The sequence below is a fragment of the Burkholderia sp. BCC1640 genome, from assembly GCF_902833125.1.
In the GTDB taxonomy this organism is placed as follows: Bacteria; Pseudomonadota; Gammaproteobacteria; order Burkholderiales; family Burkholderiaceae; genus Burkholderia; species Burkholderia diffusa.
This window is the reverse complement of sequence record NZ_CADFEF010000018.1, coordinates 1-163780: the sequence shown is the minus strand read 5'-3', so window position 1 is coordinate 163780 and position 163780 is coordinate 1. Positions and strand designations below refer to the sequence as shown.

Here is a 163780-nt window from a genome sequence, read left to right as displayed (position 1 = left end):
AGTGACTTGAGCTCACGAGCGATCTGTGTGTACGTAGGCGCGATGATGGCCGCTTTGCCCTCGATGTCGAGTCTCATTCGTTGTTCAATCTCTTTTCTTCTCGATCAAATCAAAATCATACCAACGCCCAAACCCAACAACGAATGACCGCTACCGAGAAAGTCGACGGACCGTTCCGGGTCGCCTACAGCCGAACGCGTCGGGCTGCAGCCAGCCAGTTTCTGACATTCGACATTGCTGGCTGAATCGTTGACAATTGCCATCGGACTCTTTCAACCTGCCTGTTCCTGATGGGATAGGTGCGCGCAACGGGAGAAGACGAATGCCGACGAACAACACGGTCGCACTCATCGTAGATCCTGATTTCGGCGCTCGTATCCAGGAAGTGGCCACGAGAGTACGGCACACTTGGGTCGTTGCTACTACCGCGAATATTGCTGTTGCCGAGCAAATCTGGAGAGCATCGCCGAACCCATCCAGGCTCAACATGGAAGGCGGCGTCACCACGTTCATTCAATATGGTGTGGATCAAGAAAGCTGGTTCGACGCAATCCTCAATTCTGTCGACGAACACCACAATTGTCACTCGTACGATCCGGGTTATTCGATCCTGGAGGTCTATGGGATAACACTTACCGAGCGACTACGGTCCGCGCTCGTCGAGTTCGGGTTCTCGGTTTTTTCGCCCACAGATTCGGGTTTTTGTGCTCGCAAGCTGCAAGCTACTTGAGAGACCCGGGCCCAAAATGCGAAACGACAAAGACCGCGCAGCTTATTGGATTGCGTTCATTCTTGAACGCTGTCAATTTCCCAATGCCAATGCGCTAGCAGCCCAATTTGCGAACGCCAAAATCGTTGAGCTTTGTGAATGCGGGTGCAACAGTTTCGCACTGTCAATGACCACTCCCGACGAGTTGCCTAGAATAGCAACTAGCGGACACGGTTACAGACTAGTGTTTGAAGCAGACTTCCGCGATCACAGTGGCTTTGAAGAGTTGCGGTCGCTTGAAATCCTTTTGTTTGCCGACAATTCTGGCCATTTGAGTTATGTTGAAATCGACTACTGCGGCAACGGACTGCCAATCCCTGAACGCTTGAGCCTCGAATCCGCGCCCTATAACGTTTTCCGCGGTGCCACGCTCATCCAGGCGTAGATCGCGACTGACCTCGATCAACGTCGATTCTGGACCGCAGGTCTGCACACCGGCAAAGTCCGCTTTCGGCGATGATGAACGTCGCTTCAGGGTCGGCAGTGGGAGTTCGGCGCCGGTGCCAGCGCGGGCGACTGGCCACCAACTTCGAGCTTCCGGATTCGGCCAGTTTGGGACATTCGACTCTGGTTTTTGAATCGTCGACAATGTGGCCGCGAACGACTATCAGTTCACCGATTTTGCACGCGATTCGATGTTCGGTAGACCACTAGAATCGCTACCGACCCCATACTTGAATCGGTAAGGCAATTGCGCGTTCTCTGACAACCCAGACAAAAACAATGAATATTCGCTTCCCGAAACCGCTTGCTCATGGTGACCTGATCGCGATAACCGCGCCATCATCCGGGGTTCCCATACATTTGCACGCTCGCCTCGATGCGGCAATTGAGGCGTTGAGTCAGCGGGGGTATCGGGTGATCGAAGGCGGATGCCTTCGCCAGCATTACAGATCTGCCAGTGCCTCACGCGAACAGCGTGCTTCGGAATTGATGCGATTTCTGACGGATCCCGACGTCGCCGCCATCATGCCGCCGTGGGGCGGCGAACTCGCGATGGAGTTGCTGCCGCTTCTTGACTTCCGGGCGTTAGCGACCGCCCCGGCAAAGTGGTTTTCGGGCTTTTCGGATCTCAGCACGTTGCATCTCCCGCTTACAACCATTGCGGGATGGGCGACTTTACATGGGCCGAACCTGATGCAACTCGGACCGACCGATTTCGACGAAGTGACATCTGCGATCTGGGGTATTTTGACTTTGCCGCCCGGTGCTCGGTTTTCTCAGAGCGCGTCGCTACGCCACAAGAGCATGGATGCAAAATCGCAGGCTGGCTCTTCGTTTGAAGAAGATACAACCTGGAAGTTGTTGGATGGCAACGCGTCTGATCTCAAGCTCTCGGGCCGACTCATTGGTGGCTGCCTAGATACAATCCCCCGGCTCGCCGGCACTGAGTTCGGGGGCGTTCCGCATTTTGTCCAGCATTCCGGGGCGGATGGGACGCTTCTTTATTTGGAGAATGCGGAAATGAAACCCTGCGACGTTGTCCGCTCTCTGCTGGGCCTGCGCTTTAATGGGTGGTTCGAAGGGCTTTCCGGAATATTGATCGGTCGAAATGCCGGACCTGACCGCATCCAATCCGGCGATTTAAGCTACGTCGAAGCATTGCAGTCGGCTCTTGGCGAGGTTGGTTGCCCGATTATTTACGATATGGATATTGGGCATGTCCCTCCGCAGCTCTCGCTGGTGAACGGCGCACTCGCTCAAGTCGAGCTAAGCGATGAACATGGAACCGTAATTCAGTGGCTTGGGGGGGACTCTAAGGAATACACCTTGCCGCGAATGTCCGCAAATGAGAAGGCCTGACGTCACGTTTGGGTCGGTAGCGGCCCATCCATAAAAGTGCGGGCGTAGGTCTCGGCGTAGCTTTGCGTATCTAGCCTTGTCAGATAAGGCGCAGGTACTGCTGCATCATTGGAGTGACGGGTGCAGGTGCTGCGGTGGGTTGCGTGCTCATGTGACCGGGAAAAGTTGCTTTGGCTGCCCGAGTTTACCAGTGGCCCGCAGGGGACTGCTCGCAGTTCGCCGTTCGGCCAGTTGCTGGAGATCACGACCGGCAACTGCCGGTCAGTTGTCGCTGATGGGGAGGGACAGCTACCGGCCATGAAGAGACGTTCGACGTCGGAGCTGAGGCCATTGACAATGGTCGTACTGAGACCAAGACTACCCACACCGCAATCAGAAAATCAATCGACGGAATGGTGCCTGTTTCCATCAACATAATTGTTGCTGCAGTCGAAATTCTCGGTGCTCAAGAATGTATCGATGACGAAATCGAAAACCGAATTCGAGCATTAGTCGGAGATGATACGACAGTGCGTAGACTAGTCGATATCATTCCGGAAGCGTTCGGCTTGGTCGTGGCGTCACATCTGCCGGCGGCATCGGGCATGACGCTACCGGACACTTTTGCGGTGCGAGATGAATCCGGAGCTTGGGTGGAGGTTCCAATCACTCATGAGCCGGTTTTCGTGGCGGCGCTGGAGATTGCCCAACACATCTTTCACTCCGGCCCTCGTCATGTATTGAGAAACAACGCGGACAGGAGTGGCATTCTCGCTGCCGTATCCAATGCTCTTAGTAGCGGTGGCTCGCTGGACGGGGCCACGCTCAGTGGCCCGAGCTTCCTTGGATTATCGGCTTCTCTTTATTCATGACACAGGCTATCCGTCTGCAAGCTAGGTCGATACCGATGACAAGCGACCGATCGAGCCATTGGCCAGAGACAGCTCCGGGTCGATCTGCGCCAGTCGCGCGTTGCAGGGCGGCGGCCGGCCGCGAGCGGCCAGGAGCGGACGTTGGACTGACGGCGCTAGATTGACGACAATCTTCAATATCTAACCCCGGGGCTTCGATATGGTCATGAAATTCATTGTCGAAACCATTGATGTGAACACGGCATGTTCCGCAAAGAGCTTTCCGATCGAAGTGCCGGATTCGTCTGTCATTTCATCCTTGTTGGAAGGCGACGATTTTGACTGCGACCATGATTATGAGTTGGATGCCCACGAGACGGCTAGATTCTCATCACATTTCGGACTGCCCGTTGGAGAATCGATCTCAGCAGTTCTGAGACCCCGCCGTTGGTTTGACGACCTTCCTTATCAAATCCACACAAACCGGGAACTTGCGTTGATGCTTGACGGCATGAAACCTCTTGCCGCCTTTAGTGAGGAATATCCGTCGTCGACAGACGAGAGCGTGATTCCCGAGCAACTATTCGATCGCTATGTGGCGGACGGACTATTTCTCAAAAGAGAGTACGTCGAAACAGAAATTCTGAAAGGCTACCGTACAAGACGAATTTTGTATGCGAGATCTGATGAAGCGTGGCGAATTGATGCCTATATCCTTCTTTGGCATACGGCGAAAGTAACCGGCTGGAACGAATCACTTGAACGCATGGAGGGGTTCCTTCTAGGTTACGAGGAGTGGCAGACAGACGCATACGTTCGTGCAGCCGAAGCACGAGCGGGTGTAAGCCTTGGTTAAGTAGAGGTTGGAAATGAACGAAAAACTAGGGGCCAGCATCGCCGGTGCATTTTGTATAGCAATTGGGATTCTTAAAGCAGTCTCTCCGTCGCTTTTTCTTGAGTTTCGGAAGCGGCACCCATGGGTTAATTTGTTTGGATTTTATTCGTTTGTTTTTAAAACAAAATATGCAAAACTGGTCGTCGTGGCGAACGGGATTGCTCTTATTTTGATGGGATCGGTACTTTTTGCGTGGTCATTGATAAATTATTGATAGCGTAGACGGATGCCAGCGCTGACGAATTGAATGACCGCTTCGCGCAGGAGCGACCGTCCGTTTCGGATCGACAAGCGACATCCACGGAAATCCACAAGCTCCTTTTCCATTGCGCACGGCCACGCGCCCGGAGGCCACCCGCTTGCAACCAAACCCGCCGATCGCTTCCGAACGAGCCGCACCGCGACCCGCAACGCTGATCCTGCTATGCGCGTTCTCGGTGCTGCCGTTGAGCCTGTTCCTGCCGTCACTGCCCGCGATTGCGCTTGACCTGCGCGCCGACTACGCACTCGTCGCACTGTCTCTCGGCGGCTACGCAGCAGTCGCCGCTTCGCTCGAGTTCGTGATGGGGCCGCTGTCGGACCGATTCGGGCGGCGGCCGATCATGCTGACGAGCCTCGGCGTCTTCACGCTCGGGTCGCTGGGCTGCGCGATGGCGACCGACATCCGTGCGTTCCTCGCGTGCCGGTTGATGCAGGCGGCGATCACGTCGGTCTATCCGGTGTCGATGGCGACGCTGCGCGATACCGCCGGCGGCGCGCGCGCGGCGAGCCGGATCGGCTATGCCGCGATGGCGGCCGCGTTCGCGCCGATGATCGGACCGACGCTCGGCGGCGTGCTCGATCAGACGGTCGGCTGGCGCGCGAGCTTCTGGCTGCTCGGTGCGGGCGGTATCGTGCTGCTCGGCTGGTGCGCGTTCGATCTCGCGGAGACGCATACGATGCGCGCCGTGACGCTTGCCCAGCAGCTTCGCGCATATCCCGCGCTGCTCCGGGCGTGCCGCTTCTGGGCCTATGCGCTTTGCATGGCGTTTTCGACCGGCGCGTTCTACGCGTTCCTGGCCGGCGCGCCGCTCGCCGCGCAGGCCGTGTTCCGCATCCCGCCGGCGGAAATCGGCTTCTACATGGGGACGATCACGGCCGGCTTCGTGTGTGGCAGCTTTCTGGCCGCGCGTTACGCGCATCGCTATCCGCTCGCCACGACGATTCTGTGCGGACGCGTGGTCGCGTGCATGGGGCCGGCGATCGCGCTCGCGTTGTTTTTCGGAGGGGCGACGCACGCGATCGCATGGTTCGGGCCGTGCGTGCTGATCGGCATCGGCAACGGGCTGTCGAACCCGGGCGCGCATGCGGGTGCGATGTCGGTGCGGCCGGAGCTGACCGGTAGCGCATCGGGGCTGGCCGGGGCGATGACGATCGCGGGCGGGGCGGCGCTATCGTCGCTGACGGGCGCTGTGCTGACCGTCGGCAACGCCGGTCATGCGCCGCTGGTCATGATGCTGCTGTCCGCGGCGATCGCGCTGGCGGCTGCGGTGTGCATACGAATTTTCGACGCACGCGAACGGGGCGCGTGATCGACGGGACACGAACGGCATGCCGATCCGGCACGATGCAATCGCCACCCGGATCGGCAAGGAGCGGCACGACGCGACGGCCGTCGGACGAACGCCACGTCACATGCCCCCGCACGATGCGTTACGGCTTCGCCCCCATCACGAACTCGAACGTCGCGACGCCGTCGACGCCACCCGTCACGCGGTCGCCCGGCTGCAGCGCGCCGACGCCGGCCGGCGTGCCGGTGAAGATCAGGTCGCCGGCCTTCAGCTCGACCGAGCGCGACACGTACGCGATCACGTCCGGCACGGCCCAGATCATGTCGGCGAGATCGCCTTGCTGGCGCGTTTCGCCGTTGACCGCGAGCCAGATCCGGCCGCTGGCCGGATGGCCGGTCGCGGTCGCCGCGCGCAGCGCGGTCACGGGGCCGGACGCATCGAAGCCCTTCGCCCAGTCCCACGGCCGGCTCAGCTTCTTCGCCTCGGCCTGCAGGTCGCGGCGCGTGAGGTCGACGCCGACGCCGTAACCCCACACATGCGACAGCGCCTCGGCCGGGTCGATCGACCGGCCGTCCTTGCCGATCGCGACGACCAGCTCGATTTCGTGATGGAGGTCGCCGGTCAGCGGCGGATACGGGACGGTGCCGGCGGCCGGGACGATCGCGTCGGCCGGTTTCGTGAAGAAGAACGGTGGTTCGCGATCGGGATCGGCGCCCATTTCGCGCGCGTGGTCGGCGTAGTTGCGGCCGACACAGAACACGCGGCGCACCGGAAAGCGCGCGGACGACTGTTCGACTTCGACGGAAGGACGCTCGGAAGCGTCGATGACGTATGCGGACATCGGATGGCCTCGTTCGATGGAAAGACGGATGCCGTCGCCCGCGCAATCCACTACGGGCCGGCATGCATGGAACGATACCCGACGCATGCGCGCCCGGATGCGACGCAACTGCGCTTTAACCGGACAAATCTACGCGTCGCCGGCCACTGGCGCGTCGTCGGCGGCCGGCAGCGCGGCGTTCGCGTCGCGGTACGCCTTCGGCGACACGCCGACCCGCGCGCGGAAGCGCCGCGCGAAATACCCTTCGTCACGGAAACCGACGGAACGCGCGATGTCGGCGATGCGCCGGCTCGTATGCGCGAGCAGCGATTGCGCGAGCGCGATCCGGCGCTCGGTCACGAGATCGGTGAAGGTGCTGCCGGTTTCCTTGCGCACCAGGTGCGCGAGGTAGTTCGGCGACAGGAAGGCGGCCTCGGCGGTGGCCGCGAGCGTCAGGTCCTCGCGGGTCAGGTTCGCGCGCACGTGGCGCAGCACGCGCGCGAGCGCGTCGCGCCGGCCCGCGCGCTGGGCGCCGCGCTGCGCGAGCTTGTCGAGCGCCCCCGCGTACTGCGTGCAGACGAGTCCGATCAGCTGCAGCAAGTAGCCGCGCAGCAACGTGGTCGAGCCGAAGGTGCGCACGCGGTCGGCATCGAGCATGCACAGCGCGAGGCGGCGCGCCTCGTCGAAGGCGTCGCCGGTCAGGATGAAGTCGAGATGTTCCTGGAAGCGGAACGGCGTCAGCTCGGGAAAGCGGTGCGCGGGCACGTCCTCGAGATCGAGCGGATCGACGTCGAGATCGGCGCGCAGGAACGCCTGGCTGAAGTTGATCACGATGAAGTGCGCACCTTCCGGATGCGGAATCAGGTGCTCGCGGTGCGGCAGCACGAACGCGAGCGCGCCGCGCGGAAACGGCCGCGTGACGCCGCCGATCCGCTGTTCGGTGTCGCCGCCGAGGTTGAACTGGATCTGGAAATACGCGTGCCGATGCGGCTCGGTGATCGCCTGGCGCGACGCCTGGTCGCGGATGTAGAAATCGAGCCGGTCGCTGCGTTCGGGCATCCCGTACAGGCGCGGCGGGGCGGTGGAGGGCATGAAGGATTCTGCTGTTCGTGACGCGGTTGAGCCGCGATGGTACAGCGAACCGGGCGCGGCCGGAATCCGCGGGCGCGATCCGCACCGGCCGGCCGGGCGGCGCGCACCCGCCCGGCGACGAGCCAATCAGGCGGCCGGATGAAAGCCCAGGTAGCGGCAGCGCGCGCCGGCCTCGTCGGATGCGGCAAGCCGGCTGGATGCGCCGACCGAGCGGAGCGTGTCGGCCGTCGCGCTGCGATTCGTGAGCAGCGTCCATGCCGTCGGGGCAGCCTCGGCGGCGGCCGTCGCGCGCGCATCGTCGAGCACGCGCAGCGCGGCCAGCAGCAGGTCGGCGGGCGGCGCATGAATCGCGAAGCCTTCGTTCGCGACGGCTGCCGTATCGATGCCGAGCGCTGCGCACAGGCGCGCGCGCAGCGGCGCCTCGGCCGCGCTTGCTTCCCGCGCGCGCACGATGTTCTCGCGCGTGAGCGCGTCGACGATCGTGCCGCCGCGGGTGAGCGGCGCGTGCTGCCACGCATCGGACGGGCACTGCTTGCCGTCCGGCACCAGCGGCACGAACGGATTGACCTCGGCCGGGTAGATCCGGCACACCAGCGGCCGTTCTTCGTAGATGCCGCAGCGCAAATCGTCGAGCAGGTTCGGGCATGGCCCGGCATGGGACGCGGTGAGCAGGGTCGTGACGCGTACCGGCAGCGTACCGCTGAGCGCGGGCGACGAACGGGCGCGCTTGTACGCGGCGAACGCGTCGTCGGCGGCCGGTTCGACGGGCCAGGGCATGGCGTCGCACAACAGTTCCACGTGGCCGCCGCGCCGCAGCCAGGCAGTGGCCTCGGCGACGGTCAGCGGAATGCGCAGGTCGTGGCAGCAACGGCCGCAGCCGGTGCATGAAAAATCGATGTCGTTCTGATTCATTTCGGTAGGAAGCGGGGCACGGCCGGCTTGTGTCAGCCGGCGATCAGCGGCGCGATGCGCCGGCGCAGTTCGGGCACGATCTCGGCGTCGAACCACGGATGATGTTTGAACCACGCCTGATTGCGCGGCGACGGATGCGGCAGCGGCAGCACGCCGGGGCCGTAGTCGCGCCACGCGTGCACGGTGTCGGTCAGCGTCGCCTTGCGTGTGTCGCGCAGGAAATGCCGCTGCGCGTACTGGCCGACCAGCAGCGTCAGCCGGATCGACGGCAATCCGGCGAGCAGCCGGTCGAGCCACAGTCGCGCGCATTCGGGGCGCGGCGGGTTGTCGCCGCTCGCACCGCGGCCCGGGTAGCAGAAGCCCATCGGCACGATCGCGAAGCGTGTCTCGTCGTAGAACGTGTCGGGGTCGACGCCGAGCCAGTCACGCAGCCGCTTGCCGCTCGCATCGTCCCACGGGATGCCGCTCGCGTGGACGCGGGCGCCGGGCGCCTGCCCGACGATCAGGATGCGGGCGTCGCGATGGGCGCGCACGACGGGGCGCGGGCCGAGCGGGAGGTCGGCTTCGCAGGCGCGGCACGCGCGGATTTCGGTGAGCAGCACGTCGAGCGGCGTGCGCGTTCGTTTCGGCATCGATTCTGAACGGGGACGGAGTGGCGGCACGAACGCGGGTGTCCATGCGGCGCGGCGGACCGGCGCATCGCGTCAGGCGTTCCGCAGGGCACGGCATGGCGCTGCGCGGTGGCTCCGGCAGCCCGTGTCGGGATCACCTGTCCGCCGCATCGCCCTCGGCGACCGCAGCATCATACAACGCCGTCTGCGCGATTGCCGCAGCGATCGCCGCGTCGTCGTGCGTGCCGTCGAGCATGCCCCAGCGCCGGTATTGCAGCAGGAACCAGCGGCCTTCCTGCGGATCCGGCCGGTTCACGGCGCCGCCGTCGTGGAAGCGGATCGGCAGCGGCGGCTGCGCGAACGGCCCCGCGCCGTAGTCGCCGAGCAGGCGCGGCGCGATCAGCCGGGCCGGCACGCCGAGCGCGTCGGGAGACGCGAGCCAGTCGGCCGCGTCGCGCCGGTGCGCGGGGTTGTCGAGCCACGCGCACGCATCGACGAGCGTGCGGATCAGCGCACGCGCGGTGGCCGGATACAGCGCGACGAAATCGCGCCGGGCCGCGAGCACTTTCTCCGGATGATCGGGCCAGATCTCGCTGGTGACGGCGACGGTCCGGCCCGCGCCGCAGGCTTCGGCCACGGCGTGCCACGGCTCGCCCGCGCAGAAGCCGTCGAGCTCGCCGCTCGCGAGCGCCGCGACCATCTCGGGCGGCGGGATCACGACGCTGCGCACGTCGCGCAGCGGATCGACGCCGTGCGACGCGAGCCAGTGGTTCAGCCACATCGCATGGGTACCGGTCGGGAAGGTCTGCGCGAGCAGCGGCTTGCGGCCGAGCGTCGCGAGCGCCGCGCGGACGTCGCCGCTTGCGCGGTACGCGTCGGCGAGGCCGCGGGCGAACGTGATCGCCTGGCCGTTGCGGTTCAGCACCATCAATGCGGCCATGTCGGCCTGCGGGCCGCCGATGCCGACCTGCAGCCCGCACACGAGCCCGTACAGCGCGTGGGCGGCGTCGAGTTCGCCGGTCAGCAGCTTGTCGCGCACGGCGGCCCAGGAGGGCTGGCGGCACAGCTCCAGCGTCAGGCCGTGGCGCGCGCCGAGATTCAGGTGCTGCGCGACGATCAGCGGGGCGGCGTCGCTGAGCGCGACGAACCCGAGACGAAGATGCGCGCGTTCCGGCGCGGCGGGAGGCGAAGGTTTCATGGCATTCATGACGGGTGGGTCGCATCGAGCAGTTGGCGCGCGACGTCGACGATGCGCTGGCCCTGATCCATCGCACGCTTGCGCAGCAACGCATACGCATCGTGCTCGGACAGCCTGCGCTGATCCATCAGCAGGCGCTTCGCGCGATCGATCAGCTTGCGTTCGGCGAGCTCGCGCTCGACGTCGGCGAGCCGGCGGCGCAATGCATCGTCGTGCGAGAAGCGCGCGAGCGCGACTTCGAGGATCGGCGCGAGGCGCTCGGCCGACAAGCCTTCGACGAGATACGCGCTGACGCCGGCGCCGACCGCCGCGTGAATCAGCGCCTGGTCGGCATCGTGGCTGAACATCAGCACGGGGCGCGGCGCGGTCGCGTGCATCACGGCGAGTTGCTCGAGCGTGTCGCGCGACGGCGAATCGGTATCGATGATGACGACGTCGGGACGCTGCTCCTCGACGGCGGCGGGCAGGCGCGCGGGCGTCGCGACGTCGTTGAGCATCTCGTAGCCGAGGCGCGCGAGCGCGTCGCCGAGTTCGCCGATCGGCTTGTCGGTGTCGGTGACGAGCAGCACGCGCAGGCGTGCGGGCGGGACGGACGAACTCATGACGCGAACGGGGACGGACGAGCGTCGGTGCAACGGTTGAACGGCGATTGCGGGGTGCGGACGGAAGCCGATGTGCTCGGAACCTCGCGTATGCATCCCCGGCAGCCGCCGCGAACGCGGCCGCGGTGAGCGGAACGGGTGTGCGGACGGTGCCGCGTGACGTGACCCATGCTACGCCGCTCGAGACAGGATTGCCTCGCCGGCGGCATCGGTGCCGTGCACGGCGGCTTCGCCGATCGCCGCGCCGACGAGCATCACGGCCGGGCTGCCGAGCCCGGCTGCCGCGACGCCGCGCGCGAGGCCGCCGAGCGTGCCGGTCCAGCGGCGCTCGTGCGACGTGCCGGCCCATTGCACGGCGGCGGCCGGCGTCGACGCGGGCAAGGCGGCGAGCAGGCCCGCCGCGATGCTGTCGACGCGGCTCATGCCCATGTAGATCGCGAGCGTGGTGCCGGTCGCCGCGAGCGTCGCCCAGTCGGGTTCGCCGTGGTCCTGGCGGTGTGCGGTGACGAACGTGACGCCCTGGCAGTGCTCGCGGTGCGTGAGCGAGACGCCGAGGCTCGCGGCGGCCGCGAAGCCCGACGAGATGCCGTTGACGATGTCCACCGGAATCCCGGCGGCGCGCAGCGTCGCGAGTTCCTCGCCGGCGCGGCCGAACAGCAGCGCGTCGCCGCCCTTGACGCGCACGACGTGCGCGCCGCGCAGCGCGTGGCGGCGCATCAGTTTCTCGATGAATGCCTGCGGCGTGGAGCGGCAGCCGCCGCGCTTGCCGACGCGGATCACGCGCGCGTGCGGCGCGAGTTCGACGATGCCGGGCGCGACGAGATCGTCGAGTAGCAGCACGTCGGCGGCCGCCAGCGCTTTCACGGCCTTCAGCGTGAGGAGATCGGGATCGCCGGGGCCGGCGCCCAGCAGCGTGACTTTTCCAGTCGTCATGTCGTATTCCATTGCCGCGCGCGTGCGAGCGAGCGGCTGTCGATAACGCGTTGTTGCTTGCGGCGGCGGCGGGCGGTCGACGTGACCATGGCATCCGGCCGTGCCGCGCACGGGGGGACGTCGTTGTCCTGATCTGCTGCGCCCGCCTGCGATGGCGGGCCGACTTGCGGGGACTGCCCACCGGCGCCGTTGCCGGTGTGTGGAGAGAATTCAGCAATATCCGGGCCAACCTGAGCGAGCGCGGCGGCGAGCGCGGCGACATGCGCGGCGCGACGCCCCGCGCGACGGAGGCCGGCACACATGCGGCCGCGGGGACGCGGCGCACGCGATGCCGCATCGGCGTGCATCGCGCCCCGTCATCGCGCACCGCGATGTCGCACGGCGACAGTGCTGCAGCGCACCACATCTGTGCCTGGCTGCATCGCGACGCATCGCGCGCCGCGCACCGCAGCCACGCGTCCGTCGACCCGCGCGCCTTGTGCGACGGGGCCGCCGGTGCGATTCGGGCCGACATGGCATGGCGTTTGCGTAAGCTCGGTCGGGCGGATCAACGGCGATTCGTCCGCAGTACCGATTACCGACGCGCCCGGAAACGGGCTTCATGGGCAACGGCGTCCTACACATCGGGTCTCGACGAGACCGGGTGTGCAGGACGCCGTTTTTCGTTTGGCGGATGACATGACCGACAAAGCTACTCGTATCGATCTCTTCAGCTTCCGCACCGCGCCGATGCGCGCGTTCCACATGACGTGGATGGCGTTCTTCGTATGCTTCTTCGCGTGGTTCGCGTGTGCGCCGCTGATGCCGCTGATTGCGCGCGAATTTCACCTCACCGCGGCACAGGTCGCGAACATCAACATCGCCGCGGTGGCCGCGACGATCGCCGTGCGGCTGCTGGTCGGTCCGCTGTGCGACCGCTTCGGCCCGCGCCGCGTGTATGTCGGGCTGCTCGTGCTCGGCGCGATTCCCGTGTTCGCGGTGTCGTTCTCGCACGACTACCTGACGTTCCTGATCTGCCGGCTCGGCATCGGCGCGATCGGCGCGGGCTTCGTGATCACGCAGTACCACACGTCGGTGATGTTCGCGCCGAACGTGGTCGGCACCGCGAACGCGACGACGGCCGGGTGGGGCAACGCGGGCGCGGGCGCGACGCAGGCGATGATGCCGCTGCTCGTCGCTGCAGGCCTGATGCTCGGCTTCGGCGATGACGCGTCGTGGCGCATCGCGCTCGTCGTGCCGGGCGTCGCGATGCTCGCGATGGCCTGGGCGTACTGGCGCTTCACGCAGGACTGCCCGCAAGGCGATTTCGTCGCGCTGCGCAAGCAGGGCGTGACGGTCGACAGCGGCAAGAAGGGCGGCTGGGCGAGCTTCTTCGCCGCATGCGGCAACTATCGCGTGTGGATGCTGTTCGTCACGTACGGCGCGTGCTTCGGCGTCGAGGTGTTCATCCACAACATCGCCGCGCTGTACTACGTCGATCACTTCAAGCTGTCGCTGAAGGACGCCGGCTTCGCGGTCGGGATGTTCGGGCTGCTCGCGCTGTTCGCCCGCGCGCTCGGCGGCTGGCTGTCGGACAAGATCGCCGCACGCCGCAGCCTCGACGTGCGCGCGGCGCTGCTGTGCGCGCTGATCGTCGGCGAAGGGCTCGGGCTGATCTGGTTCTCGCATGCGCAAGGCATCGGCATGGCGCTCGTCGCGATGCTGACCTTCGGCCTCTTCACGCACATGGCCTGCGGCGCGACCTATGCGCTCGTGCCGTTCATCGACCGCAAGGCGCTCGGCGGCGTCGCGGGGATCGTCGGCGCGGGCGGCAACGTCGGCGCGGTGGCCGCGGCGTTCCTGCTGAAGGGCGTCGGCGACGTTCAGCACACGCTGAGCCTGCTCGGGCTCGCCGTCACCGCGACCGCACTGTGCGCGATGGCCGTGCGATTCAGCGAAGAACACAAGGCACGCGAGGCCGAGCTGCGCGATCGCGCACTGGCCGCCGCCAGCGCTGCGAACTGATCGACCGAAGGAAACGTCACCATGAAACTCATCGTCATCGGCCACGGGATGGTCGGCCACAAGCTCCTCGAATGTGTCGCCGCGCAAGCCGGCGCGGCGGGCACGCTGCAGGTCACGGTGCTCGGCGAGGAACCGCGCCCGGCGTACGACCGCGTGCACCTGTCGGAATTCTTCGCGGGCAAGTCGGCGGACGATCTGTCGCTCGTGGAACCCGGCTTCTTCGAGCGTCATCCGCAGTTCGACCTGCGCCTGAACGCCCAGGTCGCGTCGATCGATCGTGCCGCGCACACGGTCACGCTCGCGTCCGGCGAAACGCTCGCGTACGACAAGCTGGTGCTCGCGACGGGCTCGCGTCCGTTCGTGCCGCCGGTGCCGGGCCGCGATCGCGCCGGTTGCTTCGTGTACCGAACGATCGAGGATCTCGAAGCGATGCAGGCGTGCGGCACGCACGCGAAGCGCGGCGTGGTGATCGGCGGCGGGCTGCTGGGCCTCGAATGCGCGAAGGCGTTGCGCGACATGGGGCTCGACACGCACGTCGTCGAATTCGCGCCGCGGCTGATGGCGGTGCAGGTCGACGACGGCGGCGGCCGGATGCTGCGCGCGAAGATCGAGGCGCTCGGCGTGACCGTGCATACGGGCAAGAACACGCTCGAGATCGTCGACGGCGACGAAGGCGCGCACCGGATGGCGTTCGCCGACGGCTCGCATCTCGACGCCGACATGATCGTGTTCTCGGCCGGCATCCGCGCCCGCGACGAACTGGCGCGTGCGTGCGGTCTGGAGATCGGCCCGCGCGGCGGCGTCGCGATCGACGACGCGTGCCGCACGAGCGATGCCGACATCTACGCGATCGGCGAATGCGCGGCCTGGAACGGGATGGTGTACGGCCTCGTCGCACCGGGCTACGACATGGCGCGCGTGGTCGCGAAGCAGCTCGGCGGCGACCGGGAAGAAGCGTCCGAAGCCGCGTTCGCCGGTGCCGACATGAGCACCAAGCTGAAGCTGATGGGCGTCGACGTCGCGAGCATCGGCGACGCGCACGGCGCGACGGCCGGCAGCCGCACCTACCAGTACGCGGACGAGCGCCGCCAGGTCTACAAGAAGCTGGTGGTGTCGGACTGCGGCAAGTTCCTGCACGGCGCGGTGATGGTCGGCGATGCGGCCGAATACGGCACGCTGCTGCAGATGATGCTGAATCGCATCGAGCTGCCCGAGTCGCCGGAATTCCTGATCCTGCCGTCGTCGGACGGCGCGGCGAAGCCGGCGATCGGCGTCGACGCGCTGCCGGACGGCGCGCAGATCTGCTCGTGCAACAACGTGTCGAAGTCGCAGATCTGCGCGGCGGTGGCGGATGGCGCGACAAGCCTCGGCGCACTGAAGTCATGCACGGGCGCGGGCACGTCATGCGGCGGCTGCGTGCCGCTCGTCACGCAGATCATGAAGGCCGAGATGAAGAAGCAGGGTCTCGCGGTCAACAACCATCTGTGCGAGCACTTCCCGCATTCGCGCCAGGAATTGTTCCATCTGATCCGCGTCGAGCGCATCACGACGTTCGACGAATTGCTCGCGAAGCACGGCCACGGGCTCGGCTGCGACGTGTGCAAGCCGGCGGTGGCGGGCATCCTCGCGTCGTGCTTCAACGAGTTCGTGCTGAAAAAGGAGCATGCGGGGCTGCAGGATTCGAACGACTACTACCTCGCCAACATCCAGCGCGACGGCACGTACTCGGTCGTGCCGCGCATGCCGGGCGGCGAGGTGACGCCGGAAGGGCTGATCGCGGTCGGCCAGGTCGCGAAGAAATACGGGCTCTACACGAAGATCACGGGCGGCCAGCGCGTCGACCTGTTCGGCGCGCGCGTCGAGCAGCTGCCGGCGATCTGGGAAGAGCTGATCGCGGCAGGCTTCGAATCGGGGCATGCGTACGGCAAGTCGGTGCGCACCGTGAAGTCGTGTGTCGGTTCGACGTGGTGCCGCTACGGCGTCGACGATTCGGTCGGCCTCGCGATCGACATCGAGAACCGCTACAAGGGTTTGCGCGCGCCGCACAAGATCAAGTTCGGCGTGTCGGGATGCACGCGCGAATGCGCGGAAGCGCAGGGCAAGGACATCGGCATCATCGCGACCGAGAAGGGCTGGAACCTGTACGTGTGCGGCAACGGCGGGATGAAGCCGCGTCATGCGGAACTGCTCGCGTCCGACCTCGACCGCGCCACGCTGATCCGCTACATCGACCGCTTCCTGATGTTCTACGTGCGCACCGCCGACCGGCTGCAGCGCACCAGCGTGTGGCGCGACAACCTCGAAGGCGGGCTCGACTACCTGACCGACGTCGTCGTGCACGACAAGCTCGGGATCGCGGCCGAACTTGAGGCCGACATGCAGCACGTGGTTGACACCTACGAATGCGAGTGGAAGAAGGCCGTCACCGATCCGGAAACGCGCAAGCGATTCCGCCATTTCGTGAACAGCGACGCGCCGGATGCGACCATCGCGTTCGTCGAAACGCGCGGCCAGATCCGTCCCGCCACGCCCGACGAGCGCGCAGGCGGCAAGCCCGTTGCGATTCCCGTCGTCGCCGAACCCGCAACCGTCTGACGCTGACCGACAGCAGCGTCTTTTTCAAGGAGTCCATCATGAACGATCGTCTTCCCCTGTCCTGGACCCGCGTGTGCCCGCTCGACGACATCGTGCCGAACACCGGCGTGTGTGCGCTCGTCAACGGCGAGCAGGTCGCCGTGTTTCATGTCGCGCATGCCGAGGAAGGCGGCGTGTTCGCGATCGACAACGTCGATCCGGTGTCGCAGGCAGCGGTGATGTCGCGCGGGCTGATCGGCAGCCTCGGCGAGCGCGTGGTGGTCGCGTCGCCGCTGTACAAGCAGCATTTCGACCTGCGGACCGGCGAATGCCTTGAATCCCCCGAGAAATCGGTGAACGCGTATCCGTCGCGGGTCGAGGACGGTTTCGTGTGGATCGCCGCCTGAGCGCCGACGGAGCACGCATGACCGCCACCCCCGTCAAGAGCGTGTGCCCGTACTGCGGCGTCGGCTGCGGAATGGTGCTGCACGTCGAGGATGACGAAGTCGTCAAGGTGTCCGGCGACTCCGATCATCCGACCAACTTCGGGCGGCTGTGCACGAAGGGCTCGTCGGCGCACGTCGCGTTGCGCCGTTCCGGGCGGCTCGACCGCGCGTTCGTGCGGCGCGCGCGCGAGGACGACCTCGTGCCGCTGCCGGCCCGCGATGCGATCGTCGAGACCGCGCGGCGGCTGCGCGCGGTGCTCGACGCGCACGGGCCCGATGCGTTGTCGTTCTACGTGTCGGGGCAGATGTCGATCGAGGCGCAATACCTCGTGAACAAGCTCGCGAAGGGCTTCGTCTGCACCAACAACATCGAGTCGAATTCGCGCCTGTGCATGGCGAGCGCGAGCACGGGCTACAAGCAGTCGCTCGGCGCGGACGGCCCGCCCGGGTCGTACCAGGATTTCGATCGCGCGAACCTGTTCTTCGTGATCGGCGCGAACATGGCCGACTGCCACCCGATCCTGTTCCTGCGCATGATGGATCGCGTGAAGGCCGGCGCGAAGCTGATCGTCGTCGATCCGCGCCGCACCGGCACCGCCGACAAGGCCGACCTGTTCCTGCAGATCCGGCCCGGCACCGATCTGGCGCTGACCAACGGGTTGTTGCATCTGCTGCACGCGAACGGCCGCACCGATGCCGCGTTCATCGATACGTACACCGAAGGCTGGGACGCGATGCCCGCGTTCCTCGCCGACTACACGCCCGAGCGCGTCGCGGCAATCACCGGTCTCGCGGAAGCCGACATCCGCACCGCCGCGCAGTGGATCGGCGACGCGCAGGAATGGATGAGCTGCTGGACGATGGGGCTCAACCAGAGCACGCACGGCGTATGGAACACCAACGCGATCTGCAATCTGCATCTCGCGACCGGCGCGATCTGCCGCCCGGGCAGCGGGCCGTTCTCGCTGACCGGCCAGCCGAACGCGATGGGCGGGCGCGAGATGGGCTACATGGGTCCCGGCCTGCCGGGCCAGCGCTCGGTGCTGTCCGACGACGACCGGCGCTTCGTCGAAAACCTGTGGCGCGTGCCGGCCGGCACGCTGCGCAAGGACGCCGGCCGCGGCACGGTCGACCTGTTCGAGCAAATGGCTGCAGGCGACATCAAGGCGTGCTGGATCGTCTGCACGAATCCGGTCGCGACCGTGCCGAACCGGCAGAACGTGATCGCGGGGCTGCAAGCCGCGGAGCTCGTGATCGCGCAGGACGCGTTCCTCGACACCGAGACCAACCGCTACGCGGACATCCTGCTGCCTGGCGCGCTGTGGGCCGAGGGCGATGGCGTGATGGTCAACTCCGAGCGCAACATGACGCTGATGCGCGCCGCGATCGCGCCGCCCGGCGACGCGCTGCCGGACTGGCGCATCGTCGCGGAAGTGGCGCGCGCGATGGGCTTCGGCGATGCGTTCGACTATGCGTCGGCGGCCGACGTGTTCGACGAGATCGTGCGGTTTTCGAATCCGGCGACCGGTTACGACCTGCGCGGAGCGAGCCATGCGGCGCTGCGCGATGGCCCGGTGCAATGGCCGGTCGCGCCGGGCACTGCGCGCGAGCGGCACCCGATCCGCTACCTGAACGACGGCGTGAGCCAGACGCCGCGCCCGGCGACCGACGGGCATGACGCGCCGCGTATTGCGTTTCCGACGGCGTCGGGCAAGGCGCGCTTCCTCGCGCGACCGCACGTCGCGCCGGCCGAACTGCCCGACGACACGTTCCCGATCGTGCTGAACACCGGCCGGCTGCAGCATCAGTGGCACACGATGACGAAGACGGGCAAGGTCGCGATGTTGAACAAGCTCAATCCGCGCCCGTTCGTCGAGCTGCATCCGGACGATGCGAGCGCGCTCGGCATTGCGACGAAGGACAGCGTCGAGATTCGCTCGGCGCGCGGCCGCGCGGTGCTGCCGGCCGTCGTGACCGAGCGCGTGCGGCGCGGCAACTGCTTCGCGCCGATGCACTGGAACGACGTGTACGGTGACGATCTGTGCATCAATGCGGTGACGAACGACGCGATCGACCCGGAATCTCAGCAGCCCGAACTGAAATATTGCGCGGTCGCGCTGACGCGCGTCGACACGGACGCGTTCGCGTCCGCCGACGACGACACGGCGCGACCCGATGCCTCCGCTGCCGACGCGCGGCCCGCACCCGCGTCGGCGCAGATCACGGCTTCACAGGAATCCGACATGGCAGACCTCGACACATTCGCGGCGGCGCTCGGCGTGGCCGATCTCGCGCCGCCGCCGCTCTCCGATACGGAGCGCCTGTACGTGGCCGGCCTCGTCAGCGGGCTGAAAGCGAGCGCCGGGCGGCGCGAAGGCGGCGTGCCGGTGCTGCCGGCCGGCGCGCCGCTCGCGCCGCCGGTGCGGTTCTGGCTCGAGGGCATGCTCGCAGGGCTGTTCAGCCGCTCGGTGCCTGCCCACGCATCGGACGGTGCCGCGCCTGTGCTGCCGTCGGAGGCCGCCGCGCCCGGCGGTGTGCGGATCGTGCGCACGCGGCCGAAGGTCGTGCTGCTGTGGGCGTCACAGACGGGCAACATCGAGTCGCTGACCGAGGACTACGCGACGCAGCTGATGAATGCCGGGTTCGAGATCCGCACCGCGTGCATGTCCGACTATCCGGTCGCGTCGCTGGCCGGCGCGCAATACGTGCTGCTGATGACGAGCACGTTCGGCGACGGCGACGCGCCCGACAACGGCAGCGAGTTCTGGGATGCGCTGCAGGCCGGCAGCGCCGCGCGTCTCGACGGCGTGCACTTCGCGGTGCTCGCGTTCGGCGATCGCAATTACGACCAGTTCTGCGGGCACGGCCGCCGGCTCGACGCGCGGCTCGCGGAACTCGGCGCTGCGCGCCTGTGTGCGCGCGTCGATTGTGACGTCGAGTTCCAGCGCGATGCGGACCAGTGGCTCGAACGCGTGGTTGCCCGGATCAAGGAAGCGGATGCCGCGCTGCACGCGGTGCCGTCCGCCGGGGTGAGCGCGTCGGGGCTGCTGCCGACCAAGGCGCATCCCGCGCCGTCGAAGCTCGTCGCGAACCTGCGTCTCAACCGGCCGGGCGCCGCGAAGGACACGCGCTACGTGTCGCTGTCGACCGAAGGCGCGAACCTCGAATACGAAACCGGCGACGCGCTCGGCGTGTGGCCGACCAACTGCCCGGAGCTGGTCGACGAGCTGCTGTCCGTCACCGCGCTGAAGGCCGATGCGCCCGTGTCGGTCGCGGGCATCGGCGACGTGCGGCTCGGCGATGCGCTCGCGCGCCACTTCGACATCACGCGTCCGCATCCCGACACGCTCGCGTTCATCGCGTCGCGCAGCGCGAACGGCGCGCTGAAGGCGCTGCTCGGCGACGATCGCAAGGCCGACCTGAAGCAATGGTTGTGGGGGCAACAACTCGCGGACGTGCTGCACGAGTTCCCGGTCGATTTGTCGGGTACGGAGCTGGTCGGGATGCTGAAGCGACTCCAGCCGCGCCTGTATTCGATCGCGTCGAGCCCGAGCGCGCACCAGGGCGAGATTCACCTGACCGTGTCGGCCGTGCGTTATCACAACGGCCGGCGAGCGCGCAAAGGCGTCGCGTCGACGTTCCTCGCCGATCGCGCGGACGACGGCCGCGTGCCGGTATTCGTGCAGAAGTCCGCGCATTTCCGGCCGCCGGTGAACGGCGACGTGCCCGTCGTGATGGTGGGGCCCGGCACCGGCGTCGCCCCGTTCCGCGGCTTCCTGCACGAGCGGCAGGCGCGCGGCGCGTGCGGACGCAACTGGCTGTTCTTCGGCGAGCAGCATGCGCAGACCGACTTCTACTACGGCGACGAACTGAGCGCGATGCGCGACAGCGGTTTCCTCACGCGGCTCGATCTCGCGTTCTCGCGCGACCAGGCCGACAAGATCTACGTGCAGGACCGCATGCGCGAGCAGGGCGCCGAGCTGTACAAGTGGCTGGAGGAGGGCGCGCACTTCTACGTGTGCGGCGACGCCGCACGCATGGCCAAGGACGTCGATACCGCGCTGAAGGCGGTCGTCGCCGAGCATGGCGGGATGTCGGACGAAGCCGCGAACGACTACGTCGCGCGGCTTTCGAAGGCGCGGCGCTACATGCGGGACGTGTATTGAGCGCAGGCGGCGCGAGTTGACGCGGCCGGGCGGGCTTGCCGGCCCGACACGGCGGCCGGCAAGCCGAAACCGCCGGCGGTTCGGGCTGCCGGCATGGCCGTCGAGGGCGGAGGTGGCGTGACCCCGCGTGCCGCGGCCGGCCCGCGTTACTGCTGCCGGTTCCACGCGCGCGCCTGCTCGGCGCGCACGAATGCTTCCGACGACTGCGGCAGCAGGTTGCGGAACGCGCCGCCGTCGCTTTCGACCACGTCGACCATCTTCGCGATCATTTCCTCCGGGTCGTGCTGCTCGAGCGGGAAGGTCAGCCGCTCGGGCGTCACGGTGTGGACGGCCGGATCGCGCCAGCGCCTCGGCGTCTCCATCATCCGGTCGTTGAAGCCGGTGCTGTACGGGCCCGGGTTCACGACCGCGACGCGAATGCCGTGCGGCGCCAGTTCCGCGTGCATCGCCTCGGCGACCGATTCGACCGCGTGCTTCGACGCGCAGTAGGCGCCCGTGAACGGCCCCGTGATCAGCCCCGCGATCGACGACACGAACACGATCTTGCCGTGCCCGCGCGCGAGCATGCCGCGCGCGATCTGCTGCGTGAGTTCGAGCGGCCCGAACACGTTGACGTCGAACAGCTCGCGCACGATCTCGACCGGCAGGTCGACCAGCGCGCCGGCTTCGCCGACGCCCGCGTTGTTCACGAGCACGTCGATGTCGAGTTCGGCCGCGCGGGCGCGATCGTAGGCCGACGTGACGTCGAGCTTCACCGCGCGCAACGCGGTGCCGCGCTGCGCGGCGGCGTCGGTCAGTGCGTCGATCTCGGCGGTCGTGCGGACGCCGGCCGTGACCGCGTGACCGTGTTGCGCGAGCCGCAGCGCGACTTCGCGGCCGAAGCCGGTGCCCGCGCCGGTGATGAGGATGCGTTTCTGTGCCATGTGCTTACCTCGAGGTGGGAAAGGTTGCGTGAAAGCGATCGCGGCAGTGCCGGGCGATCGCGTTGTCCTGCTCGACGCTGCCGCCCGATACGCCGATCGCGCCGACGCAGCGCCCGCTGCCGTCGACGAGCGGCTCGCCGCCGCCGAACGTGACGAGCCCGCCGTGGCTGTGCTCGATCCCGCGCAGCGGGCCGTCGCCGGACATCGCGCCGAGCGCGGCGGTCGATGCGCGGAAGCGGATCGCCGTCAGCGCCTTGCGCTGGGCAAGGTCGATCGCGCCGAGAAAGCAGTCGTCGGTGCGCACGAACGCGAGCAGGTTCGCGCCGGCGTCGACGATCGCGATCGACACGCCGGCGACCTGCAGCGACGCGGCCTGCGCGAGCGCGGATTCGATCGTCTGCCGGACGACGGCGATCGGCAGTGCGGGGCTGTGCGGATCCATTCGATGCTCCTGTGAGGGACGGCCGGGCCAGTGTAGGCAGTTCCGGTATATGGGAGAATCCGCATTCCGCTCGAAGGAGTTTCAAGTTTTTTTAATGATGAGCAGACGCGATCCGATGGCCGGGCTGCACGTGTTCATGAGTGTCGCGACGGCCGGCAACTTCACGCGCGCGGCCGCCGCGCTGGGCCTGACGCCCGCCGCCGTCAGTCTCGCGGTCGGGCAGCTCGAGGGCGAGCTGAACGTGAAACTGTTCAATCGCAGCACGCGCGGCGTGAGCCTGACGGAGGCCGGCCAGCACTACCTGCAGCAGACGGAGCCCGCATACCGGCAGGTCATGCAGGCGCGCGACGCGCTGAAGGAGGTGCGCAGCGAGCCCGGCGGGCTGTTGCGCGTCACCGCGCTGCCGTTGGCGCGCACACGCGTGATTGCCCCGGTTCTTGCCGCGTTCCGCGCGCGCTATCCGAAGGTCCGGCTCGAAATCCGCTACGAGAACGAACTGGTCGATATCGCGAAGGACGGCTTCGACGCGGGGATTCGTCTTGCCGACCGGCTCCAGCCAGGCATGATCGGCGTGCGCATCGCGCCCGCGCTCACCTGCGCGCTGGTTGCATCGCCCGGCTATCTGGCGCGGCACGGCACGCCCGCGTCGATCGCCGATCTGGAACGGCATGCGTGCATCCGTTTCCGGTTTTCGGAGAGCGGGCGCCTGCACAAGTGGCTGCTGCACGACGGCCGCCGCGACGTCGATCTCGATCCGGAAGGCGTGTTCGTGACGAACGATGCGGATGCGGTGATCGATGCCGCGCGCGAGGGCGTCGGCATCGCGTTCGCGTTCATGCGCGAGCGCATCGACGCGGACCTGCGCGACGGCACGCTCGTTGAGGTGCTGCCGGGAGCGTGCCGGACGCTGCCGCCGATGTGGCTCTATTACGTGAATCGCAAGCACGTGCCGGCCAAGCTGCGCGCGTTCATCGACGTGCTGCGCGAACGGGCCGGCACCGACTAGCGCGCACGCTGCAGCGACGCGCGGGACGGCGCATGATGACGGCGTCATCCATGCAGCCACGGAGTCGCGTCATGACGGCACGCCGGAATCACCCGCTTCGAACCCTTGCGATCGTCGCATCGCTGGCCGCAGCCGCATTCTGCGGCGCGCCGGCCGTCGGGCAGACGTCGACGGTACCGGCCGGCACGGCCACCGCGACGCCCGACAACGCGGTGCTCTTGACGGTCTTCCTGAAGCACGACCAGTCGCGCCCGCTCGCCGAGCTGAACGCGCAGCTCGCGAAACAGGGGTTCTACAAGGCGTTTCCGCCGCCGGGCGTCGAGGTGGTGAGCTGGACGGTGACGATGGGGATCGGGCAGATCGTCGTGCTGCGGTTGCCGGCGTCGCGGGTGCGGGAGGTCAATCGCGTGCTCGAGGACACGGCCTGGGGCGCGTACCGGACGGAGTTCTATCCGACCTACGACTACAATGCGATCGGGCTCGCGGCGCACGAGCGGGCGAAGTGACGAAGGGCGTGGCGCGACGATCCGTCCCTCTTCGCTGAAACCCGCGCCCGGTCGCGGTTTTGCCCTCGCTCGCCCGGCCGGGCCGGAGAATTTCTCCCAAATGCATCACAAGTCATTCATCTGATGAGAAAACCCCGTCGGTTCCCGGTATCATGCGCACCTTGCGTGTGTCGAGCCCACGATTTTGATGCGGTATTGATGCGCCTCGCGTGCCACAAAACCGCACAATCCGAACTTGAAAGATTCTGTAATATAAATTCCGTATACTCGTAAGTTCTGATCCAGGCGCCGCCTGCCTCCGTCTTCGGCCGACCGCCCACGCAGAACAACCAGATATGTCGCCGCCGGGCCAACCCGCGCCGCGACTCGCTATGCACCACCACTGAACAACCTATGTCTTCCCGCCACCCTGGTTCGCCCGGCCGCGCCGCGGCGGTGATCGCCCGTGTCCGGGCGCTGATCCGCAACGAACGCGTGCTGTCGCCGTTGCTCGCGCTCGGCATCGGGCTGCTGCTGATCGTGGTTTTCCAGCACCTGTCGGAATCCGTCGACTATCGGTCGGTGATCCGCGAGTTGCGTCACATGTCCGCCCAAGAATGGGGCGCGTCGCTGGCCGCGACGGCCCTCAGCTATCTCGCGCTCGTCGCCCGCGACGCGGTCGGCCTGCGCTATGTCGCCGCGAAGGTGCCGCGCGTTGCGTTGTGGATCGGCGCGATCGCCGGGTCCGCGCTCGGCAACGCGACCGGCTTCGGCGCGCTGACGGGCGGCGCCGTGCGCGCGCGCGTGTACGGCGTGTCGGGCGTCACGCCCGCGCAGATCGGCCGCATGACGGTATTCACGAGCGGCACGCTCGCGCTCGCGCTGGTGCTGATGACGGCGGTCGGCATGGTCTGCGTGCCGCAGACGCTCGCCGCGATGCTGCATGTCGCGCCCGGCGTCCTCACGTGGAGCGGCGCCGCGCTGCTCGTCGTGCTGGCCGTGATGACGATGATGTGCGGCAACACCGCGCGCCCGGTCGTCACGCGCTTCAAGTGGCTTTCGTTCGACGTGCCGGCGCGGCGCGACCTCGTCGCGCAGGTCGTTTATGCGGTGCTCGACGTCGTGGCCGCCGGCCTGACGCTGTGGGTGCTGCTGCCGGCCGCGCCGGTCGGTCTCCCGACCTTCATCACGGTGTACGCGGCCGCGCTGCTGCTCGGGATGATCGGCCATACGCCGGGCGGGATCGGCGTGTTCGAAGCGGCGATGGTCTTCACGCTGGGCCGCGAAGTGCCCGCGCATGCGATGGTCGCCGCGCTGATCGCCTATCGCGCGATCTACTTCGGCGTGCCGCTCGTGTTGTCGGCCGGCTTGCTGGCCGGTTTCGAGGGTCGCGCGCTGCGCCGCCGGCTCGTGTCGCGGCAGGCCGCGCGCGTGTCGCAGCTGGCGCCGCTGTTCCTGAGCCTGGTGACCTTCGCGGTCGGCAGCATGCTGGTGATTTCGAGCGCGACGCCTGCGTTCTGGTACCGGATCGCGATCCTGCGCAACATCGTCCCGCTGTGGGTGCTCGAAGGCTCGCAGGTGATCTGCAGCGTGCTGGGCGTCGCGTTGCTGTTCGTCGCGCGCGGGCTGCTGCGCCGGCTCGACGGCGCATGGTGGATGACCTTCGCGCTGACGCTCGCGAGCCTCGCGCTGTCGCTGGCGAAGGGCCTCGCGTTCGTCGAGGCCGGCGTGCTCGGCACGCTGCTGGTGCTGCTGCTCGTCAGCCGCCGCCGCTTCAACCGGCATTCGTCGCTGCTCGCCGAGCGCTTCACGGTGAGCTGGTTCGTGTCGGTGACGATGGTGCTGATCCTCGCGGTGTGGGTGCTGTGCTTCGCGTTCCGCGACGTGCCTTACACGCGCGATCTGTGGTCGCATTTCTCGTTCGACGCACGCGCGCCGCGCGCGCTGCGCGCGACGCTCGCGGCCGGCGTGTTCGTCGCGATGTTCGCGTTGTGGCAGTTGCTGCGTCCGGCGCCCGGACGTTTCGTGAAGCCCGCCGAGCAGGACCTGGTCGACGCGGAGCAGATCATCCGCGCGCAGGAATGCAGCGATGCGGGCCTCGCGCTGATGGGCGACAAGTCGTTCCTGTTTTCCGAATCGCGCCGCGCGTTCCTGATGTACGCGAAAAACGGCCGCACGTGGGCCGCGCTGCACGACCCGGTCGGGCCGCGCGAGGAATGGCCGGCGCTGATCAGCAAGTTCATCGCGCTGGCGCACGCGCACAGCGGCCGCGCGGCGTTCTACCAGGTGCGCGCGAACGCGCTGCCGCTGTATCTCGACGCCGGGCTCACGCTGATGAAGCTCGGCGAGGAAGCCCACATCGCGCTCGACCGGTTCGACCTGAAGGGTTCGAACCGGTCGCACCTGCGCTATGCGCTGCGCCGCGGCGACAAGGACGCGCTGACGGTCGAGGTGATCGCGCCGTGCGACGTGCCGGCCGCGCTGCCGTCGCTGCGCGACATCTCCGACGGCTGGCTCGACAGCCGCGACGCGCGCGAGAAGAGTTTCTCGGTGGCCGCATTCCACGACGGCTATCTCGCGACGCAGTCGGTGATGCTCGTGCGCCAGGCCGACAAGCCGATCGCCTTCGTCACGTTCATGACGACCGACCTCAACACCGAGGCGACGGTCGGCGTGATGCGTCATCTGCCGGACGCGTCGCCGTATGCGATGGAGTATCTGTTTACGCAGCTCGCGCTGCATCTGAAGGAAGCGGGATTCCGCAAGCTGAGCCTGGGCATCGCGCCGTTCTCGGGGATGGGGGCGGCGAAGATGCCGTCGCCGTGGCACCGGTTCGGGCTGATGGTCTGGCGCTTCGGCGGCCGCTTCTACAACTTCCGTGGCTTGCGTGCATTCAAGAGCAAGTTCGAACCGCACTGGGAGCCGCGCTATCTCGCGGCCTCGGGCTCGGTCGGCGTGTTCGTCACGCTCGCGGATCTGTCCCTGCTGGCTGGAGGTCGGCGTTCATGATGTTGAAGAAGGGTATCGCGCAGGCGGCGCTCGCCTGTGCGGGAATGATGTTGGCCGGCGCCGCGCTCGCGGCGCAGCCGGCGGCGGCGAAACCGGAAACCGTGTCGGGCGGCCGCTACGGCCCCGTGACCGTGACGAAGCCGGGCGGCCCGCTGCGCGGCTTCGTCGTGCTGTTCTCGCGTGAGCGGGGCTGGGGCGAAGCCGACCAGCAGGCAGCCGATGCGCTCGCGAAAGCGGGCGCGATGACGGTCGGCGTGGATTCGGAGCGCTATGCGGCGAACCTCGCCGCCAAGCAGGAAACCTGTCACCACCTCGACGGCGACGCCGAGGCGGTCAGCCATCAGCTCGAACGCCTCGCGCAATCGGCGCGCTATTACACGCCGATCGTCGCGGGCGTAGGCCAGGGCGGCGCGATCGCGAAGCAGATCCTGTCGATGGCGCCGGAAAACACCATCGCCGGCGTCGTGTCGGTCGCGCCGGCGGCGAAGCTCGATGCGCGCTTCAAGCCGTGCCCGCCCGATCCGACGATCGTGCGCCGCGCGATGCCGGGCTTCGTCGAAACGGCTGCGGCCGGCGACACCGCGAAGCTCGTGTCGCTCGTCACGTCGCACCTGCACGACACCAGCAGCAGCGACGAGCTCGACGTGTCGGACCTGCCGCTCGTCGAGCTGCCGGCCAAGGGCGGTAGCGACCGCCTCGCGATCGTGATCTCGGGCGACGGCGGCTGGCGCGATCTCGACAAGACGATCGCCGAGGCGCTGCAGCGCGACGGCGTGTCGGTCGTCGGCATCGACAGCCTGCGCTATTTCTGGAGCGAGAAGCCGCCCGCGCAGGTGAGCCGCGACCTGGCGCGCGTGATGCGCACGTACATGGCGCGCTGGCATGCGAACCGCGTGGCGCTGGTCGGCTACTCGTTCGGCGCGGACGTGATGCCGTTCGCATACAACCGCCTGCCGGCCGACCTGCGCGACAAGGTCGCGGTGATGTCGCTGCTCGGCTTCGCGCCGGCGGCGGACTTCCAGATCCGCGTGACGGGCTGGCTCGGCATGCCGGCGAGCGACAAGGCGATGAAGGTCGCGCCGGAAATCGCGAAGGTGCCGCCGCAGCTCGTGCAGTGCTTCTACGGCGCGGAAGAGAAGGACACGATGTGTCCGGCGCTCGCGAATAGCGGCGCCGACGTGATCAAGACGGGCGGCGACCACCACTTCGGCCACGACTACATCGCGCTCGAGAAGAAGATCCTCGGCGCGTTCGGCAAGCCGGTGGCGGCGCGCTGAACGCCGGCGCCCGCTTCGCGGCGGGCGCGGTTGTCGTTCATCGGACGGGCGGCCTGCGGGCCGCCCGTTTTCATTGCGTCGTCTGCGTCGCGGCGTCCTGCCGCGACGCTACCGTTCTCGCGTCGCGCTGATAGAAGCCGGGAAACCGGTCGAGCTGCCGGCGCGCGGCCGCGAGATCGGCATCGGCGCCGAGCACCGCGCTCGAAAACCCGGTGCGTTCCATCAGCAGCAACTGGTCGATCAGCACGTCGCCCGTCGCGCGCAGGTCGCCGGCGAAGCTGAAGCGCTTGCGCAGTAAATACGCCTGGCTGTATGCGCGACCGTCGGTGAAGGACGGGAAGTGCAGGTCGATGCGCGCGGCCTGCGCGATCCGCTCCGCGAGCGGCGCCAGTTCCTCGTCGTTGCCGATCGTCAGGGTCGTGAGCGTCGCCGTGTTGGGCGAGTGCGTGTCGTCGGCGTGTTCGGCCGGTGTCAGCAGCCGGATGCGTGCGTGGGTGTTTGGGTCGGTCGCGTTCATGCGTGCTCCGCCTGGTGACGTGCGTCGTTCGCCGCGGCCTTGAAGGGCTCGACGCCGATGCGGCGCACCGTGTCGATGAATCGTTCGCCGCGGCCGTCGGCGTCGAGCCGCGCGTCGAGATAGACGTTGACGAGCGCGTCCACGACATCGACGATCTCGTCCGCCGAGAATGATGGGCCGATCACCTTGCCCGGCCGCGCGGGGCCGCTCGCGCTCGAACCGTCCGAGCCGCCGAGCGTTACCTGGTACCACTCGGCGCCGTCCTTGTCGACGCCGAGGATGCCGATGTGCCCGCTGTGATGGTGGCCGCACGAGTTGATGCAGCCGCTGATGTGCAGGTCGATGTCGCCGACGTCGTGCAGCATGTCGAGATCCTGGAACCGTTCGGCGATTGCGTCGGCGATCGGAATCGAGCGCGCGTTCGCGAGCGCGCAGAAATCGCCGCCCGGGCACGCGATCATGTCGGTCAGGAGTCCGACGTTCGCGCTGGCGAGACCGATCGCGCGTGCGTGTTCCCACAGCAGGAACAGGTCGTCGACGTGCACCCACGGCAGCACCACGTTCTGCGCATGCGTGACGCGCGCCTCGCCGGCCGAGAAGCGGTCGGCGAGTTCGGCGAGCGCGTCGAGCTGCTCGGGCGACGCATCGCCGGGCGCCTGCAGGCGGCGCTTGAACGACAGCGTGACGATCCTCAGCGCCGGGTCGCGGTGCGCGGCGACGTTGCGCGCCAGCCACCGCGCGAAGGCCGGATGGCGACCGGCGTGCGCGGCCATGCGCGCTTCGGCATCCTGCACGTCGAGCGCACGCGGCGCGATGCGCGGCGGCACGAACGATGCCGCGATGCGGTCGAATTCGGCTTGCGGGATCGTGTGCGGGCCGCCGTCATGCTCGACGATCTGGCGGAACTCTTCCTCGACGTCGTCGATGTAGCGCTGGCCCTCGCTCTTCACGAGGATCTTGATGCGTGCCTTGTACTTGTTGTCGCGCCGTCCGTAGCGGTTGTAGACGCGGACGATCGCCTCGATGTAGTTCATCACGTGCTGCCAAGGCAGGAACGCGCGCAGCAGCGTCGCGATCAGCGGCGTGCGGCCCATGCCGCCGCCGGCGCTCACGCGAAAGCCGAGCTCGCCCGCGTCGTTGCGCACGAGCTTCAGCCCGACGTCGTGCCAGTCGGTTGCCGCACGGTCCTCGGCCGCGCCGGTGATCGCGATCTTGAACTTGCGCGGCAGGAACGCGAATTCCGGATGCAGCGTCGTCCACTGGCGCATCACTTCGGCGAACGGACGCGGATCGGCGATCTCGTCCGGCGCGACGCCCGCGCGCTCGTCGCACGAAATGTTGCGGATGCAATTACCGCTCGTCTGGATCCCGTGCATGTCGACGGTCGCGAGCAGGTCCATCACGTCGGCCGCCTTCGCGAGCGGAATCCAGTTGAACTGGACGTTGGTGCGGGTCGTGAAGTGCGCGTTGCGGATCGGCAGGCGCAGCGTGCCGAGCAGCGCCTGCGCGTCGCGGGCGGCGCGATAGGTGGCGTCGTCGGGCACGTCGTAGTCGCGTGCGATCCGGGCGAGCACGCGAAGCTGCGCGCTCGACAGTTCGCCGTACGGCACGGCCACGCGCAGCATCGGCGCGTGGCGCTGCACGTACCAGCCGTTCTGCAGGCGCAACGGCCGGAACGCGTCCTCGCTCAGCGTGCCGTGCTGCCAGCGTTCGAGCTGGTCGCGGAACTGGGCGGCGCGGCTGTGCAGGGCGCGCGCCGCTCGGAAGGGGACGTTGCGACGGGTGTCGGGCAACCGGAGACAGCGTAGGGAACGCGGGGCGGCGGGACAAGCAGCAGATCGGGACGAAAAGGGCGCAGCAGATCGGCGATGCGCCGGCGGCCGTCGGGCATGCGTTGCGCATGCCCGCGTCGGGTTCAGGCTTGCGCTTGCGCGTCGACGATCAAGGCCGGATCGAGCGCGCGGATGCGCTGGTCGATGAAGTAACCGCCGCCTTCCTGGTAGCGCAGGAACAGCCGGCCGCACGACACGCAGCGGCTGACGTTGCAGCGGTTGTACGGAAAGTGGCGCGGCGCGATCGGCGCGCGGTCGGACCAGTAGCGCGTGCCGTCCGGATGGAATTCGTCGTAGGTCGGTTCGGGGTCGTCGGGCGGCGCGAGCGTCGCCACTTCGACGAGTTGCGTGTCCTGCAGCGAGAGCGGCAGGCTCGTCCAGCCGGCAAGCGGGGTCTTCGTGCAGGTGCACGGCTGCGTGACGCCGGCGGCTTCGGCGGCGAGCGTCAGCAGCGCGGCGTGATCGAGGTACGGCAATGCGCTCATGAGATGGGTCGAGGGGGCGAAGGGAGATGCACTGTAACCCGTGCGTGCGTCGGCTGCGCGGCGGCGCCGGCGGCCTGCGTGCGGGCTCAACCGGCCTTGCGTACCGCAGGCTCGGCGACCAGTTCGCCAAGCACGCGGATCGCGCGTTCGATGTCGCGGCTCCACGGATGGCCGAAGTTCACGCGCACGCAGCGCTCGAAGCCGTGCGCGGCCGAGAACAGCGGCCCCGGCGCGAAGCTGATGCCGCGCGCAATCGCCTGGCGATGCAGTTCCATCGCGTCGATCGCATCGGGAAACGACAGCCACAGGAAATATCCGCCGTCCGGCCCCACCCATTCGACGCCGTCCGGCAGCCAGCGCCGCAGCGCGTCGTCCATGCGGGCGAGCTGCGTCTGCAGCGCGCCGCGCAGCTTGCGCAGATGACGATCGTAGCCGCCGTGCTCCAGATAGTTCGCGATGCCGGCTTGCGCGGGGATGCTCGCCGACAGCGTGGTCATCAGCTTGAGCCGCTGCACTTTTTCCGCGAACCGGCCGGCGGCGGCCCAGCCGATCCGGTAGCCCGGCGCGAGCGTCTTCGAGAACGAACTGCAGTGCATCACGAGACCGTGCCGGTCAAAGGCGCGCGCGGGCAGCGGATAGTCGGGGCCGAAATGCAGCTCGCCGTACACGTCGTCCTCGATCAGCGGCACCTCGCGCGCGGCAAGCATCTCCACGAGCGCGCGCTTCTTGTCGAGCGACAGCGTGACACCGGTCGGATTCTGGAAATTGGTCATGAACCAGCACGCGCGGATGTCGTGCCGGTCGAGCGCGTTCGCGAGCGCATCGAGATCGAGGCCCGTGCGCGGATCGACGGGAATCTCGACCGCGCGCAGGTCGAGCCGCTCGATCGCCTGCAGCGCCGCATAGAAGCCGGGCGATTCGACCGCGACGACGTCGCCGGGCCGCGTGACGGCCATCAGGCACAGGTTCAGCGCTTCCAGCGCGCCGTTCGTGACGACGATCTCGTCGACGGGTTGCGCGACGCCGGTTGCCAGATACCGCCGCGCGATCTGCTGGCGCAGCGCCTCGTTGCCCGGCGGCAGGTCGACGACCGTGCTCCACGGGCTGACGAGCCGCGTCGCCTGCGCGAGCGATTTCGCGAGGCGCGGCAGCGGAAACAGCTGCGGCGCGGGGAACGCGGAGCCGAGCGGCACGATGCCGGGTTGCGTCGCGGCGTCGAGCACCGAGAACACGAGATCGCTGATGTCGACCTTGCGCGTGGCGCCGGCGCGGCTCGCGCGGCGTTTCGCGGGCGGGTGCGCCGCCGGGCTCGCGCCCGGCGCGACGTAATAGCCGGAGCGTTCGCGTGCGCGGATCAGCCCCCACTGTTCGAGCAGGTAGTACGCGCGAAACACCGTCGACTGGCTCACGCCATGCTGCGCGATGATCTGGCGCAGCGACGGCAGGCGCGTGCCGACCGCGAGGTTGCCGTTGCGGATTTCGTCGGCGATCGTATGGGCGAGGGTTTCGTAGCGTTTCATGTGCGCGGGTGGAGCATGCTTACGCGGCGCGCGGGCCGGTGCGGCGCCGCGCGCGGCGGGGCGGGACATTGTCCGACGAGCGGCCCGAAAAGAAAAGTGCGACGGGCGGGGGCGGTCGCGCAGTCGTGGCGATGCCGATGCGTGCGCATCCGTCGCGCGCGATTGCGGCGTTCACTCGTGTGCCGCGTGGCTGCAACCGGAAGCGGCACGCGTCGAGTCATGCCTTTCACCTGAGGATTCTTCGCGCGCGCGGGCGGTTCGCACGCGTGCGAAGACATGCGATCGAACGCGAGCATGCATGACGCGCTCCGGATGGCCGCACACGATGCGCGTGCGGCTTGTTCCAATTGCGCGGCGATATTTTTTATGGTCTTGTTGCAAGCTCAAGCATCGACTCAAAAAAAGGATAGTCGAATGCATACGGGGAATGCGGGCGAGGACCGATTGATCAGGGGAATCGGCGCGTGTCGGCGTGCGCGCCGGGCCGTATGCCGATGGTTTGTCGTCCTGACGCTGGGCTTGCAGGGCCTGCCTGCGTGCGCGGCTTCTCCCGAGACCGTCAACGACAACGTCCTGCGCGTCCTTGCATGGCCCGGCTACGCGGACAACGATGTCGTCAATGCGTTTGAGACGCAATTCCACGTACGCGTCGAAGTGACGTTCGTCGATTCCGACGAAGCGTTGTGGACGCGAATGCACAGCGCGTCGCCGCCGCCGTACGACGTGCTCGCGGCCAACACGGCAGAGATCCAGCGCTACGCGCGCGACGGCCTGCTCATACCGATCGACCTGTCACAGGTCCCCAACCGTCGGCGGCAACGACCGAATTTCCAGCAGCTCGCGACGATCGGCGGACTCGTGCACAACGGCTCGACCTATGCGATTCCGTTCACGTATTCGTCGATGGGACTGATTTACGATCGCAGGCAGGTGCCCGCCGCGCCGCGCTCGATGCTGGAACTGTGGAATCCGCGTTACCGCGGCAAGGTGCTCGACTTCAACAGCGCGCAGCATAATTTTTCGTTCACCGCACTCGCACTTCGCTATCCCGACCCCTTTCACCTGTCGCCCGCGCAAACGCTTGCCGTGGCGCACAAGCTGGTCGACCTGCGACGCAACCTGCTCACGTATTACACGCTTCCGGAAGAGGCGACCGCGCTGTTCGTCCAGCATCACGCGGCGCTGATGTTCGGCAACTACGGCACGCAGCAGGTCGAACAACTGCGTCGCGCCGGTGCGGACGTCGGCTACGTGATTCCGGACGAAGGTGCACTCGCGTGGCTCGACTGCTGGGGCGTCACGCGCGGCGCGGAGCATCGCGAGCTCGCGTTCGCATGGATCAACTACATGCTCGAACCGGCGATTGGCGCGTTGCTGACCGAACGCCAGGGGCTCGCGAATACCCTCGAGCCGCCACCCGGTCTCGAGTCCGGCAACCAGCACCTCGTATGGATCCAGCCGGTCGAGGACATCGCGCGGCGCGAGTCGCTGTGGAGCCGCATCGTGTCGGGCGACCGGCCGGAGCGGTTCGACAAATGATCAGGCTCGGGCTCACGTCGAAGCTGTCGGTGCTGTTCGCGTGCATCGGCGTGATCGCGTCCGGCACGACCGGCTACTCCACCTACCGCGCGAACCGGACGATGCTCGTGCAGGAAGCACAGCACAACCTGCTGATGTCGACGCAATTGCTCGGACAGCGCTTCACGACCGCGCTGTCCGACGTGGCCGACGATGCGCTCGTGCTCGCGCAATTGCCGTCGGCGCCGAGCGTCGCGAGCGGCGAGGGCACCGATCCTGCGCCGCGCTCGCGGCTCGAGCAGGTGTATGTCAGCTTCATGAAGAACCACCCCGAGTATCTGCAGATCCGGCTGATCGCGCGCGGCGATTTCGGGCTCGAGCGGATTCGCGTCGATCGCGACGCGCGCGGCATCGTCGTGCTGCCGGAGAGTGCATTCCAGGAGAAAGGACAGTTTTCCTATGTATTCGATACGCTCGCGACGGCACCCGGTCATATCTACCTGTCGCCGATCGTGATCAATCACGAGACCGGCGCGCATGCGGCCGAAGGGCTGCCGATTCTGCGCGTGGGCACGCCGGTCGTCGACCAGGCCGACGTGGTGGTCGGCGCGCTGGTCGTCGACGTCGAGCTGTCGCGCATGTTCGATCGGCTCGAGCGCGACCTGCCGCAGGACTACGCGGTGTTCCTCGCGAACGAGTGGGGCGACTTCCTCGTGCATCCCGATCCGTCGCAGACCTTCGGCTTCGATCGCGGCCGGCGCGTGCTGATGCAGGACCGCTTTCCCGGCACGCGGCTGCTGTTCGTCGGGACGCGCACGAACGTGACGCTCAACGGTCTCGCGCAGCCCGACGACGTACCGGGCGAGATGCTCGCGTTCGTGCGCACGCCGTTCGGCAACAACGAGGGCAACCGCTTTGTCGTGCTCGGCATGGCGCGTCCGCTCACGGACGTGCTGGCGCCGGCCGGGATGCTCGGCGAACGGATCATCCGGATGGTGTTCCTGATGAGCCTGGCGGCGGTGATTCTCGCGATCCTGTTCGCGCGTGCGATCACGCGTCCGTTGCAGATGCTCGCGCGCGCGGCGACCCACGTGTTCGACGATCCGGCCGCCGAGCGATTGCCCGTTGCGCGGGCCGACGAAATCGGCGTGCTGGCGCGCTGTTTCGACAGCATGCGCGTCGAGATCCGCACGCAGGTCGCGATGCTGCGCGCGAAGCAACTGGAGCTCACGCACCTCGCTGGTCACGATCCGTTGACCGGGCTGCCGAACCGCCTGTTGTTCATGGAGCATCTCGAGGCCGCGATCCGGCATGCGGCCGCGGTGCGCGAGGGGCTGGCGGTGATGTTCGTCGATCTCGACCGCTTCAAGCAGATCAACGACCAGCACGGGCACGCGGCCGGCGATCGCACGCTCGTCGCGGTCGCGAAACGGCTGAGCCTCGTGCTGCGTAGCGGCGACATGGCAGCGCGGCTCGGCGGCGACGAATTCATCGTGCTGATTTCGGACGTGCGATCGCCCGAGGTGATCGGCGATATCGCGTCGCGTATCCAGATCGTGATGGCCGAGGAGCTGGAGTTCGGCGAACGTCACCTGGCCGTGGGCGCGAGCATCGGCGTCAGCGAATATCCGGCCGACGGCGCGTCGGCCGAGGAACTGCTGGTCAAGGCCGACGCGGCGATGTATGCGGCGAAGGCGTCCGCGCAATGCGCGTACGTGCGTTACCAGGAATTGCTGGGCGGCGGCATCGGCGCGGATGCGGGTGCTCGCGTGGCGGCAGGTGGCAGCCGCTGACGGCGGGCCGGCTCAGTGTGCCGTGGAAACGCGACGAGCCCGTCACGGGACGGGCTCGTCGGAACCGGGCGGACTGCGCGATGCGCGCAGCGGCGGGCTTAGTGGCCGAAGTAGACCGAGTCGCGCGCGTTCTGCACCTTGACTGCCGGTGCGCCGCCCTGGACGACCGGGGCCGGTTGCGCGCCGTAGCCGCTGGCGTCGGCGGCGTGCACGCGCGCTTGCGCGGCCTGGATGTCGGCCGGGTAGTACGGGCTCGACTGGCTCGGCTTGTAGCCGGCGTTTTCGAGCTGGACGAGTTCGTTGCGCACTTGTGCGCGGGTCACGGTGCTTTGGGCGAATGCGCCGAACGAAGCGGACAGGGCAACAGCGGCAACGACTGCGGAAACGAGCGATTTCATGATGACCTCCGATGTTCTATTGAGTTCGCCGGCGACACCATGTCGTAAGCGATTGATTACATCGTAGGCGTCAGCCGATTCAGGGTAAACGTGGATTCCGACGAAAGATCGTTGCGGCCGAGGTAATAATCGCCGCGGAAATTCGATCCGTCCCCGTCCGGCGTTGCGGGAATGGCAAACCGACGGTGCGCGGGCGAGCGTCCGGCGGCGCGGTGCCGGCCGGCGGGGCGGGATCGGGGATGGTGCGGGATCAGACGCCGTCGGCGTCGTCGATTTCCTTGCGCTCGCGGCGTTCCTCGTTGCCGCGGCGGGCCCGCAGGCGCTGGCGGGACAGGACGGCGATCACCTGCTGGGTCGGCGCGCCGGACGGCAGCTCGTTGCGGATGCGGTCGGGCACCATCGGCAGACCCGCGCGCTGCCGGCGCAGGGCCTTCGCGATTGCCCGGCGGCATTCGTCCCCGTGGCAATCCCATTCATCGCGGATTCTCTGGCAATAACGGCATTGTTCCATCAGGACAGTCTAACGCGTCTTCGGGATCGGGGCTGACGGGGGAACGGACCGTGACTGGACCGGCGGGCGGCCGACGTCATTTCGCGTTCGCGTGCGGGCTGGCGACCTGTGCGACGGGCGAGGCCGCGTGCCGGAAGACGCCCGACTTCCAGATCATCTGGGACGCGGCCACGAGCACGAACAGCAGGACGACCATCCGGAATACGCGCGGCGACATCTTGTCCCGCAGCGGGCGAACGAGCCACATGCCGGCGATGGCGGGCAGGCTCGCCGCGGCGGAAATCGCGAGGTCGGCGGCGCTCGCGTGGGCGGCGCCGCTGAACGTCGTGATCAGCGTGACGATCGACACCACGAGGATGATCGCGATCTGCTTCGTGAACGCGCGGCCGGTCGCGCCGGATGAAATCAGGTAGGTGGCGAGCAGCGGCCCCGGCACCGACGCGATGCTTTCCATCAGCGCCGCGCCGAACCCGAGCGCGAACCCGACCGGCTTTTGCCATGCCTCTGGCAGGTTCAGCTTCGGCGCGCTCAGCATCAGCGCCGCGGCGACGATCAGCAGCGCGCCCGACGCGGCCTGTGCGTGGCCCGCGTTCAGCGACAGGAGAATCGCGACGCCGACGACGTTGCCGAGCACGGTGCCCGCGATCGGTGCGGCGATCTTGCGCGCGGTCGCCAGCACCTCGCCGCCTTCCAGCGCCTGCGGAATGTTGCCGAGGATGATCGGCATCGACAGCAGCAGCACCGCGTGCCGGATCGGCAGGAACTGGCTCAGGATCGGCATCGCCACCAGCGGAACGCCGATGCCCGTGATTCCCTTGACCATCCCGCCGAGCAGCAGTGCGACGGCGATGCCGATCAGGTCGAGCAGCGCGAGCCCGTGCAGGCTGGACACCAATACACCTTCAGTCAGATCGAGATGAGTCATCGGGAGCAGGTCGGGACATGAGCGGCGGCGGGACGGTCGACGGCACCGGTTGCCGGTGCGTGCGATCGCGCACGCCGTTGTATGGTTTCGGGTCGAACCGGTCGCCCCGTTGCATCGTCCGCCGTCGGCATTCGACACGTTTCGAGGCTGAATCTTACCCGAGCGCGGCGCGGGGCATCGAACGTGGTCGAGGGCGCGCGCTCGTCGAAGGTCGTTGAGGCGATTCAATACAATTCATGATGCACGGCCCTATCATGTGAAAAATACATGGACCGAAACAAGGAGGCGAGATGACGCTTGCGCAGTTGCAGGCCCTGGCGGCCGTGGTCGAACTCGGCTCGCTGACGGCCGCGGCCGAGCGGCTCAGTCGCAGTCAATCCGCGATCAGTCATGCGTTGACCGAACTGGAGGACATCACCGAGGTCAAGCTGCTGTTGCGCGACCGCCAGCCGGTCGTCCTGACTGCCGCCGGCGAACGCCTGTGGCCGTACGTGCAGAACGTGGTTCGCGAGGCACAAACGCTGCGTCAGCAGTTCGGCCTGTCGCGCGGCAAGCTCGAAGGGCGGCTGGTGGTCGCGTCGCTGCCGAGTGTTTCGCTCGCATTCGTCGTCCCCGCGCTCGAGGCGTTGAAGGCGGCGCATGAGGGCGTGACGGCGGTACTGCTCGAAGGCACGGACGCGGAGGTCGAAGGATGGCTCGACGACGGCACCGCCGACGTCGGCGTGGTCGCGGGCACGAAGACCTTCGCGAACAATCTGCCGTTGCTCGACGAGGATTTCGTCGCAGTGGCGGCGGACGGCATGTTCGACGGCCGCAAGAGCGTATCCGCGAAACGGTTGTCCACGATGCCGTTCATTTTCTCGAAGGCGGGGTGCGGGCCGCTCATCGCGGACTACTTCGCGCGCAACGGTGCGTCGCTCCGCGCCGCGTTCAACGTGGTCGAGATGCGGACCATCCTGTCGATGGCGGAGGCGGGAATGGGCGTGTCGATCGTCCCGCGCATCACGCTCACCTACACCCGGTTCGGCGGCCAGGTGCTGGCGCTGTCGCCCAGGCTTCACCGTTCCGTGCGGCTGTCGTGGAACGCGACCGGCAATGCGATCGCAGACGCATTCGTGAAGCTGGTCGACGCCCAGCGCGCGAAGGTGGGAAAGGCGATTCAGGCGCGAACGAAAAAGGGAAAGTAGCGCATCGGCGGCGCGATGACGCGATGAAGCGCGCTCATGGGTGACTTGCAGTTTATTCATGCCGGCAGCTGTCGACATGCAATACATTGTGGGTCACTCGCCCTGACTTCATTGCCTCGAAGGAGACCGCCGTGCCGGCCTTGCCCACCCTGATCGCTTTCGGACTCGTGTCGCTCGGCATGGTCCTGACGCCCGGCCCCAACATGATCTACCTGATCTCGCGCTCGATCTGCCAGGGCCGCCGTGCGGGGCTCGTGTCGCTCGGCGGCGTCGCGCTGGGGTTCGTGTTCTACATGTTCTGCGCGGCATTCGGCATCACCGCGCTGGTGCTGACCGTGCCGTATGCGTATGACGCGCTGCGTTTCTCCGGTGCGCTGTACCTGTCATATCTCGCGTGGCAGGCGCTCAAGCCGGGCGGGCGCTCGGCGTTTCAGGTCCGGCAATTGCCGCACGACAGCGGCGCGCGGCTCTTCACGATGGGCTTCGTCACCAACCTCGCGAACCCGAAGATCGCGATGATGTATCTGTCGCTGCTGCCGCAGTTCATTTCGCCGGGGCACGGCAGCGTGCTCGCGCAATCGCTGGCACTGGGCTGCGTGCAGATCGCGGTCAGCGTCAGCGTCAACGCGCTGATCGCGAGCATGGCCGGTGCGATCGCGGCGTTTCTTGCCGGTCGGCCGGTCTGGGCGCGCGTGCAGCGCTGGTTGATGGGGACCGTGCTGGCCGGACTGGCCGTGCGTATCGCGCTGGAATCACGCGGCTAACCGGTTGAACGGCTTGCGGACGCAATCGACGTACCGATGCGCACACAACCTTCGGATGGCGAACGGATGCAGTCGATCCGCGTGAAGCAGGCCGCCGCGCATTCACCATACCGGTAAGCGGACGGCGCACGTTGTGTGCGATGTCCCGCATGAGCCGACCCCAACTTCGACCGCCCGCCGCGCGATCGCGCGCCGCGGGCGGCCGCCGCATCAGCGCTCGCGGCGCTTCTTGCTCAGCTCGATCGTCTCGAACAGCTCGTACTGTGCGGTCGGGTGCTGATCCGCGCCCGGCGCGTGGTAATAGCGCATCGTGATCGTCGTGTGGCCGCCCGGCTGGCCCGGATCGTGGTCGAACACGGCGATCCCGTAGCCCGTGCCCGTATCGCGGCGTGCGGACCAGATCGCATCCTCGAGCGCATCGGCTGGCTTGCGCACGAACGTGTTCGGCGCCGTGCCCGGCACCGGTCGGTTCGGCTTCGTGAAGACCTTGGCCTGTGCAAAGCCGGTCGCCGGGTTTTCGCCGTATACGTCGAGCGGCGCACTGGTGCCGCCGCCGCCGAGAATCAGGTGGATCGTGCCGTGGCTCGTGTCGAACGTCGTGCTGTTCGGATCGGTCGACCCGACCGGACGCGGCTGCAGCGTCTCGACGACTTCGCCGGTCGAGGCATCGACGCCCGCGCGGTGATTGCAGCCGCGCACCGGGTAGCTGCGCTCGTAGTCGTGATCGTGACCGCACAGCACGAGGTCGACGCCATAGCGGTCGAACAGCGGCAGCCATGCCTCGCGAATGCCCTTGTCCGAGCCGTTGCCCGTCTTCGACGAGCTCAGCGCGTCCTGGTGCATCTGCACGACGATCCAGTCGATGTCGTCGTCGTGCGACGCGTGACGCAGCGTGTGCTCGAGCCAGCGCGTCTGCTCGCCGTTGCTGTAGCCGCGTACGTAGAACGACGTGCCTGGTTCGATCGGCGCGCGGCCGGTGCTCGCGGCCGGCACGAGCGGATTCGGGCCGCCGACGAATGCGGCCGCATCCTGGTAGACGACGTCGTCGGCGTCGAGCGAGATGAACAGCACCGAGCTCACGCGGAAGCTGTACCAGCGGCCCGGAAAGCGCGTGCCGTTCTCCGGGAGCGTGTAACGCGCGAGATACGAGTCGAGCCCCTGCGGGCCGTTGTTGAATTCGATCTCGTGATTGCCGGGGCACGGCATCCACGGGCGGTTCGCGGCCGACGTCTGGTTGTTGTTGCCGAAGTCGCGCCACACCTCCGGCTGATGTGCGGGGTTCAGGTTCGCGTAGCAGAGGTCGCCGTTCAGCAGGTGGAACAGCGGCTGGAACTGCTCGACGGCCTGCACCGCGAAGCGGCTTTGCGGCGACGACAGCACCCACGCGCCATTCGGCGTCGCGAGGTCGCCATAGCTCGTGAAGCGGAACGGCGCGCGCCCGCGCGGCGCGGTCGTGAAGGTCGCGGCAAACGGCTGCGCGGCGTTGCTGTCGTTGTCGGCCGTCAGTTCATAGCGGTAGCGCGTGTTCGGTTTCAGACCGTGCACGCGTGCGTGGTACGTGAACACGGTTTCGCCGTTCAGGCCGTCGGTGTAAAGGCGCTGCACGCCGTGCACGGTGCGTGCCGGTTCGCCGTCGGCGACGATCCGCGCGCGCGGATTGATGGCCGGTGCGAGCGACGCCCACGAGATCGCGACTTCCGATGTCGGGTCGCTGCCCCACGTCAGGTGCACCTGCTCGGGCGTGCCGTCCGGATTCGACGCGGCGCCGTGGGCGGCCGCGAGCCCGCCCGCGGCGGTGGCGAGGCCGGAAACGCCGGCCAGTTTCAGGAAGCCGCGACGCGATACGGAAGCGGCCGGCTCGTTCGACTCGGCGGGGAGGTTTTCCTGGTTCGACATGATCGTATTTTCGTTGAATGACACGCGAGATGCGGAACTGCCCGGCCGTGCGCGAGCGCGTCGGGGGCGTGGGCCGGAAACGAGCGGGATCCCGGTGATACGCATTGTCGAAGGGCAGTTTTGCCGGGTTGTGACAGACGGTAATCGATGTGCGAGCCCGATGCGTCGATGGCGCGCGCGGCGTCGCCGGCGCGGCAGAAATTTATTTGCGTGTGCCGCGACGGATTTTTTTCGCATGCGTCGTTTAACGAACGAACGGCCACCTCCGGCCGGGAAACGATGCTTCGGAGTCTTGCATGAAACTTTCCATTTCATTACGGTTTGCCGCGGGATGCGTGGCCGCGCTGGCGACGTCCACCGCATTCGCGCAGGCCGTCATCGTCGCACCGGTCGCACCGCCACCGCCGCGTGTCGAAGTGATGCCGGCGCCGCGCGCGGGCTACGTATGGGATCAAGGCCACTGGCACTGGCGGCAGGGCCGCTACGTGTGGATTCCGGGACACTGGCAAGTGGTACGTGCCGGCTATCACTGGGTGCCTGGACACTGGGCCGCGCGCGGCCCCAACTGGCGCTGGGTGCCGGGCCACTGGGCGTGAAGCGCAGGGCGCCGCGCGGCGCGCAGCGCCTGCCCGTGCGGCGGGATTTCCACACAACCTCATCGGCTGAGCCATGCCTTTTCGAACCATACTTATCCTGACAGCCGCGGCCGTCGTGCTGGCCGGTTGCGTCGTGGTGCCGGCGCGTCCGGTGTATTACCGGCCCGCGCCGGTCGTCGTATATTGATCGCGCCGGCCGGCGGGCGATCGACAGGATCGATATGCCGTTCGAACCGGATCTCGATGAAATCGACCGGGCCGATTCCCGGTGTGGCGCATCACGTGTCGCCGATGCGCCGGTCCGATGCATGCAAGGAGAGCATGACGATGAGCTTCAGCCGGACAACGGGCGCAACCGCCGGCAGCATGCGGCGTTCGCACCGCGCATCGCGGAGCGGCCTGCGTTGAGCGACGCCGATCCCGACGCGGAACTCGTCGCGCGGGTGGGCGCGCGCGACGCGTCGGCCGTGCGTGTGCTCGTCGCACGCAAACTGCCGCGCTTGCTCGCGCTCGCGACGCGCATGCTCGGCGACCGGACCGAAGCCGAAGACGTTGCGCAGGAAACCTTCCTGCGGATCTGGAATCATGCGCCGCGCTGGCGGGATGGCGAAGCGCGCTTCGACACGTGGCTGCATCGCGTCGTGCTGAACCTGTGCTACGACCGTTTGCGCGGGCGGCGCGAGGAGCCGGTCGACGCGGTGCCCGACGTGCCCGACCCGCAACCCGAGCCGGCCGCGCACGCGGAGTTGCACTCGCGCGACGCGCGCGTGCGCGAGGCGCTCGCCGCGTTGCCGCCGAGGCAGCGGGAAGCGCTCGTGCTCCAGTACTATCAGGACATGTCGAACGTTGAAGCGGCCAACCTGATGGGCATCACCGTCGATGCGCTGGAAAGCCTGCTCGCGCGCGCAAGGCGCAACCTGCGCGCGCAACTGGCCGGCGACCCACCTAGCGAGGACAAGCGATGACACCCGAACGATTCCGTACCATCGTCGCCGCGTACGGCTCGGATGCGCGGCGCTGGCCGCAAGACGAACGCGCGGCGGCCGAAGCGTGGGCGCAAGCGCATCCGCGTGACGCGCTGGAGGCGCTCGACGATGCCGCCGAGCTCGATGCCTGGCTCATGCAGGACACGGTCGCGCCGCCGACGCCGGCACTCGTCGAACGCATCATCGCGTCGGCGCCGGCGCCACAACGTGCGCGGCGTCGGGGCCGGGTGTGGTGGTCGGGCGCGGCATTCGCGGGTGTCGGGCTGGCCGGCGCGCTGGCGGGCGCGGTGGCCGTGTCGATGCTGATGCTCGGCAGCGCGCCGATCGCGCAACACGAACCGGGCTACCTGACGACGACGTTCGGCGGCCCGAGCATCGACGGAGGCGACGAATGAGCGAACGCGGCAGGAAATTCGTGCTCGTCGGGTCGGTCGTGCTGAACGTGTTCATGCTCGGCGCGATTGGCGGCGGCGCGTATCAGTGGTTCGCGACGCATCCTGACCTGCATGGAACGGGAATGCCCGGACAGCGCACGGCGTTGCGGTTCGCCGCGGACGGATTGTCCGATGCGCGTCAGCGGGCGTTCGCGGCGGCGCTGAAGGCGGCACGCAAGGACGCTCGGGATTTCGCGCGGGAAGGGCGTGATGGGCGGATCACGGTGCTCGATCTGCTGGCCGCGCCGCAGCTTGATCGGCCGGCGATCGATGCGGCGCTCGAACGGACGCGCGCGGCCGATAGCGCATTGCGAGGGCAAGTCGAGCGCAGTGTCGTCGATTTCGCGGCGACGCTGACGCCGGACGAGCGCGCGAAGTTCGTCGACGGGTTGCGGCGTAGCGGGAACTGGCGCTTGCCGGCGAGATTGCAGAAGCAGCAGGGGGCGGCGGGAAGCGAGTGAGCCGCTCGTCGTCCTGTGACGGCACGGAATGACCGTTCACGCCGATAGCCGTCCCGGGATTATGATGGCCCGATCGACAGCATCTTCCCGATGATTTCACCGCAACGCGAGGCGGCAATCTTGAGCGCCGCGGCAAGGACGAATCATGGATCGAAGCGAAGACTTTATCGTGCGCACCATGTCGGCCGGTGAAGTGGCCATGTGCGTCGAATGGGCGGCCGCGGAAGGGTGGAATCCCGGTCTGCACGACGCGCATTGTTTCAGGGAAGCGGACCCGGCCGGTTTCTTCGTCGGCATCTGGCGCGGCGAGCCGGTCGCTTGCCTTTCGGCGGTTGCTTATGACGAACACTTCGGCTTCATCGGTCTCTACATCGTGAAACCGGCGTTTCGCGGCAAAGGCTTCGGCATGCGCATCTGGCAGCACGGCATGCGTTACCTTGGAGAACGAAACATCGGCCTGGACGGTGTCGTTGCCCAGCAGGCGAATTACAGGAAGTCGGGGTTCCGGCTCGCGTATCGCAACATCCGCTATCAGGGGCGCGTGGGCGGCATCGGGTGCGCACATGTGGCGGCAGCGGCCGATGTGCCGTTCGAGCAGTTGCTCGCCTATGATCGTCAGTGTTTTCCGGCGGCGCGCGAGCGTTTCGTCTCCGTCTGGATCGCGCAGCCGGATGCAGTTGCGCTCGCAACGATCGACGGGGGACGAGTTGTCGGTTACGGGGTCGTGCGCCGCTGCCATGCGGGCTGCAAGATCGGCCCGCTCTTTGCCGATGACGCCGACGTCGCGACGGGGCTGTTTCGTGCGCTGGCGTCGCGCATGCCCGGCGAGGTGATCGTGCTCGACGTACCGGAAACGAACCCCGCGGCCGTCGCGCTGGCAGAACGTCACGGCATGTCGAGCGTGTTCGAGACCGCGCGGATGTATACGAAGGAGGCGCCTGCGATTGCGATCGACCGCGTGTTCGGGGTGACGTCTTTCGAGCTGGGGTGACCGTCGCGGGCATGACCGGACCGGGCCGGGAGCCGGATGCGCCCACGCGTTCGCCGACGTGACGCCAGTTCTGGGAGGTTCTTGAGCCGGCTGCCGTTCGGCAGTTTGTGGTTGCGGAGCAAGACGCGGCAGATTCGGCGTCTACGAGCCGAAGCCGAAATATTTGGTTCTTCGTGGATTTCCGGGGGGACGCTGGCGAGGAACGTCGGCGTTCGGCCAAAATGGGACCCTGACTCGATTGAGGCGCGAGACATTCAGGGGGGCTCGTCAAGCCAACAAGCGGTCTTTCAGCACAGAGCGCCGACCTGAGCTGTCGACCTTAGCCGACGTAGTCATGGGGCCGCAGCACTTTTCAATGCGCTTCACTCTCTCCGACGCTGCGGGACTTTCACTTCTGCATTCGAAACACGCCCGCCTGCTCCGAGTGCTGGCGAAGTTCTGCGAGCGTGTATTGGACAGAGAGTGCCTGCTCGGCTGGATGGGCGCTCGTGGTGTTCAGAATGTATTTCTAAGAGGTCCCGCGGCAAAGAAGTATCGCGCTCATTTCGCCCGCGAGGCGTTCGGAGTCAGCTTGACGATTGCGTCGAGCGCACCATTCACCATGCCGCGTACCACCGGCTCCACTTTCTTCGCGACCTCGGGCAGATAGTCGAACGGCGCGTTCTCGCTCATGTAGGTGGACTGGCACATCTCCAGTTGCACCGCATGCACGCCGTCATGCGGCGCGCCGGCGTGCCGTGTGATAAAGCCGCCCTTGAAGCGGCCGTTCGCAATCCACGTGAACGGACTCGCCGCGGCGACGCGCTGCACCGCTTCCTGCACGGAAGGCGCGGCGGTGCGGCCATCCTGGGTGCCGATGTTCAGGTCCGGCAGCTTGCCTTCGAATAACCGTGGCAGCACGCTCGCGATCGAGTGCGCTTCCCACAGTAGCACGTTGCGATGCTGGCGGCGCAGGCGCGTCAGTTCTTCATGCAGGGCGTCGTGATACGGCTGCCAGTAAGTGGCCACGCGGCGATTGCGTTCGGCCGCGTCCGGCGCGCAACCGTCGCGATACAGCGGCTCGCCGCGAAAGGTCTCGGTCGGGCACAGCGACGTGGTGGTCTGCCCCGGATATAGGCTTTCGTCGTTCGACGGCCGGTTCAGGTCGATCACGTAACGTGACACACGCGCACCTAGAATCGTTGCGCCGAGCGCGCGGGCGAATCCGTAGAGGCGGTCCAGATGCCAGTCAGTGTCAGCGACGGTCAGCGCGATATCGGTGTACCGGTCGCGCAGCGCAACCGGGATGTGCGTGCCCAGATGGGGAATGGAAATCATCAGCGGCGCATCGCCGCGGTCGAGTGAGAAGAGATCGTTCATGGTGCCTGGGATCGGTTGACGGTTGCGCTCAGGCGTCGGCGAGAAGCTGCGCCAACGCCCGGCGATAGTCCGCGTAAAGCCTGACTTCGTCGCGATGACGGCGCTCGTGGATCACGCGCTCGCCGCTGACGAAGACGTCGCGCACCGGTGTTTCGCCGTGCTCGCAAAAGACGGCGGACGACAGCCACGTCGCGCCGGTCTGCTCCGCGAGATCGGGATGGTCAGGATCGAGCACGATCCAGTCCGCTCGCGCGCCCTGCTTGAGGGCGCCGGCCGCGCGGCCGGTCGCACGTGCGCCGCCCGCAAGCGCGCCCTGGAACAGGCGGTCGGCGACATGCGATGCCTGCGGCGAGGCCAGCACGTTGCGCTGACGCCGCGCGAGCCGCTGGCCATATTCGAGCAGGCGCAGTTCCGCGCGCCAGTCCACGCCGATATGGCTATCCGAGCCGACGCCGAATGCGCCTCCTGCATCGAGGTAGTCGCTTGCGGGGAACAGGCCGTCGCCGAGATTCGCTTCGGTCGTGAGGCACAGGCCCGCTATCGCGCCGCTCTTCGCGAGTGCAAGCGTTTCGCGTTCGTCGACGTGCGTCGCATGCACGAGGCACCAACGCGCGTCGACGTCGAAACGCTCGAGCAGCCATTGCACGGGCCGTGCGCCGAGCGCCGCGACGCAGGCATCCACTTCCGCGGTCTGCTCCGCAATGTGGATATGCACCGGTGCGCCGGGCGACATCGCGTCGAGTCCGTCGAGCGCGGCGCGCAATGAATCCTCCGATACAGCGCGCAGCGAGTGCGGCGCGATTCCGTAACGCAGCGCGCCGTGTTCCGGACGAGCGGCGCGCAGCGCGCCGAGAAGCTCCAGAAAGGCGTCGGTCGCGTTGATGAAGCGGCGCTGGTCGGCGCGCGGCGGTTGTGCGCCGAAGCCGCTGTACTGATAGAGCACCGGCAGCATCGTCATGCCGATGCCGGTCTCGCTCGCGGCATCCACGACGCGCTGCGCGAGTTCGGCCGGATGCGAGTGACGGCCGCCGTCCTGCGCGTGGTGCACGTAGTGGAACTCACAGACGGACGTATAGCCCGCCTTGAGCATCTCGACATACAGCCAGCGCGCTATCGCACCGAGCATCTCGGGCGTGATGCGTGCGGCGAAGCGGTACATCAGGTCGCGCCAGCTCCAGAAGCTGTCCGTGGGATTGGCGCGGTATTCCGTGAGGCCGGCCATGCCGCGCTGAAACGCGTGCGAATGCAGGTTCGGCATGCCCGGAATGACCGGCCCCGCTGCGACCCCGGCATCCGCCGGCGCGGTGGTTGTGTCGGGCGTAACGGCGACGAGCGTACCCGCGTCGTTCCACTCGATCAGAACGTTGGTGCGCCAGCCGTCAGGCAGCAGCGCATGGGCTGCGAAGAGCGATTTCGGGGATAAATTCAAGAGTCGGCTTCCGTATTCAGCGACGTGCACACCAGCACGCCATCTCCTTCTATGGCGATCTCGACGGGATTCGCCCGGTCGATGCGCAGCGTGTCGAGTGGCGTCAGCGCGATGCACGCCGGCCCGGCCCGCACCTCGACCGATCCCTGCGCGCAAAGCAGCAACGCCGTGTCCGCGGCGAATGTCCGGCGCCCCGGCGCGCGCACGATGTCGACCGAGGCGCGCGCCGCGCCGCGGTACGTCATCAGGTTGAACACCCGCACCGTGCCGTTTGCGAGGTGCGCCGTCACCGGCGCTTCGCCGGTGAAGTGCGCAACGTCAAACGCACCCAGGACGCCTGCGCCACCGAGTGTCATCCCTGCGCCGTCGAGAACCATCAACAGGCGGTCGATGCCGTCGAAACGCGAGAACGGCCCGTCGCGATCGATATCGGCAATGCTCACGCGCCACGCGTGCGCACAGGACGCGACTTCGCGCGTGATGCCGCCGCCGTTTTTCCACGGCGACGCCACGAGCGCGGCGCCGCGTATCAAGGTCGAGTTCACGCGCGCGACAGCACGGCCTGCAGGAACGAGCGGGTGCGGGGTTGCGTGGGCGTCGAGAAAATCTGCGCGGGTGGCCCAGCTTCAACGATCTCGCCGCCATCCATCACGACCACGACATCGGCCACTTCCTTCGCGAAGCCCATCTCGTGCGTAACAACGAGCATGGTCATGCCTTCGGAGGCGAGCAGCTTCATCACCTGCAGCACTTCGCCCACGAGTTCGGGGTCGAGCGCGGAAGTCGGTTCGTCGAAGAGCATGACGCGCGGCTGCATCGCCAAAGCCCGCGCGATGGCGACGCGCTGCTTCTGGCCGCCCGAGAGGCTCGCAGGCATCGCATCCGCCTTGTGCTCGAGACCCACCTTCTTGAGCAGGGCAAGCGCAGCGGCTTCGGCGTCGGCTTTCGCGGCGCCGCGCAGCATGCGCGGACCCACCGTGATGTTGTGCAGCACCGAGAGATGCGGGAACAGGTTGAACGACTGGAACACCATGCCCACTTCGGTGCGCAGCGCGTTGAGTGGGCGGTCCTTGAGCATCGTGCCGTGATCGACGAGCCGTTGGCCGCAGATATCGATCGTGCCGCGCTCGGGCTGCTCCAGCCCGTTGCAGCAGCGCAGAAACGTACTCTTGCCGGAACCACTCGGTCCGATCACGACCACGACCTGGCTCGGCTGGATGTCGAAGTCGATGCCGTTCAATACGCGATGCGCGCCGAACGACTTCGTGAGTTCGCGAATGCTGACGATAGGTTGAGCGTTGCTCATTGCACCATGCCTCCTGCGCGTAACCGACGTTCAGCGCGATGAAGAATGAAGTTGGTCGTTTGCGTGAGCACGAGATACACGAGCGCGATCACGATATACACTTCGAGCGACCGGTAGGACACGCTGATAATCTTCTGGCCTTCGTGCATGAGATCGTGAATTGTCAGCAGCGACACCAGGGCCGAGTTCTTGATCAGCGCGATGAACTCGTTGCCGAGCGGGGGAATCATGCGCACGATGGCCTGCGGCAGAATGATCGCGCGCATGGCCTGTCCCGACGACATGCCGATGGAGCGCGCCGCTTCCATCTGTCCGCGATCCACGGACTGGATCGCGCCGCGCACGATTTCCGACACGTAGGCCGCCGAATACAACCCGAGCCCGAGCATGCCGCAGACGAACGCGGGCAGCAGGATGTCGAACTGCGGCAGGCCGAAGAACAGCAGGAACAGCTGCACGAGCAGCGGTGTGCCGCGGAAGAAGATCAGGTAGCCGGTGCAAAAGCCGTAGACGAGCCGCCGTTGTGGATAGAGCCGGCCGATGCCAATCAGGAGGCCGAGCAGGCACGAGAGCACGAGCGCGGCGGCGGTCACTTCAACTGTGACCAGCGCGCCGTGCGCGATGTCGGCCCAACCGGCGAATGCCGGCGTGAAGTCGAGTATCATGAGTCAGGTCCGCCGGGTTACTTCGCGTTTGCCGAGGTGCTGGCGCCCGTGCTGAACCACTTCTTCACGATGGCGTCGTAGGTGCCGTCCGCCTTGATCTTCGCGAGCGCGGCGTTCATCTTGTCGCGTAGTTGCGGTTCGTCCTTGCGCACCGCGATGCCGTACGCTTCAGTCGTCAGCTCCTTGTCCAGCACGCGGAAACCGGGACGCGTGCGCACGAACTGGTACGCGGCGGGCTTGCCGGTGACGGCAGCGTCAGCACGGCCGATACCGACGAGATCGAACATCTCCTGGTTCTTTTCAACTTCCACGCGCTGCACCTGCGGATAGTTGTCGCGCAGGAAATTTACCGACTTCGTGCCGACCTGCACGGTCACTTTCTTGCCGTTGAGATCGGCGAGAGTCTTGATCGGCGAGTCCGCCTTGACCAGCGCGGAGAGACCGCCCGCAAAGTAGGGCTGCGTGAAGTCGACAACCTGCGCGCGCTCAGGCGTGATGTAGATGCCCGAGATCGCCGCGTCGAACCGCCGCGCCACAAGACCCGGAATGAGCCCCTTGAAGTCGATGTCCGTCCACTGGACCTGCTTACCCATCGCCTTGGCCAGCGCGTTCATGATGTCGATGTCGAAGCCGGTGCGCTGGCCCTTGTCGACGAATTCCATCGGCGGGAAGGTCGCATCGGTTGCAACGTTGAGTACGTTCGAATCCTGCGCGGATGCCGTGCCGGGCGCGATCGCCGTCAGCAGCGCCATGCCGAGGCTTGCAGCGGAGAGAAGGGTTTTCAGTTTCATGGTGCGGGCTCCAGAGTGCGTGGTCGTGGTTGAGTGAGGCTCAGGCAGATTGCAGTCGGGTGGAAATGCTGTTGGCCGTTCGCACGGTCCAGTCGGCAAGTTGTTGTTCGCGGCCCGCCGCGCGCGAGGACGGGGCCATCAGCGTGATCGATGCGCTCGCGCCCGTGCCGCGCGACATGCGCCGGAACACGGGCGCACTCACGCCCCAGACGCCGGGATCGACTTCGCTGTCGCTCACGGCGTAACCGCGCGCGCGAATGCGCTCGAGCTCCGTTTCAAGAGCGGCGCGCGCCGCGTCGTCGCCGGCGAACTGGCGCTCCAGCGCTTCGTTGCGCGTTTTCTCCGCCATGAAGGCGAGCAGCGATTTGGCGGACGCGCCCGCGCGCAACGGCACCGCGCGGCCTTTTTCGAACGAGCAACGCAGCGAGTGCGTGCTCTCGACCATCTCGAGGCAGATCACCTGATCGTTCACGGCGATGATGAGCCCGACGCTCTCCTGCGTCGCGCGCGAGAGCTCCGCCATGCCGTCGCGGCTCGCTTCGACCAGCATCGAATTGATGTCGAAGCCGAGTGCGAGCTGCAGGCTCACGGGACCGGGGGCATAGCAGCCCGCGTCCTCCGTCACGAAACCCCAGCGCTTCAGCAGCGTGATTTGGCGATAGAGCGTGCTTTGTGCGAGGCCGGTCACGCCGAGCATGTCCTTCACGGACATGGCTTTACCGTGACTCGCGAGCGCAGTAAGTACGAGCAGCAGGCGCTCGGCGCCGATGACGCTGGATTCCTGATTCACCTTGAGTCTTGCCCGAAGAGATGCGATTCCGATGACGCAGAATGCCACGTCGCTCCCGCTGGACAAAAATGCGATTCCCATTCAGTGGGAATATCGAGTTAGGGTTTGCACTATCTCATACCTAAAACCATGTTCAGCCGCAGCAGTACCGCAATGCGAACGTCGCAGTCGTTACGCAGGCGAGCAGACGCTACAGTGCAATCGTCGATTAGACGGCAACGCCAACGTCGCCTCGATCGCACGGCGCTAGGCACTGAAGTTAGCTCTTTTGAATTTGGACCTGCCGGCTTGAGCCACTCGCATGGCTCGTCGACTGGTCGGACGAAAGCAGCCATGGTTTCTTCCGACACATGGCCTCGTTTGACGCGTCGTTTGATCGGGGCGCGGCCATCATGACATCGCGTTCTGTGATTTTTTAGGTTTCGCCCCTGCGGTCGAATGACCGGTGTAATTCATTACCCGACGCCAAAATCATGATCCAGCGACCGGCGGTTCAGGGTCGACAGTCGACCACCACGCAAATCCACGAAGACCCAAATATTTCGTCCATCCAGCGACGGATTTCCCGCCGGCGACCGTTAAACACGGGTACGCATCGCGAGAGCCCCCGTCATGGACCATCCGAACGACATCTCACCGGCCGCCATCGCGCTGAACCGTTTCGGTCTCGGCGCGCGGCCTGACGAAGCGCCGCTTGTCGATCCGAAGGCCGCGCTGGTCGCCCAGTTCGACCGCTACGACCCGAAGCCGGCCGCATGGGCGGGTGAACCCGACGCGGTCACGCTTGCCACGCGCTTCGCGACGACCCGCAACGCGATGACGAGCGACGACGCCGCGGCCAGGCGTGCGACCGAGCAGTCGATCCGCCGCGACGGCTACGACGCATATCGCAGCGCGGTCGCCGCACGACTGAACGGCGCGCTCGTCACGCCTGCGCCGTTCGTCGAGCGTCTGGTGCATTTCTGGGCGAACCATTTCGCGGTGTCGGTCGACAAGGGGCAGGTGGCCGCATATGCGGGCGCATTCGAGCGCGATGCGATCCGCCCGCACGTGCTCGGCCGCTTCGAGGACATGCTCGTCGCCGTCGAGCAGCATCCCGCGATGCAGTTGTTCCTCGACCAGGCGCGCTCGGTCGGCCCCGACAGCCCGGCGGCGCTGCGTATGGAAGCCCGCAATCCGGCGGCGCGACGCGGCCTCAACGAGAACCTCGCGCGCGAAATCATGGAACTGCATACCCTCGGCGTACGGACCGGCTACACCCAAACGGACGTGACGGAATTCGCGCGTGCGCTGACCGGCTGGAGCATCGCGGGCGGACGCGGGCCGCAGCCCGGCGATGTGGCGCCGGGCGCTTTCCTGTTCCGCCCGAAGCTGCACGAACCGGGCGCCCGCACGGTGATGGGGCGCACGTATGACCAGCAGGGCGAAGCGCAGGCACGCGCGATCCTGGCCGACCTGGCACGTTCGCCGGCGACGGGCCGGCATATCGCGTTCCAGCTCGCCCGCCATTTCGTCGCCGACAATCCGCCGCCCGCGCTTATCGACCGGCTCGCCCGCGCATTCGAGACGAGCGGCGGCGACTTGCCGACCGTCTATCGTGCGCTGGTCGATGCGCCCGACGCCTGGTCGCCGGTCAATCGCAAGTTCAAGACGCCGTGGGAGTGGGCCGTGTCGTCGCTGCGCGGGCTCGGTTGGCGCGACACGGGCGACCTGAAGGCCGCGCCGCTGCTCGCGCAGCTCGGCCAGCCGGTATGGCGGCCCGGGTCGCCGGCCGGTTACGACGACGTTGCCGCGAGCTGGGCCGCGCCCGACGCGCTGGTGCGCCGCGTCGAGATCGCGCAGCGGCTGGCTGCACGCACGGGCGACCGGCTCGACCCGCGCACGCTCGGCAATACGCTGCTGGCCGGCTCGCTGAGCGCGCCGACGGCGACCGCGCTGTCGCGTGCCGAAAGCGCGACCACGTCGCTCGCACTGCTGCTCGTGTCGCCCGATTTCCAACGGAGATGAACATGGCCCGATCCTTGACCCGTCGACATTTCCTGAGCGTCGCCGCGGCCGGTGCGGGCGCGATCCTGGTCGCGCCGCGCATCGTGTTCGCGAACGTCGAAACCGACCGGCGCTTCGTATTCGTGATCCAGCGCGGCGCCGCCGACGGGCTGAACATCGTCGTCCCGTATGCGGAACCGGCGTATGCGTCGCTGCGCGGCCCACTGGCGATCGACGCCGCAGCGGCGACACGCATCGACGGCACGTTCGCGCTCCATCCGTCGCTCGTGCAGACCGCGCAGATGTTTCGCGACAAGCAGGCGCTGTTCGTCCACGCGATCGCGTCGCCGTATCGCGACCGCTCGCATTTCGACGGCCAGAACGTGCTGGAGACGGGCGGGCGCGCACCGTACCAGGTGAGGGACGGCTGGCTGAACCGGCTCGCCGCGATGTTGCCGGCGACGCGCGACCGCGCGATCGCGTTCGCGCCGACGGTGCCGCTCGCGTTGCGCGGCAGCGTGCAGGCCGCGTCGTATGCGGCGTCCGGTCTGCCGGCCGCGCCGGACGACCTGCTCGCGCGCGTATCGGCGCTTTACGAGGCCGACGCGCAGCTCGGGCCGCTGTGGCAGTCGGCGATGGCCGCGCGGGGCCTCGCCGGCGATGCGCATGCGCGCCAGGATCCGGCGGGCGTCGGCAAGCTTGCGGCGACGTTTCTCGCGCGCGACGACGGCCCGCGGATCGCGATGATCGAGACGGGCGGCTGGGACACACACAGCGCGCAGAACGCGCGGCTCGCGAATCAGCTGAAGGCACTCGACACGATGCTCGCCGCGTTGCGCGACGGACTCGGGCCCGTGTGGCAGCAGACCACGGTGCTCGTCGCGACCGAGTTCGGTCGCACCGCCGCCGCGAACGGCACGGGCGGCACCGATCACGGGCAGGCGTCGGTCGCGATGCTGGCGGGCGGGGCGGTCGCGGGCGGGCGCGTGATCGCCGACTGGCCCGGCTTGCGGCCGGGCGACCTGTACGAAGGGCGCGACCTGAAGCCGACCGCGTCGCTCGATGCGCTGATCGCGGGCGCGGCCGCCGAAAGCCTGCGGCTCGATCCCGGCCATACCGCGGCCACGCTTTTCGCGCAAAGCGGCGCGACGCGGCCGATGACGGGCCTCGTTCGCGGAACCGCGTGACGCGCGGCAGGCGCGCGCCCGCATCCGCCAGCCGATGACATATGACACAACAGGGAGAATCGATGATGAAGATCCGATCCGTATCGCTTGCCGTGGTGGCGACGATGAGTGCCGTGCTGATGTCCGCATGCGTGGTGGAACCGGCGCGGCCGCCGCAGCCCGCGCCGGTCGTCGAGGTGGCGCCGCCGCCGCCCGCGCCCGGTTATCGCTGGGCGAAGGGCCATTACCGCTGGGCCGGCAACCACTGGGCGTGGGTGCCCGGACATTGGGTGGCCGTGTATTGAAGCGCGCGCACGGCGCGCCGCTCACCAACCGATCCGATGCTTCTCCTCGGTTTCGCTGTGCCGCCAGTCGTCGTCCGCATGCAGATACTGGCTCGTCGTCGTCAGCGACACGTGCCCGAGGTTGTCGCGCACGAGCCGCAGGTCGACGCGGCCATCGGCCATGTGCGAGCCAGCGCTGTGGCGCAGCCAGTGCGCGGATGCCTGTTCGAGCACGCGCGCCTGTTCCTCGCCTCCATTCCCTTGCGCACGCAACCGATCGGCCGCGAACCGGAACACCTGCTTCACGATCCGGTGCAGCGCCGCGCGTGTGAGCGGCTTGCGCGTGCGATTGGCCGGCAGCACGAGCGGCGTGGGTTCGCCGTCGGCCGGCTGCGCGGGCAGGCCATGCGCGCGCCGGTAGCGCGCGAGCTCGGCCATCATCTCGGCGGTGGCCGGCACGAGCCGCTGCCGGCCGCCTTTGCCGGTCACGTCGAGCCACCAGCGGTCGCGCCCGTTCGCATCGCGCCGTGCAAAGAAGTGTCCCATCGTGGTGTCGGCTGCTTCGGTGATGCGCAGCCCGCCGAGATACAGCAGCGTGAACACCCAGCGCGCGCGATCCGCATGGAGGGCGGCGCGCGCGTCGTCGCGCGGCATCGCGGCGATCGCGTCCTTGACCGCCTGCCACAGCGGCGGCCCGAGATGGCGCGTGACGCGCGGCGCGGGCCGTCGTTGCCGCTGCCGGGACAGCGCGAGCGGATTGCCGGCGAGATAGCCGGCCTGCACGAGCCACGAGAACATCACGTTCAGGATCACCATCGCCTGCCGCTGGCTGGCCGCCGACAGCGGGCCGTAGAACGGCCGCCAGCGCGGGTCGCCGCGCGGATGCTTGCGGCCGCCGTTCGCGCACCAGAGTTCGGCGGGCGCGGGCGCGAGCAGGAACTGCCGGTAGCCGACGAGATCCTCGTGCGTGAGCGACGACAGCGGCTTGCCGCACGCGATCACGGCCCACAGCAGCAGGCGTTCGGCTTCCTTGCGGTAATTCTGGAACGTGGTGGGCGTATCGACGAAGCGTGCGAGCCACGCGCGCACGGCGTCGAGATCATGCGTCGCGGCGATCTGCGGATGCGCGCTGGTCGAGCGGTTGGTGCCCGCGCGTCCGTCGAGCGCGGCCGGCACGGTCAGCGTATCGATCGGCTGCGGCCGCAGCGCGACGCCGGACGGAACGGGTGAAGTCATGCGAAGAGGAGGCGCGGCTCGCCGATGACCGGGCGGGCGGACGCGGCGCGACGAAGCGTACGAGGAAGCGCCGATGGTAATACACGATCGTCATGCGGTGAAGCCGCGGTCGATCGCGATTGTCTGGCCGGTGACGAAGCGCGTGGCGGACGCGCACGGCCACCTCACCCCAGCGACAACACGCTGTTCAGCAACGTCCGCACCAGCGTCGCCTGCCGCGTGACGCCCGTCTTCGAAAAGATCGCGCGCAGATGCGAGCGCGCGGTGTTCTTGCTGATGTCGAGCTCGTCGGCTGCTTCCTCGAGCGTCGATCCGTTGGCGAGCGCGAGCGCCAGGGCGGTCTCGGCCGGCGTGAGGTCGAACAGCTTGCGCACGATGTCGTGCGACGCCTGCGACTTGCGTTCGCCATCGCGGATGAAGATCGCGCACGCGGGCCGGCGCGGATTGTCCTCCGACCATTCGCTGAGCGGGACGGTGCGGATCAGCACGCCGAGCGGCGGCTTGCCAGACGGGCGCGGCACGGCGATCGCCTGCGCGACCGTCGGTGCGCCGCCCGCGCGCTCCGCGAGCACCTGCCGGATCAGCTTCTGCAGCTTGCGGTTCTCCAGCGGATACGCGGCCTCGAGCGTGCCGCCGCGCACGCGCAGGCCGTCGCATTCGGCGAAGATCTCGTCCGCGACGGAGTTGGTCTTCATGATCGTGCCGCGCTCGTCGAGGATCGCGGTCGCGACGAGCATGCGGTCAATCGTGCTCGCGTACAGCATGCGCTCCGATTCGACCATCCCGAACTTCGCATGCAGGCGCACCGCGCGCTTCAGGTGCGGCAGCAGCGCGTTGCAGACGGCCTTGTCGGTCACCGAGAACGCGCGGCCGTGATGCGAGCGGCACAGGCGGAACCGGCATTCGATCCCGTCGGGCGTGCGCAGGTCGGCGCCCATCAGGTAGCCGACGTCGAACGGCTCGAGAAACTCTCGATACATCGCGCTGCCGCGCCACACGCCGACGCCGAGCAGCTCGTCGACGGTGACGACGCGATCGCTCGGCAGGTTCACGAACGGATCGAGCGCGTAATAGTAGTTGTTGTACGAGGCGACGCCCGGCAGCGGCGCGCCGTGCCCGGACGCATTGATCATCAGCCCCGTGTGGCCGCTGGCGGGCCAGCGCAGGATCATCGTCACGTAGTTCGCGTCCAGGTGCGCGCGGATCCGTTCGAGGGCGCCGCCCCATGGCACGTCCTCCAGCGGGCCTTCGTAGATTGTCGCGAGCAGCGCGTCGAACTGCTCGAGCGTCAGGCTCGATCGGGCAACGCTCGGGGGAAGGGCCGGGGGCGCCGTGGTCATCGGGGTTGTCTCCTGTTGCCGCCGCCGGGTCGCGGTGCGCCGGGCGTGCGGGTGCGTGCACGGGCGTATCCGGACCGCCGGCGGCGGCGCGCAGCGGCCTGCACCGGAATACGGTAGCGCGCCGGCGCACGCGCGACATCGCACGAATGAGGGTGGCGGCACGCCGTTGTAAGCAATTCGTGAACTTTCCCGAAACACCGTTCGTCTAATCGGCCCGCCAACGCTTCCCGAGGAACCCCCGATGATTCGCAAGACCAGAACGCTGCTCGGCGCGGCCATGATTGCAGGCGGCACGCTGCTCGCCGGATGCCAGACCGATGCGGCCGCGACGGACGCGCGCGCGGCCCGCCCGGCCGACAGCCGGCCCGTGAGCAGGACCGTGCATGTCGCGCCGCAGGCGGCGCGCTGCACGGGCGTCGCGCCGATGGACTGCCTGCAGGTGCGCAGCAGCCCGGCGGAGCCGTGGAGCCTGTGGTACGCCGGTATCGAGGGCTTTGCGTACCAGCCCGGCTATCAATATGTGCTGGAAGTCGACGAATACCGCGTCGCGCAGCCGCCGGCCGACGGTTCGTCGATCCGCTGGGTGCTCAAGCGGGTCGTCGAGCGCCGCCAGGTGAACTGACGGCCGGCCGTGCCCGCCTGCGGCGCCGCTTACGCGGACGGGCGCGGCGCGACCGGCCTCGGCGGCGCGGCGGCATCGATCCGCCGGAACACGACGGACGACAGCAGCGTGACCGAGCCCATGCAGACGAACGACAGCATGAAGCCGTTCGCCATCGAGCCCCAATGCGCGGCGAACAGGTTCACGAGCCCGCCGCCGATCGACACGCCGAGCCCCATCGCCAGCATCTGCATCATCGTGAACAGGCTGTTGCCGCTGCCGGCGTCGGCGTGCGACAGGCCCTTCAGCGTCACGGCGTTCATCGCGGCGAACTGCATCGAGTTCGCGGCGCCGAACACGATCAGCAACGCAATCTCCAGCGCCGGCGCGGGCCGTGCCGAGACCAGCGCGAACCCCGCGATCGCGCAGCCGACGATCCCCGTGTTCACGACCAGGAACGTCGCATAGCCGAAGCGTTTCGCGAGCGGCGCGATCCAGCGCTTCGCGATCACGCCGGCGATCGCGGCCGGTAGCATCATCATCCCCGACCGCAGCGGCGTATAGCCAAGCTGCACCTGCATCAGCAGCGGCAGCATGAACGGCACGGCGCTCGTGCCGATCCGGCACAGCAGGTTGCCGAGCAGCCCCGCACCGAAGTTCGGCTCGCGGAACAATCCGAGCCGGAACAGCGGCTGCGCACGGCGCCGCGCATGGGGCAGGTACGCGAGCGCGCTCGCCACGCCCAGCACGGCGAGCCCGATGGCCCAGCCGCTGCGGTGCGCGGGCATCGGCGGATCGATCGCGAGCGACAGCGCGATCATCGCGACCGACAGCAGCGCGCAGCCGACGAAATCGAACGGCGGCGGCTGCATCGCCTGATCGTGCGGCAGGAAGCGCTGCACCGCGAGGAAGCCGACCATGCCGACCGGCACGTTGACGATGAACACCCAGTGCCAGGAAATCGCCTGCGTGAGCCAGCCGCCGAGCGTCGGCCCGACGATCGGGCCGAGCTGCGCGGCGATCGACACGAACGCGATCGCCGCGACGTACCGTTCGCCCGGCACGCGGCGCAACACCGCGAGCCGCCCGATCGGCAGCAGCATCGAGCCGCCGATGCCCTGCACGGCGCGCGCGACGACGAGCTGGCCGAGCGTGTGCGACGCCGCGCAGCCGATTGACGCGAGCGAGAACACCAGGATGGCGAGCGAGAACACGCGGCGCGTGCCGAACCGGTCCGCGAGCCAGCCGGACGCCGGCGTGAGCATCGCCATCGTCAGCGTGTAGACGACCACGACAGGCTGCATCGCGAGCGGCGACGCATGCAGGCTTTGCGCGATCGACGGCAGCGCGGTGTTGACGATCGTCGTGTCGAGCGACTGCATGAAGAACGCGGCGGCGACGATCCACAGCAGCGCGGAGTGTGAGGGTTCGCGGGACATGACGAAACGGGAAGTGCGGCGACCGGCGCGGAGGCGACGTGACGGGCGACGCGGCCCGGCAGGCTCGCGCCGGCGCACGGCCGGTCTTCAAGCGTTCGATGGTACCGATTCCGGTGGCCATCGGGAAGCTGCCCGACGGCATTGACCGTCATCGAACGTGCCGACGACGCTGCGGGACGCTCGATCCCGTCTGGCTCATGACCCGACACCGACCGTTCCCGCGGCATCCGGCCGGGTTCCCGCCAGCCGGATCGCGTGGCACGCGCGCCACACGTGGCCGCGTCACGCGGCGCGTTTCTGCGAAATCACCAGCAGCGCGCCGTTGCGGTCCTCCAGCACTGCGCGGTATTCGTGCGGCCCCGCCTGCACCGGCACGCGCACCGACGCGCCGGCCTTCACGACCCGCGCCATCGCCGCGTACAGGTCGTCGTCCTCGTCCACGCGCAGCGTGAGCGCCGCGCGTTCGACGATCTGCTCGTCGCCGGCCACCAGCGCGATCGTCAGCGGGCCGCCGTCGAGCGCGCAATAGCGGTCGCCGTCGCGGAACTTCACGTTCAGGCCGAGCCCGTCGACGAACAGCGGCAAGGCCGTGTCGATGTCGTCGACCGGGTACAGCAGCATCGATACCTTCATTCCCTCTCTCCCTCGTCGTGATGTGTACGGCCGCACCGGGCCGTCGTTCGATGCTAGCGCGCGGTGCCGGCCGCGACGCAGTCTGTTCGGATGACGGTGAAACCCCTCTGTCCCCGCATGCATGCCGTTACTCCAAACAGACGATGCCCGTGCGGGCCCGCGCGCCGACACTCCCATCCGTGGACCGTCGCTATTCGTCCGTATCGTGCGGGCGGCTGCACGACCCCGACTCGTCCAACATACATGGAGACGCACGCAATGAAGTTTTCCCTCATCTACGAAGCCCAGACCACCGACGCATCGCGCGAGGGCGACCACCGGGTGTTCAAGGAGACGGTCGAGCAGGCGCTGCTGGCCGAGCAGGTCGGTTTCGACACGATCTGGTGCGTGGAGCACACGTCGCTGACCAACTATGCGCACATGAGCGCGCCGGAAACTTTCCTTGCGTACCTGGCCGGGCGCACGACGCGCATCGGTCTCGGTCACGGCGTCGTGTGCCTGCCGCCGGCGATGAACCATCCGATCAAGGTGGCCGAGCGCGTCGCGCTGCTCGACATCCTGTCGGGCGGCCGCGTGCATTTCGGCGTCGGCAAGGGCGGCAGCCAGCAGGAAGCGGGCGCGTTCGGCTACGACCTAAACGAACTGCAGCCGATGATCGACGAGTCGATGTACCTGGTGCCGAAGATGTTCGTGCAGGACGAGATCGAGCACGACGGCACGTACATCAAGATTCCGAAGCGTCCGATCCACCCGAAGCCGTTCCAGGATCCGCATCCGCCGATGTACCTCGCCTGCACGAACACCGACGCGCTGCTGCGTGCCGGCCAGCGCGGGATGGGCGCGCTGGTGCTCGGCTTCGGCGGCCCCGACGAAGTCGCGAAGAAGAACGCGATCTATCGCGAGGCATGGGCGAACCGCAAGCCGGAAGACCAGGTCGGCTTCCGCCCGACCCAGCACCTCGCGGCGCTGTGCCCGACGGTCGTGATGGCCGACGGCCAGAAGGCCCGCAAGATCGGCATCCGCGGCCAGCGCTACTTCATGGAATCGCTCGCGTACTGGTACACGGGCGGCGAGCGTCCGGACCCGGCGAAGTGGGGCGACGACCTCGTGCAGGCCGACACCGGCGAGATGGTGATCCGTTCGCGCTTTGCGTCGGAGGAAGTCGTCGTGAACTTCGCCGATCCGGCGCTCGCGATGATGAACCCGAACCACGCGTACGGCACGGTGGACGACTGCATCGGCTACGTGGGCCGCCTGCAGGAGGCGGGCGTCGACGAAGTGCTGTTCCTCTGCCAGATGGGCACGGTGCCGCACGACGCGCAGATGGAGACGATCCGCAACATCGGTGAGCACGTGATCCCGTTCTTCAACAAGGAGAAGGAGCGCGCCTGCGCGTAACGCGGGCCGGGGCGCGCCGCGCCCGTCGTCCCTTCGGACGATGCGGCGCGGCCGCGCGAGCCCGAGCATCGTCGGCAGGAGCCCTCGCTCGCGGCGCCGGCCGCGACGAACCACTTAGAGAGAGACCGGGATGAGCGCCGCCGCGCGCGCCCCATATCACAGGAGACATTCGTGCACCGCGACAACGATTCGAACGCACTGGCCGCCACCCTGATCGCCCGGGCCGAGGCGCTGGCGCCGACGCTTGCCGGCCGCGCCGCGCAGGCGGAAGCGCAGGGCCGCATCCCGGCCGAGACGATCGCCGACATGCAGGCCGCCGGCTTCTTCAAGGTGCTGCAGCCGAAGCGCTACGGCGGCTACGAGCTCGATCCGCAAACCTTCTTCGACATCCAGATGGCGCTCGCGCGCGGCTGCATGTCGACGGCATGGGTGTACGGCGTCGTCGGCGTGCACAACTGGCAGCTCGCGCTGTTCGACGAACGCGCGCAGCAGGACGTGTGGGGCAAGGATCCCGCGACGCTGATCGCGTCGACCTACATGCCGGTCGGACGCGTGACGTCGGTCGAAGGCGGCTTCCGCCTGTCCGGCCACTGGAAGTTCTCGAGCGGCAGCGAACTGTGCGAATGGGTGTTCCTCGGTGCGCTGGTGCCGGCAGCCGCCGCCGGCCAGCCGCCGGAATACCGCACGTTCCTGCTGCCGAAATCCGACTACCGGATCCAGCAGGACTGGGACGTGCTCGGCCTGCGCGCGACCGGCAGCCACGACATCGTCGTCGACGACGCGTTCGTGCCCGCGTATCGCACGCACAAGGCGCTCGACGGGATGATGGGCACGAGCCCGGGCCTGGCCGTCAACGACGCGCCGCTGTTCAAGCTGCCGTTCGCGCAGATCTTCGTGCGCGCGGTGTGCACGTCGTGCATCGGCGCGCTGCAGGGCGCGCTCGACGATTTCACCGGCTATGCGGCCACGCGCGTGTCGGCCAACAGCGGCGCGAAGACGACCGACGATCCGGGCGCGCAGAACGCGTGCGCCAACGCGGCCGTCGCGATCGACGAGATGAAGGTGCTGCTCAAGCGCAATTTCGCGGAACTGATGGCGTCGGTGACGGGCGGGCCGGCCGTGTCGATCGAGCGCCGCGTGCATTTCCGCTATCAGTCCGCGCAGGTCGCCGAGCGCTGTGCGCAGGCCGCGAACGCGCTGCTGCGCTACGCGGGCGGCAACGGCATCTATCACCGCAATCCGCTGGTGCGCCGCTTCCTCGACCTGCACGCGGCCCGCGCGCACTACGCGAACAACGTGGACCGCTTCGGCCAGAACCTCGGCGCCGTGATGCTCGGCCGCGAGAACACGGACTACTTCATCTGACGAGGCCGCGATGAACGACACGCAAGCGCAGCAATACGTGTTCGACGTCGTGGTCGTCGGCTCGGGCGCGGGCGCGCTGCTCGCGGCATGCCGCGCGGCCGACCGCGGGCTGTCCGTCGTCGTGATCGAGAAGACGGCGCTGTACGGCGGCACGTCGGCGATCTCCGGCGGCGGCATCTGGATACCGTGCAACCACCATATCGCGGAACTCGGCGCGACCGATACGCGCGAGGCCGCGCGCCGCTATCTCGACGCGTGCACGGCCGGCGCATCGTCGCGCGAGCGGCTCGACGCGTATCTCGACCAGGCGCCCGAGATGTTGCGTTACCTCGAAACGAAGACGCCGGTGCGCTACCAGGCGCTGCCGAAGTACGCGGACTATTTCCAGAAGCTGCCGGGCGCGATGCCGGGCTATCGCGCGCTCGATCCGCTGCCGTTCGACGGTGCGCTGCTCGGCGACGAGCTCGACCGGCTGCGTCCGCCGTCGCCCGGCACGCTGATCGGCGGCCGCGTGGCCGTAACGTCGAAGGAAGCGCACACGCTGTTCTCGCGCGGGCCGGGCTTCATGAAGCTCGCGATCGCGCAATTCGGCCGCTACTGGCTCGATGTCGGCGTGCGTCGCCGCACGCGGCGCGACCGGCGCCTGACGCTCGGCAATGCGTTGATCGGCGGGCTGCGCCGCGCGCTGCTCGAGCGCAACGTGCCCGTCTGGCTCGACACGCCGATGCGCGACCTGCTCGACGTCGACGGCCGCGTGACGGGCGTGCGCGCGCAGCGCTTCGGGCAGCCGGTGACGATCGTCGCGCGGCGCGGCGTGATCCTCGGCGCGGGCGGTTTCGAGCGCAACCAGCCGATGCGCGAACGCTACCTGCCGCAACCGACGCAGATGCGATGGAGCGCGACGCCGCCGGCCAACACCGGCGACGCGATCGCCGAAGGCCACCGGCTCGGCGGCGCGCTCGCGCTGATGGAACACGTATGGGGCGCGCCGACGGTCGGCGTCGCGGGCGAGGAGAAGCAGCGCGCGCTGTTCGTCGAACGCAACCTGCCGGGCTGCGTGATCGTCAACGGCCTCGGCAAGCGCTTCGTCAACGAAGCCGCGCCGTATTCCGAATTCGTGCCGGCGATGTATCGCGACCATGCGCGCACCGGCGCGTGCGTGCCGGCGTGGATGGTGTTCGACGCGCGCTTTCGCCGCAAGTATCCGTGCGGTCCGATCATGCCGGCGCCGATGATGCCCGATTCGCGGATTCCGGACGCGTTTCGCGACGTGCTCGTGAAGGCCGACACGATCGATGCGCTCGCCGCTCGGATCGGCGTCGACGCGGCCGGGCTGCACGACACGCTGCGCGACATGGCGCGTTACGCGGCAACCGGTATCGACGAAGCGTTCGGCAAGGGCGACAACCTGTTCGACACGTACTACGGCGATCCGAGGAACCAGCCGAATCCGTGTCTCGGGCCGGTCGACGAGGCGCCGTTCTATGCGGTGCGGATCGACGCGGGCGACATCGGCACGAAGGGCGGGCTCGTCACCGACGCGCACGCGCGCGTGCTGCGCGCCGACGGTGTGCCGGTCGACGGCCTGTACGCGATCGGCAACACCAGTGCATCGGTGATGGGCGCGAGCTACCCCGGCGCGGGCTCGACGCTCGGTCCGGCGATGACCTTCGGGTTCATTGCCGCCGACCACCTGGCCGCGCAAGCGGCCGACGCCGGCGGCCGGTCCGACCGGCCGTCCACGACTGAACTTGACGGAGTCCAATGATGAGCGATCTCACTACCCATCCGCTGCGCACCGACATGCTGCTGGCGATGCGCCGCCTCGCGCGCTCCGTCACGGTCATCAGCAGCGCGCACGACGGCCGGCGCTACTCGATGTCCGCGACGGCGGTCGATTCGCTGTCGACCGAGCCGCCGTCGCTGCTGATCTGCATCAACCGCAATGCGTCGCTGTATCCGCCGCTCGACGCGGGCGCGCCGTTCTGCGTGAACGTGCTGTCGGCACGCCATGAAGGCATCGCGATCGACTGCAGCGGCCGCCTGAAGGGCGAGGCGCGCTTCACGACGGGCGAGTGGCGCACGTCGCCGCTCGGCGTCCCGTATCTGCACGATTCGCAGGCGAGCCTCGTGTGCGAGCAGGACGGCCGTTTCGAATACGGCACGCATACGGTGTTCATCGGGCGAATCCGCGAAGTGTTGATGAGCGGCGACGTCGATCCGCTCGTCTATCTCGACGGCGCATATACGACGCCAGGCGCGCCCGCGAACCGCGCGGCCGCGTGACGGCCGCGCGCTTTACCGCATCGGAAAGAGACGACTCATGACACGCAGACTGAACCGCAATATCGCGAACGATGCGGACACAACGATCATGCGAGCGCTTGTGGAGTTGATCGGCGCTGCGGCAACCCAAGTGCTGAACGCGTTCGCATGCATTGCACCGGCGCTCGCGTCGAACCCGGCACGGATCCGCGCGGGCGAAACCGGCCGGGATGCGGCCGGTGCGGCATGAGGAGCCGGCGATGAGCGATTCCCGTTTTCACCGGCTGACTGTTGCCGACGTCATCGCCGAAAGCGACGACGCATGCTCGTTCGTATTCGACGTGCCCGCCGCCTTGCGCGATGCTTTCGCGTATCGGCCCGGCCAGTTCCTGACGCTGAACGTGCCGTGCGCCGACGCGACCGTCGCGCGCTGTTACTCGCTGTCGAGCGCGCCGGGCATCGACGCGGCACCGAAGATCACCGTCAAGCGCGTGCGCGACGGCCGTGCGTCGAACTGGCTGTGCGACCGCATCCGTGCGGGCGATGCGCTCGACGTGCTGCCGCCGGCCGGCGTCTTCACGCCGCGCACGCTCGACGGCGACCTGCTGCTGTTCGCGGGCGGCAGCGGCATCACGCCGGTGCTGTCGATCCTGAAATCGGCGCTCGTGCACGGCCGCGGGATGCTGACGCTGATCTACGCGAACCGCGACGAGCGCTCGGTGATTTTCCGCGACGAACTGCAGCAGCTCGCGCACCGCCATCCGGGCCGCCTGCGCGTGATCCACTGGCTCGACAGCGTGCAGGGCGTGCCGCAGCAGCGGCATCTCGAGGAACTCGCGCGGCCGTTCAGCCAGCAGGAAACGTTCATCTGCGGGCCGGCGATGTTCATGGAGAACGCGCTCGCCGCGATGCTCGGCCTCGGGCTGCCGCGCGCGCGCGTGCATGTCGAGCGCTTCGCGTCGCTGCCCGACGCGCCGGCGCAGGGCGACGCGGCGGCATCGTCCGCAGCGACTTCCGCGGCCGACTCCGGCGACGGCGCGGCGATCGAGACGGTGCTCGACGGCGAGGCGTTCGCGTTCGACAGCGCGCCCGGCGAAACGCTGCTCGACGCTATGCTGCGCGCCGGCCTGCCCGCGCCGAATTCCTGCCGAATGGGCCAGTGCGGCGCGTGCATGTGCCGCGTCGAACGCGGGGAGGTGGCGCTCGACGATAACCATGTGCTCGACGACGACGAGATCGCGGCCGGCTGGACGCTCGCCTGCCGCGCGCGGCCCGCGAGCGACGCGCTGCGCGTGGTGTTCCCCGATTGAGCCGTGGCGCGCCGGCGGCGCGCGCGGCAACCCTGTTGCGATGCCTATGACGATGGACAATGAAATCCTCACCACGCCCGCGCTGATCGCGCGGGCTGCCGCGCGCCACGGCGCGCATCCGGCGATCGAGTCGGAGCACGGCCGGCTGACCTACGCGGAACTCGACGCGGCGCGTCTCGAGGCGGCGCGCGCGCTGCTCGCGAGCGGCATCGACGCGGGCGACCGGATCGCCGTATGGGCGCCGAACCTGCCGCAATGGATCGTCGCGGCGCTGGCGATCCATACCGTCGGCGCGATTCTCGTGCCGGTCAACACACGGATGAAGGGCATGGAGGTGGGCGGCATCCTGCATGACGGCGGCGCGCGGCTGCTGTTCTGCTGCAGCACCTTCCTCGGCGAATCCTATCCGGCGATGCTCGCGCCGCACCGGCCCGCGACGCTCGAACGCGTCGTCGTGTTCGACGGCGAACCGCCGTCCGGCGCGCGCGACGAAACCTGGAACGCGTTCCTCGCGCGTGGCGCGGCGGTGCCGCTCGCCGCCGTGCACGAGCGGGAGGCGCAGGTGACACCGGATACCGTGATGGACCTGATGTTCACGTCCGGCACGACCGGCCGCCCGAAGGGCGTGATGACCGCGCACGGCCAGAACCTGCGGGCCGCGCAGGCGTGGGCCGCGATCGCCGGCGTGCGCCAGGACGACCGCTACCTGATCGTCAATCCGTTTTTCCATACGTTCGGTTACAAGGCAGGCTGGCTCGCCGCACTGTCGAGCGGTGCGACCGTGCTGCCGCATCTCGTGTTCCAGCCGGCCGACGTCTTGCGGCGCATCGCCGACGAACGCGTGTCGGTGCTGCCCGGCCCGCCGACGCTGTATTACGCGCTGCTCGATGCGCCCGATCGCGCGACGCGCGACCTGTCGTCGCTGCGGATCGCGGTGACGGGCGCGGCCGCGATCGCGCCGAGCCTGATCGAGCGGATGCGCGCGGAGCTCGGCTTCGAGACCGTGCTGACCGGCTACGGGCTGACCGAATCGTGCGGGTTCGCGACGCTGTGCCGTCATGGCGACGACGCGGAGACGGTCGCCTTTACATCGGGCCGGCCGATGCCGGGCGTCGAGCTACGCATCGCGGGGCAGGACGGTGCGGCGCTCGGGCCGGACGAGACCGGCGAGATCTGGGTGCGCGGCTACAACGTGATGTGCGGCTATTTCAACCAGCCGGACGCGACGCGCGAAACCGTCGACGCGGACGGCTGGCTGCATACCGGCGACCTCGGCTGCGTCGACGCGAACGGCAACCTGAAAATCACCGACCGGATCAAGGACATGTTCATCGTCGGCGGCTTCAACTGCTATCCGGCCGAGATCGAGCGGCTGCTGGCCGCGCACCCGGCGATCGCGCAGGTTGCGCTGGTCGGCGTGCCCGATACGCGGCTCGGCGAAGTCGGGCATGCATATGTCGTGCTGCGTCCCGGCGCGCACACCGACGCCACCGCGCTGAACGACTGGGCGCGCAGCAACATGGCGAACTACAAGGTGCCGCGGCATTTCACGTTCGTCGAGCAACTGCCGACGAGCGCGGCCGGCAAGGTGCTGAAGTACCGGCTGCGCGCGGGCACCGAAGCGGTGGCCTGACCGCCGGCGCGCGATACGTCACCAACGGGATGAACGCATGAACGACAACGGATTTCCGCAGGGCGCGGTCCTCGTGTTCGGCGGCAGCGGCGGGATCGGGCAGGGCGTCGCGCGCGAATTCGCGTGCGCGGGCGTGCCGGTCGCGCTCGGTTATCGCAGCAAGGCCGACGTGGCCGAGCGTGTCGCGCGCGATCTGCGCGGCACGGGTGTCGCGGCCACCACGCACCGCGTGGACGTGACCGATCCCGCGCAGATCGATGTGGCGCTCGCGGCCGCGATCGACGCGCACGGTCGCGTGCATACGATCGTGTGGGCGGCCGGCCCGTTCGTGAACCAGCGCCATATCGGCGACATGACGCACGACGACTGGCGGCGCGCGATCGAGGTCGAGACGGTCGGTTTCTTCAATGCGGCGAAGGCCGTGTTGCCGCATTTGCGCGCGTCGGGCGGCGGGTCGTTCGTGACGCTCGGCTCGGCCGGGCATCTGCGCTGGCCGGATCGGGATGGATTGTCGGTCGCGCCGAAGGCGGCGAACGAGGCGCTCGTGAAGGGACTCGCGCGCGAGGAAGGCCGTCACGAGATCCGCGCGAATTCGATTCTGGTCGGCGTGATCGAGGCCGGGATGTTTCCGGTGCTGCTCGAACAAGGACAGTTCGACCAGGCGTGGATCGACGAGACGCAGAACATGCTCGCGCTCAAGCGCTGGGGGAAGGCGCACGATATCGGCCGCGCGGCGGTGTTTCTCGCGTCGGATCGCGCGAATTACATCACGGGGCAGCAGTTGAATGTGTCCGGTGGGTACGGGTTGTAGCGGATGCACGGAGCCCGCTCGGGCGAGCGGGCTCGGCAGACGAACGCGTCAGTTGTTCTCGGCGCCGAACTCGGCGAATCTGCACACCGCCGGCGAACGGGATCGTCGGCCCATATTACATGCATCGAGGCGCATGAACGGCCATCTCACCAGCGACTGGTTGCGCACGCACCGTCCTCGGTATTCACCCTGACTCGCACTGCACGATCTCGCATCCCAGACCACGCACGGCTGGCGCGAGGTCACGTCGATGAAACATTTTCTTCGGTGCGTGGCGACACACGCGCTTGCCGGCCGTCGCGACTTCGCGTGTGCCGACAGCCGCGCACGCTTGCACGGCGCACGTCGCTCTGCCCGATGCGCTGCTTCCCGGCATCGGGCACGACGCTGACGCCCTGAAAACAGATGCGTTCCTGAAACATTTCCGTCGATTCCCTCCCGCGTAATCCCGCACGTCAGGCCGCGACGCTTGTCCCGCGCCGGTCCGCGCCACATGGCACACCCCTTGCGGTTAGGCCGGGGCTGCTCGACACAACCGCGATCGATGGCAACCACGAATCGCGGGAGCGGCACGCAACGACATCGAAATATCGGGGATCGGATCGCGCCGCGGGATGGCGGCCGGTCGTGTCGGACGCGCGATGCGTCGTATCGGCGACACGAACGGACACCGCACGTGCGATCCGTCAAACAGCAAGCTTGCTTGCAAGATGTCGTGCCGGGGGACCCGCTGCGCGTGGCGGCATGCGCTGCACGCGGTGGGTCGGCGCGCCCGGCACATGTCGGGGAGACGCCCGTGAAAACGACAGTGAACCAATGGGCAGCGCTGGCGATGGTGTTCGCGGCTGGCGCGCACGCGCAGGAAATCTACCTGCAGGGCGGCACGCAAGGCGTCGGCATCGGCGCGGCCGTGAGCTTCAACTCGGTGCTGGGCGCACACGCGGATTTCAATGCGATCAATCTGACGCATGACTTCACCGTGGCCGGCAATCGCTATCAGGACGACATCAAGCTGCGGCAAGGCGGCCTGTATGCGGACATCTTTCCGTGGCGCGGCAGCGGCTTTCGCGCGACGATCGGACTGCGCTTCAACGACGACGAAATCCGCGGCGTGTCGGTGCCGACCAACGGCACCTACGTGTTCGCCGGCAAGCGATACCCGGCGCTGCCCGGGATGTACGCGGTCGCGGAGGCGCGCTATCCGACGGTGATGCCGTATGTCGGGATCGGTTACGGGCATCGGCCGGCGTCGAAAGGGCTCGGCTTCGTCGCCGACATCGGCGTCGCATACGGAATCCCGCGCTGCTCGTACACGCTGTCGCCGGAACTCGCCGCCGCGGCCGGACCGCAGAAGAGCCAGGTCCTGGCATCCAGCGGCCTCGACGAACTGAACCGGACGATGTCGCGGTATCGCTGGTATCCGGTGCTGCAGATCGGGATCTCGTACCGGTTCTGAGCCGGACGTGCTACTGGATGCGAATCAGCGCGGCGCTCACCGGTGCCACCTTCACGGTCACCTGCCGATTCGCTACGGCAAGCGTCTGCTGCGGCGTGCCGTTCCATGCGCCATTCAGCGCGACCGCCTGCCCGCCGAACGTGATCGGTGTCCCGCCGTTGTAAATGCCCGGATTGGCGAGCTGGGCGCCCGTTGCGTCACCTGACGAAGCGAGCGTCATCACTGTCGCGCGCGACGCCTGCGAACCGAGCGTGACGGTAACGTTTGCGGTGCTGACCGTATCCTTGTTGTTGATGATGACGTAGGTCGCGCCCTGACTGGTCGCGACCGCGAATGCGCTCACGGCCGCCGTGCTCGCGCTGAGCGTCGTATTCAGGAATTCACCGGCGCCGCCGCCCGCGAAGATTTGCGAAAAGAACAGCAGCGCGTAATAGAGCGGCTGCACGGCCGTGACTTCGCCTTGCGAATCGGCGATCGCGGTATAGCTCGCGACCGATCCGTTGTTGTGGAAATTCAGGCCGCTCGCGCCGTACTGCGCATGCGTGAAGATGAAATCGATCGCCCACAGCGCGCTCGCGAACACGTTGCTGACACCGGCCGGCTTCGTGCTGTTGAAATACGAATTGGTCTCGTCCATCCGGAACGGCACGCCGGCCTTCTGCGCGGCGGACCGCATGTTTTGCAGGGCCGTCACGAGATTCGCATCGGGGTAGGCGAGCATGCCGGCGATCGAGGGCGCGTTTTGGTTGTAGTTGCTGATGTAGTAGTGCTCGGTCAGCAGTGCGATGTTCCTGCCCTGGCTCGCCGCGAACGACTCCGCCCAGCCCGGCGTGTCGCTGGCGGCGGCCGGCCCGCTGAACACGGCGCCGCTGACGGCGCCCGCGATCGCCTGCGCGAACTGGTTCCATCCCGCGATCGCGCCTTGGGCGACCGTGCCGCCGTTCAGGAAGATGCCGTAGGTGATCCCGGCCAGGTTCGGCGTCCTGCTGTCGCCGTATTGATCGGGTTCGTTGCCGATCTCGAACGCGAGCAACTGCCCGCCGAGCTGCTGCGACACATACAGCGCTTCGTCGGCCGCTTGCGCCGGCGATGCCACCGAGCCGCGCGCGCCGGCGAAATTGATCCCGTAGATCACTTTCCATGCGGGACATTGCTTGAGGCACGCGGCGAATCGCGCCACGTCGACACGCGACACCTGCCCGCGGATCTGGCCCGGCCCGTTGGGCGCCCACGTCATGCGGTCGACGCTGTTCCCGCCGATGCGCAGCACGCCGCCGCCGAGCGCGTTGAGCAGCCCGATCAGGTTCGTGTTGTCGGCGCGGAAGTAGTTGTTGTTGATGTCGGCTTTCTCGAAGCTGAGGCTCGCGAAGTGGGCATCGAGCGCGGCGGTGCCGGAGGCGGGCTGCTGCACGGCGAGCGTCAGCGAGACGCCGTCAGGGTGCGGGTCCGGCGGCGGTGCGTCGGATCCGCCGCCGCCGCATGCGGCCAGCATCGATACGGCTGCATACGCGCCGAGGCGAATGAAGTCGCGCCGGTTCATCGCCGCCGACGCCTCGTACAGGTCGGACAGCGAAAGCGGGTTTTTTGTGGTTTTCAATTTGTCATCCTCGTAGGCCGTTATTGATATTTATGAAAGACATTAAACGCCGCCTGCGTAACATACCCGTTACAAGGATCGAAGTCCATGATGCGCGTGTCGAAGTTTGTCTCGGCGCTTCGCGACGCGTTTCCAGAAAACCGGCGGAAGGCCGCGGCGCTTGTCCAGACAGGGCAGACGCCATGACGCCGGGTTATCGACGACGATTCCCCGCGAGTGAGTAAATGATTGATTTCTACGCAGAAGAAATAAGCATTCCGGCCGATTTTTTCAGGCATTCCTGACGTTTCGACCGTAAGAAAGATAATCCGTCGGACCGGTTATTCCGGCTGAGCCGCACGCATGTTGTCGGCGTGGTCGCCGATGCCCGCGCGTCGTTGCGGCCACGCGTTACCGACGTCGTTTGCGGCGCCGCAGCAACGCGGCATCGTTTCGCTGCGCGTACCCGCCGCGCAGCGCTCCCGCTCCCCGCCGGCTCTCGTCCCAACAGACGATGTGACGCCATCCCCGACCGGCCAGAATCCTTTCACGAACAACGGAATCTGAACCTGGAGGAGGCCGACATGATCGATGTCCGTGCGCTCGGCTACGTCGTCGTCGAGGCGACCTGCGTCGATGCGTGGCGCCGCTACGCGGAAGACGTGCTGGGCATGCAGGCGCTCGACGCACCCGACGGCGCGCTGTACCTGAAGATGGACGAGCGCGATTTCCGCTACGTGATCGTCCCCGGCGCGACCGACCGCTATTTCGCGTCGGGCTGGGAACTGCCCGACGGCGCCGCGTTCGACGCCGCGCTCGCGGCATTGCAACGGGCGGGCGTCGAAGCCGTGCGCGCCACGCGTGACGAAGCCGCGCTGCGCCGCGTGCAGGCCATGGCGTGGTGCACCGACCCGTCCGGCAATCGTCACGAGCTGTACTGGGGCGCGCGCTGCGACTTCCGCCGCTTCGTGTCGCCGCTCGGCGTCGCGCGCTTCGTCACCGGCGACATGGGGCTCGGCCACGCGGTGCTGCCCGCGCCGCAGTTCGACGCGACCGACGCATTCGTGCGCGGCGTGCTCGGCTTCGAACTGTCCGACATCTACCGCGTGAAGTTCACGCCGGACCCCGCCGAACCCGAGAAGCGCATTCACTTCATGCACTGCCGCAACGCGCGCCATCACAGCCTCGCGCTGTTCGAGATGGCCGTGCCGTCGGGTTGCGTGCACGTGATGGCCGAAGTCGACTCGATGGACGAAGTCGGCCGCGCGCTCGATCGGGTCGCCGCGCACGACGTGAAGATGTCGGCGACGCTCGGCCGGCACTGCAACGACCAGATGATCTCGTTCTACATGAAGACCCCCGGCGGCTTCGATCTCGAATACGGCTTCGGCGGCCTCACGGTCGACTGGTCGAAGCATGCGGTGTTCGAGGCCACCAAGGTGAGCCAGTGGGGCCACGATTTCAGCATCGGATACCGGTAAGCCAGCACGATGACGATGAAACCTCTCGACAAGACGATGTCCGCGCGCGACGTGGTCGCGCAATTCGCCGACGGCATGACGATCGGCATCGGCGGATGGGGGCCGCGGCGCAAGCCGATGGCGCTGGTGCGCGAGATCGCGCGCTCGAACCTGAAGGACCTGACGGTCGTCGCCTACGGCGGCGCCGACGTCGGCCTGCTGTGCGCGGCGGGCAAGGTGCGCAAGGTGGTGTTCGGCTTCGTGTCGCTGGACGTGATCCCGCTCGAACCGCATTTCCGCCGCGCCCGCGAACAGGGCCGCGTCGACGTGCTCGAACTCGACGAAGGGATGCTGCAGCTCGGCCTGCGCGCGGCCGCCGCGCGCCTGCCGTTCCTGCCGACCCGCGCCGGGCTCGGCACCGCGCTGCTCGATCACGCGCCGGAGCTGCGCACGGTCAGGTCGCCGTACGACGACGGCGAGACGCTGCTCGCGATGCCGGCGCTCGAACTCGACGTCGCGCTGCTGCACGTGAACGCGGCCGACCGGATGGGCAACACGCGCATCGACGGCCCCGATCCGTTCTTCGACGCATGGATGGCGCGCGCCGCGCGGCGCTGCTACGTGTCGGCGGAAACGGTCGACGCGTCGCTCGCGACCGAAGACCTCGACGCCGCGAAACGCAACCCGTTCGAGCGCTCGCTCGTCACCGGCGTCGTGCATGCGCCGGGCGGCGCGCACCCGACGTCGTGCGGGCCGGCCTACGGCTGGGACCTGCCGCACCTGCGCGCGTACTGCGCGAGCGCGGAAGACGACGCGAAGACGGCGGCGTACCTGCGCGACGTGGTCGGCCAGGACGAACGCCAGTATCTCGAAGGCGTCGGCGGCTTGCCGCATGTGACGACGCTGCCGTTGCCGATTCTGTAAAGGAGCGCCTGTGAGCGAATCTCTCGACCATTCCCTCGCGGAACTGATGATCGTCGCGTCCGCGCGACTCTGGCGCGACGACGGCGAAGTGCTGGCGACCGGCATCGGCACGGGCCCGCGGCTCGCGGCCGCCCTCGCGCGGCTCGCCTACAACAACGGGCTGATGTTGACCGACGGCGAGGCGTATCTCGTCGAGGAGCCGGTCCCGCTCGGCCCCCGTCCCGACGGCTATCGCGTGAAGGCGAGCGGCTGGATGACCTACGAACGCGTGTTCGACTGCCTGTGGCACGGCCGCCGTCACGCGCTGGTGATGCCGACGCAGATCGACCGTTTCGGCCAGGCGAACATCTCGTGGCTCGGCGACGACTACGCGCGTCCGAAAACGCAACTGCTCGGCGCGCGCGGCTTCCCCGGCAACTCGACGAATCACGCGAACTCGTTCTTCGTCAGCGGCCACGGCAAGCGCACGTTCGTCGAAGGCGAGGTCGACATGGTCTGCACGGTCGGCTACAACCCGGCGCGCCGGCTGCCCGGCATGAAGACCTTCGTCGACCTGCGCAGCATCGTCACCGACCTGTGCGTGATGGATTTCGGCGGCCCCGATCACGCGATTCGCGTGCGTTCGCTGCATCCGGGCGTGAGCTTCGACGAGGTGCAGGATGCGACCGGCTTCCCGCTGGTTGCCGCACCGGAACTCGGCACGACGGCCGCGCCGAGCGCGGAAGACCTGCGCATCGTGCGTGCGCTCGACCCTCACAACCTGCGCGCGACGATCGTGCGCAACAATCCGGCGCCGCGCCGCGGATGAGGTCCGACATGGAAGCGACCCAGATGACGTTCGGCGACGGTGTCGTCGACTACGCGGTCGAGGACGGCATCGCGACGATCACGATGAACCGTCCCGAGTATCACAACGCGCAGAACTCGAAGATGACGTATGCGCTCGACGCGGCGTTCCGGCGCGCATCGCACGACGACGCGGTGAAGGCGATCGTGCTCGCGGGCGCCGGCAAGCATTTCTCGGCGGGCCACGACATCGGCACGCCAGGCCGCGACATTCACGAGTCGTTCGATCGTGCGTCGCTGTGGTACGACCACGTCGACAAGGAGGGCGGCGAATTCCTCTATGCGCGCGAACAGGAGGTGTACCTCGGGATGTGCCGGCGCTGGCGCGACCTGCCGAAGCCGACCATCGCGATGGTGCACGGCGCATGCATCGCGGGTGGGCTGATGCTCGCATGGGTATGCGACCTGATCGTCGCGTCGGAGGACGCGTTCTTCGCGGATCCGGTCGTGCGGATGGGCATTCCGGGCGTCGAGTATTTCGCGCACGCGTACGAGCTGAACCCGCGCATCGCGAAGGAGTTCCTGTTCCTCGGCGAGCGGATGCCGGCCGAGCGCGCGTATCAGATGGGCATGGTCAACCGCGTCGTGCCGCGCGAGCGGCTGCGCGACGCAACCTACGCGATCGCCGCGAAGATCGCGACGATGCCGCGGCTCGGCCTCGCGCTGACCAAGCAGGCACTGAACCACGTCGAGGAACTGCAGGGCAAGCGCGCGGCGATGGACGCGGCCTTCGCATGGCATCACTTCGCGCATGCGCACAACGAGCTCGTCAGCGGCGACCGCCTCGGCGGCTACGACGCACGCAAGATGGCCAGCTCGCAGCGCAGGCCGGAGCAGGCGGAAGGCGAAGGGCGGACCGATGCGGCAGCGGCCGCCGTCAACGGAGCCGCCGCATGAGCACGACGCTGCATACCCCGCTGTGCGACCTGCTCGGCTGCCGCTACCCGATCGTGCAGACCGCGATGGGCTGGGTGGCCGACGCGCGGCTCGTCGCGGCCACCGCCAACGCCGGCGGCTTCGGCTTCCTGGCCGGCGCGACGCTCGAACCGGAGCAGGTCGAGGCCGAGATCCTGAAGGTGAAGGCGCTGACCGACAAGCCGTTCGGCATCAACTTCCACATGTTTCAGAAGAACGCCGCGCAGGTGGTCGATCTCGCGATCGAGCATCGGCTGCGCGCGGTCAGCTACGGGCGCGGGCCGGATGCGAAGACGATCCGCCGCTTCAAGGACGCCGGCATCGTCTGCATGCCGACCGTCGGCGCGCCGAAGCACGCGGCGAAGGCGGTCGAGCTCGGCGCGGACATCGTGACGGTGCAGGGCGCGGAAGGCGGCGGCCATACGGGCTCGGTGCCGACCACGCTCCTGTTGCCGAAGGTGCTCGACGCGGTGCGGGTGCCGGTCGTCGCGGCCGGCGGGTTCTTCGACGGGCGCGGGCTGGCTGCCGCGCTCGCGTACGGCGCGGCCGGCATCGCGATGGGTACGCGCTTCCTGATGAGCGCCGAATCGCCGGTGCCGCGCGCGACGCTCGACCGCTACGTCGCGGTGGGCGATCCGGCGCGGATCCGCGTGTCGGACGCGCTCGACGGGCTGCCGCAACGCATGATCGACAACCCGTATCTGCTGAAGCTCGAACGCTTCGGCCCGCTGCGCCGAACGCTGTTCGCGCTGAAGACGGCCGAAGCGTGGCGCCGTCAGAACGGGTTGCGCACGACCGACATGCTGGGCCTCGCGATCAAGGCGCTGCGCTCGCACGACTACACGGCGAGCCAGACGCTGATGGCCGCGAACGCGCCGTTCCTGATTCAGCGCGCGATCGTCGAGGGGCGGCCGGACGAGGGCGTGCTGCCCAGCGGCCAGGCGGCCGCGATGATCGGCGCGATCGAATCGTGCGACGCGCTGATCGCGCGGATCGTCGCGGAGGCCGGCGACCGGCTCGACGCGCTGGCCGCGTTGCGAGGCGTGGCGGCGGCGCACGCGGCTTGAAAGACATCACAGGGAGGCAGTGGAGATGACTACATCCAAACAACCGGGCGGCGCGATGCCGTTCCGGATCGAGCGCGCCGACGGCATCGCCGAACTGGTGATCGCCCATCCGCCCGTGAACGCGCTCGACGCGCAGGGCTGGCACGCGCTCGCGCGGGCGCTCGACGCGCTCGGCGAGGACGACGACGTGCGCGTGATCGTCGTGCGCGGCGAAGGCCGCGGCTTCTGCGCGGGTGTCGACATCAAGGAGCTGGCCGCGCATCCGGAACGGATCGTGTCGGTCAACGCCGGCAACTACGAGACGTTCCGCGCGGTGCACCGCAACCCGAAGCCGGTGATCGCGGCCGTGCACGGCTTCGTGCTCGGCGGCGGGATCGGCATCTGCGGCGCGGCGGATATCGTCGTCGCGGCCGACTGCGCGCGCTTCGGCGTGCCGGAGATCGACCGTGGCGCGATGGGCGGCGGCGCACATCTTCAACGACTGTTCGGCGTGCAGAAGGTGCGCGCGATGTACTTCACGGGCGAGATGATCGACGCGGCCGAGGCATACCGGCTCGGTGCGGTCGAGCAGGTCGTCGCGCGCGATGCGCTGCGCGACGCGGCGCTCGCGATCGCCCGCAAGATCGCGGAAAAGAGCCCGGCGATGGTGCGGCTCGCGAAGGAGGCGCTGAACGGCGTCGAGGACGGCGATCTCGAGGACAAGTACCGCTGGGAGCAGGGCTTCACGCTGCAGGCGTACATGACCAACGACTCGACGGAGGCGCGTGCCGCGTTCGTCGAGAAGCGCGACGCGCATTTCGACGCACGGACCAGCGTCGAGGAGGCACGCGCATGAACCTGACCTATACGCCGCAACAGCAGGCGTTCCGCGCGGAAATCCGCGAATGGCTCGCCGCGCACGTGCCGCGCGAGCGGCTGCCGAGTTTCGACACCGAGGAAGGCTTCACCGCGCACCGCGAATGGGAGCGCACGCTGCATTCGGGCCGCTGGAGCATGGTCACGTGGCCGCGCGAGCTGGGCGGGCGAGGTTGCGACCTGATCGAGTGGCTGATCTTCGAGGAAGAGTACTGGCGCGCCGACGCACCGATGCGCGTGAACCAGAACGGCATCTTCCTGCTCGGCCCGACGCTGATGGATTTCGGCACGGCGGAGCAGAAGGCGCGCTTCCTGCCGGCGATGGCGGCGGGCGAGCACGTGTGGGCGCAGGGCTGGTCGGAGCCGAACGCGGGCTCGGACATGGCCGCGATCCGCACGACGGCGATCCGCATCGGCGACGAATACGTGCTCAACGGCCAGAAGATCTGGTCGACCCGCGCGGTGTGGGCCGACTGGCTGTTCGGGCTGTTCCGCAGCGATCCCGAATCGTCGCGTCACCACGGGCTCACGTTCCTGATGGTGCCGCTGTCGACGCCGGGCATCACCGTGCGCCCGATTCGCCAGCTGAACGGGCAGACGGGCTTCGCGGAAATCTTCTTCGACGACGTGCGCGTGCCGGTCGAGAACCGCCTCGCGGCCGAAGGCGCGGGCTGGCAGGTCGCGATGGCGACGGCCGGCTTCGAGCGCGGGTTGATGCTGCGTTCGCCCGCCCGTTTCCAGCGCACCGCGCAGGCGCTGCGCGACCTGTATCTCGCGCACCGCGACAGCGCGGATCGCGATCCGACGCTGCGCGAACGCGTGGTCGCCGCATGGATGGATGCGCAGGCGTACGCGCTGTCGACCTACGCGACCGCGAGCCGGCTGCTGAAGGGCGGCCATATCGGCGCGGAGTCGAGCACCAACAAGGTGTTCTGGTCGGAACTCGACCTGCGGATGCACCAGACCGCGCTCGACATTCTCGGCGCGCACGGCGAAGTCGTCCCGCAGACGGCCGCGCAGCACGCGACGCTCGGTCACTGGCTCGACGGCTTCCTGTTCGCGCAGGCCGGCCCGATCTACGCGGGCACCAACGAGATCCAGCGCAACATCGTCGCCGAACGGATGCTCGGCATGCCGCGCGCGTAAGCGCGCCGGCGCCAACCTCACTGAACGGACATCGTATGGATTTCGTATTCGATGAAGACCAGGAAGCGCTCGCGGACAGCGTGAAGCGCCTGCTGATGACCGAGATGACCCCGGAGCTGATCCGCGAGCTGTGGGCCACGCCGACGGGCCGCTCCGACGCGCTGTGGTCGTTGTTCGCGTCGCAGGGGCTGACCGCCGTGTCGGTGCCCGAGGCGCACGGCGGTCTCGGCCTGACCGAAGTGGAATGGGCGCTGCTCGCGCAGACCTACGGCTACTTCGGCAGCCCCGAGCCGTTGCTCGACACGGCGCTCGTATCGGCCGGCGTGCTCGCGCGGCTGCCGGCCAGCGACTGGCGCGACGCGCTGCTGCGCGACATCGCCGAAGGGCGCGCGCGTGTCGCGCTCGTGCATCCGGTGAACCCGTATGCGGCCGACGTGCACGTCGCGCAAGCGCTGCTGTGCGAGCACCGCGGCGAGCTGCACCGCGTGGATCCCGCTCAGTGCGCGTGGCGCGCGGTCGACAGCGTCGACCCGTCGCGGCGCCTGTTCACGCTCGACTGGGAGCCGTCGGCGGCCACGCGCATCGCGAGCGCCGACGAAGCCGCGCCGCTGCTCGATCGCGCGCTCGACCACGGCGCGTTCGCGGTCGCGGCGCAACTGCTCGGGCTCACGCAGCGCGTGCTCGACGTTGCGATCGACTACAGCGCGCAGCGCAAGCAGTTCGGCAAGGCGATCGGCTCATACCAGGCGCTCAAGCATCTGCTCGCCGACGTCGCGATCCGCTACGAGTTCGCACGGCCGGTGGTGGCGCGCGCGGCCCGGGCGATCGCCGACGATCACCCGCAGCGCGCGGTGCTGGTGTCGCACGCAAAGCTCGCGGCGACCGCCGCCGCGCAACTGGCCGCGCGCCACACGATGCAGGTGCACGGCGCGATCGGCTACACGTGGGAGCTCGACCTGCAGATCTTCATGAAGCGGATCTGGGCGCTCTCCGGCAGCTGGGGCGACAACGCATTCCACAAGGCCCGCGTGGCCGACGCGATCCTCGGCGACGCATTGCCGATCGGCCCCGCGCAGACCTTCGACTTCGAGGAAACCCACTGATGAAACAAGCCTATATCGTCGACGCGCTGCGCACGCCGACCGGCCGCCGCAAGGGCGGGCTCGCGCACGTGCATGCGGCGGACCTCGGCGGCTTCGTGCTGAAGACGCTCGTCGAGCGCAACGCGATCCCGGCCGACGAATACGACGACGTGGTATTCGGCTGCGTCGATACGATCGGCCCGCTCGCCGGCAACATCGCGCGCACCTGCTGGCTCGCGGCCGGGCTGCCGCTCCAGGTGCCGGGCGTGACGGTCGATCGCCAGTGCGGCTCGTCGCAGCAGGCCGTTCACTTCGCCGCGCAGGCCGTGATGAGCGGCGTGCAGGACGTGGTGGTCGCGGGCGGCGTGCAGACGATGACGCAGATCCCGATCTCGTCCGCGATGACGAGCGCGGCGCCGCTCGGCTTCGACGACCCGTTCTCGGGCAGCGCCGGCTGGCGCGCGCGCTTCGGCGACGCGCCGGTGTCGCAGTTCGTCGCCGCGCAGCGGATCGCCGATCACTGGAACCTGTCGCGCGATGCGATGGAGCGCTACGCGCTGGAAAGCCACCGCCGCGCCGTGGCGGCGATCGAGGCCGGCCATTTCAAGCGGGAAATCGTGCCGCTCGAAGGCGTGCTGCACGACGAGACGCCGCGCCCCGACACATCGCTCGAAAAGATGGCGACGCTCGAACCGCTGATGCCGGGCGGCTCGCTGACGGCCGCCGTCGCGAGCCAGACCTGCGATGCGGCCGCCGCGTTGCTGATCGTCTCGGAGGATGCGCTGAAGCGCTACGGGCTCACGCCGCGCGCACGCATCCATCACCTGAGCGTGCTCGGCGACGATCCACTGTGGATGCTCACCGCGCCGATCCCGGCGACCCAGGCCGCGTTGAAGAAGAGCGGGCTCGACTGGTCGCGGATCGACGTCGTCGAGATGAACGAGGCGTTCGCGTCGGTCGCGCAGGCGTGGCTTGCCGACACGCGCTTCCCGCACGAGAAGACCAACCCGAACGGCGGCGGCATCGCGCTCGGCCACCCGCTCGGCGCGACCGGCGCGCGGCTGATGACGACGCTGCTGCACGAACTGGAACGCACCGGCGGTCGTTACGGATTGCAGACGATGTGCGAAGGCGGCGGTCTCGCGAACGTCACGATCATCGAGCGCCTGTGAGCGCGGCACTTTCACGATCTCTCGATCCAGGAGGCACAAGCATGGGAATCTGTAACGGACGCACCGCCATCATCACCGGCGCGGGCGGCGGCCTCGGACGCGAATACGCGCTCGCGTTCGCGGCCGAAGGCGCGGCGGTCGTCGTCAACGACATCCGTCACGAGGCCGCGCAGGCCGTGTGCGACGAGATCGCACGACGCGGCGGCCGCGCGCTCGCGAATGCCGACGACATCACGCGGATCGACACCGCGCAGCGGATCGTCGATGCCGCGCGCGAAGCGTTCGGCGACGTGCACGTGCTGGTCAACAACGCCGGCATCTGCCGCGACAAGATGTTCACCAGCATGACCGAAACCGACTGGGACGACGTGATGCGCGTGCATCTGCGCGGCCACTTCTGCCTGTCGAGCGTGCTGGCGCGCGTGTGGCGCGACGCCGCGAAGGCCGGCCACGCGGTCGACGCGCGGATCGTCAACACGAGTTCCGGCGCCGGGCTGCAAGGGTCGATCGGCCAGTCGAACTATGGCGCGGCGAAGGCCGGCATCGCGGCGCTCACGCTGATGCAGGCGGCCGAGCTGCAGCGCTACGGCGTGCGCGTGAACGCGCTCGCGCCGGCCGCGCGCACGTCGATGACCGAAGGCGTATTCGCCGACATGATGAAGAAGCCCGAGGACGGCGGCTTCGACTATTTCGATCCGGCCAACGTCGCGCCGCTCGTTGTGTGGCTCGGCAGCGCGCTGTCGGCCGACGTGACGGGCCAGGTGTTCGAGGTCGCGGGCGGGATGATCGCGGTCGCCGAAGGCTGGCGCACCGGCCCGAGCGTCGACCGCGGCGCGCGCTGGGCGCCGGCCGAGGTCGGCCCGGCGGTCGCGCGGCTGATCGCCGACGCACGTCCCGCGCAGCGCGTGTACGGGAGCTGACGCATGGATCTGGCGCTCACCGACGAACAGGCGATGATCCGCGACGCGGCGGCCGACGTGCTCGCCGAACGCAGCGCGTCCGCCGACGTGCGACGCGCGCTCGAGCAATCGGCCGGCCGCGACGACACGCTGTGGGCCGCGCTCGCGGGCGAGCTCGGCTGGAACGCGCTGTCGCTGCCGGAGGCGGCAGGCGGGATGGGGCTCGGCGCGGTCGAGCAGACGTTGTTGATGGAGCAGCTCGGCCGGCGCGTCGCGTGCGTGCCGTATTTCTCGACCGCGTGCCTGGCCGCGACCGCGCTGGCGAGTTGCTCCGATGCGCCGCTCGCGGCCGGCTGGCTCGCGAAGATCGCCGAAGGTGCGTGCAGCGCGACGCTGGCCTTGCCGTTCGAGCTGCCCGCAGGTTCATGGCAGTTGCCGGTCGTCGCGGAAGAAGCAGCGGGCGGCTATGCGTTGTCCGGCACGATCGAACAGGTGATCGACGGCGCGCGCGCCGATCTGCTGCTCATCCCCGCGCGGATCGCGAACGAGGGGCAGTCGATCGGCCTGTTCGCGATCGACGTCGCGACGGCGCCCGGCCTGAGCATCGCGCCGCTCGACACGCTCGACGCGACGCGGCCGATCGCGCGCATCGTCCTCGACGACATCCGCGTGAGCCGCGACGCGCTGTTCGCCGGCGGCACCGTTGCCGCGCAGGTGCTCGAACGTGCCGCATGGTTCGCGGCGCTCGCGCTGGCCGCCGAACAGCTCGGCGGCGCACAGCAATGCCTCGACCTGACGCTCGACTATACGGGCCAGCGTGTGCAGTTCGGCCGCGCGATCGCGTCGTTCCAGGCCGTCAAGCATCGTTGCGCGCAGATGATGGTGCTGATCGAATCCGCGCGCTCGGCGGTGCTCGGCGCGGCGCACGCATGGGATGCAGAAGCGGGCGGGGCGGTGCCGGGCGCGGCGTTGCGCGCCGACGTCGCGGCCGCGAAAGCCGCCGCGAACGACGCGTATGCATTCTGCGCGCAGGAAGCGATCCAGCTGCACGGCGGCGTTGGCTTCACGTGGGAATACGACCCGCATCTCTACTTCAAGCGCGCACAGGCGTCGGGCACGCAGTTCGGCAGCACGCCGCAACTGCTCGAATGGATCGCACGCCATGCGATCGACGGCGACACGTCGCCGTGCGACGCAGTCCTCGCATCGCCGCAGGCGTCGATCGCCACGCGTCCGTCCGCCGCGCGCACCGGAGCACTCCAATGAACAGCGAAACGCGCGAACAGCAATTGCGGCACGAAGTCGCCGACTGGGTGCAGTCGCATCTGACCGGCGAATTCGCGTGCCTGAAATACCGCGGTGGCCCCGGCGACGAGGAAGCGTTTCCGGAACTGCGCAAGGCGTGGGAACGGGAACTGGCGCACGGCGGCTGGACCGGCCTCGGCTGGCCGACCGACGCGGGCGGCCGCGGCTTCACGGTCGCCGAGCAGGTGATTTTCCACGAGGAATATGCGCGTGCCGGCGGCCCGGGCCGAATGGGCCATATCGGGGAAGGGCTGCTCGGGCCGACGCTCGTCGCGTGCGGCACCGACGACCAGCGCGCGCGCTTCCTGCCCGGGATTCTCGCCGGCACGCAGTTCTGGTGCCAGGGCTACTCGGAGCCGGGCGCGGGCTCCGATCTCGCGAACGTGCGCACGCGTGCCGAGCAGGACGCCGACGGCACGTGGCGCGTGTTCGGCCAGAAGGTGTGGACGTCGCTCGCGCACGATTCCGACTGGATCTTCGTGCTCGCGCGCACCGATCCGGCGTCGAAGGGCAACAAGGGGCTGTCGTTCCTGCTGCTGCCGCTCGACCAGCCGGGCATCGAAATTCGCCCGATCAGGCAGCTCAACGGCGGCGCCGAATTCAACGAAGTGTTCTTCGACGGCGCGCGCGCGGCAGCACGCGACCTGGTCGGCGCGCCGGGCGACGGCTGGCGCATCGCGATGACGCTGCTCGGCTTCGAGCGCGGGATGTCGACGCTCGGCCAGCAGATGCAGTTCGTCCGCGAGCTCGAATGGGTGATCGACGCCGCGCGCGAATCGGGCGCCGATCGCGACCCGGTGCTGCGCCAGCGGATCGGCCGCGCGTGGGCCGGGCTGCGCGTGATGCGTTACAACGCGCTGCGGATGCTGTCGGGCGCGGACGACGCGAACGGCGCCACCGCGCCGCTGCGCCGCGAGGCACTGATCTACAAGTATTTCTGGTCGAACTGGCACCGCGACCTCGGCCAGCTCGCGATGGACGCGCACGGGCCCCGCGCGAACGTGATCGATCCAGCCGACGAAAAGCTCACCCATCTGCAGCGCGTATTCCTGTTCTCCCGCGCGGACACGATCTACGCCGGCACCAACGAAATCCAGCTCAACATCATGGCCGAGCGCGGGCTCGGCATGCCCAGGGAACCACGAGGCACAGCATGACCGAACCCCAGATCCAGAAAGCGCCGACCTACGTGCCGGGCCACCAGCTGCTCGCCGGCAAATCGGTGCTGATCACGGCCGCCGCCGGCGCCGGCATCGGCTTCGCGGCCGCGCGCCGCTGCGCGGAGGAAGGCTGCCGCGCGCTGTTCATCTCCGACATCCACGAGAAGCGCCTCGAACAGGCAGTGGAGACGCTGCGCGCCGAAACGGGGCTGCAGCAGATTTACGGCCGCCTGTGCAACGTCGCGGTCGAGGACGACGTGCAGGCGCTCGTGGCCGATGCGCAGGACAGGCTCGACGGCGTCGACGTGCTGATCAACAACGCCGGGCTCGGCGGCGCCAAACGCATCGTCGAAATGGACGATGCCGAATGGTCGCGGGTGATCGACATTAGCCTCACCGGGACGTTCCGGATGACGCGCGCGATGCTGCCGCACATGCAGGCCCGCGGCCGCGGCGCGATCGTCAACAACGCATCGGTGCTCGGCTGGCGTGCGCAGGCGGAACAGGCGCATTACGCGGCGGCGAAGGCGGGCGTGATGGCGCTCACGCGCTGCGCGGCGCTCGAGGCGTCGCCTTACGGCGTGCGCATCAACGCGGTCGCGCCGAGCATCGCGATGCACGATTTTCTGAAGAAGTCGGCCCCGGCCGACTTGCTGAATCAACTGGCGTCGCGCGAAGCCTTCGGGCGCGCCGCCGAAGTCTGGGAGGTCGCGAACGTGATGGTGTTTCTTGCAAGCGATTACGCGTCGTACATGACTGGCGAAGTGCTGTCGGTCAGCAGCCAGCACGCATGATGGAGACGACCCTCGACCCCGTGCGCGCGACGCCCCGCGTGTTCGCGCATCCCGCTGAGCTCGCGGCGGCCGTCGGCGACACGCTCGGCGCGAGCGCGTGGCTCGCGATCGACCAGATCCGCATCGACGGCTTCGCCGACGCGACGGGCGACCACCAGTGGGTGCACGTCGACCCGGTACGCGCGAAGGACGGCCCGTTCGGCGCGTGCATCGCGCACGGCTACCTGACGCTGTCGCTCGTCAACCATTTCCTGCCGCAGATCGTGCGCATCGACGGCGCGCGGCTCGGCGTCAACTACGGCTGCGACAGGATCCGCTTCCCGGCGCCGGTGAAGGTCGGTGCACGCGTGCGCGGCGTCGGCGAGCTGCTGCGCGTCGAGCCGCTCGACGGCGGCGTGCAGGCATGGATTCGCGTGACCGTCGAGATCGAAGGCGACGCGAAACCCGGCTGCGTGGCCGACACGATCAGCCGTTACTACTTCTAGATTCAGAGAGCCAGCTCATGGAAGACGCAGTCATCGTTTCCGTCGCACGCACGCCGATCGGCAAGGCGTTTCGCGGCATGTTCAACGACACCGAGGCGCCCGCGCTGGGCGGCCACGTCGTGCGCACCGCGCTCGAACGCGCGGGCGTCGCGCCGGCCGACGTCGACGACGTGCTGATCGGCTGTGCCGCGCAGCAGGGCACGCAGGGCTACAACATCGGTCGCCTGTCGGCCGCGGCGGCGGGGCTGCCGGCGTCGGTGCCCGGCATGTCGATCGACCGCATGTGTTCGTCGGGCCTGATGTCGATCGCGAGCGCCGCGCGCAGCATCGGCGCGGGCGACGCGCGGATCGTCGTCGCGGGCGGCGTCGAATCGATCTCGCTCACGCAGAACAAGCACAAGAACGTCTACCGCGCGCGTTCGCAGGCCGTGCTCGACCACCAGCCGGCCGCGTACATGGCAATGATGGAAACCGCCGAGATCGTGTCGCGCCGCTACGGGATCTCGCGGGCGGCGCAGGACGAATTCGCGTTGCAGAGCCACCAGCGCACGGCCGACGCGCAGGCGGCCGGCCGCTTCGACGCGGAAATCGCGCCGCTCGACGTGACGCGCGCGCTGTTCGACAAGGAAGGCAACCCGACCGGTCACGAGGCCGTGCACGCGGCGCGCGACGAAGGCGTGCGCGCCGATACGACGGCCGAGCGGCTCGCGGGGCTCAAGCCGTCGTGGAGCGGCGGCAAGGTCGTCGAGCAGGGCGAGTTCGTGACGGCCGGCAACGCATCGCAGTTGTCGGACGGCGCGGCGGCGGTGGTCGTGATGTCGCGCGCCGAGGCCGCGCGTCGCGGGCTCGCGCCGCTCGGCACGTTCCGCGGGCTGGCCGTGGCCGGCTGCGAGCCGGACGAGATGGGCATCGGCCCGGTGTTCGCGATTCCGAAGCTGCTGGCGCGCTTCGGGATGACCGTGCGCGACATCGGGCTGTGGGAGCTGAACGAGGCGTTCGCGTGCCAGGCGCTGTATTGCCGCGACACGCTCGGCATCCCCGACGAGCGGCTGAACGTCGACGGCGGCGCGATCGCGCTGGGCCACCCGTTCGGGATGTCGGGCACGCGGATGACGATGCATGCGCTGCTCGAAGGCGCGCGCCGCGGCGTACGGCATGCGGTCGTGACGATGTGCATCGGCGGCGGGATGGGTGCCGCCGCGCTGTTCGAAGTCGGCGCGTAACGGCATGTAACCGCGTTCGACGCAGCCGCACCGGCGGCCGGACCGACAGTCCGGTTCGGCCGCCATCCATTCGGAACCATGCGAGGCCGCGGCGACGACCGACGGCCCGGAGACTTGCAGCGGCAGGGCGAGCGCGTCGGCGCGGCCCGGGCCGCTTGCCAGGACAGGAGACAACCGATGAAACGTACCTTGCCAGGACTCGCGATGTCGGCGCTCGTGCTCGGCGCCGCGCTGTTCGCGTTCTCGCCGCGCCCGCTGCCGGCGTTCCCGGTCACCGCGATCCATGCGGACCGCCTGCAGATCAATGGGCTCGCCCGCGCCGGCACGCGCATCGTCGCGGTCGGCGAGCGCGGCGTGATTCTGCTGAGCGACGATGCGGGCCGCCGCTGGCGGCCGGCGTCGGTCACGCCCGACCAGGGCTCGACGCTCACGCAGGTGAGCTTCGTCACGCCGACGCTCGGCATCGCGGTCGGCCACGACGGCCGGATCGTGCGCAGCGACGATGCGGGCGTGCACTGGCGCGAGGTCCACAGCGACAACGCGCATTCCGATCCGCTGCTGTCCGTCTGGGGCAGCGCGAACGGCGCGCTGTTCGCGGCCGGCAGTTTCGGCCAGCTGCTGCGCTCGGACGACGCCGGGATCACGTGGCAGCCGCTGAAGACGCCGGCGGGCGACCGCCACCTGAACGCGATCGTCGGCGACGGCCACGGCAATTTGCTGATCGCAGGCGAGAGCGGCACGCTGCTGCGCTCGACCGATAACGGCGTGACCTGGGACAAGCGCCCGTCGCCGTACGCAGGCTCGCTGTTCGGCGCGCTGATGCTCGCGAACGGCGACTGGATCGCGTACGGCATGCGCGGCAACGTGCTGCGCAGCGCCGATCGCGGCACGACCTGGACGCACGTCGACAGCCACGTGCCGGTGTCGTACTTCGGCGCGACCCAGCTTGCCGACGGCGAGCTCGTGCTGGTCGGCCAGGGCGGCGCGATCGTCGCGTCGCGCGACGGCGGCCTGACCTTCGACGTGCGCAAGCTCGGCGGCGTGCAGAGCCTCGCGGCGGTGCTCGACATGGGCCGCGGCGCGCTGCTGCTCGGCGGCGAGGCCGGCGTCGCGCCGCTCGCCGCGTCGCCGTCCTGATGCGCGGCGGCGGCGCTTGCCGCCGCCCGCATCCGTTCGGGTCGCTGCGCCGACCCGTACCGCCCGCATCGTCCGTCCCGTCCGTTCCGACCCGAGAAATCCATGAACGACCTGTCACGCCCCACCGAAGCCGTTCCCGCATCGCGCCTCGCCGCGTTCGTCGAGCGCTGCGCCGACACGATCATCCGGCAGCGCCGGCTGCTGATGCTGCTGTGCATCGCGGCGACGCTCGCGCTCGGCCTGTCGGCGACGCGCCTGAAGCTCGATCCGGGCTTCAACAAGATGATCCCGATGCAGCACCCGTACATGCAGGTGTTCGAGCGCTACGCGGGCGCGTTCCCCGGCGCGAACACGATCCTCGTCAGCCTGCGCTGGAAGGGCGACGGCGACATCTACAACCAGACGTTCATGGACGCGCTGCGCCACGCGACCGACGACGTGTTCTTCATCCCGGGTGTGAACCGCTCGCGCGTGTTCTCGCTGTTCACGCCGAACGTCCACTACACCGAAGTGACCGAGGCCGGCTTTCGCGGCGACGTGGTCGTGCCCGGCCAGTTCTCGAGCGCGAACCCGGACGATCTCGCGAAGGTGCGCCGCAACGTCGCGCGCTCCGGGCAGATCGGCCGGCTGGTCGGCAACGACCTGAAGTCGGCGCTGATCCGCGCGGAACTGCGCGAGACCGATCCGGCCACCGGCAAGCGGCTCGACTACAGCGCGGTCGCGCGCCAGCTCGAGGAAATCCGCGCGCGCTACGCAAGGCAGGGCATCGACGTCAACATCATCGGCTTCGCGAAGCTGGTCGGCGACGTCGAGGCCGGAATCGCCGGCGTGATGGCGTTCTTCGCGCTGGCGTTCCTCGTGACGGCCGCGCTGCTGTTCGGCTATACGCGCTCGCTGAAGACCACCGTGCTCGCGCTCGTCGTCGCGCTGCTGCCCGTCGTCTGGCTGCTTGGCGCGCTGCCGCTGCTCGGGCTCGGCATCGATCCGATGTCGATCCTCGTGCCGTTCCTGATCTTCTCGATCGGCGTGTCGCACGCGGTGCAGATGACCAATGCGTGGAAGCAGGCGCTGGTGCGCGGCGCGTCGTCGGTCGAGGCCGCGCGCGACGCGTTCCGCAAGCTGTTCGTGCCGGGCACGGTCGCGCTGCTGACCAACGCGCTCGGCTTCATGGTGATCATGCGGATCAGGATCGACATCGTGCGCGAGCTCGGCATCACCGCGTGCCTCGGCGTGCTGCTGATGATCGTCACCAACAAGGTGTTCCTGCCGATCCTGCTGTCGTACACGCGCCTCGAGCGCGGCACGCTCGCGCGTGCCCAGCGCACGGCGGCGGCCGGCGGCAGCGGGAAGTGGTCGCGCTTCGCGGTGTTCGCGCGGCCGGCGCCGGCGCTCGGCGTGTTCGCGGTCGCGCTCGCGCTGCTCGCATACGGCACGCTCGAGTCGCGCAAGCTGGAGATCGGCGACATCGGCACCGGTGCGCCGGAGCTGCGCGCGAACTCGCGCTACAACATCGACAACGCGGCCATCACGCATCAGTACAACATCGGGGTCGACGTGCTGTCGGTGATCGTCGAGACGACCGGTTTCGACGATGCGTGCCTGCATTACCCGGTGATGAGCGCGATCGAGAAGTTCGAGATGAACATGCGCGGCGTGGCCGGCGTGCAGTCGGTGACGAGCGTGTCGTCGCAGGGCAAGGTGTTCATCGCCGCGTTCAACGAAGGCAACCCGCGCTGGGCCGCGCTGCCGCGCTCCAGCGACGGGCTCACGCAGGGCTCCAATGCGTTCGATCCCGACAACGGGATGAACACCGCGAACTGCAAGGCGATCCAGGTGCTGATCTACACGCAGAACCACGAAGGCACGACCATCGCGCACATCGTCGACGAGATCAAGCGCTTCGCGGCCGAGAACCCGACGCCGAACGTCGCGTTCCGGCTCGCGGGCGGCAACGTCGGCGTGATGGCCGCGACCAACGAGGCGGTGGGCGACGCGGAGATCGCGATGCTGCTGTCGATCTTCGGCGCGATCGCGCTGCTCTGCGCGGTCACGTTCCGCTCGTGGCGCGCGGTGCTGTGCATCATCGTGCCGCTCACGCTGGTGTCGATCCTGTGCAACGCGGTGATGGCGCGGCTCGGCATCGGGCTGAAGGTCGCGACGCTGCCGGTGATCACGCTCGGCGTCGGGGTCGGCGTCGACTACGGGATCTACCTGTACGAACGCCTGCAGCACGACATCCGCCACGGCGCGACGCTGCCGGACGCATTCGCCGACGCGATGCGCCAGCGCGGCACCGCGGCGTTGTTCACGGCCGTCACGATGTTCATCGGCGTCGGCACCTGGGCGTTCTCCGCGCTGAAGTTCCAGGTCGACATGGGCGTGCTGCTCGCGTTCATGTTCCTCGTGAACCTGTTCGGCGCGGTGTTCCTGCTGCCCGCGCTGGCCGCATGGCTCGGCGTCGAGCGGGCGGAGCGCCGCGTGTCGCGCGAGCCGCAGCCGGCGTCGCCGCAGGCCGCGCCGCCCCCCGCGCTCAAGCCGACACGCACGCTCGAACCCGGCAATCCGGTGCGCTGAGCGACGCAACCCCCGTTACCCCGGTGCGCGGCGGGCCGCCGCGCGTCCCCCAAAGAGGAGTCAACCCACATGTCCGCACGCCCTTACAAGATCGAAGCCCAGCCGCTCGCGCAGCGCTATGCGCGCGGCTGGCACTGCCTCGGGCTCGCCCGCGACTACAAGGACGGCAAGCCGCACACGCTGAACGTCTTCGGCCGCAAGCTCGCCGCGTTCGCTGATTCGACCGGCAAGATCAACGTCGTCGACGCGTATTGCCCGCACATGGGCGCCGACCTGAGCCTCGGCACGGTCGAAGGCGACAATCTCGTCTGCCCGTTCCACGGCTGGGCGTGGAACGGCGACGGGCAGTGCGCGTCGATCCCGTACTGCAAGCGGATTCCGCCGAAGGCGCGCATCGGCGCGTGGCCGACCTGCGAGGAAAACAACCTGCTGTTCGTGTGGAACGATCCGGAAGGCAATGCGCCGCCGCCGGAAGTCGCGATCCCGCGCCTCGACGTGTGCTTCTCCGGCGAATGGTCGGACTGGGTCGTCGACAAGATGGTGATCCAGGCGAACTGCCGCGAACTGGTCGACAACATCTCGGACGTCGCGCACTTCGCGACCGTGCACCACGCGCCGATCGACTATTTCGCGAACCTGTTCGAGGATCACAAGGCGACGCAGCTGATGGTTGGCCGCAGCGAGAAGCTCGGCGGCGACAGCCTGACCGCGTTGTCGACGTATTTCGGGCCGGCCGTGCACATCACGCAGATGACGGGGCAGAGCGGCGGACAGCCGATCCATTCGGTGCTGCTGAACTGCCACGTGCCGATCGACATGAACAGCTTCGAGCTGCGCTACGGCGTGATCGTGAAGAAGGTGGCCGGCCTGAGCGACGCGCAGAACATGGAGATCGCGAACGCATACGTGAAGGAAGCGCAGCGCGCGTTCTACGAGGACGTCGACATCTGGCACAGCAAGACGCGCATCGACAACCCGCTGCTGTGCGAAGGCGACGGGCCGCTGTACCAGATGCGCGACTGGTATTCGCAGTTCTACCTGGACGCGGCCGACGTGCGGCCGTCGAGCGTCGCGCGCAAGACGTTCGAAATCAAGATCCGCGACGGTGCGGCGCCGCCGGCGCTGCATCACGTGTTCGAACCGCGGTGACGGGCAGTAACGGCGAAGCGCGGCGAAAATAGGGGGCGCATCGTTTCGTGTCCCGATCGCCGCCGACGCCCGCCAGGCAAGGCGCGCGCGCCGCCGCGCGCCTGCAACGCTTCGAAAGAGCTTGACGGATCGGCCGGCACCGCGTAGTGTCCGAGACCGAAGTCTTCAAGAAGTTCGATTGCTCATCATTGGCCGCACGGCGTGCGGCAGTCGTTGGTCTCTCCCTCTTTTGATTCTTTCTGTGCCCGTCACGGGGCGCATGTTCAATTATTCGTATTAAGGAAGTATTTGTGGATACCGGTACCGTCAAGTGGTTCAACGAAACCAAGGGCTTTGGTTTCATTTCCCCGGACAACGGCGGCGACGATCTGTTCGCCCATTTCTCGGAAATTCGCGGCACGGGCTTCAAGACCCTGGCCGAAGGCCAGAAGGTCAGCTACGAAGTGAAGCGTGGCCCGAAGGGTCTGCAAGCGTCGAACATCACGCCGCAGTAAGCCGCCTCGGCACCGGCCGTCGAATGGCGGCCGCTGCCGGTCGGATTTCGCGCGGAGGCCGGCCCGAGCCGGCGTCCTGCGCGTTTCGACGCACACGACCGATGCATCGCGGAATTCACGATGCATCGGTCGTGTGCTTCCCTCATCCATCGCAGGTCCGTACGACGTGCGATCCAACGCCCTCGCGACGCGCTCGCCGCATCGCCAGCGGCCCATGCTTCAACTCGAGTAGACCGTCGCCATGCCGCACGCGGCGCGGTCCCGACTTTGCGCGGTGCCGATCGCATCGCCGCCACCGACCGCCCGACCGCCGCATTGCGCCGGGCTCCGATTGCAAGACGGGCGCGTCGCCCGTCTGAACGAATTGATCCCCGGCATCCCGCCGGCCGCCGTCCCGTTGCGGGGCACGGCGCCGGTGAGTTCGCCGCGGCCGCGGTCATCACCTTGTCTGGAGGAATTGGTTTGGCAAAAGAAGAACTGCTGGAACTGGACGGAATCGTCGACGAAGTGCTGCCGGACAGCAAATACCGTGTCACGCTGGAAAACGGCGTCGTGGTCGGCGCGTATGCGTCGGGCCGCATGCGCAAGAACCACATCCGCATTCTCGCGGGCGACCGTGTGACGCTGGAACTGTCGGTGTACGACCTGACGAAGGGGCGCATCAACTTCCGCCACAAGGACGCGAATTCGCCGCGTCCGCCGCGCACCGGGCAACCGCGTCGCTGAAGCAGTAGCGATCGGGCAGCGCAACGCCGCACCGATCGAAATCCGTCCGGCCCGTTCATGCGGCCGGGCACACCGGATGGACGGCGCGGTTCGCGCCGTTCGACGGTCGCCGGCGGCGGGGCAGCGCCGCGGCGGCCGAGGCCGCATTCTCTCCGGTCGAATCGCCCGATTCGTCTCGTTTTCCCCGCACTCGCCGATTCGCCGCGCATCGCTTTTCCGTCCCACGTTGGTCGTCGGCTGAATGCACGCGTCCTGCCGCGCGCCGTAACCGGCTTTACGCGCGGGCCGGCGTAGCCGTACACTCGTCGGCAATTCGCGGCCCGCGCACGTTGCAGCGCCTTTCCTTTCAGTTTCTTTGCGTGCCGCCGCGATCGTGCCAGCCGGATATTCGTCGCGCGACGCCAGGAGGCGCCATGAGTGCAGACGCAACCCCCGCAGCTCCTTCCGTTCCCGCAGTTCAGTCGGTCCAGGACCGCATCCGGCACGTGTTCGTGCTGATGCTCGAGAACCGCTCGTTCGACCATCTGTTCGCGCTCTCGGGCATCGCCGGCATCACGGCCGCGACGCCGGGCGACAGCAACGCATACGGCGGCACCGTCCATCCGTTCGGCGGCGGCGCGCCGGACCGGATGCCGACCGATCCGTGCCACGAATTCACCGACGTGCTCGAACAGTTGTGCGGCGCGGGCGTGCCGTTCGTCAAAGGGCGGCCTTATCCGAGCGTCGACAATTCGGGATTCGTGTCGAATTACGCGACGTCGCATTCCGAAGGCACGCCGCCGCAACCGGGCAGCGTTGGCGCGATCATGCAGGGTGTGGATGTGCGCACGCAGGCGCCGTCGCTGTACGCGCTTGCGAACGCGTTCGTGCTGTGCGACCGCTGGCACGCGTCGATGCCGGGGCCGACCTGGCCGAACCGCTTCTTCCTGCACGGCGCGTCGTCCGCCGGCCTCGACCATTCGCCGACCCGCGAAGAAATGGCCGGATGGGATACGTTCGACGGCTTTCCCTATCCGAAAGGCTCGATCTTCGCCGCACTCGGCGACGACAACTGGCGCATCTACCAGGACCAGTCGGGCGATCCGCTCGGCCACGTGCCGCAGGTGGCCTCGCTGAAGGGCGTGAGCTTTTTCGACGTCGACGATCTGGCCCACTTCGAAGCCGATCTCGCGGCCGGCTATACCGCGCGCTACACGTTCATCGAGCCCGGTTACGGCGACATCGTGCACGGCACCTACCAGAACGGCAGCTCGCAACATCCGATGGACGGTCTTGCCGGCGGCGACCAGCTCGCCGCGCGCGTGTACGACGCGATCCGCAATTCGCCGGTGTGGGAGCACAGCCTGCTCGTGATCGTCTATGACGAGCACGGCGGCTTCTACGATTCGGTCCGGCCGGACGCGGCGGCGCCGCCGAACGACGGCGCGGCCGCGACGCTGAACGCGAGCGGTTTCGGCTTCGACGTGTATGGCGTGCGGGTGCCCGCGATCGTCGTGTCGCCGTGGGTTGCGGCAGGGCACGTCGATCACACGCCGTACGATCACAGCTCGGTGGTCGCGACGCTCGGGCGCCTGTTCGGTCTTGCGCCGCTGACCGACCGCGATCGCGCCGCGAACGACCTGCTGTCGCTTGTTACAACGACCTGCCGCACCGACTGCCCGACGAGGATCGGCTCATGAACACGACTTCGGCGACGGACCCGCGCGATGCGCTGCCCGTGCGTGACGGCACCAGCCTGATCGCGTATCTGCACATCCTGAAGAAGGCGCATGCGGCGCTGGTCGGGCACGACCACGCGCATCGGCGGTTCAGCGAAATCGTCACGCGCGGACAGGCGCGGCAGTATATCGAGGAGCTGATGCCGACGCTGCTGCAGGCGCGCGCGGCGCATCGGCGGCGCAGGCATGGCGGAAAGCACCGCTGATGCGGCGCGTGGTTGACGCCTGATGGGCAACGGGGCGCATCGCGCCCCGTTCCGCAGATTCGCCGGCGTATCGGGCGATGGCGGCCCGATATCGTCGATCACGCCGGTTACGCCGCGACCTCCCGCGCGCGAACCATCGTCAGCGCCGCATCCTCGATCATGTCCTCCTGACCGCCGACGAGCCGCTGGCGACCCAGCTCGACGAGGATGTCGCGCGCCGGAATCCCGTATTTCGCTTCCGCACGCTTCGCGAACAGCAGGAACGACGAGTAGACGCCCGCATAGCCGAGCGTCAGCGCATCGCGGTCGAGGCGGATCGGCGCGTCCATGATCGGCACGACGAGATCCTCGGCCACGTCGGAAATCGCGAACACGTCGACGCCCGTCTCGATGCCCATCCGGTCGCACACGGCGACGAACACTTCCATCGGCGTATTGCCCGCGCCCGCGCCGAGGCCGGCCGCGGCCGCGTCGATCCGGTTCGCGCCGGCGGCGACCGCCGCGACCGAGTTCGCGACGCCCATCGCGAGGTTGTGATGCCCGTGGAAGCCGAGTTCCGTCTCCGGCTTCAGCGCGGCGCGCACCTGGCCGATCCGCGCGGTCACGTCGTCGGGCAGCATGTGGCCGGCCGAATCGGTGATGTAGATGCAGTTCGCGCCGTACGACTCCATCAGCTTCGCCTGCACGACGAGCTGCTCGGGCGACGACATGTGCGCCATCATCAGGAATCCGACCGTATCGAGTCCGAGTGTGCGGGCCAGGCCGATGTGCTGTTCCGACACGTCCGCTTCGGTGCAGTGCGTGGCGACGCGGATCGTGCCGACGCCGAGTTCGTGCGCCATGCGCAAGTGCTCGACGGTGCCGATGCCCGGCAGCAGCAGCGCCGATACCTTCGCCTGCTTCAGCTCCGGGATCACGGCGCTCAGGTACGCCTCGTCGGTATGCGCGGGAAAATCGTAGTTGACCGATGCGCCGCCGAGCCCGTCGCCGTGCGTGACCTCGATCAGCGGCACGCCGGCCGCATCGAGCCCGCGCGCGATGTTGCGCATCTGGTCGAGCGTGATCTGATGACGTTTCGGATGCATCCCGTCGCGCAACGACATGTCGTGGACGGTGATCTTCTTGCCTGCAAGTGACATCGTGTGACTCCTCGACTCAAGCGGTGGCGGCCGTCGCGGCCAGCATCTGTTCGGCGAAACGCTCGGCCGTGGCGGCCGCGGCGGCGGTCATGATGTCGAGGTTGCCCGCGTACTTCGGCAGGTAGTCGCCGAGCCCCTCGACTTCCATGAAGACCGACACGCGGTTGCCGTCGAACACCGGGCCGTTCTTCAGCGTGTAGCCGGGCACGTAGCGCTGCACTTCCTTGACCATCGCGTGCACCGACGCGGTGATCGCGTCGACGTCGGGCGGGCCGTCGGTCAGGCAGTGGATCGTGTCGCGCATGATCAGCGGCGGTTCGGCCGGATTGATCACGATGATCGCCTTGCCCTTGCGTGCGCCGCCGACCTGTTCGATCGCGCCGGACGTCGTGCGCGTGAATTCGTCGATGTTCTTGCGCGTGCCGGGGCCGACCGAGCGCGACGATACCGTTGCGACGATCTCGCCGTACGCGACCGGCTGCACGCGCGACACCGCGTACACCATCGGGATCGTCGCCTGGCCGCCGCAGGTCACCATGTTCACGTTCATCTGCGCGCTGTCGAGATGCGCGTCGAGGTTCACCGGCGGCACGCAATACGGCCCGATCGCGGCCGGCGTCAGGTCGATCATCTTCACGCCGAGCGCGGTGAGCTTGTCGGAGTTGTCGCGGTGCACGTACGCGGAGGTCGCGTCGAATGCGATGCGGATGTCGTCGGCGGCGACGTGCGGCAGCAGCCCGTCGACACCTTGGTCGGTGGTCTTCAGGCCGAATTCGCGGGCACGCGCGAGGCCGTCGGATGCCGGGTCGACGCCGACCATCCACACGGGTTCGAGCACCGTCGAGCGGCGCAGCTTGTACAGCAGGTCGGTGCCGATGTTGCCGGGCCCGATCAGTGCGCATTTGATTTTCTTCATCAGGTTCGTTCCTTTAGATAAAGCGGACGTCGCAACTGCCGATGCCGGAGATGTGCATCGACAGCGCGTCGCCGGCCGTGACCGGAATCAGTTTCGCGAGCGAGCCGGACAGCACGATCTCGCCGGCAAGCAGTGGCACGTCGTATTCGGCGAGGGTGTTCGCGAGCCACGCGACGGCGTCGGCGGGATGGCCGAGCGCCGCGTCGCCGCGGCCTTGCGCGACGCGCTCGCCGTTCTTCTCGATCGTCATCTCGCACGCGGCGAGGTCGAGCGTGCGCGGGTCGACGCGCGCATCGCCGAGCACGTACACGCCGCACGACGCGTTGTCGGCGACGGTGTCCTCGATACGGATCGCCCAGTCGCGGATGCGCGAATCGACGATCTCGAAGCAGGGCGCGACGGCGGCCGTCGCGGCGATCACGTCGGTGCGGTCGATGCCGGGGCCGCGCAGGTCGCGCGCCAGGATGAACGCGATTTCGCCTTCGGCGCGCGGCGCGATCAGCGATTCGGTGGCGATTGCCTCGCCGGCCGCGTAGTGCATGCCCGACAGCAGGATGCCGAAATCGGGCTGGCGCACGTTCAGCATGTCCTGCACGGCCTGGCTCGTCACGCCGATCTTCTTGCCGACGACCGATTCGCCGCGCTCGACGCGGCGTTCGATGAAGCGTTGCTGGATGCGGTAGGCATCGTCGAGGGACAGCCGGCGCGGGCGGCTCGACAGCGGCGCGACCGGTGCGCGTGCGTGCCACGCGGCGTACAGCTCGTCGCCGAGCGTCGTATGCAAGCGGGAAGACATGAAAGGGCCCTCGAATGGAAAAGGCCGCCGTCCCGGGCGGCGTCGGGCGCCGGAGCGCGGCTCCGGCGCGTGGGGCGCGGGCGTGCCGCGCCGGATGCTTAGTTACCCGAACTGCGGATCGCGTCCGGCGAGAAGTACGCCTCGCTGAACTGCGGGCTGCTGTCGAGTTTCGGCATCGGCCCTTCGTTGGTCAGGCGGTCGGCCATGTATGCGCCGGAGATCAGGTCGTGGAAGAACACCACGCCGGGGTAGAACGTCTTCGCGTCGTACGCGTACAGCGTCGTCGCGACGTTGGTGCGCCACAGCTGGCCGCGAGCGTCGTAGTTGTCGGCGAGCAGCGTCATCCACGAATCCTCGTCGATGTACAGCACGCGCTTCGCATACTGGTGGCGATAGCCGCTCTTCAACGTGGCCTGCAGCACCCATACGCGATGCAGCTCGTAGCGGATGTACGACGGGTTCTCGTGGCCCTTGGTCAGCAGGTCCGCATACTTGACCGAGCTGTCCATCGCCTTGTAGTTGTCGTACGGCACGTAGATTTCGCGCTTGCCGACGATCTTCCAGTCGTAGCGGTCGCCGGGGCCGTTGTACAGGCGGTCGTCGTCGACGGTGCGGAAACCGCCGGGGCCCTGCGGCTGGTCATAGCCGTATTCGGGCGCCTGGCGCACGCGCCGCGTGCCGGGGTTGTACATCCACGTGCGCGACGAGTTGTCGGCGCCGGCCTTGTCCCAGTTCGTGAAGCCGACGATCAGCGAGCCGCGGTCCGACAGCGGCAGCTCCGTCGCGTTGCGATAGAACGTGCGGTTGTTCAGGTCGCTCTTCACGTCGTACTTGCCGACGTTGCGCGGTGAGTAGATGTCGTAGCGCACCTTGCCCCACGCGATATTGCCGTCGGAGTACACGACCGCCTGATCGTAGGTCGCCTGCTCGGTACCGATCGCCGACGAGAAGCGCTGGTTCCACAGCAGCTCGGCGGCTGTCTTCGGAATCGGGTAGGGCACTTGCGGCGGCGCATTGGTCAGCCCGTTCGCGTCGGACGTCATCGTCGAGTCGGGCGCGTACGTGCGGATGTCCTTGTAGACGGAATCCGCGTAGCGGAAGTCGCGATGGCTCGGGTAGACGTTGATCTTGAACGTGGCCGGGTAGCGCTTGAACATCGCCTTCTGGCCGTCGGTCAGGTGCTCCGCGTACTGCGCCATGTTCTCCGCGGTGATCGTCGCGACCGGCTTCTCGCTCGCGAACGGATCGGGGTAGCGGCCGCCGCGCTTGTACTGCACGTCGGGCGGCGTGCCGAGCCACTTGCCCGACCACTCCGGCACGCCGCTGTCCTTGCTCGCGGCGCGCACCGCGCCCATCGGCGTGAGCGGGCCGTCGAGCGCCTTCAGGTCGTCCGGCGTGACCTTCGGGAACGACGCCGTCGCGACGAGTGCGCACGCGGCCATCACCGACGCGCGCAGGAGGGGGAGACGAGTTCGTTTCATGACAAATCCTCTTCTTGCTGAGTGACGAGCGGCCGGGCCGCTCAGAAGTGGTAGGTCGCCGTGGCCAGCACGTAGTCCCGATCGGCGAGCGGACGCGTGACGGGATTCGGCGAGCCGAGGAACTTCGCGTAGACGAGCGACAGCGACAGATTGCTCAGGCGCGTGAACGTGACGCCGGCGGTCACGCGGTGGTCGCCCTGGCCCGTCAGCGAGCCGAGCGCGCCAGCCAGCGGCGATGTACCCGCCAGGTCGTGCGTGTACGTGAGCGGCACGTCGAGATCCCAGCCGTTGAACACGTTCTTGTAGCTGAGCGTCCAGGCCAGCTCGAGGGCGAGCGCGTTGCGCGAGTTCGTGAGGGTGGTCGAGCCGTCGACGGCCGAGATGCCGCCCGCGTGCACGTACGTGATTTCACCGACCAGCGACTGCGAATTCGCGAGGAAGCTCGGCCCGATCGAGTAGATGCCGGACAGGTTGAGCTGCGTGACGTTCGCGCGCGTCGCCTGCGCGCCGGTCGGCGTGTTGACGAGCACGGCCGCGCCCTGGCGGTATGACGCCTCGCCCGCGACGTTGACCGGACCGACCTGCGTCGAGAAGCTCGCGCCGGTCAGCTTGATGTTGTTGAAATAGGTCTGCCGGTACTGGAGCACGGGATAGAACGACGTGACAACGCTCGGGTTCATGTCGTTGTAATGCAGGTGATACACGCCGAGCTCGGTATCGCCGAACACGCGCAGGCGTGCGCCGATACCCCACTGGTTGTGCGCGCTCGGCTTTTCGTCGGCGCCGCGCGGAATGATCATCCCGCCCGGGCCGATGATGAACTGCGCGCCCGGGCCGACCACGTCCGAATAGCTCCAGTACGTGCCGGGCGCGGTCAGGCGGTTCTGCTGGAACGAGAACTGGTAGTAGCCGAGCAGGCTGAAGTTCGGCGTGATCTGCCACTGCGTCGAGATCTGCGGCACGGGCAGCAGGATGTCCTTCACCTGAGCGCCCGCGACATAGGACTTGGTGGCGTCGGCCGGGCCTTGCGCGCCCGCGATGTTCGGGAAGAACAGGCTTTCGCCCCAGGCGACCACCTGGTCGCCGACCTTCACGTTCAGGCTCGTCGCGCCGATCTTGAAGGTGTTGTACGCGTAGGCGGCGAGCAGCGTCGTGTGGCCGCCCGACCAGTAGCGGGCATCGCTCGTGAAGTTGTTGTACTGGCCCGACTGGTTCACGGTGCCCGGCGCGTCGTTGTAGTTCGGGCGGTGATAGGCCTGATCGTAGAACGTGCTCGCGCGGACGAACACACCCCAGTCGTCGTGCTTCAGGTTCACTTCGCCGAGCAGGCTCACCTGATTCTCGATCAGCTTGTTCTTCGCGAAGTTGCGATCGCCGTCGTCGCCATTGATGTTCGCGGGCGTCAGCAGATTGCCGCTCGGCGCACGCGTGCGCATGCCGAGGCCGTAACTCAGCGTGAACGTGTAGTCCAGCGTCGTGTCGGCGCCAAGCTCGATCGTGCTGCCTGCGTGCGCGTTGGGAACGGCGCACGTCAGCAGCGCGGCGGCCAGCGTCGACAGCGTGGCGGTGGCCCGCTTGTCGGTACGGCGCGAAATCCGTTGATGCATGGTGTCTCCTCTGGGGTATCGACGACGGTCGACTGTGGTTGTCGTGAGAGGCAGAGTAGGGAGATCGCGGTAGCAGGGAATCGTCGAAATGAACTAGATGACTTCCCTAGGACTGGAAACGATCGGGGCGCGCCGGTCGCGTTCGCGCGTCAGCGTGGTTCCGTTCGTGCTGCCGCGAGGAACGCCGGCCGTTCGCCGCCCCCGTCGAGCCGCAGGTTCGCGCCCGACGTGTACGACGCATCGGGCGACGCGAGGAACAGGCACGCCGACGCGACGTCGTCGGGCGTCGCGAGCCGTCCGGCGGGAATCGTCGCGCGGATCGCGTCGAGCGCGGCATCGTCGCCGTAGTGGCCTTCGGTCGCGGATTCCGTCTGGACGAGGCTCGGGCTGATCGCGCACACGCGCACGCGCGGCGCCCATTCGACCGCGAGCGACGTGACCGCGTTGACGAGGCCCGCCTTCGCGGCGCCATAGGCGGCGGTGCCGGGCGAGGGACGCGATGCGCTGACGCTCGCGATGAACAGCATCACGCCGCCGTGCGGTTGCGGCTGCATGATCGCGTTCACGCGCTGCGCGAGCTGCAGCGGCGCGATCAGGTTCAGCCGCACGATCGATTCGGTGAAGCGCGGCGACGCGTCGGCCGCGAGCACGAACGGCGAGCCGCCCGCGTTGTTGACCAGCACGTCGAGGCAGCCGGTGGCGTCGCGGATCGTCGCGAGCATCGCGTCGACCTGCTCGATGTCGCGCAGGTCGGCCGCAATGAAGGTGGCCGTGCGGCCGCCGCCTGAGGGCGGCGTGTCGGGCGCGCTGCGCCCGCACACGAACACGCGCGCGCCCGCCGCGAGAAACCGCTCGGCGATGCGCCGCCCGATGCCCTTGGTGCCGCCCGTCACGAGCACCGTCCTGCCGCTGTAGTCGAATCCGTTCATCGTCTGCCTCCGTTTCGGTGGCCCGATGATAGGAACAAGCGCGCGCGGTTTCGTAGTCTGAAAGGATGATGCCGGCCGGCGCCGGCGGCGCAATCATCGTGGCAGGCATCCATCGACCGACGAAGGAGACAACCCGCGATGACGACCCCCACGACGCCGCCGGCCGGCATCTTCACCGACGTACCGGGCGGCCTGCGCCTGCATCACTTCGAGGCGGGCGACGGCCGCCCGGTGGTGTTCATCCACGGCAGCGGCCCGGGCGCCAGCGGCTTCAGCAACTTCAAGCACAACTACCCGGCATTCGCGGCCGCGGGCCATCGCGCGATCGTCGTCGACCTGCCGGGCTACGGGCAGTCGTCGAAGCCGTCCGACGTCGCCTATACGCTCGATTTCTTCGTCGATGCGCTGCACGCGCAGCTGTCCGCGCTCGGCATCGGGCCGGCCGTGCTGCTCGGCAATTCGCTCGGCGGCGCGATCGCGCTGAAATACGCGCTCGATTATCCCGACGAAGTCGACGGCCTGATCATGATGGCGCCGGGCGGCGTCGAGGATCGCGACACCTATTTCCGGATGGAAGGGATCCAGCGAATGGTGAAGCTGTTCACCAATCGCCAGATGAATGACGACACCATGCGCGAGCTGCTGACGCTGCTGGTGCACGATCCGGCGATCGTCACCGACGCGCTCGTCGCCGAGCGGATGAAGGTGTGCGTCGAGCAGCCGACCGAAGTGCTGTCGACGATGAGCGTGCCGAACCTGACGGGGGCGCTCGGCGACCTGCGCTGCCCGGTGCTCGGCTTCTGGGGCACGGACGATCGCTTCAATCCGGTCGGCGGCGCGCTGACGTTCCTCGAACGCTGCCGCGACGCGCGCTTCGTGCTGCTGAACCGCTGCGGCCACTGGGTCATGGTGGAACACGCGGCGTATTTCAATCGCGAATGCCTCGATTTCCTGGCGGCGCCTGCCGCGATCGCCTCACGATAACGCCCGATGCCCCTGATGACCGGCCCGTTCGAGGCCGGTTCGCCTGACTACACGGAGACACAATGAAACTCATCGAAGACCTGTTCGACCTGCGCGGCAAGGTGGCCGCGATCACCGGCGGCGCGCGCGGCATCGGCGCGGAAACGGCACGCACGCTGGCCGCGGCCGGCGCGAGCGTGGCGATCCTCGACGTGCTGTCGCAACCGGCGGAAGCGCTCGTCGAGGAGATCCGCGCGCAAGGCGGCCAGGCCGCGTTCTGGTCGCTCGACGTGACGCGCGAGGCCGATGTGGCGCGCGTGTTCGACGAGATCGTCGCGCGCTTCGGGCGCCTCGACGTGCTCGTGAACAACGCGGGCATCGAAGGGCACAACGTGCCGACGCACGAACTCACGCTCGCGCAATGGCAGCGCGTGCAGGACGTGAACGTCAACGGCGTGTTCCTGTGCACGCGCGCCGCGATTCCGCACCTCGAGGCGGCCGGCGGCGGCTCGATCGTGAACCTGTCGTCGATGTACGGGATCGTCGGCGGTCCCGACGTGCCCGCGTATCACGCGTCGAAGGCGGCGGTGCGGATGATGGCGAAGGTCGACGCGATGCTGTATGCGACGAAGAACATCCGCGCGAACTCGGTGCATCCGGGCTACATCCGCACGCCGATGCTCGAGGACGCGTTCCGGCAGATGGGCCAGGATCCGGACCGCGCGTTCGAATACATGCAGACGCACGTGCCGATGGCGAAGATCGGCAGCCCGCGCGACATCGCGGCCGGCATCCTGTATCTCGTGTCGCCGGCGGGGCGCTACGTGACGGGTGCCGAGCTGGTGATCGACGGCGGATATACCGCGCGCTGACGCGCGCGGCGATCGAAACGAAACAGGAGACACGCAGTTGAAAGCGCTCGTGGCTGTGAAGCGCGTGGTCGACGCGAACGTGAAGGTCCGCGTGAAGTCGGACAACACCGGCGTCGACATCGCGAACGTGAAGATGTCGATGAACCCGTTCGACGAAATCGCGGTGGAAGAGGCCGTGCGATTGAAGGAGGCCGGGGTCGTGGCGGAGGTGATCGCGGTGTCGGTCGGTGTGACGCAAGCGCAGGAAGCGCTGCGCACGGCGCTGGCGATCGGTGCCGATCGCGCGATCCTCGTCGAGTCGAACGACAGCGTCGAGCCGCTGGCCGTCGCGAAGATCCTGAAGGCGCTGGTCGACAAGGAACAGCCGCAACTCGTCATTCTCGGCAAGCAGGCGATCGACGACGATTCGAACCAGACGGGCCAGATGCTGGCCGCGCTGGCAGGCCTGCCGCAAGCGACGTTCGCGTCGAAGGTCACGATCGCCGATGGCCGTGCCACGGTCGCCCGTGAAGTCGACGGCGGCGCGGAAACGCTGTCGCTGCAACTGCCGGCAGTCGTGACCACGGACCTGCGCCTGAACGAGCCGCGCTACGTGACGCTGCCGAACATCATGAAGGCGAAGAAGAAGCCGCTGGAAACGGTGAAGCCGGAAGACCTGCGCGTGGACGTCGCGCCGCGGCTGAAGACGCTGAAGGTGGCCGAGCCGCCGAAGCGCGCGGCCGGCGTGAAGGTGCCGGACGTGAAGACGCTGGTCGAGAAGCTGAAGACCGAAGCCAAGGTGCTGTAAGAGGGAGCGGAAAGAAATGACGATTCTGGTAATCGCCGAGCACGACGCGGCATCGGAAGGCGGCGCTTCGCCGATCAAGGCCGCGACGCTGAACACGGTGGCGGCGGCGGCGAAGATTGGCGGTGACATTCACGTGCTGGTCGCGGGGCACAACGCGCAGGGCGCTGCCGATGCGGCAGCGAAGATCGCAGGCGTGTCGAAGGTACTGCTGGCCGATGCGCCGCAGCTTGCCGACGGTCTCGCCGAGAACATCGAAGCGACTGTGCTGACCATCGCGAAGGATTACTCGCACATCCTCGCGCCGGCAACCGCCTACGGCAAGAACATCGCACCGCGCATCGCAGCGAAGCTGGACGTCGCGCAGATTTCCGACATCACGGCGGTCGATTCGGCCGACACGTTCGAGCGTCCGATCTATGCGGGCAACGCGATCGCGACGGTGCAGTCGAGCGATCCGATCAAGGTGATCACGGTGCGTGCGACGGGTTTCGATCCGGTTGCGGCCGAAGGCGGCAGCGCATCGGTCGAGAAGATCGAAGCGGCGGCCGATGCGGGCAAATCGCAGTTCGTGAGCCGTGAAGTGACGAAGCTGGATCGTCCGGAGCTGACGTCGGCGAGCATCATCGTGTCGGGCGGCCGCGGCCTGGGCAGCGGCGAAAACTACACGAAGGTGCTGGAGCCGCTGGCCGACAAGCTGTCGGCAGCACTGGGCGCATCGCGCGCGGCAGTCGACGCCGGCTACGTGCCGAACGACTATCAGGTCGGCCAGACCGGCAAGATCGTCGCGCCGCAGCTGTACATCGCGATCGGCATCTCGGGCGCGATCCAGCATCTGGCCGGCATGAAGGATTCGAAAGTGATCGTCGCGATCAACAAGGATCCCGAAGCGCCGATCTTCAGCGTGGCCGACTACGGCGTGGTCGGCGATCTGTTCACGCTCGTTCCCGAAGCGGCAGCGGCGCTCTGAGCGATGCCGCTGTTCGAATTCAACGGCATGCGGCCCCGCGTCGATCCGTCCGCGTACGTTCATCCGAGCGCGGTCGTGATCGGCGACGTGACGATCGGCACGGGTTGCTACATCGGCCCGCATGCCAGCCTGCGCGGCGACTTCGGCGCGATCGTCGTCGAGGACGGCAGCAACGTGCAGGACGGCTGCGTGCTGCACGTCGGCATCGGCGAGACGTGCCGGCTCGGCGTGAACAGCCATATCGGCCACGGCGCGATCGTGCACGGCGCGACGCTCGAGCCGGACACGATGATCGGGATGAACGCGGTCGTGATGGACGGCGCGACGATCGGGGCGACGACGATCGTCGCGGCCTGCGCGTTCGTGAAGGCCGGCTACGTCGTGCCGCGCGGCGTGCTGCTCGCCGGCGTGCCGGGGCGCGTGGTGCGGCGGCTGAGCGCCGCGGAGGTCGACGCGAAGGCGAACGGCACGCGGGTCTATCAGCAGCTCGCGGTGGATTGCCTGAGGACGCTCAAGCAGATCGACGGCGCGTAGGCGATGCGCGTCATCGATCCGGCGGCGGATGCTTGCAGGCGAGAAAGCCGTCGTCGGGTGGCGTGAATACTGCGGCTCCGTGCACGATGCGACGGTTTTTCTCGGGGTTTGTTCGGATGGCGATTCGCCTTCGCGCGTGCCGGTCGTGACGTTCGCGCGGGATCGATTGCCTGATGCGGCGTCGTTGTCTTAAGATCGGCGTCAGACCATCCCTCCGCCTCCGGCGCCGAATGAAAACGACCACACGCCTGCGCGTCGCCATCATCGCTTCGGCTTTCGCCGTCTATCACATATTCATGCACGTCCAGTGGGTCGCCAGCGGTTGCATCGCGTTCCTCGGCAGCCGGCATTGCAGCTTCGAGAACAGTGCGAATTTCGAAGGAATGATGGACCTCGACCTGCTGCTGACCTGCGCGTGGGTCGCGGGCGCGGTGATGGGGTGGTTCGCCGTCGCCCGCGCGCCGAAGAAACCCGGTTAGCCGAGCGGGCGACGCGCAGCCGCCTATTGCGTGCGCACCGGCGCCGGCCGATCGTGCAGGAACGCGAGCGACAGCGCCGCGAGACCGCAGCTCGCGATGAGCATCAGCAACGCGCCCTTGCCGGCATGCACCATGACCCAGCCGCCGACCGACGGAAAGCCGAACGTGCCGATGAAATACGACGCGACGAACCACGTCAGCACGCCATGCCGTTGCGTATCCGCGCAATCGTTGAGCGCCTGCGCCTGGATGACCGGATACATGAGCCCGTAGCCGGCGCCGAGCAGCACGGCCGCGACGGCCTGTAGCGATGCATGCTGGGCGGCGCCGAACATGGCGAGCGCACCGAGCATCATCATCATGAGCAACCCCTTGGTCGCGGTTTCGGGGCGCGCCATCCTGACCCATTTCCCAAGCAGCCAGCGCGCACTCAGCACCGTCATCGTGTAAAGGCTGAAGAATGTGCCGGCGCGCGCCTGCGTGCCTTGCATGAACGACATCTGGAACGTCATCAGGCCGGAGAACACGCAGGTGCCGAGCGCGATCATCGCGATCGGCGCGGCCGCGCGCGTGCGCGAGATGGCCCGGAGTTCGCGCACCCAGCGGCCACCGGATGCAGCGGCGGGCGGGTGCGGACACAGGCGACCGAACGCTTCGAACATCAGCGAGGCGACCGCACATAGCGCGCCGACCGCATAAAGCGTGTCGTCGATCGACCAGTGGAGCATGCGCATCGCATACGAGGCAAACGCGGGAGATGCGCCGATCCCCGTCATCTGGAAAGTCGCCGAGCGGAAGAACCACACGTTCCGGGCGGCGCCGCTGGTCCGCTCGGCCAGCGACATCGGCGCGGCCAGGTGAAACGCGCCCCAGCCGAAGCCGACCAGGAAGCCGGACGGCAAATCGGCGGCCGGCGCGCGCCCGACGAGTGCGAAGCCGACGATGCCGGCGCCGATGCACAGCGACGACAGCGCGGCGATCCGCGCGGCGCCGATCTGCCGCGAGAACCAGCCGACCACCGCCAGACCGGCGAAGGTGCCGACGGTCGCGGCGGCCAGTGCGGCTCCGGTATCGAGATCGCTGCCGCCGATCGCGCGAAAACGCATCGACAGCAGGAAGGTTGCGCCGTAGCCGCCTGCGGTGAGCAGGGTGCCGACGAGAAAGAGCAACGCAGTTTGAACGCGCATGACAGCCATCCGGGGCGGCAGAGACGGTCAGAAATCGTCGAATGCGAGACAGTATGGACCAGGACCGATGCGGGATGCCCGCATTTGCGATGACGTGATCGCGCCATCGGCTCTTGTCGGACGTGGCTCGAACATGGTCCACCGGACGCGCCGTCTCGGGCGGTGCGGCCTGCGCCCGGAGGCGCCGCACGACGACAACGCATTCGTCCGATCAGCGTCGTTGCACGACGCCGCCGGCTGCGTCTACTTCGCTCGTTCGCGTGTCTCGCGCGGCCTTTGCTTTCCCCTGTGCGCTGCACTAGATTCGAAACATTACGTGCCACCGAACGCGCGAGGTGAAGCCATGACGCCTTGGGAGATTCAGGGAACCGAACTAATGAACTGCAATTGCTCATACGGTTGCCCCTGCCAGTTCAATTCGTTGCCGACGCACGGCAACTGCGAAGCGATGGGTGCGATTTCGATCGACAGCGGCCACTACGGCGACGTGGTGCTCGATGGCGTCCGGATCGCGGTCGTGTTCCAGTGGCCGGGGCCGATTCACGAAGGCCACGGACGATGCCAGCCGATTGTCGACGAGCGCGCGAGTCCGGCGCAGTGCGAGGCCGTGCTGAAGATCATGACCGGTCAGGACACCGATCCGTTCGCGACGATGTTCTCCGTGTTCGCGTCGACGCTTGAGCACGCATACGATCCGATCTTCGCGAAGATCGATTTCGACGTCGATGTCGATGCGCGGCGCGGCCGGATCGGCGTCGAGGGCGTGTTCGACATCGTCGGCGAGCCGATCCGCAATCCGGTGACGGGCGCCGAGCATCGCGTGCGGATCGACCTGCCGCACGGCTTCGAATACGAGCTGGCCGAGATCGGTTCGGGCACCGGCCGGTCGCGTGGCCACATCGAGTTGAATCTCGAGCGGAGCTACGCGCAGTTCGCGCGGCTGCACCTGAACAACCATGGGCTGATCCGGCATCGCGTCGCGGCATGATCCCCGTCGGCGATTTTCTCGGACGCGAGCGCGTCGTCACGCTGCTCGGCATGACCGCGCTCGTCGGCGCGTGCTGGGTCTACCTGTGGACGGGAGCGGGCACCGGCATGTCGGCGCTGGACATGACGGCGGTGGCGTTGTTTCCGCATCGGCTGGCCGACGACACGGGGGCCATGGATCCATCGCTGGCGACCGTGGTCCTGATGTGGTGGGTGATGATGATCGCGATGATGACGCCCAGCGCGGCGCCGCTCGTGCTGTTGTACCGGCGCGTGCTGCGGCATCGCGGTGCGCAGGGCGACGGGGCGGCCGTGACGTCGGCGTTCCTGCTGGCCGGCTATCTGACCGCGTGGTTGGCGTTCTCGGTCGCCGCCGCCGTGCTGCAGATGCTGCTGCAGCCTGCCGGCCTGATCTCCGGAATGATGCTGTGGTCGAAGAGCGCCGCGCTGTCCGCGATCGTCCTCGCGCTGGCCGGCGCCTATCAATTCTCGCCGCTGAAACAGGCGTGTCTGCGGCAATGCCGGTCGCCGGTCCGGTTTCTCACGACGTACTGGCGCCCGGGAGTCGCGGGCAGCTTCCTGCTCGGCGTGCGGCACGGTGCGTATTGCGTGGGCTGCTGCTGGCTGCTGATGGCGCTGCTGTTCGTCGGCGGCGTGATGAACGTCGTGTGGATCGTCGCGTTGTCGCTGTTCGTGCTCGTCGAAAAGGTGCTGCCGGGCGGCGAGCGCATGGGCCGCGCACTGGGCATCGTACTGATCGCGTGGGCGGTCGCGACGTTGCTGGTGTAGCGGGGGCGTTCGTCTTTGGCTGAACAACGGAGTGTTTCGATGAAAATCCGATGCCTCGCCATCACAGTCCTCGGTGCGATGGCCGTCGTCGCGACGCCGGTGCGTGCGGGCGGGAGCATGTCCGACATGAGCATGGACGACATGAAGATGTCGGCGCCGGATTCGGCGTTGACCGATGCCGAAGTGAAGCGGATCGATGCCGCGCACGGCATGGTGACGCTGAAGCACGGCGCGCTCGAGAACGTCGGGATGGCGCCGATGACGATGGCGTTCAAGGCCGGCGACCCGGCGATGATCGAGTCGTTGCACGTGGGCGACAAGGTCAAGGTCCGGGTCGAGCGCGTGGCGGGCACGCTGACGATCGTGAAGCTCGTGCAACGGCAGTAGCGATCGCCGGTGCTAACCCGGTCCGTCGCCGGAGTCACCTTCGGCTCCAGCGAAATTCAACTCGACGCCATTGCCGGCCGGATCGGTGAAAAACAACTGAAGCTGGCGCGTGAGCGGCACGTACGTGCGCGAGTACCGGACCTGCGCGTCGGCGAGGCGCCGTTCCATGTCGGCCGCGTTCTCGCATGAAAATGCCATATGGTCGAACGTGTTGACGACGTGCGCCGGCCGAACCTCGCCGGGCGGCGCTTCCGACAGGTGGAGAATCGCCTGCGTGCCCGCGTAGAGCCAGTAGCCGTTGCTCTGGAACGGCGGTCGATAGCCCGGCCGGAGGCCCACGACGGTCACGTAGAAATCGCGCAGCGTATCGAGCGTGGTGCGATCCGCGCGCAGGTTGTAATGATTGAGTCCGATCACTGACATGGCAGGTTGTCCGGTTCGTGCAAGGTGCGTCGCGCACAGCATCGCGCAACGCGGGGCGTCCTGTCACCCCCGCATGCCTTTGACCGCCGCGGCCGGCCGCGCGAGCCCGCGCGCCGGCAGCGGCGTCGACATCACGATCGACGTGCGCGTTTCGCCGTACAGGTTGATGCGCTCGATCAGTTGCTCGAGGTGCGCCATGCTGACGGCGACGAACCGCATCACGTAGGAATCCGCGCCGGTCACGTGATGGCACTCGACCACTTCGGGAATCGTCTCCAGCAGTTTCAGGAATTTCGCCTTCGCCGGCTGCGGCACCGTGATGCCGATCAGCGCGCTCACCGGATAGCCGGCCGCGGCCGGATTGACCCGCGCCGTGTAGCCGTCGATCACGCCGGCCGATTCGAGGCGCTTCACGCGTTCCGTCACCGCCGGCACCGACAGGTGAACCTGGCGCGCCAGCTCCGTGTAGCTGATGCGGCCGTTGGCCTGCAGCAGCGCGAGTATCTTCCAGTCGAGTTCGTCCATCGCGGCGGAGTTTTTAAGGTGAAGGCCTCATTTTTCCTTAAAAACCGTCTTCAGCGGCGACCGGACTTTCCCTACGATGTGGTTCATGTCATTGCATGTCGCGAGGAGCCGGCCATGCTGTTCATCAAGTCCGTCGTGATGGGGTTGTCGATCGCGGTGCCGGTCGGCCCGATCGGCATGCTCTGTATCCAGCGCAGCCTGAGCCGCGGCTTTCACGCGGGGTTCGCGACGGGCATCGGCGCCGCGTGCGCCGACGCGATCTACGGGCTGCTCGGCGCGCTGGGCGTCGCCGGCATCGTCACCGCGTTTCCGATGCTGACCGTCGCGCTGAAAATCGTCGGCGGCGCGTTCCTCGTGTGGCTGGCCTGGTCCATCGCGCGGCAGGCGCCGGCCGCGTCGGCTGCGGTGCACGACGTGCCGCGCACGACCGTGCTGCGCGATTTCCTGACGACCTTCGGCCTCACGCTGTCGAACCCGATGACGATCCTGTCTTTCGTCGGGATCTTCGCGGCGCTCGGCCCGCTGGCGGGCACGCATGCCGGCACGATGGGGCCGACCGTGGCGTCGATGGTCGCGGGCGTGTTCCTCGGATCCGCGACGTGGTGGCTGTGCCTGAGCAGCGCGACCGCCGCGCTGCGAGCGAAGATGCCGCTCACGTTCATGCACGGGCTGTCGCGCGTGTCGGCCGTCGTGATCGCGGTGTTCGGCGCGATCCAGTTGATCGCGGGCATGCGCGGCGTGGTCTGGTCATGACGCGCGCCGCAGCACCGGCATGCCGCGCGCGCGGTCAGAACGTGTAGCTGACCTTGCCGAACGCGGTGCGGCAGAGCGTGTTGTAGCCGTACGCGGTCATGTACTGACGGTCGAACAGGTTCGACAGCGTCGCCGATACCGTCAGGTGCGAATTGATCCTGTACGACGCGCGCAGGTTCACGGTCAGGTACGACGGCAGATACGTCGTGTTGGCCGGGTCGTCGAACGTCGTGCCGCCGTAGTTCAGCGACGCACCCGTGCTCAGTGCGTGCAGGTTGAATTCGTCCCACGTGTGGTCGACGTTGACGCTGACCGTCTGTCGCGGCCGGCGGTTGAGCCAGCTGTCGTTGGTTTCGTCCTGCGGATTCAGGAAACCGACCGCGACGCTCACCGGCGTATAACGGCCGATCGTGCCCTTGTACGACAGGTCGATGCCGCGAATATGCGAGCGACCGATGTTCATCGGCGAGCGCGTCGCGGGGTTGTAGGCGATCAGGTTGTTGATGCGCGTGTCGTAGATCGCGGCGCTGAACGTGCCGTACGCCGTGTTCGCATCGAGCGCGGCCTCGACCGAATCGCTGCGTTCCGGGTTCAGGTCCGGGTTGCCGTAGCCCGGGTAGTACAGATCGTTGAACGAGGGCAGGCGGAACGCGTTGCCGTACGACACGCGGGCCGTATAGACCGGCGTGATGGCCCACGACAGCGCGGCGTTGCCGGTGTTCACGGCCTTGCCGGCGATGATCTCGTGCCGCCCCGCGACGAACATCGTCACGCTGCCGAGCGTCGCCGACTGATGCAGCGAGAACGCGGAGTCGTTGCGCGTGGGCACGCCGTCCGGCACGTCGACCGGCAGGAAGGCCTGTTCGCGCGTGAAGTCGTACGCGACCTTCGTCTCGCCCGACAGCGGCAGGCCGAACAGCCGGAAGCCGTGTTCCTGATGGGTCAGCGACGTCGACGAACTGATGCGCTGCGAGTTGATCTGGTCGGTTGGAATGGTCGGGTCGCTCGCATACAGGAACTGGCGGTCGTTCGCATAACCGAACGACTGGTCGAACTGGGTGTCCGGCGTGATGTCGAGATGGAACGCGATGCCGGTCGTCAGCTGATGATCGAGCTCGCGATTCGCAAAGCCGGCGTTGTCATAGGACAGGTCGGAGCGGTGATACAGCGCGAACGTCGAGATCGACCAGTTGTCGCGCGCGTAGCCGAGTCGCGCATCGAGGTCCTGCGCGTGATACGGATTGCGGCCGTCCTCGTGCCCGTATGCGAACGGCCGCGTCGCGTCGATCCCGGCCGTGTTGTAGTCGTGCAGGCCGAGCGTGTAGGTGAGGCCGCCGAGCGCGGCGAGCGGCCCCGTCGACGGCACGGTGCCCGACGTGCGCACCTGCGTGTCGAAGATCTTGTTCGAGCCGCCGCCGAACGACACGGTCGTCTGGTTCGGCTGGCCTGCCGCGCGGCGCGTGAACAGTTGCACGACGCCACCCATCGCGTTCGCGCCGAACGATGCGGCGGCCGGTCCCGAGATCACCTCGACGCGTTCGAACGCGTCGGTCGGCAGGTCGGCCCACGGCGCGATGCCGGTCGTCGGCGAGCCGATCCGGATGCCGTCGATGAACACCGCGACCTGGTTGGCGGACGAGCCGCGGATGCTCACGGACGCGGACGAGCCGGGGCCGCCGTTCTGCGAGACGGTCACGCCCGGCAGCGTCGCGAGCGCCTGCGTGATGCTCGGGTCGCTCGGCGACAGCCGATCGAGATCGGCGCGCGTGAGCACCTGCGTCGTCGCATAGCGCTGGTCGAACGATTCGGGCAGGTGCCGCGTGTCGGTCACGCTGATCGTCGGCAGGTCGGCGGCTGCGGCGGGTTGGGGCGGCTGCGGGAGCGCCGTGTCGCCGGCGGCATGGGCGATCGGGGCGAACAGCGCCGTGGCGGCGGACGTGGCGAGAAGGTGGCGAAGATTCATGAGGCAATGAGCGTGATCGTGTTGCAGGTACGACGAGCGTAAGCGGGTGGCGGTGCGTACCGCCCGGGTTCGTATTGGTCTATCGCGAGACCGGACGGCATGGGCGGTCGTCGCGCGGATCGAACGACACGGCACGGCACGCGCGTGCGGACACGCCGCGCCCTTGGCTGGCGCGACGGCACGACACTTCCGGCGAGGAAGCGGGGGCGGAAAGACTGGACATCTGAAGGGTCCTGAGGTCGGGCCGTCCATGCAACGGGGGCGACCGCCCAAGGCGGTGCCTGGCGCTCCGGGACACCCCGCCCGGCGCGGCTGCTTGGACCTCGGGTCGATGGCAGGTCTCCTGGCTCGCGGGTCGCTATTCGCACCGGCCTTCCCGGTTTCCCAGTGGCTTGGAGTAGTGCGGATTCGCCGCTCACAGTTGCGGGGGCAGCCGCAGATTCGAGGCGCTGCCTCTCCTGCGTTCCCTTTTGATCCCGTCTCCGGGAACCATCAGCGCGCAAGCGTAATGGCGAGCGCTCCGGCGCGTCAATCGGCGAAGCGCGCGGGGATGCGAAAAAACGTCAGTGCTCGCCGGATTCTTTTCCAAATCCTCGCTTGAGAGACATGAGGACCCCTTTACTTTACATCTGAGGAAAGGGCGCGCTGGCTGCGCGGCAATCGCGTCGGAACCGGCTCGGCGCGACGCCCGTCCATCGCACGAACGCGCGCCGGAATGCTTCCTCGCCGCCGAACCCGAGATGCGCGGCGATCCGCGCGACTGGCCAATCGGACTCGCGCAGGCAGCGCCGCGCGACGTCGGCGAGACACTCCTCGCGCAACGCGTGATAGCCGCTGCCCTCGGCCGCCAGCCGCCGCCGCAACGTCGCCTCGCTGACGCCGAGCCATGTCGCCAGCGCCGCAAGCGCGGGCAGCGCCTGCTCGCGCGCGAGCGCCGCGTCGAGAAAGCCGCGCACCTGCTGCGCCCATGACACGACGGCCGGCGCCGCATCGATAAGACGAAACGGAAAATCGACGAGGAATGCGGCCAGTTCGCCCGGCTGGCGGATCACGCGGGCATCGAGCCGCGCGGCGTCGAATGCGAAGCCATAGGTTTTGCGGCCGACATCGACCGGCGCGTTGAACAGCCCGAGCAGCGGCATCGCGTCGTCGCGGCGCGGATGGCCGAGCCAGACTTCGTCCGGTCGCAGCGGCTGCCCGATCAGCCAGCCGAACAGCTGCAGATAGCAGAACAAGCCCGTCAGGTCGACGAGGCACGCGGCCGGGCTGCGCGTGCGGCGCAGCGAATCCATCCGGAACGTCGCGCGCCCGTCGCGCACCGCGAGCGACAGCGCGCCGGCGCGCGGCGTCAGCATCTCGCAGAATTCAGCCGCGCAGCGGATCGCGTCGGCGAGCGTCGCGCAACTGAGCAGGCAGCGGCACATCAGGTCGACTTCCTGCTTGCGCATCGGCGGATGGCCGTTGCCGCGCGCAACCTGCGCCTCGAGCCGCTCGATCGCGTCGCGGTACAGCGCGACGAAGCCGCCGGGCGTCGTCGACGCGACGTCGGCGGCCGGCGTCGTCGGTCGTTCCGCCGGCGGTGCGCCGCTGCGCGTCAGCTCGTCCAGCAGGCGGGCGCCGAGGCCCGGCAGCATGCGGCCGCGTGCCGGCATTGCGCGCTGTTTCATCTCTCTCCCGATCTGAGCGTTACGACAGGGGCCGGTGAGCGGGCCGGTAGGGGTTCGCCGGCCGTCGCCACGCAAGAATGCTATCCACGCCGGCCGCTTCCGGCCTCGCCGGAACGGCGTAGGCGACCGGCATCGCATTGCGCCGCGAACTTCCCGAGACGACCCGCGAATGATCCAGATCGTAGACGAAATCACCCTCGCGCCCGAGCGCATTCCCGACGTGCTGGCGCTGCTGCGCGACCGATATTTGCCGGGCCACGCGGCGCGCGGACTGACGGCAGCCGGCCGCTGGGTGTCGCCGCCCGTCGCGGTGCCGGGGCAGCCGAGCACGCTGTGGCTGACATGGCAGGTTGCCGATGCGGCGGCGTACTACCGGATGCGCGCGCTGACCGACGGCGACGTGGTCGCGTTCTGGACGGCCGTCGACGCGCTGTGCGACGCCCGCCGCCGCCATGTGATGACGGACGCCGATGCGCCGCTGCCTGCGCTGACGGAGGTCGACCATGCGGCATGACACGGCGCAGATATTCGCTTCGGCGACCGACGATGCCGGCGCGTTCGAACGTGCATTGCGCGACGCCGCGCATGCGTTGCCCGGCGCGACCCGCGTGGCGCTCGCGCGCAATCTGGACGGCTGCTGGAACGCGGGCGACTACACGCTCGACGTGCTGCGCGACGAACAGGCGGCCGACCACGCGCGGGACTTCACCGCGCTGGCCCGCATACCGGGCGTCGTGCGGATCGACGGCGCCGCATGCCGGGCAATCGGCGGCGGCCTGCGCGAGCCGGCGCTGCGCGATGGCGTATGGCGCACGCTGATGCTGCGCGTGCGGCCGAAGGCCGACGAAGCGCAGGTGCGCGACCTCGAGCGCGAACTGCTGCGCATGCCCGCGTTCATGCCCGGCATCCGCAACTGGCGGCTGAGCCGGATCGTGACGCCGGGTGCGTGGACCCACGTCTGGCAACAGGAATTCGCGCACGCCGGCGATCTGCTCGGCGAATACCTGCTGCATCCGTATCACTGGGGCTGGGTCGACCGCCGCTTCGACGCCGAAAGCCCCGACTGGACGGTCGATGCGATCTCGCACGCGTTCTGTCCGCTCGCGTCGAGCCTGCTGGCCGACACGGCCGGGTGACGCGCGGCGCACGCGAGCCGCCGCCATGCAAACGACAACCCTGGAGACACCACCATGCGAGCCTTGCTGATCGACCACGTCGGCCATTCCGACGCGCTGCGAATGGCCGACGTTCCCGCACCGAGGCCGGCCCCCGGCGACGTGCTGATCCGCGTCGCGTACGCGGGCGTCAATCCCGCCGACTGGAAATGCCGCGAAGGCTATCTCGGCGCGTTCATGCAGATCACGTTTCCGTTCGTGATCGGCTTCGACGCGGCCGGGGTGGTCGAGGCGGTCGGCGAGGGCGTGGAAGGTTTCGCGCCGGGGATGCGCGTGTTCGCGCAGACCGACGTCGGCGCGGGGCGCTGGGGCGCGTATGCGGAATACGTCGCGGTGCGGCACGACTCGGTCGTGCGCCTGCCCGACGCGGTCGGCTTCGCGGAAGCGGCCGCCACGCCGACGCCCGCGCTGGCCGCGTGGGCCGGCCTGTTCGACGACGGCGCGCTGCGTGACGGGCAGACCGTGCTCGTGCACGGCGGCGCGGGCGCGGTCGGCACGTTCGCGATCCAGCTTGCCGCGCAGGCGGGCGCGCGCGTCGCGGCGACGTGCTCGGCCCGCAATCGCGCGCGCGTCGAGGCGCTCGGCGCGGCGGCGAGCATCGACTATCGCGCGCAGGACATCGCGGCGGCCGTGCGGGCGTGGGCGCCCGGCGGCGTCGATCTCGTGCTCGATGCGGTCGGCGGCGACACGCTGCCCGATGCACTCGACCTGCCGGCACCGGGCGGCACGCTCGTGAACATCATGACGCTCGCGGCCGGCGATGCGGAGCGGCTGGCCGCGCAGGGCGCCGAAGCCGCGCGGCGCGGCCTGCGCACCGCGATGACGTACAGCCGGATGCCGAGCGGCGCCACGCTGGCGGCGATCGCGGAACGGCTCGGCCGGGGCGTGCTGCGCGTGCCGCGCTTCGACAGTTTCCCGCTCGAACAGGCGGCGCGCGCACTCGATCTCGTTCAAACGGGCGACGCGAAAACCAAGTTTGTGCTGCACGTTGCGGATATCGCGGGCTGACACGGAACGGTCCGCGCACGACACCCCCTTTACCGGAGACATCATGACCGACACCCGAACCGCGACGCTCGCGGGCAAATGCGCGCTCGTGACCGGCGCGAGCCGTGGCATCGGCCGCGCAATCGCGCAGCGCCTCGCATCGGAAGGCGCGACCGTCGTCGTGACGGCGCGCAGCCTCACGCAATCCGCGACGACCGCCGGCACGCTCGCCGAAACCGTCGCGCTGATCGAGCAGGCGGGCGGCCGCGCGATCGCGCTGGCGGCCGACCTGTCGAACCCGGCCGAGCGCGACGCGCTCGTCGGACGCGCGGCGCAGGCGGCCGGCGGCCTCGATATCCTCGTGAACAACGCGGGCGTGGCCGACTACGCGCGCGTCGACGCGATGCCGATGACGATGTTCGACACGACGATCGAGCACTATCTGCGCATCCCGTTCGCGCTGAGCCAGGCCGCGATTCCGCTGATGCGCGCGCGCGGCGCCGGCTGGATCGTAAACGTCGGCTCGGTCACGGCGCTCGCGCCGCCGCGGCCGTTCGACGATTTCTCGCGCGCGGGCGGCGCGACCGTCTATGCGGCAGTCAAGGCCGCGCTGTCGCGCTTCACGCAAGGGCTCGCGGCCGAGCTCGAAGCCGACGGCATCGCGGTGAACCTGGTCGCGCCGAGTACCGCGATCCGCACGCCGGGCGCGGCCCGCTACATCCCCGAAGGCTATCCGACCGAGGACGTCGCGTATCTCGCGGAAACCGCGCTCGCGCTGTGCAGCCTGCCGGCAAGCGAGCGCACGGGCCTCGTCGCGCACAGCCTGCATTTCCCGCTGTCGCAAGGGCTCGCGGTGCGCTCGCTCGACGGCCGCTCGCCGTTGCCGCCGCCCGTGGTTCCCGCGTACGCGCATCCGCGCATCGACCCGACAGGACTTTGACATGACGACTTCGATTCGCTTCGACGGCGGTACCGCCGTGATCACCGGCGCGGCCAGCGGTATCGGCAGCGGGCTCGCGCGCCATGCCGCCGGGCTCGGCATGCGCGTGGTGCTGGCCGATCTCGACCCGGCGAAGCTCGACGCGTTCGCCGCGACGCTCGACACCGACGTGCTGTGCGTGCCGACGGACGTCAGCCGCCCGGAAGCCGTCGACGCGCTGGCCGACGCCGCATGGCGGCGCTTCGGCGGCGTCGACCTGCTGTTCAACAACGCGGGCGTGATGGCGACCGGCTTCAGCTGGGAAATCAAGCCGGAACGATTCGAGCGCAGTTTCGCGATCAACGTGCACGGCGTGCTCAACGGGATCCGCAGCTTCGTGCCGCGCATGCTCGAGCGCAACGTGCCCGCGCGCATCGTCAACACCGCGTCGGTCGGCGGGTTCCTGCCGAGCCCGTTGATGTCGCCTTACTCGGCGACGAAATTCGCGGTGGTCGCGCTGACCGAATCGCTGTACGGCGAACTGAAGATGCTCGGCGCGCCGGTCGGCGTGTCGCTGCTCGCGCCGGGCCCGGTGCAGACGGGCATCTTCAACGACCCGTTCGGCGCCGCGCACGACCGGCCCGAAGTGCAGGGCTTCGTCGACACGATGCGCGCGATGCTGAACGCGCACGGGCTCACGCCCGACGCATTCGCGGCGCGGGCGTTCGACGGCATTCGCGACGGGCGTTACTGGCTGATTCCGCAGCCGGAGACGATCGACGGCGCGCTGCAGCGGCGCACCGCGGACATCCTCGCCGCGCGCGATCCGTCGCTACCGTCGTTGTGATGGGGGAGCGGGCCGGCCGACCGACGCGGCCGGCTCGCGCAAGGTTACATGTGCGTGCCGGCGCGCGTGCGGCCGCCTGGTTCGCCGCCGCGGTCGGGCGGCGTATTGTTCTGATCGATCTTCGCGAGCACGAAGCCGGCATGCGGCAGCGCGGCGGGCGAACGGTGGGCGGCCTGCGCGACCGGGTCGTGCGGCGACGTGGCGGAAAAAACGGACGACGTCACGCCCGGTTGAGCGAACGCCGTGAGGGATGCTGCCGCGAGGGCGGCGGCGACGATCGCGTGCGTGTTCATGGCAACTCCTTCTTCACGACTGACTGCGGGACAACGCATTCAGTCTAGGGCGCGAAACTTAACGCGGCGTGAAGGAGCGGCAGCGCGCGGATGACAGGATGTTCATGCGGTCATCCGCGCGCCGTGACGGTCACGCGGATGCGGCGACCAGCGCGCAGAAGTTCTCGAGATCGACGTTGCCGCCGCTGATCACGATGCCGACGCGTTTGCCTTTCAGTTCGTCCTTCATCCGGCGCGCGGCCGCGAGCGACAGGCAGCCGGTCGGCTCGACGACAATCTTCATACGGGTCGCGAAGAAGCGCATGCAGTCGACCAGTTCCGCGTCGGTCGCGGTCAGGATGTCGTCGACGTCGCGCCGCAGGATCGGGAACGTCAGGTTGCCGAGGTGCTGCGTCTGCGCGCCGTCGGCGATCGTGCGCGGCGTGTCGATGTGGACGATCGACCCGGACCGGAACGATTGCTGTCCGTCGTTGCCGGCTTCCGGCTCGACGCCGTACAGCTTCGCTTGCGGCGACAGCGCGCGCGTCGCGAGCGCCGTACCCGACAGCAGGCCGCCGCCGCCGAGCGGCGTGAACACGGCGTCGAGCGGCCCGACTTCGTCGAACAACTCCTTCGCCGCCGTGCCCTGGCCCGCGATCACGTCCGCGTGGTCGTACGGCGGCACCAGCGTGAGCCCGTGCTGCTCCGCAAGCGCGCGGCCGATCTGCTCGCGGTCCTCGGTATAGCGGTCGTAGGTCACGACGTTGCCGCCGTAGCCGCGCGTCGCGGCCATCTTCGCGGCCGGCGCGTCCTGCGGCATCACGATCGTCGCCGGGATGCCGAGAATGCGCGCCGACAGCGCGATCGCCTGTGCATGGTTGCCGGACGAGAACGCGACGACGCCGTTGCGGCGCTGCGTCGCGTCGAAGCGCGACAGCGCGTTGAACGCGCCGCGGAACTTGAACGCGCCCATGCGCTGCAGGTTCTCGCACTTGAAGAACACCTGCGCGCCGAGCGCTTCGTCGATCGTTCGCGACGTCATCACGGGCGTGCGGTGCGCGTGGCCGTCGAGCCGTGCCGCGGCGGCCGCGACGTCGTCGTAGGTGGGGAGGGTCGGAGTGTTCATGAGTCGCTCGTCGGAAGAGTCGGTCAACAGGGCGCGCGTCCGTCACGCGCAGGGTCATTTCGCATCGTTGTATACGGTGGCGCGCGACACGCCGAGGTGCTGCGACACGATTTCCATCGCGCGCCGCACCTCAAGGAAGCCGTCGGCCTTCAGCGTCTGCATCAGCTCGCGGCGCTGGTCAGTCTTCAGCTCGCGCGGCGTGGTCGCGAGGCGCGTCGCGAACGCGTCGATGCGCTGCCGGATCGCGTCCGCGCCGGCCGGGTCGAGCGTTTCGGCGACCGGCGCGCCTTCGGTGCTGCAGAACTGGTTCAGCATCCCCTGGAAACCGCGGAACAGCGTGACGTCCGCATTCAGGCACAGCGCGGCCACATAGCGGCCGCTCGAATCCTTGATGCCGATCGACGTGCTTTTCGCGGTGCGGCCGTCGGCGAAGCGGTTCGCGTAGTTCGCGAGGACCTGCGGGAAGTCTTCGTCCTCGATGCGCGCGAGCCCGAGTTCGGTCGCCGGATCGCCGATCGCGCGGCCCGACAGGTTGTTGTGGATCGCGAGGATCGCGTGCTCCGGCGTGCGCAGGTCGTGCACGACGACTTCGGTGAACGGCGCGAACATCGCGCCGAGCCCTTCGGCGATGCGCAGCACCTGCTCGATCAGCGATGCCTGTTCCGACTGCGGCCTGGGGCGGGGCGTGGTCATGTATTGGCCTCGAGCGCGGGCGCGTCGGTCGTTTCCGGGCGCGTGATGTCGGCCAGCAGCGGGCGGGCGATCCGCACGTAGTCGGACGCGTCGAGCACGACCGAGCGGTCGAGGCGGCCCGCGTTGAACGCGATTTCGTCGTTGAGTTCGATCAGCGCGGGGTCGACGACGAGCGTCACGTTCGGGTCGAACACGAACGGCGGCACGGCGCCCATCACGCAGCGCGTGACCGTGGCGGCGAGTTCGGGCGGCGCGAGCGTCGCCTTGCGGCGGCCGACCGCGTCGGCGACCTTGCGGAAATCGATCTTCAGATGGCCGGGGATGACCGCGAGCGCGGTGACGTCGCCGCCGTCCTTGAACGTGCAGAGCATCGCCTTCGCGCCCTGTTCGGGACGCGTGCCGCGAATCGCGGCGATCACGTCGCATTTGCCTTCGGCCGGGTGGTCCAGCACGCGGAACCGCGCACCGGAGGTGTTCAGCAGCTCGCACAGCGCGTCGAAAACGGGATAGTCGCTCATGTCGATCCGGGCAGGAGGGGGGCGCATCGCGGTACGCGGCGACGGCGCGCTTCGGTTCGCCGTCGATGAATTGTCCAAGTATAGACGTTTTGTCATGTGCGTGGCAAAGGCCCGACGCATGGGCCGCCGTGTTTGTCATCCCACCAACTGCCGAAAGGCCGTTTCATATCGCGGAATGCGTGGGAAATTCCCGCCGCGCGGCCGTCCCGCCGCTTGAAAACCTGTTTTGCATCGCAAAACGCATTGCTTATCTCATTGAAAAACAAGCGAAATTTATATCTTATGTCTTATATAAGACTTCGCCGAAAGCGCATCGGGCGGCGTTACTATTGAGTCCATGCAGTTCGCTTCGTCACACGGAGCGGGCACGCTGAACCCTTTACTCAAATGCGCTTCGTTCCCAGGAGATTGACATGTCCCAATATCAAGACGACATCAAGGCAGTGGCTGGCTTGAAGGAAAACCACGGCAGCGCGTGGAATGCCATCAGCCCCGAGTATGCCGCCCGCATGCGTGCCCAGAACAAGTTCAAGACGGGCCTCGACATCGCCAAGTACACCGCGAAGATCATGCGCGCCGACATGGCCGCGTACGATGCCGATCCGGCCAAGTACACGCAGTCGCTGGGTTGCTGGCACGGCTTCATCGGCCAGCAGAAGATGATCTCCATCAAGAAGCACTTCAATAGCACCGAACGTCGTTACCTGTACCTGTCGGGCTGGATGGTCGCCGCACTGCGCTCGGAGTTCGGTCCGCTGCCCGACCAGTCGATGCACGAAAAGACCTCGGTCAGCGCGCTGATCCGCGAGCTGTACACGTTCCTGCGCCAGGCCGACGCACGTGAACTCGGCGGTCTGTTCCGCGAGCTGGATGCCGCCAAGGATGCCGCTGCGAAAGCCGCCATCCAGGAAAAGATCGACAACCACGTGACGCACGTCGTGCCGATCATCGCCGACATCGACGCCGGGTTCGGCAACGCCGAAGCGACGTACCTGCTGGCCAAGCAGTTCATCGAGGCGGGCGCGTGCTGCATCCAGATCGAAAACCAGGTGTCCGACGAGAAGCAGTGCGGCCACCAGGACGGCAAGGTCACCGTGCCGCACGAGGACTTCCTCGCGAAGATCCGCGCGATCCGCTACGCGTTCCTGGAGCTGGGCGTGGACGACGGCATCATCGTCGCCCGTACCGACTCGCTCGGCGCCGGCCTGACCAAGCAGATCGCCGTGACCAACGCGCCGGGCGACCTGGGCGACCAGTACAACGCGTTCCTCGACTGCGAAGAGCTGTCGGCCGACCAGCTGGGCAACGGCGACGTCGTCATCAAGCGCGACGGCAAGCTGCTGCGTCCGAAGCGCCTGCCGAGCAACCTGTTCCAGTTCCGCGCCGGCACGGGCGAAGCACGTTGCGTGCTCGATTGCATCACGTCGCTGCAGAACGGCGCCGACCTGCTGTGGATCGAAACGGAAAAGCCGCACATCGCGCAGATCGGCGGCATGGTCAGCGAAATCCGCAAGGTCATCCCGAACGCGAAGCTGGTGTACAACAACAGCCCGTCGTTCAACTGGACGCTGAACTTCCGTCAGCAGGCGTACGACGCGATGAAGGCAGCGGGCAAGGACGTGTCGGCATACGACCGTGCGCAGCTGATGAGCGTCGAGTACGACGAGACCGAACTGGCCAAGCTCGCCGACGAGAAGATCCGTACGTTCCAGGCCGATGCGTCGCGTGAAGCAGGCATCTTCCATCACCTGATCACGCTGCCGACGTATCACACCGCCGCGCTGTCGACCGACAACCTCGCGAAGGAATACTTCGGCGAACAGGGCATGCTCGGTTACGTGGCCGGCGTGCAGCGCAAGGAAATCCGTCAGGGCATCGCGTGCGTCAAGCACCAGAACATGTCCGGCTCGGATATCGGCGACGACCACAAGGAATACTTCAGCGGCGAAGCAGCGCTGAAGGCGGCGGGCAAGGACAACACGATGAACCAGTTCTCGTAATCGTCATACCCGCGGCACGACGCCAACCCGTTCATGACGGGTTGGCGTTTTTTTTATCCGCGCACGGCCTTCACGACGTACTGGCTCGTCGGCACCACGTCGATCTTGTCGAAATCGATGAAGCGTCCGCAGCTGTCCATCATTTCCGCGACGTTGCGCTGGAATTTCTCCTCGTCGCCGACCGCATCGAAGAACGCGTACGGATCGGTCATCGCGGCGGCCGGGAAGCACTCCTCGACGATCGCGTCGTAGCCGGGCGCCGCATGCGTGAGCGCACGCACGATCACGTTCTGCACGTACAGGAAGTTGTCCTGCGTATCGATCGCGACGCGCGTGTGATGGCCGTGCCATACGTCGAGCCATGCTTCGTGCGTGAGGCGCGGCGGGCGCTTCAGGAACGCGAGCTGCGAGAAGCCGCTCGTGCGCTCACCGGGCCGCGCCGGAAAGCGCGTGTTCGGAATCGGCTGCGACTCCGTGACGAGATACGCGGCCATGTGCGGGACGATCGCGCGCACCGCGTCGTCGAACGGCTGACGGAACATCGGGTTCGCGCTGTCGATCCACATCGCGACGATGCCGTCGATGCCCGGGTGCGTGTTGGTCTGCTTCAGGCCGGCGGCCGGCGCGACATCGGCGTCGGCAACATTGACCTGCACGCCGTGCGCCCCTAGCGACAGCAGCTTGTCCGCGAGCTGCGCGCGCACGCTGCGGCTCCACTGCTCGGGCGCGGCCTGTGCATCGCGCCACAACACGTAAATGACTTTCTCCATTGCTCCGGCTCCAAAGGGAATAACGAGGTCGGCGGCGCTGCCGCCGGGTTTCAGGAAGCGCTGACGGCCGTATCGATCGCACCGGATGCGTCTTGCGCGCCCGGTGAGAAGCGGTTGGCGGTCAGCGTGAACGACGGCGGAATCGGCGACGTGACGGTTTCGAACAGGCGCTCGTGACGCGTCGCGTGAATGCGCCACACGCCGTCGCGCTTTACGTACTGGTCGTCGTAGAACGCGGTGCCGTGCAGCAGGTAGTTGTCCTCCAGATTGATCGCATGATCCTCGAGAAACCACACGCCGCACGCATGATCGGCGGACACCAGCGTGAGCTCGGGGTGGTGGCCGTGATGCATCGTCAGGAAGGTCGGCTTGCCGATCAGTTCGCGCAGGCTGGACACGAACGCGTCGCGGCCGTCGTACGCATAGCGGCCGCCGTACAGGTGCGCCTCGCAGTCCTCGGTCAGGCATTGCGCGAGCAGCGACCAGTCGTGCGTGTCGACCGCGCGGAAATACCGGTACTTCAGCTGGCGGATCTGCTCGTACTCGTGGAGCGTGCGGGTCGTCTCGTCCATCGCCGTGTCTCGTGTTGGTGTCATTCGATGGTAGGAACGAACCCGCCTGCATCACATCGTCTGTTCGGACGAACGCCGCGGGGGCTGCGTTCAACCTCGCCGATACGCGGCATCGTGGTTCATCCAAACAGGTGATGGCCGGCCTTCATTGCGCCTGTAACGTGGCGTCGACGCGGCTTCGATCCGCGCACACGAGACCAAGGAGACGGCATGACCCCGATCGAACGAATGGAAGTGCGCGTGCGCAGGCTGGAGGACGCCGACGCGATCCGCCGCCTGAAGGCGCGCTACTTCACGTGCTGCGACCGGAAGGATCCGCAAGGGATGCGCGACTGCTTCGCGCCCGGCACCGTGCACATCGACTACGGCCGGATCGGCACGTTCGACCACCGCGACGCGCTCGTCGACGTGTTCGAGCGGCTCGGCTGCCACCCGCACATCATCGAGATGCACCACGGCGTGAATCCCGACATCACCGTGCTCGACGACACGCATGCGCGCGGCACGTGGGGCCTGCATTACCAGATGCTCGACACCAACGCGCGCACGCTCACGCAGCTCGGCGCGACCTACGACGACGAATACCGGAAGGTCGACGGCGAATGGAAGATCGCAAGCACGCGCTGCGTCGTCACGTCGACGCTGTCCGCCCGCTACGACGGCGACGCGCCTGGCGTGCTGTTCGCCGGCGCGCAGCCGCCTGCCGCGTGACGGCGCGCACTACCCACGCAGGTTGAAAAGCAATCCTCAGGAGACATCGAACATGGCACAGAACAACGAGGCGCCGGTCGCCGTCGTGACGGGTGCGTCGCGCGGCGCGGGCAAGGGCATCGCGCGCGCGCTCGGCGCGGCCGGCATGACCGTCTACGTGACGGGCCGCTCGCAGAACGAAGGCGACGCGCCGCTGCCCGGCACGATCCACGAAACCGCGCGCGAGATCGACGCGCTCGGCGGCCGCGGGATCGCCGTCGCGTGCGACCACGCGGACGACGCGCAGGTGAAGGCGCTGTTCGAGCGCGTCGAACGCGACAGCGGGCGGCTCGACATCCTCGTCAACAACGCGACCTACCTGCACGACCAGTTGATCCTGCCGGGCCCGTTCTGGGAGAAGTCGCTCGACCTCGTGAACATCCTCGACGTCGGGCTGCGCTCGGCGTACGTCGCGAGCTGGCACGCGGCGCCGCTGATGGCGAGGCGCCGCAGCGGGCTGATCGCGTTCACGTCGTCGTTCGGCGCGAGCTGCTACATGCACGGCGCCGCGTACGGCGCGCAGAAGTCCGGCGTCGACAAGTTCGCGAAGGACATGGCCGTCGACCTGAAACCGTTCGACGTCGCGGCCGTGTCGATCTGGATGGGGCCGCTGCGCACCGAACGCACGACGCGCGTGTGGGACGAGCATCCGGATCTCTACAAGGAATTCTCGCTCGTTGCGGAAAGCCCGGAATTCACCGGCCGCGTGATTCATGCGATCCACGCCGATCCGCAGCGCATGGCGCTGTCGGGGCAGGTGCTGGTCGGCGCGGAAGCCGCGCTGCAGTATGGCATCGCGGATCTCGACGGCAAGCAGCCGCCGTCGTATCGCGAACTGCTTGGCGGGCCCGTGCAGGCTCATCCGGCGATCGTCGCTTAAGGAGTGCAGATGGGCATCCTCGAAGGCAAGGTCGCGCTCGTGACGGGCGCGGGGCAGGGCGTCGGGCAAGGCGTCGCGCACGCGCTCGCGGCCGAAGGCGCACAGGTGGCCGTGGTCGGCCGCACGCGCGACAAGCTGGTCGCGACCTGCGACGCGATCCGCGCTCGCGGCGGTATCGCGGAGCCGTTCGTGTGCGACGTGATGGACGCCGCGCAGATCGCGCGCTGCGTCGATGCGGTCGTCGAGCGGTTTCGCGGCGTGCAGATCCTGATCAACAACGCGCAGGTCGTGCCGCTCGGCCGCCTGCTCGACGTTACCGACGCGGATTTTCTCGCGGGTCTCGAGTCGGGGCCGATCGCGACGCTGCGAATGATGCGCGCGTGCCATCCGCATCTGAAGGGTGATGGCGTGATCGTCAATTTCGCGTCGTCGGCCGCGGTGCGCTGGGACGCGTCGGGCTATGGCGCCTACGCGGCGACCAAGGAAGCGATTCGCGCGCTCACGCGTGCGGCGGCATGCGAATGGGGTGCCGACGGCATTCGCGTGAACGCGGTCGCGCCGCATGCGCTGTCGCCGGGGCTGAAGGGCTGGATCGACGCGAATCCGGACGAAGCGGCCGCGTTCTTCCGCACGATCCCGCTCGGCCGCGTCGGCGACTGCGAGCAGGACATCGGACGCGCGATCGTGTTTCTCGCGAGCCGCGACGCCGCGTACCTGACGGGCGCCACGCTGCCGCTCGACGGCGGGCAGGCGTACTGGGGCTGACGGCGAACGCGACGCACATCAAGGGCCGGCACCGAGGCGCGTGGCAGTGCGTCGCGGCCGGAAAACCGGAATCGGAAAGCATCGAGGAGAGTACGACATGGGTCGACTGGAAGGGAAGGTGGCGATCGTCACGGGCGGCGCGCGCGGGATGGGCGCCGCGACATGCAGGCTGTTCGTCGAGCAGGGCGCGCGCGTCGTGATCGGCGACGTGCTCGATGCGGAAGGCGAGGCGCTTGCGCGCGAACTCGGCGACGCGGCACGCTTCATGCGGCTCGACGTGAGCGACGAGGCGAACTGGGCGCGGGTCGCCGATGCGACCGTCGAGCAGTTCGGCCGCATCGACGTGCTCGTGAACAACGCGGCCGTGCTGATGTTCGGCGCGATCACGGAATTGTCGAAACGTGATTTCGAGCGCGCGGTATCGATCAACCTCGTCGGCACCTTCGTCGGCATTCGCACGATCGCGCCGCGCATGATCGCGCAGAAGAGCGGGTCGATCGTCAACATCTCGTCGGTGGACGGACTGCGCGGCGTGAACGCGCTGGCCGCTTACGCATCGAGCAAATGGGGCGTGCGCGGCCTGACGAAGGTGGCGGCACTCGAACTCGGCCACCAGGGCGTGCGCGTGAATTCGATCCATCCCGGTGGCGTCAACACCGCGATGTCGAATCCGACCGGCGCGCCGCTCGACGAGATCAACAAGCACTACACGCACGTGCCGCTGCAGCGCGTCGGCTTGCCTGACGAAATCGCGCGTGCGACGCTGTTTCTCGCGAGCGACGAAGCGTCGTACTGCAACGGCGCCGAACTGTCCGTCGACGGCGGGATGGCGGCGGGCGCGTATTACCCCGGATTGCCTGGCGCGCCGTTTTGAGCGGTAGCGCATACGACGCATGCGCGCTGGATGTTTGTGTGCGCAACCTAATTCAGGGTTTGCCTGAGTAGCGAAAACACGAATCTGCGCCGCGAGCGTTCGCGTGCATCGCATGCGAACCTGTCGCGCGATTTTTCCGTTTTCGCGAAACCCTTGCAGGACGGACGTTCCAGCCGTTTCGTCCCCAAAGCTCACGCGTCGGTGCAATAAAAAGGACGCGCCGGCAAGCGGCATGCCGGCGTGTCGTCACAGTTGTTTCTTGTTGCAACGCAACGCCCGCCCGATAACGGCGATGGTATGCTGGCCGGCATGGAGTTGTACGGCAGGTTGCTTGCATGGCGAAACTCGCGTTCGCACGCTCATACGAGACATCACATTCTCTCGCCCGCATCGCGGCATCGACACGCGCTCCGCTCGCGTGTCCCGCCTTGCGCGTCGCTGCATCCTGCGCTCCGACCGCATTCCCCATCTCGCGGGCGCGTCCCGCATCCCCCATCCCCGCCCAATAGTCTGGAGACATTTCCATGTCGCAAAACAATCTGGCCGAAGCGACGCACGGCCCGCTGATCGCTCCTCCGGCATTCGTCAAGCATCGCAAACTGATCGACTGGGTGTCGCGAATCGCGGCGCTCACGGAGCCGGACCGCGTCGTCTGGTGCGACGGCTCGCAGGAAGAAAGCGACGCGCTGTGCCAGGCGATGGTCGATCAGGGCACGCTCACGCGCCTGAATCCGGCGAAGCGCCCGAACTCGTATCTCGCGCAGTCCGATCCGTCCGACGTCGCGCGCGTCGAGGACCGCACCTTCATCTGCACCGAATCGCCCGACGACGTCGGCCCGACCAACAACTGGATCGCGCCGGAAGAAATGCGCGAGACGCTGAACGGTCTGTTCCGCGGTTCGATGCGCGGCCGCACGCTGTACGTCGTGCCGTTCTCGATGGGCCCGCTCGGCTCGCCGATCGCGCACGTCGGCGTCGAGCTGTCCGACAGTCCGTACGTGGCCGTGAACATGCGGATCATGACGCGCATGGGCCGCGACGTCTACGACGTGCTCGGCGAGGACGGCGAATTCGTGCCGTGCGTGCACAGCGTCGGCCATCCGCTCGAAGCGGGCCAGACGGACGTGCCGTGGCCGTGCAACCCGGTCAAGTACATCGTGCACTTCCCCGATACGCGCGAGATCTGGAGCTTCGGCTCGGGCTACGGCGGCAACGCGCTGCTCGGCAAGAAGTGTTTCGCGCTGCGCATCGCGTCGACGATGGGCCGCGACCAGGGCTGGCTCGCCGAACACATGCTGATCCTCGGCGTGACGTCTCCGGCCGGCAAGAAGTATCACGTCGCGGCGGCGTTCCCGTCCGCGTGCGGCAAGACCAACTTCGCGATGCTGATCCCGCCGCAGGGTTTCGAGGGCTGGAAGGTCACGACGATCGGCGACGACATCGCGTGGCTGAAGCCGGGCCGCGACGGGCGCCTGTATGCGATCAACCCGGAAGCCGGCTTCTTCGGCGTCGCGCCGGGCACGGGCGTGAAGACCAACCCGAACGCGATCGCGACGCTGAAGGAAAACGTGATCTTCACGAACGTCGCGCTGACGGAAGACGGCGACGTGTGGTGGGAAGGCCTGACCGACACGCCGCCCGCGAAGCTGACCGACTGGCAGGGCAATCCGTGGACGCCGGAGATCGGCAAGGAAACCGGCCGCAAGGCCGCGCACCCGAACTCGCGCTTCACGGCGCCGGCATCGCAATGCCCGTCCATCGACGCGGACTGGGAAAATCCGGCCGGCGTGCCGATCGACGCGTTCATCTTCGGCGGCCGTCGCTCGACGACCGTGCCGCTCGTGACCGAGGCGCGCGACTGGATCGAAGGCGTGTACATGGCCGCGACGATGGGCTCGGAGACGACCGCCGCGGCTGCCGGCCAGCAGGGCGTCGTGCGCCGCGACCCGTTCGCGATGCTGCCGTTCTGCGGCTACAACATGAGCGATTATTTCGCGCACTGGCTGAAGCTCGGCAAGCAGATCGAAGGCGCCGGCGCCACGCTGCCGAAGATCTACTGCGTGAACTGGTTCCGCAAGGACGCGAACGGCAAGTTCGTGTGGCCGGGCTTCGGCGAGAACATGCGCGTGCTGAAATGGATGCTCGATCGCCTCGAGGGCAACGGCGGCGGCGGCGACCATGCGTTCGGTGTATCGCCGGCCTATGACGACCTGCATTGGGACGGGCTCGACTTCACGCGCGAGCAGTTCGAGGCGGTGACGTCGATGAACGCCGGCGAATGGCGCGAGGAACTGAAGCTGCATGCTGCGCTGTTCGACACGCTGAAGCTGCGTCTGCCGACCGAACTGACCGACACGATGAAGAAGATCGAGCAGCGCATCGGCGGCTGACGATCCGGGTCGAAGCAACGAAGCAACGAAGCAACGACGTGGTGGCATGAACGTCCCGCCGCCGGCATGCATCGCCGGCGGCGGGACGTTTTGTTTCTGCTTCGTTTCAGCGTTGCGCGTGTCGCGCCGGCAGTGCGCCTACGCGCCGCAATGCGCGACCACTTCGTTCACCGCGCGCTGCACGTCGCCGCGCCGGTAGCGCAGCAGCGCGATATCGGCCGGATCGGGTTCGTACGACACGACGTTGCCGCGCCCCGTGTAGATCGCCATATCGGGCAGCAGCGGATGCTCCTGATCGAGCGACGGCACCGGCTGCGGATTGCCGGCCGCGCGAAAGAAGGCCGCGAAGTAGTCGGCGAAGCTCAGGTTCTCGTCGCCGACGAGATACGCCTTGCCGGATGCGCCGCGTTGCAGCGCGCCCCAGATCGCTTCCGACAGCGACTGCGTCGAGATGAAGTTGCTGCCGCCTGCCGGCCCGTACACCGGCAGGCCGGCGAGCTTGCCCTGCGCATAGCCCGTGTACGCGGCGAACATCTCGTTGCGCAGCCCAGGCACCGACCCGACGACGAACGGCGCATTGACGCTGCACACCGCGAACGACGGCGACGCGAGCGCGCGCACGCGTTCGTCGGCGAGATGGCGCGAGCGCACGTACGGCACCGTGTCGACGAGTGCCGGCGCGACCTGCGGATAGAAGCTGCCGACCAGTACCGCGCGCTTCACGCCCGCATCGCGCGCGAGCGCGAAGAAGCGCGGCACCGCGTCGACGTTCGCGCGTTCCCAGTGCGCGGCTTCGTCGGTGCCGGGCGGCAGGTGACGAATGTCGTTGCCTGCCGCGAACACGACCGCGTCGAACGGCGCGAGATCGTCGCGCGTGAAGTTGCCGGCCACATAGTCGCGCAGCAGCACGTCGAATTGCGCGAGCGCGCTGCCCGGCGCGGGCGGCTTGCGGGCGGCGAGCGTCACGTCGTTGCCTTGCGCGTGCAGATGCAGCGCGGCGTGGCCGCCGATGAGGCCGGTGCCGCCGATGATCAGGATTTTCATGGTGTCTCCGAGGGCGGCGCTGGCGCGCCGCATGAATTGAACCGACGATTGAACGAGTGAAGCCGCGCGGATCGGCGCTCAGAAGTTGAAGCCGTTGCCCGTGACGACCGGCATGTTGGTCCAGAAGCCGTTCGGGTCGCGATACCAGCCGGCCGCCGCGAGCGCGCCGCCGTCCACGTGCAGCGTCGTGCCGGTGACCCACGCGGCGAGCGGGCTCGCGAGGAACAGCGCCGCGCCCGCGATGTCGCCGGCCGCACCGAAGCGCCCGAGCGGAATCCATCGCGGGATGTGCGCGCGATGCTCGGCCGCGACCATCGCGCTCACGGGCACCTGCGGCGTCTCGGTGGTCTCCGGCGCGATCTGGTTCACGCGAATGCCGGCCGGCCCGAGTTCGAGCGCGAGGCTTTTCGTGAAGCCGGTCAGCGCGGCCTTGAACGACGCATAGACGCTGCAGTTCGGAATCGCGCGGAAGCCTTCGATCGACGACACGCCGACGATGCTGCCGCCCGCGCCGCGCTTGCGCAGCAACGGCAGCATCGCGCGCGTGACGACGAACACCTGGCGCAGGTTCACGTCGAACAGCCGCGCGATGTCGTCGTCGGTATGGTCGTCGAACGGCTTCGCGATCTGCAGGAAATCGCCGACGTTGTTGACGAGCACGTCGAGGCCGCCGAAGCGTGCGTCGATCGTTCGCGCGAATGCGTCGACCTCGTCGCGGCGCGTGACGTCCACGGTGCCCACGAGCGCGTCGACGCCCGCGGCTTCGAGCGCCTGGCGCACGTCCTGCGCGCGAGCGGGGTCGAGCTCGGCCACCGCGACGCGCGCGCCCGCCGCGCCGAATGCTTCCGCACACGCGCGGCCGATGCCCGCACCGCCGCCGGTGATCAGGACCGTCTTGCCGGTAAATGAAATCATCACAACACTCCTTCGAACGGAAAAGCCGCGAGCCGCATCACAGCGACGAAACGAGTTGCGCGTTGTCGATCCGCAGCTCCGCGCCGTTCACGAAGCGCGACTCGTCGGATGCGAGAAACAGCACGAGATTCGCGACGTCCTGCGGGTCGCACATGCGTGCCATCGGATCGTTGCCGATGCCGAGTTCGGCCGGATCGAGGCCGGGCATCAGCGCCTGCGTCATCGGCGTCCAGATGCCGTCCGGGTGGATCGAGTTGCAGCGGATCCGGTAGCCGCTGCGCTTGCAGTGCACGGCGACGCTGCGCGCGAGCGCCGTCACCGCGCCTTTCGAGCCGGTGTATGCGCACATCATCGGCAGGCCGCCGAGCGCCGCGACCGACGACATCATCACGATCGAGCCCGGCGTGTCGTTGTCCTTCATCGCGCCGATCGCGTACTTGCAGCCGAGGAAATAGCCGTCCGCGTTGACGCGCAGCACGCGCCGCCAGGTGTCGAGGCTCGTGTCCTCGATCGAGCCGACCGGGCAGATCGCCGCGTTGTTGACGAGTACGTCGAGCCGGCCGAAGCGATCGAGCGTCGACGCGATCGCGTTCCGCCAGCCGTCCTCGTCGGCGATGTCCTGGCGCACGAACAGCGCCGTATCGCCGATTTCGCGCGCGAGCGCGCGGCCCGCATCCTCGTCGATGTCGGTGAGCACGACGCGCGCGCCCTCGGCGGCCAGCAGCAGCGCATCGGCGCGGCCGACGCCGCTCGCCGCGCCGGTGATCAGCGCGACCTTGTTTGCGACTCGATTCATCTTTGGGTCGATTTCCTGTGACGTTGAAAGAAGGCGGGCGCTCATGCGACGCCCGGCGCGCGGCCGGCCTTGACCGCATCGAGCGCGGCCGCGCCGTAGATCTGCGCGATCGTGGCGTCGACGCGCGGGTTGGTGCGCAACTCGTGGCCGCCGTCGACCGCGAAGCTCTGGCCGGTGACCCAGCCCGATTCGGGGCCCGCGAGGTAGCGCACCGCATGCGCGATCGCATCCGGTTCGCCGAGCGTGCCGAGCGGAATCTGTTCCAGGAAGCTGTCGACCAGCGCACGGTTGTCGAACATCGGGGCGGTGGCTTCGGAGCGCGTGAGGCCGGGCCGCACCGCGTTCACGCGGATCTTCGCGCCGGCGAGTTCCTCGGCCGCGCCGCGCACCAGCGCCTCGAGCGCGGCCTTCGCGGTGCAGTACGCGGACAGCCAGCGGAAATTGATCTGCGCGGCCGTCGACGAGATGCAAACGATGGAGCCGCCGCCGCTATCTGCGAGCCGCGGCGCGGCGTGACGGATCGCGGCGAACGCGCTGTGCAGGTTCAGGTCGATTTCCGCGCGGAAGCTGTCGGCGTCGTGCATCAGCAGCGGGCGAAACCCGGCACCGCCGACGGTCGGTACGACGATGTCGAGACGGCCGTCGAGCGCCCACGCGGTATCCAGCGCGGCCTGCAGGTCGGCGTCGTCGCAGGCGTCGCCGGCGTGGATCGCGACGCGGCTGCCGGGCACCGTGTCGGCAAGGCGCCGCTGCGTGCGTTCGAGCGCGTCGCGGCGGCGGCCCATCAGCACGACGGCCGCGCCATCGGCGGCGAGCGCGTGCGCGCAGGCCGCGCCGATGCCGCCGGCGCCGCCCGTGACGAGCGCGGTGCGGCCGGCGAGGGGAAGGGGCGAGCGCATCGTTCAGCCCTCCAGCGGCAGGTCTTGCGACCAGTCGACGTGCAGCGTGCGCGCGGCGAAGCGCCAGGTGCCGCCGTCGAACACGCAGCGGTCGCGATAGCGCAGCCCCCAGTCGAGCTTGCGCTTCACGCCGTCGCGCACATACACGTGACACGCGACGCCATAGGTCTCGACATCGGCTTCGCCGCCGTCGAGCGTGACGAGCTGGTTGTGCACGTGATGCTGGGTCGTCTCGTAGCGCTCGATCACGCTCATTCCGGCGACGATCGCATCGCGGTCGTCGAAGCGGAAACCGGGGCCGTCGAGCTGCGCATCGGCGGTGAAGAGGGTGGCGAGGCGCGGCCAGTCGCGCCGGTCGACGGCCTGCGCGTAACGGCATGCAAGTTCGTACAGCGCGTGGCGGGGATTCGAATCGGTCATGCGGTACTCCCGTGAGTGAACGGAAAGCGTCTGCCGCGCCGCGAGCGCGGACGCGGCGGCATTGCGACGTCGACGCGCAGGTTCGCATCGGACCGATCGATCCTCATCATCCATACGGAGCAGGGTAAGGATCGGGGAAAACACCGGGACCGACGGCGCCGCAGCGTCCGATGCTGCGATGCAGCGGCGGATGCGCGGCATGCGCCCGACGGTGATGCGGCTGATCGTATCAAGCCAGGACGGCCGGTTTGCGGGTCCCTCGGTCGGACCGGCCGCGCGGTAATGCTGCGACGCGACACGCCGCATGAAGCCTGCTTCGCGTTTGTCCCTAGTCGAAATGGACGATGGCCGGCGAGCCGGCGCTGGCTACCGTGCAGTCATCCGGTGCCGCTGCATGTGGCCGGTCGCCGGACACGAACCGCGATAGCGGTCAACCGGAGGGGACGACGATCATGAGACTCACGATTCGCAAGCTGTGCGTATTGGCGATGGGCACCTTCGCGGCCATGGCAATGGCGCGATATGGCGCCGAGCAGGTCCCGTCGCCGCCGTATGCGGCCGGCATCCTGCAATGCCGCTCGGTCGACTCCAACGGACTGCCGACCGGTTGCGTACCGATCGATCCGTCGCACTTCGGCTTCGCCGCGCTGCGCGGCATGTGACGCCGGCGCGGCCGTGCGCCGCGCCGATTCGATGTCGCCCGGAAGCCGTCGCGATGCGGCGGCGTCCTGGCGGACACACCGGGGGGCACCGCGATACATGCGTCGCGTGGCGCCCATCCGGTTTCCGTCGTCGTTCGAATCTCCCGCCCGCGACACCACGCGCGGCTCGACTGCGCACGCTCGAACGCTCGCATCGACAACGCGCCGAGGTCCGCGTCGGGCCGCCTGCCCGCGGTGCTTCGCCGCGACCACCGTCTTTCACCGATTCCCTTCACGCAGAACCATTACGCGATGTCATCCGACTATTCCCTGACCCGCCCCCTGAACATCCGCGACGTGCCTCGCTGGGATGCCGAACACGACGTCGTGATCGTCGGCTTCGGCGCGGCCGGCGCGTGCGCGGCGATCGAAGCCGCGAGCGCCGGCGCCGACACGCTGATCGTCGAGCGCGCATCGAGCTACGGCGGCACGAGCGCGCTGTCCGGCGGCGAGATCTACCTCGGCGGCAGCGGCGGCACGCCCGCGCAGCGGCAGGCCGGCTTCAGCGACGATACCGAGGACCTGTACCGCTACCTGATGCTCGCGGGCGGCCGGGACGCGGACGAGGCGAAGGTGCGGCTCTACGCGAACGAGAGCCTCGCGCATCACGACTGGCTCGTCGCGCAGGGCCTCACGTACAAGAACACGTTCATCGCCGAGCGGATCGTCGAACCGGAAACCGACGACTGCCTGATCTGGTCGGGCAGCGAGGAGGCCTGGCCGTTCAGCGAGGCCGCGAAGCCGTGCCCGCGCGGCCACACGCCGCAATGGCCGGGCTGGGGCGGCGGGCAGATGCTGATGCGCGTGCTGGCCGAGCGCGTGCAGGCGCTCGGCGTGTCGATGCGCTACGACACGCGCGCGCTGGCGCTGATCGTCGACGATGCCGGCGCGGTGCGCGGCGTCGTGCTGCGCGCGTACGGCGAGACGGCATGCGTGCGGGCGCGCCGCGCGGTGATCCTGTGCGCGGGCGGCTTCGCGATGAACCGCGACATGGTGCGTCGGCACGCGCCGCAGTTGCTGCGCTCGGACGAACCGATCGGCAGCCCGGGCGACGACGGCTCGGGCATCCTGCTCGGCCAGAGCGCGGGCGGGGCCGCGATCCACATGGACCAGGGCTTCGTCAGCCTGCCGTTCTACGCGCCCGAATCGCTGATCCACGGGATCTTCGTGAACGCGCGCGGCCAGCGCTTCATCAACGAGGACGGCTATCACGGCCGCACCGGCCATCACGCGTTCCACCAGGCCGACGACCGGATCTACCTGCTGGTCGACCAGGCGACCTACCAGGAGCCGCCCGCGATCGCACGGATCGGCATCGCGGCGGCGGGCGAGACATGGGAGGAAGTCGAACGCGACCTGCAGATGCCGGCCGGCACGCTGACGGCGACCGTCGACGTCTACAACCGCCACGCGGCCGAAGGCACCGATCCGCTGTTCCACAAGGCGAAGAAGTGGCTGAAGCCGCTGATCGAGCCGCCGTTCGTCGCGCTCGATTGCCGGATCGACTACGCGTTCTATCCGCATTTCACGCTGGGCGGGCTCGATACGCTGCCGACCGGGCAGGTGCTCGACGCCGCGCGCGTGCCGGTGGCGGGCCTCTATGCGGCCGGCCGCACGAGCTGCGGGCTGCCGCGCTGGGGCGCGGGGTACAGCTCGGGGCTGTCGCTGGCCGACGCGACGTTCTTCGGCCGGCGGGCCGGCCGTCACGCCGCGCGTTCGGCGGCGAGCGAGGCGCTGCGCAGCGCGGCGTAGCGTCGCCTTTACCCTTTACGGGAAAGCACGACGCCCCGGGCAACCGTGTTGCACCGGGGCGTCGTCGTTTCAGGCGGATGTCGGCGGAGCGTCGGCCGGCCGTCAGCCGAGATCGAGCGCGTTCGTCAGGTCGCCGGGCGGCGGCGCGCCGCGCGACGCGAATGCCTTGTCGCGCGCGGCGACGCCGTCGAGCGGCGCGAGCCCGTGCACGCGGCTGATGAAACGCAGGATCGAGTTCGTGTCGTACATCGTGTGGTCGACGTAACCCTTCTTCGCGAACGGCGAGATCACGAGCGCGGGAATCCGCGAGCCGGGGCCCCAGCGATCGCCGACCGGCGGCGCGACGTGATCCCACCAGCCGCCGTTCTCGTCGTGCGTCATCACGATCACGGTGTTCGCCCACTGCGGGCCGCGCCGGATGCGTTCGATCACGTTCGCGATGTGGCGATCGCCGGATTCGACATCCGCATAGCCGGCGTGCATGTTCAGGTTGCCTTGCGGCTTGTAGAACGCGACGGCCGGCAGGCGGCCCGCGTCGATGTCGGCGATGAAATGGTTGGTCGACGGCTCGTCGCCGAGGCCCGCGTCGCGCAGGTGCTTGCGGCGCGCGTCGGTGCCGGGCGCGTAGTTCGCGAAGTAGTTGAACGGCTGATGGTGGTACTGGAAATCCGGCACCATGCCCGTATCGCGGTGCTCGAGCGCGTATTGCCACGCGCCGCTGTACCACGCCCAGTCGACGTTCTTCTCCGACAGGCGGTCGCCGATCGTCGCATGGCCCTGCGGCGGGATCACGCGATGGTCGGCCGGATCCGCGTATGCGGCATTGCCAGGGTCGGCCGGCGGCACGTAGCTCGGCTGGTACGGCGGCGCCATCGTGTTGACGCCGTAGCCGTCGGGCGTCAGCGGCCCGTCGACCGCGAACTTCGGCGGGCCGTCGAGCGCAGAGGCCGGCGAATCGGCGGCGAGCGTCAGCCGCGTGCCGGCCGGATCGTCGCCGTCGACCTTCGACAGCAGCTTCGCCGCGTGCGGATGCTTGTGCGCATCCGGATAGATCGGCGGCTGCGCGGAAATCAGGAACATGTGGTTCAGCCACGAACCGCCGAAGGCCGCCATGAAGAAGTTGTCGCACAGCGTGTATTGCCGCGCGAGGTTCCACAGCCGCAGCGAGTCGGCCGAATTGCGGTAATGGCCCATCACGAGGCCGCCCGAATCGGCCCACGCGGCGAACTGGTTGTTGCGGCCCGCGGCGATCTGCATCTGGTTCTGATAGAAGCGATGCCACAGGTCGCGGGTGATCACGCCGTTCGGCAGCGGCTTGCCCTGCGCATCGGCGATCCGGAACGGCGCGTTCGGCAGCTTGTCGATGTCGCGCTCGGCGATCGCGTAGCGCTTGCCGTCCACTTCCTGCGCCTGCGGCACGAGTCCGCCCCAGATTTTCGGCAGGACGGGCAACGGCGTCTTGCCGTCGCGATCGAGCTGCTGCGCATGCTCGGGCCGCACCTCGCTCAGCGGGTAGCGCACACCGGGGAAGTCGCCGTACAGGTTCGCGAAGCTGCGGTTCTCCGCATAGATCACGACGAAGTGGCGCACCTGCCGGCGCAGCGCTTCGTCGAGCCGCAGGTCGGCGGCGGAGCGCGGCGCGCTGCCCGGCGTGGTCTCGCAGCCGCCGAGCGCGACGCCCGCGCCGAGCGCGGCGAGGCCGCCGAGCATGCGGCGGCGGTCGGGATCAACGGGAAGGTCGTCGGGGCGATCGGGGGTGTCGTTCACGTCGTGAGCTCCTCGGATGGGCGGTTGTCGTTCGATGCGCGGCAGCGTCGCGCGGCCTGCCGCGACGCGGGACGGGACGCAACGGCCGGCGTCGCGCCCGGGCGGGGCGATGCCGGCTGTCACAAAAATGTCATGAGCGCGACTATAACGCGCCGGGCCGCCGCGACGAAAGCTGTTTGTCGGACGATGCGGGACGCCCGCGCGCGAACTAGACTTGAATCACGGGCGGCGCATTGCCGTGCGTCGTCCGCGCGAACGGCGCGTGGCGCGCCTTCGCGGTGTCATTCATGCGACGAAACGAGGCGACGATGACGCGGATGCATTCCGTATGCGCGTGGCTGCCGATGCCGCGTGCCGGCCCGGCGCGCGGGCACGCATAAGCGCGCAGCGGCGCGACCGGCCGGCCCGATGCCATGGACAGGAAATTCGACTTCGCAGGATTGTTGATCGCGGCGGGCTTCTTTGTGCTGTTCGCCGCGCAGTTGCTGATGCTGCGTCCGGCGTCGACGCTGATCGCGTACAGCGATTTCCATCGGCTCGTCGCCGCGCGGCTCGTCGACGATCTCGAGATCGGATCGACGACGATCACAGGCACGCTGACGATGCCGCAGGCCGGCGCGATGCTGCCGGCGTCCGATGTCGCGGCCGTGAAGTCGGGCGGCACGCCGCCGCGCTTCGCCACCAACCGCGTGACCGACCCGCAGCTGATCGACACGCTGAGCGCCGCCGGCATCCGCTTTCACGGCGCGTCCGACACCGGCTGGATCGCGTCGCTCGCGTCGTGGCTGGTGCCGCTCGTCGCGTTCGTATTCATCTGGAACCTGATGCTGCGCAAGCGCGGCGGGCTGCAGGATTTCACCGGAATGGGCAAGAGCCGCGCACGCGTATACGTGCAGCAGGAAACCGGCATCACGTTCGACGACATCGCGGGCATCGACGAAGCGAAGGCCGAGCTGCAACAGCTCGTCTCGTTCCTGCGCGATCCGGATCGCTACCAGCGGCTCGGCGGCAAGATTCCGAAGGGCGTGCTGGTCGTCGGCGCGCCCGGCACCGGCAAGACGCTGCTCGCGCGCGCGGTGGCGGGCGAGGCGGCCGTGCCGTTCTTCTCGATCAGCGGCTCCGCGTTCGTCGAGATGTTCGTCGGCGTCGGCGCGGCGCGCGTGCGCGACCTGTTCGAGCAGGCGCAGCAGAAGGCGCCGTGCATCGTGTTCGTCGACGAGCTCGATGCGCTCGGCAAGGTACGCGGTGTCGGCCCGATGTCCGGCAACGACGAGCGCGAGCAGACGCTGAACCAGCTGCTCGTCGAGATGGACGGCTTCCAGGCCGGCTCCGGCGTGATCATCATGGCCGCGACCAACCGGCCGGAGATTCTCGATCCCGCACTGCTGCGCCCGGGCCGCTTCGACCGTCACATCGCGATCGACCGGCCCGACGTGAACGGCCGCCGTCAGATCCTCGGCGTGCACGTGAAGCGCGTGAAGCTCGCGGCCGACGTCGACCTCGGCGAACTCGCGTCGCGCACGCCGGGCTTCGTCGGCGCCGATCTCGCGAACGTCGTCAACGAGGCCGCGCTGCATGCGGCGGAACTCGGCAAGCCGGCGATCGGGATGGACGACTTCGACGAGGCGATCGATCGCGCGCTGACCGGCCTCGAGCGCAAGAGCCGCGTGATGAACGCGCAGGAGAAGCTGACGATCGCCTATCACGAGGCCGGCCATGCGCTCGTCGCGGAAAGCCGCGCGCATTGCGATCCGGTGAAGAAGGTGTCGATCATCCCGCGCGGGGTGGCCGCGCTCGGCTATACGCAGCAGGTGCCGACCGAGGATCGCTACGTCCTGCGCAGGAGCGAGCTGCTCGACCGGATCGACGCGCTGCTCGGCGGGCGTGTCGCGGAAGAACTCGTGTTCGGCGACGTGTCGACGGGCGCGCAGAACGATCTCGAGCGCGCGACGGCGATGGCGCGCCACATGGTCATGCAATACGGGATGAGCGAGCAGATCGGGCTGGTGAGCTTCGACGACGGCGATGCGCGCACCGGCATACCGGGCGCATGGCATGCGGGCGAGGCACGCTGCAGCGAGCACACCGCACGGATGATCGACGACGAGGTGCACACGCTGCTGACCGATGCGCATGCGCGCGTCGCGTCGACGCTCGGAGAGCGTCGCGAAGCGCTCGAGCGGATCGCACGACGGCTGCTCGCGTGCGAGGTGCTCGAACGCGATGCGTTGCAGGCGCTGATCGACGGGCGCGAGGCGCCTGGCGCCGCGCCATCCACGACCGATCTCGGGCCGGGCTCGGGCGCGAATGCGCCGGAGCAGGCGTCGGCGATCGAGCGCGATTTCGTCGCATACGGGCCGCCGCGCGAACCCGAACGCTGAAGTGCGAGCCTGTCGCGCAGCCGGCGGGTGGCCACGAGCGTGCCGCACCGTCGCTGCGATTCAATCTCGCCGGCGAGGCGTTGCGCCGGCGTTTCGTTTCCCCTTTTCCAGTCACGGAGTCGCCATGAGCGAGGCGCACGTATCGGTCGATGTCGCGCAGCATGCGCGTTTCAGTTTCGAAGTCACGTTTGCCGGCACGGAGCTTTCGCCGGTGCTCACCGACGAGCCGCCGCCGCTCGGCGCCGGCCGCGGTCCGAATCCCGTCCGGCTGCTGGCCGCGGCGGTCGCGAGCTGCCTCGCGGCGAGCCTGTTGTTCGCGCTCGAGAAACAGCGCGTCGATCCGCAGCCGGTCACCGCGCATATCGACGTCGACATGGTGCAGAACGAAGCGGGCAGGGTGCGCGTGGGCGCGATGGCCGTGACGCTGTCGGTCGGCAAGGCGTGGGCCGATCTCGCGGCGGCCACGCGCATGCTCGACCGGTTCGATGCATATTGCGTGGTGACCGAGAGCATGCGCGAAGGCATTCCGATTTCGGTGGCGGTGCGGGATGTGAACGGCGCGGTGCTCGACCGCGAGATGACCGGCGTGTGAGCGTGCGTCAGGACGCGGTCGCGGCGGCGACTTCCGCCGCTTCGGCGAGCGCGTCGAGAAAGCGTGTGCGCCACCAGTGCACGTCGGTCTTGCGCACGATCGCCATGAGCGCGTCGTGACGCTGGCGGCGCTCGTCGAGCGGCATCGTGAGCGCGCGCTGGATCGCCTGCGCGGTGCCTTGCGTGTCATACGGATTGACGAGCAGTGCGGGCTTCAGTTGCTCGGCCGCGCCCGCGAAACGCGACAGCACGAGCACGCCCGGATCGGCCTCGTCCTGCGCGGCGAGAAACTCCTTCGCGACCAGGTTCATCCCGTCGCGCAGCGGCGTGACGAGCGCGACGCGGCTCGCGCGGTAGAGGCCCGGCAAGCGCTTGCGCGCGACCGTGCGGTGGATGTAGCGCATCGGCATCCACTCGAGTTCGCCGTAATCGCCGTTGATCGCGCCGCACAGGCTATCCATCTCGCGCCGCAGGTCGTCGTATGCGCCGAGATCCTCGCGGCTCGGCGCGGCGATCTGGATCAGCGTCGCGCGGTCGCGGTTCTCCGGATATTGTTCGAGCAACTGACGGAATGCGTGCACGCGCTGCGGCAGCCCCTTCGTGTAGTCGAGCCGGTCGACGCCGACGAGCAGCTGGCGGCGCGAATATTCGTCGCGCATCCGCTCGAACATGTCGATGCCGTCGCGATTCTCCGCGAGCGCCGCGAATTCGTCGACGTTGATGCCGATCGGGAACGCACCGGCCGACAGCGTGCGGCCGAACGCGTGCAGGCGGCCGTCCGGCAGCCGCGCGGCGCCGGCTTCGGCCTCGACGTAATGCTCGAAGTGAAGCAGATCCGATTCGGTCTGGAAGCCGACGAGATCGTAGGCGAACAGCGAGCGCATCAGCCACTCGTGCTCCGGGATCGCGGCCATGATCGGCGGCGGCGGCATCGGAATGTGCAGGAAGAAGCCGATCGGATTCGTGCAGCCCGTCGCACGCAGTTCGGCGGCGAGCGGAATCAGCTGGTAGTCGTGGACCCAGACGACGTCGTCGGGGCGCAGCAGCGTGCTCAGCTTGCGCGCGAACAACTGGTTCACGCGCCGGTAGCCGTCCGCGAAGCGGCGGTCGAACTGCGCGAGATCGAGGCGGTAGTGGAACACCGGCCACAGCACGTTGTTCGAGTAGCCGAGGTAGTACGCGTCGTAATCCTGCGGATCGAGATCGATCGTCGCGAGCTGGATGCCGCCGACATTCTGGATCTGCACGTCGTCGCCGTGCGCGGGGCGTTCGCCTTCGCCACGCAACCTGCCGCTCCACCCGAACCAGACGCCGCCCGATTCCTGCAGGCTGTCTTTCACGGCCACGGCAAGCCCGCCTGCCGCGGCTTTACGGGGATCTGCAATACGATTGGATACGACGACGAGTCGGCTCACCAGCTCTCCTGCGAATGGTTGGGGAAGGTTCGTGCGGCCAGGGCGCGAGGCGGACGCCGCCATCGACGCGTGGCGCGATGGGGCCGCGATACGAGCGGACGGGAATCAGGGCATGCGATTCGCCGTTCGAACGTGGAGTGCTTTTTTAAGCATACTCGTCATTCGGCTGATTTAAAAGTGCATGACCGCGATCGGCGAATTCGCACGTCGGTTCATTACATGCTGCGTCGCGTATGGGGCGGGACCGGAAATTGCGCGGCAACGTGTGCAACGGGAAGCGGCGATTCCGGAGAAAGGGATCGTATTCGGCGTCGATCGAAATTGCTTCGATCGAGCGCGATGCGCGTGGTCGACGCGCGAGAGAATGCGTGCCGCGCGACGCCTGGCGTTTCAGGTCCGAACGAGCACGACGACCGTCGCACGCAGGCGGGGCGATGCGCGGCCGGACCGCGTACCGCGCGGCCGCGCATCGTGTTTCGAGCGACGCGTGACGCGTTACGCGGCGGCAGCTTGCCAGTGCGATGCGCCGTCGGCCGCATGCGTGCGCGTGCGTGTCGATGCTGTATGTTCGCCGGCCGGCATCCGGAATGCGGACACCGTCTCCGACAGATCGCGACCCTGCGCCTCGAGCGATTTCGACGCGGCCGCGGCCTGTTCGACGAGCGCCGCGTTCTGCTGCGTCGTCTCGTCCATCTGCGTGATCGTCAGGTTCACCTGATCGATGCCGCGGCTCTGTTCGGCCGATGCGGCCGCGATTTCACCCATGATGTCGGTGACGCGCGCGACGGCTCGCGTTACGTCCGACATCGTCTTGCCGGCTTCGCCCGCGAGCGCCGAGCCGTCCTGGATCGTCTGTACCGATGCCGAGATCAGTTCCTTGATTTCCTTCGCGGCGGTGGACGAACGTTGCGCGAGACTGCGCACCTCGCTCGCGACCACCGCGAAGCCGCGGCCCTGTTCGCCCGCGCGTGCCGCCTCGACGGCCGCGTTCAGCGCGAGAATGTTGGTCTGGAATGCGATGCCTTCGATGATCCCGGTGATGTCCGCGATTTTCGACGAGCTGTTGCCGATCTCCGTCATCGTATCGACCACGCGGCCGACCACCGCGCTGCCGCGCAGCGCGACGTCCGACGCATTCGCGGCGAGCGTGCTCGCCTGCTGCGCGTTCTCCGCGTTCAGGCGCACCGTCGACGTGAATTCCTCCATCGTCGCGGCGGTTTCCTGCAGCGATGCGGCCTGTTCCTCAGTGCGCTGGCTCAGGTCGAGATTGCCCGATGCGATTTCGCCCACCGCATGCGCGATGCTGTTCGACGAATCGCGGACGCGACCGACGATGTCGATCAGCCGCGCATTCATCGTGCACAGCGCGTCGAGCAGGTCGCGCGTTTCGTCGTTGCCGCTCACGCTGATGCGGCTGCCGAGATCGCCGTTGGCCACCGTGCGCGCGACGTCGACCGCCGCGACGATCGGTGCGGTGATCCTGCGCGTCAGCCACAGGCCGCCGCCAGCCGCCACCACGATCGCGATTGCGCAGATGGCGAGCAGCAGGTTGCGCTCGATCGCGTAGCGATCCGCGAATGCCTGCGCGATCGCGACTTCGCGCTCGTGCGTATAGGTTGCGTACGCATCGGTTGCGCGAACCAGTTGCGCGAGCAACGGACGGCAGCGATTGTCGATATCGGCGGTTGCCTCGTCCTTCTTGCCGGCCTGCGCGAGCCCGACGATATTCAGCGCAACCGGCCCGTAGCTCGCTTCGACGCGCCCGATCTCGGCGACCAGTTCGCGCGCGCGGTCGGTCGTGTCGGTCGCGTTCGCCATCATGTCCTTCAGCTTCGCGAGACGGTCCTGCACGTCCTTGTGCGCCTGCTGCACTTCGGCCAGTTCGAGCTGGATGTCGGCAGGTGTGGTCACGAGCACCAGGTTGCGCGCGGCGATCGCGCGCCGGTCGACCGCCGTACGGATTTGCGCGGACAAGTTTGCGCGCGCATTGACGCCGTTCATGTACCGGGAAAACTCGTCGTTCGTATCGGACAGCGCTTTCAGCGCCATGCCCGACACGATCACGACGACCACGGCGAGCAAACCGAAGCCGCCAAGCAGTTTTGTCTTGATGGTTATTCTGGCGATTTTCACGATGTGCCCCCGTGCGAGTGGTTGGTGATGGGAATTTATTGTTCGACCGCGTGCAGGCCCGTGCCGTCATTAACGGGAATGCCGGATATTTCTTTACCCATCGAAAACCCTGATATTTATTCTTTTTTCGCTGGAATCCCCGCCGGTCGGGCGTTCCCGATCCGGAGAAAGGCTCGGGAATCACCGATGATCGTCGCGTTCATACGCGGATATAAATATCGCCTTTTGGCGAAAGTTAATAAGTTCCGGTCGGTTTCCAAAATCGTCCGATTGGCATGTTCGTCGATTTACGGGTGAATCGCGCATTTACGGTCGGACGTTGGGGAACGCCCGATTCGGCCCCGTAAAACTGGTCTACGAATGCATGCCCGTTCGATCCGGCCCGCGGCCGGCGCCGCGGGCCGTCCGGCGATCAGAACGTCGTGCGCAGGCCGGCCATCACGCTGCGGCCGCCTTGCGGCGCGAAGCCGCGCACGACCGAGGTCGCATAGCGGATCTCCTGGTTCGTCAGGTTGTCGCCGCGCAGGTACGCGAGCCAGTGCGTCGCGCCGACACGGAACTTGTACGTGAGCATCACGCCGAGCGACGTGTAACCGTCGGTCGGAAAGTCGTTGTCGGGCACGCGGTGCTGCGACCACGCGTGCGTGACCTGCGCGCGCGCACCGAACGGGCCGTAGCCATAATCGGCCGCGAGCGTCGCGCGCAGCGGCGCGATGCGCGGCAGCGGCTGGCCGGTGTCGACGTTGCGTGCATGCGTGTAGTCGGCGGTCAGTTCAAGATCGACCGTGTGACCGCGCCGCGAGAACGCGCGCCACTTGCCGTCGAGTTCGACGCCGTAGAATTCGGCGCGCACGCCGCGATAGATTGCTTCGTCGAGCGTATCGCCGGCGCCGGGTGCGACCGGTTCGCCGTCGCCGTTCACGATGCGGCCCGTGTTGTACTCGGTCAGGTAGTTCGAGAAGCGGTTGTAGAACACGCCGACGCTGCCGCGGTTCGGGCCGCTTGCATAGCGCAGCGACAGGTCGGTCGACACGGCCTTTTCCTTCGACGCGTTCGGGTTGCCGATCAGGAACTGGCCGGTCGCGTCGTGCGGGCCGTTCGAGTACAGCTCGTAGAAGGTCGGCGCGCGTTCCGTGTACGCGACGTTCGCCGCGACCGACCACACGGGCGTCAGCGAGAACAGCGCGCCGGCCGATACGCTGCCGGCATTGAAGTCGCGCGACTGCGCGAGCGCGAATTTCTCGACGCCGGCCGGATCGGGATCGACCTTCACGTGCTCGAAGCGCCCGCCGAGGCTCAGCTTCAGCGCGGGGGCGACCTGCCATTCCTCGAGGCCGAACAGCGCGACGCTGTTCGTGCGCGTGGACGGCACGAGCAACTCGTCGCCGAGCGCCGAGAACGTGTTCTGGCCGAACTGCACGCCGATCGCGCCTTCGAACGGGCCGATCTTGCGATGCCGCGCCTCGATGCGCGCCTCGTAGCCGCGGTTGCGGAAAGTGGTGGCCGTCGCGCCGTTGTCGACTTCCTTGTGGCGATAGTCGGTGTACGCGAAGTCGAACTTCAGCTTCGTGAAGGGACCGCTCAGGTTGCGCACCTCGGACGCGAGCGCGAGGCGTTCCTGGCGCATCCGCAAGCGCACGTCGTCCTCGGCGACGGAGCCGTAGTTCGACTCGTAGCCGCTGTACGACAGGCCCGCGAAGCCATCGGCCCACGTGTACGACGCGCCGAGCGCGCCGCCATGCACGCGGCCGTCGCTGTTCGGCACGTTACCGTACGGTTGCGGCGTGTCGGGGCCGTCGATCGCCCGTTGCTGGCTGCTGCGCGCGTAGCCGGGAATGCGCAGCTTGCTCGTTTCCCGGTCGAATGCGTCGACATGGAACGCGAAGCGGCCGTTGCCGCCTTCGACCTGCGCGGCGCCCGCGCGCATCGAATTGGCCCCGCCGTAGCGCGCGTCGAGCGCGCCCGTTACGCCTTCGATCGCCTCGCGCGGAATCCGGTTGTCGATCGTGTTGACGACACCGCCGACCGCGTTGCCGCCATACAGCAGCGCGGCCGGCCCGCGCACGATCTCGACGCGTTCGATCGATAGTGGATCCTGCGGCACCGCGTGGTCGTACGACAGCGACGACGCGTCGTAGGCGGCGACGCCGTTCTGCAGCAACCGGATCCGGTCGCCGTCCATCCCGCGAATGATCGGGCGGCCGACCATCGGCCCGTAGGTGGTGGTCGACACGCCGGGCAGGCCATCGAGCGTTTCGCCGAGCGAATCGGCCTGGCGGCGCGTCAGCGCGTCGCCGGACAGTTGCACGGTCGGCGAGATCAGCTCGGTGTCGCCGAGCGGGTTCGCGGTCACGAAGATCGGCGCGAGCGGCGTGGTGTGCGTCGGCGTTGACGAGGCGGGCGTATCGGCTTGCGCGTGCGCGACGGCGGCGAACAGCATCAGCGAAACGGGCGGGAGCGGGCGAAGCGGTAGACGAGGGAGGTCGCGCATGGTCGGTGAATCGGTTGGAATCGGATCGGGAAACGAGTCATGTGGGTCACGGCTGGATACGATATATTGTTGCGTCTGCGGCGCGAAGTGACCCGTTTGGATATGACTCGGCGTAACCCGGCCACCCGGATGGAACGGCTGCAGGTGGACGAGCTCGCGAAATGATATGTTATATCATTTCGAATTCCAAGCGGAATGACGGTGGGCCACGGGGTTTCCGACAACCTGCCGAAATGGCTGAGAAAACAGAGGCGGTACGTCAAACCGGCAGCGGGGCCGGTGACGCGAGGAACCATGTCTCGCGATGAATCCGCCGCGGGCGCGCACGATTTCTGCCCCGTTGATGCGTATCAATGCGTTGCGGTTTCGAGCCCGGATACTGGCGCGGTCATCGACCAGACAGGAGCGACGCATGACTCAAACCATGAAAGCGGCCGTGGTGCACGCGTTCGGCGAACCGTTGCGCATCGAGGAAGTGCCGATCCCGACGCCGGGCGCAGGCCAGATCCTCGTCAACATCAAGGCGTCGGGCGTCTGCCATACGGACCTGCACGCAGCCGACGGCGACTGGCCCGTGAAGCCGACGCTGCCGTTCATTCCCGGACACGAAGGCGTGGGCGTCGTCGCGGCGGTCGGCGCGGGCGTCACGCACGTGCGCGAGGGCGACCGCGTCGGCGTACCCTGGCTCTACACGGCATGCGGTCACTGCGAGTACTGCCACACCGGCTGGGAAACCCTTTGCCACGGGCAGCAGAACACCGGCTATTCGGTCAACGGCAGCTATGCGGAATATGTGCTGGCCGATCCCGACTACGTCGGCCATCTGCCGGCGCAGGTCGCGTTCGACGAGATCGCGCCGATCCTGTGCGCGGGCGTGACGGTGTACAAGGGCATCCGCGTCACCGATACGCGTCCGGGCCAGTGGATCGCGATTTCCGGTATCGGCGGGCTCGGCCACGTGGCCGTGCAATACGCGCGCGCGATGGGCCTGCACGTCGCGGCGATCGACGTGTCTCCGGCCAAGCTCGAACTTGCGCGCCAGCTCGGCGCGCAACTGACGATCGATGCGTCGACCGACGATCCGGCGAAGGTCATCCAGAAGGAGATCGGCGGGGCGCATGGCGTGCTGGTCACGGCCGTGTCGCGCAGCGCGTTCGCGCAGGCGCTCGGGATGGTGCGGCGCGGCGGCACGGTCGCGCTCAACGGCTTGCCGCCCGGCGATTTCCCGTTGCCGATCTTCTCGACCGTGCTGAACGGCATCACGGTGCGCGGCTCGATCGTCGGCACGCGTCGCGATTTGCAGGAATCGCTCGACTTCGCGGCGGACGGACTGGTGCGCGCGCACATCCATCGCGACCGGCTCGGCAACATCAACGACATATTCGCGCGGCTGCGCGACGGGAAGGTCGACGGCCGCATCGTGCTGACCGACATGCATTGACGCGCATGCGGGCACGCTGCCGCGACGCGAGGGACGTCGCGGCAGCGCTGCGCTCATGCGCGCATCACGGCGCGAAGAACACGTCGGTGCGGTTCGTCAGGTTGCCCGCGTTGGTCTGGACGAAGAACGGGTGGAACGACGACGACGGCAGCACGTCGAGCCCCTGGTAATCGCCGATGAAGAAACCTTCCGCGTTCGGCGCGAGCTTCATGTCGAACGGGCCGCCGACGCGCCGCTCGTCGGCGAACGTGGTGCCGCCGTCATGCGAGATCTTGCGCCAGAACCCGGTCGGCAGCGTCGTTGTATTGCCGGCCTGCAGGTCGCGGAAGTCGTAGTGGGTGACCATCACCGAGCCGGCATTGTCGACGCGCACCGACGGATTGAACGCGGCACGCCCGGTCGGCGTGTTCACTTGCAGCGGCGCGCTCCAGCTCGCGCCGCCGTCCTTCGACGTCGACAGCGCGATCTCGTCGTAGTTGCCGCCGTTGAAGCGGCTGTCCTGCCAGACGACGTACAGCTGCCCCGATGCCGGATCGATCGCGGGTTCCGGAATGATGTCGCCGGTGCGTACCGGTTCGCCGGTGTTCGGATCGGTCACGCCGACCGTCTGCAGCCCGGCGATCACCTGCGGCTTCGTCCAGGTCGCGCCGTCGTCGGTCGACTTGATGAACGCGACCTTGCCGGCCGCCTTGCTGAACGGCGGCTGGATCAGGTCGAAGAAGTCGTAGAGCGTACCGGTCTTCGGGGCGACGACGATCTGGTTGCCGATCGTCTGCTGACGCGACGGCACATTGACGATGACGTTCGCTCTGCTCCACGTCTTGCCGCCGTCGACCGTCTTCGAGAAGAACGTCGGCCCGCGATATGCCTGTGTGTGCAGGTTCGCGTACGGGTTGCCGTTCGGCAGCTCGAGGCGGTCCCACACCGCGTAGGCCGTGCCGGCCTTCACCGGGTTCGCTGTCACCGATTCCTTGTCGTTGAAGAACTGCGTCGTCGGTTCGTCGTTCGCGATCAGCACGGCCGGGCTGCTCCACGTCTGTCCACCGTCGGTCGACACCGAGGCCGCGACCGCATTGCCGTTGTTCGACTGGTTGAACGAGATCGATACCGAATACGCGGTGCCGTCGGGCCCGAACGACACCCATGGATCCGACGCGCGCTCGTACTTGAGCCCGCCCGGCGCGCAGGCGCTGAACGGTTGCGGCGTGCGCGCCCAGGTCGCGCCGCCGTCAAACGTATAGCCGGCGACGAGCCCGTGGGCGCCGCCGTTCGACCAGCGATCCTGCTGCCACACGCCGATCATGTTGGTCGGGTTCGCCGGATTGACCGAGAGCCATGGTTCGACCTCGGCGTTCACGTAGTTCGTGCCGGGGCCGCCGATGGTGCAGGCGGCGAACGGGCTCGGGCCGGACACGACCACGGGGTCGGCATGCGCGGCCGCGGCGGCGGCCATCGCCATTGCCGTCGCGGCGGACAGGCGGGTGAAGCGGGTGACAAGCGAGTGGGACACCATCGTGCGTCGCATGGGACTGCTCCTCGTTCACGTGCGGCGGCGATGTCACGGCACAGCGGCACGTCGCGCGCCGGTACGCGGCGGCAATGGATGCCGTGCCACGCGTCGGATCGTGTCGTTCAGGAAGCCGCTTCAGTCATCGCACTCCGCGTGTGCTGGATGCCGCCAGCACGTCGGTCAAGACACCTGTTCGTTTTCATTGCTTGTCGGGTGCGTCCCGGGATGCAGACGCGACGGGAAGGCCAGTCCGTGCATACGACGAATGCGTCGAAGTGGATAGCAATGTAGGCGATCGATATGCGGCGCGGCAGGCAATTTTTTGTAACAGGACGTAGCCGGAAAGCGTTGCCGAAGCGGCGGATCCAGAACGCAAAATTTGCCGCCGGAAAGTTCGGAAACCGAATCGAAAGCGCGAATCGGAATCGCTATCGATTACGCTGCATCGTGCCAATGCAGCGCACCGCCGGCGCCGTTCAGCGATCGGCCGGAAAGCGGTCCTGCAACGCGTGCAGCCAGCGCGCGACGACGTCGAGTTCCTCGTCGGAAAACCCGTCGCACAGCTTGCCGTTCAGCTCGCGCAGCGCCACGCGCGCACGCTTGAGCGCCGCGTGTCCTTCGTCAGTCAGGAACAGGCGCGTTGCCCGCCCGTCGTCCGAATCGGCGTGCCGCGCGAGCAGGCCGGCCTTCGCCATCCGGTCGGCGAGCCCCGTCATCGCGGACGGCGCCAGTTGCAGCGCCGCGCCGACTTCGCCGATCAGCGCGCCGTCCTGCCTCGCGAGGCAGAACAGCACGCCGGCCTGCGCGGCGCTGGCGCGCGCATCGGTTTCGGCCTTGCGGTCGACCCAGCGCTGCACGCGCCGCTGGCCGATGTTCAACAGGAAAAACAGTCGTCGGTCTTCGCTCAAGCTCGGTTCCCGGCTGCAATGGAAAGGGACGGTCGACCCGCGGCGCGCTGCGCGTCGAGCGCCTGCGCGAGCCAGTCGGCGACTGCTGGCCACAGCACGGTGCCTGGCCGGCTGCGGAAGAAGCCCATGTGTCCGACCGGTCCGCTGCCCGCGGCGTTCGGATCGATCTGGCGGCGTTCGACGGCCGCCCGGGTCAGGTAGCTTACCAGCAGGTCGATCGCGGGCGGGTTTGCCCACGGATCGTCGTCGAAGCCGAGCGCGAGAATCGGCAACTGCTGCTTCGAGAAGCGCTCGGCTGCGCCGAGCGTCGGATCGTCGAAGAAGTAACGCGGCAACGTGGTCCAGCGGCTCCACTCGCGGAACACGCCGGCGGGGAGGTCCTCACCGAGCCCGAGCCGCTTGCCGGGCACGTAGCCGAGCAGCGCGGACGCGAGCGGGCCGAGCACGCGCAGGATCAGCCGCACCTTCAGCCGTTCGGCCGCGCGGGAAATCAGCCGCGTGCTGCCCGCGTGCGCGGCGACGAGCACGGCCGCGCGCAGATGCGCGGTGCCGGCCGACAGCCCGATCGCGTGGCCGCCGACGCTGTGCCCGACCGCCAGCAGCGGCAACCCCGCGTACGCATCGCGCGCCCACGCGATCGCGGCGCCGACGTCGAGCTCGACCCAGTCGCGCATGCTGGCCTGCAGCGCGCTCAGCCGCGCGGGCCGCGACGCGCCGATGCCGCGATAGTTGTAAGTCAGCGCCGCGAAGCCGCGTTCGGTCAGGAAGCGCGCGAAGCCCGCGTACAGCCGCTCCGGCACGGCGGTGGCCGGATGGATCAACACCAGCGCGCGCGGCGGCGCGTCCGGCGACCACAGCGTGCCGCGCAGCGTATAGCCGTCGGCGGCGCAAAACTCGACAGGTTCCGACGTCATAGCCGTCCTCGTTCGGGTAGGTATTTCGTATGCGAAATATATATCAGGATTTATTTCGTGCACGAAATATCTATCGAGGAATCATTCGAACGACTTGCCGTGAAGCCCGGTGGACGGTGTTCCCGGCGTGCTGAAGGCTCTGCCGTACACGATTGAGTGGAAGCACTTCCAGGCGGCCACGCCCGTCGCCGAAAGCCTGAACGGCAACGCGATTGACGTCGGCGTCCTCGGCCGCTCCTTACTGGAAGCAGGCCACACTTTGGCGATGTCGCGATTTGTGGAACGGTCAATATCTGCCGGATTTCGCCTGTTGCATTCGCTCCAACCGCATCCGCCCGGGCGGCTCGAAGTACGTGCCGAACCGAACGAGTCCGGCCTTCTTCAGATGGCACGTCATTTCGAAACTCACGAGCACGCCGGGGTCGTCGTTCTCGAGGATCTCGACGTCGATCGAACGGATGCGTGGCTCGAATTTCAGCAGCGTCGCTTCCATTTGCTCCTTGAGCATGTGCGCGGACGCAGGCAGCGCCTTGTAGATGTTCGTCAGGTCCGGCAGACCGTAGTCAGGCAGATGCTTGAGCGCGCCGGCGCGCGTGTTCAGGATGCGCCGCACGTTTTGCTGCACGCTCAAGCATTCCAGCGTTCGGTCGTCGTACGCATCGAGCGGTTCGCCACCGATCTGCCCGAGCAGCATGTCATAAAGGGATGGGCCTGCCGGCACGGTGTCGCTCCTGTTATGCGATCATCGCCGCGGGCGCCGGATGGCCGACGACAGTGTTGTTGTCGCGATCGACGAAGTCGATCGTCACGTTGCCATCGGCCGAACTCGCGAGCAAGATCCGGGCCGGCGTGTTGCCGGCAGCCATGCGCGCAAGCAACTCACGGGACACGGCGGGCAGAATGCGCTGATTGAGGAATGCATCGACATTGCGCGCGCCGGATTCGCGAGCAAGGCACAGCTCGGCCATTGTGCCGATCAGCGGGTCGTCGCACGTGAGCTCGACCTCATGCTGCCTGCGCAAGCGGTCGGCGACCTTGGCGAGCTTCAGACGTACGATCGAAGCGAGTGCGGTCACGTCGAGCGGCCGGTAAACCAGTGTCTGGAGGCGCGCGAGCAGAGCCGGCTGGAAGTGCGACACGAGTTGCGGATGAATGGCCTGGATCAGGTCGGCTTGCGATGTTTCGGCATCATCGGCAGTCGCCTCGTCGATCTGGACGCTACCGAGGTTGGACGTCATCAGGATCACGCAATTGCGGAAATCGATCTCGCGCCCTTCGCCGTCGCGCATCATGCCGCGGTCGAACACCTGATAGAACAGGTCGAGCACGTCGCGATGCGCCTTTTCGACTTCGTCGAGCAGCACGACGCTGTACGGGCGTTGCCGCACGGCCTCGGTCAGGATCCCGCCGCGACCATAGCCGACATAGCCGGGCGGAGAGCCCTTCAACTGCGACACCGTGTGCGATTCCTGGTACTCCGACATGTTGATCGTCGTAAGCGCACCTTGCCCACCGAACAGCAGGTCGGCCAGAGCCAACGCCGTTTCGGTCTTGCCGACGCCCGATGGCCCCGTGAGCAGGAAGACGCCGAGCGGCGCATGCTCGTTCTTGAGTCCCGCTTTCGCGGTACGCAGGCTTTCGGCCAGTGCAGCCAACGCGTCGTCCTGTGCGACCACGCGCGTGGCGAGCTGAGCTTCGAGCGCGAGGAGGCTCCGCAGTTCATCCTCGACCAGATTGCCGACCGGCACGCCGGTCCACTCGGCGACCACGCGCGCGATCGCCTGGGCGTCGACGTCGGCGAAGATCAACGGCGCCTTGCCCTGCACGCTGGCGAGCGCGTGGCGTGCGTGCGCCAGCGACGCGTCGTCGCGCTTGGATGGATCAAGGTCGCGTTGTTCGTGCAGCGCCTGAACGAGCTTGCACTCCTGCTCACAGCGCGCGTGCAAATCAGCCAGCGTTGCCTTCGCGTTTGCGAGCGCTGCGTCAAGCGCGGCACGGCGTGCGTCCGCACCGTCGATACCGGCTTGCTGATCGGCTTCGAGCATGTCGACTTCCAGTTCCAGCGCGGAGACCGCGGCCCGGGCGCGCTGCAGCTCCGCCGGCGGAGATTCCAGACCCATGCGTACGCGGGCGGCGGCCGTATCGATCAGGTCAACCGCCTTGTCCGGCAACTGCCGCGCGGGAATGTAGCGGCGCGAGAGCTTGACCGCGGCGACGAGCGCCTCATCCCTGATGTGGACATTATGGTATGTCGCGTATCGGCTCTTGAGCCCTCGTAGCATCAGGCACGCTGTGTCGTCGTCGGGCTCATCGACCTTGATCATCTGGAAACGGCGCTCGAGCGCGGCGTCGCGCTCGAAGTATTCCTTGTACTCGGACCACGTAGTGGCCGCGATCGTGCGCAGCTCGCCGCGCGCGAGTGCGGGCTTAAGCAGGTTCGCTGCGTCGGCGCCGCCGGCGGCATTGCCCGCGCCGATCAGCGTGTGCGCTTCGTCGATGAACAGCAGGGTCGGCACGGGCGACGCTTGCACTTCGTCGATCACGTTCTTCAGGCGCTGCTCGAATTCGCCCTTCACGCCGGCGCCGGCCTGCAGCAAACCCAGGTCCAGCGTGAGGATGCGTACATTTCGAATCACGTTCGGCACGCTCCCCTCTGCGACGCGCAACGCGAGGCCTTCGACGAGCGCGGTCTTGCCGACGCCGGGCTCGCCGACGAGGATCGGATTGTTCTTGCGCCGCCGCGCGAGCACGTCGACCATCTGCTGGATCTCGCGATCGCGGCCGAACACCGGATCGATCTGGCCGTTGTGGGCCTTGTCGGTCAGGTCGATCGCGAAGCGGGCGAGTGCGTCGCCCTCGGTCGTCCGTCGGGGCGCATGGGTTTCGGTAGCCGTTGGCACGCCCGCACGCGCATCGTTAGACATCGCCGTGACCGGCTCGCAGGCATCGGCTTCGTGTTCGTCGAGCCTGCTTTCGCAGGAGCGGTGCGCGAGACGCGGCAGGAGCCGCTCAATCTGTGCGCTGCTGATCGACAGCAGCGGCCATGCATTCTGCGCGCGCAACACGTGCGGCGCGTCGACGATCGCTTGCAACAGGTTACCTGACCGGATCGACGCATCGTCACCCTCGGGCGATGCGCGAAGCCACGCATCCTGCAGCATCGTTGCCAGTTGTGGCGAAAGCGCCGGCTTGCCGCGCAGGTTGCGGGGCAGGTGCTCGATCGCGGCGATCAGCGCATTCCAGACGGCATCGATATCGATCCCGTAGTGTCGCAGGACCGCCGAAATGTCGCCGTCGCCTGCCTCGATCAACTTCAGCAGCCAGTGTTCGACGGTGATTTCGTCCGAAAGCCGACCCTGGCATAGGCTCGCGGCCGCCTCGAGTGTTTTCGCGCAGTGCGGATTGAGCTGGCGGAGCAAGTGAGTGGTGTCTCGCAGAGTCATGACAGGGCGGTCGGGATTGGGGCGGCGGCAGCCGTTGGGCGCGCCACTCGCGGATGTAAAAAGGCCAGCCTGAATCGGTCAGGCCGGCAAAGGAACCGCCAGGGAGCCAGTCGGTTCCGACCAATCGGTCAGGATCAGGAACGCTCGCTCCACGTATCCTTGTGGATGATGTTGCCGTCCTTGTACGACCAGGTGATCGTCTCGTAGCGCAACTCGACGTTCTCGAGGTGGTTGTGCTTCTCGTAGTCCGGGTTCTTGATGTCGTGCATCACCGGATTCACGGCGACGACCTTCACGTTGTCGAGCTTGGTGTTGAAGTACTCCTTTTCCTTGCCCGCGTCGTCGATCTTGTACCACTTGATCTCAACCGACTTCAGCGTCTGGCCGCTTGTTACCGCCTTGTACAGGTACGGCGTCGACGCGTCGGTTTCCTTGGTCAGCGTGATCGGTTTGTGAACGCGCGTCCCAGTCAGCTTGCCCGTGTTGCCATCGGTCGGGATGTGCACGCCGTGACCGAATTCGACGAGCTCGACGCTGCCTTCGCGGCCCTGAACCGTCACCGAGCCCTTGATGTCGGCGCCACCGTCGTCCTTGAGCCACATATATGCCGGAATTGCCATCTTTCACTCCATTTTTTCGTACTGCTACCAATACTCGGAGTCAGCCCCCGAGCCTCAGAATCCCGAAGTGGTTTGCTCCGGGGGTAAAACTGTTTCTATTTGCCGACGTCCGGGATCAGCGTGATCTCGACGCGTCGGTTTCGCGCGCGCCCGTCGGGCGTGTCGTTGTCCGCTATCGGTCGCGTTACGCCGTAGCCCTGGATGGCGAACTGCGTGGCCGGAATACCAGACCCGTCAATCAGCCAGTCGCGCACGGCTTGCGCGCGCGCCGTCGAAAGCTTGAGGTTGCTATCCGGATTGCCGACGTTGTCGGTGTAGCCCGCGACGAGAATCCGTTTGTCGGGATGCGCCTTGATCATGTCGAGCGCGCCGACCATCGCGCGCGTGGTGCCTGACTTCAGTCGGGACTTGCCGCTGTCGAACAGCGACATGCTGTCCAGCGTGACGACGGCGGGCGGCGGCGGGGCGGGGGGCGGTTCGTAGGAGGCGATCGCGTCGTTCAGCGCCGGCATCACGTGCATGCCCCGGTACATGCCGAACGACAGGCGCAGCGGAACACCCGTGCGCGCATACAAGTCGAGCCGGTCGCGATCGGCGATGAGGACCTTCAATGCGTCGCGCTTCGCGGCATCGTGCGCGGCCGGGGTCATCGAATACCGATCGAGATCGGTGCTGATACGCGTCAGCAACGCCTCATTATTTTTTGCGGCGCCCCAGAAGGCGACAGCGGCCGCACACGCCAGCAACGCGAGCGCATGAGCGATGGCCGCCATGCGTGGCGATATCCAATGCCGATGAGGCATCGCCTCGATCAACGGTTGCGGCAGCGGCCACGGCAGTGGCGAGGCGCTGGCATCGGCCCGCATCACCCGGGTCTGCATCTCGACGTCACGTTCCCAAGGGTTCCCCGTTCCGCTCTCGGGGCCGCAGTTGATCCAGCCGGCGCCGAACAGTGTCGAGGGCGTCGCCGGATGATGACGATCCGTCAGTGCGCCGATCACGACCCGCTGCGTCCATCCGATGATCGATGCGAGGGCCGCGGTGCGAACCGCCGTGGTCTGTTCTCCGGCCGCGTGCTGCATCTCGTTCTCGGCGGCACGGATCACCGGTTCGAAACGGCCCGCGTCCACCAGGTGGGTAGCGGAAGACACCCCGTACCACTGCGGTATCGCGGGACTGGCGGGGCCGGTCGTAAGCCGCTGGTAGATCGCAACATACCCGGGCAATCTCACGCCGAGCATGCGCGCCGCATCGGCGAACGCCTGCCGTACGGCACGCAGCTGTTGTGTCAGCATGTCCGTTCCCGTATGCAGGGCGGGCGCGACCGTCAGCACGACGCCGTCCGGCGCGCGTCCATCGCGCCACTGCCTGACCGCCACGGCCAGCCGTGGCAGATCCCGCACGCGGTCGACGCGCAGCCAGATCCCGCCGTCGCCGACGTGCGCATGTCGTGCTTCTCCAGCTCGGTTGAACAGCGCCGACAAGCCGTCGCCCGTCACGAGCACCAACGGCATGCGCGTGCGAAGTTTGACGGGGATCTCCGCGGTCGCCTCACCGAGCGCCGCCAGTATGTGTGCGCTTTGCTCACGCACGCGGAATAACTGGTGGCTGCGCCACCCGATGAGCGCGACGGCAACGAGCCCGATGATCGCCGTGAGCGTCCAGACCATGCCGCGCTCGAGCGGCAGCACAAGCCAGATCAACGCAAGCGCCGACGCGGTCGCGAACACGGTCATCACTCGGAACGGGTAGCCGAGCCCCTCGTGAGGATGGTCGGGTGCCGGCGCCGATGTCGCGGACAGGACAGGCAGGTCGGATTTCACGGCCGGGCGACCTTTGCGGATACGAGTTGCGCAACCTGCATGTCGAGCCCCGTGGCCCATGCGCCCCAGACGATCGCCACGGCTACGCAAGCGAAACCCGCGATCGCCCACGGGGACAGCCGGTAGAACCAGTCGGACAGGCGCAGGCCGGCGCGATCGGTGATGAACGGCCGGTCCGACGATGGGCGGAGCTTGTTCAACCGGGCATCCAATGAATCGATCAGCGCCGCGCGCTTTGCTTCCCCCTCGAGCGCGTCACGGGTGTAGCGGCCGACAAAACCGCACCCGAGGATGGCCGAATAACACTCGAGCAGATCGGTCTGCGGCGGTGTTTCTCGCATGCGCTCCTCGAGCCGGTCGAACACGCGCTCGCCGGCATCGTGCAGGTCGAAGCGCTCGACCTGCAACGGCTTCCCGGCCCATTCGGACCTTACATCGAGCGGCAGATGCCGCAGCGCCACCTCGTCGAGCAAGCCGCATTGCGCGATCAGCGCCTCATTGCGTACGTCGTCCGGATAACCGCGCTGCTGCAGCGCGGTCGAGAATTGGTTGATGAGCTGTCCGCAGTGTTCGCGCAATTCGTCCGCATCGCGCGTCCGGCCGCCCGGCGCCAATGTCGTGACGAGCAGCGCCGTATTGCTCAGCAGGTCCCGGATACCGCTGCCCGGCACGCGGCCGGCGCCAGGCGCTTCCTGCGGGAGGGCCGCTTCACTACGGCTAGAAGTCAGGGCGTTCATGAGCGAAGCACCGCGTAGAGTTCGAGCGAGGCGTCGGGCACGGACGCCGGCAGGTAGATCTGACAGGCGCGCGCGGCGAGCATGCGCGCATGCGCCGGATCATTCGAATCGAGCGCGAAATACTGGTTGTCGAGCCGCACCGGAATCGCGGCCGGTACACGCTGTACGGCCTTGAGCGGAATGCCGAGGAGCGCGGAATTGACGATGTGTTCGACTTCGTCCGGCGCGCCAATCTTGCAGAGCCGCGGGAACTGCTCGACGAGCGTGAAGGCGGGTGTCGGCGCATTGACCGACAGGTACCAGTCGGCAGCGCCTTCGACGATCCGCTCGTCGAGGAACTGCCCGGTCCACGTCGTCGGGCTCTGGCGGGTGAGGCCGATCGACACGACGCGCGACGGAATGATCGCGTCGAGCAGGTCGCGAATCATCGCTTCGAGCTTCGTGAACACTTTGTCGGCACGCGCGTGGTCGTACGCCGGAATGTCCGTGAGATCAGACGAAGTCGAGAAGGTCATCAGCGCGCTGGCCAGTTGCGCGAGCGTGGCGTACAGGTGCTCCGGCGATCGGCCGGGGTGGGTGGCGAACAACCTCAGTTGCGGCCAGGCGGCATGGATGCAGTGAAGCAGCCAGAAGAGCTGCACATCGGCGACACCGTATTCGGCGACCTGATCGATGCGCTCGCTGCGGCGCACGCCGAGCGCGAGGCTCTTGGCATGCAGGATGTCCGCCAGGCGATTGATGCGCTCAAGGTGCAGTGGATGACTGCCGAGCGTCAGGCACGGCGGCACGAACCGCTGATCGATCTGGAACTGGCCATTTGTTCCTCGCGTAAGCCGTGCGATCGCGCAAACCGTGTCGTCCGCATGTGACTCGAAGTCGAACAGCAGGCGCACAGCGTGGCGCTCGGCCGCGATCTCCGTTTCTCCCGTCCCGTTCAGGTCCGTGACCTTGACGAACTCCCGGTACGAGCGGCGTGGGCGCGCGAGCGTGGCCTCGTCGAAGCGGCAGTTGTTGCCGTTCGCATTCGGCAGTGCGAGCGCGGCGAGCACGACAACGCTCTGCAGATCGGCGGGGACGCCTTGAGTCAGATCGCGCGCGGAAGGCAGTGGATCGGCGAGGGTCGTATCGATCGGCGTGCCGTCCGTAAACCGAAGCTTGAGTCGCGTGAGCTTGATGCGGCCAGTGGCCAGTGCTTCCTCGTCGACCTCGACGCCCAGTGTGCCCCACGGTTGCGCGAGCGCAGCCGTCGCGAATTGATGGAGTGCAAATTCGGCCCAGCGCGCCTGCTGCTGGAAGTGCTGCTGCGTCAGGATGAGCCCCTCGTGGAACAGCGGTTTATCGATCCGCATGAGTATGGTCTGTTTGTTCGTTATCGGTTCAAGTGCGTAAGCCTATACATGATCCTGATCGAGCAGTGCAATAGCCAAGTAGTTTGGTTTACTAATTGGAATCGTAGCGGATCGTGAGATCGTAAAAACCACGAAGGTACATTTTTTTGGATTTTTATTATTGAGATTACGGAATTGTGGTTATTTTGAGATTCTGGTGTGACCGTTGTATGGCGGGCATATGGTGCAATATGAAATACCGAGATAATTGACCGCAGATGTGATTGCATCGGGAACTGTCTGAATTGGTGTTGATGAACGTTAAATCCAGAAAAATAGACATGAAATTTGACATTTGATTGAGCTTTTATTTCGAGGCTAATACGCAACAAGCTTTGACGTATGCCGTGTTTACCATGTATAAGTCCCGTTCGATTTCGCCGTACGAACGGAGACCACACGATGAATAATCGATCGGGACACACCGTGCCTCAGGTGCTTGGCACACGTGCGCAAGGTAGCGACCACGTCGACATCGTGCCGGATGCGGTGTGCGTCTGCGCCGTGCTCGACCATTAACAAATAAGGATTGCAAATGGATAGCTTCCAGAGAGAAATTCCGAAAGGTCGCGTTTCAATTACCTTGGATCTGCATACGGGCGGCGCCCAGAAGAAGATCGAGCTGCCGCTGAAGCTGCTCGTGGCGGGCGACTTCAGCGCGGGCCGCGAGCAGGCGCCGCTGGCCGAGCGCAAGAAGGTCAACATCGACAAGAACAACTTCGATGCGGTCCTGGCGGACTATGCGCCCGATCTCAAGATCGCCGCGGAGAACACCCTGGCCGGCGATGGCTCGGAATTGCCGGTCAATCTGTCGTTCCGCTCGATGAAGGACTTCGAGCCGGAACAGGTTGCGCGCCAGATCCCGGAACTGCAGGCGATGTTGGCGATGCGCAATCTGATGCGCGATTTGAAGAGCAACCTGCTCGACAACGGCACGTTCCGCCGCGAGTTCGAGAAGATCCTGAAGGACAAGCGCCTGTCTGACAAGCTGCGCGGCGAGCTGTCGCAGATCGCGACGGCAGCGACGCAACCGGAAGGCCATGCCTGAACGCGGCCGGCCCAAGCGAGCCTTTACCGCATTCCGCAACCAGATCGCTTTACATACGCAGACAGGACAAGCAATGAAACAGAACGAATCCCGTCAGGGGGCAGCCGAGACCGTTGTGCTCGAAAACGACAGCGTCTACGCCGCGCTGTGCAACAAGATCAACCTGAAGACGGTCGCCGAGGCGCGTCCGCTCGAAGCGTTCCGAGATAACGACACGCTGTCGGAGGCATCGGCCGACGAACGCGTCGCGCGCGGCATGGACGCGCTGCTCAACCTGATCGCGAAGGAAAGCAAGCCGGTCGACCGTCTCGACAAGTCGTTACTCGATTTCCATATCGGTCAGCTCGACCGGCAGATCAGCCGCCAGCTCGACGCCGTGATGCATACGCCGGAATTCCAGGCGCTCGAGGGCCGTTGGCGCGGTCTCAAGATGCTCGTGTCACGCACGGACTTCCGCAAGAATGCGCGTATCGAAGTGCTGGACGTATCGAAGGATGCGCTGCAACGCGATTTCGAGGACACGCCGGAACTGATTCAAAGCGGCCTGTATCGCCTGACGTACATCGAGGAATACGACACGCCGGGCGGCCAGCCGATCAGCGCGATGATCAGCGACTTCGAGTTCGAGAATTCGCCTATGGACGTGGCGCTCCTGCGCAACATCTCGAAGGTGGCGGCCGCCGCGCACATGCCGTTTATCGGCTCGGTCGGCGCAGCGTTCTTCGGCAAGCAGTCGATGGAGGAAGTGGCGGCCATTCAGGACATCGGCAATTACTTCGATCGCGCCGAGTACATCAAGTGGAAGAGCTTCCGCGACACCGATGACGCACGCTATGTCGGCCTGACGATGCCGCGCGTGCTGGGGCGCCTGCCGTACGGCAAGGACACGACGCCGGTACGCGCGTTCAACTACGACGAAGCCGTGAAGGGCCCGGACCACGACAAGTACCTGTGGGTCAACGCCTCCTTCGCGTTCGCGGCCAACATGGTGCGCAGCTTCGTGAACAACGGCTGGTGCGTGCAGATCCGCGGCCCGCAGGCTGGCGGCAAGGTCGAGGACCTGCCGGTCCACCTGTACGACCTCGGCACCGGCGTGCAGCCGAAGATCCCGACGGAAGTGCTGATTCCGGAGACGCGCGAGTTCGAGTTCGCGAATCTGGGCTTCATTCCGCTGTCGTTCTACAAGAACCACGACTTCGCGTGCTTCTTTTCGGCCAGCTCGACGCAAAAGCCCGCGCTGTACGAGACGAAGGAAGCGACGGCCAACAGCCGCATCAACGCACGCCTGCCGTACATCTTCCTGCTGTCGCGGATTGCCCACTATCTGAAGCTGATCCAGCGCGAGAACATCGGCACGACCAAGGATCGGCGTCTGCTTGAGCTCGAGCTGAACAGCTGGATCAAGGGTCTCGTGACCGAGATGAAGGATCCGGGCGACGAACTGCAGGCCTCGCACCCGCTGCGCGACGCGAAGGTGACCGTCGAGGACATCGAGGACAACCCGGGTTTCTTCCGCATCAAGCTCTTCATCATCCCGCACTTCCAGGTAGAGGGTATGGACATCGGGCTGTCGCTGGTGTCGCAAATGCCGAAGGCCAAGAGCTGATTTGACGTTTG

The 163780-nt window shown here is 67.7% G+C and carries 152 protein-coding genes, 1 pseudogene and 1 riboswitch; of the genes and pseudogenes, 88 read left to right on the top strand and 65 right to left on the bottom strand.

The features are described 5' to 3' along the window. Positions 1–322 precede the first annotated feature (322 nt). The 7 genes from HWX25_RS20670 to HWX25_RS20640 all read left to right on the top strand — a co-directional run bounded on the left by HWX25_RS20670 (position 323) and on the right by HWX25_RS20640 (position 5868). The gene (locus tag HWX25_RS20670; protein WP_175910114.1) at positions 323–730 is read left to right on the top strand and encodes a hypothetical protein; all 408 of its coding nucleotides are present in this window, start codon (positions 323–325) and stop codon (positions 728–730) included. Positions 731–746: 16 nt separating this feature from the next. Next, positions 747–1154: a hypothetical protein gene (locus HWX25_RS20665; protein ID WP_175909927.1), complete on the top strand. Its 408-nt coding sequence runs from the start codon at positions 747–749 to the stop codon at positions 1152–1154. Between the two features lie 338 nt (positions 1155–1492). After that, on the top strand, positions 1493–2572 hold the full coding sequence (locus HWX25_RS20660; protein WP_175910113.1) for a S66 peptidase family protein: 1080 nt from the start codon (positions 1493–1495) through the stop codon (positions 2570–2572). A 392-nt stretch (positions 2573–2964) separates the two neighbouring features. Then, entirely contained in the window at positions 2965–3423 is a 459-nt protein-coding gene (locus tag HWX25_RS20655) for a hypothetical protein (RefSeq protein ID WP_175910111.1), read from the top strand. 205 nt (positions 3424–3628) lie between these two features. Next, complete coding sequence (locus HWX25_RS20650; protein WP_175910109.1) at positions 3629–4258, top strand: hypothetical protein; 630 nt, start codon at positions 3629–3631, stop codon at positions 4256–4258. Positions 4259–4271: 13 nt separating this feature from the next. Beyond that, positions 4272–4511, top strand: a complete 240-nt coding sequence (locus HWX25_RS20645; RefSeq protein WP_175910107.1) for a hypothetical protein — start codon at positions 4272–4274, stop codon at positions 4509–4511. Positions 4512–4656: 145 nt separating this feature from the next. Continuing rightward, positions 4657–5868 (top strand): MFS transporter, encoded by a 1212-nt coding sequence (locus HWX25_RS20640; RefSeq protein WP_175910105.1) that lies wholly within the window; start codon positions 4657–4659, stop codon positions 5866–5868. A gap of 121 nt (positions 5869–5989) precedes the next feature. On the opposite strand, the gene HWX25_RS20635 is transcribed toward HWX25_RS20640, so the two are convergent. The 7 genes from HWX25_RS20635 to cobA form a co-directional block, all read right to left on the bottom strand. Continuing rightward, complete coding sequence (locus tag HWX25_RS20635) at positions 5990–6688, bottom strand: fumarylacetoacetate hydrolase family protein (protein WP_059537530.1); 699 nt, start codon at positions 6686–6688, stop codon at positions 5990–5992. A gap of 129 nt (positions 6689–6817) precedes the next feature. Beyond that, positions 6818–7759, bottom strand: a complete 942-nt coding sequence (locus HWX25_RS20630) for a helix-turn-helix transcriptional regulator (protein ID WP_059537533.1) — start codon at positions 7757–7759, stop codon at positions 6818–6820. 126 nt (positions 7760–7885) lie between these two features. Further along, the gene (locus HWX25_RS20625) at positions 7886–8671 is read right to left on the bottom strand and encodes a YkgJ family cysteine cluster protein (RefSeq protein ID WP_175910103.1); all 786 of its coding nucleotides are present in this window, start codon (positions 8669–8671) and stop codon (positions 7886–7888) included. A gap of 32 nt (positions 8672–8703) precedes the next feature. Beyond that, positions 8704–9303 carry a uracil-DNA glycosylase family protein gene (locus tag HWX25_RS20620; RefSeq protein WP_059697735.1) on the bottom strand — a complete coding sequence of 200 codons (600 nt, stop codon included), beginning with the start codon at positions 9301–9303 and terminating at the stop codon, positions 8704–8706. Between the two features lie 133 nt (positions 9304–9436). Further along, a complete protein-coding gene (locus HWX25_RS20615) occupies positions 9437–10480 on the bottom strand; it encodes a CmpA/NrtA family ABC transporter substrate-binding protein (protein ID WP_059819675.1) in 1044 nt (347 codons plus the stop codon). A 5-nt stretch (positions 10481–10485) separates the two neighbouring features. Then, on the bottom strand, positions 10486–11082 hold the full coding sequence (locus tag HWX25_RS20610) for an ANTAR domain-containing protein (protein ID WP_059537542.1): 597 nt from the start codon (positions 11080–11082) through the stop codon (positions 10486–10488). 171 nt (positions 11083–11253) lie between these two features. Beyond that, positions 11254–12015 (bottom strand): uroporphyrinogen-III C-methyltransferase, encoded by a 762-nt coding sequence (gene cobA, locus HWX25_RS20605; RefSeq protein WP_175910101.1) that lies wholly within the window; start codon positions 12013–12015, stop codon positions 11254–11256. Between the two features lie 678 nt (positions 12016–12693). Between cobA and HWX25_RS20600 the strand changes: the two genes are divergently transcribed. The 4 genes from HWX25_RS20600 to HWX25_RS20585 are packed head-to-tail and all read left to right on the top strand — an operon-like array spanning position 12694 to position 21205. Continuing rightward, positions 12694–14019, top strand: a complete 1326-nt coding sequence (locus HWX25_RS20600; RefSeq protein WP_175910099.1) for an MFS transporter — start codon at positions 12694–12696, stop codon at positions 14017–14019. Between the two features lie 21 nt (positions 14020–14040). Further along, a complete protein-coding gene (gene nirB, locus HWX25_RS20595) occupies positions 14041–16614 on the top strand; it encodes a nitrite reductase large subunit NirB (protein ID WP_175910098.1) in 2574 nt (857 codons plus the stop codon). Between the two features lie 38 nt (positions 16615–16652). Beyond that, positions 16653–17000: a nitrite reductase small subunit NirD gene (gene nirD / locus HWX25_RS20590; protein ID WP_059697731.1), complete on the top strand. Its 348-nt coding sequence runs from the start codon at positions 16653–16655 to the stop codon at positions 16998–17000. Between the two features lie 17 nt (positions 17001–17017). After that, the gene (locus HWX25_RS20585; protein ID WP_175910097.1) at positions 17018–21205 is read left to right on the top strand and encodes a bifunctional nitrate reductase/sulfite reductase flavoprotein subunit alpha; all 4188 of its coding nucleotides are present in this window, start codon (positions 17018–17020) and stop codon (positions 21203–21205) included. A 146-nt stretch (positions 21206–21351) separates the two neighbouring features. Here the strand turns inward: HWX25_RS20585 and HWX25_RS20580 are convergent, their stop codons facing one another. Together HWX25_RS20580 and HWX25_RS20575 are read right to left on the bottom strand one after the other, a co-directional pair. Beyond that, positions 21352–22128 carry an SDR family oxidoreductase gene (locus HWX25_RS20580; RefSeq protein WP_175910096.1) on the bottom strand — a complete coding sequence of 259 codons (777 nt, stop codon included), beginning with the start codon at positions 22126–22128 and terminating at the stop codon, positions 21352–21354. A gap of 4 nt (positions 22129–22132) precedes the next feature. Further along, positions 22133–22570 carry a heme-binding protein gene (locus HWX25_RS20575; RefSeq protein WP_175910095.1) on the bottom strand — a complete coding sequence of 146 codons (438 nt, stop codon included), beginning with the start codon at positions 22568–22570 and terminating at the stop codon, positions 22133–22135. 97 nt (positions 22571–22667) lie between these two features. On the opposite strand from HWX25_RS20575, the gene HWX25_RS20570 reads away from it, so the two are divergent. The 4 genes from HWX25_RS20570 to HWX25_RS20555 all read left to right on the top strand — a co-directional run bounded on the left by HWX25_RS20570 (position 22668) and on the right by HWX25_RS20555 (position 28347). Next, positions 22668–23576, top strand: coding sequence for a LysR family transcriptional regulator (locus tag HWX25_RS20570; protein ID WP_175910119.1), 909 nt, complete (start codon positions 22668–22670; stop codon positions 23574–23576). Between the two features lie 71 nt (positions 23577–23647). Next, complete coding sequence (locus tag HWX25_RS20565; protein ID WP_175910094.1) at positions 23648–24082, top strand: hypothetical protein; 435 nt, start codon at positions 23648–23650, stop codon at positions 24080–24082. A gap of 393 nt (positions 24083–24475) precedes the next feature. Further along, positions 24476–27070: a bifunctional lysylphosphatidylglycerol flippase/synthetase MprF gene (mprF, locus tag HWX25_RS20560; RefSeq protein WP_175910093.1), complete on the top strand. Its 2595-nt coding sequence runs from the start codon at positions 24476–24478 to the stop codon at positions 27068–27070. Then, complete coding sequence (locus tag HWX25_RS20555) at positions 27067–28347, top strand: virulence factor family protein (RefSeq protein WP_175910092.1); 1281 nt, start codon at positions 27067–27069, stop codon at positions 28345–28347. Before mprF ends, HWX25_RS20555 begins: the two co-directional genes overlap by 4 nt. Before the next feature lie 70 nt (positions 28348–28417). Here HWX25_RS20555 and HWX25_RS20550 read toward each other — a convergent pair whose 3' ends face one another. From HWX25_RS20550 to HWX25_RS20535, 4 genes are all read right to left on the bottom strand, one after another. Then, a complete protein-coding gene (locus HWX25_RS20550; RefSeq protein WP_175910091.1) occupies positions 28418–28864 on the bottom strand; it encodes a DUF934 domain-containing protein in 447 nt (148 codons plus the stop codon). Beyond that, positions 28861–30657, bottom strand: coding sequence for a nitrite/sulfite reductase (locus HWX25_RS20545; protein WP_244138785.1), 1797 nt, complete (start codon positions 30655–30657; stop codon positions 28861–28863). Before HWX25_RS20545 ends, HWX25_RS20550 begins: the two co-directional genes overlap by 4 nt. Before the next feature lie 122 nt (positions 30658–30779). Next, positions 30780–31181, bottom strand: a complete 402-nt coding sequence (locus tag HWX25_RS20540; RefSeq protein WP_175910089.1) for a hypothetical protein — start codon at positions 31179–31181, stop codon at positions 30780–30782. A gap of 86 nt (positions 31182–31267) precedes the next feature. Beyond that, positions 31268–32701: a PLP-dependent aminotransferase family protein gene (locus HWX25_RS20535; protein ID WP_175910087.1), complete on the bottom strand. Its 1434-nt coding sequence runs from the start codon at positions 32699–32701 to the stop codon at positions 31268–31270. Positions 32702–33115: 414 nt separating this feature from the next. Between HWX25_RS20535 and HWX25_RS20530 the strand changes: the two genes are divergently transcribed. Next, the gene (locus HWX25_RS20530; protein WP_175910085.1) at positions 33116–34240 is read left to right on the top strand and encodes an extracellular solute-binding protein; all 1125 of its coding nucleotides are present in this window, start codon (positions 33116–33118) and stop codon (positions 34238–34240) included. Next, positions 34237–36012, top strand: coding sequence for a diguanylate cyclase (locus HWX25_RS20525; RefSeq protein WP_175910083.1), 1776 nt, complete (start codon positions 34237–34239; stop codon positions 36010–36012). Before HWX25_RS20530 ends, HWX25_RS20525 begins: the two co-directional genes overlap by 4 nt. Before the next feature lie 98 nt (positions 36013–36110). Here the strand turns inward: HWX25_RS20525 and HWX25_RS20520 are convergent, their stop codons facing one another. The 3 genes from HWX25_RS20520 to HWX25_RS20510 form a co-directional block, all read right to left on the bottom strand. Beyond that, a complete protein-coding gene (locus HWX25_RS20520) occupies positions 36111–36410 on the bottom strand; it encodes a DUF4148 domain-containing protein (protein ID WP_175910074.1) in 300 nt (99 codons plus the stop codon). Between the two features lie 250 nt (positions 36411–36660). Then, positions 36661–36921 carry a hypothetical protein gene (locus HWX25_RS20515; RefSeq protein WP_006760082.1) on the bottom strand — a complete coding sequence of 87 codons (261 nt, stop codon included), beginning with the start codon at positions 36919–36921 and terminating at the stop codon, positions 36661–36663. A 76-nt stretch (positions 36922–36997) separates the two neighbouring features. Further along, entirely contained in the window at positions 36998–37846 is an 849-nt protein-coding gene (locus HWX25_RS20510) for a sulfite exporter TauE/SafE family protein (RefSeq protein ID WP_175910072.1), read from the bottom strand. 290 nt (positions 37847–38136) lie between these two features. On the opposite strand from HWX25_RS20510, the gene HWX25_RS20505 reads away from it, so the two are divergent. Together HWX25_RS20505 and HWX25_RS20500 are read left to right on the top strand one after the other, a co-directional pair. Further along, positions 38137–39033: a LysR family transcriptional regulator gene (locus HWX25_RS20505; RefSeq protein ID WP_175910070.1), complete on the top strand. Its 897-nt coding sequence runs from the start codon at positions 38137–38139 to the stop codon at positions 39031–39033. A gap of 131 nt (positions 39034–39164) precedes the next feature. Then, positions 39165–39797 (top strand): LysE family translocator, encoded by a 633-nt coding sequence (locus HWX25_RS20500; protein WP_175910068.1) that lies wholly within the window; start codon positions 39165–39167, stop codon positions 39795–39797. 210 nt (positions 39798–40007) lie between these two features. On the opposite strand, the gene HWX25_RS20495 is transcribed toward HWX25_RS20500, so the two are convergent. Then, a complete protein-coding gene (locus tag HWX25_RS20495) occupies positions 40008–41693 on the bottom strand; it encodes a metallophosphoesterase family protein (RefSeq protein ID WP_175910066.1) in 1686 nt (561 codons plus the stop codon). 296 nt (positions 41694–41989) lie between these two features. Here HWX25_RS20495 and HWX25_RS20490 point away from each other — a divergent pair, with 296 nt between their 5' ends. From HWX25_RS20490 to HWX25_RS20470, 5 genes are all read left to right on the top strand, one after another. Then, positions 41990–42289 carry a YXWGXW repeat-containing protein gene (locus HWX25_RS20490; protein ID WP_175910064.1) on the top strand — a complete coding sequence of 100 codons (300 nt, stop codon included), beginning with the start codon at positions 41990–41992 and terminating at the stop codon, positions 42287–42289. A gap of 221 nt (positions 42290–42510) precedes the next feature. Beyond that, complete coding sequence (locus tag HWX25_RS20485) at positions 42511–43254, top strand: RNA polymerase sigma factor (protein WP_175910062.1); 744 nt, start codon at positions 42511–42513, stop codon at positions 43252–43254. Continuing rightward, positions 43251–43670, top strand: a complete 420-nt coding sequence (locus tag HWX25_RS20480) for a hypothetical protein (protein WP_175910060.1) — start codon at positions 43251–43253, stop codon at positions 43668–43670. The genes HWX25_RS20485 and HWX25_RS20480 overlap by 4 nt, the downstream gene beginning before the upstream one ends. Continuing rightward, entirely contained in the window at positions 43667–44170 is a 504-nt protein-coding gene (locus tag HWX25_RS20475; RefSeq protein ID WP_175910058.1) for a periplasmic heavy metal sensor, read from the top strand. Before HWX25_RS20480 ends, HWX25_RS20475 begins: the two co-directional genes overlap by 4 nt. Positions 44171–44315: 145 nt before the next feature. Further along, positions 44316–45161, top strand: a complete 846-nt coding sequence (locus HWX25_RS20470; RefSeq protein WP_175910056.1) for a GNAT family N-acetyltransferase — start codon at positions 44316–44318, stop codon at positions 45159–45161. A gap of 540 nt (positions 45162–45701) precedes the next feature. On the opposite strand, the gene hutG is transcribed toward HWX25_RS20470, so the two are convergent. The 7 genes from hutG to HWX25_RS20435 are packed head-to-tail and all read right to left on the bottom strand — an operon-like array spanning position 45702 to position 51501. Further along, the gene (gene hutG, locus HWX25_RS20465; RefSeq protein WP_175910054.1) at positions 45702–46520 is read right to left on the bottom strand and encodes an N-formylglutamate deformylase; all 819 of its coding nucleotides are present in this window, start codon (positions 46518–46520) and stop codon (positions 45702–45704) included. Between the two features lie 28 nt (positions 46521–46548). After that, a complete protein-coding gene (locus tag HWX25_RS20460; protein ID WP_175910052.1) occupies positions 46549–47949 on the bottom strand; it encodes a formimidoylglutamate deiminase in 1401 nt (466 codons plus the stop codon). Next, complete coding sequence (locus tag HWX25_RS20455; protein ID WP_111021421.1) at positions 47946–48494, bottom strand: HutD family protein; 549 nt, start codon at positions 48492–48494, stop codon at positions 47946–47948. Before HWX25_RS20455 ends, HWX25_RS20460 begins: the two co-directional genes overlap by 4 nt. Next, positions 48491–49255 carry an amino acid ABC transporter ATP-binding protein gene (locus tag HWX25_RS20450; protein WP_175910050.1) on the bottom strand — a complete coding sequence of 255 codons (765 nt, stop codon included), beginning with the start codon at positions 49253–49255 and terminating at the stop codon, positions 48491–48493. The genes HWX25_RS20455 and HWX25_RS20450 overlap by 4 nt, the downstream gene beginning before the upstream one ends. Continuing rightward, a complete protein-coding gene (locus tag HWX25_RS20445; protein WP_111021423.1) occupies positions 49252–49920 on the bottom strand; it encodes an amino acid ABC transporter permease in 669 nt (222 codons plus the stop codon). Before HWX25_RS20445 ends, HWX25_RS20450 begins: the two co-directional genes overlap by 4 nt. A gap of 17 nt (positions 49921–49937) precedes the next feature. Further along, on the bottom strand, positions 49938–50711 hold the full coding sequence (locus HWX25_RS20440) for a transporter substrate-binding domain-containing protein (RefSeq protein ID WP_111021424.1): 774 nt from the start codon (positions 50709–50711) through the stop codon (positions 49938–49940). A 40-nt stretch (positions 50712–50751) separates the two neighbouring features. Beyond that, a complete protein-coding gene (locus HWX25_RS20435; RefSeq protein WP_111021425.1) occupies positions 50752–51501 on the bottom strand; it encodes an IclR family transcriptional regulator in 750 nt (249 codons plus the stop codon). A gap of 612 nt (positions 51502–52113) precedes the next feature. Here HWX25_RS20435 and HWX25_RS20430 point away from each other — a divergent pair. The 3 genes from HWX25_RS20430 (at position 52114) to HWX25_RS20420 (ending at position 54958) form a co-directional block, all read left to right on the top strand. Continuing rightward, complete coding sequence (locus tag HWX25_RS20430) at positions 52114–53508, top strand: DUF1800 domain-containing protein (protein ID WP_175910048.1); 1395 nt, start codon at positions 52114–52116, stop codon at positions 53506–53508. Positions 53509–53510: 2 nt separating this feature from the next. Beyond that, a complete protein-coding gene (locus HWX25_RS20425; RefSeq protein WP_059691360.1) occupies positions 53511–54674 on the top strand; it encodes a DUF1501 domain-containing protein in 1164 nt (387 codons plus the stop codon). A 65-nt stretch (positions 54675–54739) separates the two neighbouring features. Then, complete coding sequence (locus HWX25_RS20420) at positions 54740–54958, top strand: YXWGXW repeat-containing protein (RefSeq protein WP_059537645.1); 219 nt, start codon at positions 54740–54742, stop codon at positions 54956–54958. A 21-nt stretch (positions 54959–54979) separates the two neighbouring features. Here the strand turns inward: HWX25_RS20420 and HWX25_RS20415 are convergent, their stop codons facing one another. Together HWX25_RS20415 and HWX25_RS20410 are read right to left on the bottom strand one after the other, a co-directional pair. Further along, positions 54980–56173: a tyrosine-type recombinase/integrase gene (locus HWX25_RS20415; protein ID WP_059819194.1), complete on the bottom strand. Its 1194-nt coding sequence runs from the start codon at positions 56171–56173 to the stop codon at positions 54980–54982. Between the two features lie 164 nt (positions 56174–56337). Then, entirely contained in the window at positions 56338–57513 is a 1176-nt protein-coding gene (locus HWX25_RS20410) for a LuxR C-terminal-related transcriptional regulator (RefSeq protein ID WP_175910046.1), read from the bottom strand. A 241-nt stretch (positions 57514–57754) separates the two neighbouring features. On the opposite strand from HWX25_RS20410, the gene HWX25_RS20405 reads away from it, so the two are divergent. Then, a complete protein-coding gene (locus HWX25_RS20405) occupies positions 57755–58135 on the top strand; it encodes a DUF4377 domain-containing protein (RefSeq protein WP_175910044.1) in 381 nt (126 codons plus the stop codon). 29 nt (positions 58136–58164) lie between these two features. On the opposite strand, the gene HWX25_RS20400 is transcribed toward HWX25_RS20405, so the two are convergent. Both HWX25_RS20400 and HWX25_RS20395 read right to left on the bottom strand, forming a co-directional pair. Beyond that, positions 58165–59553, bottom strand: coding sequence for a DHA2 family efflux MFS transporter permease subunit (locus tag HWX25_RS20400; RefSeq protein ID WP_175910041.1), 1389 nt, complete (start codon positions 59551–59553; stop codon positions 58165–58167). 282 nt (positions 59554–59835) lie between these two features. Beyond that, positions 59836–60186: a VOC family protein gene (locus HWX25_RS20395; protein ID WP_057925050.1), complete on the bottom strand. Its 351-nt coding sequence runs from the start codon at positions 60184–60186 to the stop codon at positions 59836–59838. A gap of 258 nt (positions 60187–60444) precedes the next feature. On the opposite strand from HWX25_RS20395, the gene HWX25_RS20390 reads away from it, so the two are divergent. From HWX25_RS20390 to HWX25_RS20350, 9 genes are all read left to right on the top strand, one after another. Further along, positions 60445–61584 carry an LLM class flavin-dependent oxidoreductase gene (locus HWX25_RS20390; protein WP_059537661.1) on the top strand — a complete coding sequence of 380 codons (1140 nt, stop codon included), beginning with the start codon at positions 60445–60447 and terminating at the stop codon, positions 61582–61584. Positions 61585–61755: 171 nt separating this feature from the next. Continuing rightward, complete coding sequence (locus tag HWX25_RS20385) at positions 61756–62949, top strand: acyl-CoA dehydrogenase family protein (RefSeq protein ID WP_175910039.1); 1194 nt, start codon at positions 61756–61758, stop codon at positions 62947–62949. 10 nt (positions 62950–62959) lie between these two features. Next, entirely contained in the window at positions 62960–64717 is a 1758-nt protein-coding gene (locus HWX25_RS20380) for an FAD-dependent oxidoreductase (RefSeq protein WP_175910037.1), read from the top strand. Beyond that, a complete protein-coding gene (locus HWX25_RS20375; RefSeq protein ID WP_059951051.1) occupies positions 64717–65235 on the top strand; it encodes a flavin reductase family protein in 519 nt (172 codons plus the stop codon). Before HWX25_RS20380 ends, HWX25_RS20375 begins: the two co-directional genes overlap by 1 nt. Before the next feature lie 37 nt (positions 65236–65272). Further along, positions 65273–65464 carry a hypothetical protein gene (locus HWX25_RS20370; RefSeq protein ID WP_175910035.1) on the top strand — a complete coding sequence of 64 codons (192 nt, stop codon included), beginning with the start codon at positions 65273–65275 and terminating at the stop codon, positions 65462–65464. Between the two features lie 10 nt (positions 65465–65474). Further along, positions 65475–66524 (top strand): ferredoxin--NADP reductase, encoded by a 1050-nt coding sequence (locus HWX25_RS20365; RefSeq protein ID WP_175910033.1) that lies wholly within the window; start codon positions 65475–65477, stop codon positions 66522–66524. A gap of 46 nt (positions 66525–66570) precedes the next feature. Beyond that, the gene (locus tag HWX25_RS20360; protein WP_279610125.1) at positions 66571–68157 is read left to right on the top strand and encodes a FadD3 family acyl-CoA ligase; all 1587 of its coding nucleotides are present in this window, start codon (positions 66571–66573) and stop codon (positions 68155–68157) included. A gap of 37 nt (positions 68158–68194) precedes the next feature. Continuing rightward, positions 68195–68968 carry an SDR family oxidoreductase gene (locus HWX25_RS20355; protein ID WP_175910031.1) on the top strand — a complete coding sequence of 258 codons (774 nt, stop codon included), beginning with the start codon at positions 68195–68197 and terminating at the stop codon, positions 68966–68968. Between the two features lie 715 nt (positions 68969–69683). After that, positions 69684–70424 carry a hypothetical protein gene (locus HWX25_RS20350; protein ID WP_347879257.1) on the top strand — a complete coding sequence of 247 codons (741 nt, stop codon included), beginning with the start codon at positions 69684–69686 and terminating at the stop codon, positions 70422–70424. Between the two features lie 10 nt (positions 70425–70434). Here the strand turns inward: HWX25_RS20350 and HWX25_RS20345 are convergent, their stop codons facing one another. Beyond that, positions 70435–72021 carry a hypothetical protein gene (locus HWX25_RS20345; RefSeq protein ID WP_175910027.1) on the bottom strand — a complete coding sequence of 529 codons (1587 nt, stop codon included), beginning with the start codon at positions 72019–72021 and terminating at the stop codon, positions 70435–70437. Between the two features lie 20 nt (positions 72022–72041). Continuing rightward, positions 72042–72299 carry a hypothetical protein gene (locus HWX25_RS20340; protein ID WP_175910025.1) on the bottom strand — a complete coding sequence of 86 codons (258 nt, stop codon included), beginning with the start codon at positions 72297–72299 and terminating at the stop codon, positions 72042–72044. Between the two features lie 285 nt (positions 72300–72584). Here HWX25_RS20340 and HWX25_RS20335 point away from each other — a divergent pair, with 285 nt between their 5' ends. From HWX25_RS20335 to HWX25_RS20230, 22 genes are all read left to right on the top strand, one after another. Then, on the top strand, positions 72585–73481 hold the full coding sequence (locus tag HWX25_RS20335; RefSeq protein ID WP_175910023.1) for a VOC family protein: 897 nt from the start codon (positions 72585–72587) through the stop codon (positions 73479–73481). Between the two features lie 9 nt (positions 73482–73490). After that, positions 73491–74384, top strand: coding sequence for a CoA transferase subunit A (locus tag HWX25_RS20330; RefSeq protein WP_175910021.1), 894 nt, complete (start codon positions 73491–73493; stop codon positions 74382–74384). 10 nt (positions 74385–74394) lie between these two features. Then, positions 74395–75192: a ketoacid CoA transferase gene (locus HWX25_RS20325; RefSeq protein ID WP_175910019.1), complete on the top strand. Its 798-nt coding sequence runs from the start codon at positions 74395–74397 to the stop codon at positions 75190–75192. Between the two features lie 8 nt (positions 75193–75200). Continuing rightward, positions 75201–76127 carry an enoyl-CoA hydratase gene (locus HWX25_RS20320; protein WP_059691345.1) on the top strand — a complete coding sequence of 309 codons (927 nt, stop codon included), beginning with the start codon at positions 75201–75203 and terminating at the stop codon, positions 76125–76127. After that, positions 76124–77212: a nitronate monooxygenase gene (locus tag HWX25_RS20315; protein ID WP_175910017.1), complete on the top strand. Its 1089-nt coding sequence runs from the start codon at positions 76124–76126 to the stop codon at positions 77210–77212. The genes HWX25_RS20320 and HWX25_RS20315 overlap by 4 nt, the downstream gene beginning before the upstream one ends. A 25-nt stretch (positions 77213–77237) precedes the next feature. After that, the gene (locus HWX25_RS20310) at positions 77238–78047 is read left to right on the top strand and encodes an enoyl-CoA hydratase family protein (protein ID WP_059537705.1); all 810 of its coding nucleotides are present in this window, start codon (positions 77238–77240) and stop codon (positions 78045–78047) included. Continuing rightward, positions 78044–79213, top strand: coding sequence for an acyl-CoA dehydrogenase family protein (locus tag HWX25_RS20305; protein ID WP_175910015.1), 1170 nt, complete (start codon positions 78044–78046; stop codon positions 79211–79213). The genes HWX25_RS20310 and HWX25_RS20305 overlap by 4 nt, the downstream gene beginning before the upstream one ends. A gap of 35 nt (positions 79214–79248) precedes the next feature. Beyond that, positions 79249–80316, top strand: a complete 1068-nt coding sequence (locus HWX25_RS20300) for an acyl-CoA dehydrogenase family protein (RefSeq protein WP_175910013.1) — start codon at positions 79249–79251, stop codon at positions 80314–80316. Further along, entirely contained in the window at positions 80316–81467 is a 1152-nt protein-coding gene (locus HWX25_RS20295) for an acetyl-CoA C-acetyltransferase (RefSeq protein WP_175910011.1), read from the top strand. The genes HWX25_RS20300 and HWX25_RS20295 overlap by 1 nt, the downstream gene beginning before the upstream one ends. A 41-nt stretch (positions 81468–81508) precedes the next feature. After that, positions 81509–82387, top strand: coding sequence for an SDR family oxidoreductase (locus tag HWX25_RS20290; protein ID WP_059537721.1), 879 nt, complete (start codon positions 81509–81511; stop codon positions 82385–82387). Positions 82388–82390: 3 nt separating this feature from the next. Continuing rightward, positions 82391–83632 carry an acyl-CoA dehydrogenase family protein gene (locus HWX25_RS20285; RefSeq protein WP_175910009.1) on the top strand — a complete coding sequence of 414 codons (1242 nt, stop codon included), beginning with the start codon at positions 82391–82393 and terminating at the stop codon, positions 83630–83632. Next, entirely contained in the window at positions 83629–84828 is a 1200-nt protein-coding gene (locus HWX25_RS20280; RefSeq protein ID WP_175910007.1) for an acyl-CoA dehydrogenase family protein, read from the top strand. Before HWX25_RS20285 ends, HWX25_RS20280 begins: the two co-directional genes overlap by 4 nt. Further along, entirely contained in the window at positions 84825–85625 is an 801-nt protein-coding gene (locus tag HWX25_RS20275) for an SDR family oxidoreductase (RefSeq protein WP_175910005.1), read from the top strand. Before HWX25_RS20280 ends, HWX25_RS20275 begins: the two co-directional genes overlap by 4 nt. Then, on the top strand, positions 85625–86110 hold the full coding sequence (locus tag HWX25_RS20270) for a MaoC family dehydratase (RefSeq protein ID WP_059537737.1): 486 nt from the start codon (positions 85625–85627) through the stop codon (positions 86108–86110). Before HWX25_RS20275 ends, HWX25_RS20270 begins: the two co-directional genes overlap by 1 nt. 17 nt (positions 86111–86127) lie before the next feature. After that, positions 86128–87333: an acetyl-CoA C-acyltransferase gene (locus tag HWX25_RS20265; RefSeq protein ID WP_175910003.1), complete on the top strand. Its 1206-nt coding sequence runs from the start codon at positions 86128–86130 to the stop codon at positions 87331–87333. A 177-nt stretch (positions 87334–87510) separates the two neighbouring features. Then, the gene (locus tag HWX25_RS20260; RefSeq protein WP_175910001.1) at positions 87511–88470 is read left to right on the top strand and encodes a sialidase; all 960 of its coding nucleotides are present in this window, start codon (positions 87511–87513) and stop codon (positions 88468–88470) included. A 102-nt stretch (positions 88471–88572) separates the two neighbouring features. After that, the gene (locus HWX25_RS20255) at positions 88573–91044 is read left to right on the top strand and encodes an MMPL family transporter (protein ID WP_175909999.1); all 2472 of its coding nucleotides are present in this window, start codon (positions 88573–88575) and stop codon (positions 91042–91044) included. Positions 91045–91113: 69 nt separating this feature from the next. Beyond that, positions 91114–92193 (top strand): Rieske 2Fe-2S domain-containing protein, encoded by a 1080-nt coding sequence (locus tag HWX25_RS20250; protein ID WP_059819170.1) that lies wholly within the window; start codon positions 91114–91116, stop codon positions 92191–92193. A 290-nt stretch (positions 92194–92483) separates the two neighbouring features. Next, positions 92484–92687, top strand: coding sequence for a cold-shock protein (locus HWX25_RS20245; RefSeq protein WP_006751843.1), 204 nt, complete (start codon positions 92484–92486; stop codon positions 92685–92687). Between the two features lie 462 nt (positions 92688–93149). Beyond that, entirely contained in the window at positions 93150–93413 is a 264-nt protein-coding gene (gene infA, locus HWX25_RS20240; protein WP_011355053.1) for a translation initiation factor IF-1, read from the top strand. Between the two features lie 413 nt (positions 93414–93826). Beyond that, positions 93827–95092 (top strand): alkaline phosphatase family protein, encoded by a 1266-nt coding sequence (locus tag HWX25_RS20235; protein WP_175909997.1) that lies wholly within the window; start codon positions 93827–93829, stop codon positions 95090–95092. Then, positions 95089–95337 carry a hypothetical protein gene (locus HWX25_RS20230; RefSeq protein WP_059691331.1) on the top strand — a complete coding sequence of 83 codons (249 nt, stop codon included), beginning with the start codon at positions 95089–95091 and terminating at the stop codon, positions 95335–95337. Before HWX25_RS20235 ends, HWX25_RS20230 begins: the two co-directional genes overlap by 4 nt. A 107-nt stretch (positions 95338–95444) precedes the next feature. On the opposite strand, the gene dmpG is transcribed toward HWX25_RS20230, so the two are convergent. From dmpG to HWX25_RS20200, 6 genes are all read right to left on the bottom strand, one after another. Next, positions 95445–96476 (bottom strand): 4-hydroxy-2-oxovalerate aldolase, encoded by a 1032-nt coding sequence (gene dmpG / locus HWX25_RS20225; protein ID WP_175909994.1) that lies wholly within the window; start codon positions 96474–96476, stop codon positions 95445–95447. Between the two features lie 16 nt (positions 96477–96492). Further along, positions 96493–97392 (bottom strand): acetaldehyde dehydrogenase (acetylating), encoded by a 900-nt coding sequence (locus HWX25_RS20220; RefSeq protein ID WP_124613932.1) that lies wholly within the window; start codon positions 97390–97392, stop codon positions 96493–96495. Positions 97393–97405: 13 nt separating this feature from the next. Continuing rightward, entirely contained in the window at positions 97406–98188 is a 783-nt protein-coding gene (gene dmpE / locus HWX25_RS20215) for a 2-oxopent-4-enoate hydratase (protein WP_059697650.1), read from the bottom strand. 98 nt (positions 98189–98286) lie between these two features. Then, the gene (locus tag HWX25_RS20210) at positions 98287–99669 is read right to left on the bottom strand and encodes a DUF1329 domain-containing protein (protein WP_059691327.1); all 1383 of its coding nucleotides are present in this window, start codon (positions 99667–99669) and stop codon (positions 98287–98289) included. Positions 99670–99710: 41 nt separating this feature from the next. Then, positions 99711–101276: a DUF1302 family protein gene (locus tag HWX25_RS20205; RefSeq protein WP_175909992.1), complete on the bottom strand. Its 1566-nt coding sequence runs from the start codon at positions 101274–101276 to the stop codon at positions 99711–99713. A gap of 149 nt (positions 101277–101425) precedes the next feature. Then, entirely contained in the window at positions 101426–102205 is a 780-nt protein-coding gene (locus HWX25_RS20200; protein ID WP_059537777.1) for an SDR family oxidoreductase, read from the bottom strand. Positions 102206–102343: 138 nt separating this feature from the next. Between HWX25_RS20200 and HWX25_RS20195 the strand changes: the two genes are divergently transcribed. The 6 genes from HWX25_RS20195 (at position 102344) to HWX25_RS20170 (ending at position 106807) form a co-directional block, all read left to right on the top strand. Then, positions 102344–103189 carry an alpha/beta fold hydrolase gene (locus tag HWX25_RS20195; protein WP_175909990.1) on the top strand — a complete coding sequence of 282 codons (846 nt, stop codon included), beginning with the start codon at positions 102344–102346 and terminating at the stop codon, positions 103187–103189. A gap of 62 nt (positions 103190–103251) precedes the next feature. Continuing rightward, positions 103252–104040, top strand: a complete 789-nt coding sequence (locus tag HWX25_RS20190; RefSeq protein ID WP_059819163.1) for an SDR family NAD(P)-dependent oxidoreductase — start codon at positions 103252–103254, stop codon at positions 104038–104040. A 37-nt stretch (positions 104041–104077) separates the two neighbouring features. Continuing rightward, a complete protein-coding gene (locus HWX25_RS20185) occupies positions 104078–104827 on the top strand; it encodes an electron transfer flavoprotein subunit beta/FixA family protein (RefSeq protein ID WP_175909988.1) in 750 nt (249 codons plus the stop codon). A gap of 16 nt (positions 104828–104843) precedes the next feature. Continuing rightward, on the top strand, positions 104844–105794 hold the full coding sequence (locus tag HWX25_RS20180) for an electron transfer flavoprotein subunit alpha/FixB family protein (RefSeq protein WP_175909986.1): 951 nt from the start codon (positions 104844–104846) through the stop codon (positions 105792–105794). A gap of 3 nt (positions 105795–105797) precedes the next feature. Then, a complete protein-coding gene (locus HWX25_RS20175) occupies positions 105798–106328 on the top strand; it encodes a transferase hexapeptide repeat family protein (protein WP_175909984.1) in 531 nt (176 codons plus the stop codon). A gap of 230 nt (positions 106329–106558) precedes the next feature. Continuing rightward, positions 106559–106807, top strand: coding sequence for a hypothetical protein (locus tag HWX25_RS20170; RefSeq protein ID WP_059690174.1), 249 nt, complete (start codon positions 106559–106561; stop codon positions 106805–106807). Positions 106808–106830: 23 nt separating this feature from the next. Here HWX25_RS20170 and HWX25_RS20165 read toward each other — a convergent pair whose 3' ends face one another. Beyond that, positions 106831–107994, bottom strand: coding sequence for an MFS transporter (locus HWX25_RS20165; RefSeq protein WP_175909982.1), 1164 nt, complete (start codon positions 107992–107994; stop codon positions 106831–106833). Between the two features lie 343 nt (positions 107995–108337). Between HWX25_RS20165 and HWX25_RS20160 the strand changes: the two genes are divergently transcribed. The 3 genes from HWX25_RS20160 to HWX25_RS20150 are packed head-to-tail and all read left to right on the top strand — an operon-like array spanning position 108338 to position 110157. Beyond that, complete coding sequence (locus tag HWX25_RS20160; protein ID WP_059819159.1) at positions 108338–108982, top strand: DUF1326 domain-containing protein; 645 nt, start codon at positions 108338–108340, stop codon at positions 108980–108982. Then, on the top strand, positions 108979–109770 hold the full coding sequence (locus tag HWX25_RS20155; RefSeq protein ID WP_175909980.1) for a DUF2182 domain-containing protein: 792 nt from the start codon (positions 108979–108981) through the stop codon (positions 109768–109770). Before HWX25_RS20160 ends, HWX25_RS20155 begins: the two co-directional genes overlap by 4 nt. A 39-nt stretch (positions 109771–109809) precedes the next feature. Beyond that, entirely contained in the window at positions 109810–110157 is a 348-nt protein-coding gene (locus tag HWX25_RS20150; RefSeq protein ID WP_175909978.1) for a copper-binding protein, read from the top strand. 12 nt (positions 110158–110169) lie between these two features. On the opposite strand, the gene HWX25_RS20145 is transcribed toward HWX25_RS20150, so the two are convergent. Then, positions 110170–110580: a VOC family protein gene (locus tag HWX25_RS20145; RefSeq protein WP_175909976.1), complete on the bottom strand. Its 411-nt coding sequence runs from the start codon at positions 110578–110580 to the stop codon at positions 110170–110172. A gap of 63 nt (positions 110581–110643) precedes the next feature. Next, positions 110644–111105 (bottom strand): Lrp/AsnC family transcriptional regulator, encoded by a 462-nt coding sequence (locus HWX25_RS20140; protein WP_059525614.1) that lies wholly within the window; start codon positions 111103–111105, stop codon positions 110644–110646. Between the two features lie 114 nt (positions 111106–111219). Between HWX25_RS20140 and HWX25_RS20135 the strand changes: the two genes are divergently transcribed. Next, a complete protein-coding gene (locus HWX25_RS20135; RefSeq protein ID WP_175909974.1) occupies positions 111220–111858 on the top strand; it encodes a LysE family transporter in 639 nt (212 codons plus the stop codon). Positions 111859–111892: 34 nt separating this feature from the next. Here the strand turns inward: HWX25_RS20135 and HWX25_RS20130 are convergent, their stop codons facing one another. Both HWX25_RS20130 and HWX25_RS20125 read right to left on the bottom strand, forming a co-directional pair. Beyond that, on the bottom strand, positions 111893–113821 hold the full coding sequence (locus HWX25_RS20130; RefSeq protein WP_175909972.1) for a TonB-dependent receptor: 1929 nt from the start codon (positions 113819–113821) through the stop codon (positions 111893–111895). A 315-nt stretch (positions 113822–114136) separates the two neighbouring features. Continuing rightward, positions 114137–114330: riboswitch (cobalamin riboswitch) on the bottom strand. Positions 114331–114444: 114 nt separating this feature from the next. Then, the gene (locus HWX25_RS20125; RefSeq protein ID WP_175909971.1) at positions 114445–115488 is read right to left on the bottom strand and encodes an AraC family transcriptional regulator; all 1044 of its coding nucleotides are present in this window, start codon (positions 115486–115488) and stop codon (positions 114445–114447) included. A gap of 169 nt (positions 115489–115657) precedes the next feature. Here HWX25_RS20125 and HWX25_RS20120 point away from each other — a divergent pair, with 169 nt between their 5' ends. From HWX25_RS20120 to HWX25_RS20100, 5 genes are read left to right on the top strand one after another with little or no spacing between them, the layout of a single operon-like run. After that, positions 115658–116002 carry a hypothetical protein gene (locus tag HWX25_RS20120; protein ID WP_175909970.1) on the top strand — a complete coding sequence of 115 codons (345 nt, stop codon included), beginning with the start codon at positions 115658–115660 and terminating at the stop codon, positions 116000–116002. Further along, positions 115992–116624 (top strand): Dabb family protein, encoded by a 633-nt coding sequence (locus HWX25_RS20115; protein WP_175909969.1) that lies wholly within the window; start codon positions 115992–115994, stop codon positions 116622–116624. The genes HWX25_RS20120 and HWX25_RS20115 overlap by 11 nt, the downstream gene beginning before the upstream one ends. 54 nt (positions 116625–116678) lie before the next feature. Next, entirely contained in the window at positions 116679–117671 is a 993-nt protein-coding gene (locus HWX25_RS20110) for an NADP-dependent oxidoreductase (protein ID WP_175909968.1), read from the top strand. Positions 117672–117714: 43 nt separating this feature from the next. Then, positions 117715–118590, top strand: a complete 876-nt coding sequence (locus HWX25_RS20105; RefSeq protein WP_059690163.1) for an SDR family NAD(P)-dependent oxidoreductase — start codon at positions 117715–117717, stop codon at positions 118588–118590. 1 nt (position 118591) lies between these two features. After that, the gene (locus HWX25_RS20100) at positions 118592–119416 is read left to right on the top strand and encodes an SDR family NAD(P)-dependent oxidoreductase (RefSeq protein ID WP_175909967.1); all 825 of its coding nucleotides are present in this window, start codon (positions 118592–118594) and stop codon (positions 119414–119416) included. Positions 119417–119460: 44 nt separating this feature from the next. On the opposite strand, the gene HWX25_RS20095 is transcribed toward HWX25_RS20100, so the two are convergent. The 4 genes from HWX25_RS20095 to HWX25_RS20080 all read right to left on the bottom strand — a co-directional run bounded on the left by HWX25_RS20095 (position 119461) and on the right by HWX25_RS20080 (position 122025). After that, the gene (locus tag HWX25_RS20095) at positions 119461–119709 is read right to left on the bottom strand and encodes a hypothetical protein (protein ID WP_175909966.1); all 249 of its coding nucleotides are present in this window, start codon (positions 119707–119709) and stop codon (positions 119461–119463) included. A gap of 130 nt (positions 119710–119839) precedes the next feature. Continuing rightward, positions 119840–120814, bottom strand: a complete 975-nt coding sequence (locus HWX25_RS20090) for a threo-3-hydroxy-L-aspartate ammonia-lyase (protein ID WP_059690160.1) — start codon at positions 120812–120814, stop codon at positions 119840–119842. Positions 120815–120868: 54 nt separating this feature from the next. Next, positions 120869–121507, bottom strand: coding sequence for a PAS domain-containing protein (locus HWX25_RS20085; RefSeq protein ID WP_059819148.1), 639 nt, complete (start codon positions 121505–121507; stop codon positions 120869–120871). After that, complete coding sequence (locus HWX25_RS20080; protein WP_175909965.1) at positions 121504–122025, bottom strand: YbaK/prolyl-tRNA synthetase associated domain-containing protein; 522 nt, start codon at positions 122023–122025, stop codon at positions 121504–121506. The genes HWX25_RS20085 and HWX25_RS20080 overlap by 4 nt, the downstream gene beginning before the upstream one ends. Positions 122026–122438: 413 nt before the next feature. On the opposite strand from HWX25_RS20080, the gene HWX25_RS20075 reads away from it, so the two are divergent. Next, on the top strand, positions 122439–124025 hold the full coding sequence (locus tag HWX25_RS20075; RefSeq protein ID WP_175909963.1) for an isocitrate lyase: 1587 nt from the start codon (positions 122439–122441) through the stop codon (positions 124023–124025). A 53-nt stretch (positions 124026–124078) separates the two neighbouring features. Here HWX25_RS20075 and HWX25_RS20070 read toward each other — a convergent pair whose 3' ends face one another. Continuing rightward, positions 124079–124795, bottom strand: coding sequence for an EthD domain-containing protein (locus HWX25_RS20070; RefSeq protein ID WP_175909961.1), 717 nt, complete (start codon positions 124793–124795; stop codon positions 124079–124081). A 50-nt stretch (positions 124796–124845) separates the two neighbouring features. Continuing rightward, positions 124846–125367 carry a nuclear transport factor 2 family protein gene (locus HWX25_RS20065; protein ID WP_175909959.1) on the bottom strand — a complete coding sequence of 174 codons (522 nt, stop codon included), beginning with the start codon at positions 125365–125367 and terminating at the stop codon, positions 124846–124848. Positions 125368–125577: 210 nt separating this feature from the next. Between HWX25_RS20065 and HWX25_RS20060 the strand changes: the two genes are divergently transcribed. The 5 genes from HWX25_RS20060 to HWX25_RS20040 all read left to right on the top strand — a co-directional run bounded on the left by HWX25_RS20060 (position 125578) and on the right by HWX25_RS20040 (position 131026). Continuing rightward, positions 125578–126078, top strand: coding sequence for a nuclear transport factor 2 family protein (locus HWX25_RS20060; RefSeq protein WP_175909957.1), 501 nt, complete (start codon positions 125578–125580; stop codon positions 126076–126078). Between the two features lie 52 nt (positions 126079–126130). Beyond that, entirely contained in the window at positions 126131–126997 is an 867-nt protein-coding gene (locus tag HWX25_RS20055) for an SDR family NAD(P)-dependent oxidoreductase (RefSeq protein ID WP_124622762.1), read from the top strand. Positions 126998–127006: 9 nt separating this feature from the next. Next, on the top strand, positions 127007–127762 hold the full coding sequence (locus tag HWX25_RS20050; RefSeq protein WP_175909955.1) for an SDR family oxidoreductase: 756 nt from the start codon (positions 127007–127009) through the stop codon (positions 127760–127762). A gap of 97 nt (positions 127763–127859) precedes the next feature. Further along, positions 127860–128636: a glucose 1-dehydrogenase gene (locus HWX25_RS20045; protein WP_175909954.1), complete on the top strand. Its 777-nt coding sequence runs from the start codon at positions 127860–127862 to the stop codon at positions 128634–128636. A 524-nt stretch (positions 128637–129160) separates the two neighbouring features. Then, the gene (locus HWX25_RS20040; RefSeq protein ID WP_175909952.1) at positions 129161–131026 is read left to right on the top strand and encodes a phosphoenolpyruvate carboxykinase (GTP); all 1866 of its coding nucleotides are present in this window, start codon (positions 129161–129163) and stop codon (positions 131024–131026) included. A 138-nt stretch (positions 131027–131164) separates the two neighbouring features. On the opposite strand, the gene HWX25_RS20035 is transcribed toward HWX25_RS20040, so the two are convergent. The 5 genes from HWX25_RS20035 to HWX25_RS20015 form a co-directional block, all read right to left on the bottom strand. Then, positions 131165–132070 (bottom strand): NAD-dependent epimerase/dehydratase family protein, encoded by a 906-nt coding sequence (locus HWX25_RS20035; protein WP_059819139.1) that lies wholly within the window; start codon positions 132068–132070, stop codon positions 131165–131167. 78 nt (positions 132071–132148) lie between these two features. After that, the gene (locus tag HWX25_RS20030; protein WP_208457049.1) at positions 132149–132982 is read right to left on the bottom strand and encodes an SDR family NAD(P)-dependent oxidoreductase; all 834 of its coding nucleotides are present in this window, start codon (positions 132980–132982) and stop codon (positions 132149–132151) included. Between the two features lie 40 nt (positions 132983–133022). Continuing rightward, entirely contained in the window at positions 133023–133781 is a 759-nt protein-coding gene (locus HWX25_RS20025) for an SDR family oxidoreductase (protein ID WP_059819137.1), read from the bottom strand. 41 nt (positions 133782–133822) lie between these two features. After that, positions 133823–134680 carry an SDR family oxidoreductase gene (locus HWX25_RS20020; RefSeq protein ID WP_175909948.1) on the bottom strand — a complete coding sequence of 286 codons (858 nt, stop codon included), beginning with the start codon at positions 134678–134680 and terminating at the stop codon, positions 133823–133825. A gap of 3 nt (positions 134681–134683) precedes the next feature. Beyond that, positions 134684–135100: a nuclear transport factor 2 family protein gene (locus tag HWX25_RS20015; RefSeq protein ID WP_059525569.1), complete on the bottom strand. Its 417-nt coding sequence runs from the start codon at positions 135098–135100 to the stop codon at positions 134684–134686. A gap of 452 nt (positions 135101–135552) precedes the next feature. Between HWX25_RS20015 and HWX25_RS20010 the strand changes: the two genes are divergently transcribed. After that, a complete protein-coding gene (locus HWX25_RS20010; RefSeq protein ID WP_059525742.1) occupies positions 135553–135762 on the top strand; it encodes a hypothetical protein in 210 nt (69 codons plus the stop codon). A gap of 291 nt (positions 135763–136053) precedes the next feature. Beyond that, entirely contained in the window at positions 136054–137553 is a 1500-nt protein-coding gene (locus HWX25_RS20005; RefSeq protein WP_175909947.1) for an FAD-dependent oxidoreductase, read from the top strand. 102 nt (positions 137554–137655) lie between these two features. On the opposite strand, the gene HWX25_RS20000 is transcribed toward HWX25_RS20005, so the two are convergent. Further along, positions 137656–139320, bottom strand: a complete 1665-nt coding sequence (locus HWX25_RS20000) for an acid phosphatase (RefSeq protein ID WP_175909946.1) — start codon at positions 139318–139320, stop codon at positions 137656–137658. A 413-nt stretch (positions 139321–139733) separates the two neighbouring features. Between HWX25_RS20000 and ftsH the strand changes: the two genes are divergently transcribed. Next, on the top strand, positions 139734–141701 hold the full coding sequence (gene ftsH / locus HWX25_RS19995) for an ATP-dependent zinc metalloprotease FtsH (RefSeq protein WP_175909945.1): 1968 nt from the start codon (positions 139734–139736) through the stop codon (positions 141699–141701). A 124-nt stretch (positions 141702–141825) separates the two neighbouring features. After that, positions 141826–142293, top strand: coding sequence for an OsmC family protein (locus tag HWX25_RS19990; RefSeq protein WP_175909944.1), 468 nt, complete (start codon positions 141826–141828; stop codon positions 142291–142293). Between the two features lie 7 nt (positions 142294–142300). Here the strand turns inward: HWX25_RS19990 and otsA are convergent, their stop codons facing one another. The 3 genes from otsA to HWX25_RS19975 form a co-directional block, all read right to left on the bottom strand. Then, on the bottom strand, positions 142301–143707 hold the full coding sequence (gene otsA, locus HWX25_RS19985; protein ID WP_059525559.1) for an alpha,alpha-trehalose-phosphate synthase (UDP-forming): 1407 nt from the start codon (positions 143705–143707) through the stop codon (positions 142301–142303). A 495-nt stretch (positions 143708–144202) separates the two neighbouring features. Further along, positions 144203–145840 (bottom strand): methyl-accepting chemotaxis protein, encoded by a 1638-nt coding sequence (locus HWX25_RS19980; protein WP_175909943.1) that lies wholly within the window; start codon positions 145838–145840, stop codon positions 144203–144205. Between the two features lie 412 nt (positions 145841–146252). Continuing rightward, entirely contained in the window at positions 146253–148280 is a 2028-nt protein-coding gene (locus HWX25_RS19975) for a TonB-dependent receptor (RefSeq protein WP_175909942.1), read from the bottom strand. Between the two features lie 463 nt (positions 148281–148743). Between HWX25_RS19975 and adhP the strand changes: the two genes are divergently transcribed. Next, entirely contained in the window at positions 148744–149772 is a 1029-nt protein-coding gene (gene adhP / locus HWX25_RS19970; RefSeq protein WP_059819131.1) for an alcohol dehydrogenase AdhP, read from the top strand. Between the two features lie 64 nt (positions 149773–149836). Here the strand turns inward: adhP and HWX25_RS19965 are convergent, their stop codons facing one another. The 3 genes from HWX25_RS19965 to HWX25_RS19955 form a co-directional block, all read right to left on the bottom strand. After that, positions 149837–151297, bottom strand: a complete 1461-nt coding sequence (locus HWX25_RS19965; protein WP_175909941.1) for a sialidase family protein — start codon at positions 151295–151297, stop codon at positions 149837–149839. Positions 151298–151758: 461 nt separating this feature from the next. Next, the gene (locus HWX25_RS19960; protein ID WP_059819129.1) at positions 151759–152190 is read right to left on the bottom strand and encodes a MarR family transcriptional regulator; all 432 of its coding nucleotides are present in this window, start codon (positions 152188–152190) and stop codon (positions 151759–151761) included. Further along, on the bottom strand, positions 152187–153104 hold the full coding sequence (locus HWX25_RS19955) for an alpha/beta hydrolase (protein WP_175909938.1): 918 nt from the start codon (positions 153102–153104) through the stop codon (positions 152187–152189). The genes HWX25_RS19960 and HWX25_RS19955 overlap by 4 nt, the downstream gene beginning before the upstream one ends. Positions 153105–153228: 124 nt before the next feature. Here HWX25_RS19955 and HWX25_RS33475 point away from each other — a divergent pair. Further along, positions 153229–153348: pseudogene (locus HWX25_RS33475) on the top strand (ABC transporter substrate-binding protein); the annotation flags it as partial. Between the two features lie 42 nt (positions 153349–153390). Here HWX25_RS33475 and tssE read toward each other — a convergent pair. The 6 genes from tssE to tssK form a co-directional block, all read right to left on the bottom strand. Then, positions 153391–153825, bottom strand: coding sequence for a type VI secretion system baseplate subunit TssE (gene tssE / locus HWX25_RS19950; protein ID WP_059700474.1), 435 nt, complete (start codon positions 153823–153825; stop codon positions 153391–153393). Positions 153826–153838: 13 nt separating this feature from the next. Then, on the bottom strand, positions 153839–156547 hold the full coding sequence (tssH, locus tag HWX25_RS19945) for a type VI secretion system ATPase TssH (RefSeq protein WP_175909936.1): 2709 nt from the start codon (positions 156545–156547) through the stop codon (positions 153839–153841). Positions 156548–156681: 134 nt separating this feature from the next. Beyond that, complete coding sequence (locus HWX25_RS19940; protein WP_059690140.1) at positions 156682–157167, bottom strand: Hcp family type VI secretion system effector; 486 nt, start codon at positions 157165–157167, stop codon at positions 156682–156684. 95 nt (positions 157168–157262) lie between these two features. Continuing rightward, entirely contained in the window at positions 157263–158990 is a 1728-nt protein-coding gene (locus HWX25_RS19935; protein ID WP_244138783.1) for an OmpA family protein, read from the bottom strand. Beyond that, positions 158987–159727 carry a DotU family type IV/VI secretion system protein gene (locus HWX25_RS19930; RefSeq protein ID WP_175909933.1) on the bottom strand — a complete coding sequence of 247 codons (741 nt, stop codon included), beginning with the start codon at positions 159725–159727 and terminating at the stop codon, positions 158987–158989. Before HWX25_RS19930 ends, HWX25_RS19935 begins: the two co-directional genes overlap by 4 nt. Further along, positions 159724–161076 carry a type VI secretion system baseplate subunit TssK gene (gene tssK, locus HWX25_RS19925; RefSeq protein WP_175909931.1) on the bottom strand — a complete coding sequence of 451 codons (1353 nt, stop codon included), beginning with the start codon at positions 161074–161076 and terminating at the stop codon, positions 159724–159726. Before tssK ends, HWX25_RS19930 begins: the two co-directional genes overlap by 4 nt. A gap of 574 nt (positions 161077–161650) precedes the next feature. Between tssK and tssB the strand changes: the two genes are divergently transcribed. Both tssB and tssC read left to right on the top strand, forming a co-directional pair. Then, complete coding sequence (gene tssB, locus HWX25_RS19920; RefSeq protein ID WP_175909929.1) at positions 161651–162163, top strand: type VI secretion system contractile sheath small subunit; 513 nt, start codon at positions 161651–161653, stop codon at positions 162161–162163. Positions 162164–162236: 73 nt separating this feature from the next. Continuing rightward, positions 162237–163769: a type VI secretion system contractile sheath large subunit gene (tssC, locus tag HWX25_RS19915; RefSeq protein WP_059690135.1), complete on the top strand. Its 1533-nt coding sequence runs from the start codon at positions 162237–162239 to the stop codon at positions 163767–163769. Positions 163770–163780 lie beyond the last annotated feature (11 nt).

Bases quoted from the DNA above. Each gene is read 5' to 3' on its own strand.
- HWX25_RS20485 (WP_175910062.1), top strand. From the start codon at position 42,511: ATGCCGTTCGAACCGGATCTCGATGAAATCGACCGGGCCGATTCCCGG.
- nirD (WP_059697731.1), top strand. From the start codon at position 16,653: ATGAACGATCGTCTTCCCCTGTCCTGGACCCGCGTGTGCCCGCTCGAC.
- HWX25_RS19975 (WP_175909942.1), bottom strand. From the start codon at position 148,280: ATGCTGTTCGCCGCCGTCGCGCACGCGCAAGCCGATACGCCCGCCTCG.
- HWX25_RS20285 (WP_175910009.1), top strand. From the start codon at position 82,391: ATGGATCTGGCGCTCACCGACGAACAGGCGATGATCCGCGACGCGGCG.
- HWX25_RS20365 (WP_175910033.1), top strand. From the start codon at position 65,475: ATGAGCGATTCCCGTTTTCACCGGCTGACTGTTGCCGACGTCATCGCC.
- HWX25_RS20255 (WP_175909999.1), top strand. From the start codon at position 88,573: ATGAACGACCTGTCACGCCCCACCGAAGCCGTTCCCGCATCGCGCCTC.
- hutG (WP_175910054.1), bottom strand. From the start codon at position 46,520: ATGAACGATCTCTTCTCACTCGACCGCGGCGATGCGCCGCTGATGATT.
- HWX25_RS20585 (WP_175910097.1), top strand. From the start codon at position 17,018: ATGACCGCCACCCCCGTCAAGAGCGTGTGCCCGTACTGCGGCGTCGGC.
- HWX25_RS20055 (WP_124622762.1), top strand. From the start codon at position 126,131: ATGGCACAGAACAACGAGGCGCCGGTCGCCGTCGTGACGGGTGCGTCG.
- HWX25_RS20360 (WP_279610125.1), top strand. From the start codon at position 66,571: ATGACGATGGACAATGAAATCCTCACCACGCCCGCGCTGATCGCGCGG.
- HWX25_RS20535 (WP_175910087.1), bottom strand. From the start codon at position 32,701: ATGAAACGCTACGAAACCCTCGCCCATACGATCGCCGACGAAATCCGC.
- mprF (WP_175910093.1), top strand. From the start codon at position 24,476: ATGTCTTCCCGCCACCCTGGTTCGCCCGGCCGCGCCGCGGCGGTGATC.
- HWX25_RS20670 (WP_175910114.1), top strand. From the start codon at position 323: ATGCCGACGAACAACACGGTCGCACTCATCGTAGATCCTGATTTCGGC.
- HWX25_RS20165 (WP_175909982.1), bottom strand. From the start codon at position 107,994: ATGCGCGTTCAAACTGCGTTGCTCTTTCTCGTCGGCACCCTGCTCACC.
- HWX25_RS20230 (WP_059691331.1), top strand. From the start codon at position 95,089: ATGAACACGACTTCGGCGACGGACCCGCGCGATGCGCTGCCCGTGCGT.
- HWX25_RS20525 (WP_175910083.1), top strand. From the start codon at position 34,237: ATGATCAGGCTCGGGCTCACGTCGAAGCTGTCGGTGCTGTTCGCGTGC.
- HWX25_RS20280 (WP_175910007.1), top strand. From the start codon at position 83,629: ATGAACAGCGAAACGCGCGAACAGCAATTGCGGCACGAAGTCGCCGAC.
- dmpG (WP_175909994.1), bottom strand. From the start codon at position 96,476: ATGTCACTTGCAGGCAAGAAGATCACCGTCCACGACATGTCGTTGCGC.
- HWX25_RS20305 (WP_175910015.1), top strand. From the start codon at position 78,044: ATGAACCTGACCTATACGCCGCAACAGCAGGCGTTCCGCGCGGAAATC.
- HWX25_RS20490 (WP_175910064.1), top strand. From the start codon at position 41,990: ATGAAACTTTCCATTTCATTACGGTTTGCCGCGGGATGCGTGGCCGCG.
- tssC (WP_059690135.1), top strand. From the start codon at position 162,237: ATGAAACAGAACGAATCCCGTCAGGGGGCAGCCGAGACCGTTGTGCTC.
- HWX25_RS20335 (WP_175910023.1), top strand. From the start codon at position 72,585: ATGATCGATGTCCGTGCGCTCGGCTACGTCGTCGTCGAGGCGACCTGC.
- HWX25_RS20155 (WP_175909980.1), top strand. From the start codon at position 108,979: ATGATCCCCGTCGGCGATTTTCTCGGACGCGAGCGCGTCGTCACGCTG.
- HWX25_RS20655 (WP_175910111.1), top strand. From the start codon at position 2,965: ATGGTGCCTGTTTCCATCAACATAATTGTTGCTGCAGTCGAAATTCTC.
- HWX25_RS19965 (WP_175909941.1), bottom strand. From the start codon at position 151,297: ATGCGACGCACGATGGTGTCCCACTCGCTTGTCACCCGCTTCACCCGC.
- HWX25_RS20650 (WP_175910109.1), top strand. From the start codon at position 3,629: ATGAAATTCATTGTCGAAACCATTGATGTGAACACGGCATGTTCCGCA.
- HWX25_RS20630 (WP_059537533.1), bottom strand. From the start codon at position 7,759: ATGCCCTCCACCGCCCCGCCGCGCCTGTACGGGATGCCCGAACGCAGC.
- HWX25_RS20130 (WP_175909972.1), bottom strand. From the start codon at position 113,821: ATGAATCTTCGCCACCTTCTCGCCACGTCCGCCGCCACGGCGCTGTTC.
- HWX25_RS20235 (WP_175909997.1), top strand. From the start codon at position 93,827: ATGAGTGCAGACGCAACCCCCGCAGCTCCTTCCGTTCCCGCAGTTCAG.
- HWX25_RS20275 (WP_175910005.1), top strand. From the start codon at position 84,825: ATGACCGAACCCCAGATCCAGAAAGCGCCGACCTACGTGCCGGGCCAC.
- HWX25_RS20160 (WP_059819159.1), top strand. From the start codon at position 108,338: ATGACGCCTTGGGAGATTCAGGGAACCGAACTAATGAACTGCAATTGC.
- HWX25_RS20540 (WP_175910089.1), bottom strand. From the start codon at position 31,181: ATGAGCGCATTGCCGTACCTCGATCACGCCGCGCTGCTGACGCTCGCC.
- HWX25_RS20020 (WP_175909948.1), bottom strand. From the start codon at position 134,680: ATGCGCTCGCCCCTTCCCCTCGCCGGCCGCACCGCGCTCGTCACGGGC.
- dmpE (WP_059697650.1), bottom strand. From the start codon at position 98,188: ATGTCTTCCCGCTTGCATACGACGCTCGGCGACGAGCTGTACGCCGCG.
- HWX25_RS20080 (WP_175909965.1), bottom strand. From the start codon at position 122,025: ATGAGCGACTATCCCGTTTTCGACGCGCTGTGCGAGCTGCTGAACACC.
- HWX25_RS20505 (WP_175910070.1), top strand. From the start codon at position 38,137: ATGACGCTTGCGCAGTTGCAGGCCCTGGCGGCCGTGGTCGAACTCGGC.
- HWX25_RS20140 (WP_059525614.1), bottom strand. From the start codon at position 111,105: ATGGACGAACTCGACTGGAAGATACTCGCGCTGCTGCAGGCCAACGGC.
- HWX25_RS20210 (WP_059691327.1), bottom strand. From the start codon at position 99,669: ATGAAACGAACTCGTCTCCCCCTCCTGCGCGCGTCGGTGATGGCCGCG.
- HWX25_RS20090 (WP_059690160.1), bottom strand. From the start codon at position 120,814: ATGAACACTCCGACCCTCCCCACCTACGACGACGTCGCGGCCGCCGCG.
- HWX25_RS20665 (WP_175909927.1), top strand. From the start codon at position 747: ATGCGAAACGACAAAGACCGCGCAGCTTATTGGATTGCGTTCATTCTT.
- HWX25_RS20615 (WP_059819675.1), bottom strand. From the start codon at position 10,480: ATGAAACCTTCGCCTCCCGCCGCGCCGGAACGCGCGCATCTTCGTCTC.
- HWX25_RS20310 (WP_059537705.1), top strand. From the start codon at position 77,238: ATGACTACATCCAAACAACCGGGCGGCGCGATGCCGTTCCGGATCGAG.
- HWX25_RS20025 (WP_059819137.1), bottom strand. From the start codon at position 133,781: ATGAATCGAGTCGCAAACAAGGTCGCGCTGATCACCGGCGCGGCGAGC.
- HWX25_RS20380 (WP_175910037.1), top strand. From the start codon at position 62,960: ATGAACGACACGCAAGCGCAGCAATACGTGTTCGACGTCGTGGTCGTC.
- HWX25_RS20515 (WP_006760082.1), bottom strand. From the start codon at position 36,921: ATGGAACAATGCCGTTATTGCCAGAGAATCCGCGATGAATGGGATTGC.
- HWX25_RS20135 (WP_175909974.1), top strand. From the start codon at position 111,220: ATGCTGTTCATCAAGTCCGTCGTGATGGGGTTGTCGATCGCGGTGCCG.
- HWX25_RS20520 (WP_175910074.1), bottom strand. From the start codon at position 36,410: ATGAAATCGCTCGTTTCCGCAGTCGTTGCCGCTGTTGCCCTGTCCGCT.
- HWX25_RS20620 (WP_059697735.1), bottom strand. From the start codon at position 9,303: ATGCCGAAACGAACGCGCACGCCGCTCGACGTGCTGCTCACCGAAATC.
- HWX25_RS20040 (WP_175909952.1), top strand. From the start codon at position 129,161: ATGTCGCAAAACAATCTGGCCGAAGCGACGCACGGCCCGCTGATCGCT.
- HWX25_RS20530 (WP_175910085.1), top strand. From the start codon at position 33,116: ATGCATACGGGGAATGCGGGCGAGGACCGATTGATCAGGGGAATCGGC.
- HWX25_RS20370 (WP_175910035.1), top strand. From the start codon at position 65,273: ATGACACGCAGACTGAACCGCAATATCGCGAACGATGCGGACACAACG.
- HWX25_RS20070 (WP_175909961.1), bottom strand. From the start codon at position 124,795: ATGGAGAAAGTCATTTACGTGTTGTGGCGCGATGCACAGGCCGCGCCC.
- HWX25_RS20295 (WP_175910011.1), top strand. From the start codon at position 80,316: ATGAAACAAGCCTATATCGTCGACGCGCTGCGCACGCCGACCGGCCGC.
- HWX25_RS20395 (WP_057925050.1), bottom strand. From the start codon at position 60,186: ATGAAGGTATCGATGCTGCTGTACCCGGTCGACGACATCGACACGGCC.
- HWX25_RS20170 (WP_059690174.1), top strand. From the start codon at position 106,559: ATGAAAACGACCACACGCCTGCGCGTCGCCATCATCGCTTCGGCTTTC.
- HWX25_RS20195 (WP_175909990.1), top strand. From the start codon at position 102,344: ATGACGACCCCCACGACGCCGCCGGCCGGCATCTTCACCGACGTACCG.
- ftsH (WP_175909945.1), top strand. From the start codon at position 139,734: ATGGACAGGAAATTCGACTTCGCAGGATTGTTGATCGCGGCGGGCTTC.
- HWX25_RS20290 (WP_059537721.1), top strand. From the start codon at position 81,509: ATGGGAATCTGTAACGGACGCACCGCCATCATCACCGGCGCGGGCGGC.
- HWX25_RS20120 (WP_175909970.1), top strand. From the start codon at position 115,658: ATGATCCAGATCGTAGACGAAATCACCCTCGCGCCCGAGCGCATTCCC.
- HWX25_RS20410 (WP_175910046.1), bottom strand. From the start codon at position 57,513: ATGACCACGGCGCCCCCGGCCCTTCCCCCGAGCGTTGCCCGATCGAGC.
- nirB (WP_175910098.1), top strand. From the start codon at position 14,041: ATGAAACTCATCGTCATCGGCCACGGGATGGTCGGCCACAAGCTCCTC.
- HWX25_RS20075 (WP_175909963.1), top strand. From the start codon at position 122,439: ATGTCCCAATATCAAGACGACATCAAGGCAGTGGCTGGCTTGAAGGAA.
- HWX25_RS20220 (WP_124613932.1), bottom strand. From the start codon at position 97,392: ATGAAGAAAATCAAATGCGCACTGATCGGGCCCGGCAACATCGGCACC.
- HWX25_RS20625 (WP_175910103.1), bottom strand. From the start codon at position 8,671: ATGAATCAGAACGACATCGATTTTTCATGCACCGGCTGCGGCCGTTGC.
- HWX25_RS20580 (WP_175910096.1), bottom strand. From the start codon at position 22,128: ATGGCACAGAAACGCATCCTCATCACCGGCGCGGGCACCGGCTTCGGC.
- HWX25_RS20495 (WP_175910066.1), bottom strand. From the start codon at position 41,693: ATGTCGAACCAGGAAAACCTCCCCGCCGAGTCGAACGAGCCGGCCGCT.
- HWX25_RS20575 (WP_175910095.1), bottom strand. From the start codon at position 22,570: ATGGATCCGCACAGCCCCGCACTGCCGATCGCCGTCGTCCGGCAGACG.
- cobA (WP_175910101.1), bottom strand. From the start codon at position 12,015: ATGACGACTGGAAAAGTCACGCTGCTGGGCGCCGGCCCCGGCGATCCC.
- HWX25_RS20475 (WP_175910058.1), top strand. From the start codon at position 43,667: ATGAGCGAACGCGGCAGGAAATTCGTGCTCGTCGGGTCGGTCGTGCTG.
- HWX25_RS19930 (WP_175909933.1), bottom strand. From the start codon at position 159,727: ATGAACGCCCTGACTTCTAGCCGTAGTGAAGCGGCCCTCCCGCAGGAA.
- HWX25_RS20125 (WP_175909971.1), bottom strand. From the start codon at position 115,488: ATGAAACAGCGCGCAATGCCGGCACGCGGCCGCATGCTGCCGGGCCTC.
- HWX25_RS20480 (WP_175910060.1), top strand. From the start codon at position 43,251: ATGACACCCGAACGATTCCGTACCATCGTCGCCGCGTACGGCTCGGAT.
- HWX25_RS20115 (WP_175909969.1), top strand. From the start codon at position 115,992: ATGCGGCATGACACGGCGCAGATATTCGCTTCGGCGACCGACGATGCC.
- HWX25_RS20260 (WP_175910001.1), top strand. From the start codon at position 87,511: ATGAAACGTACCTTGCCAGGACTCGCGATGTCGGCGCTCGTGCTCGGC.
- HWX25_RS20320 (WP_059691345.1), top strand. From the start codon at position 75,201: ATGGAAGCGACCCAGATGACGTTCGGCGACGGTGTCGTCGACTACGCG.
- HWX25_RS20010 (WP_059525742.1), top strand. From the start codon at position 135,553: ATGAGACTCACGATTCGCAAGCTGTGCGTATTGGCGATGGGCACCTTC.
- HWX25_RS20405 (WP_175910044.1), top strand. From the start codon at position 57,755: ATGATTCGCAAGACCAGAACGCTGCTCGGCGCGGCCATGATTGCAGGC.
- HWX25_RS20065 (WP_175909959.1), bottom strand. From the start codon at position 125,367: ATGGACGAGACGACCCGCACGCTCCACGAGTACGAGCAGATCCGCCAG.
- HWX25_RS20180 (WP_175909986.1), top strand. From the start codon at position 104,844: ATGACGATTCTGGTAATCGCCGAGCACGACGCGGCATCGGAAGGCGGC.
- tssB (WP_175909929.1), top strand. From the start codon at position 161,651: ATGGATAGCTTCCAGAGAGAAATTCCGAAAGGTCGCGTTTCAATTACC.
- HWX25_RS20445 (WP_111021423.1), bottom strand. From the start codon at position 49,920: ATGATACTCGACTTCACGCCGGCATTCGCCGGTTGGGCCGACATCGCG.
- HWX25_RS20470 (WP_175910056.1), top strand. From the start codon at position 44,316: ATGGATCGAAGCGAAGACTTTATCGTGCGCACCATGTCGGCCGGTGAA.
- HWX25_RS20200 (WP_059537777.1), bottom strand. From the start codon at position 102,205: ATGAACGGATTCGACTACAGCGGCAGGACGGTGCTCGTGACGGGCGGC.
- HWX25_RS20415 (WP_059819194.1), bottom strand. From the start codon at position 56,173: ATGACTTCACCCGTTCCGTCCGGCGTCGCGCTGCGGCCGCAGCCGATC.
- HWX25_RS20085 (WP_059819148.1), bottom strand. From the start codon at position 121,507: ATGACCACGCCCCGCCCCAGGCCGCAGTCGGAACAGGCATCGCTGATC.
- tssH (WP_175909936.1), bottom strand. From the start codon at position 156,547: ATGACTCTGCGAGACACCACTCACTTGCTCCGCCAGCTCAATCCGCAC.
- HWX25_RS19955 (WP_175909938.1), bottom strand. From the start codon at position 153,104: ATGACGTCGGAACCTGTCGAGTTTTGCGCCGCCGACGGCTATACGCTG.
- HWX25_RS20400 (WP_175910041.1), bottom strand. From the start codon at position 59,553: ATGTCCCGCGAACCCTCACACTCCGCGCTGCTGTGGATCGTCGCCGCC.
- HWX25_RS20450 (WP_175910050.1), bottom strand. From the start codon at position 49,255: ATGAGCAACGCTCAACCTATCGTCAGCATTCGCGAACTCACGAAGTCG.
- HWX25_RS20175 (WP_175909984.1), top strand. From the start codon at position 105,798: ATGCCGCTGTTCGAATTCAACGGCATGCGGCCCCGCGTCGATCCGTCC.
- HWX25_RS19940 (WP_059690140.1), bottom strand. From the start codon at position 157,167: ATGGCAATTCCGGCATATATGTGGCTCAAGGACGACGGTGGCGCCGAC.
- HWX25_RS20600 (WP_175910099.1), top strand. From the start codon at position 12,694: ATGACCGACAAAGCTACTCGTATCGATCTCTTCAGCTTCCGCACCGCG.
- HWX25_RS20100 (WP_175909967.1), top strand. From the start codon at position 118,592: ATGACGACTTCGATTCGCTTCGACGGCGGTACCGCCGTGATCACCGGC.
- HWX25_RS20250 (WP_059819170.1), top strand. From the start codon at position 91,114: ATGTCCGCACGCCCTTACAAGATCGAAGCCCAGCCGCTCGCGCAGCGC.
- adhP (WP_059819131.1), top strand. From the start codon at position 148,744: ATGACTCAAACCATGAAAGCGGCCGTGGTGCACGCGTTCGGCGAACCG.
- HWX25_RS20015 (WP_059525569.1), bottom strand. From the start codon at position 135,100: ATGACCGATTCGAATCCCCGCCACGCGCTGTACGAACTTGCATGCCGT.
- HWX25_RS20045 (WP_175909954.1), top strand. From the start codon at position 127,860: ATGGGTCGACTGGAAGGGAAGGTGGCGATCGTCACGGGCGGCGCGCGC.
- HWX25_RS20110 (WP_175909968.1), top strand. From the start codon at position 116,679: ATGCGAGCCTTGCTGATCGACCACGTCGGCCATTCCGACGCGCTGCGA.
- HWX25_RS20430 (WP_175910048.1), top strand. From the start codon at position 52,114: ATGGACCATCCGAACGACATCTCACCGGCCGCCATCGCGCTGAACCGT.
- HWX25_RS20095 (WP_175909966.1), bottom strand. From the start codon at position 119,709: ATGAACACGCACGCGATCGTCGCCGCCGCCCTCGCGGCAGCATCCCTC.
- HWX25_RS20060 (WP_175909957.1), top strand. From the start codon at position 125,578: ATGACCCCGATCGAACGAATGGAAGTGCGCGTGCGCAGGCTGGAGGAC.
- HWX25_RS20420 (WP_059537645.1), top strand. From the start codon at position 54,740: ATGAAGATCCGATCCGTATCGCTTGCCGTGGTGGCGACGATGAGTGCC.
- HWX25_RS20565 (WP_175910094.1), top strand. From the start codon at position 23,648: ATGACGGCACGCCGGAATCACCCGCTTCGAACCCTTGCGATCGTCGCA.
- HWX25_RS20330 (WP_175910021.1), top strand. From the start codon at position 73,491: ATGACGATGAAACCTCTCGACAAGACGATGTCCGCGCGCGACGTGGTC.
- HWX25_RS19990 (WP_175909944.1), top strand. From the start codon at position 141,826: ATGAGCGAGGCGCACGTATCGGTCGATGTCGCGCAGCATGCGCGTTTC.
- HWX25_RS20340 (WP_175910025.1), bottom strand. From the start codon at position 72,299: ATGCCTGAAAAAATCGGCCGGAATGCTTATTTCTTCTGCGTAGAAATC.
- HWX25_RS20440 (WP_111021424.1), bottom strand. From the start codon at position 50,711: ATGAAACTGAAAACCCTTCTCTCCGCTGCAAGCCTCGGCATGGCGCTG.
- HWX25_RS20035 (WP_059819139.1), bottom strand. From the start codon at position 132,070: ATGAAAATCCTGATCATCGGCGGCACCGGCCTCATCGGCGGCCACGCC.
- HWX25_RS20660 (WP_175910113.1), top strand. From the start codon at position 1,493: ATGAATATTCGCTTCCCGAAACCGCTTGCTCATGGTGACCTGATCGCG.
- HWX25_RS20375 (WP_059951051.1), top strand. From the start codon at position 64,717: ATGAGCGATCTCACTACCCATCCGCTGCGCACCGACATGCTGCTGGCG.
- HWX25_RS20645 (WP_175910107.1), top strand. From the start codon at position 4,272: ATGAACGAAAAACTAGGGGCCAGCATCGCCGGTGCATTTTGTATAGCA.
- HWX25_RS20390 (WP_059537661.1), top strand. From the start codon at position 60,445: ATGAAGTTTTCCCTCATCTACGAAGCCCAGACCACCGACGCATCGCGC.
- HWX25_RS20005 (WP_175909947.1), top strand. From the start codon at position 136,054: ATGTCATCCGACTATTCCCTGACCCGCCCCCTGAACATCCGCGACGTG.
- HWX25_RS20550 (WP_175910091.1), bottom strand. From the start codon at position 28,864: ATGAACGCGACCGACCCAAACACCCACGCACGCATCCGGCTGCTGACA.
- tssK (WP_175909931.1), bottom strand. From the start codon at position 161,076: ATGCGGATCGATAAACCGCTGTTCCACGAGGGGCTCATCCTGACGCAG.
- HWX25_RS20145 (WP_175909976.1), bottom strand. From the start codon at position 110,580: ATGTCAGTGATCGGACTCAATCATTACAACCTGCGCGCGGATCGCACC.
- HWX25_RS20425 (WP_059691360.1), top strand. From the start codon at position 53,511: ATGGCCCGATCCTTGACCCGTCGACATTTCCTGAGCGTCGCCGCGGCC.
- HWX25_RS20270 (WP_059537737.1), top strand. From the start codon at position 85,625: ATGGAGACGACCCTCGACCCCGTGCGCGCGACGCCCCGCGTGTTCGCG.
- HWX25_RS20050 (WP_175909955.1), top strand. From the start codon at position 127,007: ATGGGCATCCTCGAAGGCAAGGTCGCGCTCGTGACGGGCGCGGGGCAG.
- HWX25_RS20150 (WP_175909978.1), top strand. From the start codon at position 109,810: ATGAAAATCCGATGCCTCGCCATCACAGTCCTCGGTGCGATGGCCGTC.
- HWX25_RS20555 (WP_175910092.1), top strand. From the start codon at position 27,067: ATGATGTTGAAGAAGGGTATCGCGCAGGCGGCGCTCGCCTGTGCGGGA.
- HWX25_RS20105 (WP_059690163.1), top strand. From the start codon at position 117,715: ATGACCGACACCCGAACCGCGACGCTCGCGGGCAAATGCGCGCTCGTG.
- HWX25_RS20190 (WP_059819163.1), top strand. From the start codon at position 103,252: ATGAAACTCATCGAAGACCTGTTCGACCTGCGCGGCAAGGTGGCCGCG.
- HWX25_RS20205 (WP_175909992.1), bottom strand. From the start codon at position 101,276: ATGCATCAACGGATTTCGCGCCGTACCGACAAGCGGGCCACCGCCACG.
- HWX25_RS20610 (WP_059537542.1), bottom strand. From the start codon at position 11,082: ATGAGTTCGTCCGTCCCGCCCGCACGCCTGCGCGTGCTGCTCGTCACC.
- HWX25_RS20315 (WP_175910017.1), top strand. From the start codon at position 76,124: ATGAGCACGACGCTGCATACCCCGCTGTGCGACCTGCTCGGCTGCCGC.
- HWX25_RS20300 (WP_175910013.1), top strand. From the start codon at position 79,249: ATGGATTTCGTATTCGATGAAGACCAGGAAGCGCTCGCGGACAGCGTG.
- HWX25_RS20510 (WP_175910072.1), bottom strand. From the start codon at position 37,846: ATGACTCATCTCGATCTGACTGAAGGTGTATTGGTGTCCAGCCTGCAC.
- HWX25_RS20265 (WP_175910003.1), top strand. From the start codon at position 86,128: ATGGAAGACGCAGTCATCGTTTCCGTCGCACGCACGCCGATCGGCAAG.
- HWX25_RS20635 (WP_059537530.1), bottom strand. From the start codon at position 6,688: ATGTCCGCATACGTCATCGACGCTTCCGAGCGTCCTTCCGTCGAAGTC.
- HWX25_RS20570 (WP_175910119.1), top strand. From the start codon at position 22,668: ATGAGCAGACGCGATCCGATGGCCGGGCTGCACGTGTTCATGAGTGTC.
- HWX25_RS20355 (WP_175910031.1), top strand. From the start codon at position 68,195: ATGAACGACAACGGATTTCCGCAGGGCGCGGTCCTCGTGTTCGGCGGC.